This window comes from Rhizobium sp. BK379, from assembly GCF_014193955.1.
Taxonomy (GTDB): domain Bacteria; phylum Pseudomonadota; class Alphaproteobacteria; order Rhizobiales; family Rhizobiaceae; genus Rhizobium.
Genome location: NZ_JACIAD010000001.1, coordinates 941737 through 1163984 on the forward strand (window position 1 = coordinate 941737; position 222248 = coordinate 1163984).

At 61.9% G+C, this 222248-nt stretch carries 233 protein-coding genes, 2 pseudogenes, 1 riboswitch and 1 other annotated feature (2 of these 237 only partly in view); of the genes and pseudogenes, 127 read left to right on the forward strand and 108 right to left on the reverse strand.

All coding sequences use genetic code 11. From position 1 onward, the window contains the following. From FHT93_RS04890 to FHT93_RS04905, 5 genes and pseudogenes are all read left to right on the forward strand, one after another. On the forward strand, positions 1-16 hold the final stretch of the coding sequence (locus FHT93_RS04890; RefSeq protein WP_246781543.1) for a hypothetical protein. 233 nt of this gene lie to the left of the window's left edge; the window shows 16 of its 249 coding nt (coding positions 234-249); its start codon lies off the left edge, out of view; it ends in the stop codon at positions 14-16. Between the two features lie 10 nt (positions 17-26). Continuing rightward, a pseudogene (locus FHT93_RS35485) lies at positions 27-262 on the forward strand (transposase domain-containing protein); the annotation flags it as partial. Between the two features lie 117 nt (positions 263-379). Further along, positions 380-2215, forward strand: coding sequence for a PAS domain S-box protein (locus FHT93_RS04895; protein WP_183846414.1), 1836 nt, complete (start codon positions 380-382; stop codon positions 2213-2215). A 173-nt stretch (positions 2216-2388) separates the two neighbouring features. Further along, the gene (locus FHT93_RS04900) at positions 2389-2835 is read left to right on the forward strand and encodes a DUF2721 domain-containing protein (protein ID WP_113116331.1); all 447 of its coding nucleotides are present in this window, start codon (positions 2389-2391) and stop codon (positions 2833-2835) included. Positions 2836-2975: 140 nt separating this feature from the next. Continuing rightward, positions 2976-3341: a hypothetical protein gene (locus FHT93_RS04905; protein ID WP_183846416.1), complete on the forward strand. Its 366-nt coding sequence runs from the start codon at positions 2976-2978 to the stop codon at positions 3339-3341. A 93-nt stretch (positions 3342-3434) separates the two neighbouring features. Here FHT93_RS04905 and FHT93_RS04910 read toward each other — a convergent pair whose 3' ends face one another. Beyond that, positions 3435-4013 (reverse strand): AAA family ATPase, encoded by a 579-nt coding sequence (locus FHT93_RS04910; protein WP_183846418.1) that lies wholly within the window; start codon positions 4011-4013, stop codon positions 3435-3437. Positions 4014-4189: 176 nt separating this feature from the next. Next, positions 4190-4990: a helix-turn-helix transcriptional regulator gene (locus FHT93_RS04915; RefSeq protein ID WP_183846419.1), complete on the reverse strand. Its 801-nt coding sequence runs from the start codon at positions 4988-4990 to the stop codon at positions 4190-4192. 74 nt (positions 4991-5064) lie between these two features. Between FHT93_RS04915 and FHT93_RS04920 the strand changes: the two genes are divergently transcribed. Next, the gene (locus FHT93_RS04920; protein ID WP_183846421.1) at positions 5065-6006 is read left to right on the forward strand and encodes an NmrA family NAD(P)-binding protein; all 942 of its coding nucleotides are present in this window, start codon (positions 5065-5067) and stop codon (positions 6004-6006) included. A gap of 165 nt (positions 6007-6171) precedes the next feature. Here the strand turns inward: FHT93_RS04920 and plsY are convergent, their stop codons facing one another. Beyond that, the gene (gene plsY, locus FHT93_RS04925) at positions 6172-6828 is read right to left on the reverse strand and encodes a glycerol-3-phosphate 1-O-acyltransferase PlsY (RefSeq protein WP_183846423.1); all 657 of its coding nucleotides are present in this window, start codon (positions 6826-6828) and stop codon (positions 6172-6174) included. 253 nt (positions 6829-7081) lie between these two features. On the opposite strand from plsY, the gene FHT93_RS04930 reads away from it, so the two are divergent. Next, entirely contained in the window at positions 7082-8383 is a 1302-nt protein-coding gene (locus tag FHT93_RS04930; protein WP_183846425.1) for a serine hydrolase domain-containing protein, read from the forward strand. A 183-nt stretch (positions 8384-8566) separates the two neighbouring features. On the opposite strand, the gene FHT93_RS04935 is transcribed toward FHT93_RS04930, so the two are convergent. Continuing rightward, positions 8567-9265 carry an HAD family phosphatase gene (locus FHT93_RS04935; protein ID WP_113211773.1) on the reverse strand — a complete coding sequence of 233 codons (699 nt, stop codon included), beginning with the start codon at positions 9263-9265 and terminating at the stop codon, positions 8567-8569. Positions 9266-9489: 224 nt separating this feature from the next. Beyond that, on the reverse strand, positions 9490-10188 hold the full coding sequence (locus tag FHT93_RS04940) for an SDR family oxidoreductase (protein WP_183846427.1): 699 nt from the start codon (positions 10186-10188) through the stop codon (positions 9490-9492). 140 nt (positions 10189-10328) lie between these two features. Between FHT93_RS04940 and FHT93_RS04945 the strand changes: the two genes are divergently transcribed. After that, on the forward strand, positions 10329-11225 hold the full coding sequence (locus tag FHT93_RS04945) for a LysR family transcriptional regulator (protein WP_183846429.1): 897 nt from the start codon (positions 10329-10331) through the stop codon (positions 11223-11225). 321 nt (positions 11226-11546) lie between these two features. Continuing rightward, positions 11547-12656, forward strand: coding sequence for a sulfite oxidase (locus FHT93_RS04950; RefSeq protein ID WP_183846431.1), 1110 nt, complete (start codon positions 11547-11549; stop codon positions 12654-12656). A gap of 333 nt (positions 12657-12989) precedes the next feature. Here the strand turns inward: FHT93_RS04950 and FHT93_RS04955 are convergent, their stop codons facing one another. The 7 genes from FHT93_RS04955 to FHT93_RS04985 form a co-directional block, all read right to left on the reverse strand. Further along, positions 12990-14441, reverse strand: a complete 1452-nt coding sequence (locus FHT93_RS04955) for an HlyD family type I secretion periplasmic adaptor subunit (protein ID WP_113138814.1) — start codon at positions 14439-14441, stop codon at positions 12990-12992. Further along, positions 14438-16582 (reverse strand): peptidase domain-containing ABC transporter, encoded by a 2145-nt coding sequence (locus FHT93_RS04960; RefSeq protein ID WP_112546011.1) that lies wholly within the window; start codon positions 16580-16582, stop codon positions 14438-14440. The genes FHT93_RS04955 and FHT93_RS04960 overlap by 4 nt, the downstream gene beginning before the upstream one ends. Before the next feature lie 40 nt (positions 16583-16622). Next, positions 16623-16931 carry a hypothetical protein gene (locus FHT93_RS04965; RefSeq protein WP_018114923.1) on the reverse strand — a complete coding sequence of 103 codons (309 nt, stop codon included), beginning with the start codon at positions 16929-16931 and terminating at the stop codon, positions 16623-16625. Positions 16932-16980: 49 nt separating this feature from the next. Beyond that, positions 16981-18213 (reverse strand): GTP-binding protein, encoded by a 1233-nt coding sequence (locus FHT93_RS04970; RefSeq protein ID WP_018114922.1) that lies wholly within the window; start codon positions 18211-18213, stop codon positions 16981-16983. 120 nt (positions 18214-18333) lie between these two features. After that, positions 18334-23643: a DUF4082 domain-containing protein gene (locus FHT93_RS04975; protein WP_183846433.1), complete on the reverse strand. Its 5310-nt coding sequence runs from the start codon at positions 23641-23643 to the stop codon at positions 18334-18336. A 505-nt stretch (positions 23644-24148) separates the two neighbouring features. Continuing rightward, on the reverse strand, positions 24149-25306 hold the full coding sequence (locus FHT93_RS04980; protein WP_183846435.1) for an acyltransferase: 1158 nt from the start codon (positions 25304-25306) through the stop codon (positions 24149-24151). A 202-nt stretch (positions 25307-25508) separates the two neighbouring features. After that, complete coding sequence (locus FHT93_RS04985; protein ID WP_113148490.1) at positions 25509-26039, reverse strand: dihydrofolate reductase family protein; 531 nt, start codon at positions 26037-26039, stop codon at positions 25509-25511. Between the two features lie 331 nt (positions 26040-26370). Between FHT93_RS04985 and FHT93_RS04990 the strand changes: the two genes are divergently transcribed. Beyond that, positions 26371-28122, forward strand: a complete 1752-nt coding sequence (locus FHT93_RS04990) for a hypothetical protein (RefSeq protein ID WP_183846437.1) — start codon at positions 26371-26373, stop codon at positions 28120-28122. A 53-nt stretch (positions 28123-28175) separates the two neighbouring features. Here the strand turns inward: FHT93_RS04990 and FHT93_RS04995 are convergent, their stop codons facing one another. From FHT93_RS04995 to FHT93_RS05025, 7 genes are all read right to left on the reverse strand, one after another. Then, on the reverse strand, positions 28176-28406 hold the full coding sequence (locus tag FHT93_RS04995) for a hypothetical protein (protein ID WP_018114917.1): 231 nt from the start codon (positions 28404-28406) through the stop codon (positions 28176-28178). A gap of 331 nt (positions 28407-28737) precedes the next feature. Further along, complete coding sequence (locus tag FHT93_RS05000; protein WP_183846439.1) at positions 28738-29256, reverse strand: hypothetical protein; 519 nt, start codon at positions 29254-29256, stop codon at positions 28738-28740. Positions 29257-29338: 82 nt separating this feature from the next. Next, the gene (locus FHT93_RS05005; RefSeq protein WP_183846441.1) at positions 29339-29974 is read right to left on the reverse strand and encodes a hypothetical protein; all 636 of its coding nucleotides are present in this window, start codon (positions 29972-29974) and stop codon (positions 29339-29341) included. Between the two features lie 28 nt (positions 29975-30002). After that, positions 30003-30596 (reverse strand): dienelactone hydrolase family protein, encoded by a 594-nt coding sequence (locus tag FHT93_RS05010; RefSeq protein ID WP_113148486.1) that lies wholly within the window; start codon positions 30594-30596, stop codon positions 30003-30005. Positions 30597-30785: 189 nt separating this feature from the next. After that, positions 30786-34337 carry a hypothetical protein gene (locus FHT93_RS05015; RefSeq protein WP_183846443.1) on the reverse strand — a complete coding sequence of 1184 codons (3552 nt, stop codon included), beginning with the start codon at positions 34335-34337 and terminating at the stop codon, positions 30786-30788. Between the two features lie 743 nt (positions 34338-35080). Next, a complete protein-coding gene (locus FHT93_RS35490; RefSeq protein ID WP_183846445.1) occupies positions 35081-35497 on the reverse strand; it encodes a KTSC domain-containing protein in 417 nt (138 codons plus the stop codon). Next, the gene (locus FHT93_RS05025; RefSeq protein WP_018114906.1) at positions 35494-35751 is read right to left on the reverse strand and encodes a KTSC domain-containing protein; all 258 of its coding nucleotides are present in this window, start codon (positions 35749-35751) and stop codon (positions 35494-35496) included. The genes FHT93_RS35490 and FHT93_RS05025 overlap by 4 nt, the downstream gene beginning before the upstream one ends. A gap of 317 nt (positions 35752-36068) precedes the next feature. Between FHT93_RS05025 and FHT93_RS05030 the strand changes: the two genes are divergently transcribed. After that, positions 36069-36626 carry a terminase small subunit gene (locus FHT93_RS05030; protein ID WP_183846447.1) on the forward strand — a complete coding sequence of 186 codons (558 nt, stop codon included), beginning with the start codon at positions 36069-36071 and terminating at the stop codon, positions 36624-36626. A 1-nt stretch (position 36627) separates the two neighbouring features. Then, a complete protein-coding gene (locus FHT93_RS05035) occupies positions 36628-38127 on the forward strand; it encodes a terminase (protein WP_348649760.1) in 1500 nt (499 codons plus the stop codon). Between the two features lie 44 nt (positions 38128-38171). Here the strand turns inward: FHT93_RS05035 and FHT93_RS05040 are convergent, their stop codons facing one another. Continuing rightward, on the reverse strand, positions 38172-38585 hold the full coding sequence (locus FHT93_RS05040) for a helix-turn-helix domain-containing protein (RefSeq protein WP_113017281.1): 414 nt from the start codon (positions 38583-38585) through the stop codon (positions 38172-38174). 89 nt (positions 38586-38674) lie between these two features. Between FHT93_RS05040 and FHT93_RS05045 the strand changes: the two genes are divergently transcribed. Further along, positions 38675-39550 carry an NmrA/HSCARG family protein gene (locus FHT93_RS05045; protein ID WP_183846451.1) on the forward strand — a complete coding sequence of 292 codons (876 nt, stop codon included), beginning with the start codon at positions 38675-38677 and terminating at the stop codon, positions 39548-39550. Positions 39551-39625: 75 nt separating this feature from the next. Here the strand turns inward: FHT93_RS05045 and FHT93_RS05050 are convergent, their stop codons facing one another. Then, positions 39626-39907: a GlsB/YeaQ/YmgE family stress response membrane protein gene (locus FHT93_RS05050; protein WP_018114898.1), complete on the reverse strand. Its 282-nt coding sequence runs from the start codon at positions 39905-39907 to the stop codon at positions 39626-39628. Positions 39908-40025: 118 nt separating this feature from the next. Beyond that, positions 40026-40925 (reverse strand): LysR family transcriptional regulator, encoded by a 900-nt coding sequence (locus FHT93_RS05055; RefSeq protein WP_183846453.1) that lies wholly within the window; start codon positions 40923-40925, stop codon positions 40026-40028. Between the two features lie 172 nt (positions 40926-41097). Between FHT93_RS05055 and FHT93_RS05060 the strand changes: the two genes are divergently transcribed. The 5 genes from FHT93_RS05060 (at position 41098) to FHT93_RS05080 (ending at position 44205) form a co-directional block, all read left to right on the forward strand. After that, complete coding sequence (locus FHT93_RS05060; RefSeq protein ID WP_183846455.1) at positions 41098-41751, forward strand: hydrolase; 654 nt, start codon at positions 41098-41100, stop codon at positions 41749-41751. 287 nt (positions 41752-42038) lie between these two features. Beyond that, positions 42039-42350, forward strand: coding sequence for a hypothetical protein (locus FHT93_RS05065; RefSeq protein ID WP_018114895.1), 312 nt, complete (start codon positions 42039-42041; stop codon positions 42348-42350). A 130-nt stretch (positions 42351-42480) separates the two neighbouring features. Further along, positions 42481-42801: a hypothetical protein gene (locus FHT93_RS05070; protein ID WP_018114894.1), complete on the forward strand. Its 321-nt coding sequence runs from the start codon at positions 42481-42483 to the stop codon at positions 42799-42801. Positions 42802-43062: 261 nt separating this feature from the next. Beyond that, positions 43063-43779, forward strand: a complete 717-nt coding sequence (locus FHT93_RS05075; protein ID WP_183846457.1) for a YafY family protein — start codon at positions 43063-43065, stop codon at positions 43777-43779. A gap of 54 nt (positions 43780-43833) precedes the next feature. Then, positions 43834-44205 carry a DUF1330 domain-containing protein gene (locus tag FHT93_RS05080; RefSeq protein WP_183846459.1) on the forward strand — a complete coding sequence of 124 codons (372 nt, stop codon included), beginning with the start codon at positions 43834-43836 and terminating at the stop codon, positions 44203-44205. 213 nt (positions 44206-44418) lie between these two features. On the opposite strand, the gene FHT93_RS35495 is transcribed toward FHT93_RS05080, so the two are convergent. Together FHT93_RS35495 and FHT93_RS05085 are read right to left on the reverse strand one after the other, a co-directional pair. Further along, complete coding sequence (locus FHT93_RS35495) at positions 44419-44655, reverse strand: hypothetical protein (protein ID WP_112547924.1); 237 nt, start codon at positions 44653-44655, stop codon at positions 44419-44421. Positions 44656-45514: 859 nt separating this feature from the next. Then, positions 45515-47218, reverse strand: coding sequence for a hypothetical protein (locus FHT93_RS05085; RefSeq protein WP_183846461.1), 1704 nt, complete (start codon positions 47216-47218; stop codon positions 45515-45517). 190 nt (positions 47219-47408) lie between these two features. On the opposite strand from FHT93_RS05085, the gene FHT93_RS05090 reads away from it, so the two are divergent. The 5 genes from FHT93_RS05090 (at position 47409) to FHT93_RS05110 (ending at position 51213) form a co-directional block, all read left to right on the forward strand. Next, on the forward strand, positions 47409-47996 hold the full coding sequence (locus tag FHT93_RS05090; RefSeq protein ID WP_112543398.1) for a transglutaminase-like cysteine peptidase: 588 nt from the start codon (positions 47409-47411) through the stop codon (positions 47994-47996). A 531-nt stretch (positions 47997-48527) separates the two neighbouring features. Further along, positions 48528-49877, forward strand: coding sequence for a prolyl oligopeptidase family serine peptidase (locus FHT93_RS05095; RefSeq protein ID WP_183846463.1), 1350 nt, complete (start codon positions 48528-48530; stop codon positions 49875-49877). A 106-nt stretch (positions 49878-49983) separates the two neighbouring features. Continuing rightward, complete coding sequence (locus FHT93_RS05100) at positions 49984-50457, forward strand: DUF3597 domain-containing protein (protein ID WP_183846465.1); 474 nt, start codon at positions 49984-49986, stop codon at positions 50455-50457. A 199-nt stretch (positions 50458-50656) separates the two neighbouring features. Further along, positions 50657-50935: a CopG family ribbon-helix-helix protein gene (locus FHT93_RS05105; RefSeq protein ID WP_113117990.1), complete on the forward strand. Its 279-nt coding sequence runs from the start codon at positions 50657-50659 to the stop codon at positions 50933-50935. Further along, positions 50923-51213, forward strand: a complete 291-nt coding sequence (locus FHT93_RS05110; protein WP_183846467.1) for a type II toxin-antitoxin system RelE/ParE family toxin — start codon at positions 50923-50925, stop codon at positions 51211-51213. The genes FHT93_RS05105 and FHT93_RS05110 overlap by 13 nt, the downstream gene beginning before the upstream one ends. Positions 51214-51278: 65 nt before the next feature. Here the strand turns inward: FHT93_RS05110 and FHT93_RS05115 are convergent, their stop codons facing one another. Together FHT93_RS05115 and FHT93_RS05120 are read right to left on the reverse strand one after the other, a co-directional pair. Beyond that, on the reverse strand, positions 51279-51575 hold the full coding sequence (locus FHT93_RS05115) for a YkgJ family cysteine cluster protein (protein WP_018114409.1): 297 nt from the start codon (positions 51573-51575) through the stop codon (positions 51279-51281). 149 nt (positions 51576-51724) lie between these two features. Further along, positions 51725-52414 carry a hypothetical protein gene (locus FHT93_RS05120; RefSeq protein WP_183846468.1) on the reverse strand — a complete coding sequence of 230 codons (690 nt, stop codon included), beginning with the start codon at positions 52412-52414 and terminating at the stop codon, positions 51725-51727. 175 nt (positions 52415-52589) lie between these two features. Here FHT93_RS05120 and FHT93_RS05125 point away from each other — a divergent pair, with 175 nt between their 5' ends. The 4 genes and pseudogenes from FHT93_RS05125 to FHT93_RS35995 all read left to right on the forward strand — a co-directional run. Continuing rightward, positions 52590-52853 (forward strand): hypothetical protein, encoded by a 264-nt coding sequence (locus tag FHT93_RS05125; protein WP_018114411.1) that lies wholly within the window; start codon positions 52590-52592, stop codon positions 52851-52853. 134 nt (positions 52854-52987) lie between these two features. Then, positions 52988-53506 (forward strand): hypothetical protein, encoded by a 519-nt coding sequence (locus tag FHT93_RS05130; protein WP_183846470.1) that lies wholly within the window; start codon positions 52988-52990, stop codon positions 53504-53506. A 181-nt stretch (positions 53507-53687) separates the two neighbouring features. Next, a complete protein-coding gene (locus tag FHT93_RS05135) occupies positions 53688-54530 on the forward strand; it encodes an alanine--tRNA ligase-related protein (RefSeq protein WP_183847528.1) in 843 nt (280 codons plus the stop codon). A gap of 32 nt (positions 54531-54562) precedes the next feature. Then, positions 54563-54774, forward strand: a pseudogene (locus FHT93_RS35995) (hypothetical protein); the annotation flags it as partial. 26 nt (positions 54775-54800) lie between these two features. Here the strand turns inward: FHT93_RS35995 and FHT93_RS05140 are convergent. The 4 genes from FHT93_RS05140 to FHT93_RS05155 form a co-directional block, all read right to left on the reverse strand. Then, on the reverse strand, positions 54801-55019 hold the full coding sequence (locus FHT93_RS05140; RefSeq protein WP_112972756.1) for a hypothetical protein: 219 nt from the start codon (positions 55017-55019) through the stop codon (positions 54801-54803). Continuing rightward, positions 55016-55768 carry a TMEM165/GDT1 family protein gene (locus FHT93_RS05145; RefSeq protein ID WP_183846472.1) on the reverse strand — a complete coding sequence of 251 codons (753 nt, stop codon included), beginning with the start codon at positions 55766-55768 and terminating at the stop codon, positions 55016-55018. The genes FHT93_RS05140 and FHT93_RS05145 overlap by 4 nt, the downstream gene beginning before the upstream one ends. A 274-nt stretch (positions 55769-56042) precedes the next feature. Beyond that, positions 56043-56861, reverse strand: coding sequence for a hypothetical protein (locus FHT93_RS05150; protein ID WP_246781544.1), 819 nt, complete (start codon positions 56859-56861; stop codon positions 56043-56045). 29 nt (positions 56862-56890) lie between these two features. Continuing rightward, positions 56891-57160: a hypothetical protein gene (locus FHT93_RS05155; RefSeq protein ID WP_183846474.1), complete on the reverse strand. Its 270-nt coding sequence runs from the start codon at positions 57158-57160 to the stop codon at positions 56891-56893. Between the two features lie 279 nt (positions 57161-57439). Between FHT93_RS05155 and FHT93_RS05160 the strand changes: the two genes are divergently transcribed. The 3 genes from FHT93_RS05160 (at position 57440) to FHT93_RS05170 (ending at position 60069) form a co-directional block, all read left to right on the forward strand. Beyond that, entirely contained in the window at positions 57440-58117 is a 678-nt protein-coding gene (locus tag FHT93_RS05160) for a response regulator transcription factor (protein ID WP_112543412.1), read from the forward strand. Between the two features lie 98 nt (positions 58118-58215). Beyond that, positions 58216-59604, forward strand: a complete 1389-nt coding sequence (locus tag FHT93_RS05165; RefSeq protein ID WP_113209632.1) for a HAMP domain-containing sensor histidine kinase — start codon at positions 58216-58218, stop codon at positions 59602-59604. A gap of 174 nt (positions 59605-59778) precedes the next feature. Further along, entirely contained in the window at positions 59779-60069 is a 291-nt protein-coding gene (locus FHT93_RS05170) for a GIY-YIG nuclease family protein (RefSeq protein WP_112972761.1), read from the forward strand. Between the two features lie 231 nt (positions 60070-60300). Here the strand turns inward: FHT93_RS05170 and FHT93_RS05175 are convergent, their stop codons facing one another. Both FHT93_RS05175 and FHT93_RS05180 read right to left on the reverse strand, forming a co-directional pair. Continuing rightward, on the reverse strand, positions 60301-61011 hold the full coding sequence (locus tag FHT93_RS05175) for a phosphatase PAP2 family protein (RefSeq protein ID WP_183846476.1): 711 nt from the start codon (positions 61009-61011) through the stop codon (positions 60301-60303). A gap of 130 nt (positions 61012-61141) precedes the next feature. Next, positions 61142-61594 carry an Lrp/AsnC family transcriptional regulator gene (locus FHT93_RS05180; protein WP_018115879.1) on the reverse strand — a complete coding sequence of 151 codons (453 nt, stop codon included), beginning with the start codon at positions 61592-61594 and terminating at the stop codon, positions 61142-61144. Positions 61595-61713: 119 nt separating this feature from the next. Here FHT93_RS05180 and FHT93_RS05185 point away from each other — a divergent pair, with 119 nt between their 5' ends. The 4 genes from FHT93_RS05185 (at position 61714) to FHT93_RS05200 (ending at position 65554) form a co-directional block, all read left to right on the forward strand. Further along, the gene (locus FHT93_RS05185; protein ID WP_112543414.1) at positions 61714-62691 is read left to right on the forward strand and encodes a nucleoside recognition domain-containing protein; all 978 of its coding nucleotides are present in this window, start codon (positions 61714-61716) and stop codon (positions 62689-62691) included. Positions 62692-63005: 314 nt separating this feature from the next. Next, the gene (locus tag FHT93_RS05190; RefSeq protein WP_183846478.1) at positions 63006-63524 is read left to right on the forward strand and encodes a hypothetical protein; all 519 of its coding nucleotides are present in this window, start codon (positions 63006-63008) and stop codon (positions 63522-63524) included. A 93-nt stretch (positions 63525-63617) separates the two neighbouring features. Continuing rightward, positions 63618-64010, forward strand: coding sequence for a hypothetical protein (locus tag FHT93_RS05195; RefSeq protein WP_049800935.1), 393 nt, complete (start codon positions 63618-63620; stop codon positions 64008-64010). A gap of 194 nt (positions 64011-64204) precedes the next feature. Next, positions 64205-65554, forward strand: coding sequence for a carbohydrate porin (locus FHT93_RS05200; RefSeq protein ID WP_183846480.1), 1350 nt, complete (start codon positions 64205-64207; stop codon positions 65552-65554). 21 nt (positions 65555-65575) lie between these two features. Here FHT93_RS05200 and FHT93_RS05205 read toward each other — a convergent pair whose 3' ends face one another. Both FHT93_RS05205 and FHT93_RS05210 read right to left on the reverse strand, forming a co-directional pair. Then, positions 65576-65974 carry a hypothetical protein gene (locus tag FHT93_RS05205; protein ID WP_183846482.1) on the reverse strand — a complete coding sequence of 133 codons (399 nt, stop codon included), beginning with the start codon at positions 65972-65974 and terminating at the stop codon, positions 65576-65578. Between the two features lie 230 nt (positions 65975-66204). Beyond that, positions 66205-67149, reverse strand: a complete 945-nt coding sequence (locus FHT93_RS05210; protein WP_183846484.1) for a hypothetical protein — start codon at positions 67147-67149, stop codon at positions 66205-66207. Positions 67150-67528: 379 nt separating this feature from the next. Here FHT93_RS05210 and FHT93_RS05215 point away from each other — a divergent pair, with 379 nt between their 5' ends. Next, on the forward strand, positions 67529-67744 hold the full coding sequence (locus FHT93_RS05215; protein ID WP_112543419.1) for a hypothetical protein: 216 nt from the start codon (positions 67529-67531) through the stop codon (positions 67742-67744). Continuing rightward, positions 67731-68090, forward strand: a complete 360-nt coding sequence (locus tag FHT93_RS05220; RefSeq protein ID WP_183846486.1) for a DUF3140 domain-containing protein — start codon at positions 67731-67733, stop codon at positions 68088-68090. Before FHT93_RS05215 ends, FHT93_RS05220 begins: the two co-directional genes overlap by 14 nt. Positions 68091-68343: 253 nt before the next feature. Here FHT93_RS05220 and FHT93_RS05225 read toward each other — a convergent pair whose 3' ends face one another. Next, positions 68344-68568: a hypothetical protein gene (locus tag FHT93_RS05225; RefSeq protein WP_113118110.1), complete on the reverse strand. Its 225-nt coding sequence runs from the start codon at positions 68566-68568 to the stop codon at positions 68344-68346. A gap of 162 nt (positions 68569-68730) precedes the next feature. Next, the gene (locus tag FHT93_RS05230) at positions 68731-69282 is read right to left on the reverse strand and encodes a GNAT family N-acetyltransferase (protein WP_246781545.1); all 552 of its coding nucleotides are present in this window, start codon (positions 69280-69282) and stop codon (positions 68731-68733) included. 63 nt (positions 69283-69345) lie between these two features. Here FHT93_RS05230 and FHT93_RS05235 point away from each other — a divergent pair, with 63 nt between their 5' ends. The 4 genes from FHT93_RS05235 to FHT93_RS05250 all read left to right on the forward strand — a co-directional run bounded on the left by FHT93_RS05235 (position 69346) and on the right by FHT93_RS05250 (position 73116). Then, entirely contained in the window at positions 69346-70137 is a 792-nt protein-coding gene (locus tag FHT93_RS05235; RefSeq protein ID WP_018115869.1) for a potassium channel family protein, read from the forward strand. A gap of 94 nt (positions 70138-70231) precedes the next feature. Next, on the forward strand, positions 70232-70672 hold the full coding sequence (mscL, locus tag FHT93_RS05240) for a large conductance mechanosensitive channel protein MscL (protein ID WP_183846488.1): 441 nt from the start codon (positions 70232-70234) through the stop codon (positions 70670-70672). 131 nt (positions 70673-70803) lie between these two features. Beyond that, positions 70804-72153: a chloride channel protein gene (locus tag FHT93_RS05245; protein WP_183846490.1), complete on the forward strand. Its 1350-nt coding sequence runs from the start codon at positions 70804-70806 to the stop codon at positions 72151-72153. 75 nt (positions 72154-72228) lie between these two features. Then, positions 72229-73116: an alpha/beta hydrolase gene (locus FHT93_RS05250; RefSeq protein WP_183846491.1), complete on the forward strand. Its 888-nt coding sequence runs from the start codon at positions 72229-72231 to the stop codon at positions 73114-73116. Between the two features lie 43 nt (positions 73117-73159). On the opposite strand, the gene FHT93_RS05255 is transcribed toward FHT93_RS05250, so the two are convergent. Further along, complete coding sequence (locus FHT93_RS05255; RefSeq protein WP_183846493.1) at positions 73160-73960, reverse strand: SDR family NAD(P)-dependent oxidoreductase; 801 nt, start codon at positions 73958-73960, stop codon at positions 73160-73162. An 85-nt stretch (positions 73961-74045) separates the two neighbouring features. Here FHT93_RS05255 and FHT93_RS05260 point away from each other — a divergent pair, with 85 nt between their 5' ends. Both FHT93_RS05260 and FHT93_RS05265 read left to right on the forward strand, forming a co-directional pair. Continuing rightward, complete coding sequence (locus FHT93_RS05260) at positions 74046-74966, forward strand: LysR family transcriptional regulator (protein WP_183846495.1); 921 nt, start codon at positions 74046-74048, stop codon at positions 74964-74966. A 256-nt stretch (positions 74967-75222) separates the two neighbouring features. Further along, positions 75223-76089, forward strand: coding sequence for a LysR family transcriptional regulator (locus tag FHT93_RS05265; RefSeq protein ID WP_113118116.1), 867 nt, complete (start codon positions 75223-75225; stop codon positions 76087-76089). Between the two features lie 6 nt (positions 76090-76095). On the opposite strand, the gene FHT93_RS05270 is transcribed toward FHT93_RS05265, so the two are convergent. Then, complete coding sequence (locus FHT93_RS05270; RefSeq protein WP_183846497.1) at positions 76096-76299, reverse strand: hypothetical protein; 204 nt, start codon at positions 76297-76299, stop codon at positions 76096-76098. A 31-nt stretch (positions 76300-76330) separates the two neighbouring features. Then, the gene (locus FHT93_RS05275) at positions 76331-77290 is read right to left on the reverse strand and encodes an AraC family transcriptional regulator (RefSeq protein ID WP_183846499.1); all 960 of its coding nucleotides are present in this window, start codon (positions 77288-77290) and stop codon (positions 76331-76333) included. Between the two features lie 103 nt (positions 77291-77393). On the opposite strand from FHT93_RS05275, the gene FHT93_RS05280 reads away from it, so the two are divergent. Genes FHT93_RS05280 through FHT93_RS05290 form a run of 3 tightly spaced genes read left to right on the forward strand, consistent with a single transcriptional unit; the run spans position 77394 to position 79933 of the window. Beyond that, positions 77394-77864 carry a nuclear transport factor 2 family protein gene (locus FHT93_RS05280; RefSeq protein ID WP_183846501.1) on the forward strand — a complete coding sequence of 157 codons (471 nt, stop codon included), beginning with the start codon at positions 77394-77396 and terminating at the stop codon, positions 77862-77864. Then, positions 77861-78952, forward strand: a complete 1092-nt coding sequence (locus tag FHT93_RS05285; protein WP_183846503.1) for a Gfo/Idh/MocA family oxidoreductase — start codon at positions 77861-77863, stop codon at positions 78950-78952. Before FHT93_RS05280 ends, FHT93_RS05285 begins: the two co-directional genes overlap by 4 nt. Positions 78953-78964: 12 nt before the next feature. Continuing rightward, a complete protein-coding gene (locus tag FHT93_RS05290) occupies positions 78965-79933 on the forward strand; it encodes a quinone oxidoreductase (protein ID WP_183846505.1) in 969 nt (322 codons plus the stop codon). A gap of 37 nt (positions 79934-79970) precedes the next feature. On the opposite strand, the gene FHT93_RS05295 is transcribed toward FHT93_RS05290, so the two are convergent. Further along, positions 79971-80390 (reverse strand): nuclear transport factor 2 family protein, encoded by a 420-nt coding sequence (locus FHT93_RS05295; RefSeq protein ID WP_113017290.1) that lies wholly within the window; start codon positions 80388-80390, stop codon positions 79971-79973. Positions 80391-80582: 192 nt separating this feature from the next. On the opposite strand from FHT93_RS05295, the gene FHT93_RS05300 reads away from it, so the two are divergent. After that, positions 80583-80720, forward strand: a complete 138-nt coding sequence (locus tag FHT93_RS05300) for a hypothetical protein (RefSeq protein WP_183846507.1) — start codon at positions 80583-80585, stop codon at positions 80718-80720. Between the two features lie 33 nt (positions 80721-80753). On the opposite strand, the gene FHT93_RS05305 is transcribed toward FHT93_RS05300, so the two are convergent. Continuing rightward, the gene (locus FHT93_RS05305; RefSeq protein ID WP_183846509.1) at positions 80754-81434 is read right to left on the reverse strand and encodes an RNA polymerase sigma factor; all 681 of its coding nucleotides are present in this window, start codon (positions 81432-81434) and stop codon (positions 80754-80756) included. A 148-nt stretch (positions 81435-81582) separates the two neighbouring features. On the opposite strand from FHT93_RS05305, the gene FHT93_RS05310 reads away from it, so the two are divergent. The 10 genes from FHT93_RS05310 to FHT93_RS05355 all read left to right on the forward strand — a co-directional run bounded on the left by FHT93_RS05310 (position 81583) and on the right by FHT93_RS05355 (position 89363). Further along, complete coding sequence (locus FHT93_RS05310; protein ID WP_029616571.1) at positions 81583-82104, forward strand: DUF4142 domain-containing protein; 522 nt, start codon at positions 81583-81585, stop codon at positions 82102-82104. Further along, on the forward strand, positions 82101-82439 hold the full coding sequence (locus FHT93_RS05315; RefSeq protein WP_246781546.1) for a cupredoxin domain-containing protein: 339 nt from the start codon (positions 82101-82103) through the stop codon (positions 82437-82439). The genes FHT93_RS05310 and FHT93_RS05315 overlap by 4 nt, the downstream gene beginning before the upstream one ends. Positions 82440-82773: 334 nt before the next feature. Continuing rightward, positions 82774-83013, forward strand: coding sequence for a hypothetical protein (locus tag FHT93_RS05320; protein WP_018115852.1), 240 nt, complete (start codon positions 82774-82776; stop codon positions 83011-83013). A 13-nt stretch (positions 83014-83026) separates the two neighbouring features. Beyond that, complete coding sequence (locus FHT93_RS05325; protein WP_183846511.1) at positions 83027-84712, forward strand: portal protein; 1686 nt, start codon at positions 83027-83029, stop codon at positions 84710-84712. Continuing rightward, complete coding sequence (locus FHT93_RS05330; RefSeq protein ID WP_112543195.1) at positions 84712-85065, forward strand: hypothetical protein; 354 nt, start codon at positions 84712-84714, stop codon at positions 85063-85065. The genes FHT93_RS05325 and FHT93_RS05330 overlap by 1 nt, the downstream gene beginning before the upstream one ends. After that, positions 85049-85732: a hypothetical protein gene (locus FHT93_RS05335; RefSeq protein WP_246781547.1), complete on the forward strand. Its 684-nt coding sequence runs from the start codon at positions 85049-85051 to the stop codon at positions 85730-85732. Before FHT93_RS05330 ends, FHT93_RS05335 begins: the two co-directional genes overlap by 17 nt. A gap of 6 nt (positions 85733-85738) precedes the next feature. Continuing rightward, the gene (locus FHT93_RS05340; RefSeq protein WP_018115848.1) at positions 85739-86773 is read left to right on the forward strand and encodes a major capsid protein; all 1035 of its coding nucleotides are present in this window, start codon (positions 85739-85741) and stop codon (positions 86771-86773) included. Positions 86774-86834: 61 nt separating this feature from the next. Then, on the forward strand, positions 86835-87245 hold the full coding sequence (locus FHT93_RS05345; RefSeq protein ID WP_183846513.1) for a Bbp16 family capsid cement protein: 411 nt from the start codon (positions 86835-86837) through the stop codon (positions 87243-87245). Then, positions 87238-87543: a hypothetical protein gene (locus FHT93_RS05350; protein WP_183846515.1), complete on the forward strand. Its 306-nt coding sequence runs from the start codon at positions 87238-87240 to the stop codon at positions 87541-87543. The genes FHT93_RS05345 and FHT93_RS05350 overlap by 8 nt, the downstream gene beginning before the upstream one ends. A 173-nt stretch (positions 87544-87716) precedes the next feature. Then, positions 87717-89363, forward strand: coding sequence for an SGNH/GDSL hydrolase family protein (locus FHT93_RS05355; protein WP_183846517.1), 1647 nt, complete (start codon positions 87717-87719; stop codon positions 89361-89363). Positions 89364-89872: 509 nt separating this feature from the next. On the opposite strand, the gene FHT93_RS05360 is transcribed toward FHT93_RS05355, so the two are convergent. The 7 genes from FHT93_RS05360 to FHT93_RS05390 all read right to left on the reverse strand — a co-directional run bounded on the left by FHT93_RS05360 (position 89873) and on the right by FHT93_RS05390 (position 96626). Continuing rightward, positions 89873-90211, reverse strand: coding sequence for a hypothetical protein (locus tag FHT93_RS05360; RefSeq protein ID WP_183846519.1), 339 nt, complete (start codon positions 90209-90211; stop codon positions 89873-89875). Positions 90212-90760: 549 nt separating this feature from the next. Next, positions 90761-90982 carry a hypothetical protein gene (locus FHT93_RS05365; RefSeq protein ID WP_112543187.1) on the reverse strand — a complete coding sequence of 74 codons (222 nt, stop codon included), beginning with the start codon at positions 90980-90982 and terminating at the stop codon, positions 90761-90763. Positions 90983-91188: 206 nt separating this feature from the next. Continuing rightward, on the reverse strand, positions 91189-91452 hold the full coding sequence (locus tag FHT93_RS05370; protein ID WP_018115841.1) for a DUF982 domain-containing protein: 264 nt from the start codon (positions 91450-91452) through the stop codon (positions 91189-91191). 154 nt (positions 91453-91606) lie between these two features. After that, entirely contained in the window at positions 91607-93079 is a 1473-nt protein-coding gene (locus FHT93_RS05375) for a calcium-binding protein (protein WP_246781548.1), read from the reverse strand. Between the two features lie 373 nt (positions 93080-93452). Next, positions 93453-94739, reverse strand: a complete 1287-nt coding sequence (locus FHT93_RS05380) for a calcium-binding protein (RefSeq protein ID WP_246781549.1) — start codon at positions 94737-94739, stop codon at positions 93453-93455. Between the two features lie 635 nt (positions 94740-95374). Beyond that, complete coding sequence (locus FHT93_RS05385; protein WP_183846524.1) at positions 95375-96097, reverse strand: GDSL-type esterase/lipase family protein; 723 nt, start codon at positions 96095-96097, stop codon at positions 95375-95377. A gap of 235 nt (positions 96098-96332) precedes the next feature. Next, entirely contained in the window at positions 96333-96626 is a 294-nt protein-coding gene (locus FHT93_RS05390) for a hypothetical protein (RefSeq protein ID WP_112543183.1), read from the reverse strand. A gap of 378 nt (positions 96627-97004) precedes the next feature. Here FHT93_RS05390 and FHT93_RS05395 point away from each other — a divergent pair, with 378 nt between their 5' ends. After that, on the forward strand, positions 97005-97208 hold the full coding sequence (locus FHT93_RS05395) for a hypothetical protein (protein WP_112972545.1): 204 nt from the start codon (positions 97005-97007) through the stop codon (positions 97206-97208). 41 nt (positions 97209-97249) lie between these two features. Here the strand turns inward: FHT93_RS05395 and FHT93_RS05400 are convergent, their stop codons facing one another. The 3 genes from FHT93_RS05400 to FHT93_RS05410 form a co-directional block, all read right to left on the reverse strand. Next, on the reverse strand, positions 97250-97771 hold the full coding sequence (locus FHT93_RS05400; protein ID WP_246781550.1) for a hypothetical protein: 522 nt from the start codon (positions 97769-97771) through the stop codon (positions 97250-97252). Between the two features lie 58 nt (positions 97772-97829). Next, complete coding sequence (locus FHT93_RS05405; RefSeq protein WP_018115834.1) at positions 97830-98336, reverse strand: hypothetical protein; 507 nt, start codon at positions 98334-98336, stop codon at positions 97830-97832. Between the two features lie 110 nt (positions 98337-98446). Then, positions 98447-98710: a KTSC domain-containing protein gene (locus FHT93_RS05410; RefSeq protein ID WP_112543180.1), complete on the reverse strand. Its 264-nt coding sequence runs from the start codon at positions 98708-98710 to the stop codon at positions 98447-98449. Between the two features lie 251 nt (positions 98711-98961). On the opposite strand from FHT93_RS05410, the gene FHT93_RS05415 reads away from it, so the two are divergent. Both FHT93_RS05415 and FHT93_RS05420 read left to right on the forward strand, forming a co-directional pair. Beyond that, on the forward strand, positions 98962-99654 hold the full coding sequence (locus FHT93_RS05415; RefSeq protein WP_018115832.1) for a GntR family transcriptional regulator: 693 nt from the start codon (positions 98962-98964) through the stop codon (positions 99652-99654). Positions 99655-99661: 7 nt separating this feature from the next. Beyond that, positions 99662-100354 (forward strand): GntR family transcriptional regulator, encoded by a 693-nt coding sequence (locus tag FHT93_RS05420; RefSeq protein WP_183846526.1) that lies wholly within the window; start codon positions 99662-99664, stop codon positions 100352-100354. Between the two features lie 253 nt (positions 100355-100607). Here the strand turns inward: FHT93_RS05420 and FHT93_RS05425 are convergent, their stop codons facing one another. Then, on the reverse strand, positions 100608-102497 hold the full coding sequence (locus FHT93_RS05425) for a sugar phosphate isomerase/epimerase and 4-hydroxyphenylpyruvate domain-containing protein (RefSeq protein ID WP_183846528.1): 1890 nt from the start codon (positions 102495-102497) through the stop codon (positions 100608-100610). Positions 102498-102729: 232 nt separating this feature from the next. Between FHT93_RS05425 and FHT93_RS05430 the strand changes: the two genes are divergently transcribed. The 7 genes from FHT93_RS05430 to FHT93_RS05460 all read left to right on the forward strand — a co-directional run bounded on the left by FHT93_RS05430 (position 102730) and on the right by FHT93_RS05460 (position 108142). Further along, complete coding sequence (locus FHT93_RS05430) at positions 102730-103560, forward strand: transporter substrate-binding domain-containing protein (protein WP_018115829.1); 831 nt, start codon at positions 102730-102732, stop codon at positions 103558-103560. Between the two features lie 98 nt (positions 103561-103658). After that, positions 103659-104111: a type II 3-dehydroquinate dehydratase gene (aroQ, locus tag FHT93_RS05435; protein WP_183846529.1), complete on the forward strand. Its 453-nt coding sequence runs from the start codon at positions 103659-103661 to the stop codon at positions 104109-104111. Further along, complete coding sequence (locus FHT93_RS05440; protein ID WP_113146571.1) at positions 104108-104776, forward strand: amino acid ABC transporter permease; 669 nt, start codon at positions 104108-104110, stop codon at positions 104774-104776. The genes aroQ and FHT93_RS05440 overlap by 4 nt, the downstream gene beginning before the upstream one ends. 7 nt (positions 104777-104783) lie before the next feature. Beyond that, positions 104784-105428, forward strand: a complete 645-nt coding sequence (locus FHT93_RS05445; protein WP_018115826.1) for an amino acid ABC transporter permease — start codon at positions 104784-104786, stop codon at positions 105426-105428. Positions 105429-105459: 31 nt separating this feature from the next. Next, positions 105460-106239 (forward strand): amino acid ABC transporter ATP-binding protein, encoded by a 780-nt coding sequence (locus FHT93_RS05450; RefSeq protein ID WP_281413507.1) that lies wholly within the window; start codon positions 105460-105462, stop codon positions 106237-106239. A 27-nt stretch (positions 106240-106266) separates the two neighbouring features. After that, entirely contained in the window at positions 106267-107322 is a 1056-nt protein-coding gene (locus tag FHT93_RS05455; RefSeq protein ID WP_183846531.1) for a Gfo/Idh/MocA family oxidoreductase, read from the forward strand. Beyond that, positions 107315-108142, forward strand: coding sequence for a ThiF family adenylyltransferase (locus FHT93_RS05460; protein WP_183846533.1), 828 nt, complete (start codon positions 107315-107317; stop codon positions 108140-108142). The genes FHT93_RS05455 and FHT93_RS05460 overlap by 8 nt, the downstream gene beginning before the upstream one ends. Positions 108143-108393: 251 nt before the next feature. On the opposite strand, the gene FHT93_RS05465 is transcribed toward FHT93_RS05460, so the two are convergent. From FHT93_RS05465 to FHT93_RS05500, 7 genes are all read right to left on the reverse strand, one after another. Continuing rightward, positions 108394-108720: a hypothetical protein gene (locus tag FHT93_RS05465; RefSeq protein WP_183846535.1), complete on the reverse strand. Its 327-nt coding sequence runs from the start codon at positions 108718-108720 to the stop codon at positions 108394-108396. A 199-nt stretch (positions 108721-108919) separates the two neighbouring features. Then, the gene (gene opgC, locus FHT93_RS05470) at positions 108920-110008 is read right to left on the reverse strand and encodes an OpgC domain-containing protein (RefSeq protein ID WP_281413508.1); all 1089 of its coding nucleotides are present in this window, start codon (positions 110006-110008) and stop codon (positions 108920-108922) included. A 920-nt stretch (positions 110009-110928) separates the two neighbouring features. Further along, positions 110929-111264, reverse strand: a complete 336-nt coding sequence (locus FHT93_RS05480; protein WP_113213153.1) for a hypothetical protein — start codon at positions 111262-111264, stop codon at positions 110929-110931. 154 nt (positions 111265-111418) lie between these two features. Further along, positions 111419-112360: an efflux RND transporter periplasmic adaptor subunit gene (locus tag FHT93_RS05485; RefSeq protein WP_018115817.1), complete on the reverse strand. Its 942-nt coding sequence runs from the start codon at positions 112358-112360 to the stop codon at positions 111419-111421. After that, positions 112357-112602, reverse strand: coding sequence for a DUF3302 domain-containing protein (locus tag FHT93_RS05490; RefSeq protein ID WP_112972558.1), 246 nt, complete (start codon positions 112600-112602; stop codon positions 112357-112359). The genes FHT93_RS05485 and FHT93_RS05490 overlap by 4 nt, the downstream gene beginning before the upstream one ends. A gap of 33 nt (positions 112603-112635) precedes the next feature. Beyond that, positions 112636-112902, reverse strand: a complete 267-nt coding sequence (locus tag FHT93_RS05495; RefSeq protein WP_113203843.1) for a DUF982 domain-containing protein — start codon at positions 112900-112902, stop codon at positions 112636-112638. Between the two features lie 5 nt (positions 112903-112907). Continuing rightward, positions 112908-113192, reverse strand: a complete 285-nt coding sequence (locus FHT93_RS05500) for a GlsB/YeaQ/YmgE family stress response membrane protein (protein ID WP_018115814.1) — start codon at positions 113190-113192, stop codon at positions 112908-112910. Between the two features lie 1194 nt (positions 113193-114386). Here FHT93_RS05500 and FHT93_RS05505 point away from each other — a divergent pair. Together FHT93_RS05505 and FHT93_RS05510 are read left to right on the forward strand one after the other, a co-directional pair. After that, entirely contained in the window at positions 114387-116324 is a 1938-nt protein-coding gene (locus FHT93_RS05505; RefSeq protein ID WP_183846537.1) for an adenylate/guanylate cyclase domain-containing protein, read from the forward strand. Between the two features lie 423 nt (positions 116325-116747). Beyond that, complete coding sequence (locus tag FHT93_RS05510) at positions 116748-117269, forward strand: hypothetical protein (protein WP_246781551.1); 522 nt, start codon at positions 116748-116750, stop codon at positions 117267-117269. A gap of 67 nt (positions 117270-117336) precedes the next feature. Here FHT93_RS05510 and FHT93_RS05515 read toward each other — a convergent pair whose 3' ends face one another. From FHT93_RS05515 to FHT93_RS05565, 11 genes are all read right to left on the reverse strand, one after another. Further along, a complete protein-coding gene (locus FHT93_RS05515; RefSeq protein ID WP_113209037.1) occupies positions 117337-118245 on the reverse strand; it encodes an RDD family protein in 909 nt (302 codons plus the stop codon). Next, positions 118242-119321, reverse strand: coding sequence for a stage II sporulation protein M (locus tag FHT93_RS05520; RefSeq protein ID WP_183846539.1), 1080 nt, complete (start codon positions 119319-119321; stop codon positions 118242-118244). Before FHT93_RS05520 ends, FHT93_RS05515 begins: the two co-directional genes overlap by 4 nt. After that, on the reverse strand, positions 119318-120625 hold the full coding sequence (locus tag FHT93_RS05525; protein WP_113213149.1) for a DUF58 domain-containing protein: 1308 nt from the start codon (positions 120623-120625) through the stop codon (positions 119318-119320). Before FHT93_RS05525 ends, FHT93_RS05520 begins: the two co-directional genes overlap by 4 nt. Then, positions 120626-121582 (reverse strand): MoxR family ATPase, encoded by a 957-nt coding sequence (locus tag FHT93_RS05530; RefSeq protein ID WP_018115807.1) that lies wholly within the window; start codon positions 121580-121582, stop codon positions 120626-120628. It abuts the gene before it with no gap. After that, entirely contained in the window at positions 121569-122843 is a 1275-nt protein-coding gene (locus FHT93_RS05535; RefSeq protein ID WP_183846541.1) for a hypothetical protein, read from the reverse strand. The genes FHT93_RS05530 and FHT93_RS05535 overlap by 14 nt, the downstream gene beginning before the upstream one ends. Beyond that, positions 122836-123558 carry a hypothetical protein gene (locus tag FHT93_RS05540; RefSeq protein ID WP_183846543.1) on the reverse strand — a complete coding sequence of 241 codons (723 nt, stop codon included), beginning with the start codon at positions 123556-123558 and terminating at the stop codon, positions 122836-122838. Before FHT93_RS05540 ends, FHT93_RS05535 begins: the two co-directional genes overlap by 8 nt. A gap of 26 nt (positions 123559-123584) precedes the next feature. Next, positions 123585-124031: a DUF805 domain-containing protein gene (locus tag FHT93_RS05545; RefSeq protein WP_183846545.1), complete on the reverse strand. Its 447-nt coding sequence runs from the start codon at positions 124029-124031 to the stop codon at positions 123585-123587. A 21-nt stretch (positions 124032-124052) separates the two neighbouring features. Continuing rightward, positions 124053-124499: a DUF805 domain-containing protein gene (locus FHT93_RS05550; RefSeq protein ID WP_018115803.1), complete on the reverse strand. Its 447-nt coding sequence runs from the start codon at positions 124497-124499 to the stop codon at positions 124053-124055. 243 nt (positions 124500-124742) lie between these two features. Further along, on the reverse strand, positions 124743-125186 hold the full coding sequence (locus tag FHT93_RS05555) for a DUF805 domain-containing protein (RefSeq protein ID WP_029616564.1): 444 nt from the start codon (positions 125184-125186) through the stop codon (positions 124743-124745). Between the two features lie 306 nt (positions 125187-125492). Beyond that, on the reverse strand, positions 125493-125939 hold the full coding sequence (locus tag FHT93_RS05560) for a DUF805 domain-containing protein (RefSeq protein ID WP_183846547.1): 447 nt from the start codon (positions 125937-125939) through the stop codon (positions 125493-125495). Positions 125940-126350: 411 nt separating this feature from the next. Further along, on the reverse strand, positions 126351-127757 hold the full coding sequence (locus FHT93_RS05565) for an adenylate/guanylate cyclase domain-containing protein (RefSeq protein WP_018115799.1): 1407 nt from the start codon (positions 127755-127757) through the stop codon (positions 126351-126353). Between the two features lie 239 nt (positions 127758-127996). Between FHT93_RS05565 and FHT93_RS05570 the strand changes: the two genes are divergently transcribed. Continuing rightward, a complete protein-coding gene (locus FHT93_RS05570) occupies positions 127997-128503 on the forward strand; it encodes a hypothetical protein (protein WP_183846549.1) in 507 nt (168 codons plus the stop codon). 40 nt (positions 128504-128543) lie between these two features. On the opposite strand, the gene FHT93_RS05575 is transcribed toward FHT93_RS05570, so the two are convergent. The 4 genes from FHT93_RS05575 to FHT93_RS05590 form a co-directional block, all read right to left on the reverse strand. Next, positions 128544-128990 carry a DUF4952 domain-containing protein gene (locus FHT93_RS05575; RefSeq protein ID WP_183846551.1) on the reverse strand — a complete coding sequence of 149 codons (447 nt, stop codon included), beginning with the start codon at positions 128988-128990 and terminating at the stop codon, positions 128544-128546. 76 nt (positions 128991-129066) lie between these two features. Beyond that, positions 129067-129585, reverse strand: a complete 519-nt coding sequence (locus tag FHT93_RS05580; protein ID WP_183846553.1) for a cytochrome P460 family protein — start codon at positions 129583-129585, stop codon at positions 129067-129069. Positions 129586-129743: 158 nt separating this feature from the next. Then, positions 129744-130418: a VIT1/CCC1 transporter family protein gene (locus tag FHT93_RS05585; protein ID WP_018115795.1), complete on the reverse strand. Its 675-nt coding sequence runs from the start codon at positions 130416-130418 to the stop codon at positions 129744-129746. A gap of 315 nt (positions 130419-130733) precedes the next feature. After that, a complete protein-coding gene (locus FHT93_RS05590) occupies positions 130734-131003 on the reverse strand; it encodes a hypothetical protein (protein ID WP_183846555.1) in 270 nt (89 codons plus the stop codon). A gap of 69 nt (positions 131004-131072) precedes the next feature. On the opposite strand from FHT93_RS05590, the gene FHT93_RS05595 reads away from it, so the two are divergent. Next, positions 131073-132398, forward strand: a complete 1326-nt coding sequence (locus tag FHT93_RS05595) for a DUF2254 domain-containing protein (protein ID WP_112972565.1) — start codon at positions 131073-131075, stop codon at positions 132396-132398. A gap of 83 nt (positions 132399-132481) precedes the next feature. Here FHT93_RS05595 and FHT93_RS05600 read toward each other — a convergent pair whose 3' ends face one another. After that, complete coding sequence (locus FHT93_RS05600; protein ID WP_183846557.1) at positions 132482-132925, reverse strand: SRPBCC family protein; 444 nt, start codon at positions 132923-132925, stop codon at positions 132482-132484. 201 nt (positions 132926-133126) lie between these two features. On the opposite strand from FHT93_RS05600, the gene FHT93_RS05605 reads away from it, so the two are divergent. From FHT93_RS05605 to FHT93_RS05625, 5 genes are all read left to right on the forward strand, one after another. Then, on the forward strand, positions 133127-134131 hold the full coding sequence (locus tag FHT93_RS05605) for a LacI family DNA-binding transcriptional regulator (RefSeq protein WP_183846560.1): 1005 nt from the start codon (positions 133127-133129) through the stop codon (positions 134129-134131). Between the two features lie 62 nt (positions 134132-134193). Then, on the forward strand, positions 134194-135555 hold the full coding sequence (locus FHT93_RS05610) for a sugar ABC transporter substrate-binding protein (protein WP_183846562.1): 1362 nt from the start codon (positions 134194-134196) through the stop codon (positions 135553-135555). A 52-nt stretch (positions 135556-135607) separates the two neighbouring features. Further along, positions 135608-136576, forward strand: a complete 969-nt coding sequence (locus FHT93_RS05615; protein WP_246781552.1) for a sugar ABC transporter permease — start codon at positions 135608-135610, stop codon at positions 136574-136576. Beyond that, positions 136569-137417, forward strand: coding sequence for a carbohydrate ABC transporter permease (locus tag FHT93_RS05620; protein WP_183846564.1), 849 nt, complete (start codon positions 136569-136571; stop codon positions 137415-137417). Before FHT93_RS05615 ends, FHT93_RS05620 begins: the two co-directional genes overlap by 8 nt. 18 nt (positions 137418-137435) lie before the next feature. After that, positions 137436-138641: a glycoside hydrolase family 172 protein gene (locus FHT93_RS05625; protein WP_183846566.1), complete on the forward strand. Its 1206-nt coding sequence runs from the start codon at positions 137436-137438 to the stop codon at positions 138639-138641. 144 nt (positions 138642-138785) lie between these two features. On the opposite strand, the gene FHT93_RS05630 is transcribed toward FHT93_RS05625, so the two are convergent. Continuing rightward, positions 138786-139247, reverse strand: coding sequence for an Lrp/AsnC ligand binding domain-containing protein (locus tag FHT93_RS05630; protein WP_112972569.1), 462 nt, complete (start codon positions 139245-139247; stop codon positions 138786-138788). Between the two features lie 136 nt (positions 139248-139383). On the opposite strand from FHT93_RS05630, the gene FHT93_RS05635 reads away from it, so the two are divergent. After that, the gene (locus tag FHT93_RS05635) at positions 139384-140376 is read left to right on the forward strand and encodes an ornithine cyclodeaminase family protein (RefSeq protein WP_183846568.1); all 993 of its coding nucleotides are present in this window, start codon (positions 139384-139386) and stop codon (positions 140374-140376) included. A 106-nt stretch (positions 140377-140482) separates the two neighbouring features. Next, complete coding sequence (locus FHT93_RS05640) at positions 140483-140815, forward strand: HNH endonuclease (RefSeq protein WP_183846570.1); 333 nt, start codon at positions 140483-140485, stop codon at positions 140813-140815. Between the two features lie 61 nt (positions 140816-140876). On the opposite strand, the gene FHT93_RS05645 is transcribed toward FHT93_RS05640, so the two are convergent. Together FHT93_RS05645 and FHT93_RS05650 are read right to left on the reverse strand one after the other, a co-directional pair. Then, positions 140877-142250 carry a TIGR02594 family protein gene (locus tag FHT93_RS05645; RefSeq protein WP_112972572.1) on the reverse strand — a complete coding sequence of 458 codons (1374 nt, stop codon included), beginning with the start codon at positions 142248-142250 and terminating at the stop codon, positions 140877-140879. Between the two features lie 166 nt (positions 142251-142416). Continuing rightward, positions 142417-142830: a helix-turn-helix domain-containing protein gene (locus FHT93_RS05650; protein ID WP_113115937.1), complete on the reverse strand. Its 414-nt coding sequence runs from the start codon at positions 142828-142830 to the stop codon at positions 142417-142419. Between the two features lie 69 nt (positions 142831-142899). Between FHT93_RS05650 and FHT93_RS05655 the strand changes: the two genes are divergently transcribed. Continuing rightward, positions 142900-144144, forward strand: coding sequence for an MFS transporter (locus FHT93_RS05655; RefSeq protein ID WP_183846571.1), 1245 nt, complete (start codon positions 142900-142902; stop codon positions 144142-144144). A 209-nt stretch (positions 144145-144353) separates the two neighbouring features. Further along, positions 144354-144992, forward strand: a complete 639-nt coding sequence (locus FHT93_RS05660; RefSeq protein WP_183846573.1) for a glutathione binding-like protein — start codon at positions 144354-144356, stop codon at positions 144990-144992. A 37-nt stretch (positions 144993-145029) separates the two neighbouring features. On the opposite strand, the gene FHT93_RS05665 is transcribed toward FHT93_RS05660, so the two are convergent. Continuing rightward, entirely contained in the window at positions 145030-145356 is a 327-nt protein-coding gene (locus FHT93_RS05665; RefSeq protein WP_183846575.1) for a hypothetical protein, read from the reverse strand. A 140-nt stretch (positions 145357-145496) separates the two neighbouring features. Next, positions 145497-146255, reverse strand: coding sequence for an SDR family oxidoreductase (locus FHT93_RS05670; RefSeq protein ID WP_112972574.1), 759 nt, complete (start codon positions 146253-146255; stop codon positions 145497-145499). A gap of 264 nt (positions 146256-146519) precedes the next feature. Here FHT93_RS05670 and FHT93_RS05675 point away from each other — a divergent pair, with 264 nt between their 5' ends. Then, positions 146520-147239, forward strand: a complete 720-nt coding sequence (locus FHT93_RS05675; protein WP_183846577.1) for a hypothetical protein — start codon at positions 146520-146522, stop codon at positions 147237-147239. Between the two features lie 181 nt (positions 147240-147420). Here FHT93_RS05675 and FHT93_RS05680 read toward each other — a convergent pair whose 3' ends face one another. Then, positions 147421-147846: a GNAT family N-acetyltransferase gene (locus FHT93_RS05680; protein WP_246781553.1), complete on the reverse strand. Its 426-nt coding sequence runs from the start codon at positions 147844-147846 to the stop codon at positions 147421-147423. A gap of 262 nt (positions 147847-148108) precedes the next feature. On the opposite strand from FHT93_RS05680, the gene FHT93_RS05685 reads away from it, so the two are divergent. Continuing rightward, a complete protein-coding gene (locus FHT93_RS05685; RefSeq protein ID WP_183846581.1) occupies positions 148109-149191 on the forward strand; it encodes a MerR family transcriptional regulator in 1083 nt (360 codons plus the stop codon). A 31-nt stretch (positions 149192-149222) separates the two neighbouring features. On the opposite strand, the gene crcB is transcribed toward FHT93_RS05685, so the two are convergent. Continuing rightward, a complete protein-coding gene (gene crcB, locus FHT93_RS05690) occupies positions 149223-149654 on the reverse strand; it encodes a fluoride efflux transporter CrcB (protein WP_183846583.1) in 432 nt (143 codons plus the stop codon). Between the two features lie 77 nt (positions 149655-149731). Next, positions 149732-149793: riboswitch (Fluoride riboswitch) on the reverse strand. 364 nt (positions 149794-150157) lie between these two features. Beyond that, the gene (locus FHT93_RS05695) at positions 150158-150445 is read right to left on the reverse strand and encodes a DUF4242 domain-containing protein (protein ID WP_018115774.1); all 288 of its coding nucleotides are present in this window, start codon (positions 150443-150445) and stop codon (positions 150158-150160) included. 155 nt (positions 150446-150600) lie between these two features. Here FHT93_RS05695 and FHT93_RS05700 point away from each other — a divergent pair, with 155 nt between their 5' ends. The 3 genes from FHT93_RS05700 to FHT93_RS05710 all read left to right on the forward strand — a co-directional run bounded on the left by FHT93_RS05700 (position 150601) and on the right by FHT93_RS05710 (position 155252). Further along, a complete protein-coding gene (locus FHT93_RS05700) occupies positions 150601-153225 on the forward strand; it encodes a LuxR family transcriptional regulator (RefSeq protein WP_183846585.1) in 2625 nt (874 codons plus the stop codon). A 327-nt stretch (positions 153226-153552) separates the two neighbouring features. Continuing rightward, a complete protein-coding gene (locus tag FHT93_RS05705) occupies positions 153553-154497 on the forward strand; it encodes a DUF3616 domain-containing protein (RefSeq protein ID WP_183846587.1) in 945 nt (314 codons plus the stop codon). A gap of 203 nt (positions 154498-154700) precedes the next feature. Further along, a complete protein-coding gene (locus tag FHT93_RS05710) occupies positions 154701-155252 on the forward strand; it encodes a hypothetical protein (protein WP_183846589.1) in 552 nt (183 codons plus the stop codon). Between the two features lie 290 nt (positions 155253-155542). Here the strand turns inward: FHT93_RS05710 and FHT93_RS05715 are convergent, their stop codons facing one another. Further along, entirely contained in the window at positions 155543-156415 is an 873-nt protein-coding gene (locus FHT93_RS05715; RefSeq protein ID WP_183846591.1) for a LysR family transcriptional regulator, read from the reverse strand. Between the two features lie 107 nt (positions 156416-156522). Between FHT93_RS05715 and FHT93_RS05720 the strand changes: the two genes are divergently transcribed. Beyond that, positions 156523-157467 carry an AEC family transporter gene (locus FHT93_RS05720; protein WP_183846593.1) on the forward strand — a complete coding sequence of 315 codons (945 nt, stop codon included), beginning with the start codon at positions 156523-156525 and terminating at the stop codon, positions 157465-157467. 318 nt (positions 157468-157785) lie between these two features. Here the strand turns inward: FHT93_RS05720 and FHT93_RS05725 are convergent, their stop codons facing one another. Then, a complete protein-coding gene (locus tag FHT93_RS05725; RefSeq protein WP_113115980.1) occupies positions 157786-159819 on the reverse strand; it encodes a hybrid sensor histidine kinase/response regulator in 2034 nt (677 codons plus the stop codon). 380 nt (positions 159820-160199) lie between these two features. Here FHT93_RS05725 and FHT93_RS05730 point away from each other — a divergent pair, with 380 nt between their 5' ends. The 3 genes from FHT93_RS05730 to FHT93_RS05740 all read left to right on the forward strand — a co-directional run bounded on the left by FHT93_RS05730 (position 160200) and on the right by FHT93_RS05740 (position 162282). Continuing rightward, positions 160200-160385 (forward strand): hypothetical protein, encoded by a 186-nt coding sequence (locus FHT93_RS05730; protein ID WP_018115767.1) that lies wholly within the window; start codon positions 160200-160202, stop codon positions 160383-160385. A gap of 442 nt (positions 160386-160827) precedes the next feature. After that, positions 160828-161625: a class I SAM-dependent methyltransferase gene (locus tag FHT93_RS05735; RefSeq protein WP_183846594.1), complete on the forward strand. Its 798-nt coding sequence runs from the start codon at positions 160828-160830 to the stop codon at positions 161623-161625. Positions 161626-161805: 180 nt separating this feature from the next. Beyond that, complete coding sequence (locus FHT93_RS05740) at positions 161806-162282, forward strand: hypothetical protein (RefSeq protein WP_348649761.1); 477 nt, start codon at positions 161806-161808, stop codon at positions 162280-162282. 115 nt (positions 162283-162397) lie between these two features. Here the strand turns inward: FHT93_RS05740 and FHT93_RS05745 are convergent, their stop codons facing one another. Then, positions 162398-163135, reverse strand: a complete 738-nt coding sequence (locus tag FHT93_RS05745; protein ID WP_183846598.1) for an SDR family oxidoreductase — start codon at positions 163133-163135, stop codon at positions 162398-162400. Positions 163136-163272: 137 nt separating this feature from the next. Beyond that, positions 163273-164160, reverse strand: a complete 888-nt coding sequence (locus FHT93_RS05750; RefSeq protein ID WP_183846600.1) for a LysR family transcriptional regulator — start codon at positions 164158-164160, stop codon at positions 163273-163275. A 394-nt stretch (positions 164161-164554) separates the two neighbouring features. Here FHT93_RS05750 and FHT93_RS05755 point away from each other — a divergent pair, with 394 nt between their 5' ends. From FHT93_RS05755 to FHT93_RS05775, 5 genes are read left to right on the forward strand one after another with little or no spacing between them, the layout of a single operon-like run. Next, on the forward strand, positions 164555-165190 hold the full coding sequence (locus tag FHT93_RS05755) for a hypothetical protein (RefSeq protein ID WP_183846603.1): 636 nt from the start codon (positions 164555-164557) through the stop codon (positions 165188-165190). Beyond that, positions 165183-167282, forward strand: coding sequence for a hypothetical protein (locus FHT93_RS05760; protein WP_183846605.1), 2100 nt, complete (start codon positions 165183-165185; stop codon positions 167280-167282). The genes FHT93_RS05755 and FHT93_RS05760 overlap by 8 nt, the downstream gene beginning before the upstream one ends. Continuing rightward, positions 167263-167739 carry a hypothetical protein gene (locus FHT93_RS05765; protein ID WP_183846607.1) on the forward strand — a complete coding sequence of 159 codons (477 nt, stop codon included), beginning with the start codon at positions 167263-167265 and terminating at the stop codon, positions 167737-167739. Before FHT93_RS05760 ends, FHT93_RS05765 begins: the two co-directional genes overlap by 20 nt. Further along, positions 167732-168244 carry a hypothetical protein gene (locus FHT93_RS05770; RefSeq protein ID WP_113015279.1) on the forward strand — a complete coding sequence of 171 codons (513 nt, stop codon included), beginning with the start codon at positions 167732-167734 and terminating at the stop codon, positions 168242-168244. The genes FHT93_RS05765 and FHT93_RS05770 overlap by 8 nt, the downstream gene beginning before the upstream one ends. A 7-nt stretch (positions 168245-168251) precedes the next feature. Beyond that, on the forward strand, positions 168252-170783 hold the full coding sequence (locus FHT93_RS05775) for a hypothetical protein (RefSeq protein ID WP_183846609.1): 2532 nt from the start codon (positions 168252-168254) through the stop codon (positions 170781-170783). 58 nt (positions 170784-170841) lie between these two features. Here FHT93_RS05775 and FHT93_RS05780 read toward each other — a convergent pair whose 3' ends face one another. Then, a complete protein-coding gene (locus FHT93_RS05780; RefSeq protein ID WP_183846611.1) occupies positions 170842-172497 on the reverse strand; it encodes an alpha/beta-hydrolase family protein in 1656 nt (551 codons plus the stop codon). 194 nt (positions 172498-172691) lie between these two features. On the opposite strand from FHT93_RS05780, the gene FHT93_RS05785 reads away from it, so the two are divergent. Further along, a complete protein-coding gene (locus FHT93_RS05785) occupies positions 172692-174284 on the forward strand; it encodes a hypothetical protein (RefSeq protein ID WP_183846613.1) in 1593 nt (530 codons plus the stop codon). Further along, positions 174281-174694, forward strand: a complete 414-nt coding sequence (locus tag FHT93_RS05790) for a hypothetical protein (RefSeq protein ID WP_113015275.1) — start codon at positions 174281-174283, stop codon at positions 174692-174694. Before FHT93_RS05785 ends, FHT93_RS05790 begins: the two co-directional genes overlap by 4 nt. A 76-nt stretch (positions 174695-174770) precedes the next feature. Here FHT93_RS05790 and FHT93_RS05795 read toward each other — a convergent pair whose 3' ends face one another. Next, entirely contained in the window at positions 174771-175442 is a 672-nt protein-coding gene (locus FHT93_RS05795; protein WP_113203877.1) for a VOC family protein, read from the reverse strand. A gap of 105 nt (positions 175443-175547) precedes the next feature. Continuing rightward, positions 175548-176465 (reverse strand): LysR family transcriptional regulator, encoded by a 918-nt coding sequence (locus FHT93_RS05800; protein ID WP_183847539.1) that lies wholly within the window; start codon positions 176463-176465, stop codon positions 175548-175550. A 118-nt stretch (positions 176466-176583) separates the two neighbouring features. Here FHT93_RS05800 and FHT93_RS05805 point away from each other — a divergent pair, with 118 nt between their 5' ends. Together FHT93_RS05805 and FHT93_RS05810 are read left to right on the forward strand one after the other, a co-directional pair. Further along, positions 176584-177462 (forward strand): aldo/keto reductase family oxidoreductase, encoded by an 879-nt coding sequence (locus tag FHT93_RS05805; protein WP_113015274.1) that lies wholly within the window; start codon positions 176584-176586, stop codon positions 177460-177462. Positions 177463-177729: 267 nt separating this feature from the next. Beyond that, complete coding sequence (locus tag FHT93_RS05810; RefSeq protein WP_183846615.1) at positions 177730-178722, forward strand: carbon-nitrogen hydrolase family protein; 993 nt, start codon at positions 177730-177732, stop codon at positions 178720-178722. A 58-nt stretch (positions 178723-178780) separates the two neighbouring features. Here FHT93_RS05810 and FHT93_RS05815 read toward each other — a convergent pair whose 3' ends face one another. The 4 genes from FHT93_RS05815 to FHT93_RS05830 all read right to left on the reverse strand — a co-directional run bounded on the left by FHT93_RS05815 (position 178781) and on the right by FHT93_RS05830 (position 181316). Further along, a complete protein-coding gene (locus tag FHT93_RS05815; RefSeq protein ID WP_112546726.1) occupies positions 178781-179305 on the reverse strand; it encodes a hypothetical protein in 525 nt (174 codons plus the stop codon). A gap of 14 nt (positions 179306-179319) precedes the next feature. Further along, on the reverse strand, positions 179320-180033 hold the full coding sequence (locus tag FHT93_RS05820; protein ID WP_162728552.1) for a hypothetical protein: 714 nt from the start codon (positions 180031-180033) through the stop codon (positions 179320-179322). 117 nt (positions 180034-180150) lie between these two features. Continuing rightward, the gene (locus FHT93_RS05825) at positions 180151-180492 is read right to left on the reverse strand and encodes a hypothetical protein (protein ID WP_162710192.1); all 342 of its coding nucleotides are present in this window, start codon (positions 180490-180492) and stop codon (positions 180151-180153) included. A gap of 272 nt (positions 180493-180764) precedes the next feature. Further along, complete coding sequence (locus FHT93_RS05830; RefSeq protein ID WP_162728551.1) at positions 180765-181316, reverse strand: hypothetical protein; 552 nt, start codon at positions 181314-181316, stop codon at positions 180765-180767. A 137-nt stretch (positions 181317-181453) separates the two neighbouring features. Here FHT93_RS05830 and FHT93_RS05835 point away from each other — a divergent pair, with 137 nt between their 5' ends. From FHT93_RS05835 to FHT93_RS05925, 19 genes are all read left to right on the forward strand, one after another. Then, positions 181454-183931 carry a hypothetical protein gene (locus FHT93_RS05835; RefSeq protein WP_113015270.1) on the forward strand — a complete coding sequence of 826 codons (2478 nt, stop codon included), beginning with the start codon at positions 181454-181456 and terminating at the stop codon, positions 183929-183931. Positions 183932-184090: 159 nt separating this feature from the next. Then, the gene (locus tag FHT93_RS05840; protein WP_183846617.1) at positions 184091-187807 is read left to right on the forward strand and encodes a hypothetical protein; all 3717 of its coding nucleotides are present in this window, start codon (positions 184091-184093) and stop codon (positions 187805-187807) included. A gap of 55 nt (positions 187808-187862) precedes the next feature. Continuing rightward, positions 187863-188114, forward strand: coding sequence for a hypothetical protein (locus FHT93_RS05845; RefSeq protein WP_018115744.1), 252 nt, complete (start codon positions 187863-187865; stop codon positions 188112-188114). Positions 188115-188262: 148 nt separating this feature from the next. Next, on the forward strand, positions 188263-188466 hold the full coding sequence (locus FHT93_RS05850; protein ID WP_112969529.1) for a hypothetical protein: 204 nt from the start codon (positions 188263-188265) through the stop codon (positions 188464-188466). Next, a complete protein-coding gene (locus tag FHT93_RS05855; protein WP_113015339.1) occupies positions 188463-188858 on the forward strand; it encodes a hypothetical protein in 396 nt (131 codons plus the stop codon). Before FHT93_RS05850 ends, FHT93_RS05855 begins: the two co-directional genes overlap by 4 nt. Positions 188859-189067: 209 nt before the next feature. Continuing rightward, a complete protein-coding gene (locus FHT93_RS05860; protein WP_183846619.1) occupies positions 189068-189874 on the forward strand; it encodes a hypothetical protein in 807 nt (268 codons plus the stop codon). 424 nt (positions 189875-190298) lie between these two features. Continuing rightward, complete coding sequence (locus tag FHT93_RS05865; RefSeq protein WP_183846621.1) at positions 190299-190886, forward strand: thioredoxin family protein; 588 nt, start codon at positions 190299-190301, stop codon at positions 190884-190886. Positions 190887-190948: 62 nt separating this feature from the next. Beyond that, positions 190949-192580, forward strand: coding sequence for an FAD-binding protein (locus tag FHT93_RS05870; RefSeq protein WP_183846623.1), 1632 nt, complete (start codon positions 190949-190951; stop codon positions 192578-192580). Continuing rightward, entirely contained in the window at positions 192577-192903 is a 327-nt protein-coding gene (locus FHT93_RS05875; RefSeq protein ID WP_183846625.1) for a ferredoxin family protein, read from the forward strand. Before FHT93_RS05870 ends, FHT93_RS05875 begins: the two co-directional genes overlap by 4 nt. Before the next feature lie 13 nt (positions 192904-192916). After that, on the forward strand, positions 192917-193753 hold the full coding sequence (locus FHT93_RS05880; protein WP_183846626.1) for an ABC transporter ATP-binding protein: 837 nt from the start codon (positions 192917-192919) through the stop codon (positions 193751-193753). Between the two features lie 16 nt (positions 193754-193769). Continuing rightward, a complete protein-coding gene (locus FHT93_RS05885; protein WP_183846628.1) occupies positions 193770-194627 on the forward strand; it encodes an ABC transporter permease in 858 nt (285 codons plus the stop codon). A gap of 29 nt (positions 194628-194656) precedes the next feature. Then, complete coding sequence (locus FHT93_RS05890) at positions 194657-195691, forward strand: aliphatic sulfonate ABC transporter substrate-binding protein (protein WP_183846630.1); 1035 nt, start codon at positions 194657-194659, stop codon at positions 195689-195691. 434 nt (positions 195692-196125) lie between these two features. Next, positions 196126-196953: an oxidoreductase gene (locus FHT93_RS05895; RefSeq protein WP_183846632.1), complete on the forward strand. Its 828-nt coding sequence runs from the start codon at positions 196126-196128 to the stop codon at positions 196951-196953. Positions 196954-197038: 85 nt separating this feature from the next. Then, complete coding sequence (locus FHT93_RS05900) at positions 197039-197977, forward strand: AraC family transcriptional regulator (protein WP_183847541.1); 939 nt, start codon at positions 197039-197041, stop codon at positions 197975-197977. A gap of 197 nt (positions 197978-198174) precedes the next feature. After that, positions 198175-198945 (forward strand): hypothetical protein, encoded by a 771-nt coding sequence (locus FHT93_RS05905; protein ID WP_183846634.1) that lies wholly within the window; start codon positions 198175-198177, stop codon positions 198943-198945. Between the two features lie 2 nt (positions 198946-198947). Continuing rightward, the gene (locus FHT93_RS05910) at positions 198948-200174 is read left to right on the forward strand and encodes a biotin/lipoyl-binding protein (RefSeq protein ID WP_018115731.1); all 1227 of its coding nucleotides are present in this window, start codon (positions 198948-198950) and stop codon (positions 200172-200174) included. Between the two features lie 117 nt (positions 200175-200291). Continuing rightward, a complete protein-coding gene (locus FHT93_RS05915) occupies positions 200292-200510 on the forward strand; it encodes a hypothetical protein (RefSeq protein WP_049800936.1) in 219 nt (72 codons plus the stop codon). Positions 200511-200620: 110 nt separating this feature from the next. Beyond that, positions 200621-201289 carry a nucleotidyl transferase AbiEii/AbiGii toxin family protein gene (locus tag FHT93_RS05920; protein WP_246781554.1) on the forward strand — a complete coding sequence of 223 codons (669 nt, stop codon included), beginning with the start codon at positions 200621-200623 and terminating at the stop codon, positions 201287-201289. 2 nt (positions 201290-201291) lie between these two features. After that, on the forward strand, positions 201292-201627 hold the full coding sequence (locus FHT93_RS05925) for a hypothetical protein (RefSeq protein WP_183846638.1): 336 nt from the start codon (positions 201292-201294) through the stop codon (positions 201625-201627). Here the strand turns inward: FHT93_RS05925 and FHT93_RS05930 are convergent. Next, positions 201588-202517 (reverse strand): LysR family transcriptional regulator, encoded by a 930-nt coding sequence (locus FHT93_RS05930; RefSeq protein WP_183846640.1) that lies wholly within the window; start codon positions 202515-202517, stop codon positions 201588-201590. The two genes, FHT93_RS05925 and FHT93_RS05930, sit on opposite strands and share 40 nt — an antisense overlap. A gap of 131 nt (positions 202518-202648) precedes the next feature. Here FHT93_RS05930 and FHT93_RS05935 point away from each other — a divergent pair, with 131 nt between their 5' ends. Further along, a complete protein-coding gene (locus FHT93_RS05935; RefSeq protein ID WP_113147272.1) occupies positions 202649-203248 on the forward strand; it encodes an NAD(P)-binding domain-containing protein in 600 nt (199 codons plus the stop codon). 78 nt (positions 203249-203326) lie between these two features. On the opposite strand, the gene FHT93_RS05940 is transcribed toward FHT93_RS05935, so the two are convergent. Both FHT93_RS05940 and FHT93_RS05945 read right to left on the reverse strand, forming a co-directional pair. Further along, complete coding sequence (locus tag FHT93_RS05940) at positions 203327-203884, reverse strand: hypothetical protein (RefSeq protein ID WP_183846642.1); 558 nt, start codon at positions 203882-203884, stop codon at positions 203327-203329. Positions 203885-203987: 103 nt separating this feature from the next. Further along, a complete protein-coding gene (locus FHT93_RS05945; RefSeq protein WP_112969514.1) occupies positions 203988-204611 on the reverse strand; it encodes a LysE family translocator in 624 nt (207 codons plus the stop codon). A 221-nt stretch (positions 204612-204832) separates the two neighbouring features. On the opposite strand from FHT93_RS05945, the gene FHT93_RS05950 reads away from it, so the two are divergent. The 6 genes from FHT93_RS05950 (at position 204833) to FHT93_RS05975 (ending at position 207764) form a co-directional block, all read left to right on the forward strand. Next, a complete protein-coding gene (locus tag FHT93_RS05950; RefSeq protein ID WP_112969513.1) occupies positions 204833-205129 on the forward strand; it encodes a hypothetical protein in 297 nt (98 codons plus the stop codon). A 79-nt stretch (positions 205130-205208) separates the two neighbouring features. Continuing rightward, positions 205209-205349, forward strand: a complete 141-nt coding sequence (locus FHT93_RS05955) for a hypothetical protein (RefSeq protein ID WP_183846644.1) — start codon at positions 205209-205211, stop codon at positions 205347-205349. A 64-nt stretch (positions 205350-205413) separates the two neighbouring features. Beyond that, positions 205414-205596 (forward strand): hypothetical protein, encoded by a 183-nt coding sequence (locus FHT93_RS05960; RefSeq protein ID WP_112546748.1) that lies wholly within the window; start codon positions 205414-205416, stop codon positions 205594-205596. Between the two features lie 81 nt (positions 205597-205677). Continuing rightward, positions 205678-205923 (forward strand): hypothetical protein, encoded by a 246-nt coding sequence (locus FHT93_RS05965; RefSeq protein WP_112546749.1) that lies wholly within the window; start codon positions 205678-205680, stop codon positions 205921-205923. 63 nt (positions 205924-205986) lie between these two features. Continuing rightward, entirely contained in the window at positions 205987-206886 is a 900-nt protein-coding gene (locus tag FHT93_RS05970) for a transglutaminase family protein (protein ID WP_183846646.1), read from the forward strand. A 68-nt stretch (positions 206887-206954) separates the two neighbouring features. Further along, positions 206955-207764 (forward strand): transglutaminase family protein, encoded by an 810-nt coding sequence (locus FHT93_RS05975; protein WP_183846648.1) that lies wholly within the window; start codon positions 206955-206957, stop codon positions 207762-207764. Positions 207765-207810: 46 nt separating this feature from the next. Here FHT93_RS05975 and FHT93_RS05980 read toward each other — a convergent pair whose 3' ends face one another. The 4 genes from FHT93_RS05980 to FHT93_RS05995 form a co-directional block, all read right to left on the reverse strand. Next, a complete protein-coding gene (locus FHT93_RS05980) occupies positions 207811-208005 on the reverse strand; it encodes a type II toxin-antitoxin system HicA family toxin (RefSeq protein WP_113015249.1) in 195 nt (64 codons plus the stop codon). Between the two features lie 4 nt (positions 208006-208009). Then, positions 208010-208252: a DUF1902 domain-containing protein gene (locus tag FHT93_RS05985; RefSeq protein ID WP_112969507.1), complete on the reverse strand. Its 243-nt coding sequence runs from the start codon at positions 208250-208252 to the stop codon at positions 208010-208012. A 168-nt stretch (positions 208253-208420) separates the two neighbouring features. Then, complete coding sequence (locus FHT93_RS05990; RefSeq protein ID WP_246781555.1) at positions 208421-211309, reverse strand: PAS domain-containing protein; 2889 nt, start codon at positions 211307-211309, stop codon at positions 208421-208423. A gap of 188 nt (positions 211310-211497) precedes the next feature. Beyond that, positions 211498-212130, reverse strand: a complete 633-nt coding sequence (locus FHT93_RS05995; RefSeq protein ID WP_112969580.1) for a CatB-related O-acetyltransferase — start codon at positions 212128-212130, stop codon at positions 211498-211500. A gap of 195 nt (positions 212131-212325) precedes the next feature. On the opposite strand from FHT93_RS05995, the gene FHT93_RS06000 reads away from it, so the two are divergent. Next, the gene (locus tag FHT93_RS06000) at positions 212326-212664 is read left to right on the forward strand and encodes a YciI family protein (protein WP_113147277.1); all 339 of its coding nucleotides are present in this window, start codon (positions 212326-212328) and stop codon (positions 212662-212664) included. Between the two features lie 131 nt (positions 212665-212795). Further along, positions 212796-213329 carry a DUF1269 domain-containing protein gene (locus FHT93_RS06005; protein WP_112546754.1) on the forward strand — a complete coding sequence of 178 codons (534 nt, stop codon included), beginning with the start codon at positions 212796-212798 and terminating at the stop codon, positions 213327-213329. Between the two features lie 164 nt (positions 213330-213493). On the opposite strand, the gene FHT93_RS06010 is transcribed toward FHT93_RS06005, so the two are convergent. The 7 genes from FHT93_RS06010 to FHT93_RS06040 form a co-directional block, all read right to left on the reverse strand. Next, on the reverse strand, positions 213494-214981 hold the full coding sequence (locus FHT93_RS06010; RefSeq protein WP_183846650.1) for a SulP family inorganic anion transporter: 1488 nt from the start codon (positions 214979-214981) through the stop codon (positions 213494-213496). Positions 214982-215050: 69 nt separating this feature from the next. Then, positions 215051-215106: a sequence feature (sul1 is cis-regulatory element that is thought to sense ions involved in sulfur or methionine metabolism; They are found in Alphaproteobacteria), on the reverse strand. A 113-nt stretch (positions 215107-215219) separates the two neighbouring features. Continuing rightward, positions 215220-215372 carry an abortive infection family protein gene (locus FHT93_RS06015; RefSeq protein WP_246781556.1) on the reverse strand — a complete coding sequence of 51 codons (153 nt, stop codon included), beginning with the start codon at positions 215370-215372 and terminating at the stop codon, positions 215220-215222. A gap of 34 nt (positions 215373-215406) precedes the next feature. Continuing rightward, positions 215407-217146 (reverse strand): PAS domain S-box protein, encoded by a 1740-nt coding sequence (locus tag FHT93_RS06020; protein ID WP_183846652.1) that lies wholly within the window; start codon positions 217144-217146, stop codon positions 215407-215409. Between the two features lie 212 nt (positions 217147-217358). Beyond that, positions 217359-218864 (reverse strand): DUF1254 domain-containing protein, encoded by a 1506-nt coding sequence (locus tag FHT93_RS06025; RefSeq protein WP_183846654.1) that lies wholly within the window; start codon positions 218862-218864, stop codon positions 217359-217361. 57 nt (positions 218865-218921) lie between these two features. Beyond that, positions 218922-219953: a DUF1214 domain-containing protein gene (locus tag FHT93_RS06030; protein WP_183847545.1), complete on the reverse strand. Its 1032-nt coding sequence runs from the start codon at positions 219951-219953 to the stop codon at positions 218922-218924. 178 nt (positions 219954-220131) lie between these two features. After that, a complete protein-coding gene (locus FHT93_RS06035; RefSeq protein ID WP_183846656.1) occupies positions 220132-220965 on the reverse strand; it encodes a DUF3883 domain-containing protein in 834 nt (277 codons plus the stop codon). An 8-nt stretch (positions 220966-220973) separates the two neighbouring features. After that, the gene (locus FHT93_RS06040) at positions 220974-221594 is read right to left on the reverse strand and encodes a helix-turn-helix transcriptional regulator (RefSeq protein ID WP_183846658.1); all 621 of its coding nucleotides are present in this window, start codon (positions 221592-221594) and stop codon (positions 220974-220976) included. A gap of 270 nt (positions 221595-221864) precedes the next feature. Here FHT93_RS06040 and FHT93_RS06045 point away from each other — a divergent pair, with 270 nt between their 5' ends. Together FHT93_RS06045 and FHT93_RS06050 are read left to right on the forward strand one after the other, a co-directional pair. Further along, a complete protein-coding gene (locus tag FHT93_RS06045; protein WP_112546760.1) occupies positions 221865-222092 on the forward strand; it encodes a hypothetical protein in 228 nt (75 codons plus the stop codon). Beyond that, a protein-coding gene (locus FHT93_RS06050; RefSeq protein ID WP_183846659.1) for a hypothetical protein crosses the window boundary here: on the forward strand, positions 222085-222248 show its 5' portion. Its footprint extends 46 nt past the window's final position; the window shows 164 of its 210 coding nt (coding positions 1-164); it begins with the start codon at positions 222085-222087; its stop codon lies off the right edge, out of view. The genes FHT93_RS06045 and FHT93_RS06050 overlap by 8 nt, the downstream gene beginning before the upstream one ends.

The following is a 222248-nucleotide window of genomic DNA, read 5'->3' on the forward strand; positions in this document are numbered from 1 at the left end:
CTTGAGCATGCCATGATCGCGTCGACAGTGTCGGGAGACTGACAAGACCGATAGCACTCTATCGGAAGAATGCTCTCTTCGCCGCGCACGAGGCAGCAGCGGAGAACCGGGCGACCGTCGCCTCGCCCATCGAAACCTCCAAGCTCGACGCTGGCGATCCGTTCGCCTACCTGTCCGCTACACTCACCGCTATCGTCAGCGGCCACAGAGCCAGATCGACGTGCTGATGCCGTGGAATTATCCGCGGCGGACAAGCGGCTGAAACCTGCTTTCGCCCAGACCGGACGTCGGCTTCGAAATAGCCGATCTACCATCGAGTTGTGTGATAAGTTGTGGCCTATCGACTTCGTGAGCGATGTCCTGCGCGAGGAGCTTGGCTGTGGCTGATGCACGAGAACTGGAGCGCCTCCTCTCGGACGCCAGGGCCGAGATCGACGTCTTGCGGCAGAGCGAGGCGAAGTTTCGTGCGGCGTTTGAAACCATGATCGAAGCCTGCTGCGTCTTCGACATGATCTACGACGACTTCGGCAGGCCTGTCGATTGGAGGATCGTAGAGGCCAATGCCGGATACGAACAGCAGAGCGGATTGAAGGATGTTGCAGGCAGGTTGGCCAGTGAATTCATGCCTGGAACGGAGCCATACTGGATTGAAATGTTCGGCAGGGTGGTTGAGACCGGAGTAGCCGAGCAGATTGAAAAGTGGCACCAGCCCACCGGACGATGGGTTCACAGCTCTACCGCACGCGTCGGCGGCTCTGGAAGCCGGCGCCTGGTCAGCGTCTTCTATGACATCACCGAACGCAAACGCGCCGAGATCGCCCTGCGTGAAAGCGAAAACAGGTTTCAGCAGTTTGCCAATGCGTCCTCATCCGGCCTCTGGATCAGAGACGCAGAAACGTTGAGAATGGAATTCGTCAGCCCCTCCATCGCGACGATCTATGGCACCGAACCGGACGCGCTCCTCGGCGACATCAAATACTGGGCCGCGATGGTCCTGCCCGAGGATCGGGAGACCGCAGGCCATCACATAGAGCAGGCCTGTCATGGTGACCCTGCGATTCACGAGTTCCGCATTCGGCGAGACGACGGTTCATTCCGCTGGATCAGGGACACGGATTTCCCCCTCTTTGACGAGAACGGCAATGTGCAGCGCGTTGGCGGCATCGCGGAAGATGTCACCGAAACAAAGATGGCCGTCGAGCACCAGGGCGTCCTGCTGCATGAACTGCAGCATAGGGTGCGCAACATCATGGCGGTGATCCGCTCCATAGCCGTCAGGTCTGCGGATGGGGCTGCGGATGTGGAAGACTACAAGACATCCCTTGCTGGACGTCTTCTGGCCCTGGCCCGGGTCCAGACCCTCCTCACGCGCCAGGCCAATGCGGGCGGATGGATGCGTGACATCCTCGAAAGCGAAATCGGGGCACAAGCGCACTCCGAAAATCAGTATGAACTGACAGGCCCCGACATCATGCTATCCCCCAAGGCCGTGGAAGTTCTAACCCTCGCCTTCCATGAACTATCGACCAACGCCCTGAAATACGGCGCGCTCTCGGTCAGCAGGGGAAAGGTGACTGTCACCTGGACCCTTTTCGAAAAGCGGGAAAAAACCTGGATCGCAATCGACTGGGTCGAAGAAGGCGCGCCATCGCGTGCCCCGCCGACCCGCCGCGGCTTCGGCTCGGAGCTCATCGAGGCCAGGATTCCCTACGAACTGCGGGGCACTGGAAAGACAACGATCGAGCCCGAGGGAGCCAGATGTCATATCGAGTTTCCGCTTCGCGAAGCTGAGAGCATTCTGGAAACCGATGCGCCCGTACCGACGCGGCTATACGGAGGAACTGTCGATATGACCGGAGCACCTGATCTGAGCGGCAAGACGATCCTCGTCGTGGAAGACGACTATTACGTTGCGTCGGACACTGCCGCTGCTCTGCGCGGCGCGGGCGCGATCGTTCTTGGACCCTCTCCCACAGCGGAGGACGCAGCACATCTGCTCGAACATGAGACCCCGACCTCGGTCGTTCTCGACCTGAATCTCGGCGGCGGGGGCCCGAAGTTCGAAATCGCGCATCGATTGCTGGAGCGCGGCATACCGTTCGTCTTTCTCACGGGATACGATCCGGACGTGATCCCCGATGACCTCGCCAATATCAAGCGCCTGCAAAAACCGATTGCGCTGCGCGAAGTCGTGGAGGCCGTCAGCAGGCTCTGATGCCCCAATACGGATGACCGCAACAGGCGCAAGGCGGCCAACCCTGAATCTCGGCTGCCGGCCCAATGCCGACCTCACGTGAGCCTTTCAGAGTTCGCTTTTTCGATTTGCCTTCGTGGAAGCACCCATCGTATGGATTTCCTGTTGCAGCATCGAATTGATACGGAATCCATATGGACACCCCGCCGATCATAGTCGACTACGCTCAGGTAATCCAAACCTCCCTTGCCCCGGTATTCCTGCTCGCTGGTACAGCGGCGTTTGTCGGAATCTACGTCACCCGTCTAGGGCGCGTGTCGGACAGGCTGAACGAGGCAACGGACACTCACCTCCCCCGAGAGAACCGGTTGCATCAGCTCGTCTATCTGCGAAGCCGGACTTTGATCCTCGAGGCCGCGGTCATACTTGGCGTGGTCGCCGGCATTTGTACCTGTTGCGCAATCCTCAACCTTCTTTCGGGCGCGCTGGCAATCCGGCTCCGGCCAGAAAATCTCGTGTGGTTCTTTGGTGGCGCGATCGTTTCCCTGATGTCTTCGTTGGCAGCCTTTCTGTTTGAACTCATCGTGTCGGGCCACAGCATGCTGCGACAGATCAGGATGGATCGAGATCGGGGTAGCTGAGGCATTCCGCAAGGACGCGTGCTGATCAAGGAAGTCGTTCGCCTGCTGTATGTCATATCGAGTTTCCGCTTCGCGAAGCTGAGAGCATTCTGGAAACCGATGCGCCCGTACCGACGCGGCTATATGGAGGAACTGTCGATATGACCGGAGCACCTGACCTGAGCGGCAAGACGATCCTCGTCGTGGAAGACGACTATTATGTTGCGTCGGACACTGCCGCTGCTCTGCGCGGAGCCGGCGCGATCGTTCTTGGACCCTCTCCCACAGCGGAGGACGCAGCACATCTGCTCGAACATGAGACCCCGACCTCGGTCGTTCTCGACCTGAATCTCGGCGGTGGGGGCCCGAAGTTCGAAATCGCGCATCGATTGCTGGAGCGCGGCATACCGTTCGTCTTTCTCACGGGATACGACCCGGACTTGATCCCTGATGACCTCGCCAATATCAAGCGCCTGCAAAAACCGATTGCGCTGCGCGAAGTCGTGGAAGCGGTCAGCAGGCTCTGATGCCCCAATGCGGATGACCGCAACAGGCGCAAGGCGGCCAACCCTGAATGTCGGCTGTCGGCCCAATGCGGACCTAAATGACACCTAGTGGGATCAGACAGACCCAGCAGCGCTAAGGCTGTCCACGTGATCCCGAATTGCTGCGGCACTTTCTAAAGGCGAGGCAAAAGTCACATCCAAGGTGAGCGCGTGCTGGTTTGGGATGTTAAGAACCACGGCCTTCTGGCTTCGGCCCCTTGAAGCCTCAACATTGATTGATTTCAAATGCTCCCGGCGCTCAGGGGATGAAACGCGACGTGCTAATTCGTCTTCGGCACAAAGCAGTCTAACTGGGACAAAAAGCGCATCGCACTTTCTGGCTGCATCAACAAACTGGCGGTAGGTCTGGGCGCTCCTTTCGTCTCCTTCGACACCCGCATGGGTGAAGATGAAATTTGCGGTGGGAGAGCTGTATTTAGCGATTGCGTCCAAGACGGTCTGCCGGACCTTTCCGGTATATTCCCATATTCCTTCTGGAAGCGGAGCGGTCCCGTCCTCATCCACAAGACGCAATATCGGATTGTTGAACCAGTGATTATCGACAACCTTTGCGGAGATAAGCAAACCGAGTTCTTTGGCGATTGTCAGTTTACCGACACCTGGGAACCCGATCAGCACCACGAAAATACTCATCGCCGCAACTCCCTTTGCATCATCCACATGAAATCAAACGGAGACTAGGCGACGTCTCGTATATCGCGCAATGACCGCAATTGGCGCAAGGTGGTCAAGACCGCCTCCGGCCCTTTGCTGCCGTCCGAGGTCGATCCGGGGAATGTGCGGCATGTGCCGGAATGCGCTGACGCAAATCAGCTCGCGAAGTAGCGCGTCGGCGTTGTGCCCAATGCCTTCTTGAACATCACGATAAAGGCGGTAACGGATTCATATCCCAGGTCGCTCGACACCCTCTGGACCGTCGCGCCGCTGGCCAGTTCGCGCAACGCGATGACGAGGTGCAGTTGCCGCCGCCATCGGCCGAAGGTCAGTCCCGTTTCCTGGACCATCAGCCGCTTCAGGGATCGCTCGCTCATGGCAACGTGTGCCGCCCAATCGACCAGGGTGCGACGGTCGCTCGGGTCAGCCATCAGCGCAGCAGTGATCGCGGCGATCTTGGGATGGCTGGACGCGGGCAAGTCCAGCCCCTGTATCGGCATTTGCGCGAGTTCATCCAGCAAGACCCGCACCATGCGGCCGACATGATCGTCCGGAGCCGAATTGACCGGTACATCCGCCAGCCGGAGGATCATCTCGCGCAGCATCGGCGACACGGACAGAGTGCAGCACTCCCGCGGCAGACTGGCCGCTTCGGGCTGAACGAACAGATAGGACAGGCGTGCGTTGGACGTGACCTGGTTGCTGTGGGGCACGCCGCCGGGTATCCAGATTCCGCAGTCTGGCGGGACAATCCAGATGCCATTCTCCGTCCTGCATGTGACGGCCCCGTGCAGGGCCAGGATGAGCTGCCCTTCCCTGTGCTGGTGCTGGGGCACTTCAGCCTCATAGTCGCTGAAGTCGAGGCGGACGGCGATGGCCGGGCGATCCGACCAGTCGGGATCAAACTCGTCGTAGCAGGAAGGCAGTTTTGCGGATTGGCCCGATTTCGAGATCATTTGGCATTATCTCCAAATTCGTACGGACAGCAATAGTCTACACCTCGGTGACCAACAACCGAAAGGAGACTGTCATGCGAATTTCCGTCGTCGGCGCCACGGGACGAGTCGGCGCCAAACTGACCCGGACCCTGCTGAGATCAGGGCATCAGGTCAGAGCACTGTCGAGAGGCGGCCCGGCGCTTGACGCACTGGTCGAGCTCGGAGCAGAGCCATTCCTCGGAAGCTTCGACACCGGAGCGGGAGAGCTCGACCGGTTTTTCCAGGGTGCGGATGCCGCGTTCCTGATGGTCAAGACCGATTGGAACAACATCGCGGGACACTACCCCGCCGTTGCCCGGCGTTTTGTCGATGCGCTCGAAAGATCCTCCGTCAAACTGGCCGTCAGCCTGACGGCCATGGGTTCGGACGTGAAGGGGAAAACGGGTCATTTCGAGTGCTTCCACGATCTGGACGAAAAGCTCAACGAACTCGGCAATATCGATCTGGTCCACCTGCGCGCCGCCTGGTTCATGGATGACGTATCGGCGTGGACGGGCCCGGTTGCCAGATACGGTCGCATTGCCTGGTTCTGCAAACCCGAGTTGAAGATGCCCTGGGTGGCGACCGATGACATCGCATCGCTGGCAGCGAAGGAACTGACCAATCCGAGGGGCAGACACCGCGTCTATCTCGAAGTCGGCTCGGAAGATGTCTCGATGAACGAACTGGCCGCGATCATTGGCAGGGAAATCGGCAGGCCGGTGGAGTACCGATACATCGAGACGACCCGCAAGGACGTGGAGGCCGAATTTCTGGCGCGGTTCGGGACGCCGGAGAAATGGCAGGACGACACCCTGAGCGCCGACGCGTTGAACAACGGCATCGTAAGGTTCCATGGGGAGCACGAGGATCGCCCGAAATTGCCCACGACGATGGAGGCGTTCATCGGTGACGTCTGGAAGCCGCGCTACCTGGAAGCGGTCAGAGCGGGAGACCAGCGAGAGACGTTTTCCATGTGGGCCGCCAGGGACTAGCGCTGGTTCTCTTGAATTGTCCCGGCAATTTTCTGTCCTTACCGGACGCTACCGCAAACTATTTTATTGCGGTGGCCATATGACCGCAATTGGCGCAAGGCGGCCAAGCCCAAAGTCGGCTGTCGGCCCGAAGCGGACAAGCCGTAGGGTCGGACAACCTCCCATTCACTTCCCCTGTCCCAACCGTGGCTCTGTACCTGCAACGAGCCTTTGAATGTTGGCCTGATGCCGAACAACGACGTAAAGCCCGCCAACAACTACGAGCAGTCGATAAGGAGTCGGGTGCTCCAGGCCGAAGACGAGCACGATGGCGGTTAGTGCGGCAAGAATCGAACTGAATGAAACGAGACGGAAGGCCGCGAGCGTCAGAATCCATACGGCCGCTGCGCCAAGCCCCACAGGAACAGAGATCGCCAATAACACGCCAAGACCAGTTGCCGCAGACTTTCCGCCCCTGAACCCCAACCATATTGAACGGCCATGGCCAAACAGCACCGCTAGGCCAGCAACACAGGTATACCAAGGCACTAAATACTGGGGGGCAATGTCCGGCGATGATGTGAACGATGGCTGCGCGATCAGCCAGGAACAGTAGCGGGCGGCGAAGAGTATTGCGGCTGCGCCCTTCAGGACATCTACGACAAGCACACAGAAAGCTGGCCCTTTACCCAAGGTGCGCAATACGTTTGTCGCGCCGGTGGATTTCGACCCGTATTCCCTTATGTCAATGCCGCGAAGCATCCTTCCCATGAGGTATCCCGTTGGGATCGAACCGAGAAGATAAGCGATGAGCAATCCGCTACTGAGTGCAATCCAAACCATAAGACTACCCGCTGCCGCCATCTCTAATAAGAGCGTTAGGGCATCCCTTCGGCACCAACGTCAAGTCTGCAATCGGCGTAAGGTTGCTCGAATATGGATGGCAGCTATCGGCCCCAAGCGGACATAGATGGTCGCCTTGACCCAAGGCCTCCGTCGCCACATTCAATTTGTCATTGCCTGCGGGAGGTCGAGAATTCCTCCCGATTGACCGCCCCCCAGTTGTCGTGTCTATTTGTCACCAGCATCCCGGCCCATGGCGTTTTGCCAGCTGGGCCAGTATTTTATTCCCGATCTGTCACGTTCATTTCAAGAATGGCTAACTTCCCGGAGGGGCGGCGCGATCATGGAACTGGCTAGATGTCGAGGACTCGCCGCAGCAATCGTCCTTTTTGCCACGGGCACGGCGTTTGCCGGCGAAACGCCCACGCAAACTCAGCGCGTACAGAAAGCGCTGGACGCCTGGCTCGCGGAACGCTCACCGCTCGAGGGTGTCACCGGCATCGCCGCCTATGTCAGCCTTGGCGCATCGGGTCCGAACATCGAAGCCTTTGCAGGCAAGACCGGAAGAGCCGATGACGATCCGCCGGTAGACCAGAATACCCTCTTCGCCATGGGTAGCACGTCGAAGTCTTTCGCTGCCGCGGTGATCCTGAAACTCGAAGCCCAAGGGCTCCTCTCCATCGATGACACGGTCGGAAAGTGGTTGCCGCAATATCCCGCCTGGGGCGGCGTCAGCATCCGCCGCCTTCTCGATATGACCAGTGGTATCCCGAATTATTCCGAGACCGAATTCATCTCGCGTAGCTGGGTAGAGCAGCCGAAACGCGACTTGACAGCGGAAGAACTGATCGCCGCGGCATATCCCGACGGCAGCAACAACCTGCCGGTGACCGAAGGGTATCACTACTCCAACACCAACTACATTCTCGCCGGCCTGATCGCAGCCAAGGCGACGGGCAAGCCCTATCAGGAGCTTGTCCGTGAACTCGTGATCGAGCAGCACGGCCTCCACTCCACCTTCTACTCTCCGGGGGCCTACCCACCGGACGTGATCGCCCGGCTGGCGCACGGCTATTTCGAAAACACCGCTTGCGCCGAATACCAGCCGTCCGACTGCAAGGAAAGTTGGAACAAGCCGATGATCGGTCGCGACGTGCGCGAAGACAGCACCTCCTGGGCTCAGGCCGCGGGCGGCGCGATCTCCAACGCGCGCGATGTTACCCGCTGGATGCGCGCCGTGTTCGAAGGCCGTGTGGTGCCGCCCAAGCAACAGGCCGAATGGATGTCGATGGTTTCGACCAAGACAGGTGAACCGATCACGCAGGTCAGCGAGGAGCATCCTCAGGGCTTTGCCCTCGGCCTCGTGCAGGGCATGATACCGGGCGGCCCGGCCTGGTTCTATCAGGGAATGACCCTGGGCTATCGCACTCTGTATGTGTGGTACGAGAAGGATGGCATTCTGATCACCGTACAGACCAACAGCCAGCCGGACGACGACGCAAACAAGCTTTCCGAGGCCGTCGAAGCAATCCATTCAGCGATCAAGACACAATAGACAATGGTCTCGACAAGGTTGGACGGCCGAATTGGCCCGAAGGGCAGTCGACGCTCACTTGAGAACACAGATTCCGTCCCGGAGGCAATCGATCTTGCGACGCTGGGCGCGGCCACGCGCGCTCGCTGATCAGCCCCACGACATATGCGCCCGGGCCTGTCGCCCAAAGCCGACGCAATCCCTTCACGCCAAAGTACCATCAGCCGAGGCCGCGAGGATCAGCTCGCAGACGGCGTTGAGGTCGCTGACAATACCGGTGCAGAGGGATTGGATTTCCGGCGTTGGGTGAAGAAGGTCGGGGACCATGAAGGTCATCATTCCGGCCGCGGAGGCAGAGCGAACGCCATTGTGGGAATCTTCCAGCGCGAGGCACAGGGCGGGATTGACGCCCAGTCTCTTCGCGGCAGTCAGGAACGGATCGGGCATGGGTTTGCTTGCCGCATAGTCTCCGTATGCAATGACCGCATCGAAACGGCCTTCCAGACCATGAGCCGAAAGATGGCTCCGGACGGTAGAGTGGGACGACGACGTTGCGATGCCTCGCGGCAGTTCGAGCTGATCGAGGACATCAAGGAGTTCGAGGACGCCGGGCTTCAGCTGGAGTTCGCTCGCCGCCAGCGCCGTGAAATGGGCCATCACCGCTTCCCCATATTGATCAACCGGGAAATCCGGTCCCATCTGCTCCAGGATCAGAAGTCTGTTGCTGGCCCAGGGTACCCCTATCGTGCCCTGGATCAGCGTTATCGGCAGGTTGAGCCCCTCCGCGCCTGACGCCGCGAGAAACGCTTGTTGATAGAGAGCTTCCGTATCGAAGATCAGCCCGTCCATGTCGAAGATCACGGCGGCGGGGATGTGAGGCAGCGTCATCGTTTGTCCATGCATGTATTTTCCTGCGTCGCAGTCATAAGCAAAAGCCGTGAAAGTTGGATCGTTCTTTTTCGATCTGGCGGGAAGTAATGCGTATAGCGCGGTACCCTGGGCACTTTGTCAAACGCCCAATCGGCGGTTCGCCTTTCGAACGACATGGTTGGGCCGCTGTCGGCCCTCAGTGGTCATCTCCAGATGGACGTGATTTCAGCGGCCGGAACGGCCCCGTTTGGCCTCGTTCAGCGACCGGCGCTCTGGCCACCGTCGACATGCAGGATTTCACCGGTGACGAACTCGGCCGAATCCAGGAACACGACGGCGCTTGCGACCTCGCCTGCTTCACCCATGCGGCCCAGGGGGTGGAAAGTGCCCAGCATTTCGTGATGTTCTTCAGGATGCATCGGTGTCTTGGTAACACCCGGCGCGACGGCGTTCACACGGATACCCTTCTTGGCATACTCGATCGCCAGCACACGCGTGACAGCATTCAGGCCACCCTTGGTAAGCGCCGCCAGCGCCATGTGACCGCCGCTGATACCGTTGTCGATGCTGCCGGTGATATTCAACACATGGCCGCTCGAATGCTTCTCCATTTCGGCGATGGCCAGCTTGGTGATGTGGAAGAAGCCAGCCATGTTCACATTCATGACGGCATTGTAGTCTTCGATGCTGTTTTCGGTGAACGGCTTGCCGATGAAGATCCCGGCGTTGTTCACCAGCGTGTCGACTCGGCCAAATCGTGCGACAGCCTCTGAAATGACGCGCTGGGCGGTTGCGGGATCACCGATATCTCCGGCGACAGTCACGATGTTTGGATCTTCCGACGGCTCGATCGTTCGCGAAGTTGCAACAATGCGGTAGTCGAGTTTCCGGAATGCCTTGACGATTTCAGCGCCAATGCCCTGCGAAGCGCCAGTGACGATAACAACTTTGGTCATGATCTTGTCTTTCCGTAAAATATCCTCGGTGCGGTTGCGCATGGAATGCGGTCGGACCGTGCTGAAGCCGACATATTGTTTGTTTCGCCGCCCGTGATAAGGAATCCCGATTCAAAAGCACTTTTCGGGAAACGCGAGAAATGGATACGATCGACGCGTTGCGCCTTTTCGTTGGCATTGCCGAGACAGGCAGCCTGTCCGCAGCGGCTCGTCACGCGTCAGTGGCTACCTCTACGGTCACGGTCGCGCTGCAGCAGCTCGAGGAACGGGCTGGCGTGAGCCTCGTCACCCGCTCCACAAGGCGCTTGTCCTTCACCCACGAGGGACGGCAATTCCTTGCGGACTCGCGACGCATCCTGGCCGACTGGGATGCAGCGATCGTAGGTGCGCGTGGTGCGCTATTGAGCGGACCGATCAAGATCACCGCCCCGCAGGAATTTAGCCAGCTCGGACTGGCGCTGATGGTCGATCGGTTCCTTCTCGAACATCCGGCTGTAAAGATCACACTGCATTTCGCGGACGACGTCGTCGAGTTGGTCGGCAACGATATCGATGTCGCCCTGCGCTTCGGCCCTTTGAATGACTCGAGCCTGATGGCGCGTTTGCTGCTGCGAGGCAGCAGAGTCGTGTGCGCATCGCCGGCCTACTGGAATGCGCGAGGCGTTCCTCGCAAGCCGGATGATCTCACGGAGCACAACTGCCTTGTGCACGCACGCCCCGACGCTGCCTCCGCCGCCTGGCCTTTCCTGGTGGAAGGCAAGCCGATATCGGTCCGTGTTCAGGGAGATCGCGTTGCCAACGACAGCGGCGCCCTCCGCGATTGGGCACTCGCGGGACGCGGCGTAATCAGGAGGGGAGCCCTGGGTATCCGGAACGAATTGAGTACCGGCCAGCTTGTAACCGCGCTTGATGTATTTTCAGTCGGGGACGCGAACCTGTATGCCGTTACGACAGGACAATTGCGCAACCAGAGGGTCATCGCATTCATCGATTTTCTCGAACAACAGCTTCTTGCTGCCTATCCCGCCGTACGCTGATGACCTACGTGGATTGATTTCCGCGCGCTCACAGTTCGGCGGGGCGATACGCCTCCGAATGCCGGCCGATTCCCGCTTTGACGGCGACCTTGTCACCAACGATCGAGAACCCGAATATATCCGCTTCTGGCGCAAGCCGATCAGGACCGCCGCCGGCCCCTTTGCTGCCGTTCGAAGTCGATCCGAGCAACGTGCGGCATGTGCTAGGATGCCGCACGAATCCGAAATGCGACAGGCGCGCTGCGAGGGGCAGTGTTATCGTAGCGGAATTCGCGCGACCGAGAGCCGACATTGTGTTCTTCAAAGGGGAAGACGAGGAAGATGCCGACAGCACAGCAACCCAGTCTGATAGTTCGACAGAAATCACCTGAAAACATCGAGTTTCCGTTTGCGTCGCTCTCCGATTGGCTGATCCCAGCCGAACTGTTCTTCGTGCGAAACCATTTCCCGTCGCCGGACCTCGATGCGCGAGAGTGGAGATTGCGCATTGATGGGGCGGTGGAGCGGCCGATCGAACTTGACCTCGAAAGCATCAAGGCGATGCGGAGCACGAGTTTGGCCGCCGTCGTCGAATGCGCAGGCAACGGGCGCGTCTACTATGAGCCGCCGCGGGAGGGGTTGCAGTGGCAGAACGGAGCCGTCGGCAATGCCGCCTGGACAGGTGTTCTTCTGCGCGAGATCTTGGAGATGGCGGGCGTCAAGCAAACCGCATGTGAGGTTCTGCTCACAGGCGCCGACAGCGGCGTCGTCGACGCGAACAAGAAAACGGCCTCTCCCGGCCCCATCGCGTTTGCGCGCAGTTTGCCGCTTGAGAAGGCCATGGCCGACAGCACGATCCTTGCCTATTCGATGAACGAACGGCCGCTGACGCGCGATCACGGCTATCCGCTGCGCGCGGTCGTGGGCGGCTGGTTCGGCATGGCCTGGGTCAAGTGGATCACGCATATCACGGTTGTGGAGCGACCCTTCCTTGGCTACTGGCAGGCGCGCGACTATTTCCGTTGGGAGCGCGGCCTCGGCGAACCCACGCTGGTCCCGCTTGCGCAGATGGAGGTCAAATCGCAGATCGCGCGTCCCGTACAGGGGGCGCATCTCATCGCCGGCCAACCGCACCGGATTTTCGGAGCCGCCTGGAGCGGAGAGGCTCCTATCCGGCAGGTGCAGGTCTGCACCGGAGATGGCAGGGGCTGGCGCGAGGCAAGGCTCCTCGAAACAGAACGTCCCTTTGCATGGCGCTTGTGGGAGTACATGTGGACCCCTGAAGACGTGGGGCAATATACACTGCGATCTCGCGCGACCGATGCGGCAGGGTGCGTGCAGCCCGACGTCCAGCGTTCCGACTGCGAGAGCTACGTGGCCAATTGGATCATTCCGGTGAAGGTTACGGTCGTTCCCGAGCCGAAGACCTACGAAGAGGAATTCGTGATCTGATCACCCGGCTTGGGGGAATGCCGGCTTTTGGCGCAACTGCGACCCGCGTTGTCACTCGAGTTCGCTTTGGACGCCGACGCCCGCCTCAAATTCCCCTCATCCCTGTGCTCGTCACAGGGATGAGGGAGGGTGGGGCAACGCCTCGTCCCTCCTGCAACGTTGGAGATCCGGAAGGCGGTGCGGCAGATTTTGCCTTTTCCGCGGGGCCGAAGGACGGTCGATACCCGCCCCTTACCCCCAAAAACAGGTTTGGGGGCAGCGCCGTGAGCGGCGGCGCGCCCCCATCCCATGGCGTGTGCAGAAGGCCCCTCGCCTGCACCGCCGGCGGACCTCTCAGTTTGGTTCGCGGATCGCGTCATCCAGCCCGCGCAGGAGCGGGTAGAGGAAATAGGACATCACCGTCCGGTTCCCCACCTTGATTTCCGTCGAGACGGTCATGCCCGGCAGCAGCCGCACCGGCACGTCGGAGACGTTCAGCCTTGTATCGGCGAGCAGGATGCGCGCCTTGAAGAAGGGTGCGGCCGGCGGCTGGGCGGTGGTGGCGTTCGGGTCCTGCTGCTGGCCGGTCACGAACGTGTCCTGGCTGATCGTGCGCACTTCGCCCGAGGCCGTGCCGTATTTCTGGAAGGGATAGGCATCGAGCTTGATGCGGGCTTCCTTGCCGACGGCGATGCGGCCGATGTCGCGGGTGTTGATCGAGACTTCCGCTTCGAGCGGCACGTTGATCGGCACCAGTGTGACGACCGGCTCGGCCTCGCGCACGACGGAACCGACCGAGCGTTGCGCCAGATCGAGCACGACGGCGTCTGCCGGCGCGGTCAGCGCCACCATGTTGCGGCGCAGCTCCATCTTCTTCTGTTCCTCCCCGGCCATGTCGCGCTGGCTGCGCAGGTCGACGAGCTGTTCCATCGCGGCGCGTCGGAAATCCTCGACGAAGGCCTGCCGGTCGGCGCGCAGTTTCGCATAGGCATGGGCCGCTTCGTCGGCCTTGCCGCGCACGGCGGTGATATCGGCCTCGACATCGAGGCGGGCGTCGCGCGAGCCGAGCATGGTGAGCAGCGAGCCGCTTTCCTTGTCATAGAGCTTCTTTCGCGTCGCCTCGATCTGCGCGAGGTTGTCGCGCCGGTCGTTGAGCACCGCTTCCTGATTGCGGTTTGCCGCAATCACTGACGATTGCCCGGCGATCTGCTGGTCGAAATTCTGCAGCTGCGCCATGTAGAAGGCCCGCCGCTGGCCGAAGAGCTGCACCTGCAGCTGCTCGTCCGGCGTATTGCCGGCGATCTTTGAATAATCCTCGCTGGTCAGCTCCGCCTCCAGCCGCTTCACCTGGGCGTCGAGGGCGGAAAACTTCGCCTTCAGCTGCCCGACATCGGCCTGGCTGAAGGTGGCGTCGAGCGTTGCCAGCGTCTGGCCGGCATGCACCACCTCGCCGGCCTTCACGTCGATCGTGCGGATGATCGAGGTTTCGAGCGGCTGCACGACGATGGTCGGCTGCGTGGTGACAAGCTTGCCGGGTGCAATCACCACCTCGTCGATGGAGGAGACGGACGCCCAGGTGATGGCTGCGGCAAGCAGTGCCGTGACGCAATAGAGCGTCATGCGGGCCACGCGCGGCGGCGCGCGTTCTTCCAGTTCGACGGCATCGGACTGGAACTCCGCAATGACAGGCGGCAGCGGCGGCCGGGCGACAAGCGCCCCGCCCTTGCCGGACCGGCCCTGTTCCGGTGGCCCCTTCTCGGAAGGGACAGGCATGTTTTCGTCGGATTTTCTGACATGGGCGTTCATGCGACCTGCCTCATCTGCTGGGCCCAGAGATGGCGGTAGGTCATGCAGCGCGACACGAGCTGATCGTGCCGGCCGATATCGGCGACCTTGCCGCGATCGATGACGAGAATGGCGTCGGCATCGACAAGCGTCGAAAGCCGGTGCGAGACGATGATGACCGTGCGCCCGGCAGCGATGCGGCTGAGATTGTCACGGATGATCGCCTCGCTGTCCGGGTCGAGCGCGCTCGTCGCCTCATCGAAGATCAGGAGCTTCGGATCGGTGATCAGTGCACGCGCGATTGCCAACCGCTGCTTCTGGCCACCGGAAAGGTTGGCGGCATTTTCCTCCAGCATCGTGTCGAAGCCGCGCGGCAACCGCTCGATGAACTCTTCCGCACCGGCGATGCGGGCGACCTGCATGATCTCCTCGATACTGGCATCGGGCTTGGCGGCGGCGATATTGTCGCGCACCGAGCCGCGGAACAGGAAATTATCCTGCAGCACGACACCGATGCTGGTTCTCAGGTGCACGAGGTCGATCTCGCGGCTGTCGTAACCATCCATCCGCACCAGCCCCTCCTGGCTCTGGTAGAGCCCCTGGATGAGCCGGGTGATCGTCGTCTTGCCCGAGCCGCTCTTGCCGACCACGCCGAAGACGCAGCCTGCCGGAATGGCGAAGGAGACATTGTCGAGCGCAGGTGCTGCATCCGGCGCATAGCGGAAGCTGACGCGGTCGAATTCGATGCGGCCATGCAGATGCGGCCTGACACCACGGCCGCGTCCCGCCTGCTCCGGCCGCTGGTTCATGATCTCGCCGAGCATGCGCACGGAGAGCGCCACTTCCTGATATTCATGCACCATGGTGACGATCTGCACGAGCGGCCCCGAAACGCGGCCGGCGAGCATGTTGAAGGCAACGAGCGCACCGATCGTCATCGTACCCGAGAACACGTCGAGCGCTCCGAGCCCGATGATCGCGACACTCATCAGCTTTTCCAGAAGCCCCGTCAGCGACTGGGCGATGGTGGAGATCTTCTCGACGCGGAAGCGCACGGATATCGACTGGGCCGAATAATCGTCCCACACCTTGCGCTGGCGCGGCTCAAGCGCCAGCGACTTGACGGTGCGCATGCCATGCACGGTTTCCACCAGCAATGCCTGCCGGTCGCCCTCGGCCTGGTAGAGCGCCTTCAGGCGGCGCTGGAACGGGCCGACGAGCATCATCACCACGAGCCCGACAAGGGCCGCGAAACCGAGCACCACGAGCGTCAGCTTGACGCTGTAGAGAAGCAGGATCGGCACGAAGACGAAGAGCGACACACCGTCGAGAAGCGTCAGGAACAGGCGGCCGGTCAGGAATTCGCGGATGCGCCCCGTCTGCTGCATATGCTTGACGAGAACGCCGGCCGAGGCCTGCTCGAAAAGCGCGATCGGAAGGTTGAGCAGATGGCCGAAAGTGCGGGTAGCGACGCGGATGTCGATCCTGTTCGTGGCGTAGAGCAGCAGGTAGCGGCGCAGGAAGCTGAAGGTAGCGTCGAAGATCAGCGCGATGCCGATACCGACGGTCAGGACGGTCAGCGTCGCATAGCTCTGGTGCACCAGCACCTTGTCGATGACAAGCTGGAAGAACATCGGCGTCATCAGCCCGAGCCCGTAGAGCACGAAGGCTGCGAGCGCGACATCGCGGAAGAAGCTGCGCTGCTTGATGATTTCAGGCACGAACCATCGGAAACCGAAGGGCCGGTCCTCATCCGACATGCGATAGTTGCGCTTGAGCAGGATCACCGAGCCGAGCCAGGCCTTGGCGAACTGCTCTTCGCTGAGCATCATCACCTCGGCGCGTGAGGCCAGCGGGTCGAGAACCCGGATCCGCTCATCCTCGCCCTCCCCGATAGCGCCGGCGATGACCACCCAGTTGCCGTTGGTCAGTTCCGCAAGCACGGGAAAAGCCTCGCCGAGCTGGAACAGGCCGCGCCAGGTGAGATCGAGATGCCTGGCCCTCAGGCCCGCATCCTTTGCCATGCGCAACAGCTGCCGCACGGCGACGGGATCGTTGCCGACGGCATAATCGTGCTGCAGCCGCTCGGGCGCAAGATCGACGCCGTGATGGCGCGCGACGAGCGCAAGACAATGCAGGTTCGTATGCAGAAATCCACTCATGGCCCACCCGAAACAAAAGAGACCGAGGCTCTACTCGCTGTCAGTTGAAGTTCGGCGAGGCGTTCGAAGCGCCGGCCTGCGTCGCCTGGATATCGGCCGCCGCAGCAGCGGACATGTCGCCGATGCGGCGAACCGCGCCCGCTTCGACGAGGCCGCCAAGCGCCTTCTGCATGAGATCGACCGCATTGGCGAAGGCGTCGACCGGCATGATGATACGCTGGCGGAAGACCGGCTTCGGATTGTTGTTGGCATCGCGGTCGGTCGCCGACAGCGACATCAGGTCGATGCGCACGATCGTGCCGGTGATGGTGATTTCGCCGATGCCGTCTGCATAAAGTTCGTTGCTCATTGTTCTCTCTCCCTCTGGTTGACGTCAAAATTGTTGGCCGGAAGCGGCTTCACACCTTTCGGCCCGATGCATGCATATCGTGCTGCCAGGCCGGAAACGGATCGCAAAGGCCGATGGCGCTCTCCGGGTCGAAACCCGTCTCCTCCCCGGTCAGGCAATCGTCGAGTGCCGCGCGGATCGCCGCCTCGTCGAAGCCGGAGCCGATGAAGACCAGCTCCTGGCGGCGGTCGCCCCAGACCTCGTCCCAATGCCTCTCGATCAGCTGGCGGAATTGCGGATGGCGCGGCCACTGCGCCTGCGGCACCGAGGCCCACCAGAAGCCTCTCGTCCCGATCCGGCATTGCGTGCCGGCAATCGACAAGAGGCCGATCTCGTCCGGCCGCGTCGCCAGCCAGAAATGGCCCTTCGCCCTGATGATGCCGGCAAGCGGCGCTTCGAGCACGCGGGCAAGCCGCGCCGGATCGAAGGGCCTGCGGCTGCGATAGACGAAGCTCGAAATGCCGTATTCCTCGGTCTCCGGCACATGGCTGCCCCAGCCGAAGAGCTCCTTGTGCCAGAGCGGATGGCGGGCAGCCTTGGCCTCGCTGAAAAGGCCGGTATCCATGATCGCAGACAGCGGCAGCTGGCCGAAGACAGCCTCGATGACGCGCGCATCCGGATTGAGCGCCGCGATCACCCGGCGCACCTCCGCAAGCGAGGCGCAGGGCACGTCGCCCGCCTTGTTGATGACGACGACATCGGCAAATTCGATCTGCTCGACCAGGAGCTCGACGAGCTTGCGCTCGTCATCGCCGTCGCGCCGCTCGCCGCGATCGGCAAGGAACTCGGCGCTCTGGTAATCGGCGAGAAGATTGACCGCGTCGACGACGCAGACCATCGTGTCGAGCCGGGCCACGTCGCAAAGGGCCGCCCCGCTCTCGTCACGGAAGGAAAAGGTGGCTGCGACCGGCAGCGGCTCGGCAATGCCCGTGCCCTCGATCAGCAGGTAGTCGAAACGGCCGGCGCTCGCCAGTCGCCGCACCTCGCTCAGGAGATCGTCACGCAGCGTGCAACAGATGCACCCGTTGGTGAGCTCCACAAGCGTCTCGTCCGTGCGCGAAAGGTCTGCACCCCCTTCGCGCACGAGATCCGCATCGATGTTGACCTCGCTCATATCGTTGACGATGACAGCAACGCGACGACCCTCACGATTACTCAGTACATGATTGAGGACAGTCGTCTTGCCGGCGCCGAGAAACCCGGCGAGGACGGTAACCGGCAATCTGTTGTCTGTACGCATCATCGATATTACTCGTTACACAGGCTTGGTCTGACATCCCCGCGGCCTCTGGAGCGCGCACCGCGCTCCAATTGTATTCACGCAATTCCAGCAAAACCGCAGCGCGCTTTTGCTGGAATTGCTTTAGGCCGCGAGTTGCGGTTTGAATCCCACATCCACATAGTAGTTCGTGCTGTTGTAGCTGCTGGTCGGGAACAGCCCGCCCGAGCCATAGGCATAGACGCCGTTATTGCCCGATGGCGCCTTCAGGTCGCCGTTGGTCACGTCGCTGCCGAAGTAGTTGCCGGTCGCCGAATAGTTGCCATTGGTCGAGTAGGAAACGACGTAGGTCGTGTCCGCCTGGATGGCGATCTGCTGGGTGAGCTGCGCGGTCTGCCAGCCGCTTGCCGTCTCGTTGTTGAAGGTGACGCTGCCGAGCAGAGTGCCGGACGCCGTCCACAGGTAGCCATTGTGCGAGCCCGTATTGTCCGCGCCCTTGTAGAAGCGGATGGAGGTGATCCAGCCGGCGGTATCGGCCTGGAATTTCATGCCGAGATTGACCGGCTGGTTGTCGTTGACGGAGACGACCGCAGGCGTCGCATTGGCGGCAAAGAGGTTCTGCTCCGGTCCTGCGGCCGGGTTGTTGACATTGAGCGCCACCTGCGCCGAGGACGTGCCGCCCTTGCCGTCCGATATCGCGTAATTGAAGCTTGCCGGCCCCGTGTAACCTGCCGTCGGCGTGAAGGTCACCGTCTGGGCCTGGGCATTCCAGCTGACCGAGCCGTTGACCGCACCGCTGACGCCGGTGATCGTGAGCGCATCGCCATCGGCATCGCTGTCGTTTGCAAGCAGCGCCGAGGCCTGGATGGTGACGGGCGTGCCGGTGCTGGTGGTGAAGCCGCTGTCATTGGCGGCAACCGGCACCGTGTTCTGCGCACCCTGCTTGTAGAGCACATCCACCCAGTAATTGGTGGCATTGTAGGACGAGGTCGGGAACAGGCTGCCGCTGCCATAGGCATAGACGCCGTTGCCGCCGCTGATCGAACTTGCCGGCGCCGTCAGCGCCCCGCTCGTATGATCCGTCGTGAAGTAGTTTGCGGTCGCCGAATAGAAGCCGTTGGAATGGTAGCTCGCCACATAGGTGGTGCCGGCCGTGACATTGATCGGCTGCGAGAAGGAAACCGTCTGCCAGCCGCTCGCCGTCTCGTTGATGAAGCTTGCCTGGGCGAGAAGCTGGCCGCTCGCCGTCCACAGCGAGGCGACATGCGTGCCGGTATCCTCGGCGCTCTTGTAATAGGTGAGCCCCGTGATCTGGCCATTGGCCGAGGCGATGAACTTGACGCCGAGCTCGACCGAGTTGGGATCGTTGGCGGCGGTTACACCCGACGTATCGGCGCCGGTAAACAGGCTCGTCGTCCCGCTGTCGGGCTGCGAATTGACCGTGAGGTTGACCGTGGCGGAAGACGTGCCGCCATGCCCGTCCGAGATCGAATAGGTGAAGCTTGCGACGCCGGTATAACCCGAGTTTGGCGTGAAGGTGACGCTGTTCGTCTGGCTGTTGAAGATGACCGTGCCGTTCACCCCGCCGCTGGCGCCGGTGATCGAGAGCGGATCGCCATCGGCGTCGGTGTCGTTGGCAAGCAGGCTTGCCGCGGCAATCGACAGCGCGGTGTTGGAATAGGTCGTATAGCCATTGTCGTTGGCGGCGACCGGCGCCGAATTTGATGTCGACTGGTTGAAGACGACATCCACCCAGTAGTTCGAGGACTGGTAGCTCGATGTCGGGAATGTCGTGCCCGATCCGTAGGAATAGACGCCGTTGGTGCCCGCAAGGCCCGTCAGCGCGCCATTCGTATGGGCGGTGCTGAAATAGCCCGATGTCGCCACATAGCTGCCGGTCGTGTGGTAGGAGGCGACATAGGTCGTGCCTGCCGTGATCTGCAGCGGGCTGGAGAAGGTCGCGGTCTGCCAGCCGGAGGCCGATCCATCCCCAAAGGTCACCGTCGCAAGCAGCGTGCCGTTCGCCGACCAGATCGAGCCGGTATGCGGCCCGGTATCGCCGGATGCCTTGTAGAAGCGGATGCCCGTGATCGTGCCGCTTGCCGAGGCCGAGAACTTCATGCCGAGTTCCAGCGCCGAATTTTCCTGGATGCTGCCGCCCGTCGGCCCCTCATTGGCGGTAAACAGGCTCTGGCCGGCCGGGCCTGGGTCGACCGTGAGGCTGACATTGGCCTGGTCCGTGCCGCCGCGCCCGTCCGACAGCGTATAGGTGAAGCTTGCCGGGCCGGCATAATTGGCAGCCGGCGTGAAGGTGATGGTGCCGGCCTGCTTGTTGAGGGTGACCGTGCCGTTGAGCGCATTGCCGACGGCGCTGATCGTCAGCGCATCGCCATTGGCATCGGTATCGTTTGCCAGAAGCGTGGCGATCGAGATCGTCAGCGTGCTGTTGCGCGAAATCGTCAGGCCGCTGTCGTCGCCGGCAACCGGCACGCTGTTCGGCCCTCCATCGAAGACCACGTCGACCCAGTAGTTGGACCCGCCGGGGCTGAGGCCCGGGAATGTCCCGGCATTGTCGCTATAGGCATAGACGCCGCCGCCATCGACAACCTTCAGCGAGCCGCTGGCATAGGTGCTGCCGCTGCCGAAATAATTGTCGGTGACGGAGTAGAAGCCGTTGCTGTGATAGGAGGCGACATAGGTCGTGCCCGCCGCGATCTGGACGGGCGAGGAGAACATCACCGTCTGCCAGCCGGAGAGCGATTCATTCGTCGATACGCCTGTTGCCAGCAGCGTCCCGTCGCTGGACCAGAGGCTGACGACATGATCGCCGATATTGTAGAAGCCCTTGTAGAAGCGGATGCCCTGCACGGAACCGGCGGACGTCGCCTGGAAGCGCAGGCCGAGCTCGACCGGATCGCGGTCGATCGCGACTTCGGTCGCCGGCTTTTCCGAAAGCGTCCAAAGGCCCTGCGTGGTCGGCAGCTTGACCGTGACCTGCTTGCCGGCCGACGGCGCCTCCAGATTGACGCTGTCGTCGACGGCGCGCGACATGATCGTATAGGTGCCGCTTGCCTGGACGACCCAGTTGAAGCTCCAGCTCTCGCGGCCGGTCGCCTTGAACCAGTGCTGGCCACCATCGGTGGAGACTTCCACGCCGGCAATGATGCCGCCGCCGAAATCCTGCGCCGTGCCTGTGATCGTCACGTGCTGGCCCTCGAGGAAGGAGGCACCGACGATCGGCGACGAGATCGTCGAGGTCGGCTTCAGCGTGTCGGTCGATTGGGTCGCGAGGATCAGGCTCGCATCGAGCGTGGTCGGCTGGATGCCCATGTCGGCAAACATGTTGACCATCGCCTGCTGCACGTTGCGGTCGGTCGAGGTCGCCGGACCCTGGTGATTGTCGCTGAGGCCCCAGGACCAGAAGACGGTGCCGGCGCCGAAGACCAGCGCGCCGCTTGCCGCCCGGTACATGGTGAGGCTGTGGGTGGCGACGGCCGAACCGACCGTTGCGCCGTAATCGCGCAGATAGGTTTCCACCGAGATCGACGAAAGCGACAGGTTGATGAGGCCATCCGGCCGGAAGCCGTTCTCGACATCGGAATCCCACTCGTAGCCGAGCAGGTTCTGCACCAGATTGTAGGTATCGCCCTCGTTGATCTGCGAGACATCCGTATTGCGCCAGAAGCGCAGCTTCGAATAGTCGTAGGGGATGGAGATCGTATCCTGGCGGTAGCTGTCCACCTGGAACATCGTGCCCGTCAGCGAATTTTCCGGCTCCTGCCCCGGATCGGCATAGCGCGGATCGCGCCACGTGCCGGTGCCGACATTGCTCGGATCCGAACTCGTGCCCCAGGTCTCCTTGTAGCAGACCATGGTGCGGTAGGCCTGGCCGCTGCCGTCGATGCTGCTTTCCCAGCGAACCTTCCAGTAGCACTCGTTGCCGCTCCAGAAGGCAAGGTTGACGCCGGCATCGCGGGCGGCCTCGACATTGGCGCGCTGTTCGGCAGACCAGTATTCGTCATGGCCGACGGAGAGATAGGCATCGTGGTTCAGCAGCAGCGCGCCGTTGCGCGTCGCATCGACGCCGGAAATATAGGAGACGTCGTAGCCGTTCTGCTCCAGCCACGAAATGGCCGAGGATTCGACGCCGAAAATGTAGTCGTGGCTGCCGCCGATCGGGCTCGTGTTGGTGATGATCGGACGGTTGTAGCTGACGGCCGAGGCGCGGCCGATTGCGGTCAGGCCGCAGCTGCAGTTCGGCGGCAGGTAGCCGATCATGTCGGCGGGATCGACAGGCACTTCGCCGTAGTAGAGGCTGGCGCCGCCCCAGGCATTATAGGCCTGCCATGTCGTATCCGAGGTCTGGAAGACGATATTGCTGGTCGAGGCATCGTCGCGCACGACGAAGGGAATGATGCTCGCATCCTCGACACCGTCCTCGCGCACCAGCTTGGCGAAATAGACGCCAGAGACGAAATCGGTAGGGATCTGCCAGCTGGCCGACACCGACCAGTTGCCGCAATCGATGAGGCCGAGCGACATGTCGACGATCGGATGCGGCTGGATCTGCGCCGTGGTCAGCTGCTGCTCGATCGAGTCGACCTTGCGCGCGCCGGCTCCGCCGTAATAGCCCATGCGGTAGATATCGATGCGGTAATGGGTGGAATCCGTCGCGATCTTGAAATCGACCGTTCCGCCGATATTGGTGCTGATTTCGGTGGCAAAGCCCTGGATGGTGCCGTTGCCGTCACCCTCGATGCCCCATTCACTGATGGGGTTGCCCTGCTTCATGTTCTCGAGCGCGATCTTGTTGAGCGTCGGAGCAGCGGCAGCCGCCGGCGCAGGGGCTGCGAGCGCAACCGAGCCTACGGGGGTCTCGGCCGAAACGCTCTCGCTCGGCTGCACCGAGATGGAGGCTATCGAGGTCTGAAGCTGTATCGACCTCGCGCCGGAACCGGCGGCAGGATCGGTCGGAGACGTGGTCGGGCTTGACGCGCCGGCATCGCCGGTAACGCCCGTCAACACGGGCGCCAGCGGCAGCGTCGCGGCCTCCTGGTATGGGTCCGGGCCGAGCACGGTGCGCTCTGTCGTCGTGGTTGTCGTCTGCAGCGCCGGCAGGAGCGACGCGGTCTTGGTCGACGTGTCCTGCGCGCCGCCATCGCCTGAAGGCGCTGATATTGCGCTCGGCGGTATCGAGGCCGTCTGCATGACGCCCGATGAGATCGACGCAGAAGGCTGCGTGATACTGCCTGTGAAGGAGGACGGGACGACGGCGCCGCCCGGATCGGTAAAGCTGCCCTGATTGGCAAAACTTAGGGAACCATCGGTACTCGTTGATGATACGACAGTCGCGGTTCCCAGCACTGCGCTCCAGGCTGACGGTACACGACAGATACTCAACGCTCCACCATATATGCTCAGGTACTCAAGACTACTAACCCGAATTCTCCGCATATGCGGCGTCCCCTTTCCCGTCCACCAGCCTCCTGGACCTGCCCCTCAACCGGCCCCACGAAGCAGTATTTCAAGACACCCATTCTGGCAGTTTTCGCGCGGGACCGTACGACAGCAATCAGGGGTATGCGGGTGGTGCCTCCCTACGTCCATATGATGATGCTTGCGCATGCTCGCGGGGCTTGGCGGCGGGTCTGCCTCGCGCAGGACGGGTTCGGAAAAGGTATTGCAGGGGCAACGGGATGGCGGTGGGGATGGCGGTGATGCCAAGGAGACGGCCCCTACATTTTCCGAGGTGCCGTGCAGCCCCCTCATCCGACCCTTCGGGCCACCTTCTCCCCGCCGGGGAGAAGAGGGAGCAAGCGGCGGAGTCTCATGTAACGAATAGGGCTTTGACAGGAAGCGGCGCGCGGCGACTCTGTCCCTTCTCCCCGGCGGGGAGAAGGTGGCCCGAAGGGCCGGATGAGGAGGCCACGGCCACCGACGTCACCACCCCTAGCCGCCGCTACCGTCCCACCCCTTCCACGGCCGCCACCGGCGCAATCGCCGCCCGGCCCTCCCCGGTCGCCCTGCCCGTCAGCGCAAAGCGCCGCAACGACAGCACGGGCTTCTCGACGACGTGCCAGGAAACGGCAGCGACGCAGAGCACGATACCAATTGTCACCGCCGTCAGCATGACGACGCCGGGGATCGTACCGACGAAGAAAGACGGCGCCAGGAAGATCGAAAGCTGGATGAACGGCACGTGGTAGAGATAGACGCCGTAGGAATAATCGCCGCGCCCGAGAATCTTCGGCAACGGCAGCCGCGACAGGCCGGCATAGATCGTGATGTAGGTGAGAACCGGGATCAGGATCAGGCGGTTTGCGACGCTTTCCGTGGCCCGCGTATCGAGCACGATCATCGCGATCAGCGCGACCGCGACGGAGATCGAGAAGAGCGCCCTGCTCATCGGTATCCGGCCCCTGAACTGGTAGGCGAGCACGCCACACAGGAAAGCCGTGATCAACTGGGCGCCGCGAATGACGAACAATGTATGGAGGCCGTATCCAACCCCTGGCCTGACCGGCACAAAATGTTCGATCGCAAGACCGGCGATGAGGAAAGCGGCAAGCAGCAGGAACGTTGCCGTCTGTCGTCGCACCACACCCGTTATCATCATGAATGCCATGATGATGTAACAAGTAATCTCCCAGGGAATGGTCCAGAGCGCGCCATTGACCTGCTGAATGGGATTGCTGGTGAAGACGCCGGGCAACTGCAACTGCACCATGCCGATGATGTTCATCAGATAGGCCAGGAAACCCGCATCGGTGAAGTATTCGCCAAGCGGCAGCGTGGTGACGGCCGGGCCGATAATGAAGGCGCAGATCAGGATATCGACCGCGAGAGCAGGAACGATACGCAGAGCGCGATTGAGCAGGAAATTCGCCAGATCGAGCCGCTGGGCGCTCGCCGTAATCAGAAACCCGCTGAGCGCAAAGAACATCGGCACGAGGCTATATTCGAAAAACCACAGAACCGGGCCGTGCGCAGTTCCATAATAGCCGTCTGCCGTGAGCACATGATAGAAGACGATGGTGAGCGCCAGCGCAAGACGCAGGAAATTGAAACCCGGCGCAATACCGTGATAGCTCGCCAGCACCTCGCCAAAGCTCTTCATCACCCCTCCGCAAAGCAGCCCCACACATCCCTCAGCCCGCCGAATGAAGCGCAACTACGCAGGTGGAAGGAATATTTGCGGATGCATCCTACATCCGAATTTTTCAACGAAGAGTTAGCGAACCCTGCGCGAAAACACAGCTTGTGCGGTATATTTTTGGGACGGACGGGTGCATCCATCTGGACGTGTCAGCCCCCGGGCCTCAGGCCGGAACATAGGTCAGCCTGATCACGTCCTCGTCCATGCGATCGCTCGCCACGAGGCGCAGCCGTGGCCGGGGCGCGGCGAAGAATGGTGTGCCGTGGCCGAGCACGACGGGATGGAAATAGAGCTGATATTCATCGATGAGGCCAAGATCGGTCAGGCTTCGCGCGAGCTCCGATCCGCCAATGCCGATCTCCCCGGCAAGCCTGTCCTTCAGCCCGCCGATGACCGTTTCGAGCCCCTCGCCGACAAGCGTGGCATTGGGGCCGACCGACTTCAGCGAGCGCGACACGACCCATTTCTGCCGGCCCCGCCACGCCGCCGCGAAATCGCGTGCCGCCGCGTCCCACTCGGCGTGGTCCTCGTCCCAATAGCGCATGATCTCGTACATGCGGCGGCCGTAGACGATGGCGGCAGCCCCCCGCACGCTCTCGATGAAGTGACGGAAGAGCACCGGACCGGGCGCAAACGCCTGATGATCGATGTATCCGTCCAGTGACACGTTCTTTCCGAAAACAAGCTTGGCCATGTCCTCTCCCTCCTCCGGAGCGCCGCGCGAACGCGGATCTGATTGCGTCATGCAATCAGTTGCAGGATAGCTCCACCGGTTTTAAATCGCAATCGGTTTCCGGGATCTCGATGGGCCGACGACAGCTCGTCGACGCCTCATCGGCAGGAAGATCTGTTCGCGCAGCTGACGGATAGCTGTGAGAGCGGGAATCCGGCAGTCATTTGCCTTGAGTTGCTTCGGTCGTAAATATTAATTCCAGATATAGAAATTCCACCCGAGGTATAATAACGTATAAATCGCAGCCATAAAGAACACATGATATATTTGTTCGGTTTCGACAAGAAATTCAATGGAATACATTCGATCTTTCATTGCGGACTGGTTTGGAACCTGGCAACATTTCTTCGCCTTGTGGGGATGGTTGCCTGCAATCTTGATTGCCGGTCTGATTTCGGGCCTGCTCGACGCCAAACAGGGCGCCAGGCTCGGACAGTTTGTCGGCATACCCCTTATCATGTGGGCGATCGTCGCCCTGACGCATGTAATTTACGCGCTGATATTGCAGTATATCTGGCCGCCCATAGAGGCCCGCCTCGGACCGCTTGTTCAAACGCAGTATGGAACGCTCTACGAGATCCTGGGGCCGGCAACCGGATTTTTTCTCCTGTCCTGCCCATTCGTCGTTCTCGTCTTGCTGCCGGGCGGCGACGGCAGGCTTCTCCGGGTCCTCAGAGTTGTCTTCGGAACATGGGCTGTGGTTGCGGGCTGCATCGGATTTTATCTCGCCGCCAACGGGCTGGGTAAAAATCTGGCGACGGCCTTCATCTATGGCGGCGCCATGCTGGGCCTGACGAGCTTCGACATATCGAAGCTGAACACGATGGCGACGCGCTATTCCTCCGAAACCCTGCTGCGCGGCTTCAAGATCCGCCGCATCGAGCGCGCCTGGGTCAAGGACCGGACTGTCGTCGTCCGTTTCGGTCTTTTCCTCGCCATCTTCGCCCTCTTCTGGTTCGGGGTCGTTTTGAGCGAGGCGGTGCTCACCACCTTCTATTCCGCCGCGATCAGCGGTCTTCTGACGATCATCGGCTTTGCAGCCCTGGTCTTCACCTTCATCTACGAAGCCATCCCGACCATGCGGCTGAGGCGCGAGGTGGCGGCGGACACGCGCTCCGTGCAGCAGGCGGCAACCATCGCCGTCGTTGCATCGATCTTCGGCCTGATCCTGACGAAAGGCGAGCTGGCCTTGGGCGCTCCGAACCCTGACATGATGGGCTCGATCCGCGCCGGGCTTTTCGTCTGCGCCTTCGGCGGCCTCGTCCTGGCGACAGAGACCGTCATGATGCTGTTCAGGCTGGTGGCGACGGTGCTCGCCGACCTCGGCAATGCCAATGCCCCTGCTACCGTCATCTTCGATGAATCGCGCACCCCTGACGTCAACAGCGCGACATCGGAAACAGCGACCGGACTGTCCGAGTTGCGCAATTGCCTTGAGGACCGTGGCTGCAACGTCATTCCGCTGGCGGATGCTCCCTGGGAGAGCCTGGCCGGCACCCGTCGCCTCATCCTGGTGATCCCGAGAGTGAACCAGATGCTCGGCAATGCTCTCTTCCAGGGCTATGCGCGGGTCATCGAAGACGGCAATATCCTGCTGATGCTGACCGACCCGCAGGACTGGGAACACAAGCGCGCCTTTGCGCAGCATTTCGGCTTTTCAGAACCTCAGCTCGTCCAGGGCGAGAGCTGGCTGCCGGTGCGATGCGCCGAGGCGGATGGCTCTGCAGGACGGTCCATCGGCGCCGTTCCGACCCCGCTGATCTTCCCGCAGGATGCCGGCGAGATTTCCCTCTTTGAACTGGCCTCGGGGGAGCCGGATGCCAACGGCCTGATCACGACCCAGTCCGTCGCCGTGGCGCGGCGGCTCGGAAATGGCTGGGTGGTCATCGCGTCTTCCGTGCCGGCCTTCCAGAATGCTCAGCTGCAGCAGAGCCGTGACTTCCGCCTCGTGCATGCGCTATTCGACCAGTTGATGCAACTCCTCCCCGAGACCCGGCCTTCGACCCTTGCGCCCCGGCGCCTGACGCCGAGGCTGGTGCATTGATGTCAGCGACCCGGCGACCGAAGAATTTGCTGCACATTCCTGCGCGACATGCCCTAGGTATCGGCAAGCCTGAGTTCGATAAGCTCACGCGCCAGCTCGTAGGTTCCGTCCTCGTCGTCGCCGGAGGCCTCGTCGATCATGTCGGCGGCGGCGCGGTAGACTTCGCGCTCTTCCTCGGGAGAAAGCAGGCCCTTGTTGCCAAGCACGGAGATGAGTGAATTCAGGACGGCGGCGGCCGATAGTGTCATTGCCTCGGACGTGAGACGCGTGGACTCTGCAGACATTTTACCCTCGATCGATAGAAGAACGCCTAAACAATACGTTGGGCCTTCAACAAGTTCCAAGTCGAGGTTACAGATCCGGCCCACCGCGGTATCGGGTTGATCTTATCGCGACAATAATGTCTGCACCACCCCCGAGGATTGCAAGAATTGGGCTAATCCGTCTAGGTAGATTTTATCTTGTGGATGTCATCATTTCGGCGATCCTGCCGGGGAGTTTTACCGCCATGCAACTTGGTTGACCCACACTGGCACAGCAACTGATAGTAGATTTAGAATTCGCTTACGCTGTTCTTGTTCGGGGGCGTTCGCTCTCCCTCCCCGGTGACATGCCTCACACTCCATCCTGACCGGGCAGCCCGCCATCCAGCCCCTTGGCAAACGCCTCGAAGCGCTTGTCATACGCTCCGAACGCCCCCTCCCCATCGAAAATACCCCAGTATTTCCGGAACGACGGCTTCTCGATCTGCCGCCTGAGAAATGTCTCCCAGCCCGGCCAGAAATGCTCTGCTATCTCGGGCGTCTTGTGCCGTTCCAGATAGGCGCGCTCGAAGATCGAGATCATCATTTCGTAGAAAATGTCCCGCCTGACGAGGTCGTCGGGCGAGAGGTCGGCGGGTTCTTCCTGCCAGGGGAAGATGCCGAGATGGGGGTATTCGACGGAGAGTTCGAGCAGCCGGTGATAGGCGTCGCTGATCGTCAGGTAGGAGCTGTTGAACTCCTGCTCCTTCGCTCTCACATGCTCGCGCCGCGCCTTGATGAGCTCGACGACGCCGGCGACGATCGCGACGAAGGTGCCGACGGCCGTCAGCAGCGAGATGAGATCGGCATAGTCGAGCAGCGCATTGTGCATTGGCGCAGGCTACAGCTTCAAGTCGGCAGGTCAATCGGGACGGGCCGAAGGCCGTGAAGGCCGGGGATTGTAGGCAGCCTCGTCATTCGAACTTGCCGCCCGCAATCCACTCATAGGTCCTGGCAAAAATGGATCTTTTGTCTGCGGCCGGCGCAATGGTTGCGCTGAGCATCAGCTGCTCTTGCCCATGTCTGGCAATGACGGGATCTGCATCCTTGCTGAGCGCGAAAATCGCCGCCCGCGCTTCGGGCGTGTCGATCGCCCCGAGCGCATAGGCGGCCTTTCGTGCGAGGACGCGGTTCTCATCCCACTCCAGATAGCTGGGCACCCATCGGGTGGCCCAGTCCAGATCTTCGACTGCGCGAGGCGCTTTCAATGCCGCAAGCGCAAGAACGATGTCCTCGTGCCTGTAGTGCCAGTCTTGCCGCAGCAGCGTGAGAAGTACATCCACGCTTTCGTCGTTAAAACCGTAGACATGACCGACCAGCAGGGCGGGTTCCACATATTCGGGAACTCTTGAGACAAGCGCCTCGACCATCAACGTATTTGCGAGAATTCGCCCATCGCTTGCCTCGCGAAACTCCCTCAGAAATGCCTCCTTCTTGCTCCGCTGCTCTGCGGGCTCGTCGGGCAGAAGTCGAAAAAACTCCCAAATCTGCTCGCACTCTTCATCCGTCATAACTAACTCGTTGTTCAAAATGAGAATTTGAAATTGCAAAGCGCCCCAAGCCGGGAGATTTTCGGGCCTATCGGCCCGTGTCAACGCGGTTCAGGAACGCCCGCACCCTGATCGTCAGCAGCCGGGTCGCATCCGCATCATAGGAGGGCAGCGAGCTGTCGGCGAAATAGTGCTGGTCGCCGGGATAGAGGAAAAGCTCGGCGTCATCGGCCTCCTCCACGATCTCGCGGGCGGCATCGATATCGCCCTCGCCGACGAAGACCGGGTCGTTGTCCATGCCGTGGATCTGCACCGGAACGCTGGCCGGCCAGGGTCCGAAGGCCCACTCGCCGCTGATCGGCAGGCAGGAGTAGAAAAGCAGGGCTCCGCGGGCGCCCGGCCGCGTCTGCGCGAGCTTCTGCGCCGGCAGCACCCCGAACGAGAACCCGGCATAGACGATCCCCGGAGGTAGTTCGTCGGCAAGGCGGACGCCGCGCTCCCGCATGGCGTCGAACCCGGTTGCACCGATATGGGCAAGACCCTCGGCGATGCTCGGAAAGGTGCGTCCTTCGAAGAGATCGGGCGTATGCACCTTGTGACCGGCAGCCCTGATGTCATCGGCAAAGGCGCGCACGCCGGCGGTCAGCCCCTGTGCGTGGTGGAACAGCAAGACCTCGGCCATTGAGAAACTCCGGGTGGGATGATCTGGCGCACGTTCGGCCACTCTACAGGCTCATCACCTCGCCGGGAAGTGCGGACGCGGTACGGAAGGAACCCCGGCGACCCCCGGTGACAAGGCCTCGGGATAAACGACCCGCAACCTCGAGCCAGGTACCCTGGCCACAGCTTCCGCCGCCGCGCCGACACCCATTCACTCGATGATCCCCGAGGTGCGCAGCACCGAAGACAGGATCGATCGTGCCCGCTCGCCCGCAGCCGCCAGCCAGGCGTTCAACGCGGCAGGCGCGGGCTTCTGTTCGGTCTCGTCTGCACAGGACCTGATGTCGCCGGCCGGGCGGGACACCGCTGAATTTGGGCCTGTTCCGTCGCTCTGCGCCTTGTCGGGCGTGCCGCAGGGAACGAGATAGCCCTGCTCCGGATCGACCGCATTCAGCAGGTAGAGATAGGCGAGCGCAGAAGACATGCTGCGTTTGGGGAAATAGGAGGCGAAGCGCGCCGTTGCCGTCGAGCGGTGGGAAAAGATCTGGTAGACGCGCCTCTGCACGAATTGCACCAGCTCGGGATCGTCTCTGCTGACAAGCAGCGCATAGGGTTCGTAGGTCAGATATTCGGCGCCAATCAACTGCTCGACCGCGCAGGGCGTATTGCGGGCGTTCCAGCTGTCGAGCTTGCCGAGGATCAGCTCCCGATCGCCCATGAAGACCGGCCTCAGGCCCGGATTCGGGCTGCAGAACCACTGGATGAGATCCCCGTAATCCTTCATCGGGCAGAAATGATAATCACGCCAGGATCTCTTCTTCTTGTCAGCATCGCTGAGTTCCTTCTTCTCAAGAGGGTTGCAACGCGGATCGGTGACGGCAGCGGATATCAATTTGAGCGGATCGGGCTTCAGCGCGTCGTCGCACAGGACGATCGATTGCGCGGTCTGATCGCCCGACGTATTCGGGCTCGACCCGCAAATCTTGCCCACGGTGCTGATGAGATTGTTCGCCATCTGCTGCGACGGCAGCGGTAGAAAGGATGTCGTATCAGGCAGGATCGAAAGGGGCGCGAGGTCCTTCGCGCTTTGGAGCGCCTTTTCAAGCGATGTCTTGAAATCAGGTGGCAGCTCTATTTCGGGCGATACGCTGGCATCATCCGGCATCGCCTTTTCAGACGATGCCGGGGCGGAAGCACGCGAACCGGGATTGTCGGGCAGCAGCATCGCAATCCTGCGCCTGACCGCCGCCGCCGCATCGAGGAAACGGCAGCGCTCGTAGAGTGCCTTTCGCTGGGGCGGTGCCAGCCCCTTGAAGAAGTCGACCTGGCAGCTCTTGAAGGCAACGTCTGCGGCCGTCGTTGCCGAGACGTAACCGATCACGACATCGCCGGCATAGGTCGTCGCTTCCCGCGAATACCGGACGAGATAGGAGACGCCGGAGGCAAAGACGATCGGCGAGTATATGCTGTTCCAGTCCCGTTTGGAGCGGCCATCGGCATCGTCGCCTGAATCGCCATTGGCGCTGATCGCCAATCCCGAAAAGCGCATGGTCACTGTATCGCAGAGAACCTCGACGGGCTTCTTGTCGCCGACCGTGTCCCCGTTCACCAGCTTGAAGCGTTCGGCCGTCGTGACCGACACTTCCTCGATCGTATATTCGCCGACCGAAAATATCTCGTGGCAGAGGTCCGCCAGATAGCCGATATGATGCGCCTTGCCGTGCCCATCACCGACGAGATAGGAGAACGGCTCGACATTGTCGCGGAAGCCGACGCGCACGTCGCGAGCGAAAACGGGCGTGCTCAGCACGAAGGTGGCGGCCATGAGGACCGCGCAGACAAACTCCGCCTGCTTTCGGTTGATCCGTCGCCGCGTTCGGCTGAAGCCGGGCTGGCCGAGGTTCCAGCTGGCGAGGAATACCAGGACCGTCAGGATGAGCCGGCTCAGCGTATCAGACCGCCGGCTGCATGCTGCGGTCGCAATTGTCTCCGCCCTGAAACAGTCGCCCGGCCAGCCGGGATCCCAGAACCAGCTATGGGCGATGGAGAGCACCAGCACCGAAGCGGCGCAGAGCACCGCATGGCCACGGACCGGCCTTCCATGCGCCCGCGCATCGGCCGCCGCCAGGCATATCGGCACCATGGGGAGAAGGGTGACGGCAAGGGTCGGATAATAGAGGATGAAGGGGGCCGATCCGCCGAAGAGCAGCGAATTGAAATGGTTCGCATTCTGGGCGATGGCAAAGGCCCGCAGCATCGCAACCCCGGTCAGTCCGAGGACCGAGGCGGCGAGCGCCAGCGCAAGGCAACCCATCATCTGCGACAGGCGCGAGGAATTTCTATAGTCCCAATCCTGCTGGGCGCCGACCCAGTCCTTGGTGTCCCACCGGTATTGACGCAGCGAAAAGGCCGCCAGAAGCGGCAGCCAGGTCAGCGAGGCGATCTTCAGGGTTTCGACCAGTGCCGTCAGCAGCACCCCGGCGAGGTTCGTCGTCTCCACATATTGACTGACGAGTTCCTGTGCGCCCTGCCAGGCGCTGGCGGCAAACAGGATGAAGACGGGGATGAGCGAGAGCAGCAGCCCCGCCTCCGGCCCGCTGCCGACGGCATCCGGCCGGTCGGTTTCGAGCAGCAGATCGGCAAGCGCATCGATCGGGTGCGCCAGGCCGGGCTTCGGCGCCCTGGCCGGCCCGCGAAAATCCGGGTCGCGCTCGAGGAAGATCGCCAGCAGCGTCACCAGTTCGAAACGGACCGCCGTCGCGTCCTTCATGACCTGCGAGATATAGTCGTCGAACCGGCTTTCGCTCGCGTCCAGATCGGGATTGTCAGGATTGGCGGCAGTGGCCGGATTGGTGGCCTTAAGATCGCCGGTTTCCTGCAGCCGGCGCTGAAAGCTGTTCAGCAGGGTATCGGCCTTATCGACGAACTTGGCTTCAGTGTCCCGCACGCGGGCTGAAACTTCGGCGCCCGGCCAGCTGCCGCGCGTCGTCTTCGCCCAGACGATCAGGAGCTCCAGCTGCGACAGTAGCGCGAGCAGCTCCCGGGTTCGCGACGTCCGCTTTCCGAGCAGCCACCTGACGCGTGGATAGCCATCGATCTGGGCCTGCCAGTTCTTGCGAAAGTGCCCCAGCATTTCGGCAAGCGAGCCCCTGCCCCTGTTGCGCAAATGCTCCCGGCGCTCGCCGCTGTGCCCCGGCGGTTCCTCCAGCGTGGCGATGAGGCTGCGGGTGGTCTGTTCGATGCGCACGGGAATGCCGGCCGCCCGGTAGGCGCGGTTGCGCAGCCACTCCTCGGCGATCCGCACCGGCGGCAGCAGATCCGCAAGCCCCGCAAAGGCGAAGGCAAGGGTCAGCGGCCATTGCGGACTGTCGAATTTCAACTCGGCAATATCGACGGAAATGCCGGCAACGGGGATCATCTGCGTTGCCTGGAAGATCAGCTTGCCGAAAAAGGTCAGCGACACATAGAGGATCAGCATCGCGCCGGCATAGATGAAATAGGCCCTGTGGAGCGAATTCTGGCCACCGAGGTCCGTCGGGTCGAAATCGCGCAGCGCTTCCGAAGTGGCATTGATATTCCGACCCCTCGCCTTGAACCGCGGCCAGGAAAAGAAGGCCACGAAAAAACAGCCGAAAGCGAAAGCGTAAAGGAAAGAGGGATGGAACCGAACGCCCATCATGGGCAGTTGCGGCATGTCGCTGATGGTCAGGCCCTGGTAGTTCCAGAGCGACCACGGGATATCCGCCGGCCAGGGATTATCCATCCGCCTCTCCAGAGATAGTGGCGCTCAAAGGTTCTCACGCGGAACCGGTCAGCGCCGGTGTATCCGGATTTTTCTGGCTAGCAGTTGCCGACATTCGGGTCGCAGGGCCCTGCCACTGCGGCAGGCGGAACGACAGCGACGGTCGATATGCAGAGGCCGATAGCGATGAGTAGTACGAAGATACGCATGTTACCCTCCCTAACTCACTTTATAGTAGCATAATTGAAGAAACAGGGAAAGAGTTTCTGCCGAAAGCGGCAGTCTGGCCCAAGGAAAGACGCTACGAATTAAGGATTTATCGTTTTGTTAGCCAATATTTTGACTTGAGTGGACTACTATCTATCATTGAGTTAGCAAGTTCGAAACTATAACGGGCCTGCATTTCCCGGCCTGGCTGGAGACCGAACTTGGCGTCTCGCACAGCCCGGAAAGCGCCGCCTCCCGGCTCAGATCCCCCGGATATTCGCCACTAACTCATTGATCCTGAATAAGAATTTCTGAAAATGCAGCAAAAACGGCCAAAATTCCGGCTAAGTCATTGATCCTGAATAAGTGATCCACTTACTCCCAAACTTACGCGTAAAGAAATTCAAATCAGGAGAAAGCCTCCGGCGACGGAAAAAAATATAAAAGTCTTTCCGCTTTCCTGCGTCACTTATTCAGGATCAAGGACTTAGCTGTTTTTTAGCCATGCAGGCAGCACGAGACCGCCATCGGGCCTCGCTGCGGCGATCCCGCCTGCCTCAATGATGATGGTCGCGGGAGCGCAGCCAGTGGAAGGAAAAATGCCGGTGGGCGTCGTCGCGGCGGAAGGCGTCGCGGATGTGCTGCGTGTAATACCAGCCCGGCGATGGCGCGGTGACCAGGTTTATGACGACCCCCTGAGGCACGTCGAAATATCGGCGGTGGCCTTTCAGCCGGTGCTCGATCTCGAGGATCCGCGTGACGGGATCATAGGTGATCTCGCTGATCAGATGCGATGCGAGTTTGACCGTCACCGCAACCGGGGGCTCATCGGAGGACCGGGCGGGATCATAGGACTGCGTTCCTTGCTCGCCGGTTGCGGCAGCAGGGTTTGCTGTATGCTCGTCCCGTTCCCCCTCTCCGTTATGGTCCCCTTGCCCGTTATGGCCCCCCTGCCCGCTATGGACTGGGCTCATCCCCGCCCCGCGCTTCCGGATTCCAGCGGGCGGTTCGAAGGCTCTATCTGGGATTCATAGAAATCCAGCTTGTCCTCGGCGATGCGCAGGCCGACGATATGCCCTTCGATGACATCGAGATGGGTATGCATGCTGCCGTCGGAAAATTCGACGACCAGCTTGGAAGGTTCTTCGCTATAGCCAATCCTGCTGATTTCCCTGTCCCGGTGCATCCTGTCAGATATACCGATAGCATTCTTAAGTTTTTCAAGCATAAGCGAACTCCTCTATTCTAATAAATCCTTGATTAATTCATTGCATGCGGCAACGATTATCGTTTAATTCAGTTAAATAGGGTGGTTAACGTCCGTATTTACGCGTAAAAGCTGCATTCCTTACTGTTATTCTTGCGCCGCCATCACCCGGGGCGATTTTCCTCCCGCTAGGTCAGGCACAGAAAGCGGCTGAGGCCCCAAACGCGCAGTTCCCCGAAAAGGTTCCCGCCGGCCGTTCACATTTTTTCCTTTCCTCCGCCCATTCATTGCGCCAACCGTTGCTCTGTTATCTCCCCGGCAAACCGGGATGTGATGGCATGAGCGAACTGACGGCGCGGCAGCAGCGCTTTGTGGAGGAATATCTCGTCGATACTGTCGGCGCGCAGGCGGCGATAAGGGCGGGCTATTCGGCCCGCGGCGCGAAGGAGACTGCCTGCAGGCTCCTGAGGATACCTCAAATTGCCGCAGCCATCGGCGAAGCGAAGGCCGAGCGCTCCGAGCGCACGCGCATCGATGCGGACTGGCTGCTGACGCGGCTTGCCGCCGAGGCCGAAGCCGATCTCGGCGATCTCTATGACGACAATGGCGATCTCCTGCCGATCCGGGAATGGCCCGAGATCTGGCGGCAGGGGCTGGTGACGGATCTCGAAATCTCCGCGCTCTACGAGGGCACGGGCAAGGAGCGCCGCGAAATCGGCCATGTGAAGAAGGTGAAGTTTGCCGAGCGGCTGCGCCGGCTGGAGCTGATCGGCAAGCATATCCGCATCAATGCCTTCAAGGAGATCATCGAGCACAAGGGCCTCTCCGCGCTCGCCGAGCGGCTGGAGCGGGCGCAAAGGCGCAGCGAAGAGGGCAATGATGGCGAGGCGGAATAGCGTGACACGCCGAAAGCCCCTGCCCGCCGCATCAGGCGAAATCAGCGATCCCAATGACGCGATCATCGAGCTTGCCGCCGCCTGCCGCTTCAGCCCGAAGCGCTGGACCCGGCTCGCCTGGGACTGGGGCATGGGCGAGCTCAAAGGCTATGACGGCCCCCGCCCCTGGCAGGACGAGATCAACGAGCTGATCGGCGCCCATCTTGCCGACCCCCGGACCCGCTATCAGCCGCTGCAGATATCCGTCGCCTCCGGCCACGGCATCGGCAAATCGGCGGAAATGGGCATGCTCTCCAACTGGGCCATGTCCTGCTTTGCCGATTGCAAGATCGTCACGACAGCCAATACCGAGGGCCAGCTGCGCACCAAGACGGCGCCCGAAATCGGCAAATGGTTCCGGCTTTCGATCACCGCCCACTGGTTCGATGTGCAGGCCATGTCCATCAAGTCGCGCGATCCCGAGCGCAGCGAAAGCTGGCGGCAGGATTTCGTCTCCTGGAGCGAGCACAATACGGAAGCCTTCGCCGGCCTGCACAACAAGGGCCGCATCATACTCCTGCTCTTCGACGAGGCCTCCAAGATCCACGACAAGGTCTGGGAAGTGGCCGAAGGCGCGCTGACGGACGAGGATACGGTCATCATCTGGATCGTCTTCGGCAACCCGACCAGAAACAGCGGCCGCTTCCGCGAATGTTTCCGCCGCTTCCGCCACCGCTGGACCGGCCGGCAGATCGACAGCCGCACGGTGCCCGGCACCAACAAAGAGTTCCTGCAACATCTCGTGGACGATCACGGCGAGGATAGCGATATCGTCAAGGTGCGCGTGCGCGGCCAGTTTCCGAGCCAGTCCGCCATGCAGTTCATCTCCGCCGACGATGCCGACCGGGCGCGCGCCGTGCACCTGCGCCCCGAGCAATATGCCTTCGCGCCCGTCATTTTGGGCGTCGACCCCGCCTGGACGGGCGACGACCCGACGGTGATCATGCTGCGCCAGGGCCTCTATTCGAAGCGGCTGGCGACCATTGCCCGGAATGACAACGATATCGAGGTTGCCAATCTCATCGCCCGGCTGGAGGATGAATACGAGGCCGACGCCGTCTTCGTGGATGCCGGCTACGGCACCGGCATCGCCAGCGCCGGTACCGTCATGGGCCGCTCCTGGCAGCTCGTCTGGTTCGGCTCGACGAAGGTGCTGGACCCCGGCTATTACAATATGCGCGCCTATATCTGGGGCCAGATGAAACGCTGGCTGAAGGCCGGCGGCGCCATCGATCCCGGCAATGAGGTTCTCTACCAGGACCTCGTGGGACCGGAGACCGTGGCCCGGCTGGACGGCAAGATCCAGCTCGAAAGCAAGGAAGACATGAAGGATCGCGGCCTGCCCTCGCCCAACGACGCCGACGCGCTGGCACTGACATTCACGCAGCCAGTCGTCAAACGCCTGCGTCACCGGTCGGAGACCGGGGTGAAGGCGGCGGTGGATTATGATGTCTATGGGTAGCGCGGCGTGGCGCAGTGGTTGCGCTTTTGCGCGACATGCTCAAATTACTTCAGGGCTTCGTCATAGGAGCGACGATGCTCTTCGACGACGGGCAGATTATCCCGGACCCACAGGTTGAAGCTCTCAAGAGCGTGCAGCACGCCGGCACCCATATCCGTTAGTTCATACTCGACGCGCGGCGGTACTTCGGGAAAGTAATGACGCATCACCATGCCATCGCGCTCCAGGTTGCGCAGCGTCAGCGTCAGCATTCTCTGGGTGATCCCGTCGATCTCTTTCCTGAGCGCTGAAAAGCGCAGCCGTTGCTCATCTGCGAGAGACAGCCGCCATAGAACATGCACAGTCCACTTGTCGCCCAGCCGCGTGCAAATCCCGTTTGACGGGATCGGCCTGAATTGTGGCTTGTCCTCTGGTCCCTGAAGGGAGCCGGGCCCGATACCATTGTCCAAGCGTATCATCCTTGTGCCTGACGCTGAAAAATGTGCCGTCTTCCGGCGATTTTCTACTCGTATATATGGACGGTCGTTGTTCAACGCGAGGGTTCCCAATGACCAATGACAAACATCCGATTCTCGTTTTCGGCGGCACCGGTCGCCAGGGCGGATCGGTCGCCAGAGCCTTGCTGAAAGCGAAGCGACCTGTGCGCGCACTTGTATTGAATACCGGGTCCCCGGCCGCGATCGCCCTGCGGGACGCCGGCGTCGAAATCGTGCCCGGATCATTCGAGGACGAGGATACTGTCCGGGCGGCGATGAAAGACGCATATGGCGTTTTCAGCGTGCTGCCGGCCAACCTGTCGGCGGAAGAGGAAGAACGTCTGGGGATTTCGATCGCCGACCTGGCCGTCGAAAGCGGCGTCGCGCATCTCGTCTATTCTTCGGGCGCCAGCGTCGGCGACAAGCCGACGGGTGTGGCGCGTTTTGACGCCAAGCCTCGCATAGAAGCGCATATCCACAAATTGCCTGTCACGGCCACCATCGTCAGGCCGATGATCTTCATGGAAATGCTCGTGCGGCCCGGATTCGGCCTGGACAAGGGGCAGTTGCTCTCTCTCATCAGGCCGGAGCATTCGATCCAGCTGACCGCTGTGGACGATATCGGCAAATTCGTTGCGGCCATGTTCGCCGACAAGCCCCGGTTCGGCGGCGTCACCTTGAAAATCGCAAGCGACAGGCTGACCGGCTACGAACTCGAGGCCGCCCTGAGCGAAATCGCCGGCCGCACGATCGCCTATGCGCGCTTTCCCGACGATGTTCTTGCAGCCAATGCCGACCTCGCGCACATGGCCAGGAGCCTGGAAGATGGTCCACTGGCAGAACGTGTGGATCTGGATCTCATGCGCGAGATCAATCCGGAAATCCTCACTTTCCGCACCTGGCTCGCCGGGATCGGCCGAAAGGCGTTCGACGAAGCATTGGGGTAGAATGCGGCAGACAACCCCTTTTGATGTCCGCAACGGGCCGGCGGTGGCGGCATTTGCGCTAACCGAAGCCGTGTCTCACCACTCATCCGGAGTTTTGGGAAGCCGCGTGCGGACTATGTACAGACGAAGGGGGATCAGAAGCATACATGCCCCGAAGAAGCCGAGCAGCAAGTAGGTCAGCCAGCCGCCCCAGTGATAGCCGGCCTTTTCGGCTATCGCATTCAGGATAAAGGCGCCTGACATCCCGACAGCTGCCCATCCGAACGGCAGGTGAGTATGCATGAATTTGTCCGCCATCCACCCTGCAACCAGGCCTACGATGATGGCAGTGACCCAGCCAATCTCCCCTTCTGTCATCCTTGCAATCTCCTCGCTTGAATGGGGACAGGAAGCCGATATTCGCTGGAAAGAATAACTGAAAGAACGCGCGCCATCCACTGCGCCGGCGCAGGTCGAAGGCGCTTCGAAGCGCTGTTCACGCCGCCCCGGCGGCTCCCATCGGCGCCGGAGCCTCTTCGAAACACTCGATCAGCATGTCCGTCAGCACCCGCACCTTCCGTGTGGGATGCTGCCCCGAGGGACGGATGACGTAGATGCCGGCGGGCGGTGGCGGGTAGCGTGTCATGACCGGAACCAGCGCGCCGGAAGCCAGATGGTCGCGGGTTACGCCATCGGGTATCCACGCTATGCCGACGCCGGCCAGGGCGGCGGCGGCGAGAGCGAGCGCGTTATCGGCCTTGAAGCGCCCGCGCGGATGAACCGTGATGATCTCCTCTCCGTCCATGAACTGCCAGACCTCCGTTGCCTGCATCAGGGCCTCATGGCCGGCGAGTTCCTCCGGCGTCTCGGGCGAGCCGTGCCTTCTGATATAATCAGGGCTTGCGACCAGCTTTCCGTAGAGCGGACCGATGCGTCTTGCGACCAGGTTCGAGTCCGGCAGATAGCCGACCCGGATCGCGCAGTCGAAACCTTCGGCGATGAGATCGACGAAGCGATCGCTGTAATACGCATGGATGTGGAGCTGCGGGTGGCGTTGCGCCATCTGCGCCAGCACGTGGGCGAAATGGCTGGGGCCGAAGGAAACCGGCACGGCAATGCGCAGCCGGCCGCGAAGATCGCCGGAAGGCAGGATCGTTTCCATGGCTGCGTCGATCTCGGAACCGACCCTGGCGGCATGGTCCCGAAAGGTGATCCCCGCTTCGGTGAGCGCCGCACCGCGGGTCGTTCGCGCCAGAAGCTGGACGCCGAGTTCGGCTTCGAGCCGGATGAGCCGGCGGCTGACCATAGACTTGGAAATGCCGAGCCGCCGCGCGGCGGGCGAAACGCCGCCGGCATCGGCAACTTCCACGAATGTCCTGAGATCTTCGATATCCACGGTTGGCGTTCCCCATCTTGCGACACAGCTCGGCAGAACGGGAGGCTACCGTATCGAAATCCGGAATGACAGTGTCCCTCTCGCAGGCGGCGCCGCTGTCAGCGCATGTCTGTCTCAATATCGAGAAACATCCAGACCGAACTCATACAAGACGGCAGCAGAGGATCCCTTCATGACCTTTCGTAATGGCCTTGCTTCGCTTCTCCGCCCGGAAGATTCCGTACTCGTCCTGATCGACCACCAGCCCTACCAGCTCGCGAACCTGAACAGCCATGACCCGCAGATGGTGGTCAACAATTCGGCGGCCCTGGCAAAGGCCGCCAGGGCTTTCGGCGTACCGACCATCCTGACCAGCGTGGTCGCCGGGCGCGGCGGCCTCATCTTCCCGCAGATCACCGATGTGTTCCCGGGCCAGGAGGTGATCGACCGGACCTTCATCAACACCTGGGAGGACAGGAAGGTGGTTGATGCGGTCAAGGCAACGGGCCGCAAGCAGCTGATCATCGCGGGTCTCTGGACCGAGATCTGCGTCGCCATGCCCGTCATCCAGGCGCTCGGCGAAGGCTGGGATGTCACTGTCATCACCGATGCCTCGGGCGGCACGTCGATCGAGGCTCACGAGGTGGCCATCCAGCGCATGATCGCGGCGGGCGCCAACATGATGACCTGGGTGGCGCTGGCCGCCGAATGGCAGCGCGACTGGGCGCGCACCGAACACGCCGACGAGCTGACCGACATCTTCAAGCAGCATGCCGCCGGCAGCGGCATTGCCTATCTCTGGGAGCAGCAGCTGCTCAACACGCCGGTGCCCGGAAAGGCAGGCTGACCTGAGCCGGGGATGACGGGAGCCCTGACTGCAGCGGCGAACAAGGCTTCGCCGCTTGCCGGGCTCGTCATGCCACCCGCTGCATGGCCCGTTCGGGCCAGAGCTGTCATGAACCGCCCAAGGCCTCGGTTGTCAGAGTTTCCGACAACAGGAAGCCGAATTTGCAATGCCATCGACCGGCAGGCATGCGGCGTGGGCAGCTTTGCGCCACAAGCGGTCATCAGATCAGTGTTGACGCCTATAAGTTGTGAAGGCAGTATCATCAAAATAAGCAAGTGTGGGATCAGATGATCATTTTTGCCGTCGCCATCGCAATTGCGGAGGTAGTGAACCCGGTTCGAATACTTGCGACCGCTCTTTCTGTGGCCCTGGTTTATTGGTGGGTCACTCCGAGAAGGCGCTTTGTAATTATCACGGCCGTACTCGCCTTCATTGCGCTGATGTTTAGCGTGGCGCAGCGCACGGCGATGGAGATCCCTTCAGATATTTTCGAGTTCAGTGTCGTTACCTTGGCAGGTCTCGTTGCGAACTGCATTATCTTCACACTGATATTCTGCGGCATCCGAGCATGGACGGCGTTTCATAGTACCACGTGGTGAATGCCATCGACCGATTTACCGCTTGATGTCCGCTTCGGGCCGCAAACGGCCACCCCAACTCCCCACCATCATATGCACTCGCGCAAAATCTTGTAGCGTGTTTAAGCATGAGCCGTGGGAGACGAAGAAGATGTCAGTCGAGAACCAAAACGTGAATTATGTCGAGATTTCTGAAATCCGGGCATTAACGGAGCGCCTGTTCGACAGGTTAAAGTCTGCGGGACTTGACCGCGTGCCGCTCAACCGGGGCGCTTTTTGGACAGTCTTTTTCGACGACGCGTTCATCGAAACAGCGCCAAGACCGATGTTGACCGACGTCGACGATTGCCTCGCCGATTTGAGGAATGAAGTAAACGCCGAGACAATGATCGGCTGGCATGCGCTTCACCATCTGTCCGAACTGCTAAGTTACGTCGCAAAGTGCGATTTAGACGGCAACTCAATTCGCTAAATCCCACCGCCCCATGATCTCCCGCCCAGTTGGCTTGGCCGTTTTGCGCCAATCGCAGACATGCCGATGCGACGAGCCTCGGTCCGCCTGTCTCGAAACCGGTCTTCTTGCCGCTATGTTGAAGTCCCGTCTCTTGTAAATTCTCAAGGTCGACTATCTTCGGGTCGGCTGCTTCCGGTCGCAAGAAGGTCTCGGCTTGCTGGAGACCGGGCGTCGGATGCGTGAATGAGAGCATGGGACTGGCCTCGGAAGAAACTGGATATGTCGAGAACGAACCGTCTGTTTGAGCTTATAAGCGTGCTGCGAGCACGCAGGAGGCCCGTCACGGCCCTCGATCTGGCACGTGAGCTGGGCATTTCGCTGCGAAGCATATACCGGGACATTGAAACGCTGCGGTCGTTGGGAGCGCCCGTCGAAGGACAGGCGGGTATTGGCTACTCTTTGGGTCCAGGCTTCTTTCTGCCGGAATTCGCATTTTCGCCGGATGAGCTGGACGCATTGACCCTTGGCCTCGCCTGGGTGCAGCAGCGCGCCGATCCTGCGCTGGCACAAGGCAGCGAAAGCGCTCTGGCCAAGATAATTTCCGCCCAAAAGAACGGCCCGGCGACGAAGGATGGGCCGCCTGCCCTCGCGGCGGCCTCGGTTTCCCAGCGTGTGGACCCTCCGCAGGCCGCGTCATTGCGCGATGCCATCCATCGACAGCGCAAAGTGGCGATCAGCTATGAAGACGCTCACGGCTCGCTCTCGGATCGCATCATCTGGCCGATCGCCATCGTCTATTTCGACGACGTGCGTGTCCTGGCGGCCTGGTGCGAACAGAGATCGGCCTTCCGCCACTTCCGCGTCGATCGTCTCCAGGTGAAGGCGATTTCGGACGAGCGCTACCCCGGTCGACGCCAGTCGATCATGAAACAGTGGCAGCAACAGGATCGCGACTGGCGCTCGTTCCTGCCAGTTTCTGGCACGGCGACCAGCTAACAATTGACCGGCGCACCCACACCCACTCCCGGTGCCGTGTCAAAGGAAAGTTAGATGGTTTCATTCTCACCCGCCGTGTTCGACGCCTTCCTGGCCGAAGACGACGATTCAGCCGTCGTCATGCTGAACCTCATCCGGTTCGAGCCCGATGGCGGCAAGCAAAGATATCTGGAATACCTGCGGATGGCGAAGCCGATCCTGGCTCGCTTCGGCGCGAAAATCCTGTTTGGCGGAAATGGCCTGCCTGTGCTGACGACCGGGCAGGAAAAGGGTTGGGATGCGGTCGTGCTGGTCCAGTATCCGCGCCGCTCCGCATTCAAGAACATGGTTGCGGATCCGGAATACCAGGTTGCCTTCAAGGTCGGAGTATCGGCGATCTCCGATATCGTCCTGCAGCCTCTGAAACCTGACGACGGTATGGTGTGATGGCGGGGAACGACAGTCGCGCAGCCCCCCCCGGCCGCCTGCACGGCGGCAGTATTGACCCGGCAACGACCGCTTCGCAACGGAGCGGTCGTTGGCGGCCACAAGGGCGGCATCATGGAGCGAGTGCCACAAGATTCCGGTGACCTTTGATGTCTTGCCTACGGAGCTTGGACGATCTGGTAGCGGTCGAGGTTGGCGGGTCGAAACCGACAACTAGCGACGACCGACGCGGTTAACTGGGCCACCCTTATTTACAGCAGTTCCCTGCGTCACCGTACCACGCGCTGCACGAGCAACCGGGCGCGGCCTCAGCACCACCCCGGGTCTAACGACGCAGCCCGCCGGATAACTGATATATTGACAATAGACGACAGCATTTGCGGTATCCATGGGCGGCGCCGTAAATCCAATCGTCAGAAAGGCAAGTGACGCAGCAGCAATTCGTTTCATATTCGCCTCCTATGTCTTCGATACTTCCCGAGAAGCACTGCGGTTGCTCCCACTCCCACCTGTGGCCTGATCAATGCCGTTGAACAGGCCACGGTGCGTACAAACGCTTTGATAATGCGCAACGTCAGGACCGGTCATGGCCGGCCTCCCACAAGCGGCAACATCATAACATTCGAACCAATTCTTGACCCGTAACATCACGTAGAATCGGTTCCGTGCTGCGATACCTGCGGCGGCTGATCGGCGTCGCCGACGGCTTTGGATGTCTCCTTTGGTCCGGAAGCGGTCGTTGGCTCGACAAAGGGCGGCATCATGGAGCGAGTGCCACAAGACCTCTGATGTCTTGCCTCCGGAGCTTGGCAATCGCGATCGTTTGGGAGCGGAATCATAAGTTGGCGCCCCGGTATCATCGCAATAGATCGCGGGTCAGATGGTGGCGACGAAAGGTGCTTAACCCCTCGGCACAATGTCACAAAAAAGGGGTACCTTGCGGCACCCCTCTTTCGTCCCCCAAACCGGAATCCCCCTCCCAGATGCAGGATCCCGGCCCCTCACAAATACCCCTCTCCCCCCTCATCTCTGTGTTCCCGGCCCAGCCCGGGTTATCTCACAGAGATCCAGCACTCTCCCCTTTCGGGTGCAGCAACTCCTACGCACTACATCTGAACCATCACTGCACAGAAGAGACGCTGCGATTCCTGTGACATCCTTTGCGCCAGCACGCGGGCACAGGAATGAGAGAGGAAAGGGAATGCGCCAGGCAAATAGTGAAGACACCGTCGCCGGGCCGCATCTCGGATATTTCCATTGAGGAAGGGCTTCGTAGCCTGAAGCCCCTCCTCCGCTTCGCTATGCCGGATCAGTTATGGCCGCCGCTCTTGCCGGGGCCACCGGTGCCGCTGCTGCCAGAGCCACCGTTGTTGCCATTGTTGCCGTTGTTGCCCGAGCCGCCGTTGTTGCCATTGTTGCCCGAGCCGCCGTTGCCGCCATTGTTGCCTGAGCCACCGTTGCCGCTGTTGCCGGAACCACTGTTGCCCGAACCGCTGTTGCCGCTGCTGCCGGAACCACTGTTGCCCGAGCCGCTGTTGCCGCTGCTGCCGGAGCCACTGTTGCCCGAGCCGCTGTTGCCGCTGCTGCCGGAGCCGCTGTTGCCCGAGCCGCTGTTGCCGCTGCTGCCGGAACCACTATTGCCCGAGCCACTGTTACCGCTGCTGCCGGAACCACTGTTGCCCGAGCCGCTGTTGCCACTGCTGCCGGAACCACCGTTGCCCGAGCCGCTTTTGCCGCTGCTGCCGGAACCGCTGTTGCTCGAGCCGCTGTTGCCGCTCTTATCGTTGCGGTCGTTTCCGCCCTTGTCGCCACGGTCGTTGCCGCCCTTGTCGTTGCGGTCGTTGCCGCCCTTGTCGCCACGGTCGTTGCCGCCCTTGTCGCCACGGTCGTTGCCGCCCTTGTCGCCACGGTCGTTGCCGCCCTTGTCGTTGCGGTCGTTGCCGCCCTTGTCGCCGCGGTCGTTGCCGCCCTTGTCGTTGCGGTCGTTGCCGCCCTTGTCGCCGCGGTCGTTTCCGCCCTTGTCGCCACGGTCGTTGCCGCCCTTGTCGCCACGGTCGTTGCCGCCCTTGTCGCCACGGTCGTTGCCGCCCTTGTCGCCGCGGTCGTTGCCGCCCTTGTCGCCACGGTCGTTGCCGCCCTTGTCGCCACGGTCGTTGCCGCCCTTGTCGCCACGGTCGTTGCCGCCCTTGTCGCCACGGTCGTTGCCACCCTTGTCGCCGCGGCCATTGCCGCCCTTGTCGCCACGGTCGTTTCCGCCCTTGTCGCCGCGGTCATTGCCGCCCTTGTCGCCACGGTCGTTGCCGCCCTTGTCGCCACGGTCGTTGCGATCTCTGCCATCGTGGTGGTCGCGATCCTTACCGTCGTGATGGTCACGGTCCTTACCGTCGTGATGGTCGCGATCCTTGCCGCCATGGTGGTCACGGTCCTTGCCGCCATGGTGGTCACGGTCCTTGCCGCCATGATGGTCACGGTCCTTGCCACCGTGGTGGTCACGGTCCTTGCCGCCATGATGGTCACGGTCCTTGCCACCGTGGTGGTCATGGTCCCTGCCGCCATGGTGATCGTGATCCCTGCCGCCATGGTGGTGATGATCCTTGCCGCCGTGGTGACCGTGATCACCGCCGTTATCGCCGGGGCCGTCACCGGGACCATCGCCGGGGCCGTCACCAGGGCCATCGCCGGGGCCTTCACCGGGGCCGGAGCCGCCTGGATTGCCATTTCCGTCATTGCTGCCGGTGTTCTGATTGCCGGAAGAGCTCTGGCTCGATGCCTGCTTGCCAGGGTCGGAGCGGTTGCCGGAGCGGCCGCCGAAACTGTTGCCGCTGCTGTCGTCATTGACCGTGCGGCTGTCATCGTCCTTGCGGATGGATTTCGTCGGCAGGCACAGTCTGGCCTCAATGGTACCCGGCGCTGCCGTGGCGCAGTTGACGACTGCTGGCGCGGCCATTGTGAGGCTGCTGCTTGCCAAAAGGTAAGCAACGGCGACGCTATACTTCGCTGCTTTACGGATCATCTTCTCTCTCCCAAAGTTAACAAATCGTTAACTGCGGGAATTCTTATATTAGCAGACCGTTAATTCCAAGAATAAACTGTGGATAATGGCACAGGTTCTTAAGCTATAGTTAATTACACAAGTAATAAATTTTATTAAAGTTTTAGTATAAACTGTGTTACCTTCCCCGCCGACAATAGAGGGGTGATTCATGCGATGGATTTTTTGCCTTGTTTCACTTGTGTTCTTTCCCGCGCAGTTTCAGGCCTTTGCCGGACAGCCTCTGCCGGTCGGCAGGAATATCGGCGCGCCGGTAGGCTTTGCCTCTGCCTGCGCGAGCTATCGCTGGCTTTGCCATGAGACATCCGCCGCACGACGCGCCCGCGGGCCGGCCGAGCAGGCGGGCATGCCGCTTCTGCGCAAGGTCACCCGCGCGGTAAACCTGCGCGTCCGCTCGACGGAGGACAGCTCCATCTCAGGAAACGGCGATGCCTGGACCCTGCCCGTCGGCGGCCGGGGCGACTGCGAGGATTACGCCCTGCAGAAGATGAAGGATCTCATCGACGCCGGATTTCCGGCAAGCCGCCTGGCGCTCTCGGTGGTGATCGGCCCGCACGACGAAAACCACGTCGTGCTGATCGCCCGCCTGGACGACGGCGATTACGTGCTCGACAATCTCAACAATGCCGTGAAGCCCTGGCGGGCGACGCCCTATACGTTTCTGGCGACGCAGGATTTTCGCGCACGAACGACCTGGCGCGTGACGCTGGCCGGGCCGCGGGCGGGCGAGTTTTCGTGATGGGAGATGACGGGTGCGGTAGGCGCCCGGAGCCCCCTCATCCGCCCTTCGGGCACCTTCTCCCCAAGGGGTAGAAGGGGTGTCGGGGCAAGGCCTCGCTTCCGATCAAACGTACTTCTCCGGACATTGCGGCTGCCCCCTTCTCCCCGGCGGGGAGGAAGATGGCGGGTGCGGTAGGCGCCAGGAGCCCCCTCATCCGCCCTTCGGGCACCTTCTCCCCGCGGGGTAGAAGGGGTATCGCGGCAAGGTCTTCCTTCCCATCAGACGTTACTTCGCCGGATATGGCGGCTGCCCCCTTCTCCCCGGCGGGGAGAAGGTGCCCGAAGGGCGGATGAGGGGGCTCCGGGCTCGCCTTGTCAGTCGTTTGACAAGACCCCGGCACTCACTCCGGATCCGCCGCCACGACGCAAGCACCGCATCGCCACGCGAGTATTTCTCCATCGCGCACCCTTCCTGACGCGTCTCCGCAACAATGCTAAAGTAAAATCCTCAAGCAATAGTCTGTGGGCCAAGTATCCGGAGGGGGATAGAATGAAGCTGACAAGAAAACAGTTCGGCATCGGCATGGTTGCCGCAGGTTTCGGGGCGGGAATGACTGCGCAGGCGACCGAAGTGCCGGACCAGGCCGCCAAGCCTCCGGCCGGGAACAAGCCTGCGGAAAACCTGCCGACGACGCCGATGGCAGCGCATCAGGCGAGCTATTTCTTCAAGAATTCCGCCTTCGAATATGTGCTCCTGACCAGTCTCGGGCGCGCCTATCACCAGGGCGGCAATGTCGGCAAGGTTCTCTATCTCACCCGCCAGATCGAGGACGGCAATTTCGACAGCGCCTACAGCGCCATGATATCAGCCGGCGACGAGGCGCTGACGATTGCGCAGGATTCGCTCTCCGGCCGCCACAAGGAAAGCGCCCGGCAGGCACTGCTCTGGGCGCAGAATTATTATGACAGCGCCACATACTTCGCCGATGGCACCGGCGATCCGACGAAGATCACCGCCGCCTGGCAGAAGATGGACGATTGCTGGCTGAAATCGCTCCCGCTCTTCGATCCGCCGATCGAAGAGGTGAGCATTCCCTATGAGAATACGGCGCTGCGCGGCTTCTATTTCCGCGGCAGGGGCACTGCGCAGAAGCGCCCGCTGCTGATCCTCGTCAATGGCAGCGATGGCTCGGCTCTCGACATGTGGATGATGGGAGCGGCCGGCGGCACCGCGCGCGGCTATGATTGCCTGACCTTCGACGGGCCGGGCCAGGGTTATGCGCTCTGGAAACAGGGCATGCCCTTCCGCCCGGATTTCGAGCATGTGGTAACCCCGGTCGTCGATTTCGCGCTGACGCTGCAGGGTGTCGATCCCGCGCGCATTGCGATCCAGGGCATCAGCCAGGGTGGCTATTGGGTGCCGCGCGCCGTCGCCTTCGAAAAACGCATCGCCGCTGCGATCGCCGATCCCGGCGTGACCGACGTCTCCGCCTCCTGGACGGCCAGCCTGCCGCCGCCGATGCTGGCGCTGCTGAACGCCGGCAGGAAGGAGGAGTTCGACGGCTATATGGCCAAGATGCTGGACCCGGCGACGAAGAACGCGCTTGCCTTCCGCATGCGACCCTATGGCGCCAGCTCCTATTTCGACGCCTTCAAGGCGACCATGGCTTACCGGCTGGATGATGTGGCTGGCAGGATCACCTGCCCGATGCTGATTACCGAGCCCGCCAACGAGGCCTTCTGGCCGGGGCAATCGCAAAAGCTCTACACGATGCTGACGGGGCCGAAGACGATGGCCGCCTTTGCGGTATCCGACGGGGCCGATCTGCATTGCGAGCCGGGCGGATACGGGCTGAGGGATCTGCGGGTATTCAACTGGCTGGACAAGGTTCTGGCGTGAGAACCGGGGCCTTTCGAACGATTGAGCCTCAGAACGACATCACCGCGCGGAACACCTGGCCACCCAGCGGCGTTTCCCCATCTTCACCACCGGAGGAGGGTTTCCCATGAGCATTCTCAACCGCATCAAGCGCGCCATTTTCGGCGAGGCACAAGCCACCGAGGCCGCAGCGCCCACACAGGCGCCCACCACCCCTGCCAGCGCAGCACCCACAGCCCCCGCCAGCGCGGCACCCACGGCAAGCGCACCGGCTTCGGCCGCGCCCGCTGCCCCCTCGCCGGCGCCGACCACCAATCCCTCACCTGCCCCGACCAAGGCGCAGCCTGTCGATATCGAGCAGATGCTGAACGCGGCCGTGAAAAAATCCGGCCAGAAGCTCGACTGGCGCCATTCGATCGTCGATCTCATGAAGGCGCTCGGAATGGATGCGAGCATGGCGGAGCGCAAGGAACTGGCCGGCGAACTCGGCTACACCGGCGATACCGGCGACAGCGCGAAAATGAACACGTTCCTCCACAAGGCGCTGATGAAGAAACTGTCGGAAAACGGCGGCAAGGTGCCGGCCGATCTCCTGGACTGAGTGCGAGCCGGACCGAGCGGCAGATGGCGTCGAGGCCCGGCACGGCGCGATCAAATTCAAATCCGCGGCCTGGTACCGGAGTGTTTTGAACCCGGGTTCAATCGTCTCCAAAATCTTGCGGCACAGATATTGTGATCGACTTTTGCGCGCGCAGAGCCTAGATTAGCGTAAGGTATTACCTTTGACTAAGGAGGCTCCTGTGGCATCGCCGACCTCGCTGAAGCTCGATGACGAGCTGAAGAGCCGCGTCCAGCATCTGGCCGAAGCCCGCCGCCGCTCCTCCCACTGGATCATGCGGGAAGCCATCGCGCAATATGTCGAGCGCGAGGAAAAGCGCGAGGCTTTGCGACGGCAGACACTCGACGCCTGGGATGAATTTCAGGCAACCGGGCTCCACGTCACAGGCGACGAGGTCGAGAAATGGCTTTCCAGCTGGGGAACTGACGACGAGCTGCCCGCACCCGAATGCCACAAGTAATCTTCTCGCCGGCAGCCATCCGAGACCTTCAGCGGCTGCGGGATTTCCTGGCATCGAAAAACCCGTTGGCCGCGAAGCGGGCGGGTGAGACGATCATTGCAGCGGTCAGAACACTCGGCCTGCATCCGCATAAAGGCCGCCTCATTGAGGACCTACCCGAGCATTACCGCGAATGGCTCATCGATTTCGGAGACAGCGGATATGTGGCCCGCTACCGCCTTGACGAGAAGACGGTGACGATCCTTGCGGTGCGGCACCAGAAGGAAGCCATGTTCTGATAGGAGTGACCTGCGTTTGCCGTGGCGAGATCAGGTTCCCCTGAAACAAGGTTCGCCCAAAACGGCTACGCCAGCCCGAAGGCCTTACGCGCCGTCGAACAGGCGTCATCGCCGGGAAGGCATGTGCGGCAGACGTCCGGCCTGAGGCCGTAGATCACGCATGATACTTGCGAACCGACGGTGCCCGAGAGCGCAGAGCAACGCTCTCCATCACAGCGCATGCCGGTCTGATCTGCCGAAACGAAATGCGCCGGCAGCAGATCGAGGTCCTCTTCGCTCTCAGTCGTGAACCTCGGCCATTCGCTCGAATAGGAACAGCACGCGCCGCAGGCCTGACAGTCTAGCTCTGTTGATAGGGTCATGGGTGGCTCTTACCACTGTATCGGCCAGGGATGCAAAGGCATCGGTGTTATGGCGGGCCGGCAACCAGGAACACGTTGGTCTTCTGAGAACCCGCGAGTCGTCGCCGGTGGCAGTCACGTCGCCGGCACCGGAAACAATACCGGCAGCCTCACTTCGCTTTCAGCGGCACCGGAAAATCGTTGCTGAGGTCGGCCAGGCACAGTTGAAAATCGATGGCCGTATCCTTCGAGCGCACCCGTTCCCCGTTCGACTTGACGTCCGTCACGTCGAGCTCGATCGGAACGGTGATCATCCTGTCCCCGTAAAACTGGTTGAAGGCAACACTGATCGCGTGAGAGGAACTCGTCGCTTCCATGAGGATTTTCAGCGCCGGGTCGGTTTCGAGGAGCATCGACGCGCTAACGGGCACCCTGGTGCCATATGGTTCCGAGCGCTTGTCCGGGTGGCTCTCCGTACCCGCCCCGATAAGATAGGCCTGCGAAGGCGCCGATGGCGTGAAATGGATCTCGCCATCCTCTCCCATCCAGGCCTCATCGACGATAAGGGTCAACGCAATACTCCAGAGGGAAGCTACGCCAGGCGTCTTCACGAAGAAACGGGTTTTGAGCAGATCGAGAGAGCCGGTCACCCGAAGATACTGTCCTGACCGATAGACATGATCCCTCGTGATCGCGACAAACGTATAGCTGCAGCCCCCAGTCCTGCCATCCTCCATCACCTGTGGTTCAGCCGCTGCATTCAACGTACCGTTCATGATATCGAGCAGCTCGCTCGCCTTTGCAGGCACCACCGCGAGGCAGGCCGAAAGCAATGTCCCGGCCAGCGAAATCCACTTCATGCCAATCCCCCGCCCCTTGATGACGGTGCACCATAAATGCCCGCGGCTGGTAGTCCAGCCCCCTCACGGCGACCACAAAAGAAATGCGCCCACCCATGCGGGTGATATCCACGTGCTTGTCCGAGGCGTAAAGTTTCTCCGGCCCTGATATCAGGAGCAGCAAGAGGAGGACGCAATGCCGACCATCCTGGCTCATCACGACGTCAAGGACGTCAAACACTGGCTCGCCTCACCCCGTCGCAAGCAAGTTTTCGAACCGATCGGCTGCACGAACATTCGCACCTTCGTCGATCCGCAATCGTCCAACAAGGTTGGCCTCGTCATGGACGTTGCCGACATGGGCCGGCTGGCGGAATTCATGAAGAGCAGGCAGGCGGCGGAGGCAATGGAATATGACGGCGTATTGCCCGAGACCCTGGTGATCCTCGTTCAGTCCTGACCAGGCAGCCTGGTTCGATCCGTCAGGGATCAATCGGTTCTGTCGGCGCACTGCGCCGGCAATCGATCCCCTCCGCCCATGCATCCTTTTTCCGCCTCGAACGTTTGAACTCCGTCAGCAAGAAGGAGACCGAAATGGCGAGCACGACAGGCAGGGACGCCATCGAAGGCATGGACGAGCTCAGGGACGCGAGCGAGCCGATGCTAGCCCCCGAACGTGAAAAGACCCCCGAACAGGAAAAGACCGATCAGCACGCAAACGCCGAGGGTTTTGCGAGCGAGGCCGAATACAAGGCCTATCTCGATGCGGTTGCCGAAGATGCGCCGGTCGAGGAAGTCATCGTCGATATCGAGCGCGCGGCAGCACGCGAGGAGCTCGAGCGGCAGATCGAGGATGTGCGTTACGAGATCAACAATCTGCGCGCCCGGCTGCATATCGTTCGCCATCAGGCGGGCACCGTGGTCGAGCAGAACCTGCGCTGGGCCGATGCCAGCGCCCATGCACAGCTCGGCGATTACCCCTGGCTGAAACTGTCGGGCGCCATGGCCGCAGCCTTCCTCGTCGGCAAGGCACTGCAGCAGCTGCCCTTCGGCTCGCTGGTGAGCGCGGCGGCACCGATGCTGATTGCGGCAGCGCGGGAGAGAAGAAGGTAGCGAGCGCCCTTTCCCCGATGCATGCTACCCTGCCCTGACCGACAGAGCTTCGCTCGGTGCCGGCAGGGCCCGCCGGTGGCGCAAAGCCAGCCGGGCGATCTTCTTGCAATCAAGGCGCGCTTTTTCTATCTTTGCTGCGGGCACTTGAACAAAGGAGGTTGCCTATGACACCGCGGGACGCCTGATCCAGGACTATCGTGACTACTGCCTTTCCAAAGGCATCGACTACGCATGCATTCGATCCGTACGGCCGCACGACGATACCACGCTCTTCTGCAGCGCCGGTATGCAGCAGTACAAGCCCCTCTTCTCCGATCCGTCCCACAAGGGAACCGTCGCAAACAGCCAGGCCTGTCTGCGCATGGGCGACCTCGATGAGATCGGCGATGGCACGCATTTCCTGCACTTCACCATGCTCGGACTATTCTCCTTCCGTCAGATGACGGTCGGCGAAGCGATCGATTTCTGGCTGGATTTCCTTGGGCTGCTCGGGCTCGCGCCCGACCATGTCACCATCCATCCCGACGGGCTGAAGGAATGGACGCCGCTCTATCGCGGCCGCGTGCCGATCATTCCCGATCCCGAATGCATATGGAGCGACGGCAGCATCAGCGGATACTGCACGGAGTTCTATAAGGACGGGATCGAGATCGGCAATATCGTCAATCCGTTGGGAACCTGCATCGACGTCGGCTTCGGCGCCGAGCGGCTGGACATGATCGTCAACGGCACCCCGCCCGGGACCGTCGCCGACAGGCTCAAAACCGCGATCATGACGATCATCGATAGCGGCTACCGTCCCGGCGGCAAGGAGCACGGCTATGTTCTGCGCAAGCTCCTGCGGCGCCTGCATGCCGTTGGCGGAATGCTCGACCATCCCTTCTTCCGTGAGGAGGTGGAGCGGCAGAGCCGGCTTGTCGAAAAGTACGAGCGGCTTCGCCACAAGCATCCCGACAAGTCACCGGAATGGTGGTTCGACACGCATGGCGTGGATGTCGAGACAATGCGGTCCTCGGGGGAGTGATGCCCGGCGCTTGATTGGGGAGGCGCTCCCCAATCTCGCTTGCCAGGCCTGATGACGGTGAGGTTGAGCCCGGAGCCCCCTCATCCGGCCCTTCGGGCCACCTTCTCCCCGCCGGGGAGAAGGGGTGCCGCTGCAACGCCTCGGCATCCGATCAAGTCGTCACATCAGAGACAGTGCCGCCGGTTTCCCCTTCTCCCCTTGGGGAGAAGGTGCCCGAAGGGCGGATGAGGGGGCTGCTGGCGCAAACCTCCCCGGCCTATCCCTGCGCCCTCACCGCCGAAACTTCCGCCGTGCCGCCCGCATCACGCTTTCCGCAAGGATGACAAGACACCCGACCATGAGCAGCACCGCGCCTGCGGCCGGGCCGATGAGTGCCGTTTCCACGGCAAGGCCGACGGCGAGCACCAGAAGCAGGCTGAACAGCGCCAGCGCCCCGTCATCGATGAACATGCCGATGAGTTCCTTGACGGCGATCCTGAGAATGCTCATCGGGCGGGCTCCATATGCGTGTCGTGATATTGGCGCAGCCGCTGCACGGCGATGAAGGAAAAGGCGGCGAGCAGGGCGAAGATGCCGATCAGCGAGAAATCCTCGCCCGGCCATGGGGCACCGATGCCCTCGCCTACCCAGAAGATGCCGAAAGCCGTCAGCAGCAGTCCGACCGTGAATTTCAGCGTGTTCTCCGGCACCGCGGACAGCGGCTTGTGCACGAGGAAGCCGATGACGAGCACGGCGATGCAGGCAATCAGCGCGCCGGCGCTCGCATAGGGCAGCATGCCGGGCCGCGCGCCCGTGGCGATCACGATGAACACCACTTCGATACCTTCGAGCAGCACGGCCTTGAAGGCGGCCGTGCCGGCGAGGAAATCGGCGCGCCGGTCGGCGGACTGTCGGGCCAGCGCATCGGTCTCGGCGGCAAAGGCCTTTGCCTCGTCATGCAGCGCGATGAAGCCGGAAGCGCGCAGGATCGCCTTTCTCAGCCACCGCATGCCGAACAGGATCAGCAACGTGCCGATGGCAAATTGCAGGATGTCGATCGGGACAAGGCCGAGCAGCGGGCCGAAGACCAGCACCAGCACCGCCAGCACTGATAGCGCCAGTCCCGTGCCGATAAAGGCCGGCCGCCAGCTCTGCGTGACGCCGACCGCAAGGATGATGGTGAAGGCTTCCACGACTTCCACGAAGGAGCCGAGGAAGGAGGCTGCCATTGTCGAGGTTATGCTAGTTATCGTCGTCATCGTCTGCTCGGTTTTCCTGGGTCTCGATCCGGACTGGCCGGTTCCACGGCCAGGAGAATGCCAGCAGCAATCCAGCCATGTCTATCGCACTTATGGCTCGGTAGACACCGGCTTTGTCGGGCGGGAGGATTGGCATGTGGCGGGCGCAGGTCCTGCCAAGGCTGTAGGTCAAGGACCTGTCCTGCCCTTTTCCATAACCTGCAAATCCGTAAGCGCCCCCCTCGCCCTGCATGCCAGACGCATGACAGGGCGAGGCGGGCACATCGGGCAGCCCTCAACGCAATGGCTCTCCCGGGCTGCCTTCGATCTCGGGTTCGTAGTTGAAGCTCATGTAGATGACGATGAAGATGATGATCGCGAGGAACATCAGGCTCGTATAGATCGTGCCGAGCCCGAGGCCGCCATAGTCCGATGGCTGCGAGAGATAGTCGCCGAGCGAAGCGCCGAGCGGCCGGGTGAAGATATAGGCGAGCCAGAAGGCCAGGATGCCGTCGAGCCTGAGCGCGAAATGCGCGAAGGCGATGGCGGCGATGATGGCGCCGAAGATCAGGCCCGTGGTGATATAGCCGAAGCCGAAGACTTCGGAGATCAGGTCGCCGACCGCCGTCCCCAGCGCGAAGGTGAAGAGCACCACCAGCCAGTAGAAGGCTTCACGCCGCGCCATGAAGATCGAGTGGATCGACAGCGTTCCCTCCCTGGCCTTCCACAGGATGAAGGTGATGACGAGCGCGATCGAGAAGAAGATGGTCGAACTCAGCAGCGGCACGCCGAAATTGTCGGTGAGATTGTCCGTCACCAGCGTTCCGACAACGCTGATCAGCACCACCGCCAGCCAGTAGACCGAGGGGACGTAGCGCCGCTGGGCGAACTGCAGCACGATGGCGCCGATGAGGATCGCCGTCATGATGATGGAGGTGACCGTCAGGCCGAGGCCCATATTGACCGCCAGATAATCGGCGGCGGTCTCGCCCATCGTCACCGCCATCAGCTTGATCAGCCAGAAATCGACGGTGACGCGCGGCACACGGTTGATGTCATCGACAGGCATGTTCGCCAGCCTGTCCGCCAGCCTGTCCGTTCGTCTTTCTGCCATTGGATCTCTCCTTGCGGCTTGCGTTCGGGTCACTTGCCGATCAACGCCATGGCTTCGGTCAGGAACTTGTCCGAGCGGGTGTCGTCATCGGCATTGCAGCGCTCGACCGCTTTCGCTTCGAGATCGTTGACCTTGGCCATGTCGGCATCGCTGAGCGTGGCCTTCGCCTTGGCCGCCCGCATGTCCCTCAGCATGTCCTCGCAGGGCACGGTCGCGGCATGGGCGGGCATGGTGACGGCCATCAGACCGCAGATGGCGATGACGAAGGCATCGAGACGTGTCGTGGGGGGCGTCTTCATGGGATATCTCCTTGAATGCGGCGACCGGCGCCGCCTGCTTGAACAACGGTGGCTTCACGTTTTCCGCCACCCTGTCCGAACTTCTAGCCGACGGCCCATACACGGCCTTTGCCGGGAAGATACGGTTTCGTAAGAAAGGTCGGCTGCCGGAAAAGCCGGGATCGGATCGATCCCGCCTGCTTACGAATCCGTAAGAATTCGATAAGGTGGCGGACACAATTCTGCGCGAATTGTGCGGCGTGAGAGTAATCTTCCGATCGTGAAAGGTTTGGACAGACCATGCGCATTCTCGTCGTCGAGGACGATCAAAGGACGGCCGATTTTGTCGCTCGCGGCATGATCGAGGCGGGCCACGTCTGCGACGTCATCGACGACGGGCGCGACGCACTTTTCCAGGCGACACGGGAGCCATATGACGTGCTTGTCGTCGACAGGATGGTGCCTGGCCTCGACGGGCTGTCGCTGATCAAGGCGGTGCGCGCCGCAAGGATCGGCACGCCGGCGATTTTCCTCACATCCGTCAGCGGCGTCGACGACCGCGTCGAAGGGCTGGAGGCCGGCGGCGACGATTACCTCACCAAGCCCTTCGCCTTTTCCGAACTGCTCGCCCGCGTCAACGCGCTGGCGCGCCGCCCGCCCGTGCAGGACCAGAAGACGGTGCTGCGCGTGGCCGATCTCGAACTCGACCTGGTGCGCCGGCAGGTGACCCGGCAGGGCCAGGCGATCGAGCTGCAGCCACGCGAATTCACCCTGCTCGAAGTGCTGATGCGCGGCGAAGGCCGGGTGCTGACCCGCACCATGCTGCTCGAACGCGTCTGGGATTTCCATTTCGACCCGAAGACCAGCGTCGTCGAAACCCATGTCAGCCGGCTGCGCGCCAAGATCGACAAGCCTTTCGACATTCCGCTGCTTCATACCGTGCGCAATACCGGCTACAGCCTACATGCGCCGCGCTAGAGCATCGGACCGAAAAGTGTGGAGCGATTTTCGGATAATCCGATGCTGAAGCAAAAAGCATCGGACCGAAAGGTGTGCAGCGGTTTTCGGACAATCCGATGCTGAAACAAAAAGCCGTTTCCGGGAAAAGCTCCAGGCTGCTGCGCAGTACGCCCTTCCGGCTGGCGCTCGCCTTCGGCCTGCTCTTCATCCTGGCCTTTCTGGTAGCCGGCATCATCACCTACCAGCTCCTGAAGCGCGATCTGGCCCAGGCGCTCGACGATTCCGTGCGCGAGACCTATTCGGTCGTCGCCTCCACCTATTCACCGGCCGATATCGAAGACCTCGTCGCCGCTGTCGCAGCCTATGCCCGCCTCAACAATGCCGAGGACAGCATTTTCCTGCTTTCGGGCGACAAGGGTAAGCGGCTTGCCGGCAATGTCTCGCCCTTTGCGGCGCAAGACGGCCTTTCGACCATCGAGTCCGGCGACATCGGCCAGAAGGGCGATGATCGCATCCGCATCCTGGCGGGCACCGTCGGCGGCAACCGGCTGATCGTCGGCGAGAGCTTTGCCGAAACCGAGGATCTGGAACGGATCGCGCTGATGAGTTTCGGCTGGGCGACCGGCGGCATCGTGCTCCTCGCCTGCGGCGGCGGCGCCTTTCTCGCCGCCCGCGCCCAGCGCCGGCTCGACGGCATCGAGCGGGCGATGAGCGACGTTTCGGCCGGCGATCTTGCGCGGCGCATTCCGCTCGAAGGCAATGGCGACGATATCGATGTCGTCGCCGCCCATATGAACCAGGCGCTGGACCGGCTGTCGGCCCTCGTCGAAGGCATGCGGCAGGTCAGCGCCGATATCGCCCATGACCTGAAGACGCCGCTCAACCGCCTGAAGATGACCGTCGAGCAGGCGATCGAACAGGGCGGGCGCGGCGAGGATGTCCGGCCGCTGCTGATCGACGCCCGCGAGGAAAGCGACCGCATCAATGCCACCTTCGAGGCGCTGCTGCGCATCTCGCAGATCGAGGCCGGCGCCCGCAAGGCGCGCTTCCGCCCGGTCGACATCAGCGACATCATGGCTTCGGTTGCGGAAATCTACTGCGGCGTTGCGGAGGATAACGGCCAGTCGCTTGACTTCGCCGCCAGACCCGCCTCCCCCTGCATGGTCAATGGCGACCGCGAACTGCTGACCCAGCTCTTCGTCAACCTCGTGGAAAACGCCATCAACCATTGCCCGCCGACGACCAGGATCACCCTTGCCCTGCAGGCCGGCGATGACGGCTTTGCGGCCGGTATTTCCGATGACGGCCCCGGCATTCCCGAAGCCGAGCGCGAACTCGTCTTCCGCCGCCTCTACCGCCTCGACAAGAGCCGCACGACATCGGGCAGCGGCCTGGGCCTCAGCCTCGTCAAGGCGATCGCCGACCTGCACGCCGCCCGCATCACGCTGACCGACCGCCATCCAGGCCTTGGCGTTACGCTTGTTTTTCCTGCGCAGCAGGGATGAGACTGGCGCTGGTGACGGTTTGGTCAGACCAAGGCTTCGAAGCTTTCTTTGGAGTTGCGCGGCACGCCCCCAAGCTCCCTCATTCCTGTGCTTGTCACAGGAATCCAGCCGGCTTGCGTCTGCAAGCCGAAAAGACTCTTGAAAAACAGCAGCGGAATACGCCATCCTTCAACCATGAAGGGTTATGTCTACATCCTCGCGTCGAAAAGAAACGGCACGCTTTATACCGGCGTAACGCGTGATATCGCTGGTCGTCTGTTCGAGCACCAGAACGAACTGACGCCGGGTTTCACCTCACGTTATGGGGTGAAGACGCTGGTCTGGTTCGAGGAATACGACCTGCTGACGACGGCGATCACGCGAGAGAAGACGATCAAGAAGTGGCCGCGGCAATGGAAGCTGAACCTCATCGAGCAGAACAATCCCGAATGGGAGGATATTTCCTGGCATCTGATGGGATTGTAGCTTTGTTGCCGGATCGGAGTCTCCCGCCGCGTGGACACGCGGCTGCTGGATTCCTGTGACAAGCACAGGAATGAGGGAGGATGGGGGGCCGCTCGCCAAAAGGGAGCCGAATGCTCTTTTGAGTTCCACTTTACGGCCGCTCGGTACAGCCGCGATATTTGGGCCGCGCCATCGCCTGCCGGACCCAGCCGCCCTCACCCGTCCCGATGCATATCCATCGGCCGAGTGCCATCACCCCCGCTCGCTCTGCACCTCATCTGCCGTCCTCGCGATAAACCGCTTCGAGACCAGCCAGCAGCCGAGCGCCCAGAGTGCGCCGGCGACCCAGCCGGCGAGCACGTCCGTCGGGTAGTGAACGCCGAGATAGATGCGGCTGAGGCCGATGATGACGGCGAGGAAGATGCCGGCCGCCATGACGAAGATGCGTGTGGCGCGGTAACGCTGCGTGCGGGCGAGCAGCGCGCCGAGCGTCAGATAGGTGACGGCGGAGACCATCGCATGGCCGCTCGGGAAGCTCATGTCGCTGACATCGACGAGATGCGGGACGATATCGGGCCTGGCGCGGGCGACGATGATCTTGAGCGCCGTGCTGGCGAGCCAGCCCGACAGGACCGAGAGAAACAGGAAGACGGCGATCCCGGTCTTGCGGTCGAGCAGCAGATAGACGGTCGCAAGCGCGGTGAGGATCGTCAGCACGGTCACGCCGCCGAGGCTGGTAATGTCGCCCATCGCGTGGGTGAGCCATGACGGGCCGATCGGCAGGCTGAGATCGCCCGGCTGGCGCAGCCACAACAGGATCGTCCGGTCGAAGCCGAGCGTTTCGCCCTCCAGCACCTCGCTCGTCAGCCGCTGCAGCAGGAAAAGGCCGCCCGCGATGCATGCGAAGGTGATGAGCGTCATCGGCTCATACTGGTTCAGCCAGGTCTTGATACGCTGCTGCATTCTTCTCCCGTCACGCGAGATTACGCGCCGGGAAAGTTCCGGCGCAGGAACCCATCAACTGTGTGCAGCGGCTTGATTTTGCAAGGGGTGGCTGCCTCCGGCCGGCCCTCGCCGGCGAGCGGCAAGCCGATCAGAGCCGGATGGCGGTTTCCTCCTTCGCCGTGCGGATGACGATCATGGTGAAATAGCGGGCGACATTGTTTTCATCGCGGAAAAGCCGTTCGCACAGCGTATCGAATTCCTCCATGTCGCGCAGGCGCAGCATCAGCACGACATCGGTTTCGCCCGTGACGGAATAGGCTTGCGAGACCGCCTCCTCGGCGACCGCAATATCGAGAAAGCGGCGCATATGCGTCTCGCCATGCAGCTTCAGTTCCACCGTCACCAGGGCCTTGATCCCGCGTCCGGCCTTTGCCGGATTGAGGATCGCGACGATGCGGTCGATGACACCCGATTTGCGCAGACGCTGCACGCGGCGCAGGCAGCTGGAGGGGGCAAGACCCACCTCGTCGGCCATGTCGATATTCGTGCGCGATGCGTCGCGCTGCATCAGGTTCAGGAGTTTGCGGTCGATACGATCCATTCCCGGAGCATAGCGGCCGAACTGGCATTTGCAATAAAATTGCAAGGCGCTGCAATCTTTGACCGCAAATTCGAAGCGAACGGGTCTAGCAGATTGGGGCACCACAAAAGGGGTCTCCGATGTCGTTCCTATCCTTCGTGAAGCGCAATACCAGCCAGACACTCGCCATCTACTGGGTGCTTGTCCGCATCACCGTTCCGATCGCAATCCTGACCGAGATCCTGTCGCGGATGGGTCTGGTCAAGGCGGCAGCACCCGCCTTCGCGCCGGTCATGAACTTGATCGGGCTTCCGCCGGAACTGGGCCTTGCCTGGCTGACGGGCATGCTGGTCGGGATCTGGGGCGCCGTCCCGCTCGTCTTCACCCTCGTTCCCGCATCCTCGCTCAGCGTCGCCGACGTCACGGTCTTCTCGGCCCTGATCCTGTTTGCGCACGGCCTGCCGATCGAGCAGAAGATCATCCAGAAAGCCGGCCCGGGCATGATCGCGACCACGGTGCTGCGCATAGCGGGCGGCCTGCTCTACGCCTTCATGCTGCACCATGTTCTCTCGGCGACGGGCTGGCTGTCGGCGCCGGTCGATCCCGTCTGGCTGCCGATGGGCGCGACACCCGGCTGGGGCGATTACCTCTGGGGTCTTGCCGAGACCATGATGTGGATGCTCGTCATCCTGCTTACCCTCTCCTGGACGCTCGAGATCCTCAAGGTGACCGGGCTCATGGAATGGATGATGAAGGCGCTTTCGCCCGTGCTTCGCCTTGCCGGCATCCGCGGCGAGGCCGGACAGCTGACGGCGATCGGCCTGTTCCTCGGCATTTCCTACGGCGCCGGCCTGCTGATCCGCGAGGCGCAATCGGGGGCGATCTCGCCGCGCCAGATCTTTCTCTCCTGCGTGTTCATGGGTTTTGCCCATAGCGTCATCGAGGACACGATCGTGGTGATGTCGCTCGGCGCCGACCTCAACGGCGTCCTGACCGGCCGGCTCGTCTTCGCGGTTGCGGCCTGCGCGGCCATCGCCGCCCTGCTTCGCCGCCTGCCCGACAAGGCTTTCTTCGCCCGGATGTTCCGGCCGGCGACCATGGAGGCCGAACGGCGATAGGCATCCGCAAGTCCGGCGCGGGCAGATCCCGCGCCGATCACGTTGGGTTCACCGAACTTTGTACTCACCTCTTCATCTACCGCTTTCTCGACCTTCGTATAGTTACAAATCCCGGCCAACGCGGTGATCTTGATGGGACGGAAGAACAGTCACTCCTGGATAGCGGATGGTTGGCCATGGATCGAGACACGCCCTGTCAGCGCATGAACGGCCACGCGCCGTTGCAGCCGATCCCCCGTCCCGGCTCTGCGAAATCCCTGGCATCCCCTCCCTCCCGACCGCGCCATCCTCAAATCCGCATAGAGAAGAACCGCATGCACAAGACAGTGCTGGCCGCCGCCGCAGCGCTTGCCGTTTCCGCCGTGCCCTCGCTTGCCGCCGGCAAGGAACCGCTGAATGATCGAGCCGCAAACCAGATCAGAACGCAGTTCTCCAGGCTGATGGATCTCGCCAACCGGCACGATTTCAAGGGCCTGCACGCAATGTTCTGGCAATCGCCCTCTGCCCTCCTCGTCGCCAAGAGCGCCATTCCCGCCGAAGGAAACTGGGCGGGTTTCTGGGGCAACGAAGCGATCGACCGGAAACTGCACGACATCGGCACATCCGGCCCGGTCGTGCTCGAGCCGGACTACACGAAACTCAAGGTCGTCGGCCTGACGCATGATGTGGCCGAATCCTACGCGCCGATGAACATCACCGTCTCCTATGCCGGCCAGGACGGGACGCCCAGGCCCTTCCTGATGATCATCGACTGGATTCATGTCGGAAAGGACTGGAAGGTTGCTTCGGAAATCATTCTGCCGGTGCCGCCGGCACCTGCCGCCAAGGGTTAGCTGCCCGCAAGACTGAAACCCTCCCCCAACCCTACACCGCCCGTGCCGCATGCCCCCGTTCACGCACGGAGCGACAACAGAAAGGACCTCGAAATGTCTGCAATGACCAGAACCCTCTTCGTTTCCCTCGGCCTCGCCCTGATGTCGGCACCGCTCGCAGAGGCAAAGACCATGTCGCCGGCGGCCGTCGCAACGATCGGACAGCACAAGCTGCTGACGGATGCCGATGGCCTGTCGCTTTACACCTACGACAAGGACCAGCCCGGAAAGTCCGACTGCACCCTGCTCTGCGCTCTCGCCTGGCCTCCGTTCGAAGCACCGGCAGGCGCCAAGGCTTCCGGCCCCTGGAGCGTCATCACGCGGCCGACGGGCGTCACCCAGTGGGCCTATAACGGCGCGCCGCTCTATACCTATCATTTCGATTCCCAGCCGGGAGACGTCCATGGTGACGGCGCCGAAGGCGTCTGGCATGTCGCCCGGCCGTAACGGCATCGCGCCGGACCGTGCATGACGTGTCCCGCACTGGCAAAAGGGCAAGCACAATCGGCCGCATAACGCCCGACAAACTTGCCCTGCCGCGCAAATCGCTCCAATGATGGAAAGCTCGATTCCGCGCGCAGACGCTCCATATCAGCGCCTGCGCATCCCCCGAAATCAGAGCCTCCGGAAAAGGGACGCGAATGAAGAAGCTACCCGGCGCCGTTCTTGTACTTGCGATCGCCGTCCATGGCGCCGGGGCACGGGCAGACGATGCGGCACCGCCCTCCTACGCCGATACGACACTGACGGGCGACTGGCACGGCTACCGCAACTGGCTGCGCGACCAGGGCGTCACCTTCACCATGTCCCAGACCAGTGACGTGCTCGGCAATGTCTCGGGCGGCCTGAAACGCGGGACGGCCTATGACGGTGTCTTCCAGCTGCAGGGTGATTTCGACATGGACCGGCTGGTCGGCTGGACCGGCGGCGCCATCCATATTTCCGGCTATGCGATCCAGGGCCAGGGCCTGTCCGGCAAGGATATCGGCAATCTCCTGACGGTCACCTCGGTGGAAGCCGATCCCGGCTTCAGGCTCGGGGAATTCTATCTCTCGCAGAGCCTCATGGACGACAAGGTGACGGTGAAGCTCGGGCAGATCCTGGCGGACCAGAGTTTCGCGATCAGCAATACGGCGAGCCTTTTCGTCAACTCCACCTTCGGATGGCCGGGCATCTTTGCCGCCGATCTTCCCGGAGGCGGGCCGGCCTATCCCTTCGCCGTTCCCGGCGCGCAGATCATCGTCAAGCCTGACGATGCCTGGACGCTGCAGGCCGCCGTCTTCAATGGCAGCCCGACCGGGTCCGACCCCGACGGCAATGCCAATGGACTGGGATTTCCGCTGGGCGACGGCGTCCTGGCGATTGCCGAGGCAGGTTATGCCTATATGCCCGCAAAGGGCGGGACCGGCCTGCCCGGCACCTACAAGATCGGCGCCTGGTACAATTCCGAAAAGTTCGACAGCCTGACCACCGCATCGAACGGCGTCTCGCTCGCCGATCCGCTCTCGAGCGGCAGCCCGCGCCGGCTCTCGGGCAATTTCGCGGTCTATGCCGTCGTCGACCAGACGCTCTGGCAGGAGCCGGGAAGTTCGGACAACGGGCTCAATGGATTTTTCCGGATTGCCGTGGCGCCGCAGCAGGAGCGCAACAGCATGAACTGGTATTTCGATATGGGCCTTGCCTATAAGGGGCTTCTGCCGGGCCGCGACGACGACACCGCCGGCATCAGCTTCGCCTATGCCAGCATGAGCTCGGGCATGTCCGATCAGGTAAAGGCCGAAAATGCCTTCAACGGCACATCTCAGCCGGTGCCGAGTTCCGAAGCCGTGATCGAGGCCACCTATCAGGCGGCCGTCACGCCATGGATGACGGCGCAGCCATTCTTCCAATATGTCATCCGTCCCGGCGGCAATGCAGCCGATCCCGACAAGCCGAATTCACGGATCCAGAACGCGGCGATTTTCGGCCTCAGAGCCGTCGCGTCTTTCTGAGAACCTGTCTCGAAGAGCGTCTCAGTCGGGTTTGCCCGGCACCAGGTCGATGCGTATGTGCCTGGCAGTGACGAAGCCGGCCACTCCGTAGCTTGAATCCCACTCAATGCGGAAATGCTCGTCCACCTTGGTGATCTCCAATCCGAAGATGATGCCCGGTACCACATCGAAATCTGTACAATTGACCGCGCTTACGCCCTCAAGTGCAAAAGTGACGATCGCGTGTTTGTCGAGGACGAAGTAGCCTTTGGCATCCACTTCGTCGGTCATGTTCCAGGCGTGGATGCGCAGCAGCCCGGCTCCGTTACCGGAGAAGATGATCTCAAGCAGATTGGCATCGTGGAAGCGAGGTACGCGCCCGAACCACTCGAGCAGCGGCTTGCCTCCGGGAATGTCGTGGAGGATGGACGTAGAGGGCATATTTCTCGCGCGTAAGACTGAATGGTTGGGATAGCACTGCTTCAAAGGCCTCGAAGCTTTTGGGGGAGCGGCAATGTGAACTCCGAGAACCTGTCGGCAGTATAGCCGACGAGAGCTGCGTTATGCCACCGGCGCGGAATGGACGCTTCTCAAGGCCTCTGGCCCGAGTATCGGCAGGATGAAGCGGCGACCGTCCACCGGGCGCCGCCTTTCTTTGATGCGAGCGGCTTTTACACGAGCGGTCCGCGGCCGGTCGCAATCAGGTCCTCTTCCTCATCGCGCTGGTGCCCGCCGAATGCGGCGGCCGCAGCGGCGATGAAGGCGCCGACGAGCAGCGAGAGCGAGCCGATCAGCGCCGAGGTCGCAGCAGCCTTGCGGGCCTTGTCGGCGGCAGCCTGTGCCGCAACCTTGGCATCGTCGATCTGCTTCAGCACGGTATCGACCCTGGCGCGGGCATCGGCCTCGGAAAGCCCTGTCCGGGCCGAGACGATGCCGGCAATATAGGTCTTGTCACCATCAGGCACCGAGCCGTTCGCAGCACCCTGCAGCAGGATGCGGGAAATCTCGGCCGTGGCCGCGCCATTATCCTCGCTGGCGCGATTGGAAATATTCTGCGGCCGCAGCAGCGCGTCCGTGAAATAGGCCGTGGCCATGCCGGGGCCGGCCGTATCCGTATCCGAAGCCGAGGCTGCCGCGGCAGACCCGCCTGCCACACCGGCGGCCATTGCAGCCTGGCCGGCCGCACTTGCCCCGGCACCCGCAAGCGAGGTCAGCGACGACGCCAGGAAACCGGTGACGAAGACGGTCGCGAGCGCCCAGCTGAGGAAGCCATGCGCGGTATCGCGGAAGAAGACCTCATTGGTGTGGATGACCGCCCATTTGGTCCTCAGACGCCCGGTCAGATAGCCGCCGAGCGCCGACGACAGCCACTGGACGACGACAAGCCAGATCGCCGCGGTGATGCCGACTGTCGCAGCCGAGCTGCTTTCGCCCGACCAGGGAGAGACCATCGTCAACCCCACGCCGGAGCCGAGCAGCAGCAGGATGAGCGTAATGCCCGTCGCCGCCACGGCGCCGCCGACGATCGGGCCCCAGGCAATGGCAGGCTTCGAGGATTCGACCGGCATCGCACCCGTGCGATTGCCGGCGATGACTCTTTCTTCAGCAAGAGACATGGCAGCCTCCTATCGCATGAAGAGCACGAGCAGGATGACGATCGGCAACGGGATACCCAGAAGCCAGAGAAGAATACCGCGACCCATTTGAAAATCCTCCGTGAATTGAATGTGTTCGCGAGAACCGAACGCCACCGAATACTGTTTGTTCCCGAGGCGGAAGCGACGTGGGTGCGTGGAAGTTTGCCAGTGCGGTTTCTTCGAGACGGAAGCGGGTAAGCGAATGCGCCCGCGGCCGCACGCGGCCCGAAGGGCCGGATGACGAGGCTGCGGGCGGCAGGCCGCAACACCGGCCCGCACATTGGCCGACGCAATCCTCAACCTTCATGGAACAGGCGACTCCGCCCCGCGTTCCCATTTCAGTAGAAAGGAATATTTCATGGCCCGTAAGACAAAACCGCTCGTCGAAGTCGCCGCCAGAACTGAGGACGGTCGCGTGCCGCTCGGCATCATGAACACCAAGCAGGCGCTCGACCTGCCCGAAGAACTGGATGTGGAGATCTCCCATCCGGACGAAGAGGCCGGCGCGACGGATAACTTCATCGACAGGGACGAACTGCGCAGGGTCCGGAGAAAAGCCCATGGCAAAGCATGAGCATGAGCAAAGCGACCGCGAGCAGGTCTGGAGGAAGTTCCGCAAGGCGGTGAATATGACGCCGGCCACGCTCGAGAAATGGCTGGCGACCGACGAGAGCAAGGCGAATGGCTGGCAGGAGGAAGGCGGCAACGAAACGATCGGCCATCACTCCGGCCGCCGGATCGTCGAGATCAGGCACAAGAAGAAGGCCGACCTGACAGAGGCCGACTATGCCCACATGCGCAAGGTCGTCGGCTACGTGCATCGCCACCTCGCCCAGGGCGGGCCGCAAAAGGACAAGGAGCATTCCCCCTGGCGCTACTCGCTGATGAACTGGGGCCATGACCCCCTGGTCAAACATTGATGCACCCCGTGCATCAATGTTTGATCCAGCCCCCCCTGGGTCAAGGCGCAGCCTTGATCCCTAAGTCAGGCACAGCCTTGATCCCAACGTCAGGGCGCAGCCTTGATCCCCATCGGCATTGTCAGAAAATCTATCTTTATGCCGTTCAAGAAATTGCCCGAAAACATCGCTCCAGGTGAGATGCGACCAGCGTCGAATTCTGCATCTTCGGATGACCGTAAGTTCGAAGGCTTCAGTCGACCGAACATGTACCTCAAGCGCCATTTTTCCGTGAAAAGAGCGCCCTCATGATCTTGAAGAAATCCTTGATCAGCCGAATGTAGGTCCAATGGTTTGGATATTCGTCATATGACACCTCCCAAGGCGGCGTGCGCGGATCTCTTTTCTTGCGCCTGGCACCCCAGGGGCCGACCTTGTCGCCTCCCGATTTCCGGATCGCTCTCTTGAGTGCATCGATCTCGTCACGCTCTGTCGGCATTTAAACTCTAAACACTCCGGAAGTCATGAGACGCTCAACGTCGGGGCCGCAGGCGGAAAATTCCGGAGTTCGGTAACAACTGCCACCAAACCAAGTTGCGTCATTTGGCAGGTTTGCGCCAGAAGCGGTCATGTTCCGACTGTTGGATACAATGGCAAAGCGTTAGGTCCCCAGTCTCCGGTTTTCCGCAGAAAGCACCTTTCTTAGGAAAAACCGCCGGGGTGTACGGTCGTCCCCTTCGAGTTCCCCAAACTGCTCATAACCAAGCTTCAGGTAGAACGGTTTTGCTTGAAAGTCGTACGTGTCCAGGAAGATGCCCAGGTATCCCCGTTCGCGGGCAATGCGCTCTGCTTCTCCCATTAATTGACGGCCAAGCCCCTTTCCGCGGAGTGCCTCAGGCACAACCAAATACTTGACGAACAGCCAATTGAGTTCATCGAATGCATACAGGCCGCCGACGATCTCCGCAGTCTCCGGTTGCCTCAAAACTATGCCAAGATGAGGCCATTCCGCTATGGTCGCGGTGTGGTGGCTGTTGAATTCCACCAGCGGCTTAAGGAGTTGGTCAAGCTCATCAGCAGTTGGCTCGGCCGAGAGGGTCTCTATAATTGCAATCATCGCGCGAGAATGCGTGAAAGGACGGCCGTTGTCCAGTCGATCGTTGCGGCTGTTCATCCGCTTCGGGGCCGACAGGCGCGGCTCGATCCCACTCAAGCTTCCGCGCCCCGCGAAAGCCCCGCCTATTGATACCCGTCATACGCGAGCTATTTCGCCGTCATGGATCATCTCTTCGACGACGACACGCATCACAAGAGCCTGCGCGCGGGATTGCGCCGCATCGAGCGGGGCGACGGCCGCAAGGCCATGCTGCTGCAATTCATCTTTACCGTCATAGACATCGCCATCCTCGCCTTCTTCGTGCTCGGCCCCTATTTCCGCGCCGCCCCCACCTATCTCGTCATCGATTACGTCATCGCCGTCTGGATCGCCGCCGAGATCGCGGCGCGCGCCGTTGCGGCGCCCTCGCTGCGCAGCTGGATCCTGCGGCCGATGACCTGGATCGATTTCATCGTGCTGGCGACGCTGCTCTTTCCCGATGCGCTCTTCAACTTCGCCTTCCTGCGCGTCATGCGGCTCTGGGCGATCGGGCGAAGCCCGCTGCTGAAGGAGGCGCTGCGCCGGATGAGCTGTGGCTATGCGCTCGATGTCGTGCGCGCGGTGATCAATTTCCTGGTCTTCCTCTTCCTCGTCACCGGCTTCGTCTACACCTCCTTCTTCTACAATCAGCCGGGCGGCGAAGGCTTCGTCGACGCGCTCTATTTCACCGTCGCGACAGTGACCACGACGGGCTTCGGCGACATCACCCTGCCCGGAACGCTCGGCAAGCTGACCTCGGTCGTGACGATGATCGTCGGCATCTCGCTCTTCGTGCGGCTGGCCCAGGCGGTGGTGCGGCCGCACAAGGTCACCTTCGCCTGCCCGCGCTGCGGCCTGCAGCGCCACGATGCCGATGCCGTCCATTGCAAGGCCTGCGGCGAGATCCTCAACATTCCCGACGAGGGCACGTAAGCCGCCTGCCCGCCCAAAAAACGACCGCGCCGCGGAACCGCCTGCCTTCCCTATCGTTAGGATCAAAGCCCCCCTGAGATCTGAAGGATAGAAAATGAGCGTTATCAGTGAGTTCCAGTCATTCATTGCGAAAGGCAACGTCATGGACCTGGCCGTCGGCGTCATCATCGGCGGCGCCTTTGGCGGCATCGTCAAGTCTCTGACCGATGACATCATCATGCCCGTCGTCGGCGCGGTCCTCGGCGGCTTCGATTTCTCGAACTATTTTTTCCCGCTCTCTTCCACCGTCAATGCGCCAACCCTTGCGGCCGCCCGCGCCCAGGGCGCCGTCTTCGCCTATGGCAGCTTCATCACCGTCACCATCAACTTCCTGATCCTCGCCTGGATCATCTTCCTGATGGTCAAGGGCGTAAACTTCCTGCGCGCGCAGGTGGAGCACCAGGAAAAGACCGGAGAGACCCCGCCCGCCCCGCCGCCGGCCGATGTGCGGCTCCTGACCGAGATCCGCGACCTGCTGGCGAAGAAGGCGGCGTGAGACGGCAGGCCGGCAGCCCGGCCCTGCCGGCCGCCGCAGCTCAAATGCAATTCCGCTAAATCAGCGGGTGATATCGGGCAGGATTTGGGTCTATACCGGGGCTGCCCCCGAAATCGCCTCCCGAGTCCGCCATGCCACTTCCCTATCGCAATTCCCGGCTGCTTCGCCGTTCCCGCGTCATCTGGGGATCCTTCTCGCTCTGGCGGCCACGGCTGGTTTTCTGGTGCGGGGCGCTGGCGATCGGCCTTGTCAGCGTCGGTTTTGCCAGGCTTGCCGATCTTGCGCAAAAGGCCTTTGCCGGCCTGACGGCATCGGGCGAATGGTCGTTCCTGCTGCCGCTCATTATCAGCCCGCTCGGCTTCATGCTCTCGGCCTTCCTTGCCATCAGACTGTTTCCCAATTCGCAGGGCAGCGGCATTCCCCAGGCGATTGCCGCCCGTCACCTGCGCGAGGAGGAAGACCGCTCGCGGCTGCTTTCCCTGAGGATCGCCGCCGGCAAGATCGCACTTACCGTTCTCGGCCTTTTCTGCGGCGCCTCGATCGGCCGCGAAGGACCGACGGTGCAGGTCGGTGCCTCGATCATGCTGGCGGTGGCGCGTTTCGGCGGCATGGCGCAGGCCCGCGGCCTGATCCTGGCCGGCTCGGCTGCCGGTATCGCCGCCGCCTTCAACACGCCGCTTGCCGGCATCGTCTTCGCAATCGAGGAGATGAGCCGCACCTATGAATCGCGCGCCAATGGCGTCGTTCTGACCGCCGTCATCCTCTCCGGTCTCGCAGCCCTCGGCCTTGCCGGCAGCTACAACTATTTCGGCGAGGCTTCCGTTTCGCCGGCTGGCCTCAGCGACTGGGGCCTCGTGCTCGCCTGCGGCATCGGCGGCGGCGCGCTCGGCGCCGGCTTCAGCGGACTTGCCCTGCATTTCGGCCAGCGCATCCGCCGCTGGGCGCAGCCGCAGCCCCTGCCGCGCATGGTGGCGCTTGCCGGCCTCTGCGGCCTGGCGGTCGCCGGCATCGGCATCGCCTTCGGCGGCACGACCTTCGGCACCGGCTACGAACAGGCGCGAAGCGCCGTCGAAGGCCACCCGCTGCCGCTCCTCTTCTTCGCCGGCAAGCTGGTGGCGAGCTTCCTGTCCATGCTCTCGGGCATTCCGGGCGGCATCTTCGCCCCTTCGCTCGCCGTCGGCGCCGGCTTCGGCAGCACGGTCGGTCTGGCTCTCGGCACCAGCGTCGCGCTGGCAGCCATCCTCGGCATGACCGGCTATTTCTCCGGCGTCGTGCAGGCGCCGATGACGGCCTTCGTGATCATCCTGGAAATGACCGGCGACCACCAGGCCGTCATCCCCATCATGTCCGTCGCCATGCTCGGCTACCTCACCTCCCGCCTGCTCTCGCGCGAGCCGCTCTATCACGGCCTCTCCCGCGTCTTCATCGCCGCGGCGGTGCGGGCACGGCGGGCAGTCGAACGCGAAGAGGCCGCGGCCTGAAGGCGCCCGTCGCGACCCATCCTTGAACCAAACCCGGCCCTTGCGAGTTCTCCCTGCACGCGAGGGAGAAACACCATGTCCGCAGGTCTCATCAAAGGCTTCCAGCAGCGTCGCCTCCCGGGCGATGGCCTGGAGATCGACGCGCTTGTCGGCGGAAACGGCCCGCCGCTGCTGCTCCTGCACGGCTGGCCGCAGACGCGAATGTGCTGGTCGCGTGTCGCGCCTGCCCTTGCCGCGCATTTCACCGTCGTCATTCCCGACCTGCGCGGCTATGGCCGCAGCGACAAGCCCGAAGGCAGCGCCGATCACGAGACCTATTCTAAGCGCGCCATGGCCCGCGACCAGATCGCCACCATGCGCGCACTCGGCTTCGAGCGCTTTGACGTCGGCGCCCATGATCGTGGCGCCCGCGTCGCCTACCGCCTTGCTTTCGATCATCCCGAAACCGTCACCCGCCTTGCAAGCCTAGACGTCATCCCGACGGCCGACATGTGGGCGCGGATGGGCGCGAAGGAGGCCGTTTCGGCCTGGCACTGGTCTATGCTGGCCCAGCCGGACGGACTGGCGGAAAAACTTGTCGGCGGCGACCCGGAATGGTTCGTGCGCTACATTCTCGCGCATCAATCCGCACCCGGCTTCATCTTTCCGGAAGAAAATCTCGCCGACTATCTCGCCTGCGCCCTAGACCCGCGGAGCGTCCACACCTGGGCCGAGGACTATCGCGCCGGCTGGACGATCGACCGCGAGCTCGACGAGAAGAACCGCGGCTGGAAGCTCGACATGCCGCTCCTGATGCTCTGGGGCGAGTGCGGCACGCTGAAAGGCAGGGATGGGCTCGAGCCCTGGCGGGCCTGGGCCGAACAGGTGGAGGGTGAAGCCCTGCCCTGCGGTCACTTCATTCCCGAGGAAGCACCCGATGCCGTCATCGCGCATTTCACCCGGTTCTTCGGCGCGGCGCGCTGACGGCCACCTTCCCTCCGCGCCGCCGCCATGAAAGCGCCCGGCTTCAGAAAGCCGAGCGGATGGTGCCGCCATCGACGCGCAGCGTCGCGCCGCTGATATAGCCGGCATGATGGCTTGAGAGATAGATGACGGCAGCTGCGATCTCATCGGGACGGCCGAGACGGCCGATATCGTTCGGCACCATCTCCTTGACGCAGCCGCTTTCGATGTCCTCCCAGCGATCGCCCCAGCCATGCGCGGGCGCGATCTTTTCCAGGAGATCCCGCACGGCCGGCACGAGGATCGCGCCGGGCGACACGACATTCGATGTCACGCCCGTTTCCTTCAGCCGCCGCGCCAGCGAGACCGCGAGATTGTGGCGCGCGGCAAGCGACGCTTCGTAGTCCGGCTGCATCGGGATCGGTTGCGAGGCCAGGCCGCCACCGATCTGGATGACCCGGCCAAAGCCGCGACCGACCATTGCCGGCACCAATCCCCGGATCATCCTGACGGCCGAGACGACGTTGATCTGGTAGGTCTCCACCCAATTGGCCGGTGTTGCCGAATGCCAGTCGAGATGGTGGTAATGGCCGGCATTGTTGACGAGAATATCGATATCGCCGCCGGCAAGCGCCTGGCGGATAACCGCTTCGGCCCGTTCGTCATCGGCGAGATCGCCGATCGCCACGTCCGCCCTGCCGCCGGCCGAAACGATGGCCCCGGCCACAGCGTCGGTGCGCGCCCGGTCGCGGCCGTGCACCACGACCTCAGCCCCTTCCGCCGCAAACATCTTCACCATCGCCTCACCGAGTCCCGAGGACGAGCCGGTCACGAGGGCCCGCTTGCCGGAAAGCTGCATATCCATTGTCTTTCTCCATTTCACGATCTTGGATGAGATAAGAATAGGCGCTAAAGATTATCCCGATTAGGCGTTTAAATCTGGACGAACCATGCCGATATTCCGCACAGTAGAGGGCGGTGGATTCACCGAAATCAGGGCGGCGATCGCCGTTGCCGAGCATCTGAGCTTCCGCGCCGCCGCCGATGCGCTATCGATGTCGCCGACGGCGCTGAGCAGCAATGTGCGCGCGCTGGAGGACCGGCTCGGCATCCGCCTCTTCAACCGCACGACCCGCAGCGTCTCGCTGACCTCCGCCGGCGAGGAATTCATCGCCAGCGTGGCCCCTTCGCTGGCCGCCATCGAACAGGCCATGCAGGCTGCCGGCAGCCATGGCACGCGTCCCTCCGGCACATTGCGCATCAACAGCTCGGTCACCGGCGCCCATGAAATCCTGACACCGCTGATACAGGCCTACATGGCGCAACACCCGGCCGTACAGGTGGAGCTGTCGAGCGAAAGCCGGCTGGTGGATGTGGTGCTGGAAGGCTGCGACGCCGGCATCAGGCTCGCCGAATCCGTGCCGGCCGAAATGGTGGCCGTGCCCCTGCCCTTCGGTCTCGATTTCTGTGTGGTGGGCGCGCCGGGCTACTTCGCCGATCACCCGGCGCCGCGCACGCCGCTCGATCTGGCCGCGCACAGCTGCATCCGCTCGCGGGCATCGGGCGGCGGCATCTACCGCTGGGAATTCGAACAGAATGGCGAAACGCTGGAGATCGATGTGCCGGGCGCGCTGACGCTCGACGACCAGTCACTGATGCTGAAGGCCGCCATCGCCGGCATCGGGCTTGCCTATATTTCCCGGGCGATCGCCGCAGAGGCGATCGCGAGCGGCAGGCTTGTGACCGTGCTGGAAGACTGGGTGGCGGGCTCCTCACTCCTTTGCCTCTACTACCCGCGCAACCGCAATACTTCGGCGGCACTTCGGGCGCTGATCGATCTGATTCGCGCAGACAGCGGAAGCCGCGGCTGAACATGGTCGACACTGTAGGGTCTCTGCGCCACCAGGCTCAGAAGCGGCAAGGCCCAGCGCAGGCCATCCCATTCCGGCGCATCGAGCGGATCGGCGAGCGGGTCTTTCCTCTGCCGGCGGCTATGCCTGTGAAGCTCGTTTGCGAGCATGATCCAGTTGAGAAGCATCATCCTGCCTCCATCTATGACAGATGCAACTGAGCTAAGGCGCGCGCCCCGGCAAAGGTAGACGCGCGGATAAAAGGGGGTTTTCATCCGTGAAAGAGGCAAGCTGGGACGACCTGCAGCTCTTCTTCCATGTCGCGACATCGGGCGGCCTGACGGGCGCTGCCGCGCGCACGGGTCTCAGCGCCCCGACGATCGGGCGGCGCATGCTGGCGCTGGAGCGGGCGACCGGACGCACGCTCTTCCGCCGCGGCCCGACCGGCTATCTGCTGGCCAGCGATGGCGAGATGCTGTTCGAGCGCGTTCTCGTCATGCAGGAAGCGGCCGAGGCGATATCGGACTGGCGCGGCGACGTGCTGACCCTGCCGATCGTCTCGACCGGTGCCGATGCCTGGACGCTGCGCTTCATCGCCGATCATCTATCCGAAGTCTGGAGCCCGAAAGACGAGTTCCGCATGTGCTACAAGGCGCTCGACACCGGCCAGGACCTGACCTATCGCGAGGCGCATCTCGCCCTCATGCACGGCAGGCCGGAGCGCGGCAATTTCGCCACGCGCCGCTCCGTCTCCGTCGCCCACGCGGCCTATCAGGCCGCCACCTTCAGCGCCGCCAATCACAACTGGATTTCACTGGGAACCGAGATTGCGACAACACCCGCCGACAAATGGACCTTCGAGCAGCCCGACCACTGGATCACCAGCTGGACGAACACGCCGCTGATGCTGCCCCACCTCATCCGCGGCGGCGCCGGCCGCGGCCTGCTGCCCTGTTTCATGGGCGACGCCGACCCCGGCCTCGTCCGCGCCGGGCCTGTGATCGACAGCCTGACCTATGACATCTGGATCACCGTGCACGAGGACGAGCGCCAGCGGCCCGAAGTGCGAACCGTCATCGACAGGCTGAGTGCGCTGTTTGCGGCGCATGCCGGTCTGTTTGCCGGCCGATGCGAGCACCATTGAGCGGCATTACAAGGCGGCCGGAGGCGCTCCATGCCGCGGCCATTGCGGCGGCTGCACCGCCGGATGCGTGAGGCCCTCCTCTTCGGCCTCGTCATCGCAGGCCGTCCGCAGCTTTGACACGCTGCCCTCGATCTGGTCGAGCAGGGTTTGAACCTCATCGAACCGGCCGAGAAGGCGATGGGTGAGTTTCCTGAATCTGCGTCTGGACATGGTGAACTCCTTTGATCCGGAACGCCGCGGATCAAAGAAAGTTCGGCTGGCTCCGTTCTGCCATGTGGCTTGCCGCCGGCAATCCGCCGTCGCGGCGGAAAGCCCCCGGCGTCGCTCCGGTTTCCCGCTTGAAGACGCGGTTGAAGGCGGCGATCGATTCATAGCCGACGGCGCGGGCGATTTCGGTAAGCGGCAGCTGCTGATCCTGGATGAGGCGGCTTGCGCGATAGATCCGCCATCCCGTGAGATAATCGAGTGGGCTCTGGCCGACCACCGCCTTGAACCGTGCGGCAAAGGCCGAGCGCGACATGCCAGAGAGGCGGGCGAGCGTTTCCACCGTCCAGTCCTTTTCCGGCTCGCCATGCATGGCGTGGATCGCCCGCTCCAGATTGGCGTCACCGATGGCCGCAAGCCAGCTCCGCGTCGGCCCGCCAGGCATGGCCGAATAGGCGCGCACCGCATGGACGAAGAGCAGCTCGAACAGCCGGGCGATGACGGCATCCGAGCCGAGGCCCGGCGCATCCGTCTCGGCCGCCAGAAGCTCCAGCACCGACTGGAAGGCCAGGCTGCGGTTCTGGTCGAGCTTCAGGTGCAGAAGCCGCGGCAGGACTTTCGTGAGCGGGCGCGCCTCCAGCCTGTCCATCTGGAACATGCCGCTGACGAAGGTGGTGACGGCCCCGCCGCCGCCGACCTCGATCCGGTTTCCGACCCTGAGCCTCTCCACCTCGACGCAGGGCATCGGCAGGGAATCCTCATGGTCGTACATGCGGTAGGGCTCCTCATCCAGCATGATGAAGACATCGCCGCTGCGCAGTGCGATCGGCTCCGGATGGCTGTCCGTCGTCAGGATGCCGGAGCCGCGCACGACGAGCACGAACTTCACCACCGGCTCTCCCGAAGAGGCCCAGGCCCAGGGCGCGCTCGCCTCCAGCCGGGTGAAGGTTGCCTGGCGGATGCTGAAATCCCCCAGGATTTCCGTCAACGGATCCATTTTCATCCTCCACTTTGGACGAACGAGCAATAATCATGGACGTTCGAAGCTCATACGTCCCAACGTCTGCACCCTATATGGACGGAAACAAGGACGGAGAGCAATGACAAATCCAGTTTCCACCGAACAGACAGATCCGATCGGCGAGGTCAGGCGGGCCAAGGCGCGCTATTGCCGGTTCATCGATACCAGGCAATGGGACGATTTCGCCGCCCTCTTCATGCCCGATGTCGGCATCCGCATGCTCGACCCCGATGGCGGCCTGATCGCCGCCTTCGACGACAGGGATGCCTTCATGGCGGTGACGACGGCCTTCCTGCAGGGCGCGCGCTCCAGCCATCACATCCACAATGAGGAGATCGACCTGATCTCCGTCAGCGAGATATCGGCGGTCTGGGCGATGGAAGACATCGTCGTCAACGCCGCCCCCGCCCCCGGCCAGCCGGCGCGCATGCATGGCTACGGTCACTACCACGAGACATGGAAGCGGACGCCGCAGGGCTGGCGCATCGCGCGGCTTGAGCTGAGGCGCACCATCCTCGAATTCAACGACAACCAGGAAACTCACCCATGAGCAAAACCCCTATCCGCGTCGGCATTATCGGCGTTCACCCCGACAAGGGCTGGGCGACCATCGCCCATATTCCGGCACTCGCGCAGCTGCCCGAATTCCGCCTGACCGCAATCAGCCACAACAGGCCTGAAGTCGCCAAGGCCGCCGCCGAGAAATACGGCGTTCCCCATGCGCTCGGCTCCGCCGATGAACTGATCGGCCATCCCGAGGTCGATCTCGTCGTCATCAGCGTGAAGGTGACGCATCACCGCGAACTGGTGGAAAAGGCCGTTGCCGCCGGCAAGGCGGTGTTTTCCGAATGGCCGCTCGGCATGAACCTTGCCGATGCCACCGCCATGCGCGATCTCGCCCGCGACAAGGGTGTCGCCACCAGCATCGGCCTGCAGACGCGCGCCGTCCCGGCCTTTGCCTATATCAAGGATCTCATCGCCGAAGGTTATCTCGGCGAAGTGCTCTCGGCCACCATGGTCGGCTCCGGCATCACCTTCGGCGAAAGCATGAGCGAGACCTTCGCCTATACGCTCGATCCATCCAAGGGCGTCGGCATGCAGAACGTCGTCTTCGCCCATTCGATCGACGGGCTGACCGATATGCTCGCAAGCCGCTTCGAAACGGTGACCGGCAATCTCGCAACGCGACGCAAGACCACCCGCATCGAGGAAACCGGCGAGATCCTGCCGATGACCGTTCCCGATCAGCTCGTTGTCAGCGGCACGCTGGAAAACGGCACCGTCGTCGCCGCGCATTTCCGCGGCGGCCTGTCGCGCGGCACGAATTTCCGCATCGAGATCAACGGCACGAAGGGCGACCTGATCCTGACGAGCCCGGTCGGTTATGTCGGCATCGGCGGCTTCACGCTGATGGGCGCGACCGGCGACGAGACCCTGCACGAACTGGAGATCCCTGCCCGCTACGGCGCCGACCGCTTTTCCGAGGGTCCGTCGCAGAGTGTGGCGACCGCCTATCTCAGGCTCGCCGCCGATATCACCGACGGCACGCATACCAGCCCCGATTTCGACGACGCCGTGGCGCTGCACCGGCTGATCGATGCGATCGAGACCAGCGGCGGCAAGCCGCGCAAGCTTTGAAGGAGAGAGAAGATGAAAGCTGTCATCATGAGCGGCCCCGGCGGGCCTGACGTACTGCAACTGACCGAGCAGCCGGAGCCGGTCGCCGGCCCCGGTCAGGTTCTGGTGGAGATTGCCGCCGCCGGCGTCAATTTCATGGATATTGGCGCGCGCCGCGGCGGCCTCTGGAAGGAGATGCCGAACCCCAAGATCATGGGCGTCGAAGGCGCCGGTCGGGTTCTGGCCCTGGGTGAAGGCGTGACGGAGTTTCGGCCGGGCCAGCGCGTCGCCTGGGTCTATGCGCCGGGAAGCTATGCCGAGCGCATCGCAATTCCCGCGGGCTCGCTGGTGCCGGTGCCCGACGATATCGACGACAGGACGGCCGCCGGCGTGATGATGCAGGGCCTGACCGCCAGCCACTTCGCGACGGATTTCTACCCGGTCCAGCCAGGTGACACGGCCCTCGTCCATGCAGCCGCCGGCGGTCTCGGCCTGCTGCTGACGCAGATTATCAAATCGCGCGGTGGCCGGGTGATCGGCCGCGTCTCCAGCCCGGAAAAGGCGGCCATCGCCAGGCAAGCAGGCGCCGACCACGTCATCGTCGATCCCGCCGGCACCTTCGCCGACGAAGTGCTGAAGCTCACCGGCGGCGAAGGCGTAGACGTCGTCTATGACGGATCGGGACCGGAAACCTTCGCCGGCTCGCTCGCCTCGCTGCGCCGCTCCGGCACCTTCTGCTGGTTCGGTCCCGTTCTCGGCGGCCCCGGCCCGCTCGACATCATGAGCCTGCCGAAAAGCATCAAGATCGGCTATGCCGTCTTCGCCGACCATATCCACACGCCCGAACTGCTTCGCCGGCATACGGCCCAGCTCTTCGAGTGGATCTCGCGAGGTGAGATGACAGTGCATATCGATGCTGCGTACCCGCTGGCCGAAGCGGCAGGCGCGCATGCCGCGATGGAAAGCCGCGCCACGAAGGGCAAGCTGCTGCTGATACCGTGATGGACCTGTGGCGGGCGGACCGAAAAGGACGCGCCCGTCACGCCGTCGCCGAACCGCGCGCGCCGACCGGATTGCGCCGGAAGAGTTCGCCGACCAGCCAGCTGTCGAGATAGGCGCGCACTTCGACGATCGTTTCGCCCTGGAAGCGGCAGAGCCAGCAATAGCGGTTGTCGAAGCGCATTCCGTCGCGGGCTGTCGCCATGGAGCGGAGCTCGACGATCGCCCAGTCACCGTCGATGAGGATGTTTTGCGTGGAGAGCCGGGTGCCCTCCGGCAGCACCTTGTGCAGCTTCTCGAAAGTGGCGGCGAAGAATTCCTGCTTGGAGCGGTAATGGCCTGCAAGCGGATGCGTGCCCATGACCGTCCAGTCCACATCGTCGGCGACATGGGCGAAAAAGCCCGCGCCATCGCCCTGTTCGAGATGCGAAAAGAGTGCTGCGACATGCTCTTTGTTCATGGCACTTCCCCCTGAGCGGCCGGGATGAACAATGACCTGATGAGAACTGATCGAACCCGGTGGAAACGGGAATGATGCAGCCATCGATAGCATGAGTTAGGAAGTGCTGAAATAGCGGTGCCTGCCGCCAGGCGGGAACGAACGCCGTTCGGGCAAGTTATCCGGGCAACAATCACCTGATCGGATCGCCCGATGCGAATGCTGATGATGTTAATCCTGGCGCTGATGATCGCATCCGTCGTCGGCATACTGGCGGTGCAGATGTTCGGCGGCGGCAGCGCCAAGGGCGACAAGCCGCCGGCGGTCATCCAGCAGCCGGAGCCGAAATAGCGCCTTCACTTTGCTGCCCTCACCGTCCGGCCCTTACTTGGGCTCCAGCCGCGCCATCACCCGTTCCGTCAGACGGTCGCATTTCCAGCCGGCGAAGGGAAAGGCATCCATTGCCACCGGCCCGATTAAAGCGTCCAACTGGCGGCGCAGCAGGGCGCGGGCGCGATGCAGGCGGCTGCGCACGGTTTCGGGCTTGAGCGACAGCATTTCGGCGGTTTCCTCGACGCTCATTTCCTCGATCACCCTGAGGATGAAGACGAGCCGGTATTCTTCCGGCAGGCTGTCGGTCGCCTCTTCCACGAGTTTCAGGATCTGTCGCTGCGCCATGGTGATCTCGGGATTGTCGATGGGCGAACCTGTGGGAAAATCGACGACGCGGCTTTGCATCGCCGCCGTATCGACGGAGACTTCCGGCATGCGGCGTTGCCTGCGAAGGCGGCCGAGCGCCTCGTTCATGACGATGCGCGTCAGCCAGGTGGAAAAAGCGCTGGCGCCCTGGAAATCGGCCAGGTGCCGGAATGCCTTGAGATAGGCTTCCTGCAGCGCGTCTTCCGCCATCGCATCGTCGCGCAGGATGCCGCGGGCAACGCGGAAGAGCCGCCGGTTATAGCGCCGCATGATGGCGCGGAAACCCCTGATATCGTTCGCCAGCGCCAGCGCCACCAGCTCGGGGTCGCTTCTATCCGCCAGCGATATCTCTGCCTGAAACGTCATGGCTCATCCTTTTTCCGCATTGGATGCCGGGGCAAGCCAAAGGTTCCCGGCATCCCGAAAAAATCTTTCGGGAACGCCAGCCCGATACCGGCATCCAATCCTGCGTAGGAAACATCGACCGGCACCTATCAGCCGGATGGAGGACCAGATGCACAAACACCTTATCGCCGCCCTCGCCGCCATGGCGCTCTCCGCGCCCGCAGCCCTTGCCGCCGGGCCAGCCCCCACCGATCCACAGATCGCCCATATCGCCTACACGGCCGGCGTCATCGACATCGAGGCAGCCAAGCAGGCGGTCGAGAAATCGAAAGACAAGGAGGTCGTTGCCTTCGCCAAGGACATGATCCGCGACCACGAGGCCGTCAACAAGCAGGCGCTCGATCTCGTCAAGAAGCTGAAGGTGACGCCCGAGGACAATGATACCAGCAAATCGCTGAGTGCCGATGCGAAAAAGGAGCGGGAGAAACTCTCCAAACTGAAGGGCGCCGCCTTCGACAAGGCCTATGTCGACAATGAGGTCGCCTATCACAAGGCGGTCAACAACGCCCTGAAGACGACGCTGATCCCGGCCGCGCAGAACCCGGACCTGAAGAGCCTGCTCGAAACCGGCCTGAAACTCTTCGAAGGCCATGAGCAGCATGCCGAGCATGTTGCCTCGATGCTGAAATGAAGGTCACGAGTGTCATGACCGCCATGGCGATCCTGCCTGGACTTTGCCTTGCGGCCGGTCTTTCCCTTCTCGGGACGGCCGCAAGCGCTGCCACGATCGAGGTGACCATCGAGAAGCTGGCATTCGGGCCGGCGGTGGTAAAGGCGCAGCCGGGCGATACGATCCTCTGGCACAACAAGGATGTGATGGATCACACCGCGACCTCGAAAGGCAATTTCGATGTGGTGATCCCGGCGGGCAAGTCGGGGTCCCTAGTGGTGAAGGGGGACGGAGCGTTCGACTATCTCTGCCGGTATCATCCGAACATGAAGGGGCGGATCGAGGTGGGGCGGTAGGGGCAGCCTTGGGCCTTGCCAGGAATTTTTGGCCGTCAGCCCGGTCGTTGGCAACGAAAACCCCTCCCCAACCCCTCCCCACAAGAGGGAGGGACTAACCCGGCGGCACTTCCAAAACGCCTGACATGGGGAGAACGGGTGCGGCAGCTTAAGCCCCTCCCCCTTGTGGGGAGGGGTTTGGGGCGGGGTCTTCGTCACGAGCTCTAAGCAAACTGTTCCCCCCATGTCACCCCCACAACCATTCATCCCCCACCCTCCCGCCATCAAGCCAAATCGGCCGGATGGTGGATGATCATCCGTTCCGGCCGCACCGCCACCAGGATCGGATGACCCCATGTGCATGTTCTCCTCGCCGCCGAAAGCCGAGCCGCCGCAGGCGCCGCCCGAATACGCCCAGCAGAAGACGCCTGATTATGCGGCTGCCCAGTCCGCCGCCGCGCGCCGCGCTTCCGACAAGGTGAAGGGGGCGCCCTCCACCATTCTCACCTCGCCTTCGGGCGCGCCGCCGCTTGCCGATACGCAGTCACCGCTGCTCTCGGGCAACAGCCTCAAGAAGACGCTGCTCGGGCAGTAAGGCGGAGAGATCAATGGAAAATCCTCGTCGCGACAACGAGACACAGATTGCCTATCACCGCCGCCGGCTGAATGAGCTGAAAGAGGTTCGCCAGCCCTGGGAGGCCGAATGGCGGGCGCTCGCCGAGCATATCGAGCCGACGCGCCTCAGGCTGCATTCCGGCCGCGAAGGCCCGCGCTCGCGCGACAAGATCGTCGACAGCACCGGCACCCATGCCTATGAGACGCTGAAATCGGGCATGCATTCGGGCCTGACCTCGCCCGCCCGCCCCTGGTTTCGCCTCACCACCTTCGATCCCGATCTGAAGAAGCTCGACGCCGTCAAAGTCTATCTCGCCGCCGTGCAGGACAAGATGCGCGAGGTCTTTGCCGCCTCCAATCTCTACCGCGCCTTCCATATCGGCTATGGCGATCTCGGCCAGTTCGGCCAGTCGGTGGCGATCCTCGTGGAAGACGAGGAAACGGTCATCCGCGTGCAGCAGCTGGTGCATGGCCGCTTCTGGATCGCCCGCGATCACAAGGGCAAGGCGACCACCCTCTACCGCACCTTCCGCTGGTCGGTGCAGCGCATCATCGAGCGCTTCGGCTACGACAATGTGCCGGAGCGGGTAAAGAGCCTCTATGACAGCTCCAGATATGGCGAATGTTTCGATGTCTACCACGCCATCGAGCCGCGCCACGACCGCGACCCCAAACTGATCGACAAGCGCAACAAGCCGTACCTGTCCAATTACTGGATCGACGAGATCGGTTCGGAACTGCTGGAGGAAAGCGGCTTCGACAGCAACCCCATCATCGCGCCGGCCTGGGAATTGTCCGAGGACGATCACTATGCGCTCTCGCCCGGCCAGAAGGCGCTCGGCGATATCAGGATGCTGCAGCTGGAGCAGATGCGAAAGCTCGAAGGCATCGACAAGAAAGTGCGCCCGCCGATGAACGCGCCGACCTCGATGCAGAACAGCCCGGCCTCGCTGCTGCCGGGTGCGGTGAACTATGTGGATGACCCCACCGGCAAGGGCTTCCGGCCCGCGATGGAGGTGAACCTCAGCCTGATGGAGCTGCGCGAAGACATCCAGGAAGTGCAGAACCGCATCGAGAAGACCTTCTTTGCCGATCTCTTCTTCGCCATCACCAATATGGAAGGCGTGCAGCCGCGCAACCAGTTCGAGCTGACCCAGCGCAAGGAAGAGCAGCTGCTGCAGCTTGGCCCCGTGCTCGAAAACGTCTTCGGCGACCAGCTGGGACCGACCATCGACCGCACCTTCGATATTCTGGCCGCCCGCGACGAGCTGCCACCGCCCCCGCCGGAGCTGCAGGGCACGGAGCTGAAGGTCGAATATATTTCCACGCTGGCGCAGGCGCAGCAGGCGGTGGCGACAGGAGCGATCGAACGCGGCGTCGCCTTCATGGGCCAGGTCTCGGCGGTGAAGCCCGAAGCGCTCGACAAGCTCGATGTCGACGAGGCGATCGATCTCTATTTCGATGCGATCGGCGCGCCGCCCTCGATGATCCTTGCCGATGACAAGGTGGAGGCGATCCGCGCGCAGCGGGCACAGCAGATGCAGGCGGCGCAGACCGCACAGATGGCCTCGCAGGTGGCGCCCGCGCTGAACCAGGGCGCCAAGGCGGCGCAGGTGCTGGCCGATGCCAATGACAACCCGAATGGCGCGGCCCTGCTGCGCCAGCTGGGTCTCGCCTGATGGAGCAGTTTAAGGATCAACCATCCATCCCCCAAAACCTGGGACGAGACGAAATCACCGCGGCCTTCCGCGAGGTCTTCGCCAGCGCATCCGGCAAGCGCGTGCTCTTCTGGATGCTGGAGCAGTGCGCGATCTACCAGGAGGCCTATGCCGGCGAACTCGTCAACGCCACGCATTACACGCTCGGCAAGCAGGGCGTCGGTCGCCGGCTGATCGCCGAGCTCGATCGCATCGACCCAACGCTCTATCCGCGCCTGCTTCTGGCGATCGCGGATCTCAAGGCAAACGACAAGGCAGCGGCGGCAAGCCGCGCCGCAAGCGAGGAAGGCGAAGAACATGACGTTGATGCTTAGGATCGGCAGGCCGGAAATGGCGATGAGTGCCGAAGGTGCCGGCAGCGGCGGTGGCGAAGATGCTGCACCCGAGAGCGTTCTCTTCCCCGAGGATACGCCATCACCTGACGGTGACAGGGACGGCGATGGTTCGACCGAAAACCGGAACGACACCACCGATCAGACCGGCGACGACCCTGCCGACCGCGTGCCTGACGATGGCCGCTATGCCCTGACTATGCCCGAGGGCATCGAAGTGGATCAGGAGCTGATCGACGCGCTCGGCCCCGATTTTCACACTCTCGGCCTGACGAACCGGCAGGCGCAGCAGCTGGCCGATCGTTTCATCGAGATCCAGGGCCGGCGCGGCAAGGCGGCGGGTGAAGCCTGGGCCGGCCGCGTGCAGGGCTGGGCCGACGAAGCCCGCAGGGACCGCGAGATCGGCGGCGCGAAATGGACGGGCACCGTGGGCTCGGCGCAACGCGCGCTTTCCCGCCTCGGCACCCCGGCGTTGCGCGAATATCTCAATTCCAGCGGCGGCGGCAACCACCCCGAGATGATCAGAATTTTCGCAAAGGTCGGATCGATGATCCAGGAGGACAACCCACCGAATGGCGGCGCGGGCGGAAACGGCAGGAAAGCCGAAACCGCGCACCTGATGTTTCCCAAAGACGCACCGAAGGGCTGATAAGACATGGCCACCATTGGCAGCTACTACCCCAACCTCGTTGACGCATTCAAAGGCTCTGCCGAAGGCGCCGTCATCGAGCTACTCTCCCAGCAGAACCCGATCCTCGACGACGCGATGGCCGTCGAGTGCAACATGGATGCCGTGCACCGCCATATGGTGCGCACCGGCCTGCCCTCGGTCTCCTGGGGCCGCCTCTACCAGGGCATCAAGCAATCCAAGGCGACGATGCAGCAGGTGGATGACACGACGGGCTTCGTGCATGCCCGCTCCGAAATCGACATGCGCCTGCTCGATCTGGCGCCCGACAAGGCCAAGGCCCGCCTCGTCGACACCATGCCCTTCATCGAATCCCTGAGCCAGGAGATGGCCTCCGGCCTCTTCTACCATGACACGGCGACGACGCCGGAGAAGTTCAAGGGCCTGTCCGCCCGCTACTCCGCCTATAATCCAAACCTGCCGAATGTCGCCCAGCCGAACATCGCCAACCAGGTGGTCAACGGCGGTGGCACGGGTGCCGACAATACCTCGATCTGGTTCGTCACCTGGGGCGACCATGCCACCCACCTGCTCTATCCGAAGGGCACCAAGGCGGGCGTCAAGATCGACGACAAGGGCGAGCAGCGCGTGCTCGATGCCAATGGCGACCCCTATTATGCCAAGGAAACGCTCTATACCTGGCATATCGGCGCTGCCGTGAAGGACTGGCGCTACAATGCCCGCGTCGCCAATATCGACGTTTCCGACATGATGGCGGGCACGGTCGATCTCTGGTCGCTCCTGCGCAAGGGCTACTACCGCCTGCAGTCGCGCCGCCTGAACGCCAAGGCCAGCCGCATCGCCATCTACATGAACAAGGATGTGCTCGAAGTGCTCGACGTGCAGTCCTCGGACCGCGCGCTGACCTCCGACCGGCAGAATACCGTTCACCTGACCACGCAGTTCGTCGAAGGCCAGGAAGTGAAGTTCTATCGCGGCATCCCGATCCGCGAGACGGACGCCATCCTCAACACCGAAGCGGCCGTTCCGGCGCTCGCCTGATCGTCTCCCTCAGGCCCGCCGTCTTGAGCGGCGGGCATCCTCTCTCGAAAGGGTATCCAACATGATTTTCGACCGGCAGACGCTGCTTTCGGACGCGCAGGTAATCACCGCAACCGGCCCCAGCACCAATGTCATCAATCTCGGCCCGATCAAGGCCGGCCTGACCCGCGATATCGGCAAGGGCGAGCAGATCCCCTTCCTCATGCAGGTGGTGGAAAGCTTCAACAACCTCACCTCGCTCGCCGTCACCATCCAGACCGACGACAACGAGGCCTTCGCGTCACCAAAGGCCGTCATCACAACGACCCTCAACCTCGCCGATCTCAAGGCGGGCAAGATCATCCCGCCGAGCCATATTCCGCGCGGCACGGACGAGCTCTTCCTGCGCCTCCTCTACACCGTAACCGGCACGGCACCGACGACGGGCAAGATCACCGCCGGCTTCACGGCGGGAGTTCCCTCGCATGGTTGATGTCGTCGCCACCGAGCGCGGCTATTTCGGCAGCATCCGGCGCGAACCCGGCGAGCGTTTCAGCTTGCCGGACGCGCTCTGGAAGGACGAAAAACGCCGCCCGACATGGGTGCGGCTCGCCCGATCCGGCGACAAGGCCGGCGGCAAGGCGGAAGCCGAACCGGCGGGCAAAAAGCCGGTCGCCAAGCCCACCACACCTCCCGAGCCTGATGGCAACGGCGTGCAGGAAGCGCTTGGCGGCCCTACCCCGGACTGGGTGCCGCCGGAAATCCGGAACTCCTCCCAGCCTGGCGACTGACACCCGCTCGACAGGCCACCTCTGGAGCGCCGTGCGTTCATGCTCACGCAGGAAACACGGCTCCAGCTTTCTATTCGACGCATCCGGCTTCCGAAAATCGCATCCGGTTTTCGGGCCGATGCTGCAGCGGCTTCGGCCGCTCTTTTTTCCTGTTCAGCGAGGAAGAAGTGCCGATGGCGAAACTCTACAATATGCAGCGCGTCCAGGGCGTCGTCATCGTTGCCCACGGCACGCAGATGTTCAACAACCGCCCTGTCATCGGCATCCGCGATGTGGGCGACACCATCCTCTTTGACGACAACAAGCTCGTTCTCGGTGTCGAGATCATCAGCGATGGCGCGACCATCTATAACGACCTGCCCGTGCTCGGCGCCGTCATGATATCGGATGGGCGCAGCCTCTACGGGAATGCGCCGGTCATTCCCGTGAAGGGCGCAAATGTCGCCGTACCGCTGCCGGCCCTGCCGCTCGCAGCCGGCGCCAAGGTCATGGGCCTCGGCCACAGCTTCATCGGCCTCGGCGCTGCGCAGACCTATACTGCCGGGCAGACGGCGACGAACGGCCATACCGGCTTCTACGAGAATGGCCGCACCGTCCTCTCCTGGATCAAGGCAGCCGACGGCCGCTTCAACCTCGACATGTTCGCAGAACTCGCCCACCCCTTCTTCGCACCGAGTTCCTTTGCCGCCTTCTCGGGCGCGATGGGCGGAAAATCGGGCGACTGCCTCTTCCCCGTTCCTGGCCTCGAAGCACAGTTTCCCGGCACGCTGGCGCGCACCGCCTATGCTCTCGGTCAGAAGCCCGACATCGTCTATATCGATATCGGCTATAACGATATCGTCCGAAACCGGACGCTTGCGCAGATCGTTGCGGACCTCGACACCCAGGTGCAGCGCATCGTCGATGCCGGCATTTACGTGATCCTGCAGACGCTGAGCTGGACCAGCACGCTCGACGATCAGCCCGGCACCGACGATCCCGCCTGGCCCGGCATTCTCGACGGCATCGACGCGTGGATCGTAGCGCAGTCGGGCCGAGAAGGCGTCATGCTCTGCAACACGCTTGCGCTCGACGGCCCGGCCTCGGGCATCTCGCCGGCCATGTTCGTCGACGGCCTTCACCCCAAGCCCGACCTGATGGCAAAACGATCGGACATCCTGCTGCCGATCCTGCAGGGCATGGTTTCAGCCGGCGAAACGCGCTCGCTCGACCCGCTCGCCGCCTATAACATCTTCCCGCCGAAGGGTACGCCCGGCACCACAGGCGCCAAGACCAACGTCACCGGCGATGTCGCCACCGGCATGCGCCTGGTGCGCGGCACCGGCACCTCGACCTATGTCGGCAGCAAGGAAGTGGTGGCGACAGGAAACGAGAAGCAGGTCATTACGATCACGCCTGTCAATGACGCGGCTGCCGTTCATACCGTGACCTATGGCCTTCCTGCCAATCTCAGCCTTGCCACGCTCGGCCTCGTCGCCGGAGATTGGCTGGAGATCCAGATCCCGGTCGAGCTCAACGACTGGGCCGGCTGGGACTACCTCGACAGCTCCATCCGCGGCCCGGTCCAGATCGGCAACACGGTGACCGTCACCGGCGGCGGCTGGACGACGGGCAACTACATCGGCGGGCGTGGACGTTCCCTCATCTGCGGCTCGAAACTCTGGCTGCCGACGGGGCTGACGATGACGAACATCAGGCTCGATAACCTGCTGATCTTGAGGCACCTGTGCAATACGGGCGGAACAGGTGTTGCCAAGATCGGGGCGCCGATCATTCGCAAGATTGGCAGTCCGAGGACGGCGTGGGAGCTGGCGGCCTGACGTGGCCGCCATTCATCAAATGGCCATACGGTTAGCCGGATCACGAACGAACATCGATCGGCGGCGGTCAGGTTACCGGAGCACGTTTCAGCAGCCTGGATCGCGACCGCCGCGACCTCATGTCTCCGAAACGGGTGTCCTGGAAGCCTTCAGCCTGCCTCTCACGAGCAAGAGCAGTATGCCTGCTGCAGTGAGGGCCTGCAAAGACAAGTACGCGTACAAGATCCACCAGAAGATGATCACCTTCCTCTCCCTCGGTAGGTGAACATAGAACAGCAGATACCGAGGAAAACACGGACAAAGGTCTGATGTGCGATGCCATTTTTGACAAAAGCAAGGAAACGCCTGACAGCACAAGCGGGTCTTAAGCTTGAGGGCTCCAATAGTTCAAGCTCGCGGCTGTCCGTCTACGAAATTCAATCTGTAGTAGCTGTGATCACACAGCAATCATGAAGTGAGTACCCCGAGACCGCCACTCCACCAACGTCAAGCGATCGATCACGGCACTCCTAGCGACATCTGCCGGCCAGAGCCTTCCTGCCGAAGAGCCTTGCGATGGAAGCGACGCCCGCATGCCAGGCAACGGATGCGGCAGAAGCTCGGCGAACCACGGCCTTCGGGCGGGAGAGAGGTGTCGGTTGGCTCTCATCTTTCATGGACCCAGCCCCGCCTTCCCGCATGTCTGCGCGTCCGGGCGAAATCGCTTCCTTGACGATCCTGCCCTCTGAAAGCTCGCGCTTGGTCACAACAGCGGCCTGTATCAGCTCGTCGATGTCGTGAACTTGCGGCTCTTCTTCAAAAAGCCGCTCGAGCTCTGCTGCTTCCTCAAATAACTGCTCGATGCTCATTCCATCTCACTCCGGAAACTTCAACCGTGAGGCAGCGGTATCAGGCCGCAAATTTCACGTAAATCGCGCAATGCATCGCGCCCGGGAGAAAGTCTGATCAAGGTCAACCGGTAAGGTTAAATACCTGCCGCCCCACCCTTTTTTGCCGGTCTGGGGGTCAATGCCCGCCGCAGATCGTCGGCGGGCGGCGCCATCCGCGCCTCAACGAAGCCCGCCAAGGGGTGTTTGGCGGGCATCTCAGGAGAAATGTTTGAAAAGGGCGCTTCCGGTCAGGGAGAGACACCCTTTTCGTACTGACTCTGGAGGCATCAGTGAAAGAAGAATTAATGCCCCGATCGCCATCTTCAATCGGACTAAAGTCCCACATGCCACCATCATCTTGGGCGAGGATCAGCGCGGGCGGTCTGGCAAAAAGAAGCCCGCCGAAGCGGGCAAGCTTCTGCGAGGAACGGTGGAACCGCACGGCCGAAGCGATTGAAGGGTCAAGGAGACGCGCATCGGCCGCGCGATCCACCCGCTATAGACTGCAAAGGTGCCGGAAAGTTCCCGTCAGCCCTTGCCTCTGGCAGCAAATACCAGCGCTTTCAGCTGATCGAAATTATGGACGCCCTGACGGTACAGTTCGATCGTGATCGCGGCGATGCGCACAGTCTCCTCGTCATCCTTGTCGAGCTGGAATTCCGCCTTCACGGCATCCAGTACGCGCTGGCAAATGGCGAGGTCTTCCGATGTCATCGGTTGATCGCGCCCGCTTACGTGACGTTCAATCATTCGATCCCTCCATTATGGAAATCGGGATTCGAGATAATTTGTGATCGCGGATTTTCAAGCGGGTTTCGCCGGAATATGTAGGGCAGGCAGAGACCCGACCCCTCGTGCTGACCGGGCCTCCCCCATGCCACCTCATAAGGCTGAGCATGGCGGCGGGTCCCTACCCCCTTCACCGCTATCAGTCAATCGCCGGCGCGGTCCCTCCGTCAGTGAAGAACGGTAAGCGCCGTAACGCCCGCTTCGTCCGCGGCCCGGATGATGGCGCCCCTGAGCTGGTCAGGGTCAGCCCTGCCGGTCATCACGTCCAGGCAGGCTTTCACGGCCGCCAGGAACTCCTCCCCGTCATCGGACGGCCATTCCCTCATCAGCGCGTTGGCAGCTTCCCCGACCGTTCGGACAATCAAACGCCTGTTTCCATCCTTGAAGACAAGGATGACAGGATCGAACGATGCAGAAGTGTCCCATTTCATTACGCTTGGTTCCCGACCAACTAACATATCGGTAACCTTGCAAAACTCGTGCCGCTGCACGCGGTGGTTTGGCGACTGCCCCCAGCCGCCCGCCGGACAACGAAAAACGGCCGGCAAAAGCCGGCCGTTTCAGATGCGGTAGCTGTTGCGTTTCTCAGACCAGCAGCGAGCTGTTGATCAGGATATCGCTATGGTCGAAGAAGGTCTTGTTGACGCCGACGAAGGCGATGTCCTGGGCGGCGTCCTTGCCGGCGCCGTCGTGATCGTAGGAGAGCACGCCGGTGGCGGCATTGTAGGTGAGCACCGCATGATCGCCGCTGACCTTCGGGCCGTTCTTGACGAGCACGAGGAAGGCGTCGTCATCGACTACGCCGTTATTGTCCTTGTCGAGGCCGGTGAAGACGGAGCCGAGCGAGATCTTGTCGTCGGCATCGAAATCCCAGATCGAATCCTTGTTGGCAGCACCCATTTCGTTGAAATGGAACGTATCGGCGCCGCCCTTGCCATAGAGGCTGTCATTGCCAGCGCCGCCGGCGATGAGATTGCTGCCGGCATTGCCGGTGATCATGTTGGCGAGGCCGTTGCCGAGACCGTTGATGGCAGTGCCGGACAGCCGGAGGTTTTCGACATAGGCGTTGTCGTTGAGATTGACGCTGACCGAGGCCCAGATCGTATCCGTGCCGCCGCCCGCTGCTTCGTTGAGGACGCGATCGCCGGCATTGTCGAAGACATAACCATCGTCGCCTGCCGAGCCGTAGATCCTGTCCGCACCGGCGCCAGCATCGATCCAGTCCTTGCCCGATGTGCCGTAGAACGTGTCGCTGCCTGATGAACCAACGATCGTCACGCGCTCCACCGAGGTCAGCGAAACGGTGGAGTGGTAGCCGTCGGCGCCGAGGATGTCATAGATGACCATACTGCCGGTTGCAGTTGCGGTGATGTGCTGGGCGAGGGAGAAGTCGAGCGCGGCAGAGTCGTTGCCGTTCTGGCCGTCAAAATATGCCGATTGACCATGAACGAAGGCCATAGGGTCTTCTCCTCCCCCGAGGCCCTGCTTATACACCAGCACGTCATCGCCAGTACCGCCGGTGATGAAATTGCGGGAGTGATCGCTCGTGACGAGGAATGTGTCGTTGCCTTCTCTACCGTCAAGCGTGTTGTCGCCCGCGAAGCCGTTGAGGATGTTGTTACCGTCGCTTCCGGAGATACGATTGTCGCGGTCGTTGCCGTAGCCTGAAGCATTGCCCTCGAGCAAATTGAGGTTCTCGATATTGGTGCCGAGTGTGTAGGTTAGCAGCGTTGTGCTGACGGTATCGTAACCGCCTAAACCAAAGTCTATGCCAAGATCGATAACCTGATCGCCGACATCATCAACGACGTAGGTGTCGGCCTCGTTTCCGCCGATCATTATATCAGCGCCGGCGCCACCATTGATGAAGGCGTTAAGACCCTCATAGACCTTGATGTAGTCATTGCCGGCACCAGTGAGGATGTTCGCGAAATTTGCCCAGGTCACTTCGATATGATTATCGCCGTTCCCTCCATAAATGCTGAGGTGGTCGGCAATCACGTCATGGGTATTGAGCGGCGCATCAGATAGCTGGCCGTTAAAGAAGGCCTGATTCATTGTGTTGTCGCCGCTAAAATACGACGACCAAGGTCCCGTCCCAAGAGTAAGTCCGAGCGATGTATCAAAAGAACCAATCGCCAGCGAAGTATCGGCGGACCCGCCCGTAAATGTCGTGCCGTCGATAAATTGACCGAAGTATTCGTCGTCAGTCTGAGTAAGAATGATCGTTCCCATTAAATCCTCACAAGAAAATTCTGCGAAAAGGCGATTTTTTCACGGTTTGCAACCACATGTCAAAATGCCATGTGGGAAATTCTTAGCGGAGTGACTTGAGACATCTCGGCACTAGGCAGATCGCGGCTGACCGCCTGCCCGTCCCACAGAAACGGCCGGTCAAAACCGGCCGTCTCCAGTGCGCTAATTGCGCGCCTCAGACCAGCAGAGAGCTGTTGATCAGGATATCGCTATGGTCGAAGAAGGTCTTGTTGACGCCGACGAAGGCGATGTCCTGGGCGGCATCCTTGCCGGCGCCGTCGTGATCGTAGGAGAGTACGCCGGTGGCGGCATTGTAGGTGAGCACCGCATGATCGCCGCTGACCTTCGGGCCGTTCTTGACGAGCACGAGGAAGGCGTCGTCATCGACAACGCCGTTATTGTCCTTGTCGAGACCGGTGAAGACGGAGCCGAGCGAGATCTTGTCGTCGGCATCGAAATCCCAGATCGAATCCTTGTTGGCAGCACCCATTTCGTTGAAATGGAACGTATCGGCGCCGCCCTTGCCGTAAAGGCTGTCATTGCCGGCGCCGCCGGCGATGAGATTGCTGCCGGCATTGCCGGTGATCATGTTGGCGAGGCCGTTGCCGAGACCGTTGATGGCAGTGCCGGAAAGGCGAAGGTTTTCGACATAGGCGTTGTCGTTGAGATTGACGCTGACCGAGGCCCAGATCGTATCCGTGCCCCCGCCCGCTGCTTCGTTGAGGACGCGATCGCCGGCATTGTCGAAGACATAACCATCGTCGCCAGCCGAACCGTAGATCCTGTCCGCACCGGCGCCAGCATCGATCCAGTCCTTGCCCGATGTGCCGTAGAACGTGTCGGAAGCGGCCGAACCGACGATGGTCACGCGCTCCACCGAGGTCAGCGAAACGGTCGAGTGGTAGCCGTCGGCGCCGAGAATGTCGTAGACGACCGTGCTGCCGTTCACCGTTGCGGTAACGGACTTCGCAAGCGAGAAGTCGAGCGCAGCGTTGTCGGTGCCCTCCCGACCATCAAAGATTGCCGACTGGCCGTGGACGAATGCTGAGGGATTTGCGGATCCGCCTAAACCCTGCTTGTAGACCAGCGTGTCGTCTCCGGTGCCGCCGAAGATATTGTTGCGCGAGTCATCGCTTGTGACCAGGAACTTGTCGTTACCTTCCCCGCCGTCAAGATAGTTTGTGCCCGAGAAGCCATTGAGGATGTTATTGCCGTCGCTACCGAACATCCAATTGTCGAGTTCGTTGCCGTAGCCTGATGCATCGCCCTCCAGAAGACTGAGGTTTTCGATGCCGGCCCCGAGAGTATAGGTCAATAGCGTTGTGGTAACGGTATCCAGCGGCCCCCAAACACCCCCAAGCTCGATGACCTGATCGCCAACATCGTCTACGAAATAGGTGTCCCTCTCACTCCCCCCGATCATCGTATCAGCGCCGGCGCCGGGATTGATGAAGGCAGACATGCCACCGCTTATCTTGACGTAATCATTGCCTGCACCCGCGAAAATCATCGCGTCATCTGCATACGTTACTTCAATATGATTATCGCCGTTACCCCCGTAAATACCGAGGCGGCTGGCAATTAAGCCGTAGGTATTCAGCGGTGTATCGGACGATTCACCACTAAAAAGAGCCCCGTTCATAATGCCGTCGGCCCAGAAATAGGCCAGAAAATCTCCCGCCCCGAGAGTAAGGCCGAGAGACGTCTTAAAAGAACCTATCGACAGGGAAGTATCGGCCGATCCGCCCGTAAATGTCGTATCATCGATAAACTGACCGAAGGACACGTTTCCAGTCTGCGTAAAAACAAGCGTTCCCATGAAACCCCACAAAAAATCTGCGCACGCGGGATTTCTTCCACAGCCACAACCAGAAGTCAAAGTATTGGTTAACAAATACCCAATACTGTTGCATCGCAGCAATATTTTAGATCATATAAATATATCGATACTATAAGGCGTCCCCTCGCCCATCAAAATTGAGGGTTCCCGGCTTCCTGCAACCCAGAAATACAGCAATGTTGCGCTTGGAAGACGTAAATTCCTTTTATTACCGCCGCAGTTTCAGCTTAAGCCATTGGCAAGTCCTGCCGACCTGCCTACCGCAGCCCAGCCTCCTCAAGCGAAGACCTCAAGACAGTGTACCCATCCGGAGATAGATGCAGTTTATCAACGGCATAATTCGCGCACCCCTGCTTGGCGAAACCGCATGTCAGCTCATCCTCGTCGATCTTGACGAGCGTCACGCCGGTCTTTCCAGCAAGGTCCCGTTCGATATCCGCATTCACCTCAAGGCGATCCTTGGCGCGGAAGGTGAAGCCCGATCCGCGCGGAAGGATGGGCACGACATAGATCGGGCTGTCGGCCCAGCGGCTTCTGAGCTCGTCGACGACCGCCACGACACCCTGCGAAACTCCGCAGGGGGCAAAGGAGCCATCCCACAGGTTGTTGGTTCCGATGATGAGCACGATATTCTTGGGCTGGACGGCCGGCGGCATTTCCTTCAGGCGCCAGAGGAGCTCCTGGATATGGTCGCCGAAGATACCGAAGTTTCCGACGCTTGCTGCCCCGAAATCCCGTTTGAGATTGGGACCCCAGTTCTCCGCCAGCGAATCCCCGAAGAGCGCCACGTCGAGTGCGCCGGAGATTTTCTGCTGCTGGCGTGCCTTCATGACCCGGGCGGGAGACTGTTCGATGACAGGGGTTTGCGCGACGAGAGCCTGAACGGGATCGCAGGCCGGAGCGGCAATCGCCTGGGATGCTGCGCAGAGCATTAGTCCGACGATCGCCCAAGGAAGCCACCGCGTCAGAAAATCCGTCATGTCGAGCCTCGCTGCGAAAGCGTGTCGCGCTCAGTCACTGGGCCGCCACGCTGCAGGTTTCTGCTTTCCGCACGCCGTGACCGTAAACTGGCGGCACACGTCTGCGCGCCGCACTTTAACGTGCGGATCTTGCCGCGATTATGATGTGGCCGATAAATAAGGGCGCGGTCGCGATCTCCGAGACCCGCTTGGCACGCATCAGGTCCTTGTTACACACGCTTCTGCGCGACATGCTTCAGAAAAGAAACCACAGGAACACGGCGAGCAGCAGTGCGGCGGCGGCGAACTTCAGGATCGTGGCTGGAGCGAGCGGAGGCTTCCTGCGGGCGACGACATATGGCTCGATGATATTCTGGAAGAAAATGTCCCGGTCTTCGGGTCGAGCGGCCATCAACTGTACGTAGCGGGATTTCGTGATGCCGCTTGCCTGGCCGCTGCCGCCATCGGCGTACAGGATCTCGAGGCTCCGGTCGCTCTCATTGTACTTCACCTTCCGTACCTTGTGACATTCAAAGGAAGTCCAGGTCATTGTGGCGTCCAAATAGAATTGCTCCCGATGCGAAGGACTATTGCTCACCTGCGCCATGCGATAGCCAGGTGATCCCCATAGTTACTGATGATGCTGAGCTTGACAAATTGCCCATAATAGTTACTTGCCACCGCCTCTTTAGCTGCAATGCTAGGCCAACACCCCGTTTATAGCCGGGATGTGACGCTTGTTATATCTTTCGACGGAGAGCCGGGGTAGGAGATGGGCGGAACGATCCGGGTTCGTCTCCTGCTGGATTTGCAGCATCGGCAGCGGGCAAGCGAGAGTGGGCAGCAGGAAAGCCCACTGGAGTTTGCGCACCGCAACCGACAGAGGAAAGCGGTGCCCAGGTGAAGACCTCACCTGCTACGATACTCGATGAAGCCAGTGCACTATCTCTTGATCATCTTCATTGCGCCGCCGCTCATTGCGCTTGCGCTCGGGATCGTCGTGATCGTCTCGTCATTCCGTGGCGAGCAGGCTGACCCGCGCCCGACGGGAACGATCGGCGTCCGAAAGGGCGGCAGGATCGGCAATCCCGGCTATGTGCTTCCGCCGCCATCGGACGGTGATTTTCAATAGAACTGTAGCCACCCCTCGCCCACCGCCGCTAGCGCGGGCTCTCAGGATCTGCGCGCCAGCGGCGGCAGCGTTATGAAGGCATTGTCGGGATCGTAGCTCGCCTTCGGCTTGCCCTTGCCGGGCTTGAGCAGCCCCGGTGCCAGGTGCCCCTTCGGGCCGAAGAGATAGGCGCTTCCCGCGCAGAGATGGGCAAGCGCGCGATAGTCGAAATAGCGGAAAGTACTGTCGGCGAGGAAGGCCGCCTCGTTATAGGCCGTGCCCTTGATCTCGGCAAAGCGCGTCTCGGTCATATAGGCGTAGAGCGCCTTCTTGTTGAGCGATGCGCCGCTGCAGAGCGTGGCGAGCGAATTGGCGAGCTTCACCACTCTCAATGTCTGGGCATCCGGGTTGTCGAGCGGCTTCATCGCCTCGGCGACATAGTGGTTCGTCGCCGGATCGTTCGTCATGGATTTCTTCCAGAAGGCCGGCACGTCCTCGGCTGCGGCCGGGCCGGAAGATACAAGGCCCGCGGAAGCGATCGCAAGAAGCGCGGTGAAGAGACAAAGTCTGAAATGATAGGTCACGCCATCCCCCGTTCGGCATATCGGCCCGGTGCCATCGCAAGCCCTGCGGAAATGCCCGTCAGCGCTGCTTCAGTTCGAGCCGGATCCTGTAGAAATTTGCGGCATCCGCCATCGCCTTCACGTCGCATTGCTTTGTGCCGACGGCGACGGTGGCGATGTCGCGGACATCGGTGGTCAGCCAGATCGGCGCCTCGCGCGTATAGGAGCGGCCGGGCAACGCCCGCCAGTTGGCGAAGAAGATGCCGATCTCCTCGCCGGCCGCATTGAGGAAGGTCGCGACGACGCAGACCTGGTCGTCATCGTCAGGATCTTCGTTCTTCAGCGTGATTCGCGACATGACGGAATTCGTCTTCGGGTCGGCGCGGAAGGAGAAGCTGTAATATTGCGGCCGCTTCCAATCCCATTTGTCCTCGACGAGCTTGCAATATCCATCCTCGGAGGAAAGGCATTCCTGTGCTGCCTGGACGCGCCAGACATAGTTCTTCCATCCGTCCTCATCGGGAATGGGGGCGTGGTCGCTGGTCAGGAGGCCAAGGGCGATGGAGAGTTGTTTGAGGGTCGGCATAACGGGATGCTCGCCGGATTCGCCGCACCGCGCAAGCCCCTGACACCAGGGGCCTTCGGGCCGGACCAGACGATCCGGCCTTCTATCCTGTCAATGTGTTGCGGGCGCGCTCACGACAGTTGACCGCGCTTGCCGGTGACCATGCGAAACATCTGTTTTGCGCGTCCGTCGGCACCTTCGGCCGAGCGCGGATAGGCATCGCGGATATGGCGCGTGTAATACCAGCCGGGCGACGTGGCCGTGATCAGGTTTTCATAGACGACCGGCGGCACGTTGAAATAGCGGCGGTGGCCCTTGAGGCGAATCTCGATGTCGAGGACCCCTGTCGACGGGTCGTAGGCAACGGATTTCACGAGTTTTGACGAAAGTTCCATCGTTGCTCCATATGCTGCGTCGCACAATGGAACCATGGTTAAGATAATAGTCAAGCCTTTGTAATGTTTCAGGACACATTACCTCACAAACCTTGCCTAACGTGAAGCCCGCTCTAAAAGGCCGGTCCGCAGGCAGTTGCCGCCCTGCAGCATTTCGCCTCACCCGCTGCTTGCGCCAAAATCCGTTTTCCGTTGTGCCCACCCTAGTTCTCCCGCTATATAGGAGGAAATGCAAAATCTCGGAGACAAGCATGCGGCAGGAAGATATCGAGGAAACCGTCGCCGAGAGTGGCTACCGGCAGATTCGTGCCGACATCATCTTCGGCCGGCTTGCGCCGGGGCAGAAGCTGAAGCTCGAAAATCTCAAGAGCGCCTATGGCACCAGCGTCAGCACGCTGCGCGAAATCCTGAACCGGCTGACCTCGGAAGGGCTCGTTGTTGCCGAAGGGCAGCGCGGCTTCGAGGTGGCAGGCGTTTCCGTCGCCGATCTCAGGGAGATTGCCGCACTCCGGCTGCTGCTCGAGGAACATGCGCTGGAACAATCCTTCGAACAGGGGGATGTGGAATGGGAGGCGCAGCTCGTTTCGGCCCACTACAAGCTGGCGCGCATGGAAAAGGTCATGGCGACGGGCGATACAAGCCAGGCCGAGGACTGGAAGCGCTATGACTGGGAGTTTCACCAGGCGCTGATTGCCGCCTGCGGCTCGCGCCTGCTGATGGAAACGCATTCGGCCGTCTTCGACAAATACCTGCGCTATCAGATGGTGGCGCTTTCCTATCGGGGCAACGTGGCGGAAGAGGAGCACCGGCAGCTGCTGGAGACCGCCCTCAAGCGCGACAGCAAGACCGCCAAGGAGATCCTGCAGCGCCATATTCAGGCCGGCGTCGAACACGCGCTCGGCCGGGGGCTGCTGTCGGCCCTGCCCGCGCAGGCCAGGGGATGACGGCCTGATGCGCAGCGAAAAACCCGTGCCGAAAATGGCAAGCGAAGCCTCCGAGACGATCAGCGATGTCGTCTTCCGGCAGGTACGGCAGGATATCATCTCCGGCGCGCTGGCGCCCGGCACCAGGATCAAGCTCGAACAGGCGCGCGAACATTATTCGATCAGCGTCTCGTCACTGCGCGAAATCCTGAGCCGCCTTGCGATGGAAAACCTCGTGCTCGCCGAGGGCCAGCGCGGTTTCGAGGTGAGCCCGGCCTCGATCAAGGAGCTGGAGGAGCTTGCCGATCTCCGGACCGTGCTCGAGACCCACGCGATCGGCCTTTCCTTTGCCGCCGGCAACCTGGAATGGGAAGGCCGCATCGTCGCCGCCCATCACAAGCTTGCGGCGGCTGAGCGGAAGCTGCTTGGGGGCGATGCGTCACGCACCGTCGACTGGGTGCGCTATGACTGGGAGTTTCATCAGGCGATCGTTTCCGCCTGCAATTCGGCGACGCTGATGGCGACTCTGTCTTCGGTCTTCGACCGGTTTCTGAGATACCACATGCTGGCGCAGAGTTTTCGCGGACAGGCCGTGGTGGATGATCACAAGCTGCTGTTCGAGCTGGCGTTGAAGCGGGATGTCGAAGGAGCCAGGGCGGTTATTCGGCGGCACGTGCGGAGCGGTGTGGCGCATGTGCTGAAGAGTGGGCGGATTGGGTGATGGTGGCAAAGCTGTACTGGCGAACCATTGGAGTTGCACCGTGTAGCACCCCCCTCTGTCCTGCCGGACATCTCCCCCACAAGGGGGGAGATTGGCTGGGAGCACCCCTTTCCTCAAACAAATAGCGTTGCAGACCGTGTGACGTCAGAGATGTGTGAAGGTCCGGCCGCTTGTCGATCTCCCCCCTTGTGGGGGAGATGCCTGGCAAGGCAGAGGGGGGTGCCACACCGAGCGAACTCGCCATCCAGCACCCTCACCCCGCATCCCTCGGGACCCCTTCCGGCCGCATCTGCTTCTTCAGCGCCGCAATCCTGAAAATCGCATTCGGCGCCCCATAACCGCGATAGCTCCGCCGCTCCACCACCTCGAAGAAGAAGCCCTCCCCGTAGGTCCCGCTATAGAGCTGGAAATACTCGCCCTCCCCATCCCGGTCATAGAGGATGTTCTCCGCCTTCAGCCGCTCGGTCAGCTCCGGCTCGAGCCCGAAGCGGGCTTCCACATCGTCGTAATAATTGGGCGAAATCGGCAGCGGCTTGAAGCCTTTCGCGCGCAGGCGCTCGGCCGTGGCGAAGATATCGTCAGTGGAAAAGGCCAGATGCTGGATGCCGGAGCCGAATTTCTCGGCGATGAAATGGCCGGCGAGCGTGCGGCGGTTTTCGGCGCCGTTCATGGTGATGCGAAGTGTGCCCGCCTCGTTCTCGATCACCTGGCTGCGCACAACGCCTGATGGGTCGATAATATCGACGACAGGAGTTTTCCGGGTCTCGAAGATCGAGGTGTAGAAGAGCAGCCAGGTCAGCATCTCGTCATAGGAGACGGTCTGAGCGATATGATCGACCTGCCTGAGGCCGGCATCGTCCTCAATACCCTGCCCCGCCACCGGCTCGAAATCGATCTCGGAGAAGCGGCCGAGCGGGCTTTTCTCGTCGATGAGATAGATCAGCCCGCCGCCGACACCGCGGATCGCCGGCAGCTGCAATTCGCCTTCCACGACCGCCTGGGTGAAGGGCTCGGCATCGAGCGCCAGCGCGCGCGCATAGGCTTGCCCTGCATCCTCGACGACGAGCGCCATCGCATAGGCGAACGTGCCGTGCACGGCATAGGCGGCATTGGCAAAGCCCTCGGGATCGACATTGATGAGGATACGGATATTGCCCTGCTGGAAGAGCGTCACCTTCTTCGAGCGATGCACCGCCGCCTTGCGGAAGCCGAGCGCTTCGAGAATGCCGACAAGCTCCACGGCCTCCTCGTCATCGGTCGCGAATTCGATGAAGCCGACGCCCTTGACGGTGGCGCGCGCAGGCATGTCGATGCCGACTGACGTCTCCACCTTGCGGCGGATCTGGTCGGCCAGATAGATCAGCGAGCGGTGGCCATCGGCGGCGATTGCCCGTGTCGAGCCGCCGCGGAACTGGTCGTTGAAGATCTCCAGCGAGAAGAAGCCGTCATAGCCTGTGGAGGCGACGGCCTCGGTAAATTCGGTGACGGGAAGATCGCCCTCGCCCGGCATGTTGCGGAAGTGCCGCGACCAGTAGAGCAGGTCCATGTCGATCAGCGGCGCATCGGCAAGCTGCACGATGAAGATCTTCTCCTTCGGGATCGAGCGGATGGAATTGATGTCGATCTTGCGCGACAGCGAGTGGAAACTGTCGAGGATCAGCCCGACATTCTCATGATCGGCGCGGCGCACGATCTCCCAGGCATCGCGATGGTCGTTGACGAAGCGGCCCCAGGCGAGCGCCTCGTATCCCACTTTCAGCCCGCGTTTTGCCGCCCGCTCCCCGAGCTCGCGGAAATCGGCTGCCGCCCGGTCGATGCCGCCAAGCGCCGCCTGCGAGACATTGGAGCAGACGAGCACCATGTCCGTGCCGAGCTCCTGCATGATGTCGAACTTGCGCTCGGCCCGGTCGAAGGTGCGGCTACGCAAACTCTCCGGCATGCCCTCGAAATCGCGGAAGGGCTGGAAAAGCGTGATGGTGAGCCCGAGATCGCGCGCCATGCGGCCGACATCGGCCGGGCTGCCGTCGAAGGCCAGGAAGTCGTTTTCGAAAATCTCCACGCCGTCGAAGCCAGCGCGCGCAATCGCTTCGAGTTTTTCCGGCAATTCGCCTGACAGCGTCACCGTCGCAATCGAGGTCTTCATACCAAGCATCCTCCTCGTTCGGGCCGCGATGGACAAAGCCAACGACCCTCCTGAGGGCATTATGGCGAATGTCGTGAGGATTTCAATTCAATTGATCAAATCAAAAGTCTCATATGATTTTCAAAAACTATGTTGATTTATGAGCGCGCCTCTGGCAAACATGATGAGAACAGTCGGGAGAGGATGACTGTGAGGCTGCTTTAGGCGGCCGCCAAAAAGGAGGAGAATTCCAATGCTGAAGTCGTTGCTGACGCGGCGTGGCGCCATGCTGGGTGCCGCCGCTCTCGTGGCCGCCATAGGTCTTGCAAACCCGGCCGCCGCCGTTACCCCCGATGAAATCAAGGCCCGCGGCAAGCTGATCGTCGGCATCCAGGGCGACAACCCGCCATGGGGTTTCGTCACCAGCGCCGGCAAGCAGGATGGCTTTGATGCCGATATGGCTGCGGCCTATGCCAAGGAACTCGGCGTCGAGGTCGAATTCGTGCCGCTCGAAGTCAATAACCGCATTCCGGCGCTGACCTCGGGCCGCGTCGACGTGCTCTTCGCCACCATGGCCATGCTGCCGGATCGCGCCAAGGCGGTGCAGTTCAGCCAGCCTTACAATGCCAATGCCATCGTGCTGATCGGCCCCAAGAACAAGTCGATCAAGACCAACGACGATATGGCGAACCTGACCATTTCCGTCGCCAAGGGTGCCGCACAGGACACGCAGGTCACCAAGAATGCGCCGCCGACCGCCACCATCCGCCGCTTCGACGGCGATGCGGCAAGCGTCCAGGCGCTGGTTTCCGGCCAGGTCGATGCGCTCGGCGGCAACATCTTCTACATGGACCGTGTGGAAAAGGCCCGCCCCGGCGAATTCGAAAACAAGCTGGAATTCCAGAAGCTCTATAACGGCGCCTGCACCCGTCTGGGCGAAAAGGAACTCAACGCCTCGATCAATGCCTTCATCGACAAGATCAAGGCCAATGGCGAGCTGAAGGTGATCTACGACAAGTGGATGAAGGTGCCGGTTCCGGAATTCCCGAAGAGCCTCGAAGGCATTTCGTTCACGGCCGGCTGAGCCATAGTCTCTGACAATCCGAGCACCAGGACGGGCATTTCGATGCCCGTCCACGCCACCCCTATGCCTAAAGCTTTGCCCCGTTCGAGGTGCGCGACATGACCAGAACCATCTTCGTCCTCAACGGACCGAACCTCAACCTGCTCGGCGAGCGCGAGCCTGCCATCTACGGCTCCACCACCCTTGCCGATATCAGGGAGAAATGCCTGGCGAAGGCGAAAAGCCTAGGTTTCGAGATCGATTTCCGCCAGACCAATTTCGAGGGCGAGCTGGTGGAAAGCGTGCATCAGGCCCGGAAAGAGGCCTGCGGCATCATCATCAATCCCGCCGCCTACACCTTCACCTCGATTGCACTGCTCGATGCCTTGAAAACCTTCGATGCGCCGAAGATCGAGCTGCATATTTCCAATGTCCATGCCCGCGAGGAGATCTACCATAAATCCCTGGTCTCGCGTGTCGCCACCGCCATCATGATCGGCTTCGGCGCCCGCGGCTATGAGCTGGCGATCGAGGCGATGGCCGGAATGGTGGGAGCGGCGAAAGCAGCATGAACTATCAACTGGATTTCACGCCCGTCATCGATGGCCTGCCGAGCCTGCTTCTCGGCTGTCTCGGCACGTTCCTGCTGGCGCTCTGCGGCATGGTGCTTGCCGTGATCATCGGCATCGGCGGCGTGGCGCTGAGGGATTCGCATATCAAGGCGCTGCGCTGGCTGGTGATCGGCTTTGTCGAGCTCATCCGCAACACGCCCTTCCTGGTGCAGATCTTCTTTCTCTTCTTCGCCCTGCCGCTGATCGGCATCAGGCTCGCCCCGACGCCGACGGCGATCATTGCGCTCGGCATCAATGGCGGCGCCTATGCGATCGAGATCATCAGGGGCGGCGTGCAATCCATTCCCAAGGGGCAGATGGAGGCGGGCCTGGCGCTCGGCCTGCACAAGGTGCAGGTGTTCCGGCTGATCATTCTGAAGCCGGCGCTGAGGGCGATCTACCCGTCGCTGACCAGCCAGTTCGTGCTCCTGACGCTGTCGACCAGCATCTGCTCGGCGATCTCCGCCTACGAGCTGACCTCGGTGGCGCAGCGCATCGAATCCGACAGTTTCCGCAGCTTCGAGGTCTATTTCACCATCACCGTGTTCTACCTCATCATCTCCTGGCTGATGATGCGCCTCTTCGCGCTCTTCTCGGCCCGTTATTTCACCTATCCGGTCAAGTGAGGGCACCATGGGCAGCGAAGAATTCATCTTCCTTCTGATCGGCCTGAAATGGACCGTTCTTCTCTCCGCCGTCGGCTTCGTCTGCGGCTGCCTCGCCGGGCTTGCCGTGGCGCTCGCCCGCACCTCGGGCATGCCGTGGCTGGAGCGGCTGACCTCGGCCTATATCGCCGTCTTCCAGGGCACGCCGCTCTTGATGCAGCTCTTCGTCACCTATTACGGGCTCGCCCTCATCGGCTTCAAGCTCGACGCCTGGGAGGCGGTGGCGATCGGCCTCACGTTGCATGCCAGCGCCTATCTCGGCGAAATCTGGCGCGGCGCGATCGAGGCCGTGCCGCGCGGCCAGACGGAGGCGGCCAAGGCGCTGAGCCTCAAATATGTCTCGCGCATGAAGGATATCATCCTGCCGCAGGCGCTGCGCATTTCGCTTCCGGCCACGATCGGCTTCCTGGTGCAGCTCATCAAGGGCACGTCGCTCGCCTCCATCGTCGGCTTCACGGAGCTGACGCGGGCCGGCAACATCATCTCCAACCAGATCTTCCAGCCGCTCACCGTCTTCGGCATCGTCGGCATCCTCTATTTCCTGATGTGCTGCCCGCTGACCATCCTCGGCGCCCGCCTGGAGCGGCGCTTCAACGCGGCCCACGCGCGCTGATGCAGCGCCCTCACGAATTGGACCAGAGACCATGACATCAGCTCCCGCTCCATCCCCCAATCAGGTCATGATTGGCGAAACCATGATCACCATGAGCCATGTGGAGAAATGGTACGGCGCCTTCCAGGCCCTGCACGATATCAATATCGATGTGCACAAGGGCGAGCGCATCGTGCTCTGCGGCCCCTCGGGAAGCGGAAAATCGACGCTGATCCGCTGCATCAACCATCTCGAGACCTACGAGAAGGGCGAGATCCGCGTCGGCGGCATCCTGCTCGGCAACCAGGCCAAGGCGATCGACGCGATCAGGCGCGAGGTCGGCATGGTCTTCCAGCAGTTCAACCTCTTCCCGCACCTGACCGTGCTGCAGAATTGCATGCTGGCGCCGATGCGCGCACTCGGCGTCGCCAGGGCCGAAGCTGAAGACCGGGCGCGGACCCTGCTGGCCCGCGTAAAAATCTCCGAACAGGCGGAGAAATATCCGGTGCAGCTCTCGGGCGGCCAGCAGCAGCGCGTGGCGATCGCGCGTGCGCTCTGCATGCGCCCCAAGGTGATGCTCTTCGACGAGCCGACCTCGGCACTCGACCCGGAGATGGTCAAGGAAGTGCTGGATACGATGATCAGCCTTGCCGAGGAAGGCATGACGATGATCTGCGTGACCCATGAAATGGGCTTTGCCCGCCAGGTCGCCAACCGGGTGATCTTCATGGCGAGCGGCGCGATCGTGGAAGAGGCGCACCCGGCCGAATTCTTCACCAATCCCCGCCACGAGCGCACCCGCAAATTCCTCGGCGAAATCCTGCGCAACTAGCCCTGCGCGAAGACCGGGAGAAGCTCCATGTCAAAACGCCCCCTTGCTATCGCCGTCATGGGCGCCGGTCTGATCGGCAAGCGCCATATCGAAGGCGTGCTGGCCGAGCCGCGCACCACCCTTGCCGCCATCATCGACCCCTCGCCCGCCGCGCGTGACGAAGCCCGCGCAAACGGCCTGCCCTGGTTTGCAAGCCTTGCCGAAGCGCTCACCAAAGACCGCCCCGATGGCGTCATCGTCGCAACCCCCAACCAGCTGCATGTGGCAAATGCCGACGATGTGGTGGCAGCCGGCATCCCCGTCCTCATCGAAAAGCCAGTTGCCGACGATGCGGCGGCCGCAGCCGGCCTTGTCGGCCGCGCGGAGCAAGCCGGCGTGCCCATCCTCGTCGGCCACCACCGCCGTCACAACCCGATCATCCGGGAAGCCAAGCGCCTGATGGAGAGCGGCAAGCTCGGCCGCATCCGCTCGATCAATGGCAGCTTCTGGGTCGCCAAGCCCGATGACTATTTCGAGGTCAAATGGCGCCGCGAACCCGGCGCCGGGCCGATTTTCATCAACCTCATCCACGATGTCGATCTCTTCCGCCATCTCATCGGCGAAGTCGAAAGCGTGCATGCGATGGAAAGCAATGCCGCGCGCGGCCATGCGGTCGAGGATACCGCCACCGTGCTCCTGCGTTTTACAAACGGAGCACTCGCCACACTCAGCGCCACCGATGCCGTGCCCTCGCCCTGGAGCTGGGAGCGGACCTCGGGCGAAAACCCCGGCTTCCCCAGGGAAAACCAGTCCTGCTACCAGATCGGCGGCACTGAGGGCGCGCTCACGATCCCCGATCTCACCCTCTGGAGCAATGAAGGCCGCCCCGACTGGCGCGAGAAGCTGACGCAAGAGCGCCTGTCCGTTACAGCAGCCGATCCACTCACCCTGCAGCTCCAGCATTTCTGCGATGTCATCGAAGGTACGGCCACACCCCTCGTCAGCGGCCGCGAAGGCCTCGCCACGCTCGAGGTCATCGAGGCGATCAAGGCCTCCGCCAGCACCGGAAGGACTATATTCCTAAAAGGCAAATCCCATGATTAGCGGCACCACACAGCTGATCGCCCATCTCGGCTACCCGACGGAAAGCTTCAAGGCGCCGCTGATCTACAATCCCTATTTCGAGGAACAGGGCATCGACGCCGTCGTCGTGCCCATGGGCTGCCGCCCGGAGGACTACGCCGCCTTCCTGAAACTCGTCTTCCGCCTCTCCAACATCCACGGCGCCCTCATCACCATGCCGCACAAGATCCCGACCATGGATCTGCTCGACGAAATCTCCACAAACGCCCGCGTCGCCGGCTCCTGCAACGCCATCAAACTCGGCCCCGACGGAAAACTGATCGGCGACATGTTCGACGGCGAAGGTTTCGTGCGCGGCCTCAAGCGCAAGGGCCAGACGATATCAGGCGCCAAAGCCCTCCTCATCGGCGCCGGCGGCGTCGGCTCGGCAATCGCAGCGTCGCTCGCCTCCGCCCAAATCGGCCACCTCGCCCTCCACGACGACAACAAGGCCGCGCTGGAAGGCCTGAAAACCCGCCTCAACACTTGGTATCCCGCGACCCGGGTCACGACCGGCTCCAGCGACCCCGATGGCTTCGACATCGTCATCAACGCCACACCGCTCGGCATGCGCAAGGATGATCCGCTGCCGCTGGATGTGAGCAGGCTCTCGGCCGGGACTTTCGTGGGTGAAGTGGTGATGAAGGAGGAGATCACGCCGTTTTTGGCGGCTGCGCGGGAGCGAGGGTGCCGGTATCAGGTGGGGACTGATATGCTGTTTGAGCAGATACCGGCCTATCTCGAGTTCTTTGGGTTTGCGACGACCACCGCGGAGCATTTGCGGCGGGTGGCGCGGTTGTAGAGTGCGGCTGGCAAAGCGAAAGTCAGTTCGGGACTGAGGTCTGCCATGCCCCGGCTCCGCGATCACGAGGCTGCCGCGCGTCGATTGCTGCCGAGACTATGCATTCCCTATACGAACCTCGCCGAAGCCAATCCTATGTCTTTGAATGGGCACTCATCCAATGAGGCCAGACATGCTCTTTGGTTAGGCCAAACCCGCCTCAGAAGATGCATTTGCCCTGTGGCTTTATCACAAGGCTCATGAACTCTTGATCACGACAATGATTTGCTTTTCCCGAAGAGCTTCGCGACGAATGCGAGCGCCATGTGAAGGACCGTGGATACGCCGGACGGACGGCGAACGATCGGCGGCAATCCAACCTTCACGCGAGAACGAGGCGTCAGTTGCACGGTGTCATGCATCGACCATCCGTCCGCCTCGCGAACTTTGACCAGACCCAGCGCTTCTGCCTCTTTGACAAATTTGTCTTCCGAGATTGCGATGCCGGAAAGCTCACCGCTGTTGGCGGCAACCTTCTGTATCAGATCGTCAATACCCTGAAATTGCTGTTTCTCTTCGAACAGCTTCTCGATGCTCATTTAAACCCAACCCCATAACCTCAACCCAAGGACAGCGGTATCAGGTTGTGATTTGCACGTAAACCGTGCGATGCAGCAGAGGTTGTAAAAAGCCTGGAAAATGGTCAACCAGTAAGGTTAAGGCTGACCAGGTACGGATGCGACCCTGCTGGACACGGGGAAGCCGTGACCGAGCATCATAGGCGATGAAGATGTTTCTTCACGAGGGCAGCGCAGCAACTGAGTGCGACTGCTTGTATCGCTCCAACAGAATTCCCGTAAGGCCGACGAATGCAGCGCAGGTGAGAGAGAAGACGATGATCTCCGCGGGAGTCAGCCCAATTGCAGCGGCAATCGCAGAGAAGAAGTAAACAGACAAGCAACTGACGAGATAGCACTCAAGCGAGTTTTTCCCGATAACCGCAACAGTTCTTGCGACGAACGTCTGGTGATAGGTCTGAGTAAAGTTGAGGAACGCGGCAAGGAAAGCTAGTACCACCGCTGTGTGGATTATGCGGAGCGCTCCGAGGGCCTCCTTGTCCGCTAAGACGGCGTTCAGGCCAAGCAAGTTTGTCCTATAGCTCACGGCAGCGAATGCCAGCGTGGCCAAGGCAAGCAGGGCGATCCGGCGCTTTTGGGTCCACGCGAACAACTTCCGATGAACCTTCGCCATTCCAAGCATGATCCCAAGAAGAAACAGGAACTGATAGGCGAACGGGTTCATATTGTATTGGTAATCGTCGGCCTGAGGACCACCCGGGAGATTTAACCAGTCGAATGAGTTGGCAGAGAGATATGCCAGGAAGGATACCGCGACCGCAAGGATCGGTCTGCGCCGAATGATATCAGCAGCGAAAGCCGTAATGATCATCAGAATTATATAGACTTGGAGCACGTCCACGAGGGCCGGAGCCTGGCCGAGCAGCAGGAACTGCAGTGTCCCCTGTAGAGGGTTCTGGATCGTAAATGCCGTGCCCGAAGCAACCTGAAAGTTTTTCGGGGCGAACCAGCCGACCGTAATGACTGCCGCAAATAGCAGTGCATTTACGAAGTACAAGTACGAGGCGCGGTGCAGCAGTCTTTTTTCTATCTCTGGTTTCCTGAAATAGACCAGTCCAACCATATAGCCGGACATGGAAAAGAAGATTTCAGCGCCGCTCGAGTATCCGAACTGTGTGAGCGTCGGGATGATTGCTCCTTGGTAGCCCATACTTTTGCAAAGCCAAGCGAGGTGGTTGACCGTAATGGTCAACATCGAAAACCCTCTGATTAGATCGATACGAGAATCTCTTACTTGCAATATAGTCATCACTAACACCTCGACGAGTTTAGCAACTCGTTTGAAATGAGTTTGTTTTCTAGGACGAAACTCAGATTAATTACGGTTCCAGAGTCGTAGGTCTGAACCGGAGGTGCAGAAAATGCCAAGTTATATTAATGTTAAACTGTATCTCGATCATGCGTCGATCTGTGATGCGGACAGCAGTCCACAGCACGCCTCCCAAAGTTCCTCAACCCAGGGAGATAATTAACAACCTGTCGTTTAGGCGTAAAGCGGGATCCCTATCGCGTCGGTAGAAATACCAAAAAAAGTCAAGAAGAAGAGCCGCCTCTCCTCCTATTGCAATGTTGCCAGCAGCAGAAAGTAATCGAAAAACCACAATACCATCCATCCAGTGGAAATAGCTGCGAGCAATGCGGCGGTGAGCTTCACATGGCTTATAGAAACTCGACGGACGGGTTTTCGACTTACAATAAACGGTTCAATGAAATTGACGAAGAACGTGTATTGGTCATCCTTGTGTGAATTGATAAGTTCTTCGTACCTAGACGCCGTTATGCCCACTGCGCGCGCCGTTGAGCCATCTTTGTATAGAATGGATAGAGATTTGTCGTCGATGCTGTATTTAACAGAGCGAATCTTGCGGCAATAGATTTGATTCCAAGTCATCAACTGATTCGCATAGTCACGTGTTTCATGTCAGTGGAGACATTATGACTTACTGATCGATTTTAGCCAACACGCGGCTATGGAATACTATCGCCACGGTTAACCGCCGATCTTGGTAAACGCTGGCGAGAGCACAACTTCAGGGCGTAAAATAATATATCTGCGAAAATTGGAGAAAAGGTAGCTCGACGGCGCGAGCGCCGGAACGCGGAGATGAGAATGGAGAGGGTTGCCGCCTTGAGCTGTTGCCGGCAGCTACCCTCTTCCCTCACCCTCGCCTACAACTTGCACCCCTTCGAGAGCGCCGCACTCTCCATCGCCGAAACCTTGCCCTTCGACACCGCGACCTCACCTTCCTTGTCCCCGCCGGCCACACTGCCGATCGGCACCCCCACCAGAAACACCCCGAAAGCATCGCCATTGGCGGCCGAGATCTGCTGCTTCGACAGGTCGTCGAGCTTCTTCTTTTCCGTCGTGTGGAGCTGGGCGATCTGCGGGCAGCCGAGATTGGTATAGGCCTGCATCGGGATGTCGGCCTGGACGATGGCGTCAGGTCTTTTCGCGCAAGCGGCGAGTGTCGCGGCAAGTGCCACGGCGAGAATGAATTTTTTCATTAGATAACCCCAGTTAGCGGCCGATTTCTAGCATTGCCGCCCGCCTGGCGCGAGTAACTGGCAGGAACAACCACAGGAGAATTATCTGACGCCGGCGGCGGCTTTTCGGTCGCCGGCCCTGCCTTTCAGGTGCACCCGCCCCTCAGGGAGTCCCTCAAAGAGGATTGATGTAATTCATGATCGCCACCTGCCGCAGCACCACTCGGCGGATGATGTGGGTGGCCTTCACATGGTCGGTGAAGATTGCCGCCGTGCCGGTGGCGCCGGCCGGCAGGCTGGCGGCGAAGGCCTGGTCGTCGAGGCGCACGCGCACGACGAGCGGCGCGGTCAGGATCGCCGATGGGGCGATGGCGCTGCCGGATGTCTGGGTCTGGCCGCTGGCGACGGCCTGGATGACCGTTTCCACCTTGCCGGTGAAGATGCGGCCCGGCGCGAACTTGAAGGTGATTTCCACCGCCTGGCCCGGCTCGATATAGCGGGCATTGATCTGGGCGATCTCAACGCCGATAAGCGTGTCCGACGTATCGATGAAGGCCATGACGGGCGCAAGCGGCAGGCTGGAGACGCGCGCTCCCGAGCGCAGCGCCAGATTGGTGACATAGCCATCGGCCGGCGCGCGCACCACCGTCTTGTCGAGATCCCATTGGGCGCCGGCGATTTCGGCGGTCAGCTGCTCCACCTCCGCCTGCCGCTGCTCGACATCATAGGCGCGCCCCGCGCCCGTCGTCTGCAGACGCGTGGTTTCTTCCAGCCGCTGCCGGTTGAGGCCGAGCTGCGCCTTCAGTGCATCGAGCTTGGCCTGATAGGGCTGCGGATCGATCCTGAACAGGGTATCGCCGGCCTTCAGGGCAACGTTCGCCTTGACCGGCACATCGGTCACCTCGCCCGCGACATTGGGCACGATCGCCACCGAATTGCGCACCACGAGCGCATTGCCCTGCGGCGCGCCCCAGCCCATGGGAATGAACAGGCCGACGAGCAGAAACAGGAAGACGAGGATGGGCGAGATCTTCCAGAACAGGTTGAACCTGACGATATGCAGCTTCACCAGCAGGAAGAGGATCACGAGATAGGTGTTGAGCAGGACGACGATCATGGCGCCCGCTCCGGCGCCGCCTTGCGGGGAATATCGACATAGGCCCAGATGAGAACGAGCGGCCACAATGCAAAGCCGAGAAAGAGCGTCACCCAGCCGCCGACGGTGACCGCCTCCTTCCAGGGATGGTCGCGGCGCCTGGCGATCATGCCGGGAAGCATCGCCAGAAAGACGACAACGAAGACCGTGCTGGCGATCAGCACGATCAGCACGATCCAGGCGAAGATATCGATGCCACTCATCCCTCACTCCGTTGACGATACCAGACGGCATTTTTACCAGGACAAACCGGCTTCCCGGACGGCGTCCTCGAAAGCGATCCTCGCCAGGTAGCTGGGCGACCAGCTTTTCAAGACATCGCCGCAAGTTGCGACGGCATGGCGATAGGCCGCTTCGCGCACCGGCCACCCGTCTGCCAGGCGGGCCAGCGCCTGCCTTGCCGAACTCACGAACTCGAAGCCGTCGTGCTCGGCACTGCGAACGAGCACGCATACGTTCCACGGACCGGGACTGAGATCATCGCCTCCACCATCCTTGGCCATGGCGCTCACCAGTCGTTCGGCGGGCGCGGCTTGCGCAGGCGCACGCGCATCCACCGCACCGGCGCCAGCAGCAGGCACGCCCCGACGAAACCCAGCGCCAGGAATTCCACCCAGCCGCCATAATGAAAGCCGAGCCCCTCGAACATCGCATTGAGCAGGACGGCGCCGGCAACGCCCGCCACGACATCGACAATCAGATGGGCATGCGCATGCATGAACTTGTTTGCCATCCACCCGGCCATGCCGCCGATCAGGATGGCGCTACCCCAGTCGACCGGTCCTTCGTTCATCGGTCTTCTCCATCGGCGTACGCCCGGACGATAGCGCGGTCGCATTCCGTGGGAAGTACGTAACGGTAAATGCGGGGCCTCATTTACGTTGCAATCGAGTATTGCGAACATCCGGCGGCCGCCGGCGCACGGTCGTGACGGGCCGTAATCGGCGGGCAGAAGGCGCCGGCTCGCTGCCGGAAGAGCTACTGCATCTACCCCCTGCAACGGAATGATGAGGGGCGGCCGGCGGGCATGCGCGGGCCGGTTTCGGCCTAACCCTTTTGGATGAATTGCGAATCGTCCGAACCTCGACGAAAGTAGCTAGGCGGCGGTAGTAGGATTACTTGGACCGAAACCGATGCGGGGGGCTTGCCGAGTATCGAGTGGAAGCCCTTCAATTGTTGATGCCTGCGCCGTGCAGAGCGCGGGTGAATGATCAATGGCCGCTTCCGCCTGAAGCGGCCATTATCGTATCGGCAGGCCTTGAGGCATGCTCCGGCCCGTCCGCCGCCAGCATCGGGCAGCCATCCAGAATCGCAAGTGAGGGTCATGATCGGAGACGCGCGGCCACCGGGCGGGGCCGTGGTATCGCGACGAAATGAGACAGGGAAAGGCTGAAATCTGCTGTGAATTTGAAGCCAGTTATAGGGCCCGCCACGCCATACGTTCGCGAGCCTCTATACCTGCTCAGTCCGCCAAAACGCGTTTAGCGCGCGAAATAACCATGAATAAAGGCCGAAGTCGCGTGAAAAGTGTGTGACACGGCCGACCGGGCAATATCCCATTCGGCACGCGTCATTTTTCGCTGATCCCCGCGCGCCGCCATCCGACCGCCGCCATCCGACCGCCGCTCGATACCGCCTGCAGCGCCTCCCCGTGATGGCTGTTCTTCTCCGCATCCTGCACCGCCGCGACCCGCGACGGACCGGAAGAGGAAGCCCTCCGGCGCGCCGGGTAACGGAGCTCGCGCCCGCCCTTTTCGCTCGTGCTGGACGATCGCCGGAGGGATCGCCTGATGGCATGAAGGCGAGGCCTCAGCGCCAGCCCGCACCCCGATCGGGTGCAACCAAGAGGAGTACTCCTATCGGTGCCTTGTGTAACCCGTCAAAAAGCGGTTAGCTGCGGCGGTTGGGTACGCTCATTCCGCATGGTCGAGTGCGCCCGCATGTCGAGGCCCGACATGTGGCGGCCCCGCATTTCGAGGGAAGTTCCGTGGGCTGGTCCAAACCCTTAAGGCTGCATCTCGGCGTCCTGGTCGTCGCATCGCTGCTCTGCACGTCGATGCCGATCATCTGGCTGGCCTTCAGCCGCGGAAGCGAGGCCGCCGTCAGCGCCGGCGTGCAGCAGATGCGCGGCATGAGCCTGCGGCTGATCGAGGGATACCGCAATACGCTGGAGGGCGGCATGGAAGCGGCGGCGCTCGCCTCCACCCTGCCCCAGCTCGCCTCGCCGCCGCCTCAGGATATCAAGGCAAAGCAGGACTTCTTTCTGGAGGTGCTGCGCAACGTCCCCAATGCGACCAGCGTCTATACCGGCTATCCTGACGGCTCCTACCTGCAGGTCATCAACACCGCAAGGCAGGATACCCGCCGCACGCTTGCAGCCCCCGACGGGACGGCTTTCGCGATCCGCACCATCGCCGGGCGGCAAAGCGCCGATGTCGTCTCGACGCTGCAGTTTCTCGATGGCGAGACAAGGCCTATCGGCGAGCGGAAGGTGGACTACGCCTCCTTCGATCCGCGCCAGCGCCCCTGGTATCAATCCGTCGTCCAGGATGGCATGCCGGTCTCCGTCGGGCCCTATGTTGCGGGAACGCTGGGTGTCCCGACGCTGACGATCGCAGCGCCCATGCGCGACGATGCCAAGGTGGTGGTCGGCATCAACATCCACCTGGAGACCATCAGCCGGCTGCTGGACGCGCGCGGGATCTCGCCGCGTGCGCGCGCCTATATCATCGATGCCGGCGATGATCTCATCGCCCATTCCAACCCCGATATCATGAGCAGGATCATCGCCATCTGGTCGCGAACGGCAGGCACGCTCGACGCGACGGCCAACGGCTTCGAGACGAGCATCGAGACCGTGGCGAGGCTGAGGCGCGATCCGGCCTTTGCCAATGGCGGCCTGGCACGCATCGAGCTCGACGGCGAAAGCCATCTCGTGCAGATCGCCCCCGTCAGCGTCTCCGGCCTGTTCAAGGGCAGCACGGCGGTAATCATCGTGCCGATGGAGGATCTGGTGGCCGAGGCCAACCGGCTGCTCCTGCACAATCTGCTGATCGCCGCGGGCTTGGTGCTTGCTGGTGTCGCAGCTTCGGTGCTGTTGTCGCGCATGGTCAGCCGCTCCCTCTATCGGCTGGCCGACGAGGCCCGCAGGATCGGCGATCTCGATGTCGGCGAGAAAGCCGTCTCGCACTCCTTGATTACCGAGATCAACACGCTGGCGACAGCCCTTGCCGCCAGTCGCCACGCCATCAGCCAGTTTGCACTCTATGTGCCGCGCGAGGTGGTCCGACGCATCGTCAGCCCCGGCGGCCGGGCCGTCGTCAAGGCCACGCGCCAGGATGTGACCGTGCTCTTCACCGATATCAGGGATTTCACCGCCATATCGGAGCAGCACTCGCCCGAAGACGTGGTCGATACGCTGTCAGCCTATTTCGAGCTTCTGAACACCATCGCCGAGCGCCATGGCGGCACGGTGGTGCAATATCTCGGCGACTCCATCTTCGTCATGTGGAATGCGCCTGTCGAAGATCCGGCGCACGCCGAACACGGCTGCCGCTGCGCCCTCGCCATGCGCGCCGCGATCGATGGCCTGAACGACGAGAACGCCAGAAACGGCCGCCCCGAACTCATCACCCGCTTCGGCCTCCACACCGGCCCCGCCGTCGTCGGCAGCTTCGGCGCCGCCTCGCGCCAGCAGTACACGGCCATGGGCGACACGATCAACGTCGCCTCGCGGCTGGAAGGCCTGAACAAGGAATTCGGCACCTCGATCCTGACGAGCGCGGCGATCCACGACGCGGTCGGAAACCGATTCGGCTTCCGCCCGCTGGGGCTGGTGCAGGTGAAGGGGCGCGCGGAGAAGGTGGACCTGTGGGAGCTTGTCGGGGAGAGTGGCGGCGACGGCAATTCCAGCCAAGGTGCATAGCGGCAGCGCAAGAACACGGGCGTTTCCGGGGAGCCGAAATCATGCAATCCTGTTGAAAAGCTTCACCCAACGTACCGAATCTGTTCCGATTTCAAAATTGACGCTGAGTAGAACGGATCGGTAAATACGATCCTACGAGGAGTGTCCATGCTGCGATCAGTGTCGTTGGAAGCAAAGCGGTACCCTTCGTTGGGTAGATGCATATTTTGTGAAACCTCCACCAAGCCTCTCACCGACGAGCACATAGTTCCCCGGGCGTTATCAGGAACAGGCGAGGTGATTTTCGAGGGTGCGTCCTGCAATGACTGTAATAACCACGCCAACAGGACCTATGAACAGAGGGCCTGGGAGAATGATTTTGTTGGGGTTCGCCATATCTTGGAGCTAAAGCAGAACAAGCGGCGGCGCGGAAATACCAGGCGAATGCCGAAGGTGTCTTTTAATCAGACCTCTGGTGACCAGCTGCCCGTGAACGCGTTCACCGATACGCTTCCTGCCAAAAACTATCCGCCGATCTACCAATATGCAGTGCACGAACCAGCCGGAAGGCTGGTTGGGATTGATAAGCGAGAAGGTGCCGATTCGTTTCGACTAGGTCTTGTTCATCTTGGCTTGCGGAACTTCACCCCAGCTCATGTAACGACGAGAATGCCGCTAATCATGGGGCTGAGTGAGATGGTGGTGGCTAAGATGGCCTATTGCTACGCGATTGCGGAGCGAGGATTTAATGAATTTGATACAACTGATCTGCTCGACCTATTGATGGGGCGCCGCAGTGATGTCTTCAATTTCGTTGGGCGGCCGCTTTATGATGAGCATCTTGCAATGCTCAGGCTGCATAAGTTTTATTTTCGCAAGCGCGGAGAGCTCAACACGGTAATCGTCCATCTCTTTGCTTCGTTTGGCGGTCCGAAGCATGAGGTCGTTATTGGCGCAGACCGGTAAAGCCCGATCTTCCTCATCGCTTGACCGGAATAAATAGCCACCTTCGACGTGGCCCGCGAACCCCGCCTCAGACAAGCTTCTTCGCCTCTGCCTTCGTATGCTCATGATACTTGTTCTCCCGCGCCTTTCCGAACAGCTTCAGGCTCTCCAGATGCTCGCGCTGGGCGCGGTAGAAATCATTGAGGAACAGCATCTCCTGGCCGGGCTTCACGGGATCCTCATAGCGGATCCTTCTCGTAATCGTGCGCACGATCTTGATGATCTCTTCGGTGTTCGGCTTCTTCGTCGTGTCGCGCAGCACATCCTCCAGCGTCTGCAGCTCGTATTTGCCGTAGATATCGAGATGCTCGGGCAGGAATTCGAACGCCGGCTGCGACGAAGCCTTGGCAGGAGATGACAGAGCGAGGTCTGACAGCAGCACGGAGCGCGGATTGTCGACCACCAGCGTGCCGGCGATCATGTCGCCGATACGTTGCCGGCGGCGGTTGGCGAGCGGAACGATCACCACCACCAGGAGCCAGGCGGCCGTCAATCCACCTTCCAGCCCCGACTGTTCGCCGATGGTGCCCAGAAGGCCCATCGGAGCGAAGATCTCCACCTCTTTCATCAGGTTGCGCGCGGTCACCTGGTGCGGCGTCAGGCGTCGGCCGTCGACGTTGATGACGCGGATGCCGGTTATCCGCTTTCCGAGCGTGCGCCCGTTCCAGATCAGCTCCGAGAGCACGTAATAGGGTGTCCGCAGCAGAAAGCCCATCAGGGTGATCAGGACCGTCATGGCGCTAAAGGGCAAGACCCCCGTGAAGATGACGGCAAGCGCGATAATGATGAAAAGCAGGGTCGTGAAGATGATATCGAGGATCTGCGCGCCCAAACGCGCTCCGATCGAGGCGATCGCGAAACTGATCGGCACGCCCTCCGGCGGAATGAACTGCATGACGCGCTTGCCGTCAGTCATCGTCTGGTCCGGCTGCTTCATCTGGCGGCCCCATGCTTGGCCTTGCCTTCGCGCCCTGCAAGCGAGAGCCATGCGACCCAGAAGACACCCATACCCCAGCCGATGCCGATCCGCCAGACCGGCTCCTGCACCAGCTGGCGCAGGAAGCCTTCGATAAACGCTGCCACGACCAGCATCAGGGCCGCGAGGATTGCGAGCTTGACGGCATCATGCCCCTGGTGGCGCAGAGCCTCTTTGCGGGTTCTCGCCCCCGGAAGAAGGACGGCGAGCCCGAGCCCCGCTCCGCCGGCGCAGGCAATCGAGATCGCCGCAAGCTCGGTGACGCCGTGGATGGAAAGCCAGGCGAAGGCATCGTAGCCGAGCCCTTTCTGCCGGAACATCGCGAAGAAGGCGCCGAGCATCAGGCCATTGTAGAAGGTCAGAATGAAGCTCGGCACCGATGCGAAGACGCCGAGCGCGAAGATCATTACGGCGATCCCCGTATTGTGGGAAAAGAGATAGGCCGAAAAGGCTGCGAGCCCGTCGCTCTCATGCCGTTCATTGCCGTAGATCGTCGAGCGCAGGTAATCGGCCGACGCATCCGGCGTGCGCAGATCGGCGAGCTCCGACGGCACGAACGTATAGAACCAGCTCGGATCGCTGCTGCAGAGCTTGTATCCGGCAAGAGCGCCGAGAACGAGCGCCAGGAAGCCGATGAAGAGAGGCAGGGCCGAGCGGCGCACTGCCTGCGGAATGCCCTTCAGCAGCAGGCGGGAGATCAGCCCGCCGAGGCTTTCCTGCGGCGCATAGACGATGAGATAGGCGCGCGCGCAGAGGCTTTCGAGATAGGCGACCAGCGCCCGATCGAGCGAAATATCGCGCGCGACGCTGAGCGAATTCATCGCCTGCCGGTAGCCGGCCGCAAGGTCGCGCACCTCGTTATAGCTGAGTGCAGCAGCCCCACCCTCCTCCGCCCGGCTCACCAGCTGGTCCAGCTGGCGCCAGTGCGTCTCGCGTTCCAGCCGGAAGCGGGCCGAGCGCAGCAGGTCGTTCTGCACCCCGCCGGCATGGAGCGTCGCGCCACTATCCATCCTGGGGTCGATGCGCAGATCCGTCATATCATCTCGCGGGATTTGATTTCGATGTAGCGGGCAATGAGATCCGATGTCAGCGCCTCGGGCGTGCTGTCGAGGCAGAGCACGCCGAGACGCGAAAGCTTCTCCATCACGGCCCGCCGCTCCTGCACGATCTGCCGTGCCGCGACAGAGCGGGCGATGGCATCGAGCGTCGTCTCCTCCGGCTCCACCAGCTTTGCCAGGACAGGATCGCGCAAGGCGACGTAAACGATGAAATGGTGCCGCGCGAGCACCTGCATATTCTCGATCATCAGCTCCGCCGTGATGCTGTCCACGAAATCGGAGAATATCACGATCAGCGAGCGCCGCTTGAGACGGCCGGAAAGATGCGTCAGCCCCAGCGTATGGTTGGTCTCCTGGGTTTCGTAGGCGAGATCGGCGCAGATCGTCTGCAGACGTGGAAACGCCGCACGCCCCGGCAAGGCAGGCTGGAAGAGGCGCGGACGGCTGTCGAAACTGTAGAAGCCGACGAGATCGCCCGCGAGCCCTCCCGCCCAGCACATGGCGAGCGCCGCATTGATGGCGCGGTCGAGCTTGGTGAAGCCGCCGACCTGCTCGGCCATCAGCCGCCCGGAATCGACGCAGAGAATGATCTGGTGGTTTCGCTCCGCCCGCATCTCGCGCACCACGAGATTGCGCATGCGCGCCGAGCGCTTCCAGTCGATGCTGCGCGGATCCATGCCGGCGGCAAATTCCCGCAGTTGATGGAATTCCGATCCCTCGCCGCGCAGCCGCAAATCCTTCTGGCCGGCTTCCAGCGGCAGGATCTGTGTCTTGACCGCCCCTGACAGCACCGGCGAGATATCGGGAATGACGGCGATCTGGCGCGCCACCGGCAGGCGCACGATCCTGTCGATCAGCCTGAGGCGCGACGGCCATTTCAGCCAGAGCTCACGCACCGAAAACTGCCCGCGCCGCGTCAGCTGCAGATCGAAGGATGCCTTCACCGGCCCGGTCTCGGCACGCTCCATGCGACGCTCGCCGATGACGAGCTCCGGCCCGACATCAAGCCTGAGATCGATCCCCTCGGGCAGCTTGCCCTTCTGCCTGTCGATGACAACAGTGAAAGGAGCCGCGTGGCCGACAAAACCCTGCGACGGCAGATCGACATCGACAGCCATCCGGCCAGACAGCGCCGACAAGACGAGATCGCCCGCCGTGACGACCGCCAGCGCAACCCAGAGGAAGACCAGCGGCATGCTCATGTCGCGCCACCACACGCTGACGATGACCGTCAGCGCCGCCATGGCAAGAACAAGCGCGATCAGGTGCGAGGACGGCCGCATTTACCGGGGCGCATCCACGCGGTTCCGGAGGCTGCGCAGCACATCGTCGGGCGTACGCCCGTCGATCTCTGCCGAAGGCGACAGCACGATGCGGTGGCGCAAGGCCGGTGTCAGCAGCGCCTGCACATCGTCAGGCAGGCCGTAGTCCCGACCCTCGAAGGCAGCCCGCACGCGCACGGCGGCAGCAAGCGCATCGGCGGCACGGGTCGATGCGCCATAGAGGATATCGGCATCGGAGCGCGTCGCGCGTACGAGGTCGACGATATAGGTGAGGATCGACTTGTCGAGATGGATCGCATCGATCAGCGCCCGGCCGGCGGCAAGCGCCTCGCTCGTCACCAGCGGCCGGATGCCGGCTTTGCCTATATCTGATTTCAGCGCCTGATCGGCATGACGCGACAGGATCGAGATTTCCGTCTCGCGGTCGGGGAAGTCGACGACCAGCTTGAACAGGAAGCGGTCGAGCTGCGCCTCCGGCAGCGGATAGGTGCCCTGCTGCTCGATCGGGTTCTGCGTGGCGAGCACGAAGAAGTCAGGCCCGAGCTGATAATCGACGCCATCGAGCGTCACCATTCGCTCGTTCATCGCCTGCAGCAGCGCCGATTGCGTCTTTGGCGGTGCACGGTTGATTTCGTCGGCGAGAAGAATGTCGGTGAAGACCGGTCCCTTGGTGAGATGGAACTGGTTGGTCTGGAAGTTGAAGAGATTGACGCCAAGCACATCGCCCGGCATCAGGTCCGGCGTGAACTGGATGCGCCGATAATCGAGCGCCATGGCAGCCGAAACCGAGCGGGCAAGCAGGGTCTTTGCCGTGCCCGGAGGTCCCTCGACGAGGCAGTGCCCGCCCGAGAATATCGAGATCAGCACGAGATCGATGATCGCATCCTGTCCCTGCACCACCTTGCCGATCTCGCCCCTGACAGCGGCGATGAGATTGCGAAATTCACCCAGATCCAAAGTCGACGCTCCCTAGCGATTTCCTGAATGTTTCAAGATTGCGGTGCAGATCCGCAGATTTCATCAAATGCCCGCGGTCAATCAGCGCCTGAGCCGACGAATGCAGCGCCTGCGCCGCCGCGTGATCGCGGCGCGCCAGACGTTTGAACAGCCGATCTATGCCTGCCTCGTTTCCGGCTCCGGGGCCGCAGAGCAACTGCGCCTTGTCGGCAAGCAGATGGAGCACGAACTGCGACACCATCCGCCCGTCATTGCCCGACAGGCGAAGCAACCTGGCGGTTGCTTCGATCGCCGCAGATTTCGACAGTTCGATATTTCCCGAGGAATCCTTGAGCGGCGGTCCGAAACGCCAGAACCCGCGCCAGAAGCAGATTGCCACGACAACGAACAGGGTTCCCCAGATGGCGGAGAGCGGATAGGCGAAAAAGCGCTTGAGATCGGAGCCGGAACGCTCATAGCTGCGCCCTTCGTCCACCGGTTTCTTGTCATCAAGCGGCGCGCCAGTCGTGTCGATATAGACCGGCCGCGTCTCGCCGACACCCCGCAGATACTCGAAGAGGGCCACGGCAAAGCTGGCATTGTCAGCGAGCGCCAGCCCGTGATTGGTCACGAGATCGGGGTCGGACAGCAAATAGACGTCGGGATTGTCATCGCAGCGAACGAGCAGCGCGCCAGACGGCATGCCGACGATCTCCTTGCAATCGTCCGACAGGCTTTCCCGATCGAAGGTCTGCGCCTGATACAGGGCGATCTTCATCTGCTGGAACTGTTTCAGACCGACTTGCGCCTCTTCGAATTCAGGCGCGTTGCGCGAGAGATGCTTGCTGGAAAGTTCGACCCTGTTGAGGCTCTCCTGTATGGCGGGGAGAGCCAAGAGGTCCGACTGGCCTGCAATGCCATCCCTCAACACGCTGCCACGCCATTTCGGCATGACGATCAGCGTCGGCAGACCGTGGTTGACCGCTTCGTAGGCCCAGTCTTCCGGAGACACCTCGCCCGTTTTCTCTTCTCCGGCGGGTGCGGCGGTCTCGATCTCCGATATCGGCAGGAAAAGCATGCGCACGGAGATTTCCGCCCGCGCCCTGACGAAATGCGGATCGGAGCGAATAACGGGAATGCCCTTGGCTTCCAGCCAGACCTGCAGCCCGCGGCTGCCGAGCGGCGAATGATCGAAATCATTGTCCCGCGGCATCCCGAACAGCGCCAGCGCCGCAAGCCCGACCAGAAGCAGCAGGATGAGAACAGGTGCGGCACTACGCATGGCTGAGCCTGCCTACCGACAGCAAAGCGCGCGCCGAGTTGAGAAGCGTATCGAAATGCCCTTCCTGCAATGTGCGGCCGCCATAATGCACGAGCTCCGCCTCGGCCAGCAGATGTTCCAGCCGCTCGCGGTCGGGCATCGTTGCCGGCAGGCGGGCAAAAACCGCTCGCTCCGTATCCGAGCGGAAGAGCCGTGTGCCCGTCGCGTCGGCTGCGTGCAGCAGGCAGTGCCGGAGCAGCAGCACCAGGGCCTGCCGGCGATCGGCCATGGCGGCAATCCGCGACAGGAAATCATTCGGCCTTTCCTCGGCCGCAGCGTCCGATGTGCGCCAGCTCTCCGGCGCCTCCCCCTGCCGCTTCTTCACGTCACGCGGCGCCGATGAGAGCAGCACGCCGCCATTGCCGAAAAACATTGCAAGGCCGATGATGACGACAAGGGCGACCAGCACCAGCACGATGGCCAGCGAACCGCCGACGGCTGGCTCCTGCGAAGAAAACGAACGATTGTCACGCGACAGCGCCGCATCCGGCACGCGCTTGGACTTTTCGACACCATCATGGCGATAGGTGAGCTTGCAGCGCACGCCATTCAGCGCGCATTGCGCGGCATATTCGCTGCCGACGGTGCTGAGAGGCCGGTCGGCCTGCTGACCGCTGCTGTCCTGCGCCAGCGCAGGATAAAACTGTGCCGAGGCGGCCAGCGATAGCGCCAGCAACAGGCCAATATGACGGAGGATGCGGCTCAGGTGAAAACCTCCGCCCGTGGTTCCGCAATCAGCGAATTCGGCCCGTATTTGTTCGGACCTTCCGTGCCCGGAAGCAAGCAGATCACGATCACCGCTGGCCCGGCAAGGATCGCCAAACCCGGAATGGCACAGAGAAGAACCAGCGTCCCATATCGGGAGCTGGAAATACCGCAATCCTGGAAACGTCGCGCGTGAAGGGCCGTTTGCGGCGACAAGGTCGCCAATAGGAACAGGATCAGGACGGTCATCATGACTTCTGCGATCTGCGAAAGTCCGTCAGGCCCATCCGTCGCCTCGCTGACCGTAACAAGCAGCGGGACATACGAAGCCAGCAGCGCCCAGTAGAGCAGTTGGAACCACCAATATTCCGAGCGGGAGGCGCGACCGGAGAAGATCGCGTACTTCTTCGACAGAACCGTTCGGACAGATTCAGCAAACCCCATTTGAAATGCCCACTCCCAGCCCTAGGCGAAAACCTCGGCCCTGCCCTCCGGGCGCAGCGGATCCTGCCCGTATTTGTTCGGACCTTCCGTACCCCTGAGCGCCGAAACGATAAGAATTCCTATGCCCGCACCGCGACCGATATAGGGAACAAAGCTCAGAATGACTGCCACAAAATACCACCAACCGGACATGTTGCGATCATGGAAGCGGCGAACATGAAGGGCTGCCTGCGGCAAGAACATTGCAAGTATGAAAAGTCCAATCACGACAATAATAAACGTAGTCGATGACGAATATCCGTCAGGCCGGCGCGTCGCGTCGGTGACCACACCGAACAGCACAAAAAGGGCAAGCAAAAGCCCCCAGAAAAACAGCTGAAACCACCAATATTCTGAACGGCCGGCGCGACCGGAAAAGGTCAGATATTTCCTCCTCAGAACCGTCCGGACAGATTCAGCAAACCCCATCGAAATGCCCCATTTCCGCTTACCCCAAGCGCCCCCACGTCAACCCATCCCACTGGAATGGCAGTCGTTTCGGATAAAAAGTGCTACAATTCAAACGTGGGGATTGCAACAACACAGTTGTATCGCCTCGCATTTCAAAGAAATAACGATCTTGCGTTGTTTTTCTGCATCGCAGTATCGCTCGAGACCAATTTGCCGGGAACGCAGCTCTCGGCAAGTCGATATTGCGGGTAAACCAATGCCCTAGGCAAAAACCTCCGCCCTTACCTCAGGACGCAGCGGATCCGGTCCGAACTTGTTCGGACCTTCCGTGCCCCTAAGCACGGTAATGACGAAGCCCGCGAGGCCCGCGACAACATTGAGGTAGGGAATGAAGTTTGCGATAAAAATCGCGAGATACCACCAGCCCGAGATGTTGCGATCATGGAAGCGGCGAACCGTGAGGGACATCTGCGGCAACATCATTGCGAGCACAAACAGGCCGGCGATGACCCCAATGGCAATGAGCAGTGACGACGGTCCATCCTGACCATTGGAACCGGCGGCCAAAGCAGCAAAAATTCCAAGCCCGACCAGCACCAACCCGTAGAACAGCTGAAACCACCAGCACTCCGAGCGGGAGGCCCGACCGGAGAAGGTAGCATATTTTTGCGTCAGAACCGTCCGAACAGCTTCGGTAAACCCCATAAAATGCCCCCATTTCTGCTTGTTGCTAGCGTGGTGACCTCTCACCATCGCCTTGGAATGACAGTTGTTTCGAATGAGAAACAGCTACGATTCAAACGCAGAAATTGCAATAAATCAGTCGTATCCGTCACTATTCAAAAATGAAAACGCTTTTGCGTTCAATTTCTTCACACAGCTGGAATTAGGCCGTCGATTCCATCGGAAGCGGGCCGCCGCGCCGATTGCCCTGCTCCCCTGCGAAAGGCAAAACAGAGTCAAGGTGGCAATGGCGCAGCCAGCAAACCCAACATTCCCGATGGCGATGCCTCAGGCGAAAACCTCGGCTCTCACTTCCGGACGCAGCGGATCCGGGCCGAACTTGTTCGTGCCGACAGTGCCCGGAAGCACGCTGATCACCAAAATGGCGATGCTCGCAATCAAACCGACATAGGGAACCAGCCCCAGGATCACCAGCGCGAGGTACCACCAGCCGGACATGTTGCGATCGTGGAAGCGGCGGATCTGAACGGCTAACACCGGCAAAATAGTTGCAAGCAGACACAATCCGCCGATGACCATGAGACCAACGACAAGCGACGAAAGTCCATCCCAACCGCCAGAAGCAGCGGCGGCCACACCAACTACAATTCCAAATCCGATCCACACCAAGGCATAAAATAGATAAAACCACCAATATTCCGAGCGGGATGCCCGACCGGAGAAGGTTGCATATTTTTCTCTCAGAACTGTACGAACAGCGTCAGTAAACCCCATTGAAATGCCCCCATTTCTGCTTGCCGCGAGCGCGGTGCCGACTCACCATCGCCTAGAAACGATAGTCGTTTCGTAGGACAAAGTGCTACAATTCAAACGCAGAAATTGCAATAAGTCAGTTGTAGCTCTCCGCGATGTGAGAAAAGCAACGATTTTGCGTTGAGTTTTTTCATCTCCAGGGCCGACGATGCCTTAAAGGCAATGGCGAAGTACAACCGGAATTCTTTCAACGACGTGCCCCGCCGTTGCCGATATGGTATTCTCGGCCACCACCGGCTGACGTTAGGGATATTGCCGCAGCCAGGTTTCTTTCGGGGAACTATCCGGAGGCGCTGTCGCTTCTGGAAAAAATGGCCGAGCCCAGACCTCGCCCTTTCAAGCCGCCACATCGAAGACGCCGACGGCCGATCCTCACGAGAGCGCGAATATCCTCACCTCGCGCGCGATGCCCTGCAGCTCCTCCATGCGGGAGGCAGAGGTGATGCCGCTGTCGCGCAGCATTTCCGAGACCTGCTCGTTGCCGACCACCGCCTCCGTCGTCAGGATCACCTGCGGTTCGGCAAGGCCCTGCACGCGCGAGGCGATATTGACGGTCTGGCCGAAATAGTCCTGCCGGTCGTTCATGCTGACGGCAAGGCATGGTCCCTCGTGGATGCCGATCTTCAGGAGCAGATCCTCGCTGCCGCGCTCGGCATTCAGCCGCATCATTGCCTCGCGCATCCTGAGCGCTGCCGCCACCGCGCGGTCCGGGCTCGGGAAGGTTGCCATCACCGCATCGCCGATGGTCTTGACCACCGCCCCGGCCTCGGTGGCGACGATCTCGTGCAGGACCCGGAAATGCGTGCGCACCAGGTCGAAAGCGGCGAGATCGCCGACGCGCTCGTAAAGCGCCGTCGAGCCACGCAAATCGGTGAAAAGGAAGGTCAGGCTGGTGATCTTCAGGCGCTGGTCCACATCGAGCGTGTCGGTGCGGTAGATGTCGCGAAAACTCTGGTTGGTCAGCAGGCGCTTGGCCGTCAGGAAGGGCCGCCTGCGGCCGAGAATGTCGTGCATCTCGTCTGCCGCGATACAGACATTCGGCAGCACGCGGCGATCGGTGTGATTTTCCAGCGTCAGGCGCAGCACGCCGGGGTGCATGACGAGCGTATCCTGCTGCGCATGGCCGTGGCTGAGGACCATCGAGAGGTTCTGGCGTTCGCTGGTCGGCTCGCCCTTCACATCGATGAACTGCGCCGAATGCGTCACCGCATCGAAGATGATGATGAATTCCGCCGGCAGCTGCAGCGAGACGAAGGCCTTCTCGCCGGGATCGAGCTCGATCATTTCGAGCAGGATGCGCGCAAACCTTTCCTCGAGATCGTCAGGCAGGTCGACGCCGGAGGAGAAGAAGATCTGCCGGTAATATTCGAAGGGCGGCAGCCGGTCCGGGTCGTGGCCGGCAATCCTGCGCACGCGCGGACTGACGGTGAAGGTGACCTCGACCATCTCGTCGAGCGTCGGCTCGTATCCGGCCGCACACAGCGCGCAATGATAGGCCTCCCGGTCGACGGCTTTCAGGGTGGCGCCGGTATCGAGCACGCCGCCGCATCCCGGGCAGAGAACATTCCAGGTCATCTCGAAGGCGCCGATGCGGGCCGCGTGCAGAAAGGCCGCTATCGACCTCTCTTCATCGAGATCGTGTGCCTTGGCGAAGGCCAGCGCATTGATGCGGTTGAGGTCGCGATCGGCGCCGTGCCGGACGATATTCTCGATGCACTCGACCGCCTGCGGATCGGCCGCCTGTCTCAGGGCCGAAAAGAGAACGTCCACTTCGCTCATCGCACAGGTCTCCGTGCACGCAACGCCACGGCTGATGATGCCGTATCAGGCCGAAATTATATCACGGAACGTCCTGATAGAAATCGGTATGGCGGGGTGTTCTGCAACACCCGATCGAATGCCGGATTTTTTCGAAACCATGTGCCGTCCGGCTCTCGAAATCCGCGACATCGGGCTGTCGCCCGTCACAATCTCCCGCTAGAAGGTCAGGCCCGGATCGGGCAAGGGAGACAAGAAAGTTGCAGCAGCGGAAGTCACTGAAGATTGCACCCGCCCTGACGGCCGTCGCATCCCTGTGGTGCGCATCCCCTCTGCAGGCGCAGGACCCGGCTGGCGGCCTGGCCTGGTCCAGTGATCCGGCCAGCCATTGCGAATTCGTCTCCCCCGTGTCCCTGACGGCAGGTCCGACATACTGGACCGGCGCATGCCCTGATAACAAGGCGTCCGGCCCCGGGATGCTGCGCCGCCGCGACGGCGATCGCGCCGGACCTGCCTTCTATGGAGAGATGCGGGCCGGCGTGCCCGTCATCGGCGTGATCGATGACGAAGGCTACCGCGTCGGCAAGTTTAGGGGTGGCGATATCGGGGGCGATGCGGAACTGGACCCTCAGGTCAGGCTCGACGCGTTCCGCGCAGCCGCAAAGGCCGCCCGTGACGTTGCCGGCCTCTACGCCAAGCAAGGGAACGCCGCCTCGTCCCGCCACTATGAAACCGTGGCGAAACAGCTGGACGAGCAGATCGAATGAAGGCCCGGCGGCTCCGCTCTGCGGATTGAGATCCGCCTCGTCACATATCCTCGGTAAACGTCTCGACCGTGATCTCGAAGACGACGATCTGCGGCCACCCGCTGCGGCTGGACACCATGGTCTCCTCCGAAACCATGGAGATCAGGAAGTCGCGGCCGACTGAATCACGGTACTGGCTGGCGGGGGAATCCCATAGGCAGCAGGAGCGCTTGAGCCGGTTCAAACCCACGGCCTTGATGAGATAGGCCTCGGTTGCAGCCGCAAACCGGCCGGATACGCGGTATGTCGCCTCAAGCGGCTTGCCCTGCCGATCCGGGGCATAGTTGCAGCCGGCGAATTCAACGTGAGCAGGCTTCTTCCTGATCTGCGCCAGGAAATCGCCGCAACCCTGCGCCGTCACCGGCCTGGGCGCGGACGCTGCCATCAGCGGTGGCGCAACCATATTGCTGAGCGACCATATGGCAAGAAGACAAGCGGCAAACTTCATGACCAGCCCCGTCCGGACACCCGATGCCGGCATCGAGCCTTATAGCGGATAATCGGGTCGGGGACAGATATGCCTGTCAGGGTGCGTAGCGGCTGAACACGAAGTCGCGGTCCTTGACGACCGAGTGACAGGAAAAACATGCTTCGGGCATTGCTTTCGCGGAGGGCTTGCCGTCGTCGAACTCGACATATCCCCAGCCGCCTGTCGAAGCATATTTTGTCGCGTCCTTGACCATGAACTGCACGCCGTTCTTGGGCAACCCGGCAACGAATGACTGGGCAGCGCCAAAGGCCGCCTCGCTCTCTTCCAGCGGGTGATAATCCCACGCCAGGCGTCCGATGATGGTGCCATCGGGATAGGTGGTGGCCCCCTCCCGGAAGGCTTTGATCGCGATATCATTGCCGAGGATGGCCCTGATATCGTTGAGCTTGCCTTCCTCATGCGCCACGGTGATCAGCGGCCAGTCGCGGTAGCCGGCAGGCAGCTCCGACAGGGCCGGCGCACGTCCCTCATCGGCCCCGGATGCAGCGGCATTGTAACCGACGAGGCCGGTAACCAGACCAACGGCCAGCGACACCACGATAATCTGCTTCATTGAATGCTCTCCTGCGATCAAATGCGGAGCAACATTCGCAGATATTGCCGCGGGCGAAATCATACCTTGATATGGTAGAACAGTCCCGCTGCAAGTCTAAGGGCCTGCGGACAGCTGTGAGTGCCGCGCCGGTTCCGCCGGTGAAGCGGCGTATTTCCTCAGCCGCCCAGGGCGACGGCGATTGCAACCAGGAACAATCCGAGACAGGTCATGGTGATGCCCGCATAAAACGGACGGCCGCCCGAAAACCGGGCCCACGCATAGCCGGTCACGAACAGCAGTGCGATCAGAAGGAAGTTGCTCGCCCTCAGGGCGCGGTTGGCGTCGTCGATCAGAAAGAACGGGACGACCGCAGGAAGGGCGGTGGCCGAGACCAGGATAAAGATCGCAATTGCCGCCGAAAGATCGTCTCTCGTCAGCGGCACCTTCACCGGCTCGGCACGGGTTGTGAGCGCGAGCAGCGACCGATAGAGCGCCTCCGCGTCTGCAGGCTTTGCGGAGAGCGGCGTGCCTTCGATCGGAAACTCCTTCGCGAGCACCGCGAGTGCGGCGCCTTCGTCCCTCGCCGTCTTGACCTGACGGAACAGGCGCAGACGCCTGCTCCTGAAAAACTTCGTTCCGAGCGTGAACAGGACGGCGTCGATAATGCCCCAGGCGAGATTGCATCCGATAGTCGCAACGACGAGGTCGCGCACGACCAGTCCTTCCTCACGCAGGACGAGTCTCGAACCGATCGTCCAGGTCAGCGCCATGATCAGCCCGAAAAGCACCTCGCCGAGCGCATCGCCGGGATCGAGATTTTCGAAGATGGAAAAGATCCCCGTAGGCTTCATGGAATGGCTCCGGGCAGGTCGTAGCCCCGGAACTATGATCGAAGTGGCGGATCTCTTCATTGCGTTGAATCAAGGCCGAGACAACGAGCGCCTGGAAAGCGGGGTTCGGCATTGCGTCGGGAACTGGCGCGCGCCCCCGTCCCGTGTGCGTGTCCTACAGTAATATACGTAGCCGTTGAGCCATTTCATGCATAATGGCAGGGTCGATCCCGGTCGGTTGGCCGCCATCGAAGATTGGGCGAAATCCTGAAGCGCGGTCCTCCGCGGATGATCTTATCGCTACTTGTTCTGACGCGGGATCACCCGTGCGTGCGCCTACCCAAGACATGGACCTTCCGATGGGGATCGGAAGCGTGTCGAGAGGAGTGAGGTAATGATGCGCGGCAGGGCGCGCGCAATACGAAACAGGCCTGCCTCGTGGCCAATGACCAGAGCAATGCCGCCTGCAGACAGGACAAGCGCCAGACCAGGCAGAGCGGCCGCAAGACTGCGCGCGACCTGAAATACTGAGATCTGGCCCTTCGGGTACAGCAGCTGGAGCGGCCGGAAACTCGCAGTCCCGCCCTTCAGGCGCACTGAGATCATATCGCGCCGATCCGCGGCAGGAATGGCGCGGCATTTGCCGGGCGGGGGCCCGGGCACTGGGGGAAAAACATGGGCTGGAACCGGCTCTATAGCTTGAAGAGCTACATCAAGTCATCGCTATGGCTGGTGCCATTCATTGCCCTGTTGCTCTACCTGATGGCAATCCGGGTGGCTTCCCTGCTGGAGCCCTGGATCATCTGGATCGAACCATGGCCGTGGGGCACCGAAGGCACCCAGAGGCTGCTAGAGACGATCATCACGATGACGCTGACCTTCGTCGTCTTCACCTTCGGCTCGCTGCTGGTGGCGATCCAGATCGCAGGCGGCCAACTGACGCCCAGGATCATTGCGACGACATTGCTGAATGACAATGCCATCCGCTTTACCGTCGGGCTTTTCACATTCACCCTGCTCTTTGCGACCGGCGCGCTGGTGCGGCTGGAAGCTGCCGTCCCGCAGGCCATCGCCCAGATCGCCGGCCTTCTCGGTTTTCTGTCGATCGCCGCCTTCCTCTATCTGATCGACTATGCCGCCCGCCTGCTGCGCCCGGTGAGCATCATGCTGCGCGTGAGCGAACAAGGCCGCGCGGTGATCGAGGATGTCTACCCTGCAATGGCGAAAGCCGAGGCCGACACCGCTGCCAGTTACCTGCGCCCCGGCACCGAGCCGGACAAGGTCATCCTCTACCGGGGGCGCCCCGCCATCATCGTCGCCGTGAACAAGGATGCGCTGCTGGCGAAGGCCGAGAAGACGCGCTCCGTTGTCGAGCTGGTTCCGCGCATCGGCGATTTCGTCGCCTCCGGCGAACCCCTCTTCCGGCTCTACGGCATCCTGTCGCCGGACGAAGACAAGCTCAAATCGCTGATTGCCTTCGGGCCGGAACGAACCCTCGAACACGACGCGACATTCGCCTTCAGGATCATCGCAGACATCGCGATCAAGGCGCTTTCGAAAGCGATCAACGATCCGACAACGGCTGTGCTCGCGATCGATCAGCTGCAGCGCCTGCTCTGCTTTGCCGGCAAGCGCGATCTGGGCAAGGAAGCGATTTTCAACGCGGCCGGCGAATTGCGGCTTATCTGCAGGACCCCGGACTGGGAAGATTTCGTGAAGCTCACCTTCAGCGAGATCAGGCTCTACGGCGCCGAGAATTTTCAGATCGCCCGCCGCCTGCGTGCCGTGCTGGAATATGGGCTGCAGGTGCTGCCCGAATTCCGCCGGCCTGCTCTCGAAACGGAAATGGCTCTGCTCGATCGGCGGCTCGCCCAGATCTACGACTTTCCGGAGGATCTGGAACTTGCCAAAATGCCGGACACGCAGGGCCTCGGCGGCTCGAAATCCCTCCCTCCGAAAGCGCAGTCCGCAACCGGCTCGGTCACCCCTTTTCGTCAATAGCGATCGACGCTGTTGCGACTGTGCCGATCCGGACGGCGGGTTCTGGATTTCCGCCGGTCCGGCCTTCCCTCGGGTTTTCGCGCTTACTGCTGGATATCGGGCTCGACCAGGCGTGCGAGATTGCGCAACGATTCCTGCCAGCCGAGATAGCAGGCCTCCGGCGGGATGAGATCCGGAATGCCGGCCTGCACCACATTGAGTTCGGTGCCGACCGAAACCTTCGTCAGGGTCACGGTCACGTCCATTTCGCCGGGCAGGTTGGCATCATCGAACTTGTCGGTGTAGCGGATCCGCTGGCCGGGAACGAGTTCCAGATATTCGCCGCCGAAGGAATGGCTGTGGCCGGTCGTGAAGTTGCGGAAGGACATCCTGTGCGTTCCGCCAACGACGGGCTCCAGATGATGAACCGTGCAGGTGAAACCGTTTGGCGGGAGCCATTTGCCCACGGCATCGGCTTCCAGGAAGGCGCGATAGACCTTGTCCGGCGTGGTCGCAAGGACACGGTGAAGTTTGATTGTGCTCGGCATGATGATCCTCCTTTGGATTGAACTTTGGCAATGCCTCTAGGACGACCCTCGTCCTCCCGATCCGACATTGCGACTGATTTTTTTGTCTCCGCTCCTTCGCCGATCATAGGGCAACCTTGCAAAAACACGACGGCAAAAAAAGCTGTTTTGATTTTTGCAAATCGATTTGCAAATCGATTTTTTGTGTGTTTTGATGCGCTCATGAGCACGATAGGCAAGGTCGCAGAACGAGCAGGAGTATCGCGGACGACAGTCTCGCATGTGCTCAATCATGCCGATCGCGTCTCCCAGGCGCTCAGGGAAAAAGTGCTCGCGGCGGTCGAAGAGCTCGGCTATGTGCCGAACCCGCAGGCCCAGAGCCTGCGCACCGGCAAGACCAATCTGGTCGCCATGCTGATCCCCGATATCCGCAACCCCTTCTATCCCGAACTCGTCAAGACGGCGCAGTCGGAGATGGAGGCGGCCGGCCTCGACATGCTGATCTTCAATACCGACGTGCCGGGCGGCCATTCGCAGGAGCATGGGCGCGAATATCTGCGCCAGATCCGCAACCGCCGCATCGACGGCCTGATCGTCGGCGACTTCGCCCTGCACGGCATGCACGACGCTCTCTTAGGCATCGACCTGCCGACCGTCTTCATCGGCGACCTGCCGAACCAGGCCGTCGACAGCCTGAAGATCGATGATTTCGGCGGCGGCCGGCTGATGGGGCAATATCTGGCTTCCAAGGGCCACAAGCGCATCGCCCATGTCACCGGCCCCTCCTTCTTTGCCGAAGCGATGGCGCGGGCGGCAGGCTTCGAACAGGGCCTGCGCGATGGCGGCGTCGAGCCCGATCCCGCCCTGCGCTTCGAGGGCAGCTATCTCGGTCCCTCGGGCCAGGCTTCGGTCGAGTGGCTGCTTGAACACCACAAGGGCGCCCTGCCCTCGGTCGTCTTCTTCGCCAACTTCCTGATGGCCTCCGGCGCGCTTGCCGAGTTCTACGATCGCGGCATCAGGATACCGCAGGATATGGCGGTCTCCGTCTTCGGCGACCAGACGCAGCTCGAATATGTGCGCCCGCGCCTGACCCGCGTCGGCCGCCCGCCTGCAGCCCTTGCCGAGCGCGCCACCGCCATGCTGCTCGAGCGCATGTCAGGACGATATGACGGGCCGCCGCGCTCGGAAATCATCGCCTGCAGCCTTCAGCCTTTCGATACCGCATGAACAAAAACCGCCTGCTTGCCCGAAGAGGAGCCGGCCTGCAGGTCCATCAACGGGAGGAAGACATGACCGATATCAAGACGCCTGCAAAGGGCATTTCCCGCCGGCAGCTGATCCGCAAGGGTGCGCTGTTCACCGGCGCCGGGCTTGCCGCCGGCCTGACCGGCTTTCCCTATATCAACCGGATGGCGGTGCGCGCTCAAGGCACGCCACTGAAATTCTGGCAGTTCTATGCGCCGGGCGGCCAGATCGCCAGCCAGGTCGACTGGTTCACCCAGATGATCACCGCCTGGAACGACAGCCACGAGCAGAAGGTGGAGCTCGAATATGTTCCGAACGCCGAATATATCAACGGCCCCAAGCTCGCCACCTCCTTCGCCTCCAATGAAGGCCCGGATATCTTCCTGATCTCGCCCGGCGATTTCCTGCGCTACTACAATGGCGGCGTGCTGCAGGACCTGACGCCGCATATTGACGACGCCACCAAGGCGGATTTCCCCGAAAGCGTCATCGCCAACCGCATGGTGGACGGCAAGATCTACGGCGTGCCGATGGAAGTCGAGCCGATGGCCATGTATTACTCGGTCAAGGCTTTCGAGGAAGCCGGTCTCAACGAAAACGATGTGCCCAAGACCTGGGACGAGCTGCTCGAAGTCGCCAAGAAGCTGACGACGCCGAACCGCTACGGCGTGCTCTTCGAGACGACGCCCGGCTATTACCAGAACTTCACCTGGTACCCGTTCCTCTGGCAAGGCGGCGGCGAATTCCAGACGAAGGACGGCAAGAGCGCCTTCGATTCACCGGCAACGGTACAGGCGCTGAAATTCTGGCAGGATGCCGTCAATAGCGGTGCCGCGCCTCGCCAGGTGCTCGGCAATGGCGCCAACGATACGGTGGCCAATCTTGCCGCCGGCTATTGCGCCATCCAGAATGTCGGCATCTGGGGCATTTCGCAGCTTGCGGGCAATGCCAAGGATTTCGAATACGGCGTCTTCAGGCTGCCGACACCGGCCAACGGCAAATATGTGACCGTCGGCGGCGGCTGGGCCTTCGTTGCCAATGCCAAGGGCAAGAGCCCGGATGCGGCTGCCGAATTCTGCGCCTGGGCGCTCGCCTCCATGGACAAGGGTTCCGTGCAGCGTGTCGCCGACTGGTGCACCAAGGCGAAATCAGACATGCCGCCGCGCAACAGCGCGCTGAAGGCCGGCGGCGATGCCTTCACTGCCGGCAATATCGGCACCTTCGCGAAGGATATTCACCCCGGGACAAGGGCTGAACCGCGGGTGCCGCCGGAGGTCTACAAGATCATCTCCGACGCCATCCAGCAGACCCAGCTTGGCGGCGCCGATCCGCAACAGACGGCGACCGCAGCTTCCCAGCAGCTCGACGCGTTCCTCGCTTCCTATAGCGGCGCGCCGATCCTCTAGCTGAGAAGCGGGCCGCACGCGAACCTCGCGTGCGGTCTTTCGGGAGATGCAGATGGATACGGGTATGAGCCCACACCAGAACAAGCCGGATCAGAGCCGGTCCGATCCGGGCACGCCCCTTCGCCGCAAGGGCCTGTCGGCCAAACATCGCGAATGGATCGCGGGCTATCTCTTCGTGCTGCCGGATGCGATCGGCCTTCTGATCTTCCTCGGCCTGCCGATGGCGCTTTCGTTGGTGCTGGCACTCTTCGAGGTCAACGGCTTCGGCGGCTATCGCTTCGTCGGCTTTGCCAATTTCCTGCGCATGGGCAAGGACCCGCTCTTCTGGCAGGCGGCCCGCGTCACCGCGCTCTATGCCGTCCTGCTCGTGCCGCTTCTCTATGTCTGCGGCCTCGGCCTTGCCCTGCTCGTGCAGAAGACCAACCGTTTCAACGCAGTCATGCGGGCCATGTTCTTCGCGCCGCACATGGTCAGCCTCGTCGTCGTCGCCGTCGTCTGGCAGTTTATGGTGGTCGACAAGATCGGCGTGATCAACAAGCTGACGCCGCTTCTCGGCATATCGGGCGTTTCCTTCCTCGGCGATCCGCAATTTGCCCTCGTCACCGTCGTCTTCGTCAGCCTCTGGTTCCTGATGGGCTTCTACATGCTGATCTTCTTGGGCGGGCTGCAGGATATCCCCAAGGAATATTACGAAGCGGCCAGGATCGATGGCGCGAGCCCCTATCACTGCTTCTGGCACATCACCCTGCCGCTCCTGAAACCGACGAGCTTCTTCGTGCTGATGGTCTCAATGGTGGCGGCCGTCGCCGGCGCCCAGGCCTTCGACATCATCTACGTCATGACCAAAGGGGGACCCGCCAATTCCACCTCGGTGCTGATCGTCTACATCTACCAGCAGGCCTTTTCCTTCGGCGCCTTCGGCTACGCCGCCGCCATGTCCTCGGTGCTGGTCGTCGTGCTGATGCTGGTCACCGCCATCTTCTTCGTCATGACCAAGGGAGGCCGCTTCAATTATGACTGAGGCCCGCGCTTCATCCTATCCTTCCAACTCGCAGGTGACGATCGTGCGCGTCCTCTGGATGCTCGTGACCGCGATCCTGGCGCTGATGATCCTCTTTCCGCTTCTGTGGATGGTGTCGATCGCCTTCAAGACACCGGCCGAATCCTTCTCCGCCAACCTGATCCCCGAACATCCGACCCTCGACAATTTCAAATATGTGCTGACCGGTGTTCCCTTCATCCGCTACATGGCCAACAGCTTCTTCGTGTCGGCGAGCGTCACTGTGATCGCGCTGTTCTTCCACACGATGGCGGGTTATGCGCTGGCGCGCCTGCGCTTTCCCGGCCGCGAGGTGATCTTCCTCGCAATCTTTTCCACCTTCCTCGTCTCGCTGCCCGTCATCATCGTGCCGCTCTTCGTGATCGTGCGCGCCATGGGCATGCTCAACACCTATGCCGGGCTGATCGTGCCAGCGATCTTCAATGCCTTCGGCATCTTCCTTCTCAGGCAATATTACCTGTCGCTGCCGCGCGAGATCGAGGAAGCGGCGATCGTCGACGGCGCCGGCTACTGGCGCATCTACTGGAGCATCATCCTGCCGCTCAGCCGGCCGATCATGGCCGCACTCGCCATCCTGTTTTTCCTGGCCAACTGGAACGCCTTCCTCTGGCCGCTGACGGTCGCCTACAAGGCCGACCTCTGGGTGGTCCAGGTCGGCATCGCCAACTTCAAGAGCCAGTATTCCGCCTCGTGGAACTACATGATGGCGGCCTCCACGATCGTCGCCATCCCGACCCTCGTGCTCTTCATCATCTTCCAGCGCCAGATCATGGATTCGCTGAAAACCAGCGGACTGAAATAACATCGAGAGGAGATTTGAATGACCCAGGCTGGCATTTCGCCGCTGCGCGGGCTTGCGACACTGAGAAAGGCGAAGACGCGCCGCTTCTCCAGCTACGACCGCACCGGCGGCAATGACGACCGGCTGCATATCGAGCCGGGCAAGACCGTCGTCATCGCCGAACATGCGGGCGCCGGCATCGTCACGCACATCTGGGCGACGCTCGCCTGCGAGAGCGAAAGCTTCCTGCGCAAGATCGTGCTGCGCGCTTACTGGGATGGCGAGGACAGCCCGAGCATCGAAGCCCCGATCGGCGATTTCTTCGGCATGGGCCACGCGCAGACAGGCAATTATGCCAGCCTGCCGATGCAGGCGAGCCCCGAGGATGGCAAGGCTTTCAACTGCTATTTCCCGATGCCCTTTGGCAGCCACATGCGCTTCACCATCACCAATGAAGCCGAACACGACCTGCTCTTCTACTACTATGTCGATCTCGAGCTGCATGACCGGCTGGAAGACGGGCTCGGCCGCTTTCACGCACAGTATCGACAGGCCCGCCCAAAGGGCGAGAGCGAGGTGGGCCTCACCAACGAACAGTTCCTGTTCGGCGGCGAGACGACCGACGGCAAGGAGAACTATACGATCCTGGAGGCCGAGGGCCACGGCCACTATGTCGGCGTGCTCTTTTCCGTCTATTCGCGCCGCCGGTCCGACGTCTGGGACTGGTACGGCGAAGGCGACGACATGATCTTCATCGACGGCGAGCCGGGCCTCTCCGTGCCGGATACCGTGCGCAAGCCCGATCCGCGCATCGGCCCGAAAGCAGCCCTCATCGAGCCGCGCGGTGAAAGCAGCCTAGGGGCCAACGACGCCTGGCCGCCGACCCTGCACGGCACCGGCACGGAAGACTATTTCAACACCGCCTGGTGCCCGACACAGGATTATAGCGGCCCCTATCACGGCATCATCTCCGCCGGCGGCCCGAACTGGACCGAGCCGGTGACGCTCTACCGCTGGCACCTCGAAGACCCCGCCATCTTCCAGAAGCGCATCCGCGTGACGATCGAACACGGCCACGCCAACCGGCGCTCCGACGACATCTCCTCCGTCGCCTTCTGGTACCAGGCCGAACCGCACAAGCCTTTCGATCCGCTGCCGGCGATGGAAGAGCGCGTCCCGACGTTTCGGCGGCCCTACCAGAACTGGAATGCGGCGGCAGCGGCAGCGAAGAAGGGTGGCATGTAGAGCGAGGAGAAAGACCCCTCCCCAACCCCTCCCCACAAGTGGGAGGGGCTAAACCGGGGCGCCGCCTCGTTCCTCTCGAAACGTCGAGGATTCGGAGAGCGTGCGCGGGACATCAGGCTCAACCGGTCCAGAAAATCGGAGGCGTCAAAGCGGTAACAATGCGTCAGGCTTCACATCACCGATGGATGCGTAACTGTGCGTTTCCCTGACGCCGGGAAGCGGCAGAATGACCCGCTGCAGGAATTCCTGAAACGTCGCCATGTCAGCTATTCGTGCTTTGACCAGGTAGTCGAAACCACCGATCACCATATGACATTCGATGATTTCGGGCGCCTTCGCAACAGCTTCTGCAAACCGGTCGAAGACGTGCGGCGCGGTGTGGTCGAGCCTTACCTGGATAAAAACGAGCGTACCGCGTCCGATCTTTGAAGGCTCGAGCACAGCCCGCACCGCGCGGATGAAGCCCTCACTGAAAAGCCGCTTGATGCGCTGCGATGCGCCGGTGGGTGATAATCCAACGCGCTCGGCGAGGTCAAGAACAGTCCGGCGGCCATCTTCTTGCAACAGCCCGAGCAGCATGCGATCGACACGGTCCAAGTCGCTCATTTATGATTCTCACTTTTCTGGATTAAAATACGAGATAATCACGCAGATAGGTCGAAATCATTATATTTCGTCGCGCCGTTTGCCGCAATACGGTTGGAAAGTAACTCAAGCCAACCAATCGAAGGCAAGCAACACCATGCACAGAGCCCAACCTGCCTTAAGCACTCACACAAAAGGTGAGATCAAGATTCTCTCCCTGAGCGAAGCGGAGGTCAAAACATGCATCGACCTGCGCAAACTGCTCGACGCGCTAGCCGACGGGTTCAAAGCGCTCTCCGATGGTCGTGTCGTCAATCCAGCGCGGCCACAACTCGATATTCCGAATGCAGGCTATTCGTTGGCGATGCCGGCCTGGATGGAGGGAATGTATTTGACCGTAAAACTGGTCAACGTGTTCGAAGGCAATATCGCCAAGGGCATCCCCAGTCACCTCGCAACGATACATCTCTTCGACCCGGAAACAGGAATGCCTGTTTGCATTATGGACGGCACCTACATCACGGCCGTACGCACGTCTGGCTCGGCCGTCCTTTCGGTGCGAGAGCTCGCCAGGCGCAATGCCAGGGTCGCGACCGTCGTGGGCGCGGGCGTTCAAGCCAACCAGCACCTTCACCTGTTGCCGCTCGTTCGCGATTTCCAGGAAATTCGGGTGTTCTCCAAAGATTTTGCTGATGCGCAGGCGCTGGCGTCACGTCATTCGGGCATCACTGCCGTCGAGGACCTTGAGGCCGCGATACGCTCTTCAGATGTCGTGTGCCTGGCGACGCACTCCTATGTCCCCGCAATATCCGCAGAATGGGTTCAACCGGGAACGCACGTGTCCTCGGTTGGCGTCGCGCCGCCCGGCGGCGAACTTCCGATCGATTTGATGGCGCGCGGCACTCTCTTTGTTGAGACGCGAGATTCGTTCGCTCCGACACCGGTGGGCTGCTGCGAACTTGCAAATATTGATCCCGAGACAGGCACCGATCTTGGTGCGATGTTGCTGAAACAGCGACCAGGTCGGACGTCAGATCAGCAGATCACAATCTACAAAGCCATGGGCGTCGCCATGGAAGATATGGTGGCGGCCGACCTCGCTTACCGCGAGGCCAAGCGGCTGGGTATGGGCCAAGCTATTTCTCTCTAGGTGGCCTGGACTGTGATTTGATCCATAGGACGGTGGTGGGCAGCCTGAACCATCAGGAGCCAATGCGCAGTTGCCCGCCGGTCCGGCTTGCCGCTAATCTTGCCGCATGCCGCGAAAGAGAAACCAAGACGTCACCTCCTGGTATGAGGCGCCAGCGCCGGATATCTGCCCGCTCTGCGGCCGGGTCGTTCCGGCTGAGCAGCGCGACGAACACCATCTCGTGCCCAAGAGCCGCGGCGGACGGCAGACGCAGGTCCTGCACCGCATCTGCCATCGCCAGATCCACGCACAGTTTTCCGAAGCGGAACTGGAACATTCCTATGCAACCGTCGAGGCCCTGCTTGCCCATCCCGCCATCCAGACCTTCGTCGCCTGGGTGAAGAACAAGCCGCCGGGCTTTTACGACGGCACACGGCGGAGCAACCGGCGACGGGAGTAAGGCGGCGGTTGCTCCGCGCGCTTTCATCGCCGTGCCGGCATCTCGTCTCTCCCGTTTATCCCTAGCCCCGGCGGATGCCGAGCAGCTTGTAGTGCTCGCTGCCGAGATCGCCGTTCTTGGGATAGTTCTGGTAGCAGACCCTGTTCCCCTGATTGCCGCCGAGGATCTTCAGCTTTGCTCCGAGGTCCTCGACGAAGAACCCCACATGGCCGTTCGTTCCGCCTGCCGGACCGCGGGCAAAGACGGCGATGTCGCCTTCCCTGGGATTGTCGCTCGCATCCTCTCCCCAGTCCTTCCAGCTTCTCGCATCCTGCCGGTCGGTGCCGATCATGCCGGCCTGTTCGACGCAGTAGTTCACGAAGGAGGAACACCAGGCGACGCTGTCGTCGGTTCCGGACCAGTGATTGGTGGTCTTGTGATACATGACGATGCGCGGGTTGTTGCCGCTGCCGGGAACCTCGGCGACACCCTCTGCCAGTTCTTCCCTGGCTTTATCGTAGGGCGTGGCACCAACCGTGGATGCAAGCGGGAACCCGCCCGACAGCACCTTGAGGAAGGTTGCGTGCGTGTAGCCGTCGGCAGCGCCGTCGCCGTTCAGATCGACCTTGGCCCAGTCGCCGTTGCGCTCCAGGATGGTCAGCGGTGTGCCGAGCGCAAGCACCTTTTCGACTGCGAAACTCTCGCCCGGCCCGCGACGCAGGTTGAGCCCGCCGGTGGCGCTGACTTCCGCCAGCTCGGAATGTATCTCGACCGCAGCCGCAAGCAGCGGCGAAGCGCCGAGCATCGGGGCCTCGGAAACCGCGCTGGCACGGAACTGGCCGAAATCCTTCCATTTACCGCCGACGATATTGCCGTCGTAACCGACCCCCTTGTAGGCCAGCGGCGGATGCACCTGGTAGAGCGCCCATTGGTCGGTCTTCAGCATGTCCTTTGTGCCCGACCAGCCGGTTGCCGCGGCCAGCCAGACGAAGTCCGCAAAGCCCGCCTGGCGAACCGCGGCACCGACTGCACCCGAACCATAGACCCCGACACGATGACGGCCGAGCAGCGCCTGCGACACAGCCTGGAAATAGGCCCTGATCGAGGCCAGATCCGGCGCCTTGTAATAATCGTGATCGACCGAGAAATAGATCGCCGAATTCCTCGGCTGCCCGTAGCTCTCGGCAAGATCGAGGGCACGGGCTGCGTCCCTCGCACCGGACTCGGCATCGAGGTCACCAATATTGCCGCCCGCACCGCCGCGCTGCTGAAAGACGATGGCCAGGGACAGGCCCGCATCGAGAATGTTGTCGTATTCGGCCTTTTCGATCCGCTTCTGCGGCAGCTTGTTCGAATTGGTATGGTTATAGTAGCGAATAATGGTTTCGACGCCTTCGGCTTTCAGTTCGTTGGCGTATTGGCCCAATTCCCATGGGCTATCGATGACCTTGTGCATGTCGATTCCCCCAAAACGATTTTGAAAAACTGGCTGAAGCCAAATAGAATTACCAGATACACTTATATGGTGCAATATATATTGCAGAATATCTTTTCACTTCTTCGCCAGAACCTGAACGAAATCTTGGAACTATACTGGCGCAACAGGACAGGATACGCCAGCACTACCTGCCCTTGCCCTTCCGGGCGCGCTTGCCCGCCACCTCGACCAGCCGCCGGAAAGTCGGGCATTCCATATGGGAGGGCGCGGAGCATTCGGCGACGTGGCGCAGCGTGTCGCTGAGCGCGGTCAGCTCCCGGATCTGGCGATCGATCTCGTCGGCCTTCTGGTGCAGCGCGGCGCGCGGCAGGTCCGGCGCGCCGGTCCTGCCGAACATGCCGGATATTTCGTCCAGCGAGAAACCGGCCGTCTTGCCCATGGCGATCAGCTTCAGCTGCAACAGCACATCGGGCGCGAACTGGCGGCGCAGCCCATGGCGGAAGACCGAGGTGATGAGCCCGACCTCCTCGTAGTAGCGCAGCGCCGAAGGCTTGATTCCGCTGCGCGCTGAGACTTCTCCGATATCCAGAAATTTCATGCTTGACCTCAAGTCGGCTTGAATTCGTAGCCTGCTCCTGAACGACATTTCAAGCAAGAGGACATCGATATGGAACAGGCGGAAATGAATGGATCGGAGCGAAGGGAAAGACGCGGCGCCACACTGGCCCTCTCGCTTTCGATGCTGCTCGCCTCGCTCGGCACCAGCATCGCCAACATCGCCCTGCCCGATCTGGCAAAGGCCTTTTCGGCACCCTTTGCGGAGGTGCAGGGCGTCGTCGTCAGCTATCTCGCAGCCTTGACGATTTCGGTCGTCGTCGCCGGTCGGCTCGGCGATCTCTATGGGCTGAAGCGCATGCAGCTTGCGGGCCTTACCCTCTTTGCCGTGGCTTCGCTGCTTTCGGCAATGGCACCCGATCTGCCGCTGCTGATGGCGGCCCGCGCGGTTCAAGGCGTCGGTGCGGCCTTCCTGATGACGATCTCGATGGCGCTGATGCGCGAGACGGCAAGCGAGGCGCGCATTGGTCGCGCCATGGGCCTGCTCGGCACCGTTTCCGCCCTTGGCACGGCGCTCGGTCCTTCGCTCGGCGGCGCGCTGATTCCCCTTGCCGGCTGGCGCGGCATCTTCTGGGTCCAGGTTCCGCTGGCGGCACTCGCGCTGATCCTGGCGATCGCGGCGCTGCCGACTGACAGGGCCAGGGGCAAGGCACGCCCGGCGAATATGTTTGCCGTGATGGAAAAGCGCCTCCTCCCCAATCTCATCGTCAACATCGTGGTGGCGGCCGTGATGATGGCGACGCTGGTCGTCGGCCCCTTCTATCTCGGTCTGGCACTCGGTCTGAAGGCAGCTTCGGTCGGCCTCGTCATGTCCGTCGGCCCCGTCATTTCCATCGTCAGTGGTGTTCCCTCCGGCCGGCTTGTCGATGCCTGGGGCGCGCGCGCCGTGCTTTCGAGCGGCCTTGCGCTGCTCGCCGCCGGCGCCTTCCTCTTGGCGATCCTCCCGCAGATCCTGGATGTCGCGGGCTATATTGCCGCCATCATCGTGCTGACGCCCGGCTACCAGCTTTTTCAGGCCGCCAACAATACCGCCGCCCTTGCCGATGTGCCGAAGGAGCGGCGCGGCATGGCCTCCGGCCTGCTCGGACTGTCACGCAATATCGGCCTGATGGCGGGCGCATCCCTCATGGGCGCGGTCTTTGCCTATGGCACCGGCACCGGGGATTTCATTCATGCGGCACCGGCAGCGATTTCGGCCGGCATGCAGCTGACCTTCCTGCTCGCCGGCGGGCTGATGATTGGCGCCATGGCGGTCATCTTCGCTGGCGCCTTTGAGCGGAGATCGGCCAGAGCATGACAATTGCCGACCTGTCTCGGGCGGAGCGCCGCACCGTCCGGGTTGCCATTACCAAAGCAGCCGCACCGACATGCCGCCATCGACGATTGTCGAGCTGTCTGTCATGAAGTCCGAGAGGTCCAACCCTTCCAAAAACCTCTTGCAGGTGCAACCATATGACGCTGACGACAAGGACGCATTGAAGCGCGATACAGCCTTCGGAGGAATTGATGCACTACACACTTCATGCGGCGCCCGGCTCCTGTGCTTTTGCGCCTCACATCCTGTTGGAGGAAATAGGGAAGCCCTATTCGCTGGCGTTAATGTCTCCAGGCCATCCAGAAACCAAGACTGAGGAATTCCGTCGATTGAACCCGAAAGGGCGAATCCCTGTTCTTGCTGCCGAGAATTTCATCCTCACGGAAGCGCCGGCAATCCTGTTGCACCTCGGTCTGGAAAATCCCGATTCCGGGCTCCTGGGAACGGATCCGATCGACATCGTCCGTTCCGTCGAATGGTTTAACTGGCTGTCGAGCGCGGTTCACGCCGTCGCCGTCCGCATGATCTGGCGTGCCGACTTTTTCTTACCGGATGAATCGATGCACCCGCCCCTGGTAGACAAGGGAAAAGAGCATTTAACCTCCGCTTTTGCACTTGTAGAAACCAGATTGAAGGACCGGGTTTGGGCAGTCGGAGAGCATTACTCGATTGTTGATCCCTATCTGCTCGTATTCTTCAGATGGGGAAATCGCATGGCCATAGATATGCAGAATGCCTACCCTGCCTGGACCTCCCATGCTCGCCGCCTGGAGGGCCGCGCGGCAGTACAGCGAGCCATATCGCAGGAAGGAATATCCCTCTGGAAGTAGAATTTCAGTTGCATCATGCGAAGATTGGCAAGGCAGCTCAGGTAAATACGGCAATGCAGACGGCGGTCCAGAGCAACCCCGTCCCCAGTACCATCGCGCGCCTGGCGACGGCGACCTTGTCTGGCTCGTCCTCCGCCACAGGCGTGGTCACGATCCAGGGCACGCAACCAAGTGCGGCAAATCCGAGGACGGCGACGATCAGCACGAGATAATCGACGGCACGCCAGCTCCCCTGTTCATAGACACCCCAGTAACCCAGAAAGGCCATTCCGACCGCAAACATGGTGGCGGATGCGGAGCAGAGCCCCGTGACCGACCCGGTAGGCGCACGCAATATGCTTTTTTCACGTGTCTGCGAATTCATGAGGCAATATCCACACCGGTTGGCTGTCCCGCGGCAAATATGTCAGGAATCGAGCGCGGCGTGAAGCGCTGGCGACCTTCTGGAATGGCCGCGAACTTTCCCGCCTCGGGCGGCGCGCCCACCGCCCGAGACCAGTGCGGCTAGAGCAGCCGGACGGACATGCCGCCATCGACGATCATCGGGCTGCCGGTCATGAAGCTCGACTGGTCCGACAGCAGGAAGAGCGCTGCCTGCGCGATCTCCTTCGCTGCGGCCATCCGCTTCATCGGATGCAGGCCCGAGATATAATCGAGGAATTCGGGGTTGTTCTCTCCACCTGCCGGCGTGATCGTTCCGCCGGGAAGCAGGCTGTTGATCCTGATTCCGTCGGCCGCGTAATCGGCGGCAACCGATTGCACGAGACCGATCAGGCCCGCCTTGGAGGCTGCGTAAGCGCCCATGCCGGGCAGGCCGCCATTGCTGTATCCGACAAAGGACGAGGTGAAGACGATCGAGCCGCTGCGCTGTGCCTTCATCACAGGCAGCTGCGCCTTCAGCGCGAAGAAGGCGCTCGTCAGGTTGGTGGACATCACCGCCTCCCAGTTGGCAGCGCTCATCTCCGAAAACGCCCCCATCTCGCCGACGATGCCGGCATTGTTGAAGGCGCCGTCGAGCCGGCCATAGGCATCGAGCGCCCGGTCGACGAGCGCCTGCGCATAGGCTTCATCACGCACATCACCGGCCAGAGACGTTGCCATGCCGCCCATTTCGATGATCTCGGAAACGAGCTCCGAGAGGGTCTGCGCCCGCCGCGCACCGAGCACGAGCTGTGCGCCCTTCGCCGCAAACAGCCGGGCGGCGGCGGCCCCGATGCCGCTGCTTGCACCTGAAATGATGATGACCTTGTCTTCGAGTTCCATATCCGAGCCTCCTGTTTTCATGGCAACGGAGGCGTAGGAAATATGAGAAGCGGCAGCCACCCGATTCCGGATCGGCGACCCGCCACCCGACGAGGAACCCGTTAACCATCTCCCGCTCTCTAGGACTATGGTCCGACGAATGACAGACCTCGGTCCGATGCACGCTCCGCGTTTCGCGCCTAACATCGTTCTCATCCTGATGGCCGCTTTCCAGAGTCGGCTATCTCACGATTTTCGATGAATTATCCTGCGAGGGAGACCCGGATGCGTATCGCAACTCTTGCGTCCATAGCCGCACTTTCGATTGCCATGGCTTCCAGTCCGCTGACGATCACCGGCACCGATATTGCCGCCATGGCAAAGGGCGGTGGAAACGGTGGCGGCAATGGCGGCGGCAATGGTGGAGGTAATGGCGGCGGCAACGGTGGCGGTAACGGCAGCAGCAATAGTGGCGGCAATGGCGGCGGACAAAGCGGCAGCCACGAGAACCGCGGCCACCAGTCCGGCAATTCGAAGACGGGCAATTCGAAGACGGGCAACTCATCGCACGACAATTCGAGATCCGAAAACGAAGCCAGGGGCAAATCCGGCGAAGCGAAGACAAAATCGCTGGCAGCGAAAAACGAGCCTGCCGAGATCAAGCACAAGAACCTGGCCTCCGAGCTCAAGGGCCTCAACTCCCTCAACCGCAGCTACAAGGCCTATCTGCACACGTCCGATCCGAAGATGACCGCGATTGCTGCCTACGCGGTTGCCTATGCCCAGTTCGAACTCGACAACGGCATTGAACCCTCGGTCGACGATCCCGTCCTCGGCGATGACGCCTTGGAGGATGCGCTCGCTTCCGCCACGCGTCATGGCGAAGTGAGCCCGGCAGTCCTCGCCGAGGCCAAGGCCATTCTCGGCGTCGGTGATGCCGACGGCAAGATTGACCAGATCCGTGAATCCCTGTCCGACTCCGCCCCGACCTCGGCAGGGAATTAACGGCCGCTCGATCCGCCGGGCGGCATACCCGGCGGATCGATTGCACCTGTCATGGGTTTTCCCACGGGCAGGATAATTTCTTTCCCCTCGCAATTCCCCGTCGCCGCGCCGACGTGCGCCAGAGCGCCACGAATCTCCTTCGACTAGCTTTGCAAAGATCGGCTCCGGCGCAGATGCCGCTTCAGGAAATCTGCTTTGCAAGGAGCGGAACGGCCCTGTCCGCATCGACGAGCAGCCAACCAAGCTTTTCGTAGAAGGCCACCGCATCCGGTGCGGCGTGAACTTCCAGCTGCGTGATGCCTCTGTCGGCGGCGAGCCGTTCAAGAGCCTCCATCATGGCTCTGCCAATTCCCTGCCGCTGATATTGCGGAATGATTGCGACGAGGCGCACGGTTGCAGGGTCGGCACGCACGAGCCCGATATCCAGCCGGACGGTGCCAACCGGGACATCGTCGTAGATGAACAGCAGCGGAAGATGATTCTCCCGATGCTCGTCCGGATGATCCTCATCATAGCCAGCCTGGCCACGCAGTTCGAAGAGAACGTGACGTCTGATCGCGTGATATGCCTGCCACTGGTTTCTGTCCTGCACCTGCAGCAACTGCATTTTCATCGCCTGCTTGCCTCAGTCATTTTGATCGCAACCGTCATCTACGCGTGGATTTGCCGTAGCGTACTGATCCCACCCTGTCCTGCAATAGACGCCTCTGGCCAACATCGGGCAGAGACCATGAACCGATATTTTCTCGTCACGACCACCTGAGCCTTGCCCGGTATCGAGCCGAAACCGGAAAAACCCGCAAAAAACCTCTTGAGCCGGACCCAGCGTCATAGCTTAGAAACGGTTCCGACAGATCGCGGGAGGCCTGATGGACGCCAAGGGACGGGAAGAGAGCTGGCTGACGGCGGCTCAATGCGCCGAGCGGATCGGCATCACGGTGCGCGCGCTCAGGCTCTATGAAGAAACCGGGCTCATCCGGCCGCCGCGCACGGGAAAGAACTGGCGGCTTTATGGCACAAGGGAAATTGCACGGCTCACCGAGATCCTGGCGCTGAAGCGGCTGGGGCTCAGCCTGCAGGACATCGCCCGGCTGCTCGCCGGCCACGCGACCGATCTCGACCGCATGCTCGCCATGCAGAACCACGCCCTGCAGGAGCAGCTGACCCGCACGCAGCACAGCCTCGCCATGACAGACGCGCTGCGGGCGAAGATGACTGCAGGCGACATTCTCTCGATCGATGAACTGCTGAAGCTCGCAAAGGACACGAACATGACCGATACGTCAGCCGATGCCATAGCCTGGCGTCGTTATGAGCAGGCGCGACCGCGCACCGAACAGAAGATCGACCCTGCGCTCTATGCCGATTATGCCGGACACTATCATCTGGATACGTCGGCCTATGTGGTAAGCCTGCGCGACGGGCGGCTCTTCACGCGCTTGACCGGTCAGCCGGAGCTAGAAATCTTCGCCGAGGATGCCGACCGCTTCTTCTACAAGGCGGTTCAGGCACAGATCACCTTTACCCGCAACGAAAGCGGCGCTGTCACCGGCCTCGTGCTGCACCAGCACGGCTATGAACAGGCAGCATCCCGCATCGACGAACGCGCCGCGACCGATCTGGAAGAGGCGATTGCCACGCGCATCCGCGACAAGCAGCCGGTGGAAAACAGCAAGGCCCTGCTGGAACAGGTCATCGAACAGCACCAGCGCGGCGAACCCGACTATGAGCGGATGAGCCCGCCGCTCGCCGCCCTCGCACGCGAACAAGCTGCCATGATCAAGGCCGATCTCGATCGCATGGGGCCGCTCAGGGACATATCCTTCAAGGGCGTGACCGCGGAAGGCTGGGATGTCTACGACGTAGCCTTCGACAACGGCCATCTCGAATGGAGTTTCGCGCTGGCGGCAGACGGAAGATTCGGAGGCATCTTCATTCGCCCCTCGCTGTGATCAGTCACGGGGCAGACGTCCCTGCCCCGCCTCAAGCCTGCTCCTCGATCGCCGCCTGCGCCACTTGAGCCGCCCCGCCATTGATCCGCGTGGCGATCAGATGTCCGACCGCCACCGCCCCGATGCAGAGCACGACGGAGGCCGCGACATTGATGCAGGCCCGCACCGTGGCGCCCGAGCGCAGCAGGTCGAGCGTCTGCAGGCTGAAGGAGGAGAAGGTGGTGTAGCCGCCGCAGAGGCCGATCATCACGAAGAGGCGCATATTGTCGGAGACCGGAAAACGGCCATTGGCGAGCGTCAGCGTGCTGAACAGGCCGATGATCAGCGAGCCCGTGACATTGATGATAACGGTGCCCCAGGGCAGATCGCGGCTGACGGGCATGGCGAGGACGGATACGGCGTAACGCGCAAAGGTGCCGAGGGCACCGCCGGCCATGACGATAAGGCAGGTATAGAAGGACATGCTCGCTCCAAAATATCAGGGCGGGCAATAAAAAACCCGCCTTGCGGCGGGCTCCGGACAGATTCCCACCGCGGTTAAACACGGTAGGAGTCATCAGCCTTGTGGGCGGTTTCGGGGGCACTCCATCCCCATCGGTGCGATCTATAACGCGAGCTGCCATGAAGTGGCAAGGGGTGGACTGCGTGACAGTGCAGGCTCGAACCCTCCCCATTCCTGTTTCCTCATGCGGGCACGAGGGCTGTCAAAGAGATCGGGCAGCGGCGCACCAGCGCGGCGAGAGACTCATCTACCATGGGAGTGGAAAAAAATCTTTCCTGGCCAAGGACTTGGGCAGGCTGGTCGCTTTGAGATCTCTCGTGCCAGCACGAGGAAACAGGGTGGCGGTGTCGAATGCAGCTCCTTCTGTTGCACTTTCATCCCCCCATTCCCTCCCCGGTCTTGCCCGAGGAGGGAACGAGGTAAGCGCCGGCCGCCGCCCCTCGCGTTGCAGCCGGCGGGGTAACTCATGCGCGCATGGTCTGCCGGGCCGTCTGGGGACCGAACTCCGAGGCGATCTCGCTCACGAGATCGGCCGGGAAGCCGCCTTCGCGGGCGTGGCGGTAGACGGTTTCAGCGCTATCGGCCTCATGCACGCAGTAGATCTTGTCGCCGGCGACATAGCTGGTGATCCAGGTATAGGGCCGGTCGAGGCCCTCGACGACCTGGTTCGACTTGGCGGAAATGTTGCACAGGTCTTCCGAGGTGAGCTTGCTTGCGCCGGGAATATTGCGTTCGATAAGATATCTGGGCATGGCGACCTCCTGTTCGCATCCATGTTGACGAGACGGACGCTAGGCCTATGCCGGGGTCGGCGCATCGGGATATCTCCCCATTTTCTGGCGCTCGCCGCCCTATTTTGACACGCTCCCCTATTCCCAGCCGCCGACGATGCTGGCAATAATCCGCCATGCGGCTAATCGAGCGCGCCCCCAATCTCGATCATCTTCAGTCGTTGTTGCGCGAAGCCGCCGACGGCAGTGGCAGGGTCGTGCTTCTGGAAGGGGAAGCGGGTGCGGGAAAATCCTCCCTCGCCGCAGCCTTTGCCGGCGCCGTGCCCGAGGATACCCGCGTTCTCTCCGGCGCCTGCGAGAATTTCGGCACGGCCGAGCCGCTCGGCCCCTGGCGCGACATTGCCCGGCAAGCCCGCTGGTCGCTGACAAGGGTCACCGGCGGCAACTGGATCGCCCTTTTCTCCGAAGTGCTCGATCTCCTGACCGATGGCGGCCGGCCGACATTGCTCGTCATCGAGGATATTCACTGGGCCGATGACGCCACGCTGAACCTCATCCGCTATATCGGCCGGCGCATCCGCCACACCTGCCTGCTGCTGGTTGCAACAGCGCGGAATGACGATACGCCGGGCCAGACACGGCTCAGGCGGCTGCTGGCTGATATTCCGCCCGCCCACTGGCTGCGCATCACCGTCCCGCCGCTGTCGAAGGCGGCCGTGCTGGAGCTTGCCGACAGCAAGGGCCTCGATGGCGAGGCGATCTTCAGCGCCACCGGCGGCAATGCCTATTTCGTCAGCGAGCTCGTGGACTGCGCCGGCAGCGACAGCCTGCCGCCATTCAACCGCGACCAGCTGCCGGCAACCATCCGCGATGCCGTGCTGGCGCGGGCCGATATCCTTGACGAGACTGACAGGGAGGCGCTCTGGGCCGCCTCCACCTCACCCGATGCCTTTGCGCCCGAACTGATCGAGGCGATCTGCGGCAGCACCGCCCGCGCTTCGCTCGAGGCCTGCACCGCCTGCGGGCTTCTGGTGCCAGCCGGTGGCAAGGGCGGCAACCTCTTCATGTTCCGCCATGAGATCGCCAGGCAGGCCATCGAGCAATCGCTGCCGCCGCTACGCCGCCGGGCGCTGCATGAAAAGGCGCTCGCCTATTTCCGCGACCGGCCGGAGGCCTCGGTCGCGCGCATGGTCCACCATGCCAACGAGGCGCAGGACATGAGCGCGATCTCGGAACTTGCCCCGAAGGCTGCGGCCGATGCCGGCAGGCTCGGCGCCCACCGGCAGGCGATGCGCCATTACGAGCTGGCGCTCGCCCATGCCGGCGACCTGAGCGACGCCACCCGCGCCTGTCTCTACGAGGGCTATGCCTTCGAATGCCACCTGACCGGCCAGATGGAACGGGCCATTGCCGCCCAGACAAGCGCGCTTGCGCTCTACCGCGCGCTCGGCGACATCAGGCATGTCGGCGACAACCTGCGCTGGCTGTCGCGGCTGAGCTATCTTGCCGGAGACCGCAAGGGCGCCGATGCCTTCGGTCGCGAGGCGGTTGACGTGCTGGAGCAGGCAGCAAGCCCCGCCGAGCTCGCCATGGGCTATTCCAACCTGTCGCAGCTCGGCATGCTGGCCGGCGACGCCGAGACCGCCACACTCTACGGCGAGCGCGCCATCGCGCTGGTGACATCGGACGACATCGCCAGGCCCGAGGTCCTCTGCCATGCGCTGAACAATGTCGGCACCGCCATCTGCTGGCGCGAGCCGGACCGCGCCCGCCAAACGCTCGATCAGGCGCTGGCGATCGCCCTCGACCACGGCTTCCAGGAGCATGCTGCCCGTGCCTTCACCAACCGCGCCTGGGTGGAAATCCGGCTCCACGCATTTGATGCCGCCGAGGATGTGCTGACGCGGGGTATCGCCTATTGCATCGAGCATGACCTCGATACATGGCGCGACTACATGCGCGGCGAGCTTGCGGAACTGCTGACCGTCCTCGGCCGCTGGGACGAAGCAACGGCCGCGGCGCAAGCCGTGGTCGACAACCAGAACGCCCCGGCGCTATGCCGCTACCCCTCGCTCGTGGCGCTGGCGACGCTGAAAACGCGGCGCGGCGAACCATCGGACGAGCTCCTGCAGGAAATGGCGAAATTCCTCGAAAACACCTTCGAGTTCCAGCGCCTGTCCGCCCATGCCGCATTGGTGGCCGAGCGCGCCTGGCTCGGCCTCTGCGACCGGGAGGAAGCGCTTGCCGGCCTGCGGCAGGCCGCTTCACTCTGCAGCGACGATGCCGCCGGCTCGATGATCGGCTTCTGGGCGCATATTCTGGAAGAGACCGGCCTTGCGCCTGACGGCGACGATGGCGACGCGGCCGTGATCGCCACGCTGAGAGGCCGATGGCAGGAGGCTGCCGACATCTGGACGGACCGCCGCGCGCCCTATCTCACCGCCCTCGCCTTGCTCGACGGCGACAATGACGCGCTCTACCGGGCCCTGGCGACGCTGGAAGCCCTCGGCGCCACTGCCGTCGTCACCAACGCGAAGGAGCTGATCCGCAAGCGCGGCGGCCGGCTTGCGACGCGCGGCCCCCGCGCCAGCACCCAGGCCAACGCCGCCGGCCTCACGACACGCGAAATGGATGTGCTGCGCCTGATCGACGAGGGCCGCTCGAATGCCGAGATCGGCGCGCGCCTGTTCGTCTCGGCCAAAACCGTCGATCACCACATCTCCTCGATCCTCGCCAAGCTGAATGCGAAATCGAGGGGCCAGGCGGCGGCCGAGGGACGCAGGCTGCGGCTACTGCAGTAGAAAGCACGCCCCTGCCCGGACCGCGCCGTCCAACAGGATCACTCCGCAATGCGGCCCAGCAAAGGCATTGCCGATGCAGCGCCTCGCGCAATGCCGATAAGATTTTCCAATCCGGAAATATTGCAAACAAGCTCGAAAGGAAGGTTTTTAGTTACGAGTGCGGAGGCATTCACATATCTATAGATTGACCGCAAGTTTTCCGACCGCCCAACGACAGTATAGCCAGATTAATTATTAAAGATTATCTTGACGCGCACCTTCCGCGATAGTTTAATTGTAAAATGCCACCCCACCGGGAGGCCGAACATCGAAACGGGGGCTTGTCGCATGAGCAATAAGAGCCGCGTGATCCTCTTGGCCGCATTTTCATCCTTCCTTGGCCCATTGGCGGCCAATGCAGCGAACCATCCATATCAAGGCATTTGCGAGGCCTCGGCCGCAGCCATGGTCGACAAGTCGCATATGGCCGTCGCGAGCGATGATTTCTCCGCGATCATGATCTATGAGCGGGGCAAACCTGAGCCGGTGGCGAAATTCCCGGTCGACGATGTCACTGACATCGAAGGCGCCGCCCGTATCGGCGACACCATATTCTGGCTCACATCCCATTCGCTGAACAGCAGCGGCGAAGACAAGAAAAAGCGTAAGGAACTGTTTGCAACGACCGTATCGGCCGACGGGACATTGTCCGGTTCCGGCGAGGTCTATCGCAATCTTCGCGCGGACATGGCCGCAGCGCTCAAGCTCAGCGAGGATGATTTAAAGACCCACGTCAACATCGAAGGCCTGGCGGCGACATCGGAAGGGCATCTCCTGATCGGCCTGCGCGGACCCGTGCCCGATAACCGCGCCATCGTGCTCGAGCTTGCCAATCCGATGCCGCTGGTCAAGCTGGGTCCCGGCGATGTGGGCTCTCCCATAATTACCCAGGTCGTCACGATGGACCTTTCCGACGGCCCGGGAACGACCGGCCGCGGCGTGCGTGACATTGAGCGGGTCGGCAACCGCTATCTCGTGCTTGCCGGCTCCGAACCCGATGGCGGCAATCCTCCGCCCAAGCTTTTCTGGTGGGACGGAAATGCCGATGGCCGCGTGACACCGGGTCCCGATGCGGATTTCTCGGGAATGACGCCGGAAGCGATCATGGTCTGGAACGAACACGAGGGCGAAATCCTCAGTGACAGCGGCGGCGCGATAATCAAGGGAGTGGCCTGCGCCGACAAGGATCCACCCAAGGACGCGTTCTTTCCGGCCATCGACGTGAAATTCTGAGTTTCGCCAGTGTTTGATCCGGCAAGGCAAGTGCCATCGGGAGGGGATCACCACATCTCCTCGACCAACGCCGTGCTGAACGCGAAGCCAAGGGGTAAGGCGATTGCCGAGCGGCTGAAGCTGGCATTGCTGACAAACGGATAGTCCTTGCGTAAAACCGTGTCCGTCACCGTCGGGATTCTGCACGAGCCAAAGGACAGGTCATGGGCATCGAATATCATGTCGCCGTGCACGAGGCCCATTGGCTTTCAACGGAAAAACTCAACACCTGTCTCGCGGATCTGAAATATCCAGTACAGGTCATTCCGGCCTCGCCTGCGGATATGAGCAAGCCGCTTCAGGACAATCCAGGCTCTTCCGGCCTGACAGTCGCCTTGAACGGCCAACAGATCGAACTCGAAGCCTCGATCAAGCAACTACGCCCCGGGGAACCTTTCGCTTACGGTTTGAAAATCGACAAGAGCAAAATCGCTGAAGGCGTGATCTTGCGCCCCGCCGGAATAGACGATTTCGTGCCGCTTGATCTCAACGAGGAACTCAAGAAAATCGGCATGAACGCGCCCGACTTTGGCTATGGCGATTATGTCGTGAGCATAACTTTCCGCTCGTCTGTCGATGAGTATCGCGCCGGATTTTTGCTGATGGCAGGCCTCATCCGATGTGCCGACGGGCTGGGTTTCGAGTTTGACAGCGCATCTTACGGCGGATCGTCATTTGCAGAAACGCTTGTGCAGCAGGCACGGGAGATGGAGTAGCCCTGGGGTCGGACCGACGAGCGGCATACCCTGTCAATCCTCGTCGCAACGAAGTGGCGACGTCCCTCTCCTCCCTCATTCCTGTGCTTGTCACAGGAATCCAGTGCGCCCAAGTCCTTGGGCGCGAGAGGCTCTTTTCCTTTCGGCAATGGTCATTCACCGCGCGGACGCGCGGTGGCTGGATTCCTGTGACAAGCACAGGAATGAGGGAAGTTTTGGTTGTCGCTTCGGGTTAAAGCAGCCCCTGTCAGCCGCGGCACCGCACGCGAAGGTGCTTGTGCCAACGCCAATCACGCCCGCCCCGCCACCTCGAACAATTGTGGCACGGCCGGGTTCCCGGCGGCGCGCGGCGCGCAGAGCACGACATCGAATTCCGGGGCGTCGTCGAGTGTCCTCGACACCACGCCCTCGGCCAGATCATCGCACAGCGATTGCGGGATCAGCGCCACGCCCAGCCCCTCCTGTACCAGCCGGATGATCGTGTGCTGCAGGCGCGGCTCGAAGGCAAAGTTCGGCACGACGCCGCCAGCCGCGCAATAATGGACGATTGCCGTGCGCAGCGTCGGCGCGACGGTCGCGGGTGCTGCGATCAGCCTTTCGCCCGCAAGCGACTGCGGCCCGATAGTCTCGGCCTCGGCCAGCCGATGGCCCCGGGGCACGATCAGGCACAGTCGATCGCGGGCAAGCAGCAGCGTGCGCAGATGCGGCGCCGGACCGCCGCCGAAAGTGACGGCGGCATCGAGCGTTCCCTCCGCCAGCATCTCCTCGATATCGGTCGGAATGCGTTCTTCGAGGATGAGGCGCACATCCGGCCGCGCCTGCGAATAGAGCCGCACGAGAGCTGGAATGACGCTATGGGCGGCATGCATCATGAAGCCGAGCTTCAGCTCGCCCTTCATGCCGCTGGCAACCAGCTGCACATCGCGGCAGGCGGCATCGAAGCCTTCGAGAACGGCGCGGCAATCGGCGAGGAAATGCTGGCCGGCTGGTGTGAGCGCGACATTGCGCGAATTGCGCTCGAAGAGCTGCACGCCAAGCGTCTTTTCGATGGCCGATATCTGCCGGCTGAAGGGCGGCTGGCTCATGTTCATGCGCTGGGCCGCATGGCCGAAATGCAGGGTTTCGGCGAGCGCCACGAAATAGCGCATATGGCGCGTGTCCATTCGATACCTCAAAAGTATCAATCAATGCTCAAGATGACATTGGATTATCTTGATCCCGCACGCTAGGCAAGGATCGCCCTCAAGCGACCTGCCCCGAGTTACCCCTGATGCTGACGAACCTTTCGATTGTCCTGCCGATCTTTGCCCTCATCCTCGCCGGCTGGATCGCCCGCAAGACCGGGGCGCTCAGTGAAAATGCCACGCGCGAGGTCAACCGGCTGGTCGTCTATCTCGCTCTGCCCGCGCTGCTCTTCGATATCATGGCCAATGCCAAACCCGCCGAGATCTGGCAGCCGGGCTTCATGACGGCATTTACAGCGGGCTGCGCCGTCATCTTCTGCGCCACGCTCTTCTGGCGCATCGCCAAAGGCCGGCATCTCGCCGATGCGGCGATCGACGGGCTGAATGCCAGCTATGCCAATACCGGTTTCATCGGCTTTCCGCTCGTCCTGTCACTGATCGGCGACACCGGCATGGCGCCGGTGCTGATCTCCACCATCCTCACCGTCTGCGTGCTCTTCGCCGTCGCCATCATCCTCATCGAAGGCGGGCTGCAATCGGAGGCCCGGCGGCGCGACATCGCCATCAAGACGGCCCGCTCGCTGGCGAAAAACCCATTGCTTGTCGCACCCGCCCTCGGCGCGCTGGTGATGTTCTCCGGTGTGACGCTCCCCGCCCCCGTTCATGCCTTCCTGAAGCTGCTCGGCGGCGCCGCCTCGCCCTGCGCGCTGATCGCCCTCGGCCTGTTTCTGGCCGGCACCAGGGCCGGTGAAACCAGCGCCCGCGCAACGACGACAAGCATAATCGTCGGCCTGAAGCTGATTGCCCAGCCCGCCGTTACCTGGGTCATCGCCGCGCCACTCCTCAACCTGCCGCCGACCGCCACCCATACCGCCGTGCTGCTCGCGGCCCTGCCGACCGGTACCGGCCCTTTCATGCTGGCGGAATTCTACGGCCGCGAGGCAAGCCTGACGGGCCGCGTCGTGCTCGCGTCGACCGTGCTTTCGGTGCTGACGATTTCAGCCTATCTGGCGCTGGCGGGGCGGGTGTAGCGCGATTTTGATCGGCAACCTCGCTTTGGGCAGGCGGCTGACCTCGACTCCCGTCGTCCCCGTGTGCTTGTTACAGGAACAGCGGAAGGTGCACGCAGTGCTCGTGGCCCCCTCATCCGGCCCTTCGGGCCACCTTCTCCCCGCAGGGTAGAAGGGGGAGCCGGTGGTACGATCTGCGGGGAGACACGACACCTCGAGGAGCAGGACGCAGCCGCGACACCCCTTCGCCCCAACGGGGAGAAGGTGGCCCGAAGGGTCGGATGAGGGGGCTCCGGGCGCCAACCCAACCTTCCTCATTCCGACGGCAAGATCGCTGCCCTACTTCCCCAGCAGATCCTTCACCCGCCGCCCGAACGCATCGCTCAGGAACGGCTTCGTCATCACCTGCATGCCATGGTCCAGATGGCCGTGGTTCAGCACCGCATTCTCCGCATAGCCGGTGATGAACAGCACGCGCAGATCCGGGCGGCTGAAGCGCACGGCGTCAGCAAGCTGGCGGCCGTTCATGCCGCCGGGCAAGCCGACATCCGTAATCAGGAGATCGATCGGCTGGCCGGTATTGATAATACGCATCGCCGAAGATCCATCTCCGGCTTCCAGCACCCGGTAGCCGAGTTCCTGAAGGATTTCGACAGCCACCATGCGCACCAGCGGATCGTCATCGACGACGAGAATGGATTCGGAACCGGCGGAAAGCGGCTCCGTCACGGTGTCGGCCACCTCATCCTCGTGCTTGTCCTCGCCGAGATGGCGAGGCAGATAGATGCAGATCATCGTGCCCTTGCCGAGTTCGGAATAGATGCGCGCCGTGCCGCCAGACTGGCCCGCAAAGCCATGCACCATGGAAAGGCCGAGACCCGTCCCCTGCCCGATCGGCTTGGTGGTGAAAAACGGATCGAAGGCGCGCTCGATGATATCGGGCGCCATTCCGGTGCCGGTATCGCTGACGCAGAGCGAGACATACTGGCCGGGAGCGAGCCCCCGCTGGCGCGCTGCCCGCTCGTCGAACCAGCGATTGGCCGTTTCGACGGTGAGCTTGCCGCCTTCCGGCATGGCGTCGCGGGCGTTGAGGCAGAGATTGAGGAGCGCGTTTTCCAGCTGCCCGGTATCGACGAAGGTGGCCCAGAGGCCGCCGGCAAGGGCTGTCTCGACCGCGATCGTCGGACCGACGCTACGGGCGATCAGATCCTGCATGCCGGAAACCAGCCGGTTGATTACGGCCGGTTTCGGATCGAGCGTCTGGCGGCGCGAGAAGGCAAGCAGGCGCTGCGTCAGGCCCGCCGCCCGCTTGGCTGCACCCTGCGCGGCGGTCAGATAACGGTCGAGATCGCCGATGCGGCCCTGCGCCAGTCGCGTCTGCATCAGCTCCAGCGAGCCGGAAATGCCGGCCAAGAGATTGTTGAAATCATGAGCGAGCCCGCCGGTCAGCTGGCCCACCGCCTCCATCTTCTGCGAGTGGCGCAGCTGTTCTTCGGCGCGCATCAGCTCGGCCGTGCGCTCGGCCACACGCTGTTCCAGCGTATCGTTCAGGCCGCGAAGCGCGGCAGCGGCCCGGTCGCGCTCGGCTTCGACAGCGCGGCGTTCCTCGATATCGAGCAGCACGCCCGGAAAGCTCAGCGGCGTTCCATCGGCAGCAAGCTCGACGCGGCCGTTGGCCTCCAGCCAGTAATAGTGGCCATCGGCGCGGCGCGTGCGATACTGGTGCGCATAGGCTCCGCCGCGACCAAGCGCCTCGTTCATCGCGGTTACAAGCCCGGCCTTGTCATCAGGGTGAACCGTGTCGATCACCTGTTCCAGGCTGAGGCCGTGGCTGCCGAGAGCCGGATCGAGGCCGAAGGCCAGAGCGAAAGCCTCATCCACCGTGAACCGGTTTGTCTGAACGTCCCAGAGCCATGTGCCGATAATCGCCCCGGCCGCGAGTGCCAGGTTTACGCGCTGCACATTCTCGCGCGAAATCTCTTCGCTGGCGCGCAGCGCCGCCTCGGCGAGCTTGCGCGCAGTGACGTCGCGAAACAGGACCGAGACCTGGCGCAGGCCGGCAGGCTCGACGCGGGAGGATGAAACCTCGATATAGCGGCCCGCCGCCACAAAATGCTGCTCGAAGCGGATTGATTGCCCGCTGGCCAGCACTCCGCCGTAAAGCTTCAGCCATTGCTCGGCATTGTGAGGCTCGATCTCGCGCAGCCGCTTGCCGACGACATCGGAAATGCCGGTATGACGCTCATAGCCGGAATTTGCCTCGATATGCACATAGTCGCTGAGCGGCCCCTCGGGACCGTCGATGAATTCGATGATACAGAAACCGTCGTCGATCGCTTCGAACAGGGCGCGATAGCGTGCCTCGCTTCGCATCTGCGCGTCATCCTCGGACTCCCGAAGCGCACCATCGGCTTCATTCGCCCCTGCAGGCACCTGCGCTTTCAGGCGCTGCGCTTCTTCTCCCAGTCCCTCCCCGGAGGGCGATGAAATATCCTGATTCAAGAACAGACCTTTGTGACCGGTATGATCCGCCTACGCGACGACAGGCGGGGAAACTAGTTCAGGGCGGCATGACTGCAATGGGTCGACGGGCGAAGATTTAGGATTTCGGCATGCAGTAAGGCTCTCGCGCATTTTACCACCACTCCGGGCCTTGAAGGCGCGCTGCGCTGCAGCATGTTTATGACTAATCCTTTTTCGTTAGTCGCCATTTCCCATGGCATCGGTATCTTGGACCCTAGGAGGACTCAGCAATGGAACGCGTAGAGCCAACCCATGTCGATGCCGATGCCCTTACCAAAGTCTGGTCAGTGACCGAATTCTGCAGCCGGCACCGGCTGGATAGCCAGGAGGAAAAGCGGCTGCTGCAACTCTTCGGCTGCTTTGCGACCGCCAGCGAACTCCTGCACAACGCCCGCCGCGAGCCGAAGTTCCGCTAGCCGACAGCCGCGCCCTCTGCGCAAAAAGATCAACAATACAAAGTGAGTACACTGAAAGATCCGCCCCGACAGGACGGAGGGCTGAAGCTTTGCGGGCTTTGCCTCCTTCGTCACCGGATCACCAGCGACGGGACGCCTGCCGGCCTGTCAGGGATCTAGAACAATCCGATCAGTCGGGCGGAGCTGATCGCAAGGCCGGCGATCGCCACCAGAATGACGACGCTCGCGATGACGAGAAAAATGGGGCTCTTCACAATATCTCCTTCAAGGCCGGCGATGGCCGTGCGCGTGAGGTAGCAGCTGCGATTGAGAGCGGCAACCGTGCGGTCGCGGTCGAGGCCAGATATGGCACCAGATATGGCAATTGTCTGCTACGCCGCAAAGTTGCAGAATAGGCCGCCGCATTCATGCCATGCGACGCTGAGGGGAGCAGGGGCCGATCATGCCATCCATCACCACGGGCAATGCCGAGCAATATAGCGACAGCAAGAAACTTGCCGCGCGCGGGCGCCTGAACCGGGAATATACAATTGCCGAAACCGGCTGGTTTCCCTGGGTGGCGCAGCAGCTTCCCCTTAAAGCCGGCGATCGCCTGCTGGATATCGGCTGCGGCCCCGGCTGGTTCTGGGCTTCGGTCGCCGCCGACCTGCCCGACGATCTCGACCTCACGCTCGCCGATCTCTCCCCCGGCATGCTGCAGGAAGCGCTCGAACGCTGCCACCCGCTCTCCTTTGCCCGCGTGACCGGCCAGCAGGCCGACGCCACCGCCCTGCCCTTCGAAGACGGTTCTTTCGACACCATCATCGCCATGCACATGCTCTACCACGTGGCCGATCAGGCCAAGGCGCTTGCCGAAATGCACCGCGTGCTGAAACCGGGCGGTCACCTTGCGGTGACGACCAATGGTGCGAACAACATGCGCGGCATGTACGAACTGACGACGGCCTTCGGCAGCCCGCCCTGCGACCCCGCCGGTGCCGCCTTCGGCTACGAGACTGCCGAACGGCTGATGCAGGCGCAGTTCGGCAATGTGACGATGGCGGAGCACCCGGCCCACATGCGGATAACGGAGCCGGAAGACGTGTTCCTGGCGCTGACCTCCTATCCACCCGGTGACAGGGCGAGCGAAGCCGAGCTTGCGGCGTTTCGGGCAGCGATATCGGAGGCATTCCGGGCCGGCGGCGGCGTGCTGGAGGTGGGCAAGGAGACGGGATTGTTTCTCAGCCGCAAGGCGGGCTAACCGCAACTCATCTCCCGAGATTCCGAGAGAAATTTCGTGTTGAAAATTCGCTCCCACCGTGCAACCTGCATCTGGGGTTTGGGGTGAATATAAATGCTTTCATTTCTTTTCAGTTTACAGGGCATGTCGGTTGCAATGCTTTTATCGACTGCCGCTCTTCTTCCGACGTCAAGAATTGCCGTGGACAAATGGGCGGAGAAACTCTTCCCCGACCCTGTTGATTGCGCCTTTGGCGAAGGCGGGCTTTCCTATAACGCCGACAACAAGGAAATGCTGATCAACAACCTCGCCCTGCCCGACGCGACGAGGCAAAGCCTGAAGGCCATGGAAAGCAGGATTTCGGCAACCTGCACCTCGAAGGAAGGACCACCCGTGGTGGTCAATACGGTTGGAGAATATTTCGGAAGCCGCTTCAACCAGTTCAGCCTGCCCATCTATGCTCTCAACGCCGGCGGTGGCTGCATGTCGGATTTCTATTACAGTTTCACTTTCCCGGAAAAAGCAAAGACGGTGCACGACAATATCCTGCAGCGCACGGGCAAGGATCTGAAGATCATCACCGAATCCGGGCGCAAGCCGGAATTCGAGGACGATGGCTGGATCACGGACTATGGCAATTACAGCAAATATACCTGCAGCATGATTGCTTACGGCTGATAGGCTGCACGCGCCCCCGCTTCCCGTCACTCCTGAACCATCCCTCGTACCTGCACTACGAGGGAATGCGGGAGGTTCGGCGGTCGTCCCGCCTCACCTCTCTCCATCCCGCGGTTCAAAACTGCGCCACACCACCATCCACGAACAGCTCGATCCCCGTAACATAGCTGCTGTCCTCGGACGCGAGGAAAACCGCAGCCTTGGCAAGATCATCTGAAGTGCCCATACGCCCCAGCGGCACATTGGCCTTCATCATGTCACGCACGCTCTGGTCGGCGAGCGTCGAGAGGCCGGGCGTTTCCGTGTGGCCAGGGCTCAGCACATTGATGCGGATGTCGCGGCCCTTGAGATCGATGATCCATCCGCGCGCGAACGAGCGGATCGCCGCCTTCGTGGCGTCATAGACCGAGAAGGCCGGGAAGCCCTTGATCGAGGCGATCGAGCCGGTGAGGATGACAGACGATCCCCTGGACAGAAGCGGCAGCGCCTTCTGCACGGCAAAGAGCACGCCGCGCACATTGGTATTGAAGGTCTTGTCGAAATGCTCCTCGGTGATTTCGCCGAGCGGGCCGAATTCATAAATGCCGGCATTGGCAAAGAGCACGTCGATGCGGCCGGCCTGCTGCTTGACGATCTCGTAGACACGGTCGATATCCGCAAGGCTTGCGGCATCGGCCCGGATGGCGGTGACATCACCGCCGATCTCGGCCACGGCCTTGTCGAGTTCGCTCTGTCGCCGGCCGGTGATGAATACCTTGGCGCCCTCTTCGACGAAGCGTTTTGCCGCGCCGAGACCGATGCCCGCGCTGCCGCCGGTGATGACGGCGACCTTGTTTTCCAGCTTCCTGCTCATGTTCTCATTCCTTCTGCTCAGCGCCGGTTCTTGCCGTCGCCCGTTGAACACGAGGCAGAAATTATGGGCTTTGGCGCGGGCGAAGTAGAAAGCCGGCGCGACTAGGACTTATTCCCGTCAGGAATGGAAAGAACGTCTCAGGCCGCGCTGAGCTTTTCTTCGACAAAGGCCACGAAGGCGCGCGCCTTGGCGCTCACACCACGGCCTGCCGGAAACGCGGCCCAGAGATCGAGCGGCGCAAGGCTCCAGTCCGTCAGCAGCAGTTTGACGCGGCCATCGGCAAGCTCGGGCGCAAACATCCATTCCGAGGCGACGGCAAGGCCGATGCCCGACAGTACCGCCGAACGCACGCCCTCGGCGGCCGAGACGCGCAGGCGTCCCCGCATGGTGACAGACACTTCCACTCCATCCTGGCGGAAGAGCCAGGCATCGCGGCCGAAACCCTTGGCATAGACCACGCTCTGGTGCTGGCCGAGCTCGGCGGGATGGGTTGGTTCGCCATGCCTAGCGATATAGGCGGGTGCTGCCACGACGATGCGCGGCGACTGGCCGATCTTGCGCACGGTGAGCGCAGAATCCGGCAGATCGCCCATTCTGAGGGCTATGTCGATGCCCTCCTCGATCAGGTCGATGCGCTCGTCATCAAGCACGACTTCCATGTCGAGGCCGGGATGGCGGCCCAGGAATTCACCGAGATGCGGGATGATATGCAGGCTGGCGAAGGCCGGCGCTGCACTGACGCGCAGCCGGCCGGACAGGCTGGCACCAGCGCCACGCGCTGCATGCTCGGCCTCATCGGCCTCCTCGATCGTACGCTTGGCCCGCTCGTAATAGCTCTCCCCGGCTTCGGTGGGTGTAAGGCCGCGCGTGGAGCGCAGCAGCAGCTGGATGCCGAGCCGTTGCTCCAGCTGCGCGATGGTCTTGGAGACCGCCGGTTGGCCCACATGCATCTGCCGGGCGGCCTCCGAGAAGGAGCCGGTTTCGACCACGCGGACGAAGGTTTCCATGGCGGCGAGGCGGTCCATTGTCGAGGGCTCCGTGGGTGGGTCTAGGTGGGGTTTTAACATGTCGGGGCGGGTGTTGGTATTCTCTGAGGGAATGGAAATGGTGGCTATTATTTGGATAGAAAGGAATGCTGCACACCGGAGCCCCCTCACCCTAACCCTCTCCCCGCTGGGTAGAGGGGACGTGGCATACGATGCCTCGCAATATGCGGAGACAGAGCGGCTTATGCCCTTCTCCCCGCCGGGGAGAAGGTGGCCCGAAGGGTCGGATGAGGGGGCTCCGGATTTAAACAAATACCTCCCTCGACTCTGCGGCACCCGGGGCTCGCACGAGGGCAAAGAGATCAGGAAAGAGGCGTTTCACCCCCACAACCATCCCCACCCTACCCCTACCTCAAACCCAGGAGGTTGGTTCATGGCTACCGTCGTCTCTATCTGCAATCTCGCCCTTTCCAATATCGGCAAGGAGAACATCAACGATCTCACCGAAAAGAGCGCGGAGGCGCGCGCCTGCAATCAGTTCTATGCGCAGACGCGCGACGTGCTGCTGCAATCCTTCCCCTGGGCCATGGCGGGCAAGACGGTGGCGCTCGGCGCTCTCGATAATGACAAGCCGGGCGTCTGGCGTCATTCCTATGCCCGCCCGGCCGATTGCCTGCAGATCCGCTGGATCAGGTCGGGCTATCCGGCCGACGCGTCCGCGCCGCTCGAGACGCCGACGCCCGATCTCGATGAGGCGGGGCGCGAGATGCAGTATCCCTACGCGCTCGAGGGCGACCGTCTCTATTGCGATCTTTCGCCGGCGCTCTTGCGCTATACCAGCCGCCTCACCGACCCGACGAAATATTCGCCGCTCTTCCTCGAGACGCTCTCCTGGCACCTTGCCGTGCGCCTTGCCATGCCGCTGACGCGCGATCCGAAGATCCGCGCCGATGCAATGGCGCTGGCCCAGAGCACACAGGCCGCCGCCGAGCAGGCCGAGGCCAATCAGACCAGGCATACGAGCGCGGATTTTGTCAGCGAACTGATCGCGGTGCGCGCCCATGGCTGATTTTCGCGCCTACCAGCCTTCTTTTACCGGCGGCGAGCTTTCACCCGCCCTCGGCGCCCGCGTCGATCTCGCCAAATACCAGAGCGGCCTGCGCACGGCGCTGAATGTCTTCGTGCATCCGCATGGCGGCGTCTCCAACAGGGCCGGACTGCAATTCGTCAGCGAGGTGAAGGACAGCGCCAAGCGGGCGCGGCTGATCCGCTTCCAGTTCAATACCGAGCAGACCTATATTCTCGAATTCGGCGATCTCTATATCCGCATCTTCCGCGATGGCGGGCTGGTGCTCTCAGGGGCGACCCCTTACGAGGTGGCCAGCGCCTATACGGCCGCCCAAGTGCAGAACCTTGTCTTCGTGCAGGAAGCCGATGTGCTCTATCTCTGCCATGTCGATCATCCCGTGCGCAAGCTGGGGCGGCTGGCCGACAATAACTGGACGCTGACGACAGTCCTGTTCAAGCCGCTGATCAATCCACCGGCGGGAACGCCTGTCGTCACCAAGCCCGGCGACACATCAGGCAAGACCGGCTATGTGGCGACGACCTATCGCTACCGCGTCTCTGCCGTTGCCGATAGCGGCGAGGAAAGTCTACCCTCCAACGCCGGCTCCGTGGTCAACGATCTCGCTATCCAGGGCGGCATCAACCGCGTAACCTGGACTGCCGTCACGGGTGCTGCGCGCTACATCGTCTACCGCAACGACAACGGCATTTTCGGCTATGTCGGGGGCACGACGGGCCTCGCCTTCGATGATGAGAATATCACGCCCGATCTCTCCGACACGCCGCAGGCTGGCCGCAACCCTTTCAATGCCGCGGGCAATTATCCGCGCTGCGTGACCTTCATCGAGCAGCGGCTGGCCTTTGCCTCCACACAGAACGATCCGCAGGCCGTGTGGCTCAGCCAATCCGCCAATTACGAGAATTTCGGCGTCTCCTCGCCCGCCAAGGCAAGCGACGCCGTGACCTTCCGTATCCGCGCCCGGCAGGTGAACGAGATCCGCTCGATGATCTCCGTGCGTGGCCTTCTGCTCCTGACGTCAGGTTCCGAATGGATCGTCACCGGCGGCTCGACCTCGGATGCGATTTCGCCCTCCGCCATCAAGCTCGATAACCAGGGCTATCGCGGTGCGGCCAAGGTGCAGCCGATCGTCGTCGGCAATACCGTGCTTTTTGCCCAGCGCCTTGGCGGCGTCGTGCGCGACTTCTCCTATGACTATACCCAGGACAGCTATGTCGGGAAGGACCTGACCATCCTTGCCCGCCATCTCTTCAAGGGCCGCGAGATATCGGCCTGGGACTATGCCCAGGCGCCGGATTCCGTGGTCTGGGTGGTGCTTGATGACGGGGCGCTCGTCTCGCTCACCTACATGAAGGAGCAGGATGTCTGGGCCTGGACCCGCCATGAGAGCGGCCCCGGCAATGATGCCTTCTTCGAGGATGTCACCGTGATCGAGGAAGATGGCGAGGACGTGCCCTATTTCATCGTGCGCCGTACCGTCAACGGCGTGCGCAAGCGCTACATCGAGCGGCTGCACAGCCGCGCCTTCGAGGATGTGCAGGATGCCTTCTTCGTCGATTGCGGGCTGACCTATTCCGGACCGCCGGCCACGACCATTTCCGGCCTTGGCCATCTCGAGGGACAAACACTCGTGGCGCTCGCCGACGGCAATGTCGTACGCAATCTTGTCGTCACCGGCGGCGCGGTGCGGCTGCAGAATGCGGCATCGAAAATCCATATCGGCCTGCCGGTGACGGCGGCGATCGAGACGCTTGATCTCGATGTCGGCCAGGTCCAGGGCCTCGGCACCGTGCAGGGGCGCTCGAAATCCGTCTCCGAAGTGACCTTCCGGGTGGAGAATACGCGCGGCATCTTCACGGGGCCGGAGGATGGCGAGCGGGATGGCGGCACGCTGGTGGAATACAAGCAGCGCCGCAACGAAAACTGGAACGAGGCGATCAGCCTCTATACCGGCGATCTGACCGTCACGCCCTATTGGGACTGGAGCACCAGCGGCAGCATGTGGGTGAAACAGTTCGATCCGCTGCCGATGACCATCCTTTCCATCATGCCGGATGTCACCCTTGGCCGCTGAGATCTGCATTGTCACGGCACGGCCGGGGCACATCCGGGCGATTGCCGAACGGATGCGCGCGGCCGACCGCGCGGAGATATTCGCCGCCTCCGGGCGCTCGCCACTCTCGGCGCTCTCCTTCTCCTACCGCCACTCTTCTCACGTCTGGACCGCCCTCTTCGATGGGCGTCCGGAAGTGATGTGGGGTGTCGGCGATCTCAACATCCTTACCGGCATCGGCGCGCCCTGGCTGCTGGGCACCGATGCGGTGGACAAGAACGTCCGCGGCTTCCTGCGGATTTCGAGACATTGGCCGTCTCAACTGTTGGGCCGTTATCGCTTGCTCAGAAACCTCGTGGATGCACGCAACACGATCTCCATCCGCTGGCTCGAATGGCTGGGCTTCCGGCTGTCAGACCCTGTCGAGATCAATGGCCATCCATTCCACCTGTTCGAAATGGGAGACGCGGATGTGTGATCTTGGTCTGGCGCTGACATTGGGCTCGACGCTTCTCGGCGCTGCCGGCCAGGTGCAGCAGGCGAAGGCGACGGCGGAGGCAAACAAATACAACGCCCAGGTCGCCGAAATGAATGCCGAGATTGCCGACAAGCAGGCGAAGGACGCGATCGAGCGCGGCAAGCAGGAAGAGCAGCAGAAGCGCCTGCAGACGGCGCAGCTGGAAGGACGCCAGAAAGCCGCGATCGCCGCAAACGGTATCGACCTCTCCTTCGGCTCGCCGCTGGATACGATCGTCGATACCGCCAAGATGGGCGAAATCGATGCGCTCAATGTGCGCACCAATGCCTATCGCGAAGCCTATGGCTACAAGGTGCAGGGCACCAACCAGCTGGCAAGCGCCAAGCTGGACCGCATGCGCGCCGATGCGGCCGTGAAGGGTGGCTATCTCGACGCCGTCGGCACGATCCTCGGCGGCACAGGCAAGGTTTATACGCAGGGCAAGTCCCTCGGTTACTTCAAGTGAGGGTTTGATGCCGACTGTTCCGACTTATCAGGATACGCAACAGCACGTAGCACTGCGCCCGGAATATACCGAGGGCTTCACGGTAAAGGCCGATGCCGAGGCATTCGGCTCCGCCATCGGCAAGGGCATGCAGGGGCTGGCAACCGGCATGGGCACGCTCGGCGAGGCCGTGGTCGAGGTGGAAAAGCTCGACAATGACAATGCCGCCAAGGATGCGCAGACAAAGCTCAACGACTGGGATCGTGACGCGCTTTACGGCAAGAGCGGCTTCCTGACGCTGACCGGCCGCGCCGCCGTGGAAGGCCGCGCCGCCTTCGAAAAGCTGGCCGAGCAGAAGCGTGCCGAATTCGGCAAGGGCCTGACGCCGGGTGCGGCCCGCACCTATGAAGAGACCAGCCGCGCCAGCATGAAGACCCTGCTGGACACCACGATCCGCCACACATTCGACCAGCGCAAGGCATGGTTTGCCGAGACCTCTCAGAAGAGCATCAAGTCCTCTGGCGAGAATGCGGTGGCCGTCTATAGCGATCCTGCCAAGGTCGATGCCGAAATCAAAAAGGGCGTCGCCGAGATCGAGCATCAGGGCCGAATGCACGGCTGGAGCGAGGAAAAACTCGACCGGGAACGCACCCGATACGTCTCCGACACGATGAAGAACGTCGCGCTGCGCATAGCCGACGACAGTGCCATCAAGGCCGAGCAATATATCAAAGCCGCCGGCAACAGGATGCTGCCGGCCGACAGCACCGCCATCCTTAAATCGCTGCAAACCGCCGTGACCGACGAGAAGGCGCGGCAGAACACCACCGACATCATCGCCGGCCTGCCGCCGACCTATACCGGCGCGCCGGATGCCAACGGCGCCGCCTCGCCAGTAGCTGTCGATGCCGGAACAGTCGACCGGCAGCAGACCGTCAATACCGGCCAGCCGACCGTCGCGGGCGCAAGAGGCAATGGCCTCGAAATGGATGGTGCCGGAAGGAGAACCGGGGCAGCACGCACGCTTGGCGCACAGCCTTCGGCGGGCAAGACCGCAGCCCTGCAAACCGCCGGCAATCGAAGCACGGCCCCCCAAACCGCCGGCCCGCAGGTGTCGGCCGCCCCTCGCACTCCACCCCGCCAGCCGAGTGGCCCCGAGGATTTCCGCACCGTTGCCGCCACCCTCGCCTTCCCCGGCAAGGCGAAGGACGATCCGGCACTGGCAGGCTTCGTGAAAAATGCTGCCGGCAGCACGGTCGATCCTTCACTCAGGGAGTGGCTGAGCGATGTCACAGGCGCCCTCCTCGGTATCGCCGGAGCGCCTGCCAATGTCGTTGGAAGCGCTGCCGCCGATGCCACAAGATTCCGCCATTTCGGCCTGCCGACGCAGACACCCCGCCCCGGCGACATTGTCGTCCTCGGCCCGCAGCAGAAGAAAGGCGCCGGAAGCAACAGCAGCACTGACAAGGGCCGCATCGGCTTCTTCCGCGGCTACGATGCGGACGGCAATATCCTCGTGCTCGGCCCCGATCCGAGACGTGCGGGCGATAGCGCGCTCACCGCCCACCCAGCAAAAGACGTCGTCAGCTTCCGCACATCCGGCACCGTCGATGAGAAGACCACGACCCTGCCGAACTACAATCCCGAGAGCTTGCGCCGGATCGAAGAGAGCCTGAACAGCATCGCCGACCCGGGGCTGCGCGCCGCCACCGAAGAGCAACTCAGCGGCTACATGATCTCCCAGAAAAAGGCGCTCGACGCTCGACGCATCCAGGTGCAGGAATGGGCCAATAACCAGGTGATCGCCGACCCGACCTTCGACCCGACGAAACTGCCCCTCGACATCCAGCAGGCGATCGGCCCCTCCGGCTTGCTTACGCTGCGCGACTACAAGGAAAAGGTCCGCGCCTACGGCCAGCCGCTGACGGATACGCAGACGCTCTACGACCTGCAGACCGAATTCGCCAGGGATCCGGCCGCCTTCTCGCAGATCGATCTCCTCGAATACCGCTCCAAGCTCTCAGACAAGGATTGGGAAAAAGTCACCGGCTGGCAGCAAATGGCTGCGACCGACCAGCGCAAGGCCCGGCTCGAGAGCCTCGATATCAACACAGCCTTCGAACTCGCCAAACCCCAACTCGAAGCGCTGGGCCTCCTCACCCAGGACGGCGGCTACGCGACCTCCTATAGTGTGCCGCGTCGCGTCGCCCAGTTCCGGTCAGCACTCCTCGATCAGATGGATGAGTTCAAGGACAAGAACGACGGCCAGAACCCGACCCAGAGCGACATCCAGAAAATGATCAACCGCCTGCTGTTCCCGATCGTCATCAGCACGCCGAGCTCTTTCTTCAGCATGGGAACTCCCGCAAAGACCCACGGCTACCTCTATCAGGCCAACTCACTCGCCGACGATCAGAGCTACGATATCGACGTGCAATATGAGGATATTCCACGCGATCTCAGGCTGGCAATCGAGGCTGATCTGACGAAGAAAAACAGCAAGAAGCCGTCGCAGGATGAAATCGCAAATGAATACGAACTCTTCATGCTCAATCGCTGACAAAGCGCATTAGGAAAAACCAGGCGGCCCGGCATCGCGGGAACGCTTGGCCGACACCTCACTTCCCTGTCGAAGTCTTCTCGAACCGAGCCTTCAGGCGCTCCACCTCTCCAGCCGGCCACCCCGGTGGGTCCGTCACCGCAAGCCACGCATCGATATAGTGTTGCGGCGCATAGACATGGCCGTAGCCCATCGGCGAGGTCGTGGCGATCATCGCGTCGAAGCCGAGCTGCAAGGCAGTGACGACGGGATACCAGCGGAAGGCCGGCGAGACATCGGGGCCTCTTTGCCCTTTCATCCAGTCCGGCTCGCGGTAGAGGGCGCGCCAGTCGAAGAAGGTGACGGGGTCGCTGGCATATTGCAGGAAGACAATACGGACGGCACTCCAGGGCTTGTCCAGCTGATCGGCAGATGTCTGCTGGTTGGCAAAGCGGATCATGCTGCCATCGCGGAATTGCGGCAGCCAGGCCGGCGATCCGGGATTACGGTTTGCGGTCACGTGGGCCCATGTGGCGCTGGCAAAGGGCGGCCCGCTCCACAGCGCCCCCTGGAAGGGATCGGCGAAGACATCGTAGAGATTGAAGGAGAGCTGCGAATTCAGCGCCCCGAGACTGAGCCCATGCAGATAGAGCTTCGGGCGATGATCGCGCGGCAGCGTGCGCCAATAGGCATAGATTTCCCTGAACAAGGCGCGCGCCGTATCGGCCCCGTATTCCGGCTCGACCATCAGCGACAGCCAGCTGCTGAGATAGGAATATTGCACCGCGACTTCGGCCACATCGCCATGCAGCAGATATTCGAGTGTATCCATCGCTTCCGGATCGATCCAGCCGGTACCCGTCGGCACGATGACGACGAGGTTGGAGCGCTCGAAGGCGCCCTGACGCTTGAGTTCGGCAAGCGCCAGGCTGGCGCGTGCCTCGGCGTCATCGGCACTGTTCAGGCCGACATAGACCCGGATCGGCGACTGTGCGGACGACTGCAGGAAAGCGCCGATCTCTTCCGCCGTCGGGCCTGACGTGACGAAATGGCGGCCTTGCCGGCCAAGCTCATCCCAGTTGACCAGCGATGCGGCACTTCCCGTTCTGGCCGGGTCGGTGGGAACAGGCGTGTCGTCATCGATCAACGCATCGGCCTCACGGAACGAGGAGTCGACCATACGCAGCGCCAGATGGAACAGCAGGCCATTGGCGACAGCCGAAAAGACCAGGATCGCCAGCAGGATTCCGGCAACGGCTGCCAGCCGGCGCGGAATGAACCGGCTGCTTTTGTTATAAAAGGCAAGCGCCATCAGCCTGAACAGCCGACCGAGGGCAATAAACAGGATGAAGACGATTGCGGCCATCAGCACCAGCAGCAACGGTTCTGCCGTGGTCACCGGGGCAAGCTGCATCAGCGCGCGGACAGAATTCTGCCACGAGGACGATTGCCAGACGAATAGCGCGGCGACCGCGGCGCCACCTAACAGTGCCATGGACCGGACAATGCGTCCGGCAGCGGGCAGCAGACGGGGGATTTCAAGATAGGTCCAAAGCCATTGTAGGAAGGCGCCGCAGCCATAGCCGGCAGCCGCACAGGTGCCCGAAAGCGCGCCCTGCACGAACCAGGCGCGCGGCATGAGGCTCGGCGTCAGCGACAGGCAAAAGCCGAGCAGCGCGAAAAACAGCGCCGGCCAGGAAAGAGGCCTGACGAAACTTGTGATGGAATGCCGCATGAACATCCTCCCAGCTCGCAAACGCTGCACCCCCTGTTTTATGACAGGTCCTGCATACAATCCAGAAGCGTTATGCCATTGACGTCATAGGGCCGCCGCATAGGGAAAAGTGCGGCTGATAAGGCCGATCTCCCAGCCCTGTCAGGCCGACAACCTTCCCACGCCTATGGTCGGCAAAACCAGAGGCGTGATCCATGACCATTTCAAGCGAGATAAACCGGTCCGGCCCCTATAGCGGGGACGGCGCCACTACGGCTTTCGACTATAAATTCAAGATCCTCGAACCCCGGCATCTGCAGGTGATCCGCACGGACGCGTCCGGCACGGATACGATCCTGGTGCTGGATGCAGACTACACCGTGACCGGGGTCGGCAATGATGGCGGCGGCAGCGCGGTCATCACCCCTGCCCCGGCAGCCGGCAGCAGGGTCACCCTGCTGCTCGATGTGCCCTTCACCCAGGAAACTGACCTGGAAAACCAGGGCGCCTATTATGCCGAGACCGTGGAGCAGGCTCTCGACCTCGTCGTGATGAGGCTCCAGCAGCTCAAGGAAAGAGCGGCCCGCGCCGTCACCATTCCGCCGTCATTCGATTCGGCAACGATAGACAAGCTCATCGCAGACGTCCTGACCCTCAGTGACAAAGGCGATGCGCTGGAGGCCGTTGCCGCCGTCTCGCAATATCTGGAAACTGTGGCTGATATAGCCGATGACATCCCCGATGTTGCCGGCCTCACTGAGTCCACCCAGCAGAAGGCCGCCGAAGCCGCCCAATCGGCGACCGGCGCAAATGCCAGCGCTGAGCTCGCAGCCGCCTATGCAACAAATCCGGAAGATGTGGCGGTTTCGGGCGGGCTGTTTTCCGCCTTTCACTGGTATCGAAAGACGCTGGCGATCTACAACGACATCGCCAATACCCTGGCCGGCTGGCTGCACGGCGCAGCCGCAAAGACCGACATCGTCGATAGCGACGAATTCGCCATCGCCGACAGCGCGGCAGGCTGGGGGCTGAAAAAGGTTCTCGCGGGGAGTATCGTTAAATATGTTTGTGTTGCTACCGGTCTTGATTTCTTTACAGGTTTCATCCCCGCTTATGTCGGCGTTACGTCAGTAACCATCGGACCAGGCGTCGGCTGGTTTGGCGGAAAGAAACATCAGACCACCTCTACGACCGCAAAAACGCTAGTTCAGCTACTCGACACAGGGGCCGTACAGGCGTCAAAGACGTATTTCCTATACGCCATCAGGAAACTATCAGATGGCACCACAGACTTCATTATGTCGCTGTCTGGATCAGAGGCAGGCGTCACGAAGCCGCTCGGATGGGAATGCTTGTCCGGGAGCCGTGTGAGCCTGGTCATCACCAATTCATCGGGAAACATCGTTCCGTTCTGGCAGACTGGCAACGAGGTCAACACCGACAGCTACCCATGGTTCACAGCCACCGCCACCGCACAGGGCCTGGTCATACCGAGCAACACCCCTGTTGGACTAAGTGTCGATGTCTGGGTGCTGATTGACACCGTTGTAGCAAGTTCGGGACAGGACTGCATCGGGATCGCCTCAGACGCCGCTGCTGCCAACTATACCACGGGTGCCGCACATCAGGTGCGGTGCCGGTCGCGCTCAGGAAACGACTATCTTGACCAAAGTGCGGCGGCGGGCAAGGTACGAAGCAACGCCAACGGCCAGCTATGGAGGTATGTCTCTGTGACAAGCACAGCCTGTTCGGCCTCCTTTCTCGTGTGCGGCTGGTATGATTATTCTTGCAAGAGGCTATTCGCATGACCCCTGTATACGTTCGTTACGACAGCGCGGGAACCATCCTTGAGATATTCACCCGTGACCAGCCTCATATGGTCCTCGTCCGCCACGACGACCAGGAACCCCTAATCGCCAAATACCTCCGCGACCCACTCGGCCTTGAAGAACGCTTCCCGCCCCTCAAGAAATGGCAACTCTGGCTGGCCGCACTCGAACTCGAACCGCCGATTGCCAAGGCCGATATTCTGGCGACCATCAACGACATGCCCGACATGTCGTTCAAAGACAAGGAAACGGTGCGCATCATGATCGAGGACGCGCAGCAATATTCGCGAGAAGATCCCCGCATCGATCTGCTCGCGGTGGCCATGGGCATTCCGCCGAACCAGATGGACGATCTCTGGAGATGGGCGGCCTGCATCGAGCCTTTATGATCTGAGCTGTCGAAAAACAGTCGGCGGGGACCGGCCAATCCGGCTTGCCCCGCTCGCCAATCACTTCACAACCACCTCATTGCGGCAGCGGCTTGCCGGTCTGTTCGGCCATCATGTATTCCGCATACCAGTCCGGCCAGTTCTCGTCATGTTTGCCGCCATTGCGCTTCTCGTGCTCGCCATGGGCTTCGGCCGCCCGGCGCAGTCCCGCGGCGAGGTCTTTCGCGGTACCGAAAGCGGCAAGGTCGGAGGTAATTCGCCCCGGCAGCCGGGCGGTGATTTCCTGGAAGAGCCAGCCATTGCCGTCAGGGTCGCTGAAGGCTGCGAAGGAGCGGTAGCTGCTGCGGTCGGGATCGGGGCCATTGACCCGGCGCCGGCCGAAGAGATAGGGCACGTCAGGCCCGCCATAGACCTCTCCCTCGGGATGAAAGGCGTCGCTGACCTCTACCCCGCGCTCCCGTAACTCCTTTCTGGTTGCCTCGATATCGGAGACGATGAGATACAGTCCCTGTGCGGAGCCAGGTGCCGCCGGCGTTACGTTCTTCCCGAAGATGACGGATGCATTCGAGCCCGGCGGGGTGAACTGGATCACCCTGTAGTCTTCACCTGAGGAATAGTCTGCATCGAGGCGCCAGCCGAGCCCGCCGTAGAAGGCCTTGGCGCGATCGACATCCGAAACGGGCACGACAATGATCTCCAGCTTCATCTCGCTCGTGCCGTTGCCGGCCCTGTTGCTTGCATCGCTCATGATCTTCCCCCTCCCATCGTCACGACGATGGTGTTGATGATGACGGCGATGCGGCAAATGCATCGCCCGCTCCACTCTAGCACGTTGCGGGTCGATGATCTCTCTTCACGGCTCCCGCGGCATCGCCTTGATGAAATCGATGAAGGCGCGCAGCGGCGCCGGCACCAGGCGCCGGCCGGGATAATAGAGAAAGGGGCCGGAGAAACTCTGCCACCAGGGCTCCAGCACCGGCTCCAGCATGCGACCTTCAAAATAGGGTTTCAGCCAATCCTCGAAGGTGAAGACGATGCCGGTGCCGGCAATCGCCGCGTCAACGGCGAGATCCGTGCCGCCGCCGTTCTGGACGATCAGCGGGCTCGGCGGATCGACCCTGACGATCTCGCCGTCGCGCTCGAACTCCCAGACCGGGACGGCGCGGCCGGCAAAGCGGCCGCGGATGCAGGCATGCTGAAGCAGGTCGCGCGGATGCTGCGGCCGGCCATGCTCTTCCAGGTAGGCGGCGGAAGCCGCACCGGCATAACGCTGGACACGCGGGCCGATCGGCACCGCGATCATGTCCTGTTCCAGCCGCTCGTCATAGCGGATGCCGGCATCGCAGCCGGCGGCGATGATATCGACGAAATTCTCCTCGGTAACGATTTCGAGGCGAATATCTGGATAAGCTCTCAGAAACGCCGGCACGATCCGTGGCAACACCAGTCGCGCTGCGCTCACGGGCACATTGAGCTTCAGCGAACCCGCCGGCCGGTCGCGAAAATCCTTCACGAAGTCGAGCGCAGCATCGATCTCGCCGAAGGCCGGGCCGAGCCGCTCCATCAGGCCGCGACCGGCTTCCGTCGGCACAACGCTGCGTGTCGTGCGGTTGAAGAGCCGCACCCCAAGCTCCGCCTCCAGCCGGCGCACCGCATCGCTGAGCGCCGAGGAGCTCATATGGCTCACCCGCGCTGCCTCGCGAAAACCGCCGGCCCTTGCGACGACGAGAAAGGCGCTGACATCGCTGATCTCAGGCACACCCTGTTTCATAGTCTGAGTTCCCATTGATTGTCCTGTAAGCCGGACAGCCCGTCCGGATTATAGCCAATTGTCCGGACAACGATACAGGCCTATCTGCTTTCCTGCCTTCAATCGGAGATGAGATTTCATGTCTACTGTCGATAATTCCGGAAGCTTCAAGCTCGGCGATCGCATGGTGAAGCGCCTCGGCTATGGCGCCATGCAGCTTGCCGGCAAGGGCGTCTTCGGCCCGCCACGGGATCGCGATGAAGCTATCGCCGTGCTGCGCGAAGCCGTCGAAAGCGGCGTCAACCACATCGATACCAGCGATTTCTACGGCCCCTACGTCACCAATGAGATCATCCGGGAAGCGCTGCATCCCTATGGAGACGATCTCGTCATCGTCACCAAGGTCGGCGCGCTGCGCGGATCCGATGCCTCCTGGAACCCGGCCTTTTCGAAGGAAGAGCTGACCGCGGCGATCCACAGCAACCTGAAAAACCTCGGCCTCGACGTGATCGAGGTGGTGAACCTGCGCGCCATGTTCGATGTGCATGGCCCGGCCGAAGGCTCGCTCGAGGCGCCGCTGACGGTTCTGGCCGAGCTACAGCAGCAGGGCCTGATCAAACATATCGGCCTGTCGAATGCCACTGCAAAACAGGTGGATGACGGCCGCAGGATCACCGAGATCGTCTGCGTTCAGAACCAGTACAACCTCGCCAACCGCGACGATGACGCGCTGATCGACAAGCTCGTCTCGGAAGGCACGGCCTACGTGCCCTTCTTCCCGCTCGGCGGCTTCTCGCCGCTGCAATCTTCGACGCTCTCGGAGCTCGGCACCCGCCTCAACGCCACGCCCCTTCAGGTGGCGCTCGCCTGGCTCCTGAAGCGCGCGCCGAACATCCTGCTCATCCCCGGCACATCCTCGCGTGGTCATCTCAGGGAAAATCTCGCGGTGGCCGATATCGAACTGTCGCCCGAGGTCATGGCGCAACTCGACGGCATTGCCGCAGCGAAAGGCGCCTGACTCAACGGAAGGAACGGAACGCGGCGCCCTTGCCGCGTTTCGCAGGCGATACCGCTCCCTCCACAGCCCCCTCCACAGATTGACGAATCGGCACGACCTGAACATCATCATGTTCAGGCGTGGCCTGCGCCCAACCTCCAGCGATCCTCCCCGGCAGGGTCTTTCAAACGGAGGCAAAGGGACTTCCGTCTCGGGTCCATCAACCTTGGTCCGATCGCTCGGGCGTGGTTGCCGGGGAACATGCGTCCGTGACGGAAAGGCCTGACAATGACCCAGAATGGAAATCTCAAGCGCAAGGTTCGCGCCCGCGCTGCAAAGACCGGCGAATCCTATACGTCAGCCCTCAGCCATATCAGCAAGAAGCCGACAGATGAGCCCGCCGGCAAATCCCTGCGGCTGGCGGTCGCTCAAACTTCTGTTTGCCTGGACCCGCGCGATGCCTCGGCATTCCGCGCCAACGGCGCCGAGATGCGTCGCCTCATGGGTGAAGCGAGCAAGGCCGGCGTCCGCCTGATCCACTTCCCGGAGGGAACGCTCTGCTTTCCGACCAAGCGCCTCCTTTCCGAAATCGGCCCAAGGGAGATCGGCGCTGCCGACTGGAGCCGTTACCAATGGGAGGTCCTGCGCGAGGAGCTGGAGGAGACGAGAAATCACGCAAGGGAATTGAAGCTCTGGACGGTCTTCGGCGCGCCGCACAGGCTGACCCCGCCGCACCGGCCGCATAACAGCCTCTATGTCATTTCAGACCGGGGCGAGCTGGTGACGCGTTATGACGAGCGCCTGCTTTCCCACACGAAGATTACCTTCATGTATTCGCCGGGCAGAATCCCCGTCACCTTCGAGGTGGACGGCATGCGCTTCGGCTGCGCTGCCGGCATAGAGTCGCATTATCACGAGATCTTCACCGAATATGAGCGGCTCGACGTCGATTGCGTGCTCTTCTCCACTTCGGGCGAAGTCCCCTCCGCCGCTCCTCCCTTCGCTGCTGAAGTCCTGGGAGTTGCGGCCAGCAACACATTCTGGGTGAGCTACGCTGCCCATGCGCCGCAAAGCGTCATCGCCCCCTGCGGCATCGCCGGCCCCAAGGGCCAGTGGGCAGCTCGTTGCCCTGATGATGGCAAACCCGGCATCGCAATCGCCGAAATCACCACCGACCCGGCCAATCTCGCCCGCCCGTGGCGGCGCACCGCCCGCGGCGATCTCTACCGGCCGCACCAGATCGAGGGAGATCCGAGGAGCGACAGCCGCGAGGCTTTCTGAAGCGGCAGGGGCAATTCCGGCAGAACCGTGCAGCGATTGTGCTGGAATTGCATGCTGATCACTTCAGGAAAAGACCGGTCACGGCAAGCCCCGCGCCAACCCCGTAGATCAGCACCATAGCTGCATACACGCAAGCGGTTGGAAATGCATATTCCCAGCCGGATGGTAGTTCCACAAATCCTGAGACTATGCATCCCACGAGACCGGTTACCAAAAAATGCCACTTGTCGATTGGTTTCTCATCCACGCCATCAGAAGGCCTGATCTCTTCAGGAGGGTGGAATTTTAGCCGAAACCGGTTTGTCGAAACGATGACCACCATCATGATGAGACCGGACCACCCAAGCCCCCGCCCCAGATAATCGGTCCGTTCATCGCTTATTGAGTGAGAAGCCAGATCCACCTGCCAGAGGCATATGATGCACGTTACATAGACAAGGATCGCGCCGGTCAGCACGCAGAAAAAGGCCAGCAGCGAATAGAGCTGCCCCTTCGGCAATAGCCGCGCCCAATATCTCGCCCCAAACCAAGCCGCCATGAAGGTGGGCACGAGGGTGGAGGCAAAGCCCAGATTGGAAGTCATGCGCGCTCGGCCCCCTAGCGCTGGTCGGGCGGCGACCAGCTCTTGCAGCCGTCACGGCAATATTGCGGGAAGGCCGCGCTCGCGCTTGCCAGTGTGGGGTAGATCATGACGGTGGTGACATTCCCCGCCCTGCTGACTGAGACAAGAAACATTCCGGCCGGCAGGCTGTTGAGGTAGGCATCGCCATTGGGGAAGGCAGCACCAGGCCGCGGCAGCTTCGTCGCTCGGGAAGCAACGAAGCTGATTGCCTGCAGGCTCTGATTGTCCTTGGCCAGATAACCGGAAAACCGCCTCTTGGCCTCCTCCTCGCCCAGATCATGGACAGCTTTGATGATGTCGATCGTAACATTCCTGGTCACAAGATGGACAGGCACATCCTCGTTTTGATGGGAAAAGCCTGATGAACCGACGATCTCCCAGAAGCTGTCGGCGCGATTGGGCGTGAACTCTCCGTAAAGTGCGCGGCCATCCAGCATGCCGATCCGGAACGTGCCGATCTGATCGCCGACCTCAACTTCATCGAAACACACGCTTTTCCGCTCTCCGACATCGCAGGCATACCAGCCCTGCTGCAACAGGATGCTCTCATAGGCATCCCCTATCCGCACGCCGAATATGAACTCCGCAGGCCCGCCATTTTCAGGCTCCGCCGCATGGGAAGCCGATGGCAGGAAAAACAGAAACAGGCCAACGCCCGCAGCCCCCAGCCGACGAGCGAAGCTCCTCAAAAACATGCCCCTCACAGACCACCCCTGGCGCCCGCAGACGCTTCCGCCACCTCTGCCTCGCGCGTTATCCATCTCTCCCCTTCAAGCCGGCTTCTGCCGCCATGACACAATATGTCTCTACCGAAATTCGTTCAGATGCTTGAGGTCGCCGAGATAGCCGAGGCCCGAAAGCACGAGCACGGCGATCAGGCCGGACAGCACGCCGGCAAAGCGATCGCCGCTTTTGCGCCTGACGAAGCGAACGATGAAGAAAACGATCAGGCCAACGACAAACGACGGCAGCGAGCCGCCGATGATCTCGCCGATAAGTCGCTGCCCTGCCGACGCCGGATAGGCCGTCGCCGCAACGATACGGCGCACCACAATGCAGACCAGCGCGGCCGCCGCCAGGATCGCAATTCCCGATCCCATACCACCTTTGCCACCGGCCGAAGCCCCACGCATATCAGTCCCATTCACCACCGGCACTCCTCCCCCGATTTATAAAACAACCCTTGCGCACCTAACCCTGTCTCTCGACCGAACGGGAGACCGTCATGGATAGCATGCAACCTTATGACGTCTGGAAACGACGGCAGCAGGCCGCAGCCACCGCAAGCAGCATTATTCAATCCTCGGATGAAAATCCAGAAGAGGTTGCGCGCAAATTTTAGCGCGTCTGACAAGAGGCAGAGACAAACATCAGCTTTGGCCAGCAATCCCGAAAACACGGCAAAGGCTCTACGCTACGCTCAGCCACTGAGATGTTTGAGCATACCCAGATAAGCGAGCCCGCTCATCGCCAGCGCGACAACGGTTCCGCCCGTCAGACCAGCATAGGCGTCCCGCTTTCTCCTGGCGAAACGAGTGACGAAAAAGCCGATGAGCGCAAATATGACGATCAAAAGAGCCCCGCCAAGGAACTCTCCCAAGAAGCGGCCAGTCCCGCCCGGATAATCCGGCATACGCCCGCCCGAGGCCACGCTGACACAAAGGAAACTGGCAAAGGAGAGAATAACCAGCAACGAGATGCTGCTCTTCATGCCGGCAGACATATGGGCGGCCCGATCGGCGTCGTCAGGCTCATAGTGCGTAAGGCGAAATCGATAGGCCGCAATACCGGTCACCACGGCGACAATCGCCAGCCCGTATAGCCTGTCCGCAACAAAGGCCGCCACCGTGGCATTGGACTGCCCCGGATCGCGGAACCAGACCAGCAGAACGCAGCCAAGATAGACGAGCCAGGCACCGATGAGCGCATGAAAAAACACCCGCCACGCCTGCCTACGGCCTTCCGGCAGCATCTCGCTCCAATATTTCGCACCCAACCACGCGGCAAACACCGCAGCCGCAAAAGCTCCAGGCATCTCTCCCCTCCTTCGATTTATAAAACAACCCTTCCGCACCTACCCCTGTCTCTCGGCCGAACGGGAGACAAAGCATGGATATCACACGGGGTGATGCCCTATCGCGCAGACAGCGCCAGCAGGACGCTGCCGCTGTCAGTAGCAATATTCAATCCTCGGATGAAAATCCAGACGAGGTTGCAGGTAGCCTTAACTTCGCGCGTGAGTATGCGGATGCCACGGGAAATCCGGCCCCTTCCCTGGAACTAGTAAAAGAGCATCGCGACCTGCTCCAAAAGCGCATGGACGAGCAACGCAACAAGGCGATGCTCTCGACCGCACGGCGCACGGCAACCTGGTATGGCGAAAACCCGATGGCGGTCCTTCTGGCGAAGGACGATGTCTACAATCTGTGTTCCTTCGAAGAGATTGTGCAGCGGTATGGGCAGGTGCCAAGGGCGTTCGGTGACGTGACGATTCCAGCGAAGGAGCCTGCCGCTCCAAGTGCAAATCCCACAGCTCCCCCGAGTCCCGTCGGCCTGCCTCTACAGCCCACCGCTTCACCCGCAGGTCCCATCGCCCCGTCCGAGGCGCTCGGCGCGTCAGCAGCCGAAAATATCGCGCCAGCCGTACAGTCCAGTCCTTCGGCTACGCAGTCGACCCCTGCGTCCACCCAGTCGGCCGCCCCGTTTGCAGAACCGACGGCTCAAACTGCGGGATTTGTCAGATCGATCGCACACCCCACTGCTCCAACTGCGGTTGATGCAACGCCGTCCGCAGAACTGACTGTCCCTACATCGGGCAGTACCTCCCAAAATCCTCACGAGGTTCTCAGCGCTGATGAACAAGCCAAAGAGGCGCTCATCGACGAGATTGCAGACGCATTAGCCCACCCCGAGCGCGTTCCCGAGTTGCGCAACAAGATCGGAGAGCAATCTTGGTTCAACGAAGGTGACGGCATCACCGCCCTTAACGCAGTGTTGGCCGGGATCGCTACGAAAGACGATGTCAGATCAACGCTCGACTCCCGATACAAGCACCGGGTCACAGCCGAGGAAGCCTGGAAAAACACCAAATCAGCAGGCCAGAATAGCCTGGAGTTGGCAAAAGCCTTGCCCGGTGCCTTGGTTTCCTGGGGCGGCCTCATTGTAGAAGGCGAAGGCCAGCTCCAAAACAGCTATCCAACAGCCAAGCAGCTGGCTTTTCTGAAGCAGATGCCGGGAGCGATAAATCTCACGGAAGACGAGTTTGCTCGCTTCGAACAAAATATATTTGAGCAAAACCTAATCGACCCAATGGAGGCGCACATAACTTTAAGGGCGCTTCGGTCGGGCGACATGACGCCAGAACAAGTTAGAAAGTCTTTCGACAACCCATTTCCCGAGTTCGCAAAAAAACTCGAGATCTGGGGTCAGAAACTTCAAGATTACGGCGATGCACTTCTTCCGGCAGCTCCTGGATATGAAAACAGTGTCGGACGAAAGATTGGCAAAGCAATCGGATTGGCCCTTCCCGGCGTATTGGGTGCATATCTCGGCGGTCCCCTTACTGTAGCCGTCATGGCGTCGCTGCAGGCCGCTGGCGAAGGCGCTGCAGAGGCAAGAAAAAAGGGACTGCCAGAAGAGAAGCAGTCAGAGGCAGCGCGGCAGTACGCCCGGACAGGATCGATCGCCGCACTTCCTGTAGCAAAAGTCCTGTCGCCGGCACTCAAGTGGCTGCCCGTTGGCCGCGTATTGCAGGGGGTTATCGGCGGCGCCGCCGATGAAAGCTTGAAGCAGGGCACCCAGAAAGTGATGACCAACGACATCGCCCGGCGGCTGTACGATCCCAACAGGAAATGGTCCGATGGTGTCGCGGAAACCATGCTAATTGCCACCGTAGTGGGTGCGCTCAATCACGGCGCCGAGAAAGCGCTCGGCTTCGTTGGAGGGCACAGAAACTCGCTTACGTCCGAGCAGCAGAAGGCCGCGGCCACCCAAGCCCGCCAGTCACTTGAAGAAATCTCTGCCGCGGCACAGGCATCAAAGCTCTGGCAACGGTCACGCGACGAGTTCCATAAATTTGCCACCAGGGTGACACCAAACCCCGAAGCGCGGGACGTTTTCGTTCCAGCCAGCGCCTTCGTGAAAGCTGCCAAGGCAGCGGGTATCAATCCCGAAGATCTGGTAGACAGCCGCGCCCTCGCTTTCGCCAGAATAACCGGCGGCGACATAAAACTCTCGATGGCGACCTACGCCACGTACTTCGCCGGTTCGAAGGGCGATGGATATATTATGGATAATATCCGTCCGCAGGCTAGCAGCCTCACCTTCGCGGAATCCCAAGCGTTTCGCGAGCATGCGAACGCCTATGGTAGCGTCCACAATCCACGGGCCAACCCCGCCTTCCACTCCCCCATCATCGACCGTGCCGCCGAACAACGAATCTACAATCTCGCAGTATTGCGTTCTGCCATCGCCGAACGGCCTGCCGAGACAATATCCCATTTCGCCATCAGTCACCCCGCCTTCTCTTCTGCTCTGGCGCGCTCGGAGGGACGCAGCCTCGATGAATATCTGAAGCTCTATCCGTAAAATTGACCGGCAAGCGATTTCCCGAAGGAATTCAACTTGAAAAATCCAATCGATCACTCCGCCGACTCCGCTACCATGTCCGTCCAAGCTTCATCTCATAGCGCGGTGGTGGAAACCGACAGCCTCCCGTCCGGCCCATCGCAGCGTCTTTTCAGGCGCTTGGCTTCTTCACCCGATGGCACAATCCGTGTTCCAGCCGGGTCCGAAACGATCCTCGATATCTTCCGCAAGCCCTCTTTCTCAACCGTCCTGCTTGAAGCAAGCCACCATTTCCTCGATATCATGCAAGATATGGCCGGCCGCGGCGTTCGCCCCGCTGCGGAAAGTTTCGCCCATCTCGAAAACTGGTGGCGCGCAAACACCCGCGCCGTGGCCGCCGATGCCGCTCGCGCGGCATCCGGCATCAAAGTCACCACAAAAGACATATTCGCCGCCCTCGACCACGGCACTACCGGCAGTCTTCATAAAGACGCCGCCATCGACGCCGGCATGCAGTCCCATTTCGCCCGCGCCGCCGAAACCTATCTGATCGAAGCCAAGGCGCCCTCACCAGAGATGCGTAGCGTCCTCGAACAATTCCGCGACTGGTTGCTGTCGATCTATCGCCGCCTCGTCGCCCTCGATATCTCCCTCGCCCCCGACATCGCCGCCATCTTCTTTCGGATGCTCGCCAGCGACACCGCAATCGAGATGGCGGAACAGAATGTCGGCGGCGATGAACCCGTCTTTGCCAATGCGCAAGATGCCGGCCTGACACAGCCGCACTACGATCGGCTGCTAAAACTGCGCGCGCTGGCCTCACAGGAAGCAAAAGCCCGCCTTCTGCGCCAGATGATGGAGCCAGTCCGGCGCGAAGAACAGCAGGCCTACAAGGCGGAAAAAGCTGCCGTACAGCGCGAGGTCGAAAAAGAGATCGACGCCACCGGCCTCTACCGTGCCATTGAATGGATGGCGAACCGCCGATGGCTCGATGCGCAAACACCGCCACCATCAGGTGACATCCGTTTCGACAAGGCCACTCTCGAGACGCGCTATGGCACCGCCATTCTCGAGGCCCTGCCTCAGGGCGAGCACCCCCTCTATGCCGATCAGGGCGGGCTCGATCCCGATATCGTCGCCGATCTCTTCGGCCTCGGCTCCGGCGATGAACTGGTGGCGGCCATGACGCTGGCGCCGGCCCGCGCCGATGCTATCGCCTTCGAAGTCGACCGCGTGATGCTGCAACGGCACGGCGACATGCTGATCGATGGTTCCGCCGAGGAGCGGGCACTCGCGGCCGTGCACAATGACAGGCGGGCCGAATGGCTGGCGGCCGAGCTTGCGGCCCTCATCGAGCTTGCCGGCTCGGGCGATGGGCTGACGGCGAGTGAAGCCAGGGCCTATGCGCTCTCGGCAACCGCGGGCATGGAGGTGGCCGATGCCATGGACGGCGCGCGCTTTCTCGCGGCCGGCCGGCGCACCGCGATCGAGGCTATCAGGCTGGGTGACGAACTGGCGCAGGATGAGGCCTGGCGCGAGAGGGCAAGCCGCAAAGCTGCCGGCGATGCAGACGCCGCCCCTCACGGACAGGACGATCGTATCGCCCGACTGATCACCGCCAAACGCCGCCAGCTTCTCAATCACGCGATCTATGCAGAGAGCCTCGACATTATCGGCGAGGTGGAAAAATTCGAGGCCGAAGCGCAAAGCATCGTAAGCGGCCCCGCGCGCGAAAGGCTCGCCGCGGCCGTCCTTCGAGACAACGGCCGTATCGATTATGTCGGCGCGATCGACGCCCTGCTCGACCGCTACGGTCTCGGAGGACGGGCGGATCGTCAGACCGGAGGTCAGCCGGGTGGACAGGGTGATCCGCGCATCGTCCTCAGAGATTATAGTCTCGCCATGAAGGCGGCAGGCCGGGAAAATGAGCTTGCCATTCCCGATAGTGTGCTGATCGGCTCCGGGCGCCAATCCTACAAGGAGATCACGCTGGAGCGGTTCCGCGCCGTCGCCGCGGCGCTGAAGAATCTGGAACATGCGGCGCGACGCGCCGGCAGGCTGGTCGATGCCGGTCACGAAGCCGATCTCGAGCAGACCGTTGCGAGCCTTGCCGAGGCCCTGAAAAGGCCGCGACCAGCAGGCCTGGACAAGCGCGAGCGTTCTCCCCTCGATCCGGCCCGCGCGGCGGATGCCCTGTTGCTTGAGCTTGACGCCACCCCTGCCGGCTCCGCCCATCAGGCCATCAAGGCGCCGCTCGATGCCGCCGCAGGCCGCCTTGCACTGCGCAAACAGCAGGCTGCTGCTGATCTCAAAGCGCTCTACAATGTCTATTCCGGCAAGGAGCGACGCCAGATGGCAAGTCCCCGCTATCTCCCGGCCCTCGGCCAGTCCCTGTCGAAATGGGAGGCCATGGCCATTGCGCTGAATACCGGCAACGAGGCCAGCCGCCGGCGTCTGACGGATAGCCGCATCGAAGGCGCCCTGGACGAAGCCGGGCTCGCCGCCGTGCGCGCCTCGCTCGATGCGCGCGATGCCGGCTTCGTGCAATCCGTCTGGGATTATCTCGCTGCATTTGAGCCCGATATCGCTGCCCGCGAGAAGCGCGTGACCGGCATCGAGCCTCAATGGGTACAGCCCATCTCCGTCACCATCGCCGGCAAGGAGCTGAAAGGCGGTTATTATCCGCTGGCTTATGAGGGAGCTGATGCCGCCCCGGATCTGGCGCAATCCCTGCTATCGGGCGGTTTCGCCAGGTCGCAAACCGAGGCCGGTCATGGCCGGTCCCGCGTCGACCTCACCGCCAAGCCGCTCGATCTCGACATCGCTATCCTGCACCGCCACGTCAATCACCTGCTCTACGACCTGGAATTCAGCGAGCCGCTCTCGAATGCAAAGCGTCTGCTTGACGATGTCAGTCTTGAGGCTGCCTTTGAGGAAAGCGGTCGTTCGCTCGATCTGGAGGCCCTGCAGGCCTGGCTCAGCGAAACTGGCGCCGGCGAGCTGCGCGCCGCAGACAGCATCGGCCGCACGGCCCGCCTGATGAGAAAGAACGCCACCGCGACAAGCCTTGCGAATGATCTCGCGTCCTCGCTTTCGCGCCGCTACCGGCTGGACGACATCATCGGCGCGACAGGCAGGGACGATTTCGCAGCCGCGCTTCAAGATGCCTCCGGTCCCGATATCATCGCCGAGGTCACCAGCCGCTCGCACATCATGCTCGGCCGTAGCTCTTTTTCGGAAGGCAAAACAGCATGGGAAACGATGGCCGGCTGGCTTGCGGAAACACTGCGATTCCATCTCATCGAGATACCGGCCTGGCTTGCCCATTATCACAAGGGTCTCAAGCAATTCGGCAGCGATGAAGCAAAGGCCATCGCCCATGCCGACGCCTGCATGCAGCAGGCGATATTGGACCCGTTCTCGGCCCATCCCGACGGTGGAGAAACCCTGCGGCTCTTCAAGACCCTCGGCGCACATCTCGGCGCAAAGTTCAAAGCCGGCGCCGAAGCCGCCGATCAGGATGCGGCAGCCGCCGCCCGGCAGGGCATCGCACTCGCCATGGATCTGACCGCGCTCGCCATGACGGATATGGTCTATAGCGCTACCCTCGGCGGGCATGATCATGACCCTGCATGGCAGGCCTTCCTGGCCCAGCACACCGGCTATTCCGTCATGGCCGCCCTGCCCTTGATCCGCGATGCGCAAAACCCGCCTGCCGGCACTGAGAGCGACGCAAGAGCACTTTCAAATGCCATCCGTCCGCCATCCGGCAATATCGGCATCGACCGCCAGCATGTGACCGAGATCCTCGAGGCCACCGGCCTTGTGGCGGGGTCACCAACCGATGAAATTGCCCGCAAGGTCGATGCCGGCCTCAAGCAGATCGGTCGGTCGTGATTTTCGATCTCAACCGTTCGCCCCCTATCCATGATGCCAAACAAGGAATGGCATCATGGATGAGACCACCCGCAACGAGCTTGAAAAGCTGCATGGCAGGATCAACGATCTGAAGGAGCGCGTCGTCTCGCTGGAAGCGCAGCAACCGCATATCAATGCCGCCCTGCTGCGCATCGAGGGCAGCGTCGAAAAGCTCGCAAACCGGATCGGCAAAGCGCTCTGGGCAGTCGTCGCGATCGTGCTGACACCGCTCGCAGGCCTACTGATCAAAGCAATTGCGTCCGGCACGCTCGCCCGCTTTCTCTAGAGCAATTCCAGTAAAAGTGCTTAAGCGGTTCTGCGTCCGGAATTGCATCAAAACAAAGAGATAGAGCACTTACCTGATTCAATCCCTGAGTTCAGTCTGACAACCCTTTCCACCCCATCCTGCCGCCCTCTCCAACCGGGCAGCACACATGACCCTCGTCTTCATCCGCATTCTCCTGCGTTACCTCGCCGCTATCCTCGTTACTCGTGGCCTCCTTGCGCCCGATCTCGGCGAGATGATCTCACGCGATCCCGATGTCGCCATGGCCCTTCAGGTCGCCTCGGGCGCGCTCATCGCCGCCGTGGCGGAGGGCTGGTATTTCCTCGCTCACAAGTTTGGATGGGCTAAATGAAGTGGCTGAGTGACCTGCTCTTCGGCGGTATCATCGAGAAATTCACTGGCCCGCTTCTGGCTGCCTATCAGGCCAAGCTCGCGGCCGAAACCGATCAGCAGCGGCTTGCCGCAGCGGAGGTGATCAAGGGCATCGAGTCCGCCCGCGATATCGCGGTCACCGAGGCCACCGACCGCTGGAGCGCCACTCGCATCGGCCGTCTGCTCATCGTCATCCCCTTCGGGCTCTGGTGGGCGGCGATCTACATGGTGCAGATCCTCAATCCCTGGTTCGGCCTTTCCCTCGTCGTCATCGACGTGCCGCCGCGCATCAATGACATGGCGCTGGTGCTGATCCCTGCGATCGTCATTGGCGACGCCGGCGCGCTGCTGGCACGGCGGCTGAACAGATAGGCAGGACAGCGCCTCAACCATTGCCTGCCATCATCATCCCATCAAGAGAGCGTTGGGTTGGGGGCCGAATTCCTCCGGTGACCTTGCGAAACGCCTTCGGCCGGAGCCAGGCGCTCTCTTGATGCCTCCCCCTTCCGAGAAACGTCCTTGCTCGCGTATAGGATCTCCACGCCGCAATTCGGCATTACGCGAGATCGAAGACGTTGAACATGTCCGCAACTCCAGAAGAAGCCCATGGCCAGGTCATCCTGGTCTCCGCCGAAGAGCGGCCGGACCTGATCCCGGCTTTCGACGAGCTCGGTTCCGCCGTCTGGCCGAAATTCATCGGTGGCGACGCAGCCGTCGTCAAATACTGGGGCAGCCTCTTTTCAGAAGCCCTCCGCCGCCATCAGTTTCTCGCCCTCGGCGTTGACAGTGACGGAAACGAACAGGTTCTGGCGACATCGAACAGCATTCCCTTCCGCTGGCCCAATCCCGATGACGACGCCTCCCTGCCCGACGAGGGATGGGACGCCGTCCTTGCTGATGGCGTCGAAGCCAGCAGGTCCGGGCAGAAACCAAATGCCCTCTCCGCGCTCGCCATCGTCGTCTCGCCCGCCAGGCGCGGCTCGGATCTCGCCGAACGCCTGATTGCCAACATGAAGACAAGCGCCCGGCAAAACGGCCTCGATGCGCTCGTCGCGCCCGTTCGCCCGACAAAGAAGCCGGCCTATCCGCTGACGTCCTTCGCCGATTACATGGGCTGGACGACCGCCGACGGCGCCCCGTTCGACCCCTGGGTGCGCAAACACTGGCAGCTCGGCGCGCGGATCGCGAAAATCGCCCCGCGCTCCATGCGGGTTGAGGCGCCGTTGGCGCAATGGACGGAATGGAGCGGGCTGCGCTTCCCCCTATCAGGGCCGTATCACGTAGAGGGCGGCCTGGCGCCGCTGATGGCCGATTGCGAGAGCGGGCTTGGGCTTTATGAGGAGCCGAATATCTGGATGCGGCATCAGCTGGAGGATGGTGGGCGGTGATGGTGTTGGCGGGCTGACTGAAAGAGACGTCTCCGACCGTTTACGAATAGAGACCTTGTGCCGCGCGGCCCCCCTCATCCGCCCTTCGGGCACCTTCTCCCCGCTGGGGAGAAGGGGCAGCCGCATCGTCCGACACCCAAAATGCCGCCGCATGGCACGTCCCCTTCTCCCCGCCGGGGAGAAGGTGCCCGAAGGGCGGATGAGGGGGCCGCGCGGCACAGCCTATCCTCTTCTTGCCTGTAAAGATAACAGACTCCCTCCTCGCATCTTCCGCCGTTCCTCAGACCTCACCCTAAAAACTTTCCACGATCATCCCGCATAGCGGAAAGCTATTTCGCTAAAGCGCCAATGACGCAAATTTCTTCGGATACAAACATGATTAAATTTATAGATTATATTGTTTCTACACATCAGGAGGATATCCATGCCGAAGACTGCATCCAATCCCATCGAGCTCGGCACCCGCGCCGCGGACTTCATTCTGCCGGATGCGAGGGGCGTGCTCCACAAGCTCTCGGATTTCGACGGCACGCCGGCGCTGCTCGTTGCCTTCATTTCCAATCGTTGCCCCTTCGTCCAGCTGATCCGTAATGATCTCGCTGCCTTCGCCAGGCAATACGAGGCCAAGGGCCTGCGGGTCATCGCCATCAACAGCAACGATGCCGAGGCGCATCCGGAAGAAAGCCTGGCCGCCGTCGGCCATGAGGCCGAAGCGATCGGCTGCACCTTCCCCTATCTGAAGGACGAGGCGCAGGCGGTTGCCAAGGCTTATGGCGCGGCCTGCACGCCGGACCTTTACCTCTTCGATGGCGCCCGCAAGCTTGCCTATCACGGCCAGTACGACGATGCCCGCCCGGGCAATGGCAAGCCCGTCACCGGCAAGGATCTGCGCGCTGCGGCAGACGCCGTTCTCGCCGGCGCACGGCCCGCGCAGGAACAGACAGCGTCGATCGGCTGCAACATCAAATGGACTGCGGGCAACGAACCCTCCTGGTTCTCCAACGCTGCCTGATAGGTCCAGCGCGGCAGCTCTGTGGCTGCCGCGCTCTTTTATCATCACCTAGAGATTTTCTGATGTCGCTGAAGCGTAACGACTTGGCGGGCAGCGGCCCGTTGCATCTGCAGACGGACGTGCTCATCATCGGCGGCGGGCCGGCCGGTGCCTGGGCTGCCCTTTCGGCGGCGCAGAACGGCGCCCGCGTCATCCTCGCCGACAAGGGTTATCTCGGCACCAGCGGCGCGACGGCCCCGTCGAATACCGGCACATGGCTGGTGCCGCCGGGCGAAAACCGCGCCCAGATCATCGAGCGCCGCTGGCAGCGCACCTCCAATCTCGCCGACCAGCGCTGGATGCTGCGTACCGTCGATCAGGCCTATGAAAACCTGCTGAAGCTTGCCGAATGGGGCTACCCCTTCCCCGATGATGAGGATGGCAAACTCTATATCGCCAATCTGCGCGGGCCTGACTACATGGCGTTCATGCGCCGCCGCGTACTCAAGGCCGGCATCACCGTTCTCGATCACCACCCTGCCCTTGAGCTCTATTTCGATGGCGAAGCCGTCACGGGTGCCGCGGGCATCGACCGCCAGCGCGACCGCGACTGGCGGGTGGATGCCGGCGCCATCGTGCTGGCGACCGGCGGCTGCGCCTTCCATGAGCGCATCCTCGGTGCCGCAGCGTTGACCGGCGACGGCCACCTGATGGCGGCGGAAGCCGGCGCCAGCCTCTCGGGCATGGAATTCACAGGCAAATATACGCTCGCCCCCTATGGCTCGTCGCTCAACAAGGGCCTGCCCTTCCGCTGGGCCTCCTTTTACCGCGAGGATGGCACGCCGATCCTCGATAGCGACGGCAATCACCTGCAGAACGGCATCGGCGAGCGCGAGAAGGAAATCGCCAGAGCCATGATCGAAGCCCCCGTCTATGCCGTGCTCGATCAGGCCGAGCCCGCCCTGCAGGACTGGCTGCGTCGCGGCCAGCCGAACTGTTTCGTGCCCTATGACCGCACGCCGGTCGATCCATTCAGCCAGATGTTCCGCGTCACCTTCCGCGCCGAAGGCACGGTGCGCGGCACCGGCGGCATCCGTATCGCCACATCCGATTGCGGCACCGATGTACAGGGCCTCTATGTCGCCGGCGATGCCGCAAGCCGCGAGCCCTTGGCGGGCGCCACATCAGGCGGCGGCGGCCCCAATTCATCCTGGGCAATCGCCAGCGGCTGGTGGTCCGGCCAGGGTGCGGCCAGCCATGCCAAACGCCGCGGCGACAAAGCCTTCCGCTCCAATTCCAGCCCGCTCGGCCAGGCAGGTCTCCGCCCCGGCGGCACGGTGAAGGACACGCTGACGGCAAAGGATGTCATCGACAGCGTGCGCGCCGAAGTCACGCCGCTGGAGAAGAACTATTTCCGCGAGGGCAGCCGCCTGCAGACGAGCCAGGACAAGCTCGACACGCTCTGGTCGGACGTCAGAAACCATCTCTCCGGCGCCGGCCTCGATAGACTGAAGGCGCGCGAGGCAGCCGCGATTGCCGCCCACGGCCGCTGGTCACTCGCCTCGGCCCTTGCCCGCAAGGAAAGCCGCGGCATGCACCGCCGCTCGGACTTCAAAGGCAACGACCCGGCCTTCGCCCATTCCATCACCGTGCGCGGCGTCAATGACATCGTTGTCTCTTCCGCACCCGAGGCTCGCCAGGAGATCGCATCATGATCGAAGTCGTCTCCGAAAGCCGCTGCGTGGAATGCGATATCTGCGTGAAGGTCTGCCCGGCCAATGTCTTCGACGCCACCGATGGCGTGCCCGTCATCGCCCGCCAGGATGACTGCCAGACCTGCTTCCTCTGCGAAATCTACTGTCCGACCGACGCGCTCTATGTCGCCGAGCGCGCCGAGGGTCCGTTGTCGATCACTGAAGAAGAGGTCGAGGAACGCAACCTCTTCGGCAGCTATTCCCGCGCGCTTGGCTGGAAGCGCGGCAAACCGGGCGGATCGCAACTCGACCCAACCCACCGCATCCGCGTCGCGCAAGTCTGAATTGGAGAAGCCCATGGACCGCATCACCGTCACCGATGTCCGCAAGACCTTCCAGCTAAAGCCCGGCCAGACGGTACAGATCGATGGCCGCCCCTCCGACCGCGTCACGGTCTTGAACGGCATCGATCTCACCATCCGCAGGGGCGAGTTCATCACCCTCGTCGGCCCGAGCGGCAGCGGAAAATCCGTGCTGCTCGACATTATCGGCGGCCTCACGGAAGCCTCCGACGGCATCGTCCGGATCGATGGCAAGCACATCGTCAAGCCGGACCCGAAGACCGGCTATGTCTTCCAGCAATATGCGCTGTTTCCCTGGCGCACGGCTCTCGCCAATATCGAATATGCGCTTGAAGTACACGGCGTCCCCAAGCGCGAGCGCACGGACAAGGCCCGTTACTTCCTCTCCCTCTTCGGCCTCTCCGGCTTCGAGGATCGCTTCCCCAACCAGCTCTCGGGCGGCATGCAGCAGCGCGTGGCGATTGCCCGCGCGCTCGCGACCGATCCCGAAGTGCTGCTGATGGACGAGCCCTTCGCCGCACTCGATGCCCAGACCCGCGAGATCCTGCAGACCGAGCTTCTGCGCATCTGGGAGAAGATCAACACGACCGTCGTCTTCGTCACCCACTCGATCGACGAGGCGATCTACCTCGCCGACCGCATCGTCGTCATGACGGCGCGCCCCGGCACGGTGAAGGAAATCATCGATATCGACCTGCCGCGCCCGCGCGATGGCGACATCAGAGCAAGTGCGGAGTTCAACGCCCATCGCGGTCGCGTCTGGGAAGCCCTTAGGGACGAAGTGAACAAGGCGCAGAAAGATTGGGCGCTTTCACCGGCTTACGCCCACTGAAACCGGGAGAACTGATATGGCCTATATTACCGACAAGACCGACCTCGGCGCCGAGTTCTCTCCCGCCCGGCAAAAGCGTGCCGCCCCGCGCGCCAAACGCCGCATCGAATTCGGCGCCGCCACCTATGGCCTGCCGCTGATGATCGTCTTCTTCGGCCTTTGGGAGATCGCGCCGCGCCTCGGCTGGCTGAACCGCATCTTCTTCCCGCCGCTGAGCGAAGTGCTGGAAGCCTGGTATGCCTTGCTGCTCGACGGCACGCTCTCGGCCAATATCGGCATCAGCCTGCAGCGCGCCGCCATCGGCTTTCTGCTTGCCGTTGTCGTCGCCGTGCCGCTCGGCTTCCTCATGGGGCGTTACACGCTCTTCGAAAAGGTCTCCGACCTGCTCGTCCAGACGCTGCGCAACACCTCGCAATTCGCCCTTCTGCCTGTTTTCATCCTGCTGCTCGGGATCGGCGAGGCATCGAAGATCGCCATCTGCTTCTATTCGTCGGTCTTTTTCCTGCTGATCAACACGATCTCGGGCGTCAAGTCAGTCGACCCGCTGCTCCTGAAAGCCGCCCGCTCCATGGGCACGTCCGATCTCGACATGTTCCGCAAGGTCATCCTGCCGGCCAGCATTCCCTCGATCGTCTCGGGCATGCGCCTTGCCGTCAAATCCTCGATCTTCGCCGTCATCGGCGCGGAAATGCTCGCCGCCAAATCCGGCCTCGGATTCCTGATCCAGCAGTCGCAACTGATGATGGAAACAGCCGACATGTATGCCGGCATCATCACCATGACCGCGATCGGCCTGCTCGTGAACTACCTGCTCGTCTGGTTCGAGCGCTGGGCGACTGCCTGGAAGGGCAGCTCCGAAATCTCTCACAACTGAATGAATACCGTTTCTGAAGGGGACATCACATGACAAGCTTCAACCCATCGATCCTGCGCCGCACGCTGCTATCAGGCCTCGCGGCCCTTGCCCTCGGCAGCGCCGCCCTCACCGGCCCGGCTCTCGCCGCAGACAAGCCCGAAATCATCCGCATCGGCAGCACGGCCCCCGGCCACCTGAAATTCATCCTCGAACGCCATAGCGGCTCGCTCGCCAGGGAGTTCGAAAAGGACGGCATCAAGGTCGAGTTCATCGCCTTCACCAATGGCGGCTCGGAAGCCACGACCGCGCTTGCCACTGGCGCCGTCGAATTCATCTACACCGGCAATAACCCGGCGCTGCGCGTCGCCGCTGCCGGCGCGGACGTGAAGGCCATCGGCCTTTCGAGCTATGTAAAGGCCAACGGCTCGGCGATCATCGTCAAGGCGGATTCGCCGATCAAGTCGCTCGCCGATCTCAAGGGCAAGAAGGTCGCCTATCTCGCCGGCACCGTGCGCCACTCCACTTTCGCCAAGGCGCTGAAGTCCGCTGGCCTGTCTCTCACCGATGTGGAATCTCTCAACCTCGCCTTCGATGCCTCGGGCCCGGCGCTGGTGCGCGGCGATGTCGATGCCGTCGTCGAAAGCGGCGATGTCGCCGCCAAGCTCGTCGAAACCGGCCAGGCCCGCGTCATCCTCGACGCTTCCTCGCATCCGGAATGGTCCGCCCCCTTCGTCATCTCCGCCAATGGCGAATTCGCTAGAAAATACCCCGATCTCGTCAAGCGCCTCCTGAAGGTCGACATTGAAACCGCCCGCTGGGCCGATACCCACCCGGAAGACACGATCAAGATCTTCGTCGACGAAACCAAGTCCTCGGAAAAGTCGGTCCGCGAGACCTACAAGGACAACGTCTTCTATCAGGATCCGAAGATCACGCCCGAGGCTCTCGCATCGCTCAAGAGCGAGGAACAGTTCATGGCCGATGCCAAGCTGCTCAAGGGCTCCGTCGATTACGACAAGTGGATCAATACCAGCTTCCTCGACGCAGCCTACAAGGAAGTCGACGCCAAGAAGTCGAACTGACCAAAAGGGCAGCGCCGCCAACCTCTCCGCCGTCATGCTCGGCCTGTCCCTGATATCTGCTTCCGTTCGATATCAGGCGCAAGGCCGAGGATGACGTTGAGTTGGCGGCAAAGGCCTTGCCGACAGGTTGAACCCGCGCCAAAGCCGGCGCTCCGCTCTTCCGGCAGTCGGCAACAGGAAGCCTACCCCGCCAGCTTCACGATCACCTGCCGATAGGTGACCGCAAACTTCTGATGAAGCTCGGGGTTCGCGCCTGCACGGACGATTTTTGATGCCGCGACGAGATCGTCGGCGTCGAGTGCCGCCGTCAGCCGCGAAGCGCTGCGAATATCGGAGAATTGGCGCCTTTCGCAATATCTCTGGCGTCGTGCGCAACTGATCTGGCATGATGCGCCGGCTACCTTGCGTTCTATGCAAGAGCAAAAAGGTGCATCATGAACAGCAAATCCCAACCCACGGCCCTGGTCACCGGCGCGTCATCCGGCATGGGAAAGACCATTGCCGGGCGGCTGATCGCTGACGGCTATCTGGTCTATGTCGCCGCCCGCAGCGTCGAGAAGATGGCCGATCTGGCAGCGCTTGGCGCAATCCCGCTGCGGATGGATATTTCGAAGGACGAGGATATCGTTGCCGCAGTCCGGGCCATCACCGAAAGATCTGGTGGTGTCGATGTGCTGGTCAACAATGCCGGCTTCGGTCTCTACGGCCCTGTCGAGGAGATCCCGCTCGATGAGGCGCGCTACCAGTTCGAGGTCAATGTCTTCGGCCCCGCGCGCCTGACCCAGCTTCTGCTCCCGGCGATGCGGGCGCGCGGCGCAGGCACAATCGTCAACATCACCTCGATGGGCGGCAAGATCTATACGGTGCTCGGCGCCTGGTATCACGCCACCAAACATGCGCTGGAGGGCTGGTCGGACAGTCTGCGGCTGGAGCTCGAACCCTTCGGCATCCGCGTCATCGTGATCGAGCCGGGGCTCATCGAGACGGGCTTTGGCGATGCAGCGTCCAGAGGCATCCTCGAACGGTCCGGCACCGGTCCCTATTGCAAGCTCGCGCAGCGCGTGGCCGCCTCCATCGACAGGAGCTATGGCCGCGGCCAGGGTACCGATCCCAAGGTCATCGCCGATGTCGTCGGCAAAGCCCTCCTGTCGGCCCGGCCCAAAACCCGCTACGCAGCGGGCAAATACGCAAGGATGATGATCTCGGTGCGCAAGTGGCTGGGCGACCGCGTCTTCGACCGGCTGATCAAGAGCCAGATGTGACGGCCAGGCGGAGGATGCAGCGATGACCAGGGACGCAGGCGACAGGTGCCGGCTGCCGCAGGCCTTCTGGCGGGCGGCAGAGCGCATGGGCCTGCCCGCCCCGGCCCTGCTGCGGCAGGCGAGGCTGCCGGCGACACTGCACATAGCGCCCGAGACATGGCTGTCCACCGCACAGTATTTTGCACTGTGGCGTGCGGTCGAGACACTTTCGCAAGATCCCGCGATCGGCCTCAGGATGACCGCCGAGACCGATACCTCGCTGCACCCGCCCTCCACGATGTCCGCCTTCTTCGCGCGCGATTACCGGGATGGGCTGCACCGGCTGGCGCGGTTCAAGCGGCTCTGCACCCCGGAGGAACTGACCGCAGCCGAGAGCGGCAGCGAATGCCGGGTCGCGGTGCGCTGGCTTCATACCGAGGAGGCCGAACCGGATGCGGCAGCCGACGTCACCTTTGCGGCAATCCTCGAGCTCGGACGGCGGGGAACGGGGCGGCACCTCACGCCGATCCGGGTCGAGATGAACAGGACCGGGCCCGTGACCGAGGCGCACCGTTCCTATTTCGATGCCCCTGTTCGTACCGGCTGCGCGCAGAATGCGCTGGTGCTGGATCGCGCCGACCTGGACCTGCCTTTCGCAGGATATAACCCCGAACTGCTTGCGATCCTCGACCCGTCCCTTGCCGCATCGCTTGGCGAGATCGAAGCGCAATCCTCGCTGACCGATCAGGTGAAGATCCTGGTCAAGCGCCGCATCGCCAGCGGCAAGCCCGATATTGCCGATGTGGCCCGCGAAATGGGCATGAGCGAGCGCACCCTGCAGCGCCGCATCACCGAACAGGGCACGAGCTATCGCGGCCTGCTGGACGAGGCGCGGCGCGAACTCGGCCGCCAGCTGCTGTCCGACGGACAGAACGGCATAGACGAGATCGCCTTTCTGCTCGGCTTTCAGGATACGAGCTCGTTCTATCGGGCTTTCCGTGCATGGGAAGGACTTACGCCGGCAGCGTGGCGAGACCTTCACTGAAAGGTTGATCGGACGCCACTCCTCGGTCGGTTTCGGCACGACAGAAATCCCGGTTCTCGGCTGCCGGACGCCGATAGCTCCCGTGTCCGCTTGCCTGTCCGCGCAGACGCCGCCCGGCGCCCCCGAATTTACGCCGATAGTACCGTTACGTACTTTCGCGCCGCGCACAAAGGGCTTAAAATTGAGACGAGACTAAAATGCCGTCCGAGGGGGATATTGGCATGGGGCTTCAAGGCAATACCACAAGGCGGTGCAGCAGCCGCAGGACCGCGATTGGCACGGCGGCCATAACGGCGCTTCTGGCCGCTCAAAATGCAGCGGCTGAGGATGCGGCAGCACCGCAACCCTATCATGACGCTCTCACCAACCATGTGCCCGGTTTCATCACCGCGCCTGGGCAGACCGACATTCTCTTCATCATCGTCATCGTGTTTCTGCTGGCGGTCGTCCTCGTCATCGGCAACCTCTATTTCCAACTCCATGCCGTTCCCGAGCGCATCGCGCACAAGACGAACAAGGTGCAGATGGAGATCGTCGCGGTACTGGCGCTGATATCGCTCTTCACGCACAACCACATCTACTGGATCATCGGCCTGCTGCTCGCCTTCATCCGCATTCCGGATTTCTCGACGCCGATCTATTCGATCGCGCGGTCGATGGCGCGGCTCGCCAACCGCGATCCCGCTGAGATCGACAGCGCGGCCGCGCCAGTCGCCCATTCGCCGACGGCCCACGAGCCGCCCGCCCCCGCACCAGTCAACCCTGCACCAGTCCACTCCGCGCCAGTCAACCCTGCACCGGCCGCCGCAGCCCCGATCGCCGCAGCCCCAAGCGCCAAAACCCCGACCGCGGGCGCCCCGATTGCCCCAGTGCCGGCTGCTTCCCATCCGCAGCCATCCGGCCAGACGAACGCACAGCAACCCGCCGAAAATGCGATGAGGACCGGCCCGCACGAAAGGGGTATCTGACCATGCTCGAACTGATGCTTTGCTCGATGCTGACCATCCTCCCCGACTATCTCTTCCGCCGTTATGTCCAGGACAAGCGCATCGGCCGCGAGATCACCCTCTACAGCATGTGGTACGAGCTGCGCTGGGGCATTACCGCCTGCCTGCTGCTCACCATCTCGCTGATCACCATGATCTTCTATTTCCACCCGGCGACGAAGAGCGTCACCGCCGTCTTCCGTACGGTCACCATCCTGCCGGAAACCATTGGCCGGGTCGATGAAGTCTATGTCGGCCTCAACCAGAAGGTGGAGGCCGGCGCGCCGCTCTTCCGGCTCGACGATTCCGCCCAGAAGGCGGCCCTCGATGTGGCGCACAAGCAGATCGCCGAGGTCGAGGCTGAGACCAAGGTCGCCGAGAGCGAGCTTGCCAGTGCCGACGGCGTGATCCGGCAGGCGGAAGGCGCCCTGCAGGTATCGATCGACGAGCTGCAGATGAAGACCCAGCTCCTGAAGAACGACGCCGTTGCCCGCCGCGAAGTAGACCGGCTCACCAATACCGTGGAAAGCCAGCGCGGCATGGTCAGCGCCGCCTATGCCAACAAGGAGACGCTGCAGACCAAGCTCAAGGTGCTCCTGCCGGCACAGAAGGCGAGCGCCGATGCAGCGCTCAACCAGGCTCAGGTGGAGCTCGACAAGACGGTCGTCAAGGCCGGTGTCGCCGGCACCGTCCAGCAGTTCACGCTGCGCAAGGGTGATGTGCTGAACACCATGTTGCGCCCGGCCGGCATCCTTGTGCCTGAAACGGCCGGCCGCGGCACGCTGGTTGCCGGCTTCGGCCAGATCGAGGCGCAGGTCATGAAGCCCGGCATGGTGGCCGAAGCCACCTGCGTCGGCAAACCCTTCACCATCATCCCGCTCGTCGTCACCGAGGTGCAGGACGTGATCGCCGCCGGCCAGCTGCGCCCGACCGACCAGCTCCTCGACGTTGCGCAACTGACACAGCCCGGCACGCTGACCGTCTTCCTGCAGCCCCTCTTCCCCGGCGGCCTGGACGGCGTGCCGCCCGGCGGCAGCTGCATCGCCAATGCCTATACCAACAACCACGATGCGCTGGCCGACCCCAATATCGGCACCCTCAAATCGATCGGCCTGCATGTCATCGATACGGTCGGCGTGGTGCATGCCATGATCCTGCGTATGCAGGCCATGCTGCTGCCGGTACAGACCCTGGTGCTGACGGGGCATTGAGGGAGGCGACAAGCGCTGGCAGCAGATTGATAACAAGGCGCTGCCGGGCTATCTTAAAGCTGTTCCAGAAAAGCGCGCAGCGGCTGTGCGTTCGGAGCCGCGCGCAATAAAGGCATCATGACGCATTTTGGAAACCAGATCGTTCCTGCCGAATTCCCCGAGCTGAAAATGCTCGTATGGAACCGGGATCCCGCGCATCCCATCGCCGCCGCCGACGCCTTTGCCTTGTATGAACGGAACTGGCGTTTCGTCGATCGTGAGAACCTGACCCCTCGTGAAACGCTTCTGATCAAGGAGCTCACTGAGGAATATGGTCACGGCCTCATGCTGGTTTAGCAGATTTACCGATGCTTCCGAACTTTCTATCGTGACGATCGGCGCATCGGGAGACTGGAATGCACTTCGTCCGACCTGAACATCAGATAGTCGCGGAAATGCTTGAGCGCATGGACAGCAGGTTTCTGCTCGACTGCGAATGCTGGTTCGGTGGCGGAACCGCGATCGTCCTCAAACTCGGCGAATACAGGAAGTCGCTCGACCTGGACTTTCTTTGCGCCAGCCGCGAGGGATACAGAAAGCTCAGGGAAGGCTTCTTCGAGCATGGCGTCCGCGCCGTGTTTCCCGAACCCGTTCAGACGCTGCGCGAGGTGCGGGCAGATGCATATGGCATCAGGATGATCGTGGGACTTCATGGACAGCCCATCAGGTTCGAGATCGTCAACGAACCGCGCATCGAACTGAGAGGCGCCTACGACCCTGACCTGAAGGTGCCGGCGTTGCTGCCCGAGTCGATGTTTGCCGAAAAACTCCTTGCCAATGCCGATCGCTGCCAGGACAGGGCTGTCGCCTATCGTGATGCCCTCGACCTCGGACGTCTCGTAGAGACATATCAAGCTATTCCCGACGCTGCAGTCAAAGCAGCGGAGGGAGCCTACGGCAAGGATATAGCGAGATTCATGGCATGGGTACTGAACCGGCTTCGTGACGACAACGAAATCCGATATGCGGCCGAAGCGCTCGATATGGATTTCGACGCCGCCGCCCGTGCGGTGGCCATTCTTCGACAGGCGGCGCTCCACGTCTGGCCCGACAGGGGCATAGAGGAAGAGGTCTGATCATGGATCGGCCGTCAGACACGATGAACCCAGCAGACGACAGCTTCACCCACGCCCTTGCCCTCATCCCCGAGGGCTATAGCGAAGGTGCCTTCGAGAACCGCCGCTGGGGCGCCACCGTGAAGCGCTCGCCCGACGGCAAACGCATCTGGCTCTATGCCGAGGATCTCGCTGGAACCGATATCGTCAGCTTCAATTTCTATCTCCTGGCGGAGAGCGGCAGCACGCTGAAACCCTGTGAAATGTCCTCCGCGAAGGTCATCGCCTTCGTGCTCGGCTATCGGCCCGACAGGCAGGATCAACCGATACTGCCGGCAAAGCGTTCGGCCAGCCGCTGACGCTGAAAACCTTCGGTGACAAAATCGATGAAGGCCCGCGTCTTCAGCGGCAGCAGCGTCCGGCTGGCGTAATAGATCGAGATCGGCCCGGCATCGACATACCAGGAAGGCAAGAGGCGGGTCAGCTCGCCGCTGTCGAGATAAGGCAGCGCATCGGGCTTGGCGATGACAGTCACCCCGAGCCCGAGAAGGGCGGCGGCGCACATCGCCGTCGGATCGTTGACGACGATCCTGGCCGGCAGATCGGCGGACTGCTCCTCGCCGGCGGCATTGCGCATCTGCCGTCGCGTCAGGCGCCCGGTGCGCAATGATTTCATGACGATACCGTCGAAAGCTGAGAGCCCGGCCGGATCGACAGGCGGCCGGCGGCCGGCCATATAGGCCGGTGACGCCACCGCCACGAGATGGGCCGGCGCCAGCGTGCGCGCCACCACGCCCGAAGCGAGCTCGAAGCCGCCGCCGACGGCCGCATCGTAACCTTCGGCAATGAGATCGACCGGCCGGTTCTCGAACATCCATTCCGGCTGCACCAGCGGATAACGTTTCATGAAACCGGGCAGCATCGGCAGGATATAGCCCGTGCCGAAACCCGGCGGCAGGCTGACCTTCAGCACGCCCGCCGGCTCCGCATGCTCGTTGGATATCCCGGCAATCGCCCCCTGCAACCCCTCCAGATGATCGCGTACGGACAGGAGAAAGCGCTCGCCCGCCTCCGTCAGCGTCAGGCTGCGCGTGCTGCGATGAAAGAGCCGGAGTTTCAGATTGGCCTCGAGCGCCGCCACATTGCGGCTGACGGCGGCCGGCGTCAGGCCGAGGCGACGTGCCGCCGCCGAAAAGCCTCCAAGTTCGGCGCTGCGCACGAAGGATTCCAGATTTACCAAACTCTCCATCCCGCAAGCCCCTCATCATCTTCAAGGAAAACTTGAAACTGATACCACCCACTTCCCTCTAATCAAACAGGAATGAGATCGCGATATTGCCTTCATCGAAACGAACACGACATGCAGAAAGGAAACTTGCCATGTCCATCGGCATCATCGGCGCCGGCAATATCGGCGCAGCCTTCGCCCGCGCTCTCGCCCGCAGCGGCATCTCCGCCACCATCGCCAACAGCCGCGGCCCTGAAACGCTCGGCGACCTCACCGCCGAGCTCGCCCCGCATATTACCGCGGGCACGATTAAGGAGGCAGCCAAGGCCGATATCGTCCTCATCGCCGTGCCCTGGTCGAAGCTGCCGGCAGCGCTGTCCGGCCTGCCGGATTGGGCCGGCCGCATCGTCATCGATGCCAATAACCCGATCGAAGCGCCTCTCTTCAAGCCAGCCGAGCTCGGCGGCCGGCTGTCGAGCGAAATCGTCGCCGGCCTCGTGCCCGGCGCCCGTCTCGTCAAGGCCTTCAACCACCTCTTCGCCAATCTCGTCTCGGCCGACCCGCACGCCGAAGGCGGCAGCCGCGTGCTCTTCTACTCGGGCGATGATATCAAGGCGAAGGCGGAAGTCGCCGAAATCATCACGCGCCTCGGCTTTGCCGGCGTCGACCTCGGCCCGCTCAAGATCGGCGCCAGCCTGACGCAATTCCCCGGCGGCCCACTACCGGCCCTCAACCTCGTCAAGTTCGGCTGAAGGAAGTTGATATGACACCGATGGAGGTCGCAAGGATCTTTCGGCAACTGGCTGCGATCAAGCGCTAGCCGCCTTCAATCATCCGCCCCTGTGGCGGCGCACGTAGAGCTCGTTCGCCGCCCGAATCAGAGCAGGAAGATTTCGGACATATTGGGCGGCGCCCCGAAAAATGTTCCGGAACCCGTCTCTGCCGGAGAGCCTACGGAAACTCTGGTTTCGGATGGCAAAGGGGCTTCCGAGTGCCGCCGCGGCATCGAGAGCCGCGTTCGCATCCGAAATCGCACCCAGCCTCTTGAGGGCCATGTAAAGAGGGTAGTAGCAATCCGCCTCGCCACTCTTGGCCGCCCGATCATACAGAGGAGCCGCATCGGCGAAATTGCCTTCTTCCGCCAGCAACCCGGCAAGCCCATACATGCCGAAGGCATCGCCTTCCTCCACCGCAAGCCCATAATAGTGTTTGGCTTTTTGCACGTCTCGCGGCTGCATGTTGTCGTAGGCATAGGCAATGTGCGAGGAGCACGGACCATATCCTTCAGCCAGCAGCTCAAGATAGATCGCCAGGGACTGCTCATAATTCCCCGCCTCAAGCAGCTTATATGCTTCCTCGCCGTTTTTGCTGGCAGTCAGGCTGTCCATGGTGCCCCCGTTCGCACCCTCGCGCCGCATCCCCCGATACGGGCTCCCCAGTCACGATACCAGTGGTTGTGCCCCCCGCCAATATGAACGAGCATCAGTCCGTTTACTGCTGCTGAAATGCCAGCCGCACGCCGAGCGCCATGTAGATCGAGCCGATGACCTTGCCCTGCCAGCGGCCGATCGTCCGGTTCCTGTTGAGCCAGCCGCGTACCGAACCGGCACTGATCGCGAGTGCTGAAGTCACGCAGATGCTGAGCGCCACGAAGATGATGCCGAGCAGCGCGAATTGCCCGATCACCGATCCGCTTTCGGGATGGATGAATTGCGGCAGGAAGGCGAGGAAGAAGAGCGCGGTCTTCGGGTTCAGGATCTCTGTGAAGATCCCCTGACGGAAAGCCTTGCCGGGGCTGATCTCAGGCGCCGCCGCCATATCGAGATTGCCCGACTTTTCGATGAAGGCCCGGTATCCGAGATAGATGAGATAGGCCACGCCGATATATTTCACCACCTCGAAGGCGAGCGCCGAAGTCGCAAGCAAGGCCGAAAGGCCGAAAGTCGCCATGGTGGAATGGATGAGATCGCCGACCCCGATGCCGAGCCCCGTTGCAATGCCGGCCCGCCTGCCGCCGCTCACCGACCGGGCGAGAACCAGCAGCGTCGCAGGCCCCGGAATCACCATCAACCCGAGCACGACGAGAACATAGGTCGTCAAAACAGCGATACTCATCTTCGATTTCCATATCTGAAATAGCGACCGTCAGACTAACGACTTCGGCTGTCGGTGCAATATTCGAAAAGTTTACGCTGCGGCAGGTGCCATAGCCCTCGTCTCGCGAGAACGCCCTTGCGTAAAGCACGGAATAGGCGCAGCATTCGAACGCTGGCAGCCACTTCAAGGGCCCTGCCGGTTCGGGGCGCAAGCCCTGGCCCCAACGAAAGGGGGACGTCATGTCTTCCGACTTTTATCCATCAAGCCTGTCGCGCAATCTCATCCGAACCGGCGCATTCGCCTATCGTGAGAACGTGGCGCTCGGGATTCTCGATCGCGCCACAGACACCGCCAGGAACCCGGGTAATCTTTCGGAAGCGATCGGAAGTTTCGTGGCCTTTCCCGATTTCAGCGGCGAAGCGCAGACCCGCCGGGAAACACATAGGCGGCGCGTCTATGCCGCAGGACAATTGCCTCTTTCCACACTGGCGGCCTTTCTCGACGAACGTTCCGGCCCCGGCCCCCGGCCCCTTTGATATTGCGGCTATCGCGCTGCCGGCGGGCAGCGGGCTGCAATATCTGAACTGCCCCGCATCACCACACCAGGAGGAAACCATGGCCAAGGGCCAAGTGCGCAGCAACAAGGAAACCCGCAAGCCGAAGAAAGACCGATCTGCCTCAGCCTCCCCTGCCGCCGCACCCGGCACGCAGGTCAAGATGGCGAGCAGCAACGCGGGCGGCGACAAGAAGAAATAGCGCCCGCCCGCTCCGGCGCGGCGGCCCTTTGGTCGCCACGCCCATCGTCCCGAAGGATATCAAGATGACCACCCACAAGCGCGCAGCGGAACATCTCTTCCGCCCGCCGCAGCCAGACAAGGCTTCCGATGCCGAAAAGCTTCAGGATGTCCGCAGGCGACTGCGCCTGAGACAGCGCGAAACCAGGCAGGACGAGCGCCGTCAGCGCCAGAAGACGCGAGCGGGCCTGCCCGCCGCTTCATCCTGAAACCGCGGCCTCCGAAAATCTGAAAAGCTGGAAGACCCTGGAATGGCTTGTCCATGCCAGGAACGAGCAAGGACCATCGACGTGGCAGAATTCGACTATACGATGCAAGCCGGCCTCTACAGCGGCAAGACCCTGCGCGGCACGCGTGCCCCGCGCTACAAACGCTTCGAAACCGCCGCCGAAGCGGTGCGTTTTGCCATGGAAGACATGCCCGGCTCGCAATTGCGCGGCTGCGTGCTGGAAGTGAACGAAGCCCGCTTCGATGAAAGGCAGATCCGCATGCTCTACGAAGCGCCCGCCTATCCGCTTTCGCGCAGGGAGAAGTAACGGGCACAGCGGTTATGTCACCGCGATCATTCGCGTGCCGCCTCGTATAATCAGGGAGGCAGGATGACGATCTTCTCCGTCCGCCATATCACATCCTACCATTACAAAAAGCCGGTGCATTTCGGCCAGCACCGGCTGATGTTTCGCCCGCGCGACAGCTTCGACCAGACGCTTTTGGGCTGCAGCCTCGATGTCTCTCCGCGGCCTGCTTCCGTGCGCTGGATCCACGATGTCTTCGGCAATTGCATCGCACTCGTCGATATCGCGTCTGCCGCCGCCGAGCTGCGCTTCGAAACCGTCATCCGCCTTGACCATACGGCGCAGGTCCCGCTCGATCTGGAGATCGATCGCAAGGCACTCAGCTTTCCCTTCGCCTATGATGAGGACGAGGCGATCGATCTCGAACGCACCATCGTCAGGCACTATCCCGATGCCGGAGACGAGGTCGGTAAATGGGCGCGCCAATTCGTGCCGCTTGTTCATCAGCCGCGCACCGGCCACATCCTGATGACGCTCTGTTATGCAATCCATGAGAGCTTCAACTATGTCAGGCGCTTCGAGCACGGCACGCAGACGCCCGGCGAGACATTGCTCCTGCGCAGCGGCACCTGCCGCGATTTCGCGTTGCTGATGATGGAGGCGACCCGCTCCCTCGGCTTCGCAGCCCGCTTCGTCACCGGCTATGTCTATGTGCCCGATCGCGATGGCTCCATCACGCTCGGGGGCGGCGCGACCCATGCCTGGTGCCAGGTCTATCTGCCGGGTGCGGGATGGGTGGAGTTCGACCCCACCAATGGCATCGTCGGAAACCGCGACCTGATCCGCGTCGGTGTGGCCCGCGACCCGCGCCAGGCGGTGCCGCTGTCAGGCAGCTATGACGGCGGATCGCAGGATTTCGACAGCATGCGCGTACAGGTCAACGTCACGACGGAACAGGAATTCGATGCGGCAAGCGGCAGGTGACGGAACGCCTTCCCCGCTCGTGCATTCGCCTGCAGGAGATTTCATCCGACCGAAGGGACCACGCCCCCATGAAGATCCGCGCAGGCTTTCACATCGGCTATAACTGCAAACACGAAACGCCCATGCTGCTGGTCCTCAACATCCACCCTTCCCGCCGCGTGGACCTGCTGACGGAACAGGCCCTGGCCTTCGACCGGCCGATCGAGGCCTGGTCCTATGTGGATGGTTTCGGCAATTCCTGCAGCCGCATCACGGCGCCGCCGGGGCTGACAACCATCTCCACCGAATTCGAAATCTATGACAACGGTCTGCCCGATCCCGTGCCCGAAGACGCCCTTCAGCACGCGATCGACGATCTGCCTGACGATGTGCTCGTCTACCTGCTCGGCAGCCGCTATTGCGATACGGATCGCCTCGCCGATTTCGCCTGGAAGACCTTTTTCAAGACAGCACCCGGCTGGCCGCGCATCCGGGCGATCCTCGATTTCACCCACAAGCGTATTGCCTTCGACTACCGGAAGGCCGATCCGCTGCGCACCGCCTTCGGCGGCTATACCGACCGCACAGGTGTCTGCCGCGACTTCGCCCATCTCGCCATCACGCTCTGCCGCTGCATGAACATCCCGGCGCGCTACTGCACCGGCTATCTCGGCGATATCGGCGTGCCCAGGGATCCGAACCCTATGGATTTCAGCGCCTGGTTCGAAGTCTATCTCAGCGGCCGCTGGTACACGGCCGACGCCCGCCACAACACGCCCCGCATCGGCCGCATCCTGATGGCGACAGGCCGCGACGCCACCGACGTCGCCATGTCGACGGCCTTCGGCCCCGCGGTGCTCAAGCGCTTCGAGGTGATCACGGAGGAGATGCCAGGTTGATGTGGTTGAGGCTTGGTCACACATCCGCAGCCATGAAAGGGCTGCTTCAGAACGCTTTTGGAAGACCTGCCTGTTTCAGCGTCTCATTGGCTGTATGGCGGGATTTGACCCCATGATCGACGGTGAAATGGCGATTTGAAATCGGACTGAACCAGATTTCATGATCGCCCTTTCCTGGCCGAACATATGTGCAGCCGGCTTTCGACAATAACTCTTTGAGTTCCTTGAGATAGCCGGCCATGCAGTCAATAGCTGGGATTGGGGATGCGAACGAGCTGCTCTGCCATGATATGAACAGGGATTTCCGGCAGGTCAGACGTAAATCCGTTCAGCTCGAAAAGATCCGTTATGGCAGCGATGACCTTGGGCTCGAGAGCTTCCAGAGTATCAGCCTCAACAGCCAGTCCATCGATGTCGCTGCTGCTGGCGACCCAAACGGAAGCCTCTTCATCCCACTCCGCCCGCACAACGATCGATACGTGCTTCATACGATGACTTCTCCAAATCGGACATAGTTTGTCCAACACGTTCACGCACCAACAGTATGGCTCGCTACGGTGTCATAGTGCACATATATAGCGGAAAGAAAGTGAATTTTTTAGTAGAGCGCGATCTAGCGGTTTCGTGCTTCGTTCGGAACGCTCGAAGCGCCACCCTCACACCTCCCCCTCATCCGGCAAGGTAAACACGAACCGCGTTCCGTACGGCTCGTTGCCTTCCGCCCACAGCTGCCCGCCATGCGCCTCGACGATCGAGCGGCAGATCGCAAGTCCCATGCCCATGCCCTGCTCTTTCGTGGAAAAGAACGGCTCGAATATCTTGTCGGGAAATTCGATGCCCGCGCCCCGGTCGCTGACCTCGATGCGCATCATCCCGTCCGCCTTGCGCAGGCGCACTTCGAGCACCCTGTCACCGGCAACGGCCTCCATCGCATCCATGCCGTTGCGCATGAGGTTGATGACGACCTGCTGGATCTGCACCCGGTCGAAGGCCGCGCCGAGCACGGTATCCGCGCCTTCGATATCGATGCGAACGCCGCGCCGCATCGCCTCCTCGGCGAGAAGATCGCCGACCTCGGTGATGACACGGCCGAGTGTCACGCAATCCCGCTTGTCCTCGGCGCGCTTGAACAGGGCGCGCACGCGCGTGACGACGTCGCTTGCCGAATGCGCGCTGACGATGATGCGCTCCAGCGTTTTCTGCGCCCGCTCGATATTCGGCGGATCCATCATCAGCCAGCGCCGGCAGGCATCGGAAGAGCTCATCACGGCAGAGAGCGGCTGGTTGACCTCATGGGCGATCGAGGCCGACAGCTCCGCAAGGCTGGCGGCCTGGCTCGCCCGCGCCAGGCTCTCCTGCGCCGAAAGCAGCTTCTCCTGCGCCCGCACCTCGCCGTCTATATCGAGGCAGACGACATTCCACTGCACGATCGCCCCCTCGGCATCACGCATGGGTGCTGCGCGCGTCTCCACCCAGCGATATTCGCCGTCGAAACGTCTGAGGCGATGCCTGCGGGCATAGGGTTCGCCCGTTGCCAGCGAATGGGCATATTTCTCCTTCACCCCAGCCAGTTCGTCAGGATGCACGCCGGCGTCCAGCGTGCCGGCCAGCCGGGATTTGCCCGTCCCGTCGAGCACATCGAGATCGTATCCGAGGAAATCCCGCAGTCTCTGGCTACGGAAGATCGGTTCGCCGTCGGGCGTGGCGCAATCGATCATCGCCGGCAGGGTTTCCACCAGCTGGCGCAGGAAGCGCTCCTGCTCGCGAAGGGCCTCCTGGGTGACAAGCAGATCATGGATATCGGTGCTGACGCCATACCATTGCAGGATGGCGCCGGAGGCGTCGCGCAACGGTTCCGCCCGCGTCTCGGTCCAGCGATAGCTGCCGTCGGCGCGGGCCTGGCGGTATCGCTGGACATAGGGTTCACCGGTGGCAAAGGAGTGGCGTACCGCCTGACGCGCCGCCTCCCGGTCATCGGGATGGATGACGCTGAGCGACGGCGATCCATCCTGCGCAGTGATGTCTTCAAGCGTGGCGCCCGTCACCTCGGTAAAGGGCTTGTTGACATAGGTCGGCAGTCCCTCGGCCGACGTGGTCCACATCAGCGCCGGCACGGTATCGACAAGCAATTGCAGCTGCCGTTCGCGTTCGCGCAGTGCTGCCTCCGTGCGCTTGTAGGCGTCGATATCGACAGTCACGCCATACCATCCGGTAATGCGCCCCTGCCCGTCGCGCGTCGGCCGCGCCGCCGCCCGGTGCCACACATAGGCGCCGTTGGCGCGCAGAACCCGGTATTCGAAATTCCAGTGCTCGCCGGTCCTCAGCGCATGGCGCAGCGTCTCGCCCGCCTCCTCGCTGTCATCGGGATGCACGCCGCGCTGCCAGCCCTGCCGTCCACCCTCGATGAAAGGCTTGCCGTCCAGAAGCAGGTTCAGGTCTTCGAGCGCCATGGCGATCGAGGTCTGCGCGGTCGGCGTCGCATAGGTGAACTGGCCTGAAGCATCCATCGCCCAGGCGCCGCCATAGAGGTTTTCGATGGCGAGTGCGGCGCGCACCGCCTCGCCGGTCTCGCCGAGAGAGCTCGCCGTCGTCCAGCGCTCGTCCTGCCGTGCAACCGCCGGATCGACCTCGACGCTGGTGCCGTATTTCGGCTCCACCCGGAATTCCACCCACTGGTAGCTGCCGTCGGCCTGAAGCTTCCGGTAGCTGCTGACCTGAGGAATGCCGTGGAAGAAAGCCCGCGCCCGCGCCTGCTCCACCGTTGACCGGTCATGCGGATGAACGTCGGCCATCGGCGGCAACGCTGTCACATCGTCGGAAGAACCATCGGGAGCATCGGCCGCAATGGCGCCGGCAAGGGGCGCGCTCTCGGCATCGATGACGGTGCCGTACCATCCGGTGATGACACCATTGCCGTCGCGCATCGGCTGACCCGTGCTGCGTGTCCAGCCATAACCGCCGGCCGGCCGCAGCATGCGGTTGTCGACGCTGTAATGCTCGCCCGTCTGCAGGCAGCGCCGCCACAGCGCTGCGGAAACCTCGTAATCATCAGGATGGATGGCCCGCCTCCACCCAAAACCCTTGCCGTCATCATTGGCATTGAAATCGTCGAGCCCGAGACCGAGAAAGGCAAGCACGCTCGGCGTCACATAGAGGAAAATACCGTCGGCATCGGTTGCCCAGGCAACGCCGGTAAGCCGCTCGACCGATTTGGCCGCCCGCACCGCATCGGCATCGGGCTTTTCAGGCGTGTTTTCCGAAACGACCGGGCCGAGAGACAGCGATAGCGCAAGGAAAGCCGCCCATGTGAAAGCCGGTTCGCGCAGCTCCGCATCGAACAGTGCTGCCAGCAGCGCGCCGAGAATGGCCACCGCCAGAACCGCATAGAGGAACTTCGCAGCACCGCCCCGCACACAGAGAAAAACGGCAGCGACGGGGCCAACCAGCCCGAGCGGCGACGATGTCGCCCAGGATACGGCAACGCCGACAAGGCAGGCGATGACGGCAAAGCCCAGTCGCCGGCGCGAAACATCCGGCATCAGCATGCGCTCACCCCGCGATCGGGCACAGGCTGAAAGCGATTGGAACCGGTTTTCGCCCTTGGCGTCCGGTCGCATGAAGGCATGGCTCGATCTGTTCCCATCATGTCCGATTGCAATATCCAGTCCTTGCCGAGGATAGCGCCACCCGAAGCAATTGGAAGGGCTCCGGCAGTCGCAGGGAGCGCCTGTGATCAGGCCCGTTTCAGCGCCGCGAGATCGCCGCTTTCCAGCGCCGGCAGATTGGCCTCGATCTTGTCGATCGGCCAGTCCCACCAGGCAAGTTCGAGGATCTCGCTGATGATCTCGACGGGATAGCGCATGCGGATGATGCTCGCCGGATTTCCGCCGACGACCGCATAGGGAGGCACATCGCGGGTGACGACCGAGGAAGCGGCGACGATCGCCCCGGCACCGATCCTGACACCCGGCATGATGACGGCGTCATGGCCGATCCAGACATCGTGCTCGACCACGGTATCCTTCACCGGCAGGTCCTTGTAGCCGAAGGTCTCCGGCTTGAAGATGCGGAAAGGATAGGTGGTGATGCCGCCCATAGGGTGATTGGCCGAACTGGTGATGAAATAGCTGCCGCGGGCAATCTGCACGAACTTGCCGATCACCAGCCGCTCCCGGCAGCCCGGCCCCAGATAGGGCGCCAGGATCTCGGCCGTCTCCTCCAGCTTCCCGTAATGCGTGAAGTAGCTGTAATCGCCGACCTCGATGCGCGGATGATCGATCACATTCTTCAGATACATCGTCGTCTTCGAAACCCTGCCATCGGGATGGGTGACGGGAAAGGCTGAATTCGCATCGAGAAGCGGCATGAAAAGACCTTTGCGCGAGGGTTTTACGGCAGCGGGCGCCGCCGCCGGCCAGAATCCGGAAGCAGGATTCCTATAGCCGATCCATCGGCAGGAACCAAAATCTCTGAAACGATCTGTCGAATTCCATGCCGCACATTCGTCTGTAAGATGAAGGCAGCCCGGCCGCCCGGCTGTCACCACCCCAGGAGAAACAAGATGCCGCAATATCTGGTCGCCATCCACCTCCCCGACGATTACGCCCCCTGCGCGGAAGACGATGCGCTGCGCCGCGATATCGACGTGCTGAACGAGGAGATGGTGGCCGCCGGCATCAGGACCTTCGTCGGCGGCCTGCAAGCGGTCAGCAAGGCAATGTCGGTGCGCACCGCACCCGACGGCAAGCTGCTCGTCACCGACGGTCCCTATCTCGAAACCAAGGAGCATATCGGCGGCTTCTGGGTGCTGGAATGCACTGACATGGAACAGGCCCTCGCCTGGGGCCGCAAGGCCGCCATCGCCTGCCGCGCACCGGTCGAGGTGCGCGCGTTTAATTGACGCCCACGGGCGATCCCCTTCATCGCCCTCTCACATGCGAATGCTAGCGAAAGCAAATGGCGGCCGCCTTCTGGACAGAGCGTCGCCGGCGCCTATCTGCCGCATGTGTAAATTCAACAGGAGGGAAAGCCATGTCAGAACTCGTGGTGCTTGGTTTCGATACCGCCGACAAGGCGGATGCCGTGCTCAACAGGCTCGTCCAGCTTGAGAAGGAATATCTCGTCGATCTCGAAGACGCCGTCGTCGCCGTTCGCGATCCCGCCGGCAAGGTGCGCCTCAAGCAGAGCGTCAATCTTACCGCCACGGGTGCTGCACGCGGCGGCCTCTCCGGCGCGCTTTGGGGCTCGCTCGTCGGCCTGCTCTTCCTCAATCCGCTCGCCGGCATGGTCCTCGGCGGCGCCTTCGGCGCAGGCTCCGGCGCGCTTGCGGGCTCGATGACCGATTACGGCATCGACGACGACCTCATCAAGAAACTCGCCGACACCATCCCCGTCAACAGCTCCGCCCTCTTCCTGCTTTTGCGGAAGGTGCAGCCCGAAAAGGTGCTGGCCGAATTCAAGGGCGAACACGCCACCATCCTGCGCTCCTCGCTCTCGCCGGAGCAGGAAGAGCAGCTGCGCAAGGCGATGGCGACGGAGCCTGCTGTCGCAACGCCTGCCGCCTGAACATCAGACAAGCGGTGCGCCGGGCCGATGTCTGACCCCGGCTTCTGCTATCGCGAAATGTGGGCCTCAGCCTGCGTACCCTACCGCAGCGCTGAGCCAAGGCCTGTGCGACCTCTAAAAATGACAGGCCGGGCGCAAACTGCTCCGGCCTGTAAACTCCTGCATCAATGCAACGAGGCGCTGGCTGCCGCCCGCTCATCCTTGTCATGCAGCGCGAAACGATCGACCATGTCGGCGCTCGCCTTGTTGAAGCCGAGCACCTGCACATCGGCACCCGCCTTGCGGAACTTGAGGACCACCTTGTCGAGCGCACCGACGGCGGTGATGTCCCAGAGATGCGCACCGCTGACATCGATGACGACCTTGCTGCCGGCATCGCCAAAGTCGAAAGCGCCGATGAAGCTTTCCGCCGAGGCGAAGAAGACCTGCCCTTCGACGCTATAGGTCACGATACCGGTCTGACTGTCCTCCCGCCTCGCAACGCTGAAGAGCCGTGCCACCTTGCTGGCAAAGAAGATGCCGGACAAGAGCACGCCCACCACCACGCCCTTGGAAAGATCCTGCGTCGCGAGCACGGTCGCGACCGTCGCCAGCATGACGATGGAGGATGTGCCGGGATGCCGTTTCAGATCGACGATCGATTTCCACGAGAAGGTGCCGATCGACACCATGATCATGACGGCAACGAGAGCCGCGACCGGCACGATACGAAGTATATCGTCGAGCACCAAAAGCAGCACCAGCAGGAAAGCGCCGGCCACGAAGGTAGAGAGACGCCCGCGACCGCCCGAGGTCACGTTGATGACCGACTGGCCGATCATCGCGCAGCCACCCATGCCGCCGAAGAGCGCCGAGACGATATTGCCCGCACCCTGCCCCATGCATTCCTGGCTCTTGTTGCTCGGCGTATCCGTGAGATCGTCGACGATCTGCGCCGTCAAAAGCGACTCCAGCAGACCGACGGCAGCAAGCGCCACCGAATAGGGAAAGATGATCCGAAACGTTTCCCATGTCAGCGGCACGGCGGGCAAGGCAAACGGCGGCAGCGCCGTCGGCATCTCGCCGAGATCGGCCACCGTATGCACATGAATACCGAAGCCGAGCGCGATGCAGGTCACGACGACGATCGCCACCAGCGGCGAAGGAATGGTCTTGGTCACGTAAGGAAAGAGATAGATCACGCCAAGCGCAATGGCGATCAGCAGATAGGTCACCTCAGGCACGCCGATCAGCTGCGGCAGCTGCGCCACGAAGATCAGGATTGCCAGCGAATTGACGAAGCCGGTCATGACCGAGCGCGACACGAATCGCATCAGCCGCCCGAGCTTCAGCATGCCGGCAATGATCTGCAGGACGCCCATCAGAATGGTCGCCGCAAACAGATACTGGATGCCATGCTCGCGCACCAGCGGCCCCATAAGCACCGCAGTAGAAGCCGTCGCCGCCGAAATCATCGCAGGCCGCCCGCCGCAAATCGCCGTCACACAGGCAATGGCGACGGAGGCAAACAGCCCGACTTTGGGATCGACCCCGGCAATGACAGAAAAACCGACGGCCTCCGGTATCAGCGCAAGCGCCACGACAATACCTGAGAGGATATCGGCACGAATGTTGGAGAACCACTCCAGCCGGTAGTTTGAAAGAGATCGCATCTGAGAATTTTTCACAGTTGAAGGCAACGACCGGAGGGACCGGTCCTGGGAGGTAAGGTTGCGTTCACGTGTTGTCTGGCGGATCGGCGGCCAGAAGAGCCACCCGGAGTTTCACCGGGTCCTTGTGGATGGGGCGTTGGTAGCGGAGAACGGCGGGGGACGCAATGGTTGATGGAGTAGTATTGTCGTTGGGCGGACCTTGCAACTCACGGCGGAAAAGGCGCCTATGTCGCGGTATTCAAACTCTGTCCGATTTAGCCTGTTCAACCTGGGTGATAAACGTTTCGACTAGAAAGGTTGCCATTGCTCCCGCCGTATTTACAGCCAAGCTAGCATGACGGCGAGAAGGACGGACTGGGAGCTTTCCACCTCTCCCGTGAGCATCTGTCATGACAACTTCGCACTGAATCCTCCCGACGTCCCCCTCACCCTCTAACCTTGATCACCTCTCCCAACGGCGCCTCCAGCCGAAACTCAAACCCCGCCGCCGCATAGCTCAGCTCCGCCTTCCCCTGAAACGAAGCCGGCAGCAAGCGTCCGATCATCCGCGTCCCGAACCCGTCCCGCGCCGGCGCACTGATGTCAGGCCCGCCGCTCTCCTTCCATTCCAGCGTGAACTGCCCTTCGCCGCCCTCTTCCCTCCTGACACCCCACACGAGATCCACCACCCCCGCCTCACTGCTCAGCGACCCATATTTCAAACTGTTCGTCGCAAGCTCGTGCAGTGTCAGCGTCAGCATCAGCGCCTGCTGCGGCGCAAGGTCGAGATCGGGGCCGGAGATGCGGATGCGCTCGCTGAAATCGCCGACCGAGATCAGGGATGCCTGGACGAGGCTGCGCAGGCTCGCATCCGCCCACGCCGTCTCCGTCAGGATATCGGTCGCGCGCCCGAGCGAGACGAGGCGCGCGCTGTAGGTCTCGGCCGCCTCAGTGAGATTGTCGGCCTGGCGAAAAGTCTGGTTGGCGATTGATTGCACGAGGCTCAGTACGTTCTTCAGCCGGTGGCCAAGCTCGTGGTTCAGCATCTGCTGGCGCTGGCGGGCGTTCACCCTCTCGGTCACGTCGGCGGCCATGCCGAACCATTCGGCGATCTCGCCCTTGTCGTCGAAGATCGGGATGGCGCGCGAGAAGGTCCAGCCCTCCTCGCCATCGGCCCGGCGCACGCGATGTTCAAGCTCGAAGGGCCGCCTTTCGCGGATGGCATGGGCAACAGCTAAGCGGAGCCGCGACCGGTCCTCGGGAAAGAGATAGTCTTCGATCCAGCGCACCGTCGGTCCCTCGACATCGGAACCGCGGCCGTCGAGCTGGCGCATTTCCTGCCAGTCCGGGCTCATACGGTAGACGGCATCGGAGGTAGCATTGATCAGCGCGCGGGTGCGCTCCTCGCTGCGGCGCATCGCTTCCTCCGCCCGCCGCCGCTGGGTGATGTCCTGCATCACGGTCAAGAGCCGCGGCGGTTTCTGGCTGAGGCGCGACACGAACATTTCCAGCACCATCTCCTGCGGCTCGGACTCCCGCTCGAAGCGGATGGGCTCGCCCGTCTCCAGCACCCGGTCGTAATCGTCGTACCAGTCCTCCACCTCGTCGGGGAAGAATTCGCGGATCGTGCGGCCGCTGAGATCGGCGATGCCGAACATCGTCTGCATCGCCTTGTTCATGACGATATAGCGATAGTCGCGCAGCCCATCGGCGCCGACAGGCAGCCGCTCGATGATGCAGGCGCCTTCGTCGATGGAATCAAACAGCGCCCGGTATTGCACCTCGCTTTCGCGCAATGCTTCTTCCGCCTGCTTCTTCTCCTTGATGTCACGAAAGATGATGGCGACCTGCCGCTCTTCGGCAGCACCGATCCGGAAGGCATAGACCTCGAACCAGCGCCCGCCGAGCGCATCGGCCTGATGCTCGAAGCGGACGGGCTCGCCCGTCAGCGCAACCTTGCCGTAAACATCGAACCAGAATTCCTCGTGGTCGGGCGCAAGCTCCCGCATCGTCCGCCCGGCCGCGCCCGTCAGCCCCGTCTGCCGCTCGAAGGCCGGGTTGATGAGCAGGAAGCGATAGTCCCGCGCCCGCCCCTCTTCGTCGAACAACAGCTTGATTGTGCAGAAACCATCATCGATGGAATCGAAGAGAACCCGGTAGTGATGTTCGCTTTCGTTCTCTGCCATTCCCGCCCGACCGGAGCCATTTGACCCGGTACCTATCCAACCCGCCTTCAAGGCCGCTCCTGTCTGCACCCGCCAAAGGCAGATGGCTGGATGCAGATGCATCGGCAGCTGATCGCCCGGGCTGATGAACGGCCATTCCTCGAGCAGGAATTAGCGCTGAGCGGATTATTTCCAAGGGAGGTTTCCCCACCGGGCAGCCGATTGTCGGATGCCTATTTCACGGGTTCCAGGTCGCCCGGTTTCCAGCTCTTGTCGAACCAGGGCTCCAGCGGTGCATAGAGCCGCAGGATCACCTGCCAGCTCTTGCCCGGCCGCGTCTGCACCCAGTTGCCCTCATGCCCCTTGGGCGCGTCGGGGCCGAACCAGACGGTGTAGGAGCCATCGGCATTGGCCTTGATATCCTTCGAATTGCTGTCGAGGCCAGCTGCCTTCTGATCGGTCTCCAGCATGGAACGCGTCTGCGCATCATAGACGGTGAAGGACCAGAATTGCCTAGCGGGCACCGGCCCCGGCAGCGTTACCTTGTAGGTCTTGCCCCCATCGAAATAGGCGCCCGTGGTGTCGCGCACGGCAAAGGCGTAGGCGGAGCCCGTGCCTGGCTTGGCGGCGGCCATCGCCGGGGTGATCCCGGTTGCCGCATAGTGAAAGAGCGTGCGGGCGTCGAGCATGCGCTCGCCATTGTTGAGGAATTGGTAGCTGTTGCCGATGAAGCCGTTGCCCCATTGCCGGTCGGGATAGAATTTCACTCGGGGATCGCGCGAGGAAAACAGGATGGCGCGGGCAGAAGCATTGCCGACAGCGACCGCATCCACGAGGATCGCCTTCATGCGGGCATCCGGCTGGAAAGGCTCGCCCTTCTTGATGCCAATGGCGGCGAAGAGGCCGACGACTTCCGGGTCGAAGGCATCGTCAGGTTCATGCTGGATGACTTCGTTGATCTCCTCATAGAAGTGGAAATCGTTGGAGTGGATGGTGTTGATCTTCTTGCCTGATATGTCGACATAAGTCGTCGCCGGCGGCTTGGCGGCCGCCGAATAAGGGTAGACGCGGGCGTGCTCCCTGACCGCCTTCACCGCCGCCGCAACATCGTTGTTTTCCACGAACACGCGGCAGAGGATCCAGTTGATGTAGGTCGGCGAGCGGGTGACGAAATAGCCGCTCTCGGGCAGCTTGCCCTTATAGTCGGGCGGCACGAACAGATATTTGCCGCCCTTGCCCTTGTCGGGACCGGTCAGCCCTACATCGGTAACGAAACGGAAGAAGGCGTCGTCGACCGGCCCGAGCGCATTGGGCGGGATCTCGATGACGACAGGCCCGTCCTTCAGGTCGATGCAGAAGAAATTATAGACCGTGGTGGCATTCGGCGTCAGAAACAGCGAACGCGCATCCATCAGTTCCTCGGTAATGCCGATAGCCTTGTTGTTTTCCACACCCGCCTCGTTCAAGCCCTTGCACATGGCATGCAGAGAGGCGGCCGGAATGCCCGAGAGAAAGGCCTGGATGCCGCGTGAGAAATCCAGCTGGTCGTAGACCTTCCGTACGGTCGCATCATCGGGCAGGCCATCGAAGAAATTCAGCGTGCCGATGCGCGTCTCCACCTTGTCGGGCGTGGTGATATCGGCCGGCACATCCGCCTTGTATTCAGACTCCCCGGCAAGCGCCGGAACGGCTGACAGCAGCAGCAGGGCGGCGCCGGCAAGGCGGCTCGGTAGGCTCATGTCTCATCTCCGCTGGATTGTCTGCCAATGATTGTCGCCCGCTCGCTCGTCCCGGCTTCAGCCGGCCGGTTCCGGCGACGGAAAGGTCCATGTGCCATCGAGGATTGCCGCCCGCGGACGGTAGAGCCGCACCGTGTAGTTCCAGTCCTTGCCGGTCGGCAGGCAATTGACGATCCTGCCGTCGCAGCCGCCGAACTGGACGGTAATCGAGCCGTCGGCGCTCTTGGCGGCGGTCACGTTGTTGAGGCTGTAAGCGTTATATGGATTTTTGTCGTAGAAACCCTGCGCATCATAGACGCTGACCGACCAGAACCCATCGACCGGCACATCCTTGACGGTGAGCTTGTAGATCGTCTTGCCGTCATTCTTCGCCGGCGTGACGTTGAGATACCGGGCGTCCTTGTCGGGGTTTCCGCCCCATCCGGCGGCAGCGCCGATCAGATGGCGGATTGGATCGACCTCCGCCTTCGTGCCGAATGCCCGGTCGAAATTGGAGACGGTGGAGGCCAGCACGAGCACGGCGTCATGCACCTTCTTCAGGCTCGCCGTATCCCATCGCGGCAGGTCTAGCGCGCCGGAGCCCTCCTGGCTGATCTTGATTGCGTCCTGCAAGCCGTGCACCTGCGCAATATCCTTCTTGTCATTGGGATCGACCAGGATGCGGGTGCCGATCATCACATAGCGCGTGCCGATCGTCTCCTTGTCGAAACTGTGCGCTCCGGGGCCGTAAACCGTCGTCGCATAGTGATCCTGGCTTACCGCCATCAGCGACATGAAACGGCTGCCGGGGTCAGGCAGATTGAAGGTGACCGGACCGGCATCAAGATCGAAAACGGCGTAGCTGTAGAGAGTGTCGCGGTTGAGCCGGATGACCGAGTGGTCGTCGATTGCGGCCGGTTCCCGGTGATGGACGAGCTTGGCGAGCCCGCCTGCCGCCTTGGCGAGATTGCCGATATAGGTATCGGATTCCGCCCGCACGAAATTGTCGGCAGTGACCTGCACCGTCGCATCGCCCGCCGCCGCCGTCAGCACACTTGCTGAAAGGCTGAACGCGGCAAGGATCGGCAGCGCGCAAATATCGAATTTCATCTTCATGGCTTGCCCCTGTCAGGAATGGGCCGAACCATGAAGCCGTCCGCGCTGCCGCATAAGTACGTTACGGTAACCGACTGGGCGCGTTACCGTAAATGCCGCCGTAAACGCCGCTCGGGTGGCACAAGCGAGCAGTCCCGTCGGGCGTGCCGAGCCCCCATATCCCGCGGGATATTCAGGCAAAGCTCGCCTGAAAGGTCGTCGCGGTCAACGACACATGCGCCTCCAGCGGCGGGTGGAGCTCGAAGGCCCTTGGCTCGCGTGAAAAGTTCCAGAGGCGCAGCAGGCACCATTCGCTGCGCCATTCCTCGGCCGCCGCCAGTTCGTTGCGCGAAATGTGGAAAGGCGTGCGCTCCCAGCCATTCGTCGTCTTCACCTCGATGCGGCGCGGGCGGCCGCCCGGCTCGAAGCTGGCGATGTCGAAGCCGGCACCATCGCCCTCTTCCTCCGATATCCAGCGGATTTTGCGGGCGAGATCCTCCCGGCCGGCGCTGACGAGCATCGCGCGCTCATGCGCCAACACCCGCTCTTCGCCTGCCTTTCCGAGATTGCGATTGCGCTCGTCGCGGCCGGCGACATCGAACTTGCGGGCAATGAATTGCATCTGCTCCAGCTCCTGCGGCGGAGCCTCGTTGGAAAGCGTCGGCGGCGGCCCCACCCAGAGTGCAGTTTGCTCACGCAGCCCGGATAGCGCCGGCGCGCCGGGAGCCCGTCTCACCCAGCCCTCATTCTGCGAAAGCCAGCGCATGACGGCGTCCACCAGTGACATCTGGAAATTGAAGGCCGGCTTGTAACCGTTGATCCAGTCCTCGCCGAGCCCCTTCAGCACGGCGCTGATATTCTGGTGCTTGAATTCGATCGATGTCCGCGTCCGGCCGATCCGCGCCTGCAGCTGCCTGTTGTGCTCCGCCTTGTTGTAGGGCCGGCCGACAAGGTCGTCGGCAAGCATTGCGAAATAATCCGCAACGATCAGCCCATTCTCTTCCTCACTCCAGGGGCCGTCTGCCATCATATCCCCTAGGGCACCACCGCCAGCACCGGCGTCGCCGTCGTGAGCACCGCCTCCCCGATCCCGCCATCAGGAAAAACCACCCTCGCCTCGCCGGTCTTGCGGGCGCGGTCGAGCCTGGCGAGGATCTGCCTGCCGCCGGCAAGGCCGCAGATCGAAAGCGAGCCGATCGCGCCGGGCTCGATGCCGTCGGCCGGTGCAAAGAGCAGCACCGCATCGTCCCAGATCGACAGCGACCCGGAGGAGGCCCGCACTTCAGCGGCGATGATCCGCCGGTTGCGGCTGGCGCCGATCGAGAGCTGCGCCTTGTCGAGCACGGCCTGCGGCAAGGGCTGCGGCTCGGCAAGCGAACGGACTTCGCCATCCTCGCCGATCACGGCCGAGAGCAGGATCTTCGGCCCGAGCCCCTCGCCTTCGCGTGTAATTCCGGCATGATGCATGACCTCGGTCACGGATACGCCAAGGAAGCCGGCGATCTCGGCCGCCTCCTCCATCGTCATGCGGCGTTTGCCCGAAAAGGTGCGGGAAACGGCAGACGCATCCTTGCCGAGATGGCGGGCGAGCGAGCGCAGCGATTGCCCCCTGTCATCAAGCTGGCTGTGAAACCAGCTGCCGTCGATCTCAGCCATTCAGCGTCCCCATGCAATATGCAGCGTTGCTCATTTGTTGCAAAAAACGCAACGAGGCGCAAGCAACCGCACCGGGCTTTTTAGCGTCAACCTTTGACATGGTTGATCTGCTCAAGTTGCAGCATCGCCCGCATTCCTGGTGGGAAACAGCACTCCAGGAGTCAAAACACGAAAGATAGGTATTTTTTCCTATTTCGGATTGACGTTGTGATTTCGACAACATAATCTCAACCACAACAACAAGAGCCGCACGGCAGGAGGAAGATCAGCATGGCAAAGGCCCGGACGCCCTGGCAGAAGGTTGCCGCCAAACTGGCGCTGACGCCGAGCGGGCTTGCAGCCGAGCTCAAGCGCCATCGCTCCAAGATTTCGCGGGCGCTGAGGGATGAGCGCGGCCTCATCAATGGTCGCGACCAGCTGATGCTTCTGCAAGCGGCAAGGCGCCTTGGCGTTTCGCTCACGCTCGCCGACCTCATGCCGGAGGAAGAGGATGCGTAGGGAACCGCTCTCCATGCTGGCGCAGTCGGAGCTGATCGATGCGCTCGTCGGGCGCTGCGTCATGCGCGGCGGGGCGGTCGCCGCAGAAACGCTGCTTTCCATCGATCGCAAAGATGTCGACGACCTCGTGCATCTCGCCAACCGGCTGCGCCGCCT

Excerpts from the sequence above, each read along its gene's own strand:
- FHT93_RS05000 (WP_183846439.1), bottom strand. The coding sequence starts at position 29,256 with ATGCACAATGCGCTGCTCGACTATGCCGATCTCATCTCGCTGCTGACG.
- FHT93_RS05330 (WP_112543195.1), top strand. The coding sequence starts at position 84,712 with ATGGAGCAGTTTAAGGATCAACCATCCATCCCCCAAAACCTGGGACGA.
- FHT93_RS05550 (WP_018115803.1), bottom strand. The coding sequence starts at position 124,499 with ATGGGGTTTGCTGAATCTGTCCGGACGGTTCTGAGGAGGAAATATCTG.
- FHT93_RS05795 (WP_113203877.1), bottom strand. The coding sequence starts at position 175,442 with ATGAGCGATGCAAGCAACAGGGCCGGCAACGGCACGAGCGAGATGAAG.
- FHT93_RS04930 (WP_183846425.1), top strand. The coding sequence starts at position 7,082 with ATGGCGTTTTGCCAGCTGGGCCAGTATTTTATTCCCGATCTGTCACGT.
- FHT93_RS05235 (WP_018115869.1), top strand. The coding sequence starts at position 69,346 with ATGGATCATCTCTTCGACGACGACACGCATCACAAGAGCCTGCGCGCG.
- FHT93_RS05775 (WP_183846609.1), top strand. The coding sequence starts at position 168,252 with ATGCCGACTGTTCCGACTTATCAGGATACGCAACAGCACGTAGCACTG.
- FHT93_RS05650 (WP_113115937.1), bottom strand. The coding sequence starts at position 142,830 with ATGAAATTTCTGGATATCGGAGAAGTCTCAGCGCGCAGCGGAATCAAG.
- FHT93_RS05485 (WP_018115817.1), bottom strand. The coding sequence starts at position 112,360 with ATGATCGTCGTCCTGCTCAACACCTATCTCGTGATCCTCTTCCTGCTG.
- FHT93_RS05070 (WP_018114894.1), top strand. The coding sequence starts at position 42,481 with ATGTCAGTCGAGAACCAAAACGTGAATTATGTCGAGATTTCTGAAATC.
- FHT93_RS05925 (WP_183846638.1), top strand. The coding sequence starts at position 201,292 with ATGGATCGGCCGTCAGACACGATGAACCCAGCAGACGACAGCTTCACC.
- FHT93_RS05160 (WP_112543412.1), top strand. The coding sequence starts at position 57,440 with ATGCGCATTCTCGTCGTCGAGGACGATCAAAGGACGGCCGATTTTGTC.
- FHT93_RS05355 (WP_183846517.1), top strand. The coding sequence starts at position 87,717 with ATGGCGAAACTCTACAATATGCAGCGCGTCCAGGGCGTCGTCATCGTT.
- FHT93_RS05705 (WP_183846587.1), top strand. The coding sequence starts at position 153,553 with ATGAGCAATAAGAGCCGCGTGATCCTCTTGGCCGCATTTTCATCCTTC.
- FHT93_RS06005 (WP_112546754.1), top strand. The coding sequence starts at position 212,796 with ATGTCAGAACTCGTGGTGCTTGGTTTCGATACCGCCGACAAGGCGGAT.
- FHT93_RS35495 (WP_112547924.1), bottom strand. The coding sequence starts at position 44,655 with ATGAAACGAATTGCTGCTGCGTCACTTGCCTTTCTGACGATTGGATTT.
- FHT93_RS04935 (WP_113211773.1), bottom strand. The coding sequence starts at position 9,265 with ATGCATGGACAAACGATGACGCTGCCTCACATCCCCGCCGCCGTGATC.
- FHT93_RS05460 (WP_183846533.1), top strand. The coding sequence starts at position 107,315 with ATGATTAGCGGCACCACACAGCTGATCGCCCATCTCGGCTACCCGACG.
- FHT93_RS05090 (WP_112543398.1), top strand. The coding sequence starts at position 47,409 with ATGCGATGGATTTTTTGCCTTGTTTCACTTGTGTTCTTTCCCGCGCAG.
- FHT93_RS05325 (WP_183846511.1), top strand. The coding sequence starts at position 83,027 with ATGGAAAATCCTCGTCGCGACAACGAGACACAGATTGCCTATCACCGC.
- FHT93_RS05255 (WP_183846493.1), bottom strand. The coding sequence starts at position 73,960 with ATGGATATGCAGCTTTCCGGCAAGCGGGCCCTCGTGACCGGCTCGTCC.
- FHT93_RS05680 (WP_246781553.1), bottom strand. The coding sequence starts at position 147,846 with ATGCAGTTGCTGCAGGTGCAGGACAGAAACCAGTGGCAGGCATATCAC.
- FHT93_RS05790 (WP_113015275.1), top strand. The coding sequence starts at position 174,281 with ATGACCCCTGTATACGTTCGTTACGACAGCGCGGGAACCATCCTTGAG.
- FHT93_RS05595 (WP_112972565.1), top strand. The coding sequence starts at position 131,073 with ATGGGCTGGAACCGGCTCTATAGCTTGAAGAGCTACATCAAGTCATCG.
- FHT93_RS05220 (WP_183846486.1), top strand. The coding sequence starts at position 67,731 with ATGGCAAAGCATGAGCATGAGCAAAGCGACCGCGAGCAGGTCTGGAGG.
- FHT93_RS05450 (WP_281413507.1), top strand. The coding sequence starts at position 105,460 with ATGACATCAGCTCCCGCTCCATCCCCCAATCAGGTCATGATTGGCGAA.
- FHT93_RS05030 (WP_183846447.1), top strand. The coding sequence starts at position 36,069 with ATGAGCGAACTGACGGCGCGGCAGCAGCGCTTTGTGGAGGAATATCTC.
- FHT93_RS05640 (WP_183846570.1), top strand. The coding sequence starts at position 140,483 with ATGCCGCGAAAGAGAAACCAAGACGTCACCTCCTGGTATGAGGCGCCA.
- FHT93_RS05910 (WP_018115731.1), top strand. The coding sequence starts at position 198,948 with ATGCTCGAACTGATGCTTTGCTCGATGCTGACCATCCTCCCCGACTAT.
- FHT93_RS05615 (WP_246781552.1), top strand. The coding sequence starts at position 135,608 with ATGGATACGGGTATGAGCCCACACCAGAACAAGCCGGATCAGAGCCGG.
- FHT93_RS04985 (WP_113148490.1), bottom strand. The coding sequence starts at position 26,039 with ATGGCCAAGCTTGTTTTCGGAAAGAACGTGTCACTGGACGGATACATC.
- FHT93_RS05855 (WP_113015339.1), top strand. The coding sequence starts at position 188,463 with ATGAAGTGGCTGAGTGACCTGCTCTTCGGCGGTATCATCGAGAAATTC.
- FHT93_RS04910 (WP_183846418.1), bottom strand. The coding sequence starts at position 4,013 with ATGAGTATTTTCGTGGTGCTGATCGGGTTCCCAGGTGTCGGTAAACTG.
- FHT93_RS05700 (WP_183846585.1), top strand. The coding sequence starts at position 150,601 with ATGCGGCTAATCGAGCGCGCCCCCAATCTCGATCATCTTCAGTCGTTG.
- FHT93_RS05895 (WP_183846632.1), top strand. The coding sequence starts at position 196,126 with ATGAACAGCAAATCCCAACCCACGGCCCTGGTCACCGGCGCGTCATCC.
- FHT93_RS04955 (WP_113138814.1), bottom strand. The coding sequence starts at position 14,441 with ATGAACGCCCATGTCAGAAAATCCGACGAAAACATGCCTGTCCCTTCC.
- plsY (WP_183846423.1), bottom strand. The coding sequence starts at position 6,828 with ATGGTTTGGATTGCACTCAGTAGCGGATTGCTCATCGCTTATCTTCTC.
- FHT93_RS05110 (WP_183846467.1), top strand. The coding sequence starts at position 50,923 with ATGCCACAAGTAATCTTCTCGCCGGCAGCCATCCGAGACCTTCAGCGG.
- FHT93_RS05420 (WP_183846526.1), top strand. The coding sequence starts at position 99,662 with ATGCGCAGCGAAAAACCCGTGCCGAAAATGGCAAGCGAAGCCTCCGAG.
- FHT93_RS05390 (WP_112543183.1), bottom strand. The coding sequence starts at position 96,626 with ATGACCTGGACTTCCTTTGAATGTCACAAGGTACGGAAGGTGAAGTAC.
- FHT93_RS05600 (WP_183846557.1), bottom strand. The coding sequence starts at position 132,925 with ATGCCGAGCACAATCAAACTTCACCGTGTCCTTGCGACCACGCCGGAC.
- FHT93_RS04915 (WP_183846419.1), bottom strand. The coding sequence starts at position 4,990 with ATGATCTCGAAATCGGGCCAATCCGCAAAACTGCCTTCCTGCTACGAC.
- FHT93_RS05385 (WP_183846524.1), bottom strand. The coding sequence starts at position 96,097 with ATGACGGATTTTCTGACGCGGTGGCTTCCTTGGGCGATCGTCGGACTA.
- FHT93_RS05885 (WP_183846628.1), top strand. The coding sequence starts at position 193,770 with ATGGCCTATATTACCGACAAGACCGACCTCGGCGCCGAGTTCTCTCCC.
- FHT93_RS05340 (WP_018115848.1), top strand. The coding sequence starts at position 85,739 with ATGGCCACCATTGGCAGCTACTACCCCAACCTCGTTGACGCATTCAAA.
- FHT93_RS05380 (WP_246781549.1), bottom strand. The coding sequence starts at position 94,739 with ATGTCTGCCTTCATCAATCCCGGCGCCGGCGCTGATACGATGATCGGG.
- FHT93_RS06000 (WP_113147277.1), top strand. The coding sequence starts at position 212,326 with ATGCCGCAATATCTGGTCGCCATCCACCTCCCCGACGATTACGCCCCC.
- FHT93_RS05060 (WP_183846455.1), top strand. The coding sequence starts at position 41,098 with ATGACCTTTCGTAATGGCCTTGCTTCGCTTCTCCGCCCGGAAGATTCC.
- FHT93_RS05045 (WP_183846451.1), top strand. The coding sequence starts at position 38,675 with ATGACCAATGACAAACATCCGATTCTCGTTTTCGGCGGCACCGGTCGC.
- FHT93_RS05510 (WP_246781551.1), top strand. The coding sequence starts at position 116,748 with ATGCCGAAGGTGTCTTTTAATCAGACCTCTGGTGACCAGCTGCCCGTG.
- FHT93_RS05585 (WP_018115795.1), bottom strand. The coding sequence starts at position 130,418 with ATGAAGCCTACGGGGATCTTTTCCATCTTCGAAAATCTCGATCCCGGC.
- FHT93_RS05655 (WP_183846571.1), top strand. The coding sequence starts at position 142,900 with ATGGAACAGGCGGAAATGAATGGATCGGAGCGAAGGGAAAGACGCGGC.
- FHT93_RS05590 (WP_183846555.1), bottom strand. The coding sequence starts at position 131,003 with ATGATCTCAGTGCGCCTGAAGGGCGGGACTGCGAGTTTCCGGCCGCTC.
- FHT93_RS05170 (WP_112972761.1), top strand. The coding sequence starts at position 59,779 with ATGAAGGGTTATGTCTACATCCTCGCGTCGAAAAGAAACGGCACGCTT.
- FHT93_RS05935 (WP_113147272.1), top strand. The coding sequence starts at position 202,649 with ATGTCCATCGGCATCATCGGCGCCGGCAATATCGGCGCAGCCTTCGCC.
- FHT93_RS05830 (WP_162728551.1), bottom strand. The coding sequence starts at position 181,316 with ATGCTGCCGGAAGGCCGTAGGCAGGCGTGGCGGGTGTTTTTTCATGCG.
- FHT93_RS05575 (WP_183846551.1), bottom strand. The coding sequence starts at position 128,990 with ATGAAGTTTGCCGCTTGTCTTCTTGCCATATGGTCGCTCAGCAATATG.
- FHT93_RS05345 (WP_183846513.1), top strand. The coding sequence starts at position 86,835 with ATGATTTTCGACCGGCAGACGCTGCTTTCGGACGCGCAGGTAATCACC.
- FHT93_RS05310 (WP_029616571.1), top strand. The coding sequence starts at position 81,583 with ATGCACAAACACCTTATCGCCGCCCTCGCCGCCATGGCGCTCTCCGCG.
- FHT93_RS06015 (WP_246781556.1), bottom strand. The coding sequence starts at position 215,372 with ATGACAGATGCTCACGGGAGAGGTGGAAAGCTCCCAGTCCGTCCTTCT.
- FHT93_RS05665 (WP_183846575.1), bottom strand. The coding sequence starts at position 145,356 with ATGAATTCGCAGACACGTGAAAAAAGCATATTGCGTGCGCCTACCGGG.
- FHT93_RS05065 (WP_018114895.1), top strand. The coding sequence starts at position 42,039 with ATGATCATTTTTGCCGTCGCCATCGCAATTGCGGAGGTAGTGAACCCG.
- FHT93_RS05080 (WP_183846459.1), top strand. The coding sequence starts at position 43,834 with ATGGTTTCATTCTCACCCGCCGTGTTCGACGCCTTCCTGGCCGAAGAC.
- FHT93_RS04920 (WP_183846421.1), top strand. The coding sequence starts at position 5,065 with ATGCGAATTTCCGTCGTCGGCGCCACGGGACGAGTCGGCGCCAAACTG.
- FHT93_RS05210 (WP_183846484.1), bottom strand. The coding sequence starts at position 67,149 with ATGTCTCTTGCTGAAGAAAGAGTCATCGCCGGCAATCGCACGGGTGCG.
- FHT93_RS05555 (WP_029616564.1), bottom strand. The coding sequence starts at position 125,186 with ATGGGGTTTACCGAAGCTGTTCGGACGGTTCTGACGCAAAAATATGCT.
- FHT93_RS04970 (WP_018114922.1), bottom strand. The coding sequence starts at position 18,213 with ATGATGCGTACAGACAACAGATTGCCGGTTACCGTCCTCGCCGGGTTT.
- FHT93_RS04905 (WP_183846416.1), top strand. The coding sequence starts at position 2,976 with ATGACCGGAGCACCTGACCTGAGCGGCAAGACGATCCTCGTCGTGGAA.
- aroQ (WP_183846529.1), top strand. The coding sequence starts at position 103,659 with ATGACCAGAACCATCTTCGTCCTCAACGGACCGAACCTCAACCTGCTC.
- FHT93_RS05765 (WP_183846607.1), top strand. The coding sequence starts at position 167,263 with ATGTCACCCTTGGCCGCTGAGATCTGCATTGTCACGGCACGGCCGGGG.
- FHT93_RS05675 (WP_183846577.1), top strand. The coding sequence starts at position 146,520 with ATGCGTATCGCAACTCTTGCGTCCATAGCCGCACTTTCGATTGCCATG.
- FHT93_RS05190 (WP_183846478.1), top strand. The coding sequence starts at position 63,006 with ATGCACAAGACAGTGCTGGCCGCCGCCGCAGCGCTTGCCGTTTCCGCC.
- FHT93_RS05350 (WP_183846515.1), top strand. The coding sequence starts at position 87,238 with ATGGTTGATGTCGTCGCCACCGAGCGCGGCTATTTCGGCAGCATCCGG.
- FHT93_RS04960 (WP_112546011.1), bottom strand. The coding sequence starts at position 16,582 with ATGAGTGGATTTCTGCATACGAACCTGCATTGTCTTGCGCTCGTCGCG.
- FHT93_RS06035 (WP_183846656.1), bottom strand. The coding sequence starts at position 220,965 with ATGGCAGACGGCCCCTGGAGTGAGGAAGAGAATGGGCTGATCGTTGCG.
- FHT93_RS05495 (WP_113203843.1), bottom strand. The coding sequence starts at position 112,902 with ATGGCCAAGGATGGTGGAGGCGATGATCTCAGTCCCGGTCCGTGGAAC.
- FHT93_RS05625 (WP_183846566.1), top strand. The coding sequence starts at position 137,436 with ATGACCCAGGCTGGCATTTCGCCGCTGCGCGGGCTTGCGACACTGAGA.
- FHT93_RS05260 (WP_183846495.1), top strand. The coding sequence starts at position 74,046 with ATGCCGATATTCCGCACAGTAGAGGGCGGTGGATTCACCGAAATCAGG.
- FHT93_RS05770 (WP_113015279.1), top strand. The coding sequence starts at position 167,732 with ATGTGTGATCTTGGTCTGGCGCTGACATTGGGCTCGACGCTTCTCGGC.
- FHT93_RS05300 (WP_183846507.1), top strand. The coding sequence starts at position 80,583 with ATGCGAATGCTGATGATGTTAATCCTGGCGCTGATGATCGCATCCGTC.
- FHT93_RS05410 (WP_112543180.1), bottom strand. The coding sequence starts at position 98,710 with ATGGAACTTTCGTCAAAACTCGTGAAATCCGTTGCCTACGACCCGTCG.
- FHT93_RS05500 (WP_018115814.1), bottom strand. The coding sequence starts at position 113,192 with ATGAACGAAGGACCGGTCGACTGGGGTAGCGCCATCCTGATCGGCGGC.
- FHT93_RS05320 (WP_018115852.1), top strand. The coding sequence starts at position 82,774 with ATGTGCATGTTCTCCTCGCCGCCGAAAGCCGAGCCGCCGCAGGCGCCG.
- FHT93_RS05865 (WP_183846621.1), top strand. The coding sequence starts at position 190,299 with ATGCCGAAGACTGCATCCAATCCCATCGAGCTCGGCACCCGCGCCGCG.
- FHT93_RS05270 (WP_183846497.1), bottom strand. The coding sequence starts at position 76,299 with ATGTCCAGACGCAGATTCAGGAAACTCACCCATCGCCTTCTCGGCCGG.
- FHT93_RS05195 (WP_049800935.1), top strand. The coding sequence starts at position 63,618 with ATGTCTGCAATGACCAGAACCCTCTTCGTTTCCCTCGGCCTCGCCCTG.
- FHT93_RS05455 (WP_183846531.1), top strand. The coding sequence starts at position 106,267 with ATGTCAAAACGCCCCCTTGCTATCGCCGTCATGGGCGCCGGTCTGATC.
- FHT93_RS05145 (WP_183846472.1), bottom strand. The coding sequence starts at position 55,768 with ATGACGACGATAACTAGCATAACCTCGACAATGGCAGCCTCCTTCCTC.
- FHT93_RS05245 (WP_183846490.1), top strand. The coding sequence starts at position 70,804 with ATGCCACTTCCCTATCGCAATTCCCGGCTGCTTCGCCGTTCCCGCGTC.
- FHT93_RS05735 (WP_183846594.1), top strand. The coding sequence starts at position 160,828 with ATGCCATCCATCACCACGGGCAATGCCGAGCAATATAGCGACAGCAAG.
- FHT93_RS05620 (WP_183846564.1), top strand. The coding sequence starts at position 136,569 with ATGACTGAGGCCCGCGCTTCATCCTATCCTTCCAACTCGCAGGTGACG.
- FHT93_RS06040 (WP_183846658.1), bottom strand. The coding sequence starts at position 221,594 with ATGGCTGAGATCGACGGCAGCTGGTTTCACAGCCAGCTTGATGACAGG.
- FHT93_RS05725 (WP_113115980.1), bottom strand. The coding sequence starts at position 159,819 with ATGCGAAGCGAGGCACGCTATCGCGCCCTGTTCGAAGCGATCGACGAC.
- FHT93_RS05215 (WP_112543419.1), top strand. The coding sequence starts at position 67,529 with ATGGCCCGTAAGACAAAACCGCTCGTCGAAGTCGCCGCCAGAACTGAG.
- FHT93_RS05120 (WP_183846468.1), bottom strand. The coding sequence starts at position 52,414 with ATGAAGTGGATTTCGCTGGCCGGGACATTGCTTTCGGCCTGCCTCGCG.
- FHT93_RS05165 (WP_113209632.1), top strand. The coding sequence starts at position 58,216 with ATGCTGAAACAAAAAGCCGTTTCCGGGAAAAGCTCCAGGCTGCTGCGC.
- FHT93_RS05520 (WP_183846539.1), bottom strand. The coding sequence starts at position 119,321 with ATGACGGATCTGCGCATCGACCCCAGGATGGATAGTGGCGCGACGCTC.
- FHT93_RS05140 (WP_112972756.1), bottom strand. The coding sequence starts at position 55,019 with ATGAGCATTCTCAGGATCGCCGTCAAGGAACTCATCGGCATGTTCATC.
- FHT93_RS05900 (WP_183847541.1), top strand. The coding sequence starts at position 197,039 with ATGGGCCTGCCCGCCCCGGCCCTGCTGCGGCAGGCGAGGCTGCCGGCG.
- FHT93_RS05285 (WP_183846503.1), top strand. The coding sequence starts at position 77,861 with ATGAGCAAAACCCCTATCCGCGTCGGCATTATCGGCGTTCACCCCGAC.
- FHT93_RS05975 (WP_183846648.1), top strand. The coding sequence starts at position 206,955 with ATGAAGATCCGCGCAGGCTTTCACATCGGCTATAACTGCAAACACGAA.
- FHT93_RS35490 (WP_183846445.1), bottom strand. The coding sequence starts at position 35,497 with ATGAGCCCAGTCCATAGCGGGCAGGGGGGCCATAACGGGCAAGGGGAC.
- FHT93_RS05970 (WP_183846646.1), top strand. The coding sequence starts at position 205,987 with ATGACGATCTTCTCCGTCCGCCATATCACATCCTACCATTACAAAAAG.
- FHT93_RS04940 (WP_183846427.1), bottom strand. The coding sequence starts at position 10,188 with ATGACCAAAGTTGTTATCGTCACTGGCGCTTCGCAGGGCATTGGCGCT.
- FHT93_RS05370 (WP_018115841.1), bottom strand. The coding sequence starts at position 91,452 with ATGAAATGGGACACTTCTGCATCGTTCGATCCTGTCATCCTTGTCTTC.
- FHT93_RS05645 (WP_112972572.1), bottom strand. The coding sequence starts at position 142,250 with ATGCACAAGGTCATCGATAGCCCATGGGAATTGGGCCAATACGCCAAC.
- FHT93_RS05810 (WP_183846615.1), top strand. The coding sequence starts at position 177,730 with ATGACCCAGAATGGAAATCTCAAGCGCAAGGTTCGCGCCCGCGCTGCA.
- FHT93_RS05545 (WP_183846545.1), bottom strand. The coding sequence starts at position 124,031 with ATGGGGTTTGCTGAATCTGTCCGAACGGTTCTGTCGAAGAAGTACGCG.
- FHT93_RS05995 (WP_112969580.1), bottom strand. The coding sequence starts at position 212,130 with ATGCCGCTTCTCGATGCGAATTCAGCCTTTCCCGTCACCCATCCCGAT.
- FHT93_RS05930 (WP_183846640.1), bottom strand. The coding sequence starts at position 202,517 with ATGGAGAGTTTGGTAAATCTGGAATCCTTCGTGCGCAGCGCCGAACTT.
- FHT93_RS05565 (WP_018115799.1), bottom strand. The coding sequence starts at position 127,757 with ATGAGCGAAGTGGACGTTCTCTTTTCGGCCCTGAGACAGGCGGCCGAT.
- FHT93_RS05860 (WP_183846619.1), top strand. The coding sequence starts at position 189,068 with ATGTCCGCAACTCCAGAAGAAGCCCATGGCCAGGTCATCCTGGTCTCC.
- FHT93_RS05835 (WP_113015270.1), top strand. The coding sequence starts at position 181,454 with ATGGATATCACACGGGGTGATGCCCTATCGCGCAGACAGCGCCAGCAG.
- FHT93_RS05560 (WP_183846547.1), bottom strand. The coding sequence starts at position 125,939 with ATGGGGTTTACTGACGCTGTTCGTACAGTTCTGAGAGAAAAATATGCA.
- FHT93_RS05695 (WP_018115774.1), bottom strand. The coding sequence starts at position 150,445 with ATGCCCAGATATCTTATCGAACGCAATATTCCCGGCGCAAGCAAGCTC.
- FHT93_RS05880 (WP_183846626.1), top strand. The coding sequence starts at position 192,917 with ATGGACCGCATCACCGTCACCGATGTCCGCAAGACCTTCCAGCTAAAG.
- FHT93_RS05800 (WP_183847539.1), bottom strand. The coding sequence starts at position 176,465 with ATGAAACAGGGTGTGCCTGAGATCAGCGATGTCAGCGCCTTTCTCGTC.
- FHT93_RS05480 (WP_113213153.1), bottom strand. The coding sequence starts at position 111,264 with ATGAAAAAATTCATTCTCGCCGTGGCACTTGCCGCGACACTCGCCGCT.
- FHT93_RS05920 (WP_246781554.1), top strand. The coding sequence starts at position 200,621 with ATGGACAGCAGGTTTCTGCTCGACTGCGAATGCTGGTTCGGTGGCGGA.
- FHT93_RS05950 (WP_112969513.1), top strand. The coding sequence starts at position 204,833 with ATGTCTTCCGACTTTTATCCATCAAGCCTGTCGCGCAATCTCATCCGA.
- FHT93_RS05990 (WP_246781555.1), bottom strand. The coding sequence starts at position 211,309 with ATGCTGATGCCGGATGTTTCGCGCCGGCGACTGGGCTTTGCCGTCATC.
- FHT93_RS04990 (WP_183846437.1), top strand. The coding sequence starts at position 26,371 with ATGGAATACATTCGATCTTTCATTGCGGACTGGTTTGGAACCTGGCAA.
- FHT93_RS05635 (WP_183846568.1), top strand. The coding sequence starts at position 139,384 with ATGCACAGAGCCCAACCTGCCTTAAGCACTCACACAAAAGGTGAGATC.
- FHT93_RS05610 (WP_183846562.1), top strand. The coding sequence starts at position 134,194 with ATGACCGATATCAAGACGCCTGCAAAGGGCATTTCCCGCCGGCAGCTG.
- FHT93_RS05150 (WP_246781544.1), bottom strand. The coding sequence starts at position 56,861 with ATGGCAGAAAGACGAACGGACAGGCTGGCGGACAGGCTGGCGAACATG.
- FHT93_RS04965 (WP_018114923.1), bottom strand. The coding sequence starts at position 16,931 with ATGAGCAACGAACTTTATGCAGACGGCATCGGCGAAATCACCATCACC.
- FHT93_RS05780 (WP_183846611.1), bottom strand. The coding sequence starts at position 172,497 with ATGCGGCATTCCATCACAAGTTTCGTCAGGCCTCTTTCCTGGCCGGCG.
- FHT93_RS05425 (WP_183846528.1), bottom strand. The coding sequence starts at position 102,497 with ATGAAGACCTCGATTGCGACGGTGACGCTGTCAGGCGAATTGCCGGAA.
- FHT93_RS05945 (WP_112969514.1), bottom strand. The coding sequence starts at position 204,611 with ATGAGTATCGCTGTTTTGACGACCTATGTTCTCGTCGTGCTCGGGTTG.
- FHT93_RS05815 (WP_112546726.1), bottom strand. The coding sequence starts at position 179,305 with ATGACTTCCAATCTGGGCTTTGCCTCCACCCTCGTGCCCACCTTCATG.
- FHT93_RS04995 (WP_018114917.1), bottom strand. The coding sequence starts at position 28,406 with ATGTCTGCAGAGTCCACGCGTCTCACGTCCGAGGCAATGACACTATCG.
- FHT93_RS05720 (WP_183846593.1), top strand. The coding sequence starts at position 156,523 with ATGCTGACGAACCTTTCGATTGTCCTGCCGATCTTTGCCCTCATCCTC.
- FHT93_RS05515 (WP_113209037.1), bottom strand. The coding sequence starts at position 118,245 with ATGAAGCAGCCGGACCAGACGATGACTGACGGCAAGCGCGTCATGCAG.
- FHT93_RS05710 (WP_183846589.1), top strand. The coding sequence starts at position 154,701 with ATGGGCATCGAATATCATGTCGCCGTGCACGAGGCCCATTGGCTTTCA.
- FHT93_RS05405 (WP_018115834.1), bottom strand. The coding sequence starts at position 98,336 with ATGCCGACCCTCAAACAACTCTCCATCGCCCTTGGCCTCCTGACCAGC.
- FHT93_RS05915 (WP_049800936.1), top strand. The coding sequence starts at position 200,292 with ATGACGCATTTTGGAAACCAGATCGTTCCTGCCGAATTCCCCGAGCTG.
- FHT93_RS05185 (WP_112543414.1), top strand. The coding sequence starts at position 61,714 with ATGTCGTTCCTATCCTTCGTGAAGCGCAATACCAGCCAGACACTCGCC.
- FHT93_RS05870 (WP_183846623.1), top strand. The coding sequence starts at position 190,949 with ATGTCGCTGAAGCGTAACGACTTGGCGGGCAGCGGCCCGTTGCATCTG.
- FHT93_RS05785 (WP_183846613.1), top strand. The coding sequence starts at position 172,692 with ATGACCATTTCAAGCGAGATAAACCGGTCCGGCCCCTATAGCGGGGAC.
- FHT93_RS05280 (WP_183846501.1), top strand. The coding sequence starts at position 77,394 with ATGACAAATCCAGTTTCCACCGAACAGACAGATCCGATCGGCGAGGTC.
- FHT93_RS05175 (WP_183846476.1), bottom strand. The coding sequence starts at position 61,011 with ATGCAGCAGCGTATCAAGACCTGGCTGAACCAGTATGAGCCGATGACG.
- FHT93_RS05905 (WP_183846634.1), top strand. The coding sequence starts at position 198,175 with ATGCCGTCCGAGGGGGATATTGGCATGGGGCTTCAAGGCAATACCACA.
- FHT93_RS05225 (WP_113118110.1), bottom strand. The coding sequence starts at position 68,568 with ATGCCGACAGAGCGTGACGAGATCGATGCACTCAAGAGAGCGATCCGG.
- FHT93_RS06020 (WP_183846652.1), bottom strand. The coding sequence starts at position 217,146 with ATGGCAGAGAACGAAAGCGAACATCACTACCGGGTTCTCTTCGATTCC.
- FHT93_RS05095 (WP_183846463.1), top strand. The coding sequence starts at position 48,528 with ATGAAGCTGACAAGAAAACAGTTCGGCATCGGCATGGTTGCCGCAGGT.
- FHT93_RS05875 (WP_183846625.1), top strand. The coding sequence starts at position 192,577 with ATGATCGAAGTCGTCTCCGAAAGCCGCTGCGTGGAATGCGATATCTGC.
- FHT93_RS05395 (WP_112972545.1), top strand. The coding sequence starts at position 97,005 with ATGAAGCCAGTGCACTATCTCTTGATCATCTTCATTGCGCCGCCGCTC.
- FHT93_RS05685 (WP_183846581.1), top strand. The coding sequence starts at position 148,109 with ATGGACGCCAAGGGACGGGAAGAGAGCTGGCTGACGGCGGCTCAATGC.
- FHT93_RS04980 (WP_183846435.1), bottom strand. The coding sequence starts at position 25,306 with ATGAAGAGCTTTGGCGAGGTGCTGGCGAGCTATCACGGTATTGCGCCG.
- FHT93_RS05525 (WP_113213149.1), bottom strand. The coding sequence starts at position 120,625 with ATGCGGCCGTCCTCGCACCTGATCGCGCTTGTTCTTGCCATGGCGGCG.
- FHT93_RS05200 (WP_183846480.1), top strand. The coding sequence starts at position 64,205 with ATGAAGAAGCTACCCGGCGCCGTTCTTGTACTTGCGATCGCCGTCCAT.
- FHT93_RS04975 (WP_183846433.1), bottom strand. The coding sequence starts at position 23,643 with ATGCGGAGAATTCGGGTTAGTAGTCTTGAGTACCTGAGCATATATGGT.
- FHT93_RS04945 (WP_183846429.1), top strand. The coding sequence starts at position 10,329 with ATGGATACGATCGACGCGTTGCGCCTTTTCGTTGGCATTGCCGAGACA.
- FHT93_RS05085 (WP_183846461.1), bottom strand. The coding sequence starts at position 47,218 with ATGATCCGTAAAGCAGCGAAGTATAGCGTCGCCGTTGCTTACCTTTTG.
- FHT93_RS05335 (WP_246781547.1), top strand. The coding sequence starts at position 85,049 with ATGACGTTGATGCTTAGGATCGGCAGGCCGGAAATGGCGATGAGTGCC.
- FHT93_RS05180 (WP_018115879.1), bottom strand. The coding sequence starts at position 61,594 with ATGGATCGTATCGACCGCAAACTCCTGAACCTGATGCAGCGCGACGCA.
- FHT93_RS05115 (WP_018114409.1), bottom strand. The coding sequence starts at position 51,575 with ATGACCCTATCAACAGAGCTAGACTGTCAGGCCTGCGGCGCGTGCTGT.
- FHT93_RS05940 (WP_183846642.1), bottom strand. The coding sequence starts at position 203,884 with ATGGACAGCCTGACTGCCAGCAAAAACGGCGAGGAAGCATATAAGCTG.
- FHT93_RS05205 (WP_183846482.1), bottom strand. The coding sequence starts at position 65,974 with ATGCCCTCTACGTCCATCCTCCACGACATTCCCGGAGGCAAGCCGCTG.
- FHT93_RS05845 (WP_018115744.1), top strand. The coding sequence starts at position 187,863 with ATGGATGAGACCACCCGCAACGAGCTTGAAAAGCTGCATGGCAGGATC.
- FHT93_RS05430 (WP_018115829.1), top strand. The coding sequence starts at position 102,730 with ATGCTGAAGTCGTTGCTGACGCGGCGTGGCGCCATGCTGGGTGCCGCC.
- FHT93_RS05980 (WP_113015249.1), bottom strand. The coding sequence starts at position 208,005 with ATGGCCGGCTATCTCAAGGAACTCAAAGAGTTATTGTCGAAAGCCGGC.
- FHT93_RS05715 (WP_183846591.1), bottom strand. The coding sequence starts at position 156,415 with ATGGACACGCGCCATATGCGCTATTTCGTGGCGCTCGCCGAAACCCTG.
- FHT93_RS06030 (WP_183847545.1), bottom strand. The coding sequence starts at position 219,953 with ATGAAATTCGATATTTGCGCGCTGCCGATCCTTGCCGCGTTCAGCCTT.
- FHT93_RS05805 (WP_113015274.1), top strand. The coding sequence starts at position 176,584 with ATGTCTACTGTCGATAATTCCGGAAGCTTCAAGCTCGGCGATCGCATG.
- FHT93_RS05985 (WP_112969507.1), bottom strand. The coding sequence starts at position 208,252 with ATGAAGCACGTATCGATCGTTGTGCGGGCGGAGTGGGATGAAGAGGCT.
- FHT93_RS05660 (WP_183846573.1), top strand. The coding sequence starts at position 144,354 with ATGCACTACACACTTCATGCGGCGCCCGGCTCCTGTGCTTTTGCGCCT.
- FHT93_RS05275 (WP_183846499.1), bottom strand. The coding sequence starts at position 77,290 with ATGGATCCGTTGACGGAAATCCTGGGGGATTTCAGCATCCGCCAGGCA.
- FHT93_RS05850 (WP_112969529.1), top strand. The coding sequence starts at position 188,263 with ATGACCCTCGTCTTCATCCGCATTCTCCTGCGTTACCTCGCCGCTATC.
- FHT93_RS05040 (WP_113017281.1), bottom strand. The coding sequence starts at position 38,585 with ATGATACGCTTGGACAATGGTATCGGGCCCGGCTCCCTTCAGGGACCA.
- FHT93_RS05445 (WP_018115826.1), top strand. The coding sequence starts at position 104,784 with ATGGGCAGCGAAGAATTCATCTTCCTTCTGATCGGCCTGAAATGGACC.
- FHT93_RS05315 (WP_246781546.1), top strand. The coding sequence starts at position 82,101 with ATGAAGGTCACGAGTGTCATGACCGCCATGGCGATCCTGCCTGGACTT.
- FHT93_RS05360 (WP_183846519.1), bottom strand. The coding sequence starts at position 90,211 with ATGAGCATCGAGCAGTTATTTGAGGAAGCAGCAGAGCTCGAGCGGCTT.
- FHT93_RS05730 (WP_018115767.1), top strand. The coding sequence starts at position 160,200 with ATGGAACGCGTAGAGCCAACCCATGTCGATGCCGATGCCCTTACCAAA.
- FHT93_RS05750 (WP_183846600.1), bottom strand. The coding sequence starts at position 164,160 with ATGGACCGCCTCGCCGCCATGGAAACCTTCGTCCGCGTGGTCGAAACC.
- FHT93_RS05490 (WP_112972558.1), bottom strand. The coding sequence starts at position 112,602 with ATGAGTGGCATCGATATCTTCGCCTGGATCGTGCTGATCGTGCTGATC.
- FHT93_RS05305 (WP_183846509.1), bottom strand. The coding sequence starts at position 81,434 with ATGACGTTTCAGGCAGAGATATCGCTGGCGGATAGAAGCGACCCCGAG.
- FHT93_RS05955 (WP_183846644.1), top strand. The coding sequence starts at position 205,209 with ATGGCCAAGGGCCAAGTGCGCAGCAACAAGGAAACCCGCAAGCCGAAG.
- FHT93_RS05415 (WP_018115832.1), top strand. The coding sequence starts at position 98,962 with ATGCGGCAGGAAGATATCGAGGAAACCGTCGCCGAGAGTGGCTACCGG.
- crcB (WP_183846583.1), bottom strand. The coding sequence starts at position 149,654 with ATGTCCTTCTATACCTGCCTTATCGTCATGGCCGGCGGTGCCCTCGGC.
- FHT93_RS06010 (WP_183846650.1), bottom strand. The coding sequence starts at position 214,981 with ATGCGATCTCTTTCAAACTACCGGCTGGAGTGGTTCTCCAACATTCGT.
- FHT93_RS06045 (WP_112546760.1), top strand. The coding sequence starts at position 221,865 with ATGGCAAAGGCCCGGACGCCCTGGCAGAAGGTTGCCGCCAAACTGGCG.
- FHT93_RS05375 (WP_246781548.1), bottom strand. The coding sequence starts at position 93,079 with ATGAATCAGGCCTTCTTTAACGGCCAGCTATCTGATGCGCCGCTCAAT.
- FHT93_RS06025 (WP_183846654.1), bottom strand. The coding sequence starts at position 218,864 with ATGAGCCTACCGAGCCGCCTTGCCGGCGCCGCCCTGCTGCTGCTGTCA.
- FHT93_RS05290 (WP_183846505.1), top strand. The coding sequence starts at position 78,965 with ATGAAAGCTGTCATCATGAGCGGCCCCGGCGGGCCTGACGTACTGCAA.
- FHT93_RS05125 (WP_018114411.1), top strand. The coding sequence starts at position 52,590 with ATGCCGACCATCCTGGCTCATCACGACGTCAAGGACGTCAAACACTGG.
- FHT93_RS05630 (WP_112972569.1), bottom strand. The coding sequence starts at position 139,247 with ATGAGCGACTTGGACCGTGTCGATCGCATGCTGCTCGGGCTGTTGCAA.
- mscL (WP_183846488.1), top strand. The coding sequence starts at position 70,232 with ATGAGCGTTATCAGTGAGTTCCAGTCATTCATTGCGAAAGGCAACGTC.
- FHT93_RS05295 (WP_113017290.1), bottom strand. The coding sequence starts at position 80,390 with ATGAACAAAGAGCATGTCGCAGCACTCTTTTCGCATCTCGAACAGGGC.
- FHT93_RS05465 (WP_183846535.1), bottom strand. The coding sequence starts at position 108,720 with ATGAGCATCGAGAAGCTGTTCGAAGAGAAACAGCAATTTCAGGGTATT.
- FHT93_RS05890 (WP_183846630.1), top strand. The coding sequence starts at position 194,657 with ATGACAAGCTTCAACCCATCGATCCTGCGCCGCACGCTGCTATCAGGC.
- FHT93_RS05025 (WP_018114906.1), bottom strand. The coding sequence starts at position 35,751 with ATGCTTGAAAAACTTAAGAATGCTATCGGTATATCTGACAGGATGCAC.
- FHT93_RS05580 (WP_183846553.1), bottom strand. The coding sequence starts at position 129,585 with ATGAAGCAGATTATCGTGGTGTCGCTGGCCGTTGGTCTGGTTACCGGC.
- FHT93_RS05960 (WP_112546748.1), top strand. The coding sequence starts at position 205,414 with ATGACCACCCACAAGCGCGCAGCGGAACATCTCTTCCGCCCGCCGCAG.
- FHT93_RS05670 (WP_112972574.1), bottom strand. The coding sequence starts at position 146,255 with ATGGAACTCGAAGACAAGGTCATCATCATTTCAGGTGCAAGCAGCGGC.
- FHT93_RS05100 (WP_183846465.1), top strand. The coding sequence starts at position 49,984 with ATGAGCATTCTCAACCGCATCAAGCGCGCCATTTTCGGCGAGGCACAA.
- FHT93_RS05075 (WP_183846457.1), top strand. The coding sequence starts at position 43,063 with ATGTCGAGAACGAACCGTCTGTTTGAGCTTATAAGCGTGCTGCGAGCA.
- FHT93_RS05745 (WP_183846598.1), bottom strand. The coding sequence starts at position 163,135 with ATGAGCAGGAAGCTGGAAAACAAGGTCGCCGTCATCACCGGCGGCAGC.
- FHT93_RS05760 (WP_183846605.1), top strand. The coding sequence starts at position 165,183 with ATGGCTGATTTTCGCGCCTACCAGCCTTCTTTTACCGGCGGCGAGCTT.
- FHT93_RS04950 (WP_183846431.1), top strand. The coding sequence starts at position 11,547 with ATGCCGACAGCACAGCAACCCAGTCTGATAGTTCGACAGAAATCACCT.
- FHT93_RS05535 (WP_183846541.1), bottom strand. The coding sequence starts at position 122,843 with ATGCGTAGTGCCGCACCTGTTCTCATCCTGCTGCTTCTGGTCGGGCTT.
- FHT93_RS04900 (WP_113116331.1), top strand. The coding sequence starts at position 2,389 with ATGGACACCCCGCCGATCATAGTCGACTACGCTCAGGTAATCCAAACC.
- FHT93_RS05155 (WP_183846474.1), bottom strand. The coding sequence starts at position 57,160 with ATGAAGACGCCCCCCACGACACGTCTCGATGCCTTCGTCATCGCCATC.
- FHT93_RS05050 (WP_018114898.1), bottom strand. The coding sequence starts at position 39,907 with ATGACAGAAGGGGAGATTGGCTGGGTCACTGCCATCATCGTAGGCCTG.
- FHT93_RS05130 (WP_183846470.1), top strand. The coding sequence starts at position 52,988 with ATGGCGAGCACGACAGGCAGGGACGCCATCGAAGGCATGGACGAGCTC.
- FHT93_RS05365 (WP_112543187.1), bottom strand. The coding sequence starts at position 90,982 with ATGATTGAACGTCACGTAAGCGGGCGCGATCAACCGATGACATCGGAA.
- FHT93_RS05015 (WP_183846443.1), bottom strand. The coding sequence starts at position 34,337 with ATGGATAATCCCTGGCCGGCGGATATCCCGTGGTCGCTCTGGAACTAC.
- FHT93_RS05755 (WP_183846603.1), top strand. The coding sequence starts at position 164,555 with ATGGCTACCGTCGTCTCTATCTGCAATCTCGCCCTTTCCAATATCGGC.
- FHT93_RS05605 (WP_183846560.1), top strand. The coding sequence starts at position 133,127 with ATGAGCACGATAGGCAAGGTCGCAGAACGAGCAGGAGTATCGCGGACG.
- FHT93_RS05440 (WP_113146571.1), top strand. The coding sequence starts at position 104,108 with ATGAACTATCAACTGGATTTCACGCCCGTCATCGATGGCCTGCCGAGC.
- FHT93_RS05250 (WP_183846491.1), top strand. The coding sequence starts at position 72,229 with ATGTCCGCAGGTCTCATCAAAGGCTTCCAGCAGCGTCGCCTCCCGGGC.
- opgC (WP_281413508.1), bottom strand. The coding sequence starts at position 110,008 with ATGACTATATTGCAAGTAAGAGATTCTCGTATCGATCTAATCAGAGGG.
- FHT93_RS05010 (WP_113148486.1), bottom strand. The coding sequence starts at position 30,596 with ATGGCCGAGGTCTTGCTGTTCCACCACGCACAGGGGCTGACCGCCGGC.